Origin of the sequence: Sphingopyxis indica (assembly GCF_900188185.1) — a bacterium.
GTDB classification, from domain to species: domain Bacteria; phylum Pseudomonadota; class Alphaproteobacteria; order Sphingomonadales; family Sphingomonadaceae; genus Sphingopyxis; species Sphingopyxis indica.
The window spans coordinates 1-206,344 of sequence record NZ_FZPA01000008.1; the positions used below are offsets into that span (position 1 = coordinate 1).

The 206,344-nt window shown below is 63.4% G+C and carries 213 protein-coding genes, 1 tRNA gene and 3 pseudogenes; 118 read left to right on the forward strand and 99 right to left on the reverse strand.

The window, feature by feature from the left end:
• The first annotated feature begins 456 nt into the window (after positions 1–456).
• From CHB69_RS11385 to CHB69_RS11395, 3 genes and pseudogenes are all read left to right on the forward strand, one after another.
• On the forward strand, positions 457–1,044 hold the full coding sequence (locus tag CHB69_RS11385) for a class I SAM-dependent methyltransferase (RefSeq protein ID WP_089216137.1): 588 nt from the start codon (positions 457–459) through the stop codon (positions 1,042–1,044).
• Positions 1,045–1,279: 235 nt separating this feature from the next.
• Positions 1,280–1,819, forward strand: a pseudogene (locus CHB69_RS11390) (integrase core domain-containing protein); the annotation flags it as partial.
• A gap of 204 nt (positions 1,820–2,023) precedes the next feature.
• Positions 2,024–2,641, forward strand: a complete 618-nt coding sequence (locus CHB69_RS11395; protein WP_089216138.1) for a TetR/AcrR family transcriptional regulator — start codon at positions 2,024–2,026, stop codon at positions 2,639–2,641.
• A 153-nt stretch (positions 2,642–2,794) separates the two neighbouring features.
• On the opposite strand, the gene CHB69_RS11400 is transcribed toward CHB69_RS11395, so the two are convergent.
• The 3 genes from CHB69_RS11400 to CHB69_RS11410 all read right to left on the reverse strand — a co-directional run bounded on the left by CHB69_RS11400 (position 2,795) and on the right by CHB69_RS11410 (position 4,969).
• Complete coding sequence (locus tag CHB69_RS11400; protein WP_141133968.1) at positions 2,795–3,679, reverse strand: TetR/AcrR family transcriptional regulator C-terminal domain-containing protein; 885 nt, start codon at positions 3,677–3,679, stop codon at positions 2,795–2,797.
• Between the two features lie 83 nt (positions 3,680–3,762).
• Entirely contained in the window at positions 3,763–4,374 is a 612-nt protein-coding gene (locus tag CHB69_RS11405; protein ID WP_141133969.1) for a TetR/AcrR family transcriptional regulator C-terminal domain-containing protein, read from the reverse strand.
• Between the two features lie 292 nt (positions 4,375–4,666).
• The gene (locus CHB69_RS11410) at positions 4,667–4,969 is read right to left on the reverse strand and encodes a hypothetical protein (protein ID WP_089216141.1); all 303 of its coding nucleotides are present in this window, start codon (positions 4,967–4,969) and stop codon (positions 4,667–4,669) included.
• Between the two features lie 713 nt (positions 4,970–5,682).
• Between CHB69_RS11410 and CHB69_RS19730 the strand changes: the two genes are divergently transcribed.
• The gene (locus CHB69_RS19730; protein WP_141133970.1) at positions 5,683–6,036 is read left to right on the forward strand and encodes a hypothetical protein; all 354 of its coding nucleotides are present in this window, start codon (positions 5,683–5,685) and stop codon (positions 6,034–6,036) included.
• Between the two features lie 157 nt (positions 6,037–6,193).
• Positions 6,194–7,210, forward strand: coding sequence for a LysR family transcriptional regulator (locus CHB69_RS11420; protein WP_089216143.1), 1,017 nt, complete (start codon positions 6,194–6,196; stop codon positions 7,208–7,210).
• Here CHB69_RS11420 and CHB69_RS11425 read toward each other — a convergent pair.
• From CHB69_RS11425 to CHB69_RS20120, 29 genes are all read right to left on the reverse strand, one after another.
• Positions 7,131–7,382, reverse strand: a complete 252-nt coding sequence (locus CHB69_RS11425) for a DUF2274 domain-containing protein (protein WP_089216144.1) — start codon at positions 7,380–7,382, stop codon at positions 7,131–7,133. The genes CHB69_RS11420 and CHB69_RS11425 overlap by 80 nt on opposite strands.
• A gap of 2 nt (positions 7,383–7,384) precedes the next feature.
• Positions 7,385–8,500, reverse strand: coding sequence for a TraB/TrbI/VirB10 family type IV secretion system protein (locus tag CHB69_RS11430; protein ID WP_212541925.1), 1,116 nt, complete (start codon positions 8,498–8,500; stop codon positions 7,385–7,387).
• An 83-nt stretch (positions 8,501–8,583) separates the two neighbouring features.
• Positions 8,584–9,564 carry a P-type conjugative transfer protein TrbG gene (gene trbG / locus CHB69_RS11435; RefSeq protein ID WP_089216146.1) on the reverse strand — a complete coding sequence of 327 codons (981 nt, stop codon included), beginning with the start codon at positions 9,562–9,564 and terminating at the stop codon, positions 8,584–8,586.
• Positions 9,561–10,250, reverse strand: coding sequence for a conjugal transfer protein TrbF (gene trbF / locus CHB69_RS11440; protein ID WP_089216147.1), 690 nt, complete (start codon positions 10,248–10,250; stop codon positions 9,561–9,563). The genes trbG (CHB69_RS11435) and trbF (CHB69_RS11440) overlap by 4 nt, the downstream gene beginning before the upstream one ends.
• A complete protein-coding gene (gene trbL, locus CHB69_RS11445) occupies positions 10,247–11,551 on the reverse strand; it encodes a P-type conjugative transfer protein TrbL (RefSeq protein ID WP_089216148.1) in 1,305 nt (434 codons plus the stop codon). The genes trbF (CHB69_RS11440) and trbL (CHB69_RS11445) overlap by 4 nt, the downstream gene beginning before the upstream one ends.
• A 2-nt stretch (positions 11,552–11,553) precedes the next feature.
• Positions 11,554–11,913 carry a putative entry exclusion protein TrbK-alt gene (gene trbK-alt / locus CHB69_RS11450; RefSeq protein WP_089216149.1) on the reverse strand — a complete coding sequence of 120 codons (360 nt, stop codon included), beginning with the start codon at positions 11,911–11,913 and terminating at the stop codon, positions 11,554–11,556.
• Positions 11,914–11,929: 16 nt separating this feature from the next.
• Positions 11,930–12,697: a P-type conjugative transfer protein TrbJ gene (gene trbJ / locus CHB69_RS11455; RefSeq protein ID WP_089216150.1), complete on the reverse strand. Its 768-nt coding sequence runs from the start codon at positions 12,695–12,697 to the stop codon at positions 11,930–11,932.
• The gene (gene trbE, locus CHB69_RS11460) at positions 12,694–15,132 is read right to left on the reverse strand and encodes a conjugal transfer protein TrbE (protein ID WP_089216151.1); all 2,439 of its coding nucleotides are present in this window, start codon (positions 15,130–15,132) and stop codon (positions 12,694–12,696) included. Before trbE (CHB69_RS11460) ends, trbJ (CHB69_RS11455) begins: the two co-directional genes overlap by 4 nt.
• Positions 15,133–15,136: 4 nt before the next feature.
• Complete coding sequence (locus CHB69_RS11465; protein WP_089216152.1) at positions 15,137–15,415, reverse strand: VirB3 family type IV secretion system protein; 279 nt, start codon at positions 15,413–15,415, stop codon at positions 15,137–15,139.
• Positions 15,415–15,747: a TrbC/VirB2 family type IV secretion system protein gene (locus CHB69_RS11470; protein ID WP_089216153.1), complete on the reverse strand. Its 333-nt coding sequence runs from the start codon at positions 15,745–15,747 to the stop codon at positions 15,415–15,417. Before CHB69_RS11470 ends, CHB69_RS11465 begins: the two co-directional genes overlap by 1 nt.
• On the reverse strand, positions 15,744–16,679 hold the full coding sequence (gene trbB / locus CHB69_RS11475; protein ID WP_089216310.1) for a P-type conjugative transfer ATPase TrbB: 936 nt from the start codon (positions 16,677–16,679) through the stop codon (positions 15,744–15,746). The genes CHB69_RS11470 and trbB (CHB69_RS11475) overlap by 4 nt, the downstream gene beginning before the upstream one ends.
• 263 nt (positions 16,680–16,942) lie before the next feature.
• Positions 16,943–17,371: a CopG family transcriptional regulator gene (locus CHB69_RS11480; protein WP_089216154.1), complete on the reverse strand. Its 429-nt coding sequence runs from the start codon at positions 17,369–17,371 to the stop codon at positions 16,943–16,945.
• A 3-nt stretch (positions 17,372–17,374) separates the two neighbouring features.
• Entirely contained in the window at positions 17,375–19,354 is a 1,980-nt protein-coding gene (locus tag CHB69_RS11485; protein WP_089216155.1) for a conjugal transfer protein TraG, read from the reverse strand.
• A gap of 161 nt (positions 19,355–19,515) precedes the next feature.
• On the reverse strand, positions 19,516–21,255 hold the full coding sequence (locus CHB69_RS11490; RefSeq protein ID WP_089216156.1) for a relaxase/mobilization nuclease domain-containing protein: 1,740 nt from the start codon (positions 21,253–21,255) through the stop codon (positions 19,516–19,518).
• Between the two features lie 243 nt (positions 21,256–21,498).
• On the reverse strand, positions 21,499–22,158 hold the full coding sequence (locus CHB69_RS11495) for a lytic transglycosylase domain-containing protein (RefSeq protein WP_342746774.1): 660 nt from the start codon (positions 22,156–22,158) through the stop codon (positions 21,499–21,501).
• A gap of 108 nt (positions 22,159–22,266) precedes the next feature.
• Positions 22,267–22,695 (reverse strand): DUF736 domain-containing protein, encoded by a 429-nt coding sequence (locus tag CHB69_RS11500; protein WP_425442416.1) that lies wholly within the window; start codon positions 22,693–22,695, stop codon positions 22,267–22,269.
• A complete protein-coding gene (locus CHB69_RS11505) occupies positions 22,661–23,206 on the reverse strand; it encodes a S26 family signal peptidase (RefSeq protein WP_089216158.1) in 546 nt (181 codons plus the stop codon). Before CHB69_RS11505 ends, CHB69_RS11500 begins: the two co-directional genes overlap by 35 nt.
• Complete coding sequence (locus CHB69_RS11510) at positions 23,203–23,724, reverse strand: DUF2840 domain-containing protein (RefSeq protein ID WP_089216159.1); 522 nt, start codon at positions 23,722–23,724, stop codon at positions 23,203–23,205. The genes CHB69_RS11505 and CHB69_RS11510 overlap by 4 nt, the downstream gene beginning before the upstream one ends.
• Positions 23,721–23,975, reverse strand: a complete 255-nt coding sequence (locus tag CHB69_RS11515; RefSeq protein WP_089216160.1) for a hypothetical protein — start codon at positions 23,973–23,975, stop codon at positions 23,721–23,723. Before CHB69_RS11515 ends, CHB69_RS11510 begins: the two co-directional genes overlap by 4 nt.
• Positions 23,972–24,610, reverse strand: coding sequence for a ParA family partition ATPase (parA, locus tag CHB69_RS11520; RefSeq protein ID WP_089216161.1), 639 nt, complete (start codon positions 24,608–24,610; stop codon positions 23,972–23,974). The genes CHB69_RS11515 and parA overlap by 4 nt, the downstream gene beginning before the upstream one ends.
• A 208-nt stretch (positions 24,611–24,818) precedes the next feature.
• The gene (locus CHB69_RS11525; RefSeq protein WP_021316522.1) at positions 24,819–25,706 is read right to left on the reverse strand and encodes a replication initiator protein A; all 888 of its coding nucleotides are present in this window, start codon (positions 25,704–25,706) and stop codon (positions 24,819–24,821) included.
• An 11-nt stretch (positions 25,707–25,717) separates the two neighbouring features.
• On the reverse strand, positions 25,718–25,999 hold the full coding sequence (locus CHB69_RS11530) for a helix-turn-helix transcriptional regulator (RefSeq protein WP_089216162.1): 282 nt from the start codon (positions 25,997–25,999) through the stop codon (positions 25,718–25,720).
• Between the two features lie 140 nt (positions 26,000–26,139).
• Positions 26,140–26,511: a DUF2285 domain-containing protein gene (locus CHB69_RS11535; RefSeq protein WP_089216163.1), complete on the reverse strand. Its 372-nt coding sequence runs from the start codon at positions 26,509–26,511 to the stop codon at positions 26,140–26,142.
• A gap of 94 nt (positions 26,512–26,605) precedes the next feature.
• A complete protein-coding gene (locus tag CHB69_RS20800) occupies positions 26,606–26,905 on the reverse strand; it encodes a transcriptional regulator domain-containing protein (protein WP_425442417.1) in 300 nt (99 codons plus the stop codon).
• Positions 26,906–27,037: 132 nt separating this feature from the next.
• Positions 27,038–27,301 (reverse strand): DNA -binding domain-containing protein, encoded by a 264-nt coding sequence (locus tag CHB69_RS11540; protein WP_021316519.1) that lies wholly within the window; start codon positions 27,299–27,301, stop codon positions 27,038–27,040.
• Positions 27,302–27,341: 40 nt separating this feature from the next.
• Positions 27,342–27,638 carry a helix-turn-helix domain-containing protein gene (locus CHB69_RS11545; RefSeq protein WP_089216164.1) on the reverse strand — a complete coding sequence of 99 codons (297 nt, stop codon included), beginning with the start codon at positions 27,636–27,638 and terminating at the stop codon, positions 27,342–27,344.
• A gap of 185 nt (positions 27,639–27,823) precedes the next feature.
• Positions 27,824–28,150, reverse strand: coding sequence for a DUF736 domain-containing protein (locus CHB69_RS11550; RefSeq protein ID WP_089216312.1), 327 nt, complete (start codon positions 28,148–28,150; stop codon positions 27,824–27,826).
• Positions 28,151–28,711: 561 nt separating this feature from the next.
• Positions 28,712–29,095, reverse strand: a complete 384-nt coding sequence (locus CHB69_RS11560) for a hypothetical protein (protein ID WP_425442418.1) — start codon at positions 29,093–29,095, stop codon at positions 28,712–28,714.
• A 198-nt stretch (positions 29,096–29,293) separates the two neighbouring features.
• Positions 29,294–29,461, reverse strand: a complete 168-nt coding sequence (locus CHB69_RS20120) for a hypothetical protein (protein ID WP_170935529.1) — start codon at positions 29,459–29,461, stop codon at positions 29,294–29,296.
• Between the two features lie 324 nt (positions 29,462–29,785).
• On the opposite strand from CHB69_RS20120, the gene CHB69_RS11565 reads away from it, so the two are divergent.
• Positions 29,786–29,995, forward strand: a complete 210-nt coding sequence (locus tag CHB69_RS11565; protein WP_021316514.1) for a hypothetical protein — start codon at positions 29,786–29,788, stop codon at positions 29,993–29,995.
• An 84-nt stretch (positions 29,996–30,079) separates the two neighbouring features.
• Here CHB69_RS11565 and CHB69_RS11570 read toward each other — a convergent pair whose 3' ends face one another.
• From CHB69_RS11570 to CHB69_RS11595, 6 genes are all read right to left on the reverse strand, one after another.
• On the reverse strand, positions 30,080–30,271 hold the full coding sequence (locus CHB69_RS11570; protein WP_089216165.1) for a hypothetical protein: 192 nt from the start codon (positions 30,269–30,271) through the stop codon (positions 30,080–30,082).
• 307 nt (positions 30,272–30,578) lie between these two features.
• Positions 30,579–31,166 carry a TetR/AcrR family transcriptional regulator gene (locus CHB69_RS11575; protein WP_089216166.1) on the reverse strand — a complete coding sequence of 196 codons (588 nt, stop codon included), beginning with the start codon at positions 31,164–31,166 and terminating at the stop codon, positions 30,579–30,581.
• Positions 31,167–31,168: 2 nt separating this feature from the next.
• The gene (locus CHB69_RS11580) at positions 31,169–31,633 is read right to left on the reverse strand and encodes a nuclear transport factor 2 family protein (RefSeq protein ID WP_089216167.1); all 465 of its coding nucleotides are present in this window, start codon (positions 31,631–31,633) and stop codon (positions 31,169–31,171) included.
• A 132-nt stretch (positions 31,634–31,765) separates the two neighbouring features.
• Entirely contained in the window at positions 31,766–32,689 is a 924-nt protein-coding gene (locus tag CHB69_RS11585) for a DUF2493 domain-containing protein (RefSeq protein WP_031294190.1), read from the reverse strand.
• Positions 32,690–32,983: 294 nt separating this feature from the next.
• Entirely contained in the window at positions 32,984–34,018 is a 1,035-nt protein-coding gene (locus CHB69_RS11590; protein WP_089216168.1) for a DUF7146 domain-containing protein, read from the reverse strand.
• Entirely contained in the window at positions 34,018–38,346 is a 4,329-nt protein-coding gene (locus CHB69_RS11595) for a strawberry notch family protein (protein ID WP_089216169.1), read from the reverse strand. The genes CHB69_RS11590 and CHB69_RS11595 overlap by 1 nt, the downstream gene beginning before the upstream one ends.
• Positions 38,347–38,672: 326 nt before the next feature.
• Here CHB69_RS11595 and CHB69_RS20400 point away from each other — a divergent pair, with 326 nt between their 5' ends.
• Both CHB69_RS20400 and CHB69_RS11605 read left to right on the forward strand, forming a co-directional pair.
• A complete protein-coding gene (locus CHB69_RS20400; protein WP_245836737.1) occupies positions 38,673–38,948 on the forward strand; it encodes an AbrB/MazE/SpoVT family DNA-binding domain-containing protein in 276 nt (91 codons plus the stop codon).
• Positions 38,935–39,324, forward strand: coding sequence for a type II toxin-antitoxin system VapC family toxin (locus CHB69_RS11605; protein WP_089216170.1), 390 nt, complete (start codon positions 38,935–38,937; stop codon positions 39,322–39,324). Before CHB69_RS20400 ends, CHB69_RS11605 begins: the two co-directional genes overlap by 14 nt.
• Here the strand turns inward: CHB69_RS11605 and CHB69_RS11610 are convergent, their stop codons facing one another.
• The gene (locus tag CHB69_RS11610; protein ID WP_089216171.1) at positions 39,325–39,648 is read right to left on the reverse strand and encodes a DUF4326 domain-containing protein; all 324 of its coding nucleotides are present in this window, start codon (positions 39,646–39,648) and stop codon (positions 39,325–39,327) included. It abuts the gene before it with no gap.
• Positions 39,649–39,891: 243 nt separating this feature from the next.
• Here CHB69_RS11610 and CHB69_RS11615 point away from each other — a divergent pair, with 243 nt between their 5' ends.
• Positions 39,892–40,323, forward strand: coding sequence for a hypothetical protein (locus CHB69_RS11615; protein ID WP_245836738.1), 432 nt, complete (start codon positions 39,892–39,894; stop codon positions 40,321–40,323).
• Positions 40,324–40,329: 6 nt separating this feature from the next.
• Here the strand turns inward: CHB69_RS11615 and CHB69_RS11620 are convergent, their stop codons facing one another.
• The 8 genes from CHB69_RS11620 to CHB69_RS11655 all read right to left on the reverse strand — a co-directional run bounded on the left by CHB69_RS11620 (position 40,330) and on the right by CHB69_RS11655 (position 47,322).
• Positions 40,330–40,974: an antitoxin of toxin-antitoxin stability system gene (locus tag CHB69_RS11620; protein ID WP_089216315.1), complete on the reverse strand. Its 645-nt coding sequence runs from the start codon at positions 40,972–40,974 to the stop codon at positions 40,330–40,332.
• Positions 40,967–41,383, reverse strand: coding sequence for a hypothetical protein (locus CHB69_RS11625; RefSeq protein WP_089216172.1), 417 nt, complete (start codon positions 41,381–41,383; stop codon positions 40,967–40,969). The genes CHB69_RS11620 and CHB69_RS11625 overlap by 8 nt, the downstream gene beginning before the upstream one ends.
• A 79-nt stretch (positions 41,384–41,462) precedes the next feature.
• A complete protein-coding gene (locus tag CHB69_RS11630) occupies positions 41,463–41,741 on the reverse strand; it encodes a DUF5983 family protein (protein WP_089216173.1) in 279 nt (92 codons plus the stop codon).
• Positions 41,738–42,145, reverse strand: coding sequence for a DUF6915 family protein (locus CHB69_RS11635; RefSeq protein WP_089216174.1), 408 nt, complete (start codon positions 42,143–42,145; stop codon positions 41,738–41,740). Before CHB69_RS11635 ends, CHB69_RS11630 begins: the two co-directional genes overlap by 4 nt.
• Positions 42,146–42,156: 11 nt before the next feature.
• A complete protein-coding gene (locus CHB69_RS11640; RefSeq protein WP_212541920.1) occupies positions 42,157–42,633 on the reverse strand; it encodes a DUF6878 family protein in 477 nt (158 codons plus the stop codon).
• A gap of 106 nt (positions 42,634–42,739) precedes the next feature.
• Positions 42,740–44,854: a ParB/RepB/Spo0J family partition protein gene (locus CHB69_RS11645; RefSeq protein WP_089216175.1), complete on the reverse strand. Its 2,115-nt coding sequence runs from the start codon at positions 44,852–44,854 to the stop codon at positions 42,740–42,742.
• Positions 44,855–45,036: 182 nt separating this feature from the next.
• Positions 45,037–45,954: a hypothetical protein gene (locus CHB69_RS11650; RefSeq protein ID WP_089216176.1), complete on the reverse strand. Its 918-nt coding sequence runs from the start codon at positions 45,952–45,954 to the stop codon at positions 45,037–45,039.
• 174 nt (positions 45,955–46,128) lie between these two features.
• Entirely contained in the window at positions 46,129–47,322 is a 1,194-nt protein-coding gene (locus CHB69_RS11655; RefSeq protein ID WP_089216177.1) for a DUF932 domain-containing protein, read from the reverse strand.
• A gap of 303 nt (positions 47,323–47,625) precedes the next feature.
• Between CHB69_RS11655 and CHB69_RS11660 the strand changes: the two genes are divergently transcribed.
• Together CHB69_RS11660 and CHB69_RS11665 are read left to right on the forward strand one after the other, a co-directional pair.
• On the forward strand, positions 47,626–49,479 hold the full coding sequence (locus CHB69_RS11660; RefSeq protein WP_089216178.1) for a putative bifunctional diguanylate cyclase/phosphodiesterase: 1,854 nt from the start codon (positions 47,626–47,628) through the stop codon (positions 49,477–49,479).
• A 41-nt stretch (positions 49,480–49,520) separates the two neighbouring features.
• Positions 49,521–50,159, forward strand: coding sequence for a CerR family C-terminal domain-containing protein (locus CHB69_RS11665; protein WP_089216179.1), 639 nt, complete (start codon positions 49,521–49,523; stop codon positions 50,157–50,159).
• A gap of 102 nt (positions 50,160–50,261) precedes the next feature.
• Here CHB69_RS11665 and CHB69_RS11670 read toward each other — a convergent pair whose 3' ends face one another.
• A complete protein-coding gene (locus tag CHB69_RS11670; protein ID WP_089216317.1) occupies positions 50,262–50,903 on the reverse strand; it encodes a TetR/AcrR family transcriptional regulator in 642 nt (213 codons plus the stop codon).
• A gap of 80 nt (positions 50,904–50,983) precedes the next feature.
• Between CHB69_RS11670 and CHB69_RS11675 the strand changes: the two genes are divergently transcribed.
• On the forward strand, positions 50,984–51,649 hold the full coding sequence (locus CHB69_RS11675) for an SOS response-associated peptidase (RefSeq protein WP_089216180.1): 666 nt from the start codon (positions 50,984–50,986) through the stop codon (positions 51,647–51,649).
• 79 nt (positions 51,650–51,728) lie between these two features.
• Complete coding sequence (locus CHB69_RS11680; protein ID WP_089216181.1) at positions 51,729–52,673, forward strand: hypothetical protein; 945 nt, start codon at positions 51,729–51,731, stop codon at positions 52,671–52,673.
• A 32-nt stretch (positions 52,674–52,705) separates the two neighbouring features.
• Here the strand turns inward: CHB69_RS11680 and CHB69_RS11685 are convergent, their stop codons facing one another.
• From CHB69_RS11685 to CHB69_RS11700, 4 genes are all read right to left on the reverse strand, one after another.
• Positions 52,706–55,978: an error-prone DNA polymerase gene (locus tag CHB69_RS11685; protein WP_089216182.1), complete on the reverse strand. Its 3,273-nt coding sequence runs from the start codon at positions 55,976–55,978 to the stop codon at positions 52,706–52,708.
• Positions 55,975–57,498: a DUF6504 family protein gene (locus CHB69_RS11690; protein WP_089216183.1), complete on the reverse strand. Its 1,524-nt coding sequence runs from the start codon at positions 57,496–57,498 to the stop codon at positions 55,975–55,977. The genes CHB69_RS11685 and CHB69_RS11690 overlap by 4 nt, the downstream gene beginning before the upstream one ends.
• Positions 57,413–58,165 (reverse strand): ImuA family protein, encoded by a 753-nt coding sequence (locus CHB69_RS11695; RefSeq protein ID WP_089216184.1) that lies wholly within the window; start codon positions 58,163–58,165, stop codon positions 57,413–57,415. The genes CHB69_RS11690 and CHB69_RS11695 overlap by 86 nt, the downstream gene beginning before the upstream one ends.
• Positions 58,166–58,360: 195 nt before the next feature.
• Positions 58,361–59,632 carry a site-specific integrase gene (locus CHB69_RS11700; RefSeq protein ID WP_089216185.1) on the reverse strand — a complete coding sequence of 424 codons (1,272 nt, stop codon included), beginning with the start codon at positions 59,630–59,632 and terminating at the stop codon, positions 58,361–58,363.
• Positions 59,633–60,169: 537 nt separating this feature from the next.
• On the opposite strand from CHB69_RS11700, the gene CHB69_RS11705 reads away from it, so the two are divergent.
• The 3 genes from CHB69_RS11705 (at position 60,170) to CHB69_RS11715 (ending at position 62,577) form a co-directional block, all read left to right on the forward strand.
• On the forward strand, positions 60,170–61,150 hold the full coding sequence (locus CHB69_RS11705; protein WP_089216186.1) for an ArdC family protein: 981 nt from the start codon (positions 60,170–60,172) through the stop codon (positions 61,148–61,150).
• Positions 61,147–61,551: a DUF2958 domain-containing protein gene (locus CHB69_RS11710; protein ID WP_089216187.1), complete on the forward strand. Its 405-nt coding sequence runs from the start codon at positions 61,147–61,149 to the stop codon at positions 61,549–61,551. Before CHB69_RS11705 ends, CHB69_RS11710 begins: the two co-directional genes overlap by 4 nt.
• Positions 61,552–61,728: 177 nt before the next feature.
• Positions 61,729–62,577, forward strand: coding sequence for a hypothetical protein (locus tag CHB69_RS11715; protein WP_141133971.1), 849 nt, complete (start codon positions 61,729–61,731; stop codon positions 62,575–62,577).
• Between the two features lie 5 nt (positions 62,578–62,582).
• Here CHB69_RS11715 and CHB69_RS11720 read toward each other — a convergent pair whose 3' ends face one another.
• A complete protein-coding gene (locus CHB69_RS11720) occupies positions 62,583–62,777 on the reverse strand; it encodes a hypothetical protein (RefSeq protein ID WP_089216189.1) in 195 nt (64 codons plus the stop codon).
• Positions 62,778–62,927: 150 nt separating this feature from the next.
• On the opposite strand from CHB69_RS11720, the gene CHB69_RS11725 reads away from it, so the two are divergent.
• The 6 genes from CHB69_RS11725 to CHB69_RS11750 all read left to right on the forward strand — a co-directional run bounded on the left by CHB69_RS11725 (position 62,928) and on the right by CHB69_RS11750 (position 67,104).
• Positions 62,928–65,078 (forward strand): ParB/RepB/Spo0J family partition protein, encoded by a 2,151-nt coding sequence (locus CHB69_RS11725; RefSeq protein WP_089216190.1) that lies wholly within the window; start codon positions 62,928–62,930, stop codon positions 65,076–65,078.
• Between the two features lie 101 nt (positions 65,079–65,179).
• The gene (locus CHB69_RS11730) at positions 65,180–65,374 is read left to right on the forward strand and encodes a hypothetical protein (protein ID WP_089216191.1); all 195 of its coding nucleotides are present in this window, start codon (positions 65,180–65,182) and stop codon (positions 65,372–65,374) included.
• Between the two features lie 84 nt (positions 65,375–65,458).
• Positions 65,459–65,926 carry a DUF6878 family protein gene (locus tag CHB69_RS11735; RefSeq protein ID WP_089216192.1) on the forward strand — a complete coding sequence of 156 codons (468 nt, stop codon included), beginning with the start codon at positions 65,459–65,461 and terminating at the stop codon, positions 65,924–65,926.
• A 10-nt stretch (positions 65,927–65,936) separates the two neighbouring features.
• On the forward strand, positions 65,937–66,302 hold the full coding sequence (locus CHB69_RS11740) for a DUF6915 family protein (protein WP_089216318.1): 366 nt from the start codon (positions 65,937–65,939) through the stop codon (positions 66,300–66,302).
• 81 nt (positions 66,303–66,383) lie between these two features.
• Complete coding sequence (locus tag CHB69_RS11745; RefSeq protein ID WP_089216193.1) at positions 66,384–66,902, forward strand: hypothetical protein; 519 nt, start codon at positions 66,384–66,386, stop codon at positions 66,900–66,902.
• A complete protein-coding gene (locus CHB69_RS11750) occupies positions 66,889–67,104 on the forward strand; it encodes a DUF6117 family protein (RefSeq protein WP_089216194.1) in 216 nt (71 codons plus the stop codon). The genes CHB69_RS11745 and CHB69_RS11750 overlap by 14 nt, the downstream gene beginning before the upstream one ends.
• A gap of 72 nt (positions 67,105–67,176) precedes the next feature.
• Here the strand turns inward: CHB69_RS11750 and CHB69_RS19735 are convergent, their stop codons facing one another.
• The 3 genes from CHB69_RS19735 to CHB69_RS11760 form a co-directional block, all read right to left on the reverse strand.
• A complete protein-coding gene (locus CHB69_RS19735) occupies positions 67,177–67,365 on the reverse strand; it encodes a hypothetical protein (RefSeq protein WP_141133972.1) in 189 nt (62 codons plus the stop codon).
• 466 nt (positions 67,366–67,831) lie between these two features.
• Positions 67,832–68,443 carry a DUF3800 domain-containing protein gene (locus CHB69_RS11755; RefSeq protein WP_089216195.1) on the reverse strand — a complete coding sequence of 204 codons (612 nt, stop codon included), beginning with the start codon at positions 68,441–68,443 and terminating at the stop codon, positions 67,832–67,834.
• Positions 68,444–68,950 carry a helix-turn-helix domain-containing protein gene (locus CHB69_RS11760; RefSeq protein WP_212541921.1) on the reverse strand — a complete coding sequence of 169 codons (507 nt, stop codon included), beginning with the start codon at positions 68,948–68,950 and terminating at the stop codon, positions 68,444–68,446.
• A gap of 481 nt (positions 68,951–69,431) precedes the next feature.
• Between CHB69_RS11760 and CHB69_RS11765 the strand changes: the two genes are divergently transcribed.
• The 3 genes from CHB69_RS11765 (at position 69,432) to CHB69_RS11775 (ending at position 76,086) form a co-directional block, all read left to right on the forward strand.
• Positions 69,432–73,781 (forward strand): strawberry notch-like NTP hydrolase domain-containing protein, encoded by a 4,350-nt coding sequence (locus CHB69_RS11765; protein WP_089216197.1) that lies wholly within the window; start codon positions 69,432–69,434, stop codon positions 73,779–73,781.
• Positions 73,782–73,792: 11 nt separating this feature from the next.
• On the forward strand, positions 73,793–74,839 hold the full coding sequence (locus tag CHB69_RS11770) for a DUF7146 domain-containing protein (protein ID WP_089216198.1): 1,047 nt from the start codon (positions 73,793–73,795) through the stop codon (positions 74,837–74,839).
• Between the two features lie 314 nt (positions 74,840–75,153).
• Complete coding sequence (locus CHB69_RS11775; protein ID WP_089216199.1) at positions 75,154–76,086, forward strand: DUF2493 domain-containing protein; 933 nt, start codon at positions 75,154–75,156, stop codon at positions 76,084–76,086.
• A gap of 140 nt (positions 76,087–76,226) precedes the next feature.
• Here the strand turns inward: CHB69_RS11775 and CHB69_RS11780 are convergent, their stop codons facing one another.
• Positions 76,227–80,273, reverse strand: coding sequence for a helix-turn-helix transcriptional regulator (locus CHB69_RS11780; protein WP_170935530.1), 4,047 nt, complete (start codon positions 80,271–80,273; stop codon positions 76,227–76,229).
• 80 nt (positions 80,274–80,353) lie between these two features.
• Here CHB69_RS11780 and CHB69_RS20125 point away from each other — a divergent pair, with 80 nt between their 5' ends.
• Both CHB69_RS20125 and CHB69_RS11785 read left to right on the forward strand, forming a co-directional pair.
• Positions 80,354–80,506 (forward strand): hypothetical protein, encoded by a 153-nt coding sequence (locus CHB69_RS20125; RefSeq protein WP_170935531.1) that lies wholly within the window; start codon positions 80,354–80,356, stop codon positions 80,504–80,506.
• A 96-nt stretch (positions 80,507–80,602) separates the two neighbouring features.
• Entirely contained in the window at positions 80,603–84,394 is a 3,792-nt protein-coding gene (locus CHB69_RS11785; protein ID WP_089216201.1) for an SIR2 family protein, read from the forward strand.
• Between the two features lie 66 nt (positions 84,395–84,460).
• Here the strand turns inward: CHB69_RS11785 and CHB69_RS11790 are convergent, their stop codons facing one another.
• Entirely contained in the window at positions 84,461–85,159 is a 699-nt protein-coding gene (locus CHB69_RS11790) for a hypothetical protein (protein WP_141133974.1), read from the reverse strand.
• 311 nt (positions 85,160–85,470) lie between these two features.
• Here CHB69_RS11790 and CHB69_RS11795 point away from each other — a divergent pair, with 311 nt between their 5' ends.
• The 3 genes from CHB69_RS11795 to CHB69_RS11805 all read left to right on the forward strand — a co-directional run bounded on the left by CHB69_RS11795 (position 85,471) and on the right by CHB69_RS11805 (position 87,009).
• A complete protein-coding gene (locus CHB69_RS11795; RefSeq protein ID WP_141133975.1) occupies positions 85,471–85,656 on the forward strand; it encodes a hypothetical protein in 186 nt (61 codons plus the stop codon).
• Positions 85,653–86,255: a DNA-3-methyladenine glycosylase I gene (locus tag CHB69_RS11800; protein WP_089216204.1), complete on the forward strand. Its 603-nt coding sequence runs from the start codon at positions 85,653–85,655 to the stop codon at positions 86,253–86,255. Before CHB69_RS11795 ends, CHB69_RS11800 begins: the two co-directional genes overlap by 4 nt.
• Positions 86,256–86,688: 433 nt before the next feature.
• On the forward strand, positions 86,689–87,009 hold the full coding sequence (locus CHB69_RS11805; RefSeq protein ID WP_011542904.1) for a DUF736 domain-containing protein: 321 nt from the start codon (positions 86,689–86,691) through the stop codon (positions 87,007–87,009).
• A gap of 95 nt (positions 87,010–87,104) precedes the next feature.
• On the opposite strand, the gene CHB69_RS11810 is transcribed toward CHB69_RS11805, so the two are convergent.
• Complete coding sequence (locus CHB69_RS11810; protein WP_011542903.1) at positions 87,105–87,380, reverse strand: HU family DNA-binding protein; 276 nt, start codon at positions 87,378–87,380, stop codon at positions 87,105–87,107.
• A gap of 428 nt (positions 87,381–87,808) precedes the next feature.
• Here CHB69_RS11810 and CHB69_RS20130 point away from each other — a divergent pair, with 428 nt between their 5' ends.
• The 14 genes from CHB69_RS20130 (at position 87,809) to CHB69_RS11880 (ending at position 98,725) form a co-directional block, all read left to right on the forward strand.
• On the forward strand, positions 87,809–87,973 hold the full coding sequence (locus tag CHB69_RS20130; RefSeq protein WP_170935532.1) for a hypothetical protein: 165 nt from the start codon (positions 87,809–87,811) through the stop codon (positions 87,971–87,973).
• Between the two features lie 144 nt (positions 87,974–88,117).
• Positions 88,118–88,570, forward strand: a complete 453-nt coding sequence (locus CHB69_RS11815) for a hypothetical protein (RefSeq protein ID WP_089216319.1) — start codon at positions 88,118–88,120, stop codon at positions 88,568–88,570.
• 589 nt (positions 88,571–89,159) lie between these two features.
• Entirely contained in the window at positions 89,160–89,477 is a 318-nt protein-coding gene (locus CHB69_RS11820) for a DUF736 domain-containing protein (protein ID WP_089216205.1), read from the forward strand.
• 134 nt (positions 89,478–89,611) lie between these two features.
• Positions 89,612–89,818 (forward strand): transcriptional regulator domain-containing protein, encoded by a 207-nt coding sequence (locus CHB69_RS20135; RefSeq protein ID WP_089216206.1) that lies wholly within the window; start codon positions 89,612–89,614, stop codon positions 89,816–89,818.
• 43 nt (positions 89,819–89,861) lie between these two features.
• Positions 89,862–90,383, forward strand: coding sequence for a DUF2285 domain-containing protein (locus CHB69_RS11830; RefSeq protein WP_425442421.1), 522 nt, complete (start codon positions 89,862–89,864; stop codon positions 90,381–90,383).
• A 127-nt stretch (positions 90,384–90,510) separates the two neighbouring features.
• Positions 90,511–90,771, forward strand: coding sequence for a helix-turn-helix transcriptional regulator (locus tag CHB69_RS11835; RefSeq protein ID WP_089216207.1), 261 nt, complete (start codon positions 90,511–90,513; stop codon positions 90,769–90,771).
• A gap of 31 nt (positions 90,772–90,802) precedes the next feature.
• Positions 90,803–91,660, forward strand: coding sequence for a replication initiator protein A (locus CHB69_RS11840; protein ID WP_245836740.1), 858 nt, complete (start codon positions 90,803–90,805; stop codon positions 91,658–91,660).
• A gap of 286 nt (positions 91,661–91,946) precedes the next feature.
• Positions 91,947–92,465 (forward strand): DUF2840 domain-containing protein, encoded by a 519-nt coding sequence (locus tag CHB69_RS11850; protein ID WP_089216209.1) that lies wholly within the window; start codon positions 91,947–91,949, stop codon positions 92,463–92,465.
• The gene (locus tag CHB69_RS11855; protein WP_089216210.1) at positions 92,462–93,061 is read left to right on the forward strand and encodes a S26 family signal peptidase; all 600 of its coding nucleotides are present in this window, start codon (positions 92,462–92,464) and stop codon (positions 93,059–93,061) included. Before CHB69_RS11850 ends, CHB69_RS11855 begins: the two co-directional genes overlap by 4 nt.
• On the forward strand, positions 93,052–93,396 hold the full coding sequence (locus CHB69_RS11860; RefSeq protein ID WP_089216211.1) for a DUF736 domain-containing protein: 345 nt from the start codon (positions 93,052–93,054) through the stop codon (positions 93,394–93,396). The genes CHB69_RS11855 and CHB69_RS11860 overlap by 10 nt, the downstream gene beginning before the upstream one ends.
• A 66-nt stretch (positions 93,397–93,462) precedes the next feature.
• Complete coding sequence (locus CHB69_RS11865; RefSeq protein ID WP_425442419.1) at positions 93,463–94,188, forward strand: lytic transglycosylase domain-containing protein; 726 nt, start codon at positions 93,463–93,465, stop codon at positions 94,186–94,188.
• Positions 94,189–94,432: 244 nt separating this feature from the next.
• Complete coding sequence (locus CHB69_RS11870) at positions 94,433–96,178, forward strand: relaxase/mobilization nuclease domain-containing protein (RefSeq protein ID WP_089216321.1); 1,746 nt, start codon at positions 94,433–94,435, stop codon at positions 96,176–96,178.
• Between the two features lie 34 nt (positions 96,179–96,212).
• Entirely contained in the window at positions 96,213–98,276 is a 2,064-nt protein-coding gene (locus tag CHB69_RS11875) for a conjugal transfer protein TraG (RefSeq protein WP_089216213.1), read from the forward strand.
• Positions 98,273–98,725, forward strand: a complete 453-nt coding sequence (locus tag CHB69_RS11880; RefSeq protein WP_089216214.1) for a CopG family transcriptional regulator — start codon at positions 98,273–98,275, stop codon at positions 98,723–98,725. Before CHB69_RS11875 ends, CHB69_RS11880 begins: the two co-directional genes overlap by 4 nt.
• Here the strand turns inward: CHB69_RS11880 and CHB69_RS11885 are convergent.
• The 10 genes from CHB69_RS11885 to CHB69_RS11925 form a co-directional block, all read right to left on the reverse strand.
• The gene (locus CHB69_RS11885) at positions 98,698–99,804 is read right to left on the reverse strand and encodes a Fic family protein (RefSeq protein ID WP_089216215.1); all 1,107 of its coding nucleotides are present in this window, start codon (positions 99,802–99,804) and stop codon (positions 98,698–98,700) included. The genes CHB69_RS11880 and CHB69_RS11885 overlap by 28 nt on opposite strands.
• Positions 99,805–99,966: 162 nt before the next feature.
• A complete protein-coding gene (locus tag CHB69_RS11890; RefSeq protein ID WP_089216216.1) occupies positions 99,967–100,182 on the reverse strand; it encodes a hypothetical protein in 216 nt (71 codons plus the stop codon).
• A 71-nt stretch (positions 100,183–100,253) separates the two neighbouring features.
• Entirely contained in the window at positions 100,254–101,072 is an 819-nt protein-coding gene (locus CHB69_RS20140) for an ABC transporter ATP-binding protein (protein WP_170935534.1), read from the reverse strand.
• On the reverse strand, positions 101,069–102,616 hold the full coding sequence (locus tag CHB69_RS20145) for an ABC transporter permease (protein ID WP_170935535.1): 1,548 nt from the start codon (positions 102,614–102,616) through the stop codon (positions 101,069–101,071). The genes CHB69_RS20140 and CHB69_RS20145 overlap by 4 nt, the downstream gene beginning before the upstream one ends.
• 8 nt (positions 102,617–102,624) lie before the next feature.
• Positions 102,625–103,662 (reverse strand): extracellular solute-binding protein, encoded by a 1,038-nt coding sequence (locus CHB69_RS11900; RefSeq protein WP_089216217.1) that lies wholly within the window; start codon positions 103,660–103,662, stop codon positions 102,625–102,627.
• A 10-nt stretch (positions 103,663–103,672) separates the two neighbouring features.
• Positions 103,673–104,404 (reverse strand): hypothetical protein, encoded by a 732-nt coding sequence (locus CHB69_RS11905; protein ID WP_089216218.1) that lies wholly within the window; start codon positions 104,402–104,404, stop codon positions 103,673–103,675.
• Positions 104,405–104,495: 91 nt separating this feature from the next.
• Positions 104,496–104,951, reverse strand: coding sequence for a chromate resistance protein ChrB domain-containing protein (locus CHB69_RS11910; protein ID WP_089216219.1), 456 nt, complete (start codon positions 104,949–104,951; stop codon positions 104,496–104,498).
• Between the two features lie 34 nt (positions 104,952–104,985).
• Complete coding sequence (locus CHB69_RS11915; RefSeq protein ID WP_170935536.1) at positions 104,986–105,660, reverse strand: superoxide dismutase; 675 nt, start codon at positions 105,658–105,660, stop codon at positions 104,986–104,988.
• Positions 105,661–105,731: 71 nt separating this feature from the next.
• The gene (chrA, locus tag CHB69_RS11920) at positions 105,732–107,138 is read right to left on the reverse strand and encodes a chromate efflux transporter (RefSeq protein ID WP_089216221.1); all 1,407 of its coding nucleotides are present in this window, start codon (positions 107,136–107,138) and stop codon (positions 105,732–105,734) included.
• On the reverse strand, positions 107,135–108,088 hold the full coding sequence (locus CHB69_RS11925) for a chromate resistance protein ChrB domain-containing protein (RefSeq protein ID WP_170935537.1): 954 nt from the start codon (positions 108,086–108,088) through the stop codon (positions 107,135–107,137). Before CHB69_RS11925 ends, chrA begins: the two co-directional genes overlap by 4 nt.
• Positions 108,089–108,430: 342 nt before the next feature.
• Between CHB69_RS11925 and trbB (CHB69_RS11930) the strand changes: the two genes are divergently transcribed.
• The 14 genes from trbB (CHB69_RS11930) to CHB69_RS11990 all read left to right on the forward strand — a co-directional run bounded on the left by trbB (CHB69_RS11930) (position 108,431) and on the right by CHB69_RS11990 (position 120,890).
• A complete protein-coding gene (gene trbB, locus CHB69_RS11930) occupies positions 108,431–109,366 on the forward strand; it encodes a P-type conjugative transfer ATPase TrbB (protein ID WP_212541922.1) in 936 nt (311 codons plus the stop codon).
• Positions 109,363–109,695: a TrbC/VirB2 family type IV secretion system protein gene (locus tag CHB69_RS11935; protein ID WP_089216222.1), complete on the forward strand. Its 333-nt coding sequence runs from the start codon at positions 109,363–109,365 to the stop codon at positions 109,693–109,695. The genes trbB (CHB69_RS11930) and CHB69_RS11935 overlap by 4 nt, the downstream gene beginning before the upstream one ends.
• On the forward strand, positions 109,695–109,964 hold the full coding sequence (locus tag CHB69_RS11940) for a VirB3 family type IV secretion system protein (protein WP_086485866.1): 270 nt from the start codon (positions 109,695–109,697) through the stop codon (positions 109,962–109,964). Before CHB69_RS11935 ends, CHB69_RS11940 begins: the two co-directional genes overlap by 1 nt.
• Positions 109,961–112,450, forward strand: a complete 2,490-nt coding sequence (gene trbE, locus CHB69_RS11945; RefSeq protein ID WP_089216223.1) for a conjugal transfer protein TrbE — start codon at positions 109,961–109,963, stop codon at positions 112,448–112,450. Before CHB69_RS11940 ends, trbE (CHB69_RS11945) begins: the two co-directional genes overlap by 4 nt.
• Positions 112,447–113,166 carry a P-type conjugative transfer protein TrbJ gene (gene trbJ / locus CHB69_RS11950; protein ID WP_089216224.1) on the forward strand — a complete coding sequence of 240 codons (720 nt, stop codon included), beginning with the start codon at positions 112,447–112,449 and terminating at the stop codon, positions 113,164–113,166. Before trbE (CHB69_RS11945) ends, trbJ (CHB69_RS11950) begins: the two co-directional genes overlap by 4 nt.
• A 1-nt stretch (position 113,167) precedes the next feature.
• Positions 113,168–113,416, forward strand: coding sequence for a putative entry exclusion protein TrbK-alt (gene trbK-alt, locus CHB69_RS11955; protein ID WP_089216225.1), 249 nt, complete (start codon positions 113,168–113,170; stop codon positions 113,414–113,416).
• Entirely contained in the window at positions 113,413–114,789 is a 1,377-nt protein-coding gene (gene trbL, locus CHB69_RS11960; protein ID WP_089216226.1) for a P-type conjugative transfer protein TrbL, read from the forward strand. Before trbK-alt (CHB69_RS11955) ends, trbL (CHB69_RS11960) begins: the two co-directional genes overlap by 4 nt.
• 20 nt (positions 114,790–114,809) lie before the next feature.
• A complete protein-coding gene (gene trbF / locus CHB69_RS11965; protein WP_089216227.1) occupies positions 114,810–115,493 on the forward strand; it encodes a conjugal transfer protein TrbF in 684 nt (227 codons plus the stop codon).
• Positions 115,490–116,506 carry a P-type conjugative transfer protein TrbG gene (gene trbG, locus CHB69_RS11970; RefSeq protein ID WP_089216228.1) on the forward strand — a complete coding sequence of 339 codons (1,017 nt, stop codon included), beginning with the start codon at positions 115,490–115,492 and terminating at the stop codon, positions 116,504–116,506. Before trbF (CHB69_RS11965) ends, trbG (CHB69_RS11970) begins: the two co-directional genes overlap by 4 nt.
• A complete protein-coding gene (locus CHB69_RS11975; RefSeq protein WP_089216229.1) occupies positions 116,503–117,795 on the forward strand; it encodes a TraB/TrbI/VirB10 family type IV secretion system protein in 1,293 nt (430 codons plus the stop codon). Before trbG (CHB69_RS11970) ends, CHB69_RS11975 begins: the two co-directional genes overlap by 4 nt.
• Complete coding sequence (locus tag CHB69_RS11980; RefSeq protein ID WP_089216230.1) at positions 117,795–118,031, forward strand: DUF2274 domain-containing protein; 237 nt, start codon at positions 117,795–117,797, stop codon at positions 118,029–118,031. Before CHB69_RS11975 ends, CHB69_RS11980 begins: the two co-directional genes overlap by 1 nt.
• 297 nt (positions 118,032–118,328) lie before the next feature.
• On the forward strand, positions 118,329–118,460 hold the full coding sequence (locus tag CHB69_RS19745; RefSeq protein WP_141133976.1) for a benenodin family lasso peptide: 132 nt from the start codon (positions 118,329–118,331) through the stop codon (positions 118,458–118,460).
• 106 nt (positions 118,461–118,566) lie between these two features.
• Complete coding sequence (locus tag CHB69_RS11985) at positions 118,567–119,154, forward strand: lasso peptide biosynthesis B2 protein (protein ID WP_170935538.1); 588 nt, start codon at positions 118,567–118,569, stop codon at positions 119,152–119,154.
• On the forward strand, positions 119,154–120,890 hold the full coding sequence (locus CHB69_RS11990) for an asparagine synthase-related protein (protein ID WP_089216232.1): 1,737 nt from the start codon (positions 119,154–119,156) through the stop codon (positions 120,888–120,890). The genes CHB69_RS11985 and CHB69_RS11990 overlap by 1 nt, the downstream gene beginning before the upstream one ends.
• Positions 120,891–120,980: 90 nt before the next feature.
• On the opposite strand, the pseudogene CHB69_RS20545 reads toward CHB69_RS11990, so the two are convergent.
• The 7 genes and pseudogenes from CHB69_RS20545 to CHB69_RS12025 all read right to left on the reverse strand — a co-directional run.
• Positions 120,981–122,981: pseudogene (locus CHB69_RS20545) on the reverse strand (Atxe2 family lasso peptide isopeptidase); the annotation flags it as partial.
• Positions 122,982–122,983: 2 nt separating this feature from the next.
• Entirely contained in the window at positions 122,984–125,530 is a 2,547-nt protein-coding gene (locus CHB69_RS12000) for a TonB-dependent receptor (RefSeq protein WP_170935539.1), read from the reverse strand.
• A 165-nt stretch (positions 125,531–125,695) separates the two neighbouring features.
• Positions 125,696–126,784, reverse strand: coding sequence for a FecR family protein (locus CHB69_RS12005; RefSeq protein ID WP_089216235.1), 1,089 nt, complete (start codon positions 126,782–126,784; stop codon positions 125,696–125,698).
• Positions 126,781–127,383 (reverse strand): RNA polymerase sigma factor, encoded by a 603-nt coding sequence (locus tag CHB69_RS12010; protein WP_170935540.1) that lies wholly within the window; start codon positions 127,381–127,383, stop codon positions 126,781–126,783. The genes CHB69_RS12005 and CHB69_RS12010 overlap by 4 nt, the downstream gene beginning before the upstream one ends.
• A gap of 294 nt (positions 127,384–127,677) precedes the next feature.
• Positions 127,678–128,592, reverse strand: coding sequence for a nucleotidyl transferase AbiEii/AbiGii toxin family protein (locus CHB69_RS12015; protein WP_212541923.1), 915 nt, complete (start codon positions 128,590–128,592; stop codon positions 127,678–127,680).
• Positions 128,537–129,148, reverse strand: coding sequence for a type IV toxin-antitoxin system AbiEi family antitoxin domain-containing protein (locus CHB69_RS12020; RefSeq protein WP_212541924.1), 612 nt, complete (start codon positions 129,146–129,148; stop codon positions 128,537–128,539). Before CHB69_RS12020 ends, CHB69_RS12015 begins: the two co-directional genes overlap by 56 nt.
• Positions 129,149–129,338: 190 nt before the next feature.
• Positions 129,339–130,271: a nucleotidyltransferase and HEPN domain-containing protein gene (locus tag CHB69_RS12025; RefSeq protein WP_089216239.1), complete on the reverse strand. Its 933-nt coding sequence runs from the start codon at positions 130,269–130,271 to the stop codon at positions 129,339–129,341.
• Positions 130,272–130,431: 160 nt separating this feature from the next.
• Between CHB69_RS12025 and CHB69_RS12030 the strand changes: the two genes are divergently transcribed.
• Positions 130,432–130,677, forward strand: coding sequence for an AbrB/MazE/SpoVT family DNA-binding domain-containing protein (locus CHB69_RS12030; protein ID WP_089216240.1), 246 nt, complete (start codon positions 130,432–130,434; stop codon positions 130,675–130,677).
• Positions 130,674–131,063 (forward strand): type II toxin-antitoxin system VapC family toxin, encoded by a 390-nt coding sequence (locus tag CHB69_RS12035; protein WP_089216241.1) that lies wholly within the window; start codon positions 130,674–130,676, stop codon positions 131,061–131,063. The genes CHB69_RS12030 and CHB69_RS12035 overlap by 4 nt, the downstream gene beginning before the upstream one ends.
• 11 nt (positions 131,064–131,074) lie before the next feature.
• Here CHB69_RS12035 and CHB69_RS12040 read toward each other — a convergent pair whose 3' ends face one another.
• The 6 genes from CHB69_RS12040 to CHB69_RS12065 form a co-directional block, all read right to left on the reverse strand.
• Positions 131,075–131,371 (reverse strand): EexN family lipoprotein, encoded by a 297-nt coding sequence (locus CHB69_RS12040; protein WP_245836741.1) that lies wholly within the window; start codon positions 131,369–131,371, stop codon positions 131,075–131,077.
• Positions 131,364–131,978 (reverse strand): GntR family transcriptional regulator, encoded by a 615-nt coding sequence (locus CHB69_RS12045; protein WP_089216242.1) that lies wholly within the window; start codon positions 131,976–131,978, stop codon positions 131,364–131,366. The genes CHB69_RS12040 and CHB69_RS12045 overlap by 8 nt, the downstream gene beginning before the upstream one ends.
• A gap of 4 nt (positions 131,979–131,982) precedes the next feature.
• Positions 131,983–132,858, reverse strand: a complete 876-nt coding sequence (locus CHB69_RS12050) for a phytanoyl-CoA dioxygenase family protein (RefSeq protein WP_089216243.1) — start codon at positions 132,856–132,858, stop codon at positions 131,983–131,985.
• Positions 132,855–133,481, reverse strand: a complete 627-nt coding sequence (locus tag CHB69_RS12055) for an acyl-homoserine-lactone synthase (RefSeq protein ID WP_089216244.1) — start codon at positions 133,479–133,481, stop codon at positions 132,855–132,857. The genes CHB69_RS12050 and CHB69_RS12055 overlap by 4 nt, the downstream gene beginning before the upstream one ends.
• Before the next feature lie 108 nt (positions 133,482–133,589).
• Complete coding sequence (locus tag CHB69_RS12060) at positions 133,590–134,342, reverse strand: LuxR family transcriptional regulator (RefSeq protein ID WP_089216245.1); 753 nt, start codon at positions 134,340–134,342, stop codon at positions 133,590–133,592.
• Between the two features lie 184 nt (positions 134,343–134,526).
• A complete protein-coding gene (locus CHB69_RS12065) occupies positions 134,527–134,940 on the reverse strand; it encodes a MerR family transcriptional regulator (RefSeq protein ID WP_089216246.1) in 414 nt (137 codons plus the stop codon).
• Between the two features lie 76 nt (positions 134,941–135,016).
• On the opposite strand from CHB69_RS12065, the gene CHB69_RS12070 reads away from it, so the two are divergent.
• The 11 genes and pseudogenes from CHB69_RS12070 (at position 135,017) to CHB69_RS12120 (ending at position 147,069) form a co-directional block, all read left to right on the forward strand.
• Positions 135,017–135,409, forward strand: a complete 393-nt coding sequence (locus tag CHB69_RS12070) for a mercuric transporter MerT family protein (RefSeq protein ID WP_089216247.1) — start codon at positions 135,017–135,019, stop codon at positions 135,407–135,409.
• Between the two features lie 11 nt (positions 135,410–135,420).
• Positions 135,421–135,753 carry a heavy-metal-associated domain-containing protein gene (locus CHB69_RS12075; protein WP_089216248.1) on the forward strand — a complete coding sequence of 111 codons (333 nt, stop codon included), beginning with the start codon at positions 135,421–135,423 and terminating at the stop codon, positions 135,751–135,753.
• A gap of 10 nt (positions 135,754–135,763) precedes the next feature.
• Positions 135,764–137,194 carry a mercury(II) reductase gene (gene merA / locus CHB69_RS12080; RefSeq protein ID WP_089216249.1) on the forward strand — a complete coding sequence of 477 codons (1,431 nt, stop codon included), beginning with the start codon at positions 135,764–135,766 and terminating at the stop codon, positions 137,192–137,194.
• Between the two features lie 93 nt (positions 137,195–137,287).
• The gene (locus tag CHB69_RS12085; protein WP_425442420.1) at positions 137,288–139,471 is read left to right on the forward strand and encodes a copper-transporting P-type ATPase; all 2,184 of its coding nucleotides are present in this window, start codon (positions 137,288–137,290) and stop codon (positions 139,469–139,471) included.
• A pseudogene (gene cueR / locus CHB69_RS12090) lies at positions 139,468–139,836 on the forward strand (Cu(I)-responsive transcriptional regulator); the annotation flags it as partial. The gene CHB69_RS12085 and the pseudogene cueR, both read left to right, overlap by 4 nt.
• Before the next feature lie 92 nt (positions 139,837–139,928).
• Positions 139,929–140,285, forward strand: coding sequence for a hypothetical protein (locus CHB69_RS12095; RefSeq protein ID WP_089216252.1), 357 nt, complete (start codon positions 139,929–139,931; stop codon positions 140,283–140,285).
• 109 nt (positions 140,286–140,394) lie between these two features.
• Entirely contained in the window at positions 140,395–140,673 is a 279-nt protein-coding gene (locus tag CHB69_RS12100; protein WP_089216253.1) for a hypothetical protein, read from the forward strand.
• Positions 140,674–140,811: 138 nt separating this feature from the next.
• Complete coding sequence (locus tag CHB69_RS12105; protein ID WP_089216254.1) at positions 140,812–142,038, forward strand: TolC family protein; 1,227 nt, start codon at positions 140,812–140,814, stop codon at positions 142,036–142,038.
• Entirely contained in the window at positions 142,035–143,510 is a 1,476-nt protein-coding gene (locus CHB69_RS12110) for an efflux RND transporter periplasmic adaptor subunit (RefSeq protein WP_089216255.1), read from the forward strand. The genes CHB69_RS12105 and CHB69_RS12110 overlap by 4 nt, the downstream gene beginning before the upstream one ends.
• A complete protein-coding gene (locus tag CHB69_RS12115) occupies positions 143,507–146,650 on the forward strand; it encodes an efflux RND transporter permease subunit (protein WP_089216256.1) in 3,144 nt (1,047 codons plus the stop codon). Before CHB69_RS12110 ends, CHB69_RS12115 begins: the two co-directional genes overlap by 4 nt.
• An 11-nt stretch (positions 146,651–146,661) precedes the next feature.
• Positions 146,662–147,069 (forward strand): copper-binding protein, encoded by a 408-nt coding sequence (locus CHB69_RS12120; protein WP_170935541.1) that lies wholly within the window; start codon positions 146,662–146,664, stop codon positions 147,067–147,069.
• A gap of 99 nt (positions 147,070–147,168) precedes the next feature.
• Here CHB69_RS12120 and CHB69_RS12125 read toward each other — a convergent pair whose 3' ends face one another.
• Positions 147,169–147,501, reverse strand: coding sequence for a hypothetical protein (locus CHB69_RS12125; RefSeq protein ID WP_141133978.1), 333 nt, complete (start codon positions 147,499–147,501; stop codon positions 147,169–147,171).
• Positions 147,502–147,600: 99 nt separating this feature from the next.
• Positions 147,601–147,960, reverse strand: a complete 360-nt coding sequence (locus CHB69_RS12130; protein ID WP_089216259.1) for a hypothetical protein — start codon at positions 147,958–147,960, stop codon at positions 147,601–147,603.
• Between the two features lie 324 nt (positions 147,961–148,284).
• Between CHB69_RS12130 and CHB69_RS20150 the strand changes: the two genes are divergently transcribed.
• Positions 148,285–148,428: a hypothetical protein gene (locus tag CHB69_RS20150; RefSeq protein ID WP_170935528.1), complete on the forward strand. Its 144-nt coding sequence runs from the start codon at positions 148,285–148,287 to the stop codon at positions 148,426–148,428.
• A 2-nt stretch (positions 148,429–148,430) separates the two neighbouring features.
• Here CHB69_RS20150 and CHB69_RS12135 read toward each other — a convergent pair whose 3' ends face one another.
• Positions 148,431–148,982, reverse strand: coding sequence for an MAPEG family protein (locus CHB69_RS12135; protein WP_089216326.1), 552 nt, complete (start codon positions 148,980–148,982; stop codon positions 148,431–148,433).
• Between the two features lie 15 nt (positions 148,983–148,997).
• A complete protein-coding gene (locus CHB69_RS12140) occupies positions 148,998–149,417 on the reverse strand; it encodes a MerR family transcriptional regulator (RefSeq protein ID WP_089216260.1) in 420 nt (139 codons plus the stop codon).
• A gap of 42 nt (positions 149,418–149,459) precedes the next feature.
• Between CHB69_RS12140 and CHB69_RS12145 the strand changes: the two genes are divergently transcribed.
• The 10 genes from CHB69_RS12145 (at position 149,460) to CHB69_RS12185 (ending at position 162,882) form a co-directional block, all read left to right on the forward strand.
• Entirely contained in the window at positions 149,460–150,146 is a 687-nt protein-coding gene (locus CHB69_RS12145; RefSeq protein ID WP_089216261.1) for a class I SAM-dependent methyltransferase, read from the forward strand.
• Positions 150,147–150,205: 59 nt separating this feature from the next.
• Positions 150,206–150,850 carry a cation efflux transmembrane domain-containing protein gene (locus tag CHB69_RS12150; RefSeq protein WP_089216262.1) on the forward strand — a complete coding sequence of 215 codons (645 nt, stop codon included), beginning with the start codon at positions 150,206–150,208 and terminating at the stop codon, positions 150,848–150,850.
• Positions 150,851–150,927: 77 nt separating this feature from the next.
• A complete protein-coding gene (locus CHB69_RS12155; RefSeq protein ID WP_245836750.1) occupies positions 150,928–152,811 on the forward strand; it encodes a cytochrome c/FTR1 family iron permease in 1,884 nt (627 codons plus the stop codon).
• Positions 152,812–152,982: 171 nt separating this feature from the next.
• The gene (locus tag CHB69_RS12160; RefSeq protein ID WP_089216263.1) at positions 152,983–153,309 is read left to right on the forward strand and encodes a YnfA family protein; all 327 of its coding nucleotides are present in this window, start codon (positions 152,983–152,985) and stop codon (positions 153,307–153,309) included.
• Between the two features lie 314 nt (positions 153,310–153,623).
• Complete coding sequence (locus CHB69_RS19750; protein ID WP_141133979.1) at positions 153,624–153,959, forward strand: hypothetical protein; 336 nt, start codon at positions 153,624–153,626, stop codon at positions 153,957–153,959.
• Between the two features lie 64 nt (positions 153,960–154,023).
• The gene (locus CHB69_RS12165) at positions 154,024–155,331 is read left to right on the forward strand and encodes a TolC family protein (protein ID WP_089216264.1); all 1,308 of its coding nucleotides are present in this window, start codon (positions 154,024–154,026) and stop codon (positions 155,329–155,331) included.
• Positions 155,332–155,470: 139 nt separating this feature from the next.
• On the forward strand, positions 155,471–156,631 hold the full coding sequence (locus CHB69_RS12170) for an efflux RND transporter periplasmic adaptor subunit (protein WP_089216265.1): 1,161 nt from the start codon (positions 155,471–155,473) through the stop codon (positions 156,629–156,631).
• Positions 156,632–156,634: 3 nt separating this feature from the next.
• Positions 156,635–159,880, forward strand: a complete 3,246-nt coding sequence (locus CHB69_RS12175) for an efflux RND transporter permease subunit (RefSeq protein ID WP_141133980.1) — start codon at positions 156,635–156,637, stop codon at positions 159,878–159,880.
• Between the two features lie 11 nt (positions 159,881–159,891).
• On the forward strand, positions 159,892–160,236 hold the full coding sequence (locus tag CHB69_RS12180) for a DUF190 domain-containing protein (protein WP_089216329.1): 345 nt from the start codon (positions 159,892–159,894) through the stop codon (positions 160,234–160,236).
• A gap of 198 nt (positions 160,237–160,434) precedes the next feature.
• Positions 160,435–162,882: a heavy metal translocating P-type ATPase gene (locus CHB69_RS12185; RefSeq protein ID WP_089216266.1), complete on the forward strand. Its 2,448-nt coding sequence runs from the start codon at positions 160,435–160,437 to the stop codon at positions 162,880–162,882.
• Positions 162,883–163,156: 274 nt separating this feature from the next.
• Here CHB69_RS12185 and CHB69_RS12190 read toward each other — a convergent pair whose 3' ends face one another.
• Positions 163,157–164,563, reverse strand: coding sequence for a tyrosine-type recombinase/integrase (locus CHB69_RS12190; protein WP_089216267.1), 1,407 nt, complete (start codon positions 164,561–164,563; stop codon positions 163,157–163,159).
• Positions 164,564–164,622: 59 nt separating this feature from the next.
• Between CHB69_RS12190 and CHB69_RS20155 the strand changes: the two genes are divergently transcribed.
• Positions 164,623–164,750, forward strand: a tRNA-Gly gene (locus CHB69_RS20155).
• A 327-nt stretch (positions 164,751–165,077) separates the two neighbouring features.
• Entirely contained in the window at positions 165,078–166,271 is a 1,194-nt protein-coding gene (locus tag CHB69_RS12195) for a DUF932 domain-containing protein (RefSeq protein ID WP_089216268.1), read from the forward strand.
• Between the two features lie 62 nt (positions 166,272–166,333).
• Here the strand turns inward: CHB69_RS12195 and CHB69_RS12200 are convergent, their stop codons facing one another.
• Positions 166,334–166,795, reverse strand: coding sequence for a GNAT family N-acetyltransferase (locus CHB69_RS12200; RefSeq protein WP_089216269.1), 462 nt, complete (start codon positions 166,793–166,795; stop codon positions 166,334–166,336).
• Positions 166,796–167,009: 214 nt separating this feature from the next.
• Between CHB69_RS12200 and CHB69_RS12205 the strand changes: the two genes are divergently transcribed.
• From CHB69_RS12205 to CHB69_RS12215, 3 genes are all read left to right on the forward strand, one after another.
• Complete coding sequence (locus CHB69_RS12205) at positions 167,010–169,112, forward strand: ParB/RepB/Spo0J family partition protein (RefSeq protein WP_089216270.1); 2,103 nt, start codon at positions 167,010–167,012, stop codon at positions 169,110–169,112.
• An 80-nt stretch (positions 169,113–169,192) separates the two neighbouring features.
• Complete coding sequence (locus tag CHB69_RS12210) at positions 169,193–170,224, forward strand: DUF7146 domain-containing protein (RefSeq protein ID WP_089216271.1); 1,032 nt, start codon at positions 169,193–169,195, stop codon at positions 170,222–170,224.
• Between the two features lie 297 nt (positions 170,225–170,521).
• Positions 170,522–171,442 (forward strand): DUF2493 domain-containing protein, encoded by a 921-nt coding sequence (locus CHB69_RS12215; RefSeq protein WP_089216272.1) that lies wholly within the window; start codon positions 170,522–170,524, stop codon positions 171,440–171,442.
• 27 nt (positions 171,443–171,469) lie between these two features.
• On the opposite strand, the gene hmuQ is transcribed toward CHB69_RS12215, so the two are convergent.
• Positions 171,470–171,769: a heme-degrading protein HmuQ gene (gene hmuQ / locus CHB69_RS12220; protein WP_245836742.1), complete on the reverse strand. Its 300-nt coding sequence runs from the start codon at positions 171,767–171,769 to the stop codon at positions 171,470–171,472.
• A gap of 269 nt (positions 171,770–172,038) precedes the next feature.
• Here hmuQ and CHB69_RS20160 point away from each other — a divergent pair, with 269 nt between their 5' ends.
• The 4 genes from CHB69_RS20160 to CHB69_RS12235 all read left to right on the forward strand — a co-directional run bounded on the left by CHB69_RS20160 (position 172,039) and on the right by CHB69_RS12235 (position 174,407).
• Entirely contained in the window at positions 172,039–172,197 is a 159-nt protein-coding gene (locus CHB69_RS20160; protein ID WP_170935543.1) for a hypothetical protein, read from the forward strand.
• A 133-nt stretch (positions 172,198–172,330) separates the two neighbouring features.
• Positions 172,331–172,528 carry a hypothetical protein gene (locus CHB69_RS12225; protein WP_089216274.1) on the forward strand — a complete coding sequence of 66 codons (198 nt, stop codon included), beginning with the start codon at positions 172,331–172,333 and terminating at the stop codon, positions 172,526–172,528.
• Positions 172,525–173,706, forward strand: coding sequence for a nucleoside triphosphate pyrophosphohydrolase family protein (locus CHB69_RS12230; RefSeq protein WP_089216275.1), 1,182 nt, complete (start codon positions 172,525–172,527; stop codon positions 173,704–173,706). Before CHB69_RS12225 ends, CHB69_RS12230 begins: the two co-directional genes overlap by 4 nt.
• On the forward strand, positions 173,703–174,407 hold the full coding sequence (locus CHB69_RS12235) for a uracil-DNA glycosylase (protein WP_089216276.1): 705 nt from the start codon (positions 173,703–173,705) through the stop codon (positions 174,405–174,407). The genes CHB69_RS12230 and CHB69_RS12235 overlap by 4 nt, the downstream gene beginning before the upstream one ends.
• Here CHB69_RS12235 and CHB69_RS12240 read toward each other — a convergent pair.
• The 5 genes from CHB69_RS12240 to CHB69_RS12260 are packed head-to-tail and all read right to left on the reverse strand — an operon-like array spanning position 174,374 to position 177,538.
• Positions 174,374–175,153, reverse strand: a complete 780-nt coding sequence (locus CHB69_RS12240) for a hypothetical protein (RefSeq protein WP_089216277.1) — start codon at positions 175,151–175,153, stop codon at positions 174,374–174,376. The genes CHB69_RS12235 and CHB69_RS12240 overlap by 34 nt on opposite strands.
• Positions 175,125–175,805: a C1 family peptidase gene (locus CHB69_RS12245; protein ID WP_089216278.1), complete on the reverse strand. Its 681-nt coding sequence runs from the start codon at positions 175,803–175,805 to the stop codon at positions 175,125–175,127. Before CHB69_RS12245 ends, CHB69_RS12240 begins: the two co-directional genes overlap by 29 nt.
• A 6-nt stretch (positions 175,806–175,811) precedes the next feature.
• Positions 175,812–176,822 (reverse strand): ImmA/IrrE family metallo-endopeptidase, encoded by a 1,011-nt coding sequence (locus tag CHB69_RS12250; protein WP_089216279.1) that lies wholly within the window; start codon positions 176,820–176,822, stop codon positions 175,812–175,814.
• Positions 176,823–176,825: 3 nt separating this feature from the next.
• Positions 176,826–177,203 (reverse strand): helix-turn-helix domain-containing protein, encoded by a 378-nt coding sequence (locus CHB69_RS12255; protein ID WP_089216280.1) that lies wholly within the window; start codon positions 177,201–177,203, stop codon positions 176,826–176,828.
• Entirely contained in the window at positions 177,200–177,538 is a 339-nt protein-coding gene (locus CHB69_RS12260; protein WP_170935544.1) for a hypothetical protein, read from the reverse strand. Before CHB69_RS12260 ends, CHB69_RS12255 begins: the two co-directional genes overlap by 4 nt.
• A gap of 522 nt (positions 177,539–178,060) precedes the next feature.
• Between CHB69_RS12260 and CHB69_RS12265 the strand changes: the two genes are divergently transcribed.
• On the forward strand, positions 178,061–178,387 hold the full coding sequence (locus tag CHB69_RS12265) for a DUF736 domain-containing protein (RefSeq protein WP_089216281.1): 327 nt from the start codon (positions 178,061–178,063) through the stop codon (positions 178,385–178,387).
• A 64-nt stretch (positions 178,388–178,451) separates the two neighbouring features.
• Here the strand turns inward: CHB69_RS12265 and CHB69_RS12270 are convergent, their stop codons facing one another.
• Positions 178,452–178,679: a helix-turn-helix domain-containing protein gene (locus tag CHB69_RS12270; RefSeq protein WP_089216282.1), complete on the reverse strand. Its 228-nt coding sequence runs from the start codon at positions 178,677–178,679 to the stop codon at positions 178,452–178,454.
• A 186-nt stretch (positions 178,680–178,865) separates the two neighbouring features.
• Here CHB69_RS12270 and CHB69_RS12275 point away from each other — a divergent pair, with 186 nt between their 5' ends.
• The 11 genes from CHB69_RS12275 (at position 178,866) to CHB69_RS12325 (ending at position 187,124) form a co-directional block, all read left to right on the forward strand.
• Positions 178,866–179,213, forward strand: coding sequence for a DNA -binding domain-containing protein (locus tag CHB69_RS12275; RefSeq protein ID WP_342746778.1), 348 nt, complete (start codon positions 178,866–178,868; stop codon positions 179,211–179,213).
• 133 nt (positions 179,214–179,346) lie between these two features.
• Entirely contained in the window at positions 179,347–179,559 is a 213-nt protein-coding gene (locus CHB69_RS20550) for a transcriptional regulator domain-containing protein (protein ID WP_089216331.1), read from the forward strand.
• A gap of 52 nt (positions 179,560–179,611) precedes the next feature.
• Positions 179,612–180,121 (forward strand): DUF2285 domain-containing protein, encoded by a 510-nt coding sequence (locus CHB69_RS12285; RefSeq protein WP_425442422.1) that lies wholly within the window; start codon positions 179,612–179,614, stop codon positions 180,119–180,121.
• Positions 180,122–180,231: 110 nt separating this feature from the next.
• Positions 180,232–180,498, forward strand: a complete 267-nt coding sequence (locus tag CHB69_RS12290; protein ID WP_089216284.1) for a helix-turn-helix transcriptional regulator — start codon at positions 180,232–180,234, stop codon at positions 180,496–180,498.
• Positions 180,495–180,995, forward strand: a complete 501-nt coding sequence (locus CHB69_RS12295) for a DUF2840 domain-containing protein (RefSeq protein ID WP_089216285.1) — start codon at positions 180,495–180,497, stop codon at positions 180,993–180,995. Before CHB69_RS12290 ends, CHB69_RS12295 begins: the two co-directional genes overlap by 4 nt.
• Positions 180,992–181,549 (forward strand): S26 family signal peptidase, encoded by a 558-nt coding sequence (locus tag CHB69_RS12300; RefSeq protein ID WP_089216286.1) that lies wholly within the window; start codon positions 180,992–180,994, stop codon positions 181,547–181,549. The genes CHB69_RS12295 and CHB69_RS12300 overlap by 4 nt, the downstream gene beginning before the upstream one ends.
• A 36-nt stretch (positions 181,550–181,585) precedes the next feature.
• Positions 181,586–181,921 (forward strand): DUF736 domain-containing protein, encoded by a 336-nt coding sequence (locus CHB69_RS20405; RefSeq protein ID WP_089216287.1) that lies wholly within the window; start codon positions 181,586–181,588, stop codon positions 181,919–181,921.
• A gap of 4 nt (positions 181,922–181,925) precedes the next feature.
• On the forward strand, positions 181,926–182,681 hold the full coding sequence (locus CHB69_RS12310; RefSeq protein WP_245836746.1) for a lytic transglycosylase domain-containing protein: 756 nt from the start codon (positions 181,926–181,928) through the stop codon (positions 182,679–182,681).
• A gap of 238 nt (positions 182,682–182,919) precedes the next feature.
• The gene (locus CHB69_RS12315) at positions 182,920–184,677 is read left to right on the forward strand and encodes a relaxase/mobilization nuclease domain-containing protein (RefSeq protein WP_089216333.1); all 1,758 of its coding nucleotides are present in this window, start codon (positions 182,920–182,922) and stop codon (positions 184,675–184,677) included.
• Between the two features lie 18 nt (positions 184,678–184,695).
• On the forward strand, positions 184,696–186,666 hold the full coding sequence (locus tag CHB69_RS12320) for a conjugal transfer protein TraG (RefSeq protein ID WP_089216289.1): 1,971 nt from the start codon (positions 184,696–184,698) through the stop codon (positions 186,664–186,666).
• Between the two features lie 8 nt (positions 186,667–186,674).
• Positions 186,675–187,124, forward strand: a complete 450-nt coding sequence (locus CHB69_RS12325; RefSeq protein ID WP_089216290.1) for a ribbon-helix-helix domain-containing protein — start codon at positions 186,675–186,677, stop codon at positions 187,122–187,124.
• Between the two features lie 410 nt (positions 187,125–187,534).
• On the opposite strand, the gene CHB69_RS12330 is transcribed toward CHB69_RS12325, so the two are convergent.
• Entirely contained in the window at positions 187,535–187,978 is a 444-nt protein-coding gene (locus CHB69_RS12330; RefSeq protein WP_089216291.1) for a DUF6265 family protein, read from the reverse strand.
• Between the two features lie 87 nt (positions 187,979–188,065).
• Between CHB69_RS12330 and CHB69_RS12335 the strand changes: the two genes are divergently transcribed.
• Positions 188,066–188,752 carry a helix-turn-helix domain-containing protein gene (locus CHB69_RS12335; RefSeq protein WP_089216292.1) on the forward strand — a complete coding sequence of 229 codons (687 nt, stop codon included), beginning with the start codon at positions 188,066–188,068 and terminating at the stop codon, positions 188,750–188,752.
• Positions 188,753–188,869: 117 nt separating this feature from the next.
• On the opposite strand, the gene CHB69_RS12340 is transcribed toward CHB69_RS12335, so the two are convergent.
• Positions 188,870–189,097 (reverse strand): hypothetical protein, encoded by a 228-nt coding sequence (locus CHB69_RS12340; protein ID WP_089216293.1) that lies wholly within the window; start codon positions 189,095–189,097, stop codon positions 188,870–188,872.
• A 390-nt stretch (positions 189,098–189,487) separates the two neighbouring features.
• On the opposite strand from CHB69_RS12340, the gene trbB (CHB69_RS12345) reads away from it, so the two are divergent.
• Genes trbB (CHB69_RS12345) through CHB69_RS12395 form a run of 11 tightly spaced genes read left to right on the forward strand, consistent with a single transcriptional unit; the run spans position 189,488 to position 199,159 of the window.
• Positions 189,488–190,474 (forward strand): P-type conjugative transfer ATPase TrbB, encoded by a 987-nt coding sequence (gene trbB, locus CHB69_RS12345; RefSeq protein ID WP_089216294.1) that lies wholly within the window; start codon positions 189,488–189,490, stop codon positions 190,472–190,474.
• On the forward strand, positions 190,471–190,803 hold the full coding sequence (locus CHB69_RS12350; protein ID WP_089216295.1) for a TrbC/VirB2 family type IV secretion system protein: 333 nt from the start codon (positions 190,471–190,473) through the stop codon (positions 190,801–190,803). The genes trbB (CHB69_RS12345) and CHB69_RS12350 overlap by 4 nt, the downstream gene beginning before the upstream one ends.
• The gene (locus CHB69_RS12355) at positions 190,803–191,072 is read left to right on the forward strand and encodes a VirB3 family type IV secretion system protein (RefSeq protein WP_089216296.1); all 270 of its coding nucleotides are present in this window, start codon (positions 190,803–190,805) and stop codon (positions 191,070–191,072) included. The genes CHB69_RS12350 and CHB69_RS12355 overlap by 1 nt, the downstream gene beginning before the upstream one ends.
• Complete coding sequence (gene trbE, locus CHB69_RS12360; protein WP_089216297.1) at positions 191,069–193,552, forward strand: conjugal transfer protein TrbE; 2,484 nt, start codon at positions 191,069–191,071, stop codon at positions 193,550–193,552. The genes CHB69_RS12355 and trbE (CHB69_RS12360) overlap by 4 nt, the downstream gene beginning before the upstream one ends.
• Entirely contained in the window at positions 193,549–194,310 is a 762-nt protein-coding gene (trbJ, locus tag CHB69_RS12365; RefSeq protein WP_089216298.1) for a P-type conjugative transfer protein TrbJ, read from the forward strand. Before trbE (CHB69_RS12360) ends, trbJ (CHB69_RS12365) begins: the two co-directional genes overlap by 4 nt.
• 8 nt (positions 194,311–194,318) lie before the next feature.
• Positions 194,319–194,618, forward strand: a complete 300-nt coding sequence (trbK-alt, locus tag CHB69_RS12370; protein ID WP_089216299.1) for a putative entry exclusion protein TrbK-alt — start codon at positions 194,319–194,321, stop codon at positions 194,616–194,618.
• 1 nt (position 194,619) lies between these two features.
• Positions 194,620–195,927, forward strand: coding sequence for a P-type conjugative transfer protein TrbL (gene trbL / locus CHB69_RS12375; RefSeq protein ID WP_089216300.1), 1,308 nt, complete (start codon positions 194,620–194,622; stop codon positions 195,925–195,927).
• A 4-nt stretch (positions 195,928–195,931) separates the two neighbouring features.
• Positions 195,932–196,615, forward strand: coding sequence for a conjugal transfer protein TrbF (gene trbF, locus CHB69_RS12380; RefSeq protein ID WP_089216301.1), 684 nt, complete (start codon positions 195,932–195,934; stop codon positions 196,613–196,615).
• On the forward strand, positions 196,612–197,625 hold the full coding sequence (gene trbG / locus CHB69_RS12385; protein WP_089216302.1) for a P-type conjugative transfer protein TrbG: 1,014 nt from the start codon (positions 196,612–196,614) through the stop codon (positions 197,623–197,625). Before trbF (CHB69_RS12380) ends, trbG (CHB69_RS12385) begins: the two co-directional genes overlap by 4 nt.
• Positions 197,622–198,890 (forward strand): TraB/TrbI/VirB10 family type IV secretion system protein, encoded by a 1,269-nt coding sequence (locus CHB69_RS12390; RefSeq protein ID WP_089216303.1) that lies wholly within the window; start codon positions 197,622–197,624, stop codon positions 198,888–198,890. The genes trbG (CHB69_RS12385) and CHB69_RS12390 overlap by 4 nt, the downstream gene beginning before the upstream one ends.
• A complete protein-coding gene (locus tag CHB69_RS12395) occupies positions 198,887–199,159 on the forward strand; it encodes a DUF2274 domain-containing protein (protein WP_089216304.1) in 273 nt (90 codons plus the stop codon). Before CHB69_RS12390 ends, CHB69_RS12395 begins: the two co-directional genes overlap by 4 nt.
• Here the strand turns inward: CHB69_RS12395 and CHB69_RS12400 are convergent.
• Both CHB69_RS12400 and CHB69_RS12405 read right to left on the reverse strand, forming a co-directional pair.
• Entirely contained in the window at positions 199,113–199,406 is a 294-nt protein-coding gene (locus CHB69_RS12400) for an EexN family lipoprotein (protein WP_089216305.1), read from the reverse strand. The genes CHB69_RS12395 and CHB69_RS12400 overlap by 47 nt on opposite strands.
• Positions 199,403–200,356, reverse strand: coding sequence for a LysR family transcriptional regulator (locus CHB69_RS12405; protein ID WP_141133982.1), 954 nt, complete (start codon positions 200,354–200,356; stop codon positions 199,403–199,405). The genes CHB69_RS12400 and CHB69_RS12405 overlap by 4 nt, the downstream gene beginning before the upstream one ends.
• 632 nt (positions 200,357–200,988) lie before the next feature.
• Here CHB69_RS12405 and CHB69_RS12410 point away from each other — a divergent pair.
• The 3 genes from CHB69_RS12410 to CHB69_RS12420 all read left to right on the forward strand — a co-directional run bounded on the left by CHB69_RS12410 (position 200,989) and on the right by CHB69_RS12420 (position 206,269).
• Entirely contained in the window at positions 200,989–201,594 is a 606-nt protein-coding gene (locus CHB69_RS12410) for a TetR/AcrR family transcriptional regulator (protein ID WP_089216307.1), read from the forward strand.
• 409 nt (positions 201,595–202,003) lie between these two features.
• Positions 202,004–203,176, forward strand: coding sequence for an efflux RND transporter periplasmic adaptor subunit (locus CHB69_RS12415; RefSeq protein ID WP_089216308.1), 1,173 nt, complete (start codon positions 202,004–202,006; stop codon positions 203,174–203,176).
• A gap of 6 nt (positions 203,177–203,182) precedes the next feature.
• Positions 203,183–206,269, forward strand: coding sequence for an efflux RND transporter permease subunit (locus CHB69_RS12420; protein ID WP_089216309.1), 3,087 nt, complete (start codon positions 203,183–203,185; stop codon positions 206,267–206,269).
• Positions 206,270–206,344 lie beyond the last annotated feature (75 nt).

Sequence of the window (206,344 nt, forward strand, 5' to 3'; positions counted from 1 at the left end):
ACTTCGAACAGACCATCGCATCGGCAACCGCATGGCTCTTCGTCGCCTCGATACAACTCTTCACTCGCCGCATCGCAAGGCTATGAAATTATGAAGGATAATTTTGAATCAGACTCTATGTTGGGCACTTCAAATGTAATATTCGACGCATTGCTGATTATCCAAACCTGTCGGGATATCTTCGGGATCTCTATCAACAGCCCGGCATCGCCAAGACAGTCAATTTCCACCATATCAAGAGCCACTATTACGCGAGCCACGAGTCCATAAACCCTTCTCGCATCGTTCCGTACGGACCGCAGGTCGATTACAGCGTCCCTCATAACCGGGCACACTTCGTTTAATCACAAGCCGCGTTCCATCTTGGCCAAGGTAATGGCGATTGCCTGATCCGAATAAATCCCGATCGAAAAGCGATGAATTGCCGCTCGCGATATGTAGGAGGAGCGCAGATTAATGTGGGACAAACGATATAGCACCGACGATTTTGCCTACGGTACTGAACCGAATGACTTCCTGCGAGAAAGCATGGAATTGCTTCCGGTAGGAGATGCTTTGTGCCTGGGAGAAGGCGAAGGAAGGAATGCTGTTTTCCTGGCGGAGCACGGTCACACGGTTACGGCTCTCGACGCGTCTGCAGTAGGCTTGGAGAAAGCAAAGAGGCTCGCAGTAGAGAAAAATGTGACGGTTGGTATCGCACACGCCGATTTGGCCGACTACAAAATGGAGCCTAACCGTTGGGACGGGATTGTTTCAATATTCTGCCATCTTCCGCCAAGCCTGCGTAAAAAGGTGCATCGAGACATCTTTCAGTCTCTGCGCCCGAACGGCGTTTTCATATTGGAAGCGTATACGCCGGCGCAATTGAAACATGGTACCGGGGGGCCGATCAATGCCGCTATGATGATGAGCTTGGCCGATCTGCGTGACGAATTGGCAGGATTGGAGCTTATCGTTGGGCGAGAAGTCACACGAGACGTGAACGAGGGCGCATTTCACAATGGCAGCGGAGCTACAGTGCAGATAATTGCCCGCAAGTCCTAGATCCCTTCCAATCGGGGAAACTGGAGTTTGTGAAGCGGCGGAGCCATGCAAACGACGTAAGTTTGGTCTGAACCCCTGATAGTGTCCCACGGGGTGGTGTAGGTTTTCCTTGCCACCGCCCATTTCGGCATCGGGATGAGCCGGTCATGCGCCAGGTACAGCCGAGTGCATGACGATGGGATCGTCGCTGACGGGAACCATGGTTTCAAGCGTCATGTAGCGGGCGCGCTGGACAGCCCATGTGTGGGTCTACGATTTCGTTGAGCGGCGCACGCATGACGGCCGCAAATTCAGGATCCTGACCACTATCGACGAGGCCAGCAGAGAATGCCTGGCGCTCATCGTGGCACGGTAACTCAAGCACGAGGATGTTCTGGCGGCTTTGGCTGACCTGTTCATCTCGCGCGGCCCGCCAGCACATATACGGTTCGATGATGGCAGGGAATTTATCGCAACCGTCGTCCAGAAATGGCTGGAGCAGATCGGCGTGAAGACATTCTACATCACGCCGGGATCACCATGGGAGAATGGCTATGACGAAAGCTTCAACGGGTCGCTTCGCGACGAACTGTTTGACGGCGAGATTTTTTACAGCCTCGCAGAGGCCAAGGTGCTGATCAAGGCATGGCGGCGGCATTACAACACCGTTGGCCCTAACAGCAACCTGGGCTACCAATCACCGGCACTGGAAACGGCGACATCGCCATATCCGGCGCCCGGTTCCACTTCGCTCCACCTCCATCCGAATATGGCGGCGATGAGCTTAATCCAATAACACTCCAATCGGGCCACTCGGTGGGGGCAGATCAGAAATACGCTTCATACCGTTCCTCTTTGTGATCCGGACTCGCGCCGATCTGCCACGGCGGATCGGTAGTGTGAACCTCGCGCCTTGCCTACCGAACGGTTCGGTCATATGGTAATTGCCTTGTCGCGCAGGCGACATGGGGTATGAATGACTTTTTGACTTGGGGTCGAGATGGTAACGACGCAGCGAACCGATAAGCGGACGCACATTTTGAACGTGGCTGGTAAGCTGTTCCTGGAAAAGGGATTTGCCGGGACGTCGATGGGCGACATCGCCAAGGCTGGCGCCGGCTCCAAGGGAACGCTTTACACCTATTTCGACAGCAAGGAGCAACTCTTCGAAGAATATATGCGCCTGGAGATTCGTTCCCGCTCAACGCCGGTGTTCGATCTTCCTGAGGAAATCGATGACACTGTATCGGTCCTTCATGATTTCGGTGTTCGCTATTTGAAGTTGACTACTGACCCAATCGTGGTGGAGATTTTGCGAACCGTGGTTGCCGAGGCGGTTCGCTTCCCGGAAATCAGCGAATTGTTTCATGAAGAGGGGCCGCATGCGGGACATGTGAAGCTCAAGGCGTTTCTCAAGCGATGCACTGAACAACGTCATCTGGTGATTGACGATATCGAGTTGGCGGCGAGCCAATTCAATCGGCTATGTCAGGCGCAAATCATGCTCGACTTCCTCTTCGGCGTGCGCAAGGCGCCCACGGATGAAGAAATCGACCATATTGTGACCGAAGCCGTAAGAGTCTTCATGGCAGCCTATGGCAGTGTAGCAGAAAAATAGGAAGCATGGCCGCTACCGAACGAGGGCGAGAGAGCGGCTATTACCGTTTTCTTCTCTTCGAAAGTCGCCGTTTGATTGAATGGGATGCACCGAATCAATAACCAATCCTGGGCATTGACGTCCTTACGGCGCTAGGCCGATCTGGGGATTTTCTCACAGGCTTTTCAGTATGACGTCGACGGCTGCGCGCGCTCTATAATCAATATCTTCGGGAGTGGGTTGGGCTGCAATACCGATCATGAGATCCAGGTGTAATGTACCGCGCATCAATCCCATGAGACTGTGTGCGAATGCATCAGGGTCTTCCATCGCAAACTCGCCCGCTTCGGCGGCGGATCTGAGCACATCAGCGATTGCCGAAACTGCGGGCCGTTCGGCGTGGTCCTGATAGCATTGTGCCACGCCGGGAAATCGTTCGGCTTCAATGATAGCCGTGTGATGGAGGTCGATGATCTCTCGCGACATGATCAGGGAGAGAATATTACGTGCCAACTCGGTGAGTATTTCGGCAGTCGAGCGACGGGCAATTCGGGCATCGAGTGAAAGCGCCCGGCGCATATTGCGATCCAGGACTTTCCTGAAATGTTCGACGAGCAGGCTCTCGACATCTTCATGCTCGGCGCCAGTCTCGCTGACAAGCTGCTTGTAGAGCGCATGAGGTGTCCAAACCCAACTGGAACGCCCGAGCAGAAAGCCGACCATAACTGCGCAGTTGAACCAGCCCTTTAACTGATTGCCACGGCCAGGGACCGCTTCGCGCAGACGCACCATGTCTCCGGCGGCGCCCCAGCGAAGAAACCTGACGGCGTCTGATGAGGGCAAAACCGTCACCATCAATCGTGTCCACCAGGGTTCGACAAGCACCCAGCTTCCCGTTTCCATCGGTCGCAATGCGAAGACGTGCTTGTGATCGCGGTTGCAGAAGCGATGCCACCATTGCTTTTTCAAACCCGGAACGAAACAGACGATCCAATCAGCCGGGGGGACGGTGACGAGGGAACCATTCTCATCAATGCTGTGGGCAAGATCGGGGGCCACGCCTTGAATGACATCCTGCCGACCATGACGCGGTACAGATGCCCTGGCCGCGGCCGCTTTGCTCTCAGTTCGTCCAGTTTCTTTCACACGCTCTTCCCCCCTTTGCGTCTAGCTGCGCCGCGCAAGAACAGCGCGATGGGATCAACGCCGCACGACATTGGATGTTCGAGCGCTGGCGTAAGTCGTTCGTACAAGGTCGCTCGCAGCAGCCCGATCAACTGTTCGGCGGCGACTTCCACGTCGTCGATTTCGAGAAAAGAGCGCTCAACGGCGGCCTGCAGGAATTGACGTAGGGCCGCGAGAACCGAAGCCGGCCCCTCGTGATGGATACGCTTCCGGAGGTCGGGATTTTTGGCGCTTTCCGTGATCGCGACGCGCACCAGGCCGCCTACGACGCCTGCATAATTGCCTTCAATCCGGACGACAAATTCGCGCAGGACCGCTTCGATATCCCATGGCTCATGGCGCGGGGCGTTGATCGCTGACAAGAGTGGCTGGCAAGCCTGTGCGGCCTCGGCGCGCGCAATTTCGACCAGAATATCCTGGGGATCTGGAAAGAGTGTGACGACCTTGCTCCACTCGAGACCCGCACTCGCCACGACATCCGCAAGCTCGAGCGTGCGCTTTTCCGCGCCGGCGAGAAGCTGTGTGATGGCCGAAACGGCTTGATCCGGGCTGTTCAAGGAGGATGTCATGAGCCTGCTTCCTGGGACGCATTGAGTGGAAAAGCGGAAGCGTAGCCATTAGAGAGGCCTGCTGATTGGGAGCGCCTGCCAGGATTGGACGGCATATCCCGTGTGATCATGGTGGGGCGCAAAGATTGTAAGGATGCCGAGCATGACGAGCGTGGCAAGGATGGCGGCGACCAATGGGTCAGAGACCCAATTTCTGAGCCACAGAACCACCCCAGCGAGGACGCCAAGGCAGCCTGTAAGGATCGATAGATTTCGTAGCCGCGACCTACAGCGTAGATGATTGTCGTCCTTGTCATGCATTACGGCTCGTCGCACGCGCGAGCGATATTGGAAGAGGTACTGCGAAGCCAGATTGCGCGTCGGGATCGATGGCCCGCTGCTTCGGTGTAGCGATCGGGAAATTGCCGACAATAGCAGCATCCTGCAGTCTTCGCGTGATTGCAGGTAAGTCGGCCGCGTCGCCAAGAATGCGATCCACGAGAATCGTCAGTTCGCGCTCATCGCTGGTAATGGAATTGCGGTAACCAATTTCCGTTGAGCGGCCAAGCTGCGCTTCGAAGCTGGACAGGAACATATTCAGCGCCGGCGCCAGCATTTCGCATCCGAGGGGTTCGAGGACGCGAGACAGATGCGCCAGCGGAGATCGTTGGGAGCGCCGTGCGTATTGCCAGCACCGCGCCAGGTCGATCACGAGGGATCGTGGGTTCAGGCTTGCGTAAGCCGAGTGTGTCTCGCGCATGGGACGATCCTCCGGGGGCGCCAGCGTTCAAAGGGCACCGCGCCCTAACGATGAAGAGATTCGCCTGACATTCAACCGAACCGTTCGGTTAGTGCGATGAACCGTGGCCCATCAGCGGTATGCAGAGCGCTAGCCGTATTCCAGAATTGACCGAACGGTTCGGTTGGCTTAGGCATGAGTCTCAGGTCGGCGACTTTCTTCCTAGGCGAACCGACGTGTTGAGGAGAGTGGCGAATGCTCGCCTTCAATTGGAAAGTGGCTTTGTCGTCGCTTCAAGAAGAGATCCTCCTGTCATCGGCTTGGCTGCTGCGCGCGGTCAGCTCCAAAGAATGTGAGCGTCGAGGATCGGGGCTGGCTGCCAGTGATTTCGTGCGTGATCGGAGGTCTTGGGGGTGAGCTTGTACCATCACCACGCGGCCTTTGATGTCCCTAGCGCGCGTGGGGAGGTGGCGAGCCATGCCATCTTCGCTACCCCGCTCAATCTCAATGACGATCTTCCATCCCGATCGCCCCCCGGGATGGAACCGGCCGCTCGCCGTGCCCCCGAACCCTCCCACGGCGAGCGGCCCATGGCTTTCGATGAATTCGAGGCACACCGTCTTTGGGATCGCGCAAGGAACAGAGTCCTTGTGCTTGACGCTCAGGCCCTCGCGGTAGGTCTGCGAGACAGCAAGCGTTCGCTTGTCCGTCCGGGCAAAATAAGCCGCGCGTTTGGCCTGATCTTCGGTGCATACTATCCCAATGCCCTGGCTGACCCGCAGCTTGAGGCTCTGCGCCGATTTGGCGTTTTGTTTCAGCACGGCGATATCACAACCGAAGAAATCGCCTGCGGTTTAAGTGAGGCGGGATTTGCGGACTTTCGGATCGCTGCCGCCCTCGGAATGCTCGGAAATCGCGTTCACGGTTCGGATAATGATAGGTGATCAACACACGATGACGCTTTCTGCGTCGACCCATGACGAACAGGACGCTATGCGGCTTGCTTGGGACGCTGTCATGTCCCAGCGTTCACCGGCTCGATCGAGAACATCGGCAAGCCCCTGGGGGTGGACCGAAAATACGCCTCGGCATGCGTGACCAGTGCCGGATCTCGCACTTGATCTGAGGAATCTGCGGTACGCTGTTGCGGCTGCCCAGCATGGAAGTTTGCGAAGGGCTGCTTCAGCCCTCAACATCTCGCAATCGACGCTGACGCGGCGCGTGCAATTGCTGGAACATCGCATCGGGTTTCGCATCTTCGATCGTAGCGCTGGCGGTGTTCGTCTCACCGCCGCCGGGCAACTGTTTCTCGAAGAGGCCTCGGTCGGCGCGCAGCAACTTGGCCAAGCCATTGAGCTTGCTACGTCGATACAGCAAGGGGAACGAGGAGATCTTCAAGTGGGTGTATTGCTGCCGCTTGCCGGCGGTCGCTTGCACCTGGCGCTCAAAGAGTTTCACCGACTGTATCCGCATATACGGGTCTGTCTCCATGAGGGATCCCAGCAGCAGGATTTGGCGCGCGTGATGACAGGCGAGCTCGATATATCCTTCATGGCCGGAACGCCAAAGTTGAGCGGCCAGGAGGCTTTGCAGCTCTGGACGGAGAGCATTTACGTCGCGCTGCCCGAAAACCACAAATTGACCGAGCGCGAGGCACTAGACTGGGACGACATCGCCAGTGAAACCTTCGTCGTAAGCCAGCACGGCGCAGGTCCGGAAATCCGCGACTATCTGGTGCGGAAGCTCTCGGCGCCCAGCTTCAGACCCAAGATCGATGTTCACGACGTCAGCCGGCATAGCCTGCTGAACATCGTTGCGATGGGTTACGGCATATCGCTCGCGAGCGCGTCGATCGCTTCGGGCATGTCGGAGGGCGTGACCTTCCTGCCGATCCGGGGTGACCTTGAGCAACTCGCGTGGAGCGCGGTGTGGTCGCCGACCAACTCGAATCCCGCACTGCGCTATTTATTACGACTCGTGAAAAACATCGCGTCCGGGTGGCTCTCGCATGCTGGTGCGAATGGCGCTGGCGCGGCTCTTATGATTGCGGCCGGTTTTCATGCGTTGATGGATCCTTCATTTTGCGGGCTCGCGCAAATCCTCGATCCGTTTGTATGAAGCGCTGTAGCATCGCGACTATCAGCTTCGCAGGGTCCGGGGCTGTCACGCCCTCCTGGCGAGCGAGAATCTCACCATAGTCCTGCAGGTCCCGAAACAGCTTTCCAGGCAATTCCAGCGAGACCTTGACGGGCTTGTCTTCCGCGATGGCACCAAGTTTCAGCTTGGTCATTTTCAACTCCCATAGGGCTCGAGTAGCAAATCGCGGGTCACGATAATCCGGACAGGAAACCCTGGCCGGATTGTGAGGGTTGGCGCGATATTGAGCTGCCGGCGCACAATTTCCTGGCCGGCCTGGTTGAAGGTATCCTCGCCGCCATTGCGGATCGCGCGTAGCAAACGATCATCGTCATCGATTGCGAGTTCGGTGCCCACGCTGAGTAGTGTCGACAAGCCGGCGGCTTTCGCCAGATCCCACCAGTGATAGTCCACGCCGTCCTGCAATCCGGCATAGCCGGCGCCGTCGGCGCCGGGTTGGCGTTCCAACACAAGCGAGTGTCCGTTGGGGAAGATCAGGCGGTTCCAGACCAGCAGGACCCTGCTTTGGCCGAATTGCACGTTGTTGTCGTACTGCCCGATGATGCGGGTGCCCTGCGGCACAACGACGAAGCGGCCGGTTGCGCTGTCATAGATATTCTCTGTCACCTGAGCGGTTATCTGACCGGGAAGGTCCGAGCGGATGCCGGTGATGAGGGCAGCGGGAATCACCGATCCTGATTGCAATACGAAGGGCGAGGCCGGCGGCGTGATGCGATCAGGCGCAACGGTGCGGCGATCGGCTGCGGCGTTGAGAAAGGCGAGCTGACGATCTTGCGTCGTGGGCGTGGCGGACGTTGCCGGGGGACCGGCCAACTGCGAGAGATCGAGGCCGGCTCCTGCGACCGGCGGCGACGCCGAGGGCTGACTTTGAAAGAAGACCCGGCTCGTGCGCGCAGCTTCGTTCTCGGCAATGCGCCGCTGTCTCGCCTGATCCACGGCCGGCGCTGGAGCCGCTGCGCCCGGCACGGGTTGTCCGCGGCCTTGCGCGCTGACGATCGGGCGTCCGAGATCGCCGGGCAAAGGCGGCCCTAGCCGCGGGACGTCACTGTAAGTCGATGGCAGTCCGACCAGGCCGTCGGCGGTCGATCGATTGTCGGTTGAATAGAGTTCCTTTGGCGGTGCGCCATCATGGGCGGTCTGCAGGGCGTAGATCAGCGCGCCCCCTATCCCGACGCCTGCAACAAGTCCGAAGGCGCCCAAGACCTTGCGCGAGATGCGGGTAACACGCGGCGTTGCCCCCCGAAGCCGCATCGGCGCGTTGGTATCGGTCGAAGGCTGCTGCACAATTGCGTTCTCATCGTCGTCGTCGCGCTCGGCGTGGACTTCGGGTTCGCTCATGATGTCGGTCTCCCGTCTACGCGCACGATCCGGACGGTCTGCTGTCGCTTGCCACTGCCAAGACGCAGTTCGGCCGCGGCAAAAATCCGGTCGACGATCAGAATGTGATGGTAGATGCGGCTATTGACGATCTGCGGTTCGCCATCGGCGCCGATCACGAACAGCGGCGGCATTTCGCCCTGCGCGATCCCGCCGGGGAATTCGATATAGACGTGGCGTCCATCGTCGAAGACCGAAACCGGCGTCCAGGGCGGCGTGTCGCCTGTCAGAGCGTATCGGTAATGCCGTGCAGACGTGGGCGGGATTAGGGGCGTCGCCGGCACGGCTGCGTCCGGTGCCGCTAGCGGCGCAGGATAGGACCAGGAGACGGCAGGCATAAAGAGCGTCTTGCCGGCGCGAAGTTCGATCATATAGGTGCGCCGCGTGGTGGTGATGACAAGGTTTGTGCTGATATCATCGCGCGTTGGCTTCACGAGGACATGGATCTGTTGCGTCGCGCCGCTGCCGCTGGTCGTGTCGCCGATGATCCAGCGCGCGGTGTCTCCAGCGGCAATCGGACCCTCGCCAGTCAGGGTTTCGCCCGGTTCCAGCGCGATGTTGGTAACATGCCCGGGTGCGGCATAGACCTGATAGAGCGCCCCTTCGCTCCACGGATAGATCTGGATTGCATTGTAATAGCCGTCCCGGCGCGGTTCGATCCGTGCAGCCGCATTGGCATTTTCGATGCGCCCCGCGGGGGTCGCAGCATCGGCGCCGCCATGCGCGGGCGTCCATGCCGGCGGAACCTGGAGCGGCTTGGGCCTGACCACCTTCATTTCAGGCGCGGCCGGGAGCGGCGGTACGCTGGAATCGTAACCGATCTGCGGAGGTTTGCCGGTCGACGCGCAACCGCCGAGCGCACTTGCGGCAATGATGAGAAGCGGGAGTGCGGATTTACGGAATAGCGGCACTCCGGTTTCGCGAGAGCGCGCATTCATTGTTCGAGCTCCCGCGACCAGTTTATGGCGTTGATATAGATGCCGAGCGGGTTCTTGCGGAGGCGGTCGGCGTCGCGCGGGGGCTGGAGGACGATCGTCAGGATTGCCGTCCACCGGGTCGTGCCGGCAAGCTGTCCGTTTTCGTAGCGCCGCTCCGTCCAGGCCACGCGGAAACTGCTCGGCGAAGCACGGATGACGCTCGAGACGTCGACGGCGATCTCGCGCCGTCCGATGTCCTTGAAAGGATCGTTCTCGCGCGCATAATCGTTGAGGGCCGCTGCCCCGCGGTCGGTCGTGAAGTCATAGGCCCGCAGCCAGTTCTGACGCAGCACGATGGGATCCGAGGGAATCGCGCGAACCTCTTCAATAAAACGTGCAAGATGGTATGCGATCTCGGCGTCCGATGGCGTATAGCCCGCGGTGGCCGGTGCGACGGCCTGGACCTGGCCGAGCTTGTCGACCTCGACCACCCAGGGCACAACCGTCCCTTGCGTGGATTGCCAGACCAGCGCTGCTGCGAAGCCGCCGGAGAGAAACAGGGAGCCAAAGGCCATCAAGCGCCAATTGCGCGCTTGCACGCGCGCGGTTCCGATGCGGTCGTCCCAGACCTGGGCTGCACGCTGATATGGTGTCACCGGCTCGGGGCTCTTGCCATAATGGGTCGTGGGACGCTTGAAGAGGCTCATGGTCGATCGCTTTCGGAAACGGAGATGGAGGAACCGCCGCCGTGGCTATCGCCCGCGCGTAGCGAGTGCGCGGCAAGCGTGACGCCATGGCTCATCGACTGGGACCGCTTCATGCGTTTTGCCCAGGCAGGCGGCCCGTCGGGTGTTGAGGACGTAGCCGAGGCCGCACTAGCGCCCGCTGCGGCGGGATCGGCTGCGCCGGTAACAGACCGGCCACCTGCCTCGAAACTGCTCTTCATCGAGGCGGCAGCGCGGCGGAAGGGGCTGGTCGCAGCCGAACCCACGCTGGAGGCCGCTGCGCGCGCGACGCCGGTCGCGCCTCCCGCGCGGTAGGCCGCGTTCGCCCCGCCGGCGAGTGTCGAGCCACCGCGTGCCGCCGCTGCGGCGCCGCCTGCAAGGGCACCGACGCCGCCCGTGGCCATACCGACGGCCGCACTGCCTGCCATCGCCGCGCCGCCGACCACCAGACCGGTTCCGACGGCCGAGCCGGCACCGAGCTGCGGGCCGCCGGAGACGATGCCATTGGCAATTCCAGGACCGAAGATCCCCAGTCCCAGCAGCGACAACGCGGCGAGTACGATCGCCATGGCATCGTCGATGGAAGGCGTAGCCCCGCCGAAACCGGCCGTGAATTCGGAGAAGAGTGTCGAGCCGATGCCGATGATGACCGCAAGGACAAGAATCTTGATGCCCGACGAAATGACATTGCCGAGCACACGCTCAGCCATGAAGGCCGACTTGCCGAACAGCCCGAAGGGGATGAGGACGAAGCCGGCAAGCGTCGTCAGTTTGAACTCGATCAGCGTGACGAAGAGCTGAATTGCCAGAATGAAGAAGGCAAGCAGGATGAGCACCCAGGCAAAGAGCAGGCAGGCGATCTGGACGAAATTTTCGAAGAAGGAGACCCAGCCCATCAGACCCGAGATGGAATCGAGCAACGGCCGGCCGGCGTCGAGCCCCGTCTGGGCCACCTGCCCTGGGCGCAGGAGGTCGGCGGTCGTGAACCCCGTACCCGATGCCTTCAGCCCAAGTCCGGCGAAGCTCTCGAAGACGATGCGGGCCAGGTTGTTCCAATTGCCGATGATGTAGGCGAAGACGCCGACAAACAGGGTCTTTTTGACGAGCCGGGCGATGATGTCGTCATCCGCGCCCCACGACCAGAACAGCGCGGCAAGCGTGACGTCTATGACGATCAAGGTCGTGGCGATGAACGCCACCTCGCCGCCGAGCAGGCCGAAGCCGCCGTCGATGTACCGTGTGAAGACCTCGAGGAAATGGTCGATAACGCCCGTGCCGCCCATGCTCATTGCTCCGGTAGGGGAGCCGGCGCCGACTCCTTGCTAAGGGACGCCTCGTCTTCGCTGGGGAACATCGAGGCAGGCGGGTGCACGGCCGGCGCTTGACGCGGTTCCGGGGTATGGCCGAGAAAACGCTCGCGGTTGGTGGCCCAGGCATCCAGGCAGACAGGATCGCGTTCCGCCGCGATGCCCATGTCGCGGCAGTGCCGCAGTGTTTGTGCGAGCGGATCGGATGGGACGACTACGGGCGCCGGCCTCGCCGCAATCGGCGACTCCTCCTTCCGGGAGAGCTGGATCAGCGACGCCGCAATCGCGAACCCGACAAAGATCGCGGCGGCAATGCGTGCGGTCGTTTTCCCTTCCATCGCTTGGGTCCACGGCTCAATCGTTGCCGTAGAACATTTGCGCATTGCCGGGCTTGTACCCCTCGCCCGGTGTGAGAAAGCGGCGGCGCTGCTCTCGTCCCTGCTCGGCGGCGGCGGCGCGCTCGGCATCAGCGAGTGCCTGTGCCCGGCCATTTGCCGCGATAACGGCGGTGAGATCGGCGAGCTGCTGCGCTTGGAGCGCGAGAAGCTGATTGCCGGCCTGGGTTGCCTGCAGGGCACCGGTTGCCCCCTGGCTCTGTCCGACGAGCGCGGCCATTTCGCTGCGATTGGTGTCGATATTGCCGACGACGCCGGCCTGCACGCGCATGGCGTCCTGCAAGCCCCCCACCGTGTTTTGCCAGCGCGTCTTGGCATCGGTGATGAGTTGCTGATCCGATGCGCTGAGGATCACATTCTTATATTGACGATCGAAGACCTGATCGACCTGCTGGACATTGTAGGCGATGTTTTGGGCTTGCTGCAAAAGCGCCTGCGTCCGGCTCACCGATTGCTGAAGCTGCTGGAGCGAGGAATATGGCAAGCTTGCGAGGTTGCGCGCCTCGTTGATCAGCATCTGCGCTTCATGCTGGAGCGACGTGATCTGATTGTTGATCTGCTGTAGCGCGCGTGTCGCCGTGAGCAGGTTCTGGGCGTAGTTGGTGGGATCATAGACGATTCCACCAAAAAACTGGGCATGGGCCGGCGTTGCGGAGAACGAGATCGTCGCGATCGACGTCGTAAGCAACGCGGCAGCAAGTGCCGTGCGAGGGACATGCAGTTTCATGGCTGGCTCTCCAGGTTGTTGAGGTTGGGAATGAGGTCGGCGGCCCAGGCGACGCCGCGCCGGCGCAGCCAGGCCGCCAAAAATCCCTCGTCGCGCGTATCGGCGAGAATTTCGGCGATCATGATCTGGTCGGATTTGGAGGAGGCGGCGCAGAGCGCGAGCGCCACATCGCCAAGTCCAAGCTCGAACAGGCGATTGCCGCGGCGCGACTGGCAATAATAGTCGCGTTTGGGCATGGCGCGCGCGAGAATCTCGATTTGGCGGTCATTGAGGCCGAACCGGCGGTAGATGGCGGTGATCTGCGGCTCGATCGCGCGTTCGTTCGGCAGGAGAATGCGGGTCTGGCAACTTTCAATGATGGCGGGCGCTATCGTACTGCCGTCGATGTCCGATAGACTTTGGGTGGCGAAGACGACGCTGGCGTTTTTCTTCCGAAGGGTTTTCAGCCATTCGCGGAGCTGTCCGGCAAATCCCTCATCGTCGAGCGCCAGCCAGCCTTCATCGACGATGAGCAGCGTCGGGCTGCCATTCAGGCGGTCCTCAATGCGGTGGAAGAGATAAGCGAGCACCGCCGGCGCGGCACTGGTCCCGATGAGCCCCTCGGTCTCGAAAACCTGCACCGACGCCGCGCCGAGACGCTCGGTTTCTGCATCCAGCAGTCTGCCATAAGGCCCGCCGACGCAGTAAGGCCGTAGGGCCTGCTTGAGATCGTTCGACTGTAGAAGCACGACTAGGCCGGTGAGCGTGCGTTCCTCGACGGGAGCGGAGGCGAGCGATGTGAGCGCCGTCCAGAGATGCTCCTTGACCTGCGGTGATGCAGCGACGCCCTCGCGCATCAGAATTGCGGCGATCCAGTCGGCCGCCCATGCGCGTTCCTGCGTGTCGCCGATCCGCGCGAGCGGCTGAAGGGTAACGGCATCACCGTCGCCCTCCGCCAGGCCGCCGCCGAGATCCTCCCAGTCGCCGCCCATGGCAAGCGCTGCAGCCCGGATGGAGCCGCCGAAGTCGAAGGCGAAGACCTGGGAACCGGCGTAGCGCCGAAATTGAAGCGCCATCAAGGCAAGCAGCACGGATTTGCCGGCGCCGGTCGGTCCGACCACCAGCGTGTGCCCGACATCGCCCACATGAAGGGAAAGCCGGAACGGTGTTGAGCCTTCGGTTCTGCCGTAGAGCAGTGGGGGCGCGTCGAAGTGCTCGTCCCGTTCCGGCCCCGCCCACACGGCTGACAGGGGGATCATGTGGGCGAGATTGAGCGTTGAGATCGGTGGCTGCCGGACATTGGCATAGAGATGGCCGGGCAACGAGCCGAGCCAGGCATCCACCGCGTTGACGGTTTCGGACATCGCTGTGAAGTCGCGGCCCTGTACGACCTTCTCGACAAGTCGGAGCTTTTCGTCTGCGGCTTTTGGATCGGCATCCCAGACGGTCACGGTCACGGTCACATACGCCTGGCCTGCATAGTCGGCACCCAGCTCCTGCAGCGCGAGATCAGCATCGGCCGCCTTGTTGGCGGCGTCGGTGTCGACCAGGGTCGACGCCTCGTTGGTCATGACTTCCTTGAGGATCGCGGCGATCGACTTGCGCTTGGCGAACCACTGCCGACGAATGCGGGTCAGGAGTTTGTTGGCGTCGGTCTTGTCGAGGAGGATCGCGCGCGTCGACCATCGATAGGGAAAAGCGAGCCGGTTGAGATCGTCGAGTATTCCCGGCGTGGTTGCAGTGGGAAATCCGACAAGCGTGAGGATGCGCAGGTGCGCGGTGCCGAGCCTCGGCTCGAGCCCGCCGGTGAGCGGTTGGTCCGCCAGCAGCGCGTCAAGATACATCGGGGTTTCGGGTACGCGGACCCTGTGCCGGTTGGTCGAGACGGTCGCATGAAGATAAGTGAGCGTCTCCGCGTCATCGAGCCAGGCGCATTCCGGCATGAAGGCGTCGATGAGCTGGAGCGCGCGATCGGTGCGATCGAGAAAGCCCTTGAGCGCTTCATGCGGGTCAACGCCGCGTTCGGCTTTGCCTTCGTAAAGCCAGCTTTCGGCGCGCGCCGCGTCCTCGGCGGGCGGCAGCCAGGCGAATGTGAGAAAATAGCCCGATTCGAAATGGGCGCCTTCTTCTTCGAACTCGGCCTTTCGTTCGGCATCGACAAGTGCCGAGGCGGGTTCGGGAAAGCGGCTGTCGGGGTAATAGGGTGCCGGCTGCCGCATGGCTTCGACGAAGATGGCCCAGCCGGATCCGAGGCGGCGCAATGCATTGTTGAGCCGGCCCGCAACCGCGACCAGTTCAGCGGGGACCGCGCTTTCGAGGTCGGGGCCGCGAAAGCGCGCGCTGCGCTGGAAGCTGCCATCCTTGTTCAGGACGACACCGTCTCCCACCAGCACGGCCCAAGGCAGGAAATCGGCGAGGCGCGTGGCGGTCTGACGATATTCGGCGAGGTTCATCATCGCGTCAGACCCTCAGATGACCGGGAATGCGCAGGTGCCGACGCACGACGTCGACAAATTGGGGGTCGCGCTTTGCTGCCCAGACCGCAGCGAAGTGACCGATCGCCCACAGACCCAGACCAACGAGCCAGAGACGCAGGCCAAGTCCAAGCGCCGCTGCCAGCGTTCCGTTGAGGATCGCCACCGAGCGGGGGGCGCCTCCGAGCAGGATGTGCTCGGTCAGCGCCCTGTGGACCGGCACGGCGAAGCCCGGAATCTCGCCCTGATCGATCGGCCCGGGCATTATACGAGCGCTCCGCCGCCGAACGAGAAGAACGAAAGGAAGAAACTCGATGCTGCAAAGGCGATCGAAAGGCCGAAGACGATCTGGATGAGCCGGCGAAAGCCACCCGAGGTATCGCCGAATGCCAGCGTCAGGCCGGTGATGATGATGATGATCACGGCGATGATCTTGGCCACTGGCCCCTCAATCGATTCCAGGATCGACTGGAGCGGCGCCTCCCAGGGCATGGATGACCCCGACGCATGCGCCGCCGGCGCCAGGATCATGCTGAAAAGAAGAACTGAGGCGGTCGAGGCGATGCGCTTGCGAAAGCGAGAAATGCGGCTGATCATGCGGGTGCTCCTTCGATGGGCGAGGTGACAGGGCTGATGCGGTAGTCGCCGTCGGCGCCGGTCCCTTCGACGCGAGCGAGTTCGGCGAGCCGGCGCGAACGGCCGCGGCCGGCGAGGACGGCAACGATGTCGATGGTTTCGGCGATAAGCGCGCGCGGCACAGTGACGACCGCTTCCTGGATGAGCTGCTCGAGGCGCCGTAACGCACCGATCGCACTTCCGGCGTGAATCGTACCAATGCCGCCCGGATGTCCTGTCCCCCAGGCCTTGAGTAGGTCAAGCGCTTCAGCGCCGCGAACCTCACCGATCGGAATCCTGTCGGGACGCAGACGAAGCGAGGACCGCACCAGGTCGGAAAGTGTGGCGACGCCGTCCTTGGTGCGCATCGCTACGAGATTCGGGGCGGCGCATTGCAGCTCGCGCGTGTCTTCGATCAGCACGACACGGTCGGCGGTCTTGGAGACCTCGGCGAGCAAGGCATTGGTCAGCGTGGTTTTGCCGGTCGACGTGCCGCCGGCCACAAGGATGTTGCGCCGCTCGGCAACGGCAAGGCGCAGAACCTCCGCGTGGGCCGCCACCATAATGCCCCCGGCCACATAGTCGTCGAGCGTGAAGACAGCGACGGCGGGCTTACGGATCGCGAACGCCGGCGCGGCGACCACAGGCGGCAGGAGGCCTTCGAACCGCTCCCCCGTTCCCGGTAGCTCTGCGGAAACGCGCGGCGCGCCGGGATGGACCTCAGCTCCGACATGATGGGCGACGAGACGAATGATCCGCTCTCCGTCCGCGGGAGACAGCCGTTCTTCAGTTTCGGTGAGTCCCTCGGAAAGGCGGTCGATCCAAAGGCGTCCGTCGGGGTTGAGCATCACCTCGACGACGGCGGCGTCTTCCAGAAATTCGGCGATCGCGGGACCGAGCGCCGTGCGCAGCATGCGCGCCCCGCGTGAGCTTGCCTCCGTAATGTTCTGTACATTCGCCACGTCGCCCCATCCTTGTTCGGGCGCGCCCTGCGCGCGGCCATGGATTGGGGAAAAGTAGAAGAGGCAGAAATTCGACGAGTTCAACAACCGATGCGTGGCCATCGTGCTGTAGCGTAGAAAGACAGGGAATCGGCGGATTCCGTTCAGCGAACGGTCGAGTAACTTAGGCGCAAGGAAAGCGAATCGGACAGCGGCACCAGGATATGGCGAGCCTCTCAATCACCGGAGGGACTAATATCCTCGGAGATCTCCTGCCGCAGCTTTGGCCCCTTGGCGAGGCGCCGGCCCAGCGCGGCTACGAATGCCTCATAACGCTCTCCCGCCTTGGCCCGGGCCGCTTGGGCGGCCGGCTCGGGTAGTGCCGGCGTCGTCGTGAGCCAGAAGCGAACGAACACAGCCAATGTTTCGACGGAAATCCCGAGATCGCGTTCGAGGCGGGCCATGCGGCGATCGAGCTGGTCGAGCCGTTTGGCGATTACGGCCTCGCGTCGTTCCGCGTCGTCGGGAGAGAGGAACGAGGCGATCGCGGCTTCGGCAACCATGGACTGCGAGCGGTCACGGCGAGCCGCATAATCGGCAAGCATCGTCATGACTTCCGGGTCGAGATAGACCGAGATTTGCGTTTTCTTCCTTCGACCTGACATGCTTCAGAGCTCCAGGCCGTCTTTCGGGTCCATTGAAACCTGTCGTGCCACGCGTTGCATCATCCGGCTCATTCGATTGTTGCGCGCCGGGGTTTCCTGATCGTCATCGGCCGCGTCAAAATCGAACTCATTTTCGAGCGGCGGCTTCTTTTCGACCGGCTTCGTGCGGTCGAGCTCAGGCTGGCGCCGAGGCTCCGAACCGGTCGTGTCTTCGTCGTCGGACGGGCTCCTATCGGCTCTGACTTGCGGGACGGCAGGCAATGGCAGGTTCGTCCAGTCATCGGCCTTCGCTCTGGGCGATGCCGTCGTTGCCGGCGGTGCCAGGATGCGCTCCCCGAAGCGCCTGTCTTCGAAATAGCGCACTTTCTTCGCCCGGATCGGCGGAGTGCCAGCCACCATGATGATTTCATCGGCGGCAGGGAGCTGCATGACCTCGCCGGGCGTAAGCAGCGGCCGCGCGGTTTCCTGCCGCGACACCATGAGGTGTCCGAGCCAAGGCGAGAGGCGATGCCCTGCGTAGTTTTTCATCGCCCGCATCTCGGTTGCGGTGCCAAGTGCATCTGACACGCGCTTGGCGGTTCGCTCGTCGTTGGTGGCGAAGCTCACCCGGACATGGCAATTATCGAGGATCGAGTTGTTCGGCCCATAGGCTTTTTCGATCTGGTTCAACGATTGCGCGATCAGGAAGCTCTTGAGCCCGTAACCCGCCATGAAGGCGAGCGCGCTCTCGAAGAAGTCGAGACGGCCGAGCGCCGGGAACTCGTCGAGCATCAGCAGAAGTTTGTGACGAGCGGTCTTCGCGTGCAGGTCTTCGGTCAGCCGCCGCCCGATCTGATTGAGGATCAAGCGGATCAAGGGCTTCGTGCGGTTGATGTCGGAGGGAGGCACGACGAGATAAAGCGTCGTGGGGTGCCTGCCGCCGACCATATCGGTGATGCGCCAGTCGCAGCGGCGCGTTACGCGCGCGACCACGGGATCGCGGTAAAGGCCAAGGAACGACATGGCTGTTGAAAGTACGCCGGAGCGCTCGTTCTCGGACTTGTTCAACAACTCGCGGGCGGCGCTGGCGATGACCGGGTGTGGGCCGGCCTCACCCAGGTGAGCGGTCTTCATCATCGCGGCCAGGGTTGACTCTATCGGCCGTCGGGGATCGGACAGAAAGGCAGCAACGCCGGCCAAGGTCTTATCCTGTTCGGCGTAGAGGACATGCAGGATTGCGCCGACCAAGAGCGCGTGACTGGTTTTTTCCCAGTGGTTGCGCTTTTCGAGCGACCCTTCCGGATCGACCAGGATATCGGCGATATTCTGAACGTCGCGCACCTCCCATTCCCCTTTCCGGACCTCCAGAAGCGGATTGTAGGCAGCCGATTTCGCATTGGTCGGGTCGAAGAGCAGCACACGGCCGTGCCGCGCGCGAAAACCCGCCGTGAGTTGCCAATTCTCTCCCTTGATGTCGTGGACGATGGCGGATCCGGGCCAAGTGAGTAGCGAGGGTATGACGAGCCCGACGCCCTTGCCGGATCGCGTCGGGGCGAAGCACAAGATATGCTCCGGCCCCTCGTGGCGCAGGTAATCGTTTCTGAGCTTTCCAAGAACGACGCCATCGGGACCGAGGAGCCCGGCCGCCTCGACTTCATCCTGGTTTGCCCATCGCGCCGATCCATAGGTAAAGACATTGCGCGCTTCGCGTGCGCGCCAGATCGACATGAGGATCGCGACCGCGATGGCGATGAATCCTCCGGACGCGGCAATATAGGCGCCTTCGACAAAGATCGGCGGCGCGTAGGCGTCGTAGAAATACCACCACCAGAAGAAGGAAGGCGGATAATAGACCGGCCAACCGGCGATTTCGAACCATGGCGTCCCGAGCTGAGGCTGAAAGCCGAGCCGATATGCCGTCCACTCCGTCGCCGCCCAGGTCGTGGCGACGACGATTGTGAATACGATGAGGATCTGGCCCCAGAGAATTTTCGTGCCTGACATGAGCAATAACCCGCGCAAATAGCACTACGCTGGGAGGCAGGAGCAGCGCGGACAAGACCTGCCGCCCGGCGATCGTGGGAACGGCGGCTAACGGATACACAACGGCGGGTGTGCGGAGCCGACCGCGCTTTGGCGCTTTGCGCTTGGCTCGACACCCGCGCTCAACGGCCGAGTCCTCGCTGGCGAGCGAAGCTCCAGTCGACTCCGCCATCGCCGCGCCCAACGCCGGACATGTGGTGGCCAAGATGCTTTTCCATCGAGGGTGTCCAGGGTACGAGTTGAAAGCCGAGACCATCGTCGATCATCGCAAAGCGGCCAGAGGAAAGCGTGAAGCGGCGACGATAAGTGCCGGCGACATACTCACCGCTTTCGGTGCGCTGGAAAGACTGGCCGGTCTGCTCGGCGAGTTTCTCGCCCAGCGCCTCCACGTCGCGGCGCCGCAGCGTCTCGAGGAGACTGCGAGCGAAGACTGTGCGCCGACCTTGCCGCTCGGCGAAGCCCTGCTCGACTAAATGTTCCGCACGGCGGTCGAGGGCATTGCGGACCTCGGCGCCGAACCCGCTCTCGGACAGCGCTACGGGGTCTCGCGAGATGTTCTGCCGATCGAGCCAGGTTGCGCCGGTCGCGGTTACCTGATGTTCGATATCGAGATCCGAGCGCACCGCGAGCGCGACACGGCGCTGGCCGCGCGAATCGTCATAGGCGCGCAGCTCGACGATCGAACCTGGAGCACTGTCGCCGGCGGCGTTGAGATCAGCGAGCCTGATGTGATGGCTCCGTCCATCGATGCCGTCGACCACGGCATAGGCGCTGCCCTTGAGTTCGTCATCAACGCCGCGCTCGACCAGGCGGCCGACAATCGGCGCATCGAGACTTTCAGCCGCCAGTACATAATCCGCTGATCCGCGCTCGATACCGCGTGCCGTCAACGCATGGTGCATGCGCTTGATGATGTCGCCGCGTTCACCGAGTTCGCGCAGCGTTGCCTCGGCCTTGTCGTCGATCGTCCATTGGCCGGCACCGATCTGCTCGGCGAGGCCGAGTGCTTCGAGCTTGCGCAGGCGCCCGACCTTGAGCGCGTGGAATGCGTCGGGCTGTTCGCCAGCCGGGGGTGCGACATCGATGATGCCGGTGCGACGACCGTCGCGAAGGAGCTGGCGGTCGAGCTGCGTCAAGCGTTCGGATGCGATCTGATTTTCAAGACTGCGCCGGATGTCGAGATCGGTGCGCGGGCCAAGCTCCTGGGTGATGAGATCGCGCGCCCTGTCGCGCATGCCTTGCTTGATATAGTCGCGCGAGATGACGAGATCCTGGCCGTCGTCCCGCACGCCGCGCACGATGAGATGGACATGCGGATGCTCGGTGTTCCAGTGATCGACCGCCACCCAGTCAAGGCTGGTGCCGAGATCTCTTTCCATCTGACCCGCGAGTTCCATTGTGAAGGATCGCAGATCGGACATTTCCAGCGCGTCGTCGGGTGAGACGATGAAGCGGAAATGATGCCGGTCGCCCTCGCACCGCTCGGCAAAGGCGCGGCCATCCGTGTCCTCCTCTCCCGGTCCGAACAGCCGCGCCTTTTCCCCATCCCGGGTGACGCCATCGCGGCGCAGGTAATCGAGATGGGTAGCGAGCGGCGCCGTGCGTGCCGATTGGCGTACCACGCGCGCCTTGATGACGGCGCCCCGCGATCGCGCGGTGATGAGGCGGTTGGCCTGGATGCTGGCGCGCTGGCCGTGGCCGAAGCGCGAGCGATTGCCGGACGTGATGCGCCCGGATCGCGACACCCCGCCACCCGCTTTCTTTGCGGCTGCCAATGCTTGCGCGATGAAGGGCCGTGCCGCCTGCGCACGCGTCGAGCGGATACGGCCAGGCCGGATACGGAACTCGCGTTCATCGGCCATGAAATCGCTCGACACTGTGCGAAAAATGACGGAAATCCGCTGCTCTGAGCTCGGAGCGCACATTGTGCCACGCGTGGACAATGTGCGGAGCGCAGGCAAAACGCCCAGAAAACCAACCGACCGACCGGCGCACAATGTGCGCCCTTTTATCCTGCCATCGTCCGGTTGTGGTGCTCGTCCTTCCCCGCCATGCCGCCTCTTCCACGCTGCGCTTCGCCACGACGCGATCTGGCCGCATCCCTATCATTGCCCGCGTGCTCCATCCGCCTGGCGCACGAACAGGTCGCTGGAGGCGGTCTCAACAGGAGCAATTTCGCGCGCAGCCGACGGTGTTGTGGATGCCATCGAAGCGCTGAAATTCTGCTCGTCATCCGCAACCGGACTGCTGCCGGTGCGGGCGACGAATAGCGGCGCACGCATCCATGCGAGGGGGTCGGGCGCGGCGACAGCAACGGGAGCGATGCGGCCTTGAGCACCGATCCGCGGTGCGATCATCGCAACATAGGTGACCGTTTCAGCCGGCAATGGACGGCCGGTCGCGCGATATGCCTCATATCGGCCGGGACCGGCATTATAGGCCGCGAGAAAGCCGGGTGCGCCGTAACGGTCGTGCATTTCGCGCAAGTAAGCGGCGCCGGCAAGGATGTTGTCGCGCGGATCATAGGGATCGCTGCCCAGCCCATATCGCGCGCGCAACACTGTCCAGGTGGCAGGCATGATCTGCATGAGGCCCATCGCGCCTTTGGGTGAGATCGCGCGCGCATCGCCTCGACTCTCGATACGCATGACAGCATAAATCCACGCCTCGGGAATGCCGAACCGCTGCGCCGCCTCGGTAACGAAGGGCGCATAAGGATCGCGGATCGAACCGGCGGTCGGCGGCGGCGTCTGCGCCTCGACCAAGGCGGCAGGAGCGCCGGTCAGAACAAGACCGGAAAGGAAAAGGAGGACTGTCAGCCGGACGGCGGTGAACCGCCCGGCGACACGTTGATTGCGGCAGGCTGGCATTTTTCAATCCCGCTCGCCGCGTTTGGGCGGGCGATTCCAGTGCAGCACCCAGGAGGATTTATCGTCGGACGACTGGAACAGGTTGGCGCGGATAGGCTGCCCGAAGCTCGGATCGTCGAACTGAAGCGAGACATAGTCGCCGGCTTTGTCGCCAGTGCGATTCCAGCCCGCTCCGATCTCCGGGCCGGCTTCGTTGTTCATGCCGTCGAAGATGTGAACGCGAAAATGGGGCGCGTTCTCGGCCTCGGAAGGTTCGGCGGGAAGGATGATGATATCCTGGTGCAGCAAGAGTGTGTCGAGATGGCCGATGAAGCCGGAATCATCGCGGGTGAATTGACCGATGAGAGACATGGTTTCTTCCTTGGGATGGGCGGTGAGGATGACCAGGCGTGCGTCGTCACCGCGTCGGCGCGCGCCAGACGAAGCGGCCATCGCCGTCCTCGTCGGTGTAGAGTGGAGTGGCTCGGCCGATGACCGCAGCGACGGGCAGAGGACCGAAATAGCGGCCGTCGAGACTGTCGCGGACCTGCCAGTTCATCAGGAACAGCTCGTCCTTGGCGAGGACGCGGCATCCCTTCCAGACGGGCAGCGCGCGGCCGAGACGATCGCGCGCAAGCGCTTCGCCCAACGGTTCGGCATCGACCGTGATCGTGTGGCCGTTGCGGCAGACGCGCTGTCCGGCAATCGCGGCAACATGCTTCATGAGCGGCACGCTTCGACCGATATAGCCGCGCCTGACCATGAAGCTCTCAAGCGGTTCTGGCGCGCGCACGGCGACCAGATCGCCGAGCTGCGGCGACCGATCCGGTGCGATTGTGTAAAGGCCGATGGGTGTGCTGGCTGACGCGTTCCAGACGAGCTTCGTCGGGAGCGCGACGAACGAGGCGATCGCGACGCCCATCGTCGCGAAATAGGTCGCCATCACATAACCGAAGCGGGTCATACGCCGATCTCCCGGCGCATGCCGAATGCGCGATGGCGAGCCAGCGTGTAGGCGCGCGGCGTTTCGCCGGCGGCCAGCCGGTTGTGGACGTGGCGCCAATGATCCGGCGCGGCGTCCACCGGATCGATGCCGGCCGCCTCGATCGCATCGATGATCTGGAGCACGCGCTCGACGTCGGGCCAGCCGTTCGCGCGCAAGAGAACGGCGCCGCCGGGCATTACGGTGGGGTGTGTTTGAAATGCCTCGCCGGTGCGGACGGCGCGCACGATGTCGAGCCGGGAGAATATGGTTCCATAGTCGTTCGATGCCCAGCGCACGAGCGCGAACACCGCGCCGGGAGCGAAGAAGACAATGCGTCTGCGGCGGTCGAGGATTTGTTCGCCTACGTCGCGGCCGAAGCGGATCCAGTGCTCGGTCCGCTTCTCGATCCAGACGAGTTCGACCTGGGTGAGGTCGTCGGTCGGCGCGTTTGCGTCGGCACCGCCGGCCGACATAGGTGCGGCAACAAGCGCGGTCATGATGCTTCTCCTGACTGGGATGGAAATTCACGCTCGAATAGTTCGCGCAGCATGTCGGCAACGGTCTGGCCGCGCTGGAACGCGGCGATCTTGATGCGCCCACGCATGTCGGCGGTGACATCGATCGTCAGCCTGGCCGTGAAAGCCTCACCAGCTTGACCCTGCCGCGCGTGCCGCTCGGGCGCCTTGATCCAGCTTTCGGCATCGCCGGGGCGAGACGCGAAGCGGCGTTTGGGGGAATGCTCACTCATGCACAGATCCTCGCGACGTCGGCCGCGAGCCGCGTGATTTCGCGCGCGCCGGGGCACGCCTCGTCCTGCTCGGCGGCAAGTCGGCCGGTCTGCAGGGCATCGGCGAAGACGATGCGCTGGCCAATCGTGGCGGAGAGCAAGGGCGGCTCATGATCGGCCAGCGTCTCGGCGGTTTCACGGGCGAGCACCGTGCGCGCCGCGCAGCGGTTGAGCACGAAGCGGGCGGCGAGCTGCGGGCGATAGATGCGCGCCTCGCTGAGCAGGGAAAGCATCTCTGCCGAGGCCCACCCATCGAGCGGCGACGGCTGCACCGGGATCAGCACGAGATCGGCCGCGAGAAGCGCCGAGCGCATCAGGTTGGCGACACGGGGCGGGCCATCGATGACGACATGGTCGCAGTCGCGGGCCAGTTCCGGCGCTTCACGGTGGAGCGTATCGCGGGCCAGGCCGACGACGCCGAACAGCCGTGCCAGTCCCTCCCGGCTGCGCTGCTGCGACCAGTCGAGCGCCGATCCCTGGGGGTCTGCGTCGATCAGCGTAACGCGCTGGCCATGACGCGCCCATTCGCCGGCAAGATGCAGAGCGAGCGTCGTCTTGCCGACACCGCCCTTCTGGTTGAGCAGCGCGACGATCATGACCGGCTCCCGCGAAACGCGGAGGTGTCCACAGCACGCGAATGATGCTGCTGCGTTAGACAGATTCCGAAGGAATCTAGGTTAGATAAGTTACAGGGCTGACAACGTACTGATTCACAGCGAGGATTCGTCGATTTCGGTCCCCGATAGCACGAGGATCGGGTCCCTGATGGCACGATAGCGCCGGTCCCTGATAGCACGAGACAATTCACAGCTTATCCCCAGGACGTGATTTGCGGCGGCGTCGGCGACGCGGGATGCCCAGGGCATCCGGGTCGGTCGGTGCGAAGGAAAGAATTTCGGGTCCACCGCCGCATTGCTCGATGGTGAGCCGGTAGCCGGGGAGCGGCTGGCGGCGGACGATGGCGCGCAGGTCGTAAGCGAAGTGCTTGAGCGGCGAGAGGCTCCCGGACTTGGCGTGGAGATGCGGGAAGTCGAAGCTCCAGCCGAATTCCTGGCGGCCGCCGTGCTTGCGCACGAGGCGGTAAAGCCAGCGTTCGAGCCCGCCGGTGAGGCCGAAATAATTGCGGTCGATGGTGAGGACGAGCGCGTCGTCAAGCACCGCGCCGTAAAACCAGTCGGGAACGATCAGTTCGAGGCCGAGCGGTCGGCCGCGATGGTCGGCGCGCTCCTTCCATTCGTTGATCCAGGAGAAGCGGTGCATCCGCCGCTCGGAGATCTGGCGAATGGAGGTGGCTACGGTGGTGGACTGAAGCCGGTCCAGCGCCGCTTTCAGGCGGTCGTAGTCGCGTAGCGACACGCCGCGGCCGATGAAGTTGAGGATTTCGTAGGGCGTCGTCGCCATGAGGCGCGACGGCCGCAGGCCGAGGTCGCGCGCTTCGACGATTTGCGAGGCCGCCCAGATCAGGATGTCAGCATCCCATATCGTCGCCATGCCATGCTCTGCGACGGCCTCGACGCGGATGACGATGGAACCGGCCTTGAAGTCGATCGGCGCCAGGCGCTTCGACTTGGCGAGCGAGAAGAAAGGATAAGCCATGAGATCCTGCGCGTCGCGCGGCGCGAGATCGCCAGGGAGCGCGCGGAACAGATCGAGCTGCGCGCGTTCCTCGCGGTGGTGATGCCGGGACGACATGGCAGTGATGGTCAGCGCGAGCTGCGGCCGGCAGCGCGATGCGCGGCGTTGGCTTTTGGCTTTGCCGGGAGCACGGCGCCACGCGGATCGGAAGTCGAGGTGACGGTCCCGCTTTCGGCCCAGGCCTGCAGATCGTCGAGCGCGTAGACGACGCGGCCGCCGAGCTTGCGATAGGCGGGGCCGGTGCCATAGGTGCGATGTTTTTCGAGGGTGCGGTTGGAGAGGCCGAGAAAGCGCGCGGCTTCGGGTGAGCGTAGGTAGCGTGGCGGAAAGCCGGCGGCGGTCTCGGCCATAAGAAGGCTCCATGGTCTCGTTTCGTGCCGCTGGGGGTCAGCGGCGGATCGAGAGCACGGTGGCGAGGCGGAGGCGCCCGCGCGATGTCGAAGATCGCTCGCTAAAATCGACACGGGCCGCGCATGCGCGGCTCAGTGGATCAGGAGCGGCGGGAGCGACGCAACAAGGCGCGATAGCCGCCGTTGACGAGCGACTTTCCATCCCGAACGAGACGGATTGTTGTTTCTCTTACAGGATTGCCGACCCAGGAGCGGGCCTCGATGTCATCGTCGGGGAACAGGACGGCCGCGATCCGGCGATAAGGGACCGCCTCCATCCAGGCGTCGATCGCGCGCAACATCTGCCGGAGACGATGGCGGCGTTGGGGCGTCGCGCGCGGGTCTTCGCGTGGCTTGTTCTTCTGCAACGCGGACCAGAAGCGGCCCACCGTCTCGATGCGATCATCGGTGTCGGAACCGATCGCGATCACCAGTCCGATGGGTGCGCTGGGGTCGGCGCCATGTTCGGCCATGACGTAGAAGCGTGTGTGTCTGATCTGGAGATAGTGGTACGTCCCTTCCGGAGCCGACCGCTCATGCGCGATCTCGGCAGGAACTGGGAACGGGCTATAGGCGAGGGATTCGGATAGCGGTGCGAAGTGGAGTGTCCCCGGATCGGCGGCTGCCGCCCAGAAGATCGCGGCATCGATCGCGCGTAGCTTCGGGTCCGTCGCGAAATCGTAACCCCCATTTGGCGCAGATACCCGTGTCAGCGCTCGCGTCCAGTCGGGCCGCGCCGGTCAATTGCTGATACTCGGCCTGGTACTGCCGATTGCGCCGCAGAAACTCCCAGGCCAGTTCTTCCGGATCGAGCTCCTCGACATAGTCATAGGCGGAAGCGGACCGCCAGGTGCCATGTTGGGGCATAATCGTGTCCTCCCCGATAGTTGCACATGAAGCGCAAAATTTTGGAGGCGCAGGATTCCAGTTCGGGACGGTGACGGGAAGTACGAAGCCCGCATCGCGTGATGCAGGACCTGCATCACGCGATGCGGGCGGTCAGTGGAACCGGGTCTGGATCAGGTGGCGGTAGCCGTTTTCGGTCATCCACCTGGCCCGGGCGATGTGCGTGGCATAGACTTGGGCGGATCGGTCGGGCTCGGTTCTGGGATCGAGGCCGAATACGGTTTCGACCACGTCCTGCCAGAGCGCACCGTCGGCTTCGGCGTCGAGCAGGCGCAGATAGGTCGAAAGATGCTCGCGGTCATAGGGCGTGAGCGTCTCGCTTTGCGGCGGTGCATCGAGAAAGCTATTTTGGATCATGTTGCTCACGTACAGACTATATGCATTTTGGAGCTATTTGTTAACCATTAGTTGAGCGGCGCGGCGAAGGGGCCGGTGGCCGAGCGCTGGCTCTGGCGGACATGTCCTCGGACCTGACCAGCATGACGCCCTCCCCCTTGTCGGAATTGAGTAGGACGATGCCACTTCCTTCGAGGGCACGGCGCACCTGATCGCGCGTCGTCTCGTACACCTGGAGCCCGTTTTCGGATTCGAGGCGCTTGAGCGCGGTCAGGGATATTCGGGCCTTGTCAGCGAGCGTCTCCTGTGTCCAACCCAGCAACGCGCGTGCGGCCCGCGATTGTCGGGCGGTGATCATGCATGATCACCTCCCATTCGGAGACACGCGCACGCCAGAACTACGACTAAAATAGTCGCTTTCGTCGCCGAATTCCAGCGCTATTCGCTTTGCGACCATGAGGTTCGCCTATCCGGGTGAAATCCGATTCGGTCAGGAACAAGAATAATGCCCCGCCCGATCTCGGGCGGGGCATCGGTGGGGCCTTAGTCGCCGTTGCGGCGGTTCGGGCGCGACCAGATGAGGCTGAAGCTCTCGCCGTCCTCGTCGTCGAAGAGGTTGGCGTAGATCGGAGCGGTGAAGCTCGGATCGTCGAGCTTGAGGCCGAGATAGTCGCGGCCCTCGTTCGACTGCTTGGACCAGGCGGCGCCGATTTCGGCGCGGCCGACGAAGACGCGGTGGCTGGGAGCGTTCTCGCCGGTGGTGCGAGCTTCGGGGACGATGCGGACGTTCTTGGCCTGGACCGAGAGGGTGACGATTTCGCCGGTGAATTCGTTGGAGGCGGTCTTCTTGAAGGTGCCGATGGTAGCCATGTGAGTTCTCCTTGCTTCGACGTTTCGAGCCCGCACCATTGCGGTCTCGATGGCGATCGACAGGCCGGAGGCGATCGACGACGCACCCCGTCAGGGGCATGACAGCAAAGGAGGAACTTTCTTGTTCCGCGCGGAATGGCGGCACAGCCGCCAGGGGAAGAAAGTTGTGACGCCGCTGTTGCGGCATAGGCGATCGAGGCGAAGCCGGCGTTCGGCCAGATCAGGCCATTGAAGAGACCGTGTTGGTGCGCTTGAGACAGGAGCTCCGGCAAGGAGGAACTGGCTGCCCGCCTTGGACCTGAGGCGCCGCCGCTTACGGCATCGGCTCGCCTGCCTTGGCGTCCGGCAAGGAAACTGTGCTACGCCAGTGCGCCGCTGGCCTACGCGCACGGCCCGTCCCTCCCGGCAATGCCGCTGCGCCACCCGCCAGCAGCCGTGTGAGGGTCAATGCCGCGCTGCGCTCTGCGAGTGATTGCGCACGACGCTTCCCCAACCGCACAGTTCGACGACGAGTCACGGCATGACGCGCTCTACTCGACCGCCTGACCGTTGCCCGGCGACTCAGGCTCTGGCGATCTGCTGCGCTGACGGGTCTGGGGCTGTCATTCCGGTGACGCGGAGAAGTGCCGTCACGCCGACCGCGATGGCGCCGATGATCGAAAAGGCGAGCTGCCAGGTTTCGGAAGGCATGAGATGCTTGACGATGCCGTGGGTCGCGTGGAAGCCCGCGACGGCCGCGGGCGCCACAAAGGCAAGGGCGACCAGGACCTTCAGCCACAAGGGCCGGAGAAAACCGATCAATAGATGACCAATGGTGAGCGTCGCCCCTGCGGCGAGAACACCGACAAGAAAGGCGCCGATCAGGCCGGCGCCGCTGGCGTGCGCCCAGACGCCGACGGTGACCCCGACGAAAGCCGGGAGCGCGAACACGGCCAGCGTGAACAAGAGCCAGCAGATCGCGCCTATGGCGGCGAAGGAGGCAAGGATGGACAGGATAATCATAGTGGTGGTCTCCGTAAGAGTATTCTGACGGTCGCGCCTGCCACCACCACCTCGGCGCACGAATTGAAGTAGCAGAAAATCGGCCGTGCCGGGAGCGAAAACCGAGAAATGAATTCGCTCAGCCGCACGGCCTTGTCGTATTCACGAGGCGAAAGGGTCGATTTCATCGAGGATGGCGGTGCTTTCGCCGTCATATTCATTGGCTGGCATGACCGAGACTGTGCCGTCGCCGGCCCGGAAGATTACGATCGCCGTCATGAGAGTGCTGGCGAGGCTGAAGGCGAAGGCGTGAGCATCGTGGAAGGACATTGGTGCGGCTCCTGTCTTGAGCGGAGGTCCATCCCCCGCTGACAGGCGCCCGAAGCGTCGGGCTGGGCGCTGCAATCACCGCGCAGGCAAGGCCGGAGCGGCGGCACGCTTTGCGTAGCCGACCCTTTACGGGTTGATGGCGTCAAGCGATCAGTCTGACCAAGGATCAGCGCCAACGCGGCGGGGGTGGTTGTCCGCGAACCGAGCCACGGACGTCGATGTCCATCGATGACCTGTTGACCGGGCGATTTGTGAGTCACGCCCCGATCCGCATTTGGGCTATCGTGAGGTGGGTGTTGGGAAGGCAGTACGAAGGATAGGCATATGGCCGAGTTTGCGGGACGCGACCTGCATCTGGTGAAAAAGGCGCTCGCCATCGCGGTGCTTGCGATCGAGAGGCAGCCTGGACCATTTCAGTCGAGCTCCGATCAGACCGATATGAAAGCACTGCTCGAGGATCTGATCGAGAATGATAGCGAGCTCGCGCATTATGCGCGCGCGGCTCGGATCGCCGTTACCGGCGATCCGACCTGAGAGGCGGCGTCGCGAAATGGCGCCTTCCCACCTTTACGGTCGGTTAAATCGTGTGAGGCTGCGGTGCTTGCATGCCGCCGCGTTTCAGGAGCGGATATCGAGCTGCTCGGCGAGGCCCAGCGCGCGGAGCCGGTCGCCGTCTTCGAGCCGAACGATTTCATAGTCGTCCGACCTGTGCGCGAATTCTCCGAGACGGACCTCTTCGAGCGTGGCCCAGCCCCCGTCCGGCCAGACGACAATGTCCTGTGAATGATAGGGGTTCGCGTTCGTTGCCATCGGTCGTTCTCCGTTTCGTTTCTGCGGAAGGTGTCGCAGCGCCGTCGTGGGATAGGGGCCGGACGCTGCAATCACCGAGCTGGCTCGGGGAACCCCCTCGTGGGTTGATTGTTCGAGGCGACCGGCGCCTTATGTCGCGTCGCGTCTGAGAGACACCGCCAGGTCGGAGACGGCGCCGTGGCTTGGGGACGGAACCACTTTGCAACAGGTCGCATAGGGTTTTGTGATGGGACTGGATGAGAACCCGGTCATGGTCGTATCGCGGGCATCGCGGCGTTGGAGCCATTCCGATCTTAAGAGGTGCGATCTAGGAATGCCGCGAGCGATGCGCTGCAATCGCATCGAGCATCGTCTTTTCGTGATGGCGAAGGATGCGCCTGAAGGTGTTTTCATCGTCGAGCGCCCGAGCGAGGACGATGGCGCCCTGAATTCCGGCCACGGTCCGTTCAGCCAGCGTGCTTGCCTCATTGCCTGGCACACTACCCTTTGCGATGCATGTGGCGAGCGCGGCGATCCACCGTGCGAAATAGAGCCTTATCGATTTGGTGAAGGGGTCACGGGACGCGCTGAGACCCAACGTGCCCACGAGGCAGACCCGGCCACCCGAGTTGAAATAAGTGTCTACGTCCCGGATCATTGCTGCGATCGCCCGTACCGGGTCGTCGGACAGCTCCAGCGCGGAAAAGATCGCCGCCTCAAACCAGTCCGCAATATCGGCGAGAACGGCGGCCATCATTTCGTCCTTGCCGCCGGGGAAGAAGTTATAGAGGCTCCCCTTGCCCAGACCGGTCGCTGCGGAAATGCGCGACAGGCTCGCGCCCGCATGGCCATGTTCGCGAAAGACTTCCGCCAAGGCCGGCAGCGCGTCGGCCCGATCCGTGGCCGTGCGTGACATGCTCAGAGATCGAGCGCGCTGAGCGAGGGATGGTCGTCCGGCCGTCGGCCCAGAGGCCAGGTGAACAGACGCTCGCTTGCCGCAATCGGGCGATCGTTGATGGAGGCGATCCGGCGGGCCATCAGCCCAGCATCGTCGAACTCCCAATTTTCATTGCCATAAGAGCGGAACCAGGTGCCGCTGTCATCGTGCCACTCATAAGCGAAGCGAACCGCAATGCGACGGTCTTGCCAGGCCCAGACCTCCTTGATGAGTCGATAGTCGAGCTCCTTGGCCCATTTGCGTGCCAGGAAGGGGATGATTTGCTCATGCCCCGTCACGAACTCGCTGCGGTTCCGCCAGACGCTGTCGATCGTGTAAGCCTGCGCGACCTTTTCCGGATCGCGACTGTTCCATGCGTCTTCAGCGAGCCGGGCCTTTTGCGTGGCGGTTTCGGCTGTGAAAGGCGGAAGCGGAGGTCGGCTCATGTCGGAATTCCTTAGGAGAACTGTCTTGTACCGTTCGGTACAAGAGCCGATCACCAACGTCAATCGCCAGGACTGAAGTGCGATTGTCGAGTGCGGGCCAAAGTAAATTCCAGTCGAGCATGGCGGCGGCGCTCACGCGCCGCCGAACTTCCAGACAGGAATGCCGAGCTTTTTGGCCTTGTCGGCAAGGTTGTCGTCGATGCCAGTGCCGGGGAAGTGCAGGACGCCCTTCGGCACGATCTCCAGCATTTCGTCATTGCGTTTGAAGGGGGCAGCGCGTCCGTGCTTGGTCCAGTCGGGTGCGAAGCCGATCTGGGGCACGTTGCGGTTCTTCGCCCAGAGCGATGCGATCTTGGGGGCGCCCTTGGGCGCCTTGCCGTGGATCAGCACCATGTCGGGGTGCTTTTGGTGGACCTGGTCGAGCTTCGCCCAGATGAGCCGATGATCGTTGAAATCGAGCCCGCCGGTGACGACGATCTTGGGACCGGGAGGTAGCAGCACTTGCTGTTCGGCGCGTTTCTTCGCCATGACGAAGTCGCGGCTGTCGATCATCGTCGCGGTGAGATTACGGTGATTGACCTTCGATCCGCTGCGCGGGAGCCACGCCTTGCCGACCTGGCGCTCATAGTGTTCGGCGGCCTCGTCGCGCATGAGTTCGAATGCCGCCTGGCGCTCCACCAGTGTCTTCCCCTCGGCGATGAGACGTTCCAGTTCGACCGATTTTACCTCGCTGCCGTCTTGCTGCTTCTGGGACCGCTTCTGCGCCTGCTCGTTGGTGTCGAGGTCGCGATCGACCCGCGCCGCGGCGCGTTGGAAGGTGTTGACGGTCGACCAGAGGAGATCGTCGAGGTCGGGTTCGAGGCGGGTGTCTTCCAAAGTCGAGATCAGCGCATCGAAGATGTCGGCGATCGCGCGGGCCACTTCGTTGCCCTCTGGAAGGAGGCGCTGGTCGGGCTCGTCCTCGAACGGTCGGTAGCCATAGAGCTGAAGTTCGTTGAGGACATGGTCGGTGGGAGAAGAGTCGTGGTGCGGTTCATGGTCGTCGCGCTCCGTCATGGGATGCTCCGTGGGTTGGACCGCGACCGTCGCGGCCTTCATGGCGACGAAGCCCACGGACGGGCCGGGCTGGCAGGCTGAGCGAAGCGAAGCCCTTGATGGCAAAGGCCGGCTATTTTGGTTCGCGATGGAAAGGCCCGAAGGGCCGCCGGAAAATAGTCGGCCGCCGCCATTGCCGGCTCGGCCCGTTTGTGGGCCGATCGCCCTTTGGAAGGCCGAGGCGCGGTCCTCTCCGCTGTCAGGATGCATCCGGGCGCGCGGCGGCTCGCAGCCGCCACCGGCCCTTCCGCCGACCTATGCCGCGAGCGTCATGAAGCGGGCGACGTCCTGTGGAACGAATTGGGGGCGAACCAGTGCGCCAAGGGCATCGCGGCCAAGCTTGCGGAGGTCCTCGTTGAAGTCGCCGAGCCGCGGCGACAGCACCACCGCCTCGATTCCGGCTGCGTCCGCTCGTTCGACCAGGCTATCGCGCGCGCCGTCGCCTGCAGGGTCATTGTCGCGGGCGATGTAGAGCCGGCGCAGCGTGTCGGGGAACTGGCAAGCGGCGAGATGGGCTGCGGAGAGTGCGGCCATCATTGGCATATCGGCGATCTGGCGGAGCGACAGGACGGTCTCGATGCCTTCGCCGGCGGCCATGACCTCGGTGCCGAGGCCGAAGCGGACGGCGTTGCCGAGCAGGTCGCCCATCGCTCGTCGCGGCGTTTCGATCGGTGCCTTATCCGGGCGTTGGGGGTCGAGCCAGGTGCGATGCGCCCCCGTGATTCGTCCGTTCAGATCGGTGACTGCCGCGATCATCGCCGGCCATGTCTCGGTCGGCGAATAGTCATCCGGTCGGTAGTAGCAGCGCGGGTGGTAGTGCAGGCTTCCGGTTCCGCGCAAATCCGTAATCCCGCGTTCGTGCAAATAGGTCGTGACGATCGTGCCCGAAATCGGCTGCGCCATTTTGATGAGACGGCGAGCCGCTTCGGGCGAGCCGACAGGTGCTGGAGTGCGGCGCTCATGGGGGCGCGGCTCCGGCTCAGGCGGTGGCATGGCGAGGAACGTCCGGGCTTCGTCGGCGACATCCTTGAAGTCGATGAGGCCGCAGCTCTCGCGGATGACGTCGAGTAGATCGCCATGTTCCCCTGTCGCGGCATCGGTCCATTTTCCCGCCGGTCCCTTGGGAGAATCCTTGAGCCGGACATACATGGAACGGCCGGGCGTGTTGCGCGCGTCCCCTACCAGCCAGTAGCGGCCTTCGCGGCGACCGCTGGCGAGATAGTGACGGCACACCGCCTCGGCCTGGCGGCCAAGGCGGTGTGCGAGATCGGACGGGTTCTCCCGGGCCATCAGGCTGCCTCCCGCTCGATGATGCGCGCGACCGGATAGGTATCGAGCAGCTTGGCGAGAACGACGGGACCGGTGGTGTCGACCGGGACGAAGAAGCGCAGTTTCCACGAGATGATCTCGCTGAACAGGCCATAGGCGCGCAGACGCTCCCGCATCGCTTCGGTAAAGCCGCTCAGTTCCATGCGATAGCTGCCCATCACGCGCGCGCGACGCAATTGGAGCCCCTCGGCAAGATCGAGAGTGGTCGTCCCGTCCATCAACGCGGAAAAAGCGTGGTCAGGTGCGAGGGTCGTGGCCCCCGTGGTGGCGGCGTTTGCCGCCCATGCCGGGGAGACCCGTCGCCCGATGATGCGCTCGCCAGCGTCGGTCTGGAGCCGATAGACGCGGGTGGATTCGTCGGGGAGGCGCTTCCAGATAGGCAACAGCAGGCCGGCGACGATGTGGATCGTGCTTTCGGAGAATTCGGGGACGTCGGCAATCTCGGCATGCCAGGCCTTGGCGAAAGCGTCGCGGCCGACTTCCTGCCAATGGCTTTCGGCCATCATGTGCAAGGGTGCATAGTGCCGTTCCATCGGCCGGATGAGGCAGACGCGCCGCTCGATTTCGCCATCGTCGAGCATGATCGCGGATGCCGGCACCTGAACGGCGGCGCGATGTGAGCGACCATTGACCAGCAGCCGCGCGCGCGGATCGCCAAGATGGTCGAGGGCGTCGGCCAGGGTCGTGGGGTGATTGCGCTCGCGGCATGAGATCGTGAGCAGGCGCGTCTCCGCCCCGGTCCCCGGATGCGTATGGATGACGTCGCTGTCGGTGACGACGAAGCTTTCCGCACGCAGGGTTTCGAGCCCGACATCGTATATGCCGGCGCGGATGGCGCCTTCGATCTTGGCGTTGAGCAATTGTTCGAAGGCAGTGAACAACACGCCCTGCAGCTCGATGGTCAGCGCCAGCAGGCGATTGAGGAACGTCGTGATCGGCGGCAGTTCGTCCTTGATGCCATTGTCGTCGGTCAAGCGGAGGCCGGTCGCCGATTCAAAGCGGTCGAGCGAGCAGCCATCGACCTTGCCGCGAACGAGCAGCAGATAGAGCTGGCGGAGCGCATCGCGCGCGTAATGCGATTCGAGATTGTCTTCGGGCCGGAAAAGGCCCTGACCCCCGGTCTGGCGCTGCCCGCGCGTGATGGCGCCGAGCGTGTCGAGCCGGCGGGCGATTGTGGAGAGAAAGCGCTTCTCGGCCTTGACGCCGGTGGCGACTGGCCGAAACAGCGGCGGCTGCGCCTGGTTTGTGCGGTTGGTGCGGCCGAGACCCTGGATGGCGGCATCGGCTTTCCAGCCCGGCTCAAGCAGATAATGAACGCGCAGGCGCTGGTTCCGGGCCGCAAGATCGGCATGATAACTGCGTCCGGTGCCGCCAGCGTCCGAAAAGATCAGCACGCGCTTCTGGTCATCCATGAAGGCGGCCGCCTCGGCGAGATTGGCGGATGCCGCGCGGTTCTCGACGACGAGGCGCTCGCCCTTGCGGACGACGCGGCGTGATCGGCCGGTGACTTCGGCGACCATCTCCGTGCCGAACCGCTGGACGATCTGATCGAGCGCGCCGGGAACGGGCGCTAGCGCTGCGAGCCGCTCGATCAGCTCGTCGCGGCGGGCGACGGCTTCGCGGCTCTCGACGGGTTGTCCATCGTGATAGACGGGGCGAGACGAGAGATTGCCTTCGCTGTCGGTGAACGGCTCGTAGAGCTGCACCGGGAAGGAATGGGCAAGGTAATCCAGGACATATTCGCGGGGCGTGATATCCACGCGAATATCATTCCATTCTTCGGTCGGGACTTCGGCCAGACGACGCTCCATCAGGGCCTCGCCGGTCGAAACGATCTGGATGACGGCGGCATGGCCAGTGGCGAGATCCTGCTCGATTGAGCGGATCAGCGTCGGTGTCTTCATGCTCGTCAGCAGATGGCCGAAGAAACGCTGTTTGGCGCTTTCGAAGGCCGAGCGGGCGGCGGCTTTCGCCTGCCGGTTGAGGGTGCCTGTCGCGCCGGTGATATTGGCGGCCTGCATGGCTGCGTCGAGATGATTGTGGATGATGGCGAAGGCGCCGGCATAGGCGTCGTAGATGCGGGTCTGCTCAGCAGTAAGCTGGTGCTCGACCAGCTCATATTCGACACCGTCATAGGAGAGCGACCGGGCCGTGTAGAGGCCGAGTGCGCGCAGGTCGCGGGCGAGCACTTCCATTGCCGCGACGCCGCCATTCTCGACTGCCTCGATGAACTCGGCGCGGTTGGCGAAGGGGAAATCCTCCCCTCCCCACAGGCCAAGCCGCTGGGCGTAAGCGAGATTGTGGACGGTGGTTGCCCCGGTTGCCGAGACGTAGACGACACGCGCATTAGGGAGCGCGTGCTGGAGCCTGAGTCCGGCACGGCCCTGCTGCGAGGGGGCGACGTCGCCGCGTTCACTTTTTCCGCCGCCGGCGTTTTGCATGGCGTGGCTCTCGTCGAAAATGATCACTCCATCGAAGTCGGAGCCCAACCATTCGACGATCTGCTTGACGCGGGAAAGCTTTTCTCCCCGGTCGTCGGACCGTAGCGTGGCATAGGTGGTAAAAAGGATGCCTTCGGCAAGCCGGATGGACGTGCCCTGCGGAAAGCGCGACAGCGGCGTGACCAGCAAGCGCTCCATGCCAAGCGCCGACCAGTCGCGCTGGGCGTCCTCGAGCAGCTTGTCGGACTTCGAGATCCAGACGGCCTTGCGGCGGCCCTGGAGCCAGTTGTCGAGGATGATCCCGGCCGACTGGCGGCCCTTGCCGGCACCGGTGCCGTCGCCGAGCATGAAGCCGCGGCGGAAGCGGACGCTGTGGGCCGCATCATCGGAAGCTGCGGAAACCACATCGCAGGTCTCATCCACGGTCCAGGCGCCGGCGAGATATTCACCATGCGCTTCGCCGGCATAGATGACCGTTTCGAGTTGCGCATCGGAGAGAATGCCCTCGGAGACGAGCGCGGCCGGAAGCGTCGGTCGGTAGCTCGGCTTGGGCGGCGCGACCGATGCCATGGCTGCGGATTGCACGAGCTTGGTCGGATGGGGCTGCGCGCCGGGAAGGCGGATCGACTGGAGCGCATAGGGTTCGTAGATCGAGTCAGACAGGCGTGCGCCCTCGGGCGGCGTCCAGTCGACCGGCTCGTAGCTGAGCGGCAGGCCGTCGGGCGCGGCAATGCCGCGAGGCGGCTGCACCCTGGCCGTGCGGGCGAGATAGCCGCGCACCGTGCGGGGCATAGCGCCAGCCACGACGGGCACGCTTGGCAGCGAGCAGCTCATGCGCGGGGGAAGCAGGTTATCCAGCCATTGCAGGAGCGTCGTGACATCGGGCGCGACCCCGGCGGATTCGGGAAAGCGCGCTTTGTCTTCGGCGGGACGCTTGTCGATGACGGTCAGACGCGTCTCGATGGTCGTGCCATGCTTGGCATAGACAGAGCCCGCGATCGCGGCGGTGAACACGATGCGGCCGCGCTCCTGCAACCGGATGAAACTGTCTCGCCAGGCCGGAGCCTCCGGCGAGAAATTGGCGCCGGTGATCGCGACGAGGCGGCCGCCCGGAGCAAGTCGTGCGAGAGCGGAGGCGATGTGCCGATAGGCGGCGTCGCCCATCCGCCCGGAAACATTGGCCATCACCGAGAAGGGCGGATTCATGATGACGACGCTTGGGACGGTGGCCGGATCCAGATGGTCGTCGATCTGGGCCGCGTCGAAGCGCGTGAGCGGTATGGCCGGAAAGAGAGCGGAAAGCAGGTCGGCGCGTGTCTCGGCCAGTTCGTTGAGATCGAGCGTCGCGCCCGCAATCTCGGCGAGGATCGCCAGAAGGCCGGTGCCGGCCGAGGGCTCCAGCACGCGGTCGGCCGGCGTCAGCGCGGCCGCGGTCAGCGCCGCGAGGCCCAGCGGCAGGGGCGTAGAAAACTGCTGAAAGGCCTGCGCCTGCTCGGACCGGCGCGTATGAGTCGGCAAAAGGCCGGTGATTTTGGCCAGAGCGGAAAGCCGCAGAGCCGGCGAAGCGGATTTACGGAAGAGCGCCTTTCCGTATTTGCGCAGGAACAGGACGGTGGCGGCTTCGCAGGCGTCGTAAGCAGTCTTCCAGTCCCAGGCACCGCTCGCGTCAGACGCGCCGAAGGCGGTCTCCATGGCGGCGCGCAGCGTCGCGGCGTCGACCGGCCGACCCTGTTCGAGATGGGGCAGAACCTGCTCGGCGGCGGCAAGAACGGCGCGAGCCGGCGGGGTCTCCGGCGCGAGCGGGAGCGAGGCGGCCTGAGCGGCCGCCTGTGCGGAAGCGTTGTTCATGATGGGAACCTCGGGAGAGCGGAGAAGGACGAGCTGACCGGCGCTCTCTCTCGACCGGACCGGCTCAAATCCGTCCCGGCTGTCCTCTTCCTCTCGGGCGGCGGCCGTCAGGCCCCGCCATCCCGCGATCCCCGCGGTGCGACGGGCATTGAAGTCGTGGCAGGAGAGTGGCGCGCAGAGGAAGTCGCTCGTCCAAGATAAGCAAAGCCGCCCAACGACTTATGTTGATGGACGGCTTATACGGTTTGTCCGGATGCGCCGAAGCTGTTGCCGATTTCGCCTTTTCAAGCTATCTTACTTACGTCTTACATTTAAGGAGGTTCGCCGTGGCCACCGCACAGGATCGGCTGACGACTGTCATATCAACCAAGGGCCAGGTCATTCTGCCCAAGGCGATCCGCGACTTGCGGCATTGGCCCGCTGGCACGCGCCTGACGGTGGAGAGCACGTCGGAGGGTGTGCTGCTGAAACCGGAGCCTGCCTTTGCGCCCGCGACCGTCGAAGCGGTGTTCGGTTCGCTCGCCTTTGAAGGTCGGGCGAAGTCGATTGATGAGATGGACGCTGCGGTCGCGGCGGAGGCGGCGCGGCGTGCGCGCGATTGACACCAATGTCGTCGTTCGTTTTCTGACCGCCGACGACAAGCGCCAGGCCAAGGCCGCACGCGCCGCGATTGAAGCCGGTGATATCTTCATCGCAACGACGGTGCTGCTCGAAAGCGAGTGGGTGCTGCGCAGCGGCTATGGTATTGCGCCGTCTCGGATTGCTGATGGCTTGCGTGGGCTGGCCGGCTTGCCGGGCATTACCATTGAGGAGCCGGCGATCCTGGCGCAGGCGCTCGACTGGATGAGCGAGGGCATGGATTTCGCCGACGCGCTCCATCTCGCCAAAGCCGGTCATTGCAACGTCTTTCTAAGTTTCGATCGCAAGCTGGCCAAACGTGCCAAGGGACGAGCGCCGATCCCCGTCGAGACGCCATGATCATTCAGCGGCGTGCGATGAGGGTCGTGCCGCCTCGCGCCACCATGCGATCCGCTCCTCCCGGCTGGCATTGGCGAGCCTGCGAAGCAGATCGCCATGGCAGGGCAGCGGCGCGCAGAAACAGACGAGGTCGCGACCGCGCAGCTCGTCGAGCGCGCGCAGCAGATGAGTCTGGCTCGCGAGCCAGCGCTCGTATTTCGCGATGACGGTCGCGCGATCACCATCCCGACCAATGCGGAACGGATTGCCCCATTTGCTGCCCCGGCCGATATAGACGGCCCCGGTCGGAACGCCCGACCGATGCTTGTTCAACACTCTGCACATTGCCTCGCCTCCAGTTCGCGTTGCGGCGAACGACGGGCGGAGGGCGGTCAGGCGGCGGGGGTCACGCCAGCGCCCTGGCGCGCGGGAACGGCTTGTCCGTTGACCTGCGTCGCGCCGCCTCCAGCCAGGAAAGCCGCAAGCGCACGGAGGTGTCAGGTGCAGAAGATCGGTCGAACCGTTCGGTCGATAGACGGTCGTTGTTTCGGGGCCAGGCCGAAGGGGCTATGATCGCTTATTCATAAGATGGCGCACCGCGGTTCCGCTGACATCGGGAATGATGAGAGTGCGCCGCCATTGGGTTTCGAGGAGAGCGTGGTGAGAGGAAACACGATCGGGATTGTGGCGGCCGCCTGCCTCGTTATCGGCTTTGTGGCCGGATTCATTCTGCGGCCCGCTATCGCGCCCGCCTCGGCGTCGCCTGCCGCGGCGGCCGGGATCGCACAGCCGACCGAGGAGGAAGCGACGGAGGCCGTGCGCCGACATCGTCTGTTCACGGGGACGGTGCTCTCTCATGCGACGTTGAAGCTCGGCGACTGCTCGCCCGGTGGAATCGGCCCGGGCGTGATGTGCATGACCCAGGTCGTGCTCGACCCGACCAAGCCGAACGCGACGCCGCAGAACCGGGCGATCGGTTTTGCCCGCGTGAACGGCCAATGGGAAGTGGCCGTCTGGTAACGACTGCTATCCGAACCGGCGTCCGTTCTCCGTGAAGGTGTAGCCGTTGGCGAGGATCGCCTCGTCGACGGAGGTGTCGGAGGACTGATACTCATATTCGGCTTCGAGCTGGCGATAGAGCCAGCGCGCCAGATCGCGCAGCGTCTCGATCACTGCATCTTCTGCATCGGCCGTCATGTCCTGCCAGGTCGGGCTGTCGCGCTCGACTCCGATCGCCATGCAATATTCATGGTAGTAGCGATCCCGGTGAACGATGCTGGCATGAAGCTGGTAGAAGTTGCGCCGCTGGACCGCCTGCAGAGCATCGGCAATCCGGTGCAGCTCGCCATCTTTCGGCGCATAGCCCCGAATCTCGCGGGGAGCGGCCTTGGCATAGCGATAGCGCCCTTCAAAGCAGGCCCCGTCGCCCTGACTCCAGAACCCGGAGAAGAAAATGCACGGCTTCTGCCTTGCGCCACCGCCGTAGAGGCGGACCGGGTAAGTTCGCAGCTCTATTCCAAATATGGCGCAGATGCGTTCGAAATCGTCGAAGACGAACTCGAACCAGTCATGCTCGAAGCCGGTCTGCCGATACCATGCGCGGGCTTCGTCTTTGGCGGCGTCCGCGAGCTCATCGAGCTGATAGACGGTGGTTTCGATGATCTCAGGCATCGGGATCGCCTCCATCGAGCACCTCGTCGAGCCAGCCTCCGGTGTAGGTCCACGCCACGGTCTTGCCGGTGGCGAGATCGAGAACATGGGCGCCACCGCCGAACGCGCCGACGCGGGGGCGCGAGCAAGTATTGGCGTATTGGAACCCCCACCGTCCGGTGAGGCCGAACGCGCTGGCACAGCGCTTGACGAACTGGATGACATGCTCCGGGTCGCCGGTGACATCGTCGCGGATCCAGAGGCTGGTGCCGCCATGTTCGGGAACGATGGAAAGATCGAACCCTTCGGATGGCGGATCTTCCGATGCGTTTTCGTCGGACAGGCGGTTGTAGAGATCGAGTGCGCGGGCCGCGTTGTCGAGCGTTCCGACATCGAGCACGCAGGAGAAATGGGTGAAATAGTCGGCCATGAGGGACTCCTGAAACGAAAACGCCCGGCGCGCTGGCCGGGCGGGATTGATGGTGAGATCGGTGGAAAGGGCTGCGGCGCTAATCGTCGAAGACCGGCAAAGCGTCGTTTTCCGGCGCGTCGCGATCGAAGAGGATGTATTCGGCGCCAAGCTGCCGCGCGTGGCCCATGATCGATGCGAGATCAGCGGGCTGATCGGTTGGGGGCGTCTCCTCGACCCAGAGAAACCAGCCATAGGGCGTGGCGGCGATCATCGCCTCGCCGCTTGACGCGAGCGTTTCCAGCCAGGTCCGAGTGCCGGGCGAGACATGCGCCGTCGAGCAATCGAAAAACAGCCGCAGCGGATATTCAGGTTTCATCGCACGTCCTCCAACACGTTTTGGTCCAGCTCGCTTGTCTTGCCTTCGGCCGCAAACGGATCGACGATTTTGTGGATCGGCTGGGCGCGCCCCATCCAGGGCTGCGGACGAATCTGGCGCACCCAGTCGGCGAAGCTCGGAATGAAGCCGAGATCCTCGAGCACATGCTGCTCGCCGATCAGGCGGACAGGGACGATGCGTCCGGTGGAGATCGCGAGCGCCTTTCCAAAGGTGCGTTCCAGCTCGAATATGCCTTGGGCGTGATGGCGCAGCGCGCGGTGCCGGAAGTCCGCTGTGATCAGCTTGGATGGTTCGTCGAACCATTGGTGGAGCGGCAGATAGTCGTCCGCCGTTCCACCCCATTTGCGCACCGAAGAAAGCGCGTGATGATAGCAATGGCCCATTGTCGCCTCCCTCAGAAATCGTGGCTGTAGGATTCGGTGGCGGTGTAGCGCTCGTTGTAGTCGAGCGAGATCGACCGCTCGGCGACGTCGAAAACGAACTCGCCATAGGCGCCGTCATTGTTCTCCCAGCCGCCATGGGTCTGGCTGAGGAAATCATAGGCCATGGTCTCGATCGCCTCGTCGGTGCTGCACAGTTCGCGCTTGACGTCGGGGCTGCCCCAGAGTGCGGACTGAATCTCGATTTTGGCGTCGGGCAGGTCGGCTGGCTGGTCGCCTTTGAAAGCGTCGATCTCTTCGACCTGGCCGCTATCGCCATAGCCATCGAATTTGACGACAACCTGGCTGATACCGGCCTCGGCAAGCAGGTCGAACAGCACTGTCTTGTTGCCCACGAGCAGGCGGCGGGCGGCTTCGTCAAACGCCTTCTGTTTTGCCTCAAAGGCGGCATAATCGATCGTTGGCGTCGGCTTGGGGGTGTCGGTGTCCATCGGAATTGCTCCTGAAATGAAAGCGCCCGGCGCGAGGACCGGGCGTGAGTGGATGGAAAGCGGGGAGACGCGCGGGACGGGGCGAGCCGTCCCGCGCGTCCTTGCGTTATTCAGCAGCGATCGCCGCCGGTTCGTCCGGCTCGCTGAGCTCGCCTGCCTCGTCGTCATCGGCAAGGAATGCAGGCAGCGCTTCGGTCTCGTCGTCAGGCCGGTCCGCCGCGTCCCCATCCAGGGGCGCTAGTCGGAGCGGCTCGGGAAGCCAGCCGCTATCGGCGAGAAGCCTTTCGGCCTCTTTCGCCATGTCACCCTTTTTGAGGTGGTCGATGAGCTGCGCGGCCTGTTCGCCGGCGCCCTCGCGCACCGCTTCGAGGATTCGCGGTTTGGTCACCCGGCCGAGATAATTGCCGACCGTCGGCCGCCACCCGATCGCTACCATGTCGAGACCGAGCGCACGTGCGAGCCGATTCGCCTCATGGATGCGTTGCTGCACGCCATGCTGCGTCGGGCCGGCGCCATAGGGATTGGCCTTTTCGTAGAGCGCGTTGACGCCGAACGACACGCAATGGGCCAGAAGCGCCATGCGGCTCGTCTCGTCGAGGCCATCGATACGATCCCACAAAGCGTCGTCGTCGGTCGGCAGGTCGTTCTTCCACGCGTCCTGGCGTTCTTCGACGGCCTTGGCGGACGCGCTGTCCTTCAGATCGTCCGCCTGCACGGGGAAGAAGACGTGGCGCACCGAAGCCTCCAGGCATCCCGGCGCAGCGATATGCTGGAAGGTATCGCGCACGAGCTTGTGCAGGAGCGCGGTCATCGCGATATGCGGGTTGCCCGCAAGCGCATCGCGCAGCGCGAGGGTGCGATGTGCCGTCAACTCGGTCACCAACCGCTCGGGCAGCGGCTTGATGAAATCCTCCTCTTCGTCATCGTCCTGGGACTCGTCGCCCAGCGTGATCACGGTGCGTTGAACGGTAGCGTCGTCCTCGGAGCCGGGATGGCCGGCGCCCGGTGCGTCAGTCTCCTCGCTGCCGACCGGAGCCTCGTCCTCGGGGCGAACATAGCCGCGATCGACGCTGAGCCGGCCATCATGCGCGATGCTGACGAAAGCGCCGGCCCGCACGACCTCGGCGGGATGGTAGGCGACCGGGCGCGCCTCGAAGCTTTCGAGTGCGGCCTCGATTTCACCAAGCCGCTCATCCACCTCATCGGGCAGTTCGTCCGCTTCGGCATATTCGGATTCGAGGCGGTCATATTCTTCGCCCAGCGCGGTTCGCGTGGCGCGCTCCTCATCGGTCAGGTCGATCGGCGTGCCGGTGAGTTCGCGCAATCCATGGGTGTGGCCATAGGGAAAGTCGGCGGCGACCTGAATCCATTTCCAGCCTTCGCCGGCGATGCTTTCCGCTTCGGCCTTCAGCTTGTCGGCAACGAGCCGTTCGAGCAGCGGGACGTCTTCGACCCATCCGCCGTCGTCATCCTGGAACAGGTCGCGCATGACCGCGCCGCCAGCCTCTTCGTAGGCCTCGAGCGTGACGAAACGCACGCGCCGGTCCGAGGCGCGGACCGTGTTTTCGGTCAGCATGCGGCGGATCTGATAGGGCTCCTTCGACCAGCTATGCTCGATCGCTTCCCAGACTTGCTCCTGGCGCGCGGGATCGGCCGAGACGGTGAAGGCCATGAGCTGTTCGAGCGTCATGGCGTCGTCGGCGTAAAGCTCGAGGAGCTTCTCCGACACGGAGACCAGCTTGAGCCGCTGCTTGACGATGTTGAGCGACACGAAGAAGCGCGCGGCGATCTCCTCCTCGCTCAAGCCTTGTTCGCGCAGAGTCTGGAAGGCGCGGAACTGGTCCAGCGGATGCAGCGGCGCGCGCTGTACATTCTCGACGAGCGAATCCTCCTCGGCCGAGATGTCGGTGCCGGTCTCGCGCACAATGCAGGGGACGGGCGCGGTTCGCGCGAGCCGCTTTTTCTTGGCGAGGAGTTCGAGCGCCCGGAAGCGGCGACCGCCGGCCGGAATCTCGAACATGCCGGTCTCGCCGCCGTCGGCGTCGAGAACCGGCCGCACGTTGAGGCTCTGGAGGAGGCCGCGGCGGGCGATGTCCTCGGCGAGTTCCTCGATCGAGACGCCGGCCTTGACGCGCCGGACGTTCGACTGGCTGAGCACGAGCTTGTTGAAGGGAATGTCGCGCGAGGCGCTGAGGGTGATTTTCTGAACGGCAGTAGCCATCGGGATATACTCCGCGACGGGCGCCGAGAGCCTCTCTCTCGGCTTGAAACCCGTCACGGAAAAAGGGCGGAGCCCTCTTACTCTCTGCGGCGGCGATCCGCCTGGGCGGTACGGAAAGACGCAAGGCCGCAAGCGCGCCGATGCGTAGAACCGGATCGGCGGGATGGCAGGGACGCGCGGCATCAGACGCCGCACAGCCCCTCGCATTCGTTCGGCCAGAGATCGAGCTGGCCGCGATCGGCGTCGGTCGTAAGATCGGCCTTGTCGAGGGGAACGGCGGAGCGATGCAGATAGACCTCACCGCGGATTTTGCGGAAACCCGTGCGAATGTTGCGATCGACCCACACGGCATCGGCCCAGGAGTCGGGATCATGGTCGCGCATGTGCCGCCAATGATCGTCGGAATGAAATGGACAGCCGATGCAGCTACTCCGGGGTGGCCGAGGATAGCCGTTGCGCTTGAGCCAGCGCAGGCAGTCGTGCCGGGTCATGCGGCGTTCGATCAGCGGCCAGCGGTTGACCTGCCACGCTTCGAACGAGGGCTTCATGCGGAGCACCTCGTCGAGCGAGATGCCGATCCATTGTTCAGCGACCGGCGTTGCAGGCGACCGCCGACCGGCGATGCCGAGCAGCTCGCGGACCTTTCGGCGGATCGGCACGATCTTGTAGTCGCCGGTGCATTGGCGGCGGATCATGCCGACGCCTACCCGCTCGGTCTTGAGGATGCGGGCGCCGACGACAACGAGATCGCCATTTGCGTCTTCGTCGTAAACGGGGAGCTCGGTGCCGGCGGGCGTGACATTGCGGGTGAAGGCCGGGATCGAAGCCCAGCGCTCCCCTTTGGCGCCGGCAAGTAGATCGGCGCGCAGGTTGCCGGCCGACACGATGTGGACGGGGAACGGCAGGACGTTGGGCGACTTCAGCCAGGCGAGATGTTCGTAGACCGCCTTGGGCTCCCATCCGGTATCGGCGAAGATGGCGCAGTCGGGCATCGGACCGATCTCGCCATGTGCGGCCATCAAGGCGAGCGTAGTCGATTGAACCCCAGCGCCGAGGCTGAGGACGCGTAGGCGGATGTCCGCCGGCTCTTTGGTCGTCATCGGGATAATCTCCGCGATGGGCGGCCGGGAGCCGGTCTCTCGGCCTTCAACCCATCACGGAGCGAGGCGCGGCCCTCGCACTTGGGAGGACCGCGCCGCGGAACGTCGAAGCGTGAAGACGGAAGCGTGCAAAACCGGAGAGCCGGAAAGCCGTCTCCCCGGTTTTTCGGAAAGTCAGGCTGCCCGGTCCATCAGCCTCTTGGCCTTGGCTTCCATATCGAGGCGGGCGTCCTGATAGGGCTTGTGCCGCGCGACGGCGGTGATGCCTTGCACGAAGTCGAAGACGCTTTCCGGCGGCCGGCCTTCCTCGGCCAGCACGGTCTCGATGATCTTGCCGGTTTCGGCCTTGGAAAAGCCCCGCCGACGCAGGAAATCGCTGCGATCCTCGTCGTTCTTCGCCACGATCCGCTCGCGCGCGGCCCTGATGCCGTTGACGAAAGGCATGGGTGAGGAATCCGCGAAGTTCAGCAGTGCGGGCGCGGCCTCATGGGCGAAGCGGGAGGCTGCATATTTGGAGTGACGGATGGTGATTTCCTCGAAATCCTCCACCCCCCACAGCATCCTGTTCTGGCAGACGGCGCGAAGATAGAAGGACGCGATGCCGAGCGTTTTTGCTCCGACCTCGCTGTTCCAGGCATAAAAGCCGCGGAAGAACAGGTCGGGCGAACCGTCTGGCAGACGCCCGGCCTCGATGGGGTTGAGATCGTCGACGAGGAAGACAAACACGTCGCGATCGGAGGCATAAAGCGTGGTCGTGTCCTTCGCGACATCGACATGGGGGTTGTAGATCCCGGTCGACCAGTCGAGCACACCAGGGACCTTCCAGCGCGTATCGCCGGTGCCATTGCCGGCGATACGCTGGATGGCTTCGATCAGCTCATAGTCGTGGATGCGGCCATAGTCGGGGCCGGTTACGGCGCGCAGCTCGACGCGGCCGTCTTCGATCTCGAAAGTCTTGACCTGCTCGGCTCGATGCGAAGTCAGGCCATATTGCAGATTGATGCCGGCGAGCGCGGCTGGAAGCTGGCGGAGATAGGCAGCCGGGGCGCCGACCAGGCTGGCAAGCTGGCCGAAGCTCCAGTGCGTCGGTGCGATGGGCGCATCAGCGCCCGGCACGATGAGCGCGAGGCGTTCCGGGTCGGAGCGGTTCGCCTCGACCTGGACCAGGGCGCTGTCCACCACACGCGTCTTGCTGCGCTCGGACCGCTCGCGCACGGTTCGCGCGAGGTCGGAAAGGGAAAGAAAGCGTTCGTCGTCGGGGCGCGAGAACCACTCGGACGAGACACGGCCGATCCGCTGGCCGCGGCTGACATCGACCTTGTAGCCGCCATCGGCGCCGCGGTTGGCATCGAGAACCTGCATAGTCATGGGACAAAACTCCATGACGGGCACCGGAGGGCCTCTCCCTCGGCTTTCAACCCGTCACGGAAAATTGGTCCGCACTCTCGCTCTAGGGGGCGTTGCGGGGATCTCCCCGCTTGAAGGGGTCGGCCGAGACTACGGGCTCGGCCGCGGGGGAAATCCTTCCCCTCCAGGTACATGGTTAAAGTGATTTTAAGCTTGGAGGGAAGGTCTTTGTTTACCGCTTGCGACTATTTTGGTCGCATCCCTTGCTATACTCAGGTTCCAGGCGGTTGAACGTTGCTCCGCATTCAAAATCAAATTCTTCGGATGATCGCGAATGGCGAAGGGCTTGATGAGACTGCGCAACAGATTTGCAAAAGTTTCGAGGCGGCCGCGCCGCACCTGATTTGTTCGATCGTAAGCGTCGACCGGGCCGGTCTTATCCATCCACTTGCCGCACCTGGCTTGCCGGCGGACTATTGCGCGGCGCTTGATGGGCTGTTGATCGGGCCGGAAGTCGGCTCGTGCGGTACGGCGGCGTACCGGCGCGAAGGTGTCGTGATCGAGGACATCCGCCGAGATGCGCGCTTCGCGGACGCCGTTGCGCTCCTTGGAGGCCTCGATCTTAAAGCTTGCTGGTCGTTTCCGGTGATCGATACGGATCAAGACGTGGTCGCTGTCCTGGCCGCGTATTGCCGCGATCCGAGAGGACCGCAGGCGGATGAGCGCGAGCTGGCGGAGACCTGTGTCGAGCTGTGTGCGACGGCGCTGCGCCGCCATGCTCAAGCGATCGATCGTGAGCGCCGGGCGACGATTGACGCGCTGACGGGACTTCCGAACCGGGCGGCCTGGAGTGCCGCGCTCGCCAACATCCCCTGCGATGAGCCGGGGTCGTGGGGCATGTTCGTCATTGACCTCGACAATCTCAAAATCGTCAACGACACCTTCGGCCATCTTGCCGGCGATGCCCTGATCCGGGCAGCGGCGAAGCGGGTGGCGCGGGTGATGGCGCCCGACCCCACCTTCCGGCTCGGCGGCGACGAATTTGCGGTCATCATCCGCGCGCCGAGCATGTTGGCCGATCTCGATGCTGCAGCGGAGCGGATTTTCGGTGCGCTGGCTGAACCGGTAAGCTGCGCGGGTCACGCAGTTATGCCGAGCGCGACAATCGGCGGGGCCGTGCTAGGACCGGATGAGGCGACCGCGCTGGCCGTGAACGAGGCAGCGGATTTCGCGCTCTATCATGCCAAGGAGACGGGTCGAGGCGGTTTCGTTCGCTACTGGCCGGGGATCGGATCGCGCATCACACACCGCCGCGACGCGATCCGCGACGTGACACAGGCCCTGGCGGAGGGTCGGATCGAGGCGCATTATCAACCGGTGGTCCGGCTCGACACCGGCGAGATTGCCGGGCTTGAAGCGTTGTGCCGCATGCGCGACAAGGACGGGGCGATCATCGCAGCCGAGGCGTTTCACGAGGCCACCTCGGATGCCCATGTCGCCATCGAATTGACCGGCTACATGGCGCAGACCATTGCGAATGACGTTGCCTGGTGGCGTGATAACGGCCTGCCGATCGGGCATATCGGCCTCAATGTCTCGATGGCGGACTTTTACACCGGCAGCATCCTGCAAAAGCTCGAAGCTGCGTTCGACAGCTCGGACATAGGGCTGGACCGTCTCATTCTTGAAGTCAGCGAGGACGCCTACGCGGGTCGGCGTGACCGTGTGGTGGCCAGGGAGCTCGCGCGACTGCGCGCAGCCGGCGTGCGGGTGGCGCTTGACGATTTCGGCAAAGGCTATGCGTCGCTGACACATGTGCTCGATGTTCCGGTCGACATCATCAAGATCGACCGGACGCTGATTGGGCGGCTTTGGCCGGACGATCCGGGCATGATCATGATCGAGGGACTGATCGAGACAGCCAGGAGGCTGGGGATTGCCATTGTGGCGGAAGGAATCGAGACCGAGGTCGAGGCCAGCCAGCTCTGGGCGATGGGCTGCGAACTTGGCCAGGGGTTTGCGTTCGCGCGGGCAGCCGATCGCGAAACCATGGCGGCGCTGCTGCGCCGGCACGGCGCTGGAGTCCCCGACGCAACTCCGCTTTATGCGGGGAGCATGGCGCCGCACACGGCGCCGGGCCGGCCGGAATGGGCGAAACGCCGCACCAGCGCCGGATAAGCGCAATTGAGATCGAGGCAGGCGGCGGTTAGTCTGCGGCTATGGCAAAGCCTGAGTCTCTGTCGCTTTGCGGCAATCGCCTGCTGGATGCAGCGATCGACCAGTTCGGCCGCATGGGCCGCAACGGTGCAAGCACGCGTGCGATCGCGGCGGCGGCCGGAACGACGATGTCGGCGATCACTTATCATTTCGGCGGCAAGGACGGCATCTATCTCGCCGCGGCCGGGCATATTGCCGACCATCTGGAGCGGGTGCTGGCCCCAAGCCTGGATGGCGCGGCGATGCCGGTCGCGAGCGATGACGAGGCACTCCTCGCGGAGATCGACCGGCTCGTGGCGGCGCTCCTCGATCTGATGCTGGATGAGCGCAGCGCGGACTGGGCGCGCTTTGTGTCGCGTGAGCAACTGGAGCCCACGGAGGCGTTCGAGATTCTCTACGATCGCTTGCTGAAGCGCGTCGGCGAAAGGCTCGCTGCCCTGATCGCTGGGCTCGGGCATGGCCGGTGGGACGATAGCTCGATACGGGTAAAGGCGTTGGCCATTCTCGGCCAGGTTCGAATCTTCGGCACGGCGCCAGGCATGGTGCGGCGGATGACGGGGCTCGATCCGGCCAAACCGGAGGACAAGGCGGCGATCGAGGCGCACTTGCTCGCCGTTTGTCGCGCCGCCGCGCTTGCGTGACGGGCAGCGCCGGTTTGCGGTTGCCGATCTCGAGTTCGGGGCGAGACGGCTCCGACAGTCCCGAGTTCGCCTTGCGACGAACCATCGCCACGTCACATTAACTCAGTCGCTTATGGACAGGTCGTTCGCATATGCCCGGCAGAACAGGTCGGTTGCAGCCCTTATCCGCTCACGGTCGCGCGCAGGATTCGGCTCCTGTCCGAAGCGCCGTTCGAGATCCCCCAAACCGACGCACAGGCTGATAAATAGCTCAGCGGCGATCCCTGGATCCCCGATTCGCAGCGCCTTTGCGTCTTTCATTGCGGAAAGGAGTTTGGAAAGTGCCGTCGTTACTCGGTGCGGTCCTGCGGCGAGAAAGGCGGCCCCCACATCTGGCTCATTTTCCGCCTCGGCAGCGATTTGTCGCTTGAACCGCACCATCTCAGGTTGAGAAATGAAGGTTACAACGGCTTGGCCAAAGGCCGTTAACTGCTCGTCCAGCCTGCCCGCTGCGAATTGGTCGAAGGAAAATTGATGGCGTATCCGTTTACACTCGTCTTCCACCGCCGCGATGAACAGCTCCCGTTTGCCACCGAAATGTTTGTAGACGGTGACCTTCGAGACGTGTGCGTCAGCGGCGATCTGCTCAATTGAAGCCTGGGCCAACCCAATTTCGAAGAAAATACGCTTGGCAGAGGCTATGATTGCCTGGCGCTTTGCGGTGTCGACGGGACGCCCGGCGCGTCGCGAATGATGTTCAGGCATGTTATGCATTCCGGCGACTTGGGCGCTGGGTAGGCTAATAGAGACCCAGCAAGGGGAACGAAAGTGTTAGGGCAAAACGGGTGTGCAATCTTTACTCGGTGACCAAGGGCCAGGTGGCGATTCGCGATCTGTTCGGCGCGATGAACGACTATTCTGGTAACTTACCGTCAATGCCGGGTGTATTTCCTGATTATTCGGCGCCGATCGTGCGTCGCTCGATCGATGGCGCGCTCGAACTGGCGCTGGCCCGCTGGGGGATGCCGTCGCCGGCGTTCGCGCTCAAGGGAAAGCGGGTGGACAAGGGCGTCACCAATATCCGTAATACGGCGAGTCCCCATTGGCGGCGATGGCTCGCGCCTGCAAATCGGTGCCTCGTGCCGTTCACATCTTTTTCCGAACCCGCGCGCGGTCCCGATGGAAAGTCCGAGCCGGTGTGGTTTGCGCTGGACGAAGAGCGCCCACTCGCTTTCTTTGCGGGGGTGTGGACCAGTTGGAGGTCGACCCGCAAGCTCGCGGAAGGCGAGGTGAGCTGCGATCTCTATGGATTTCTGACCACCGACGCGAACGAAGAGGTCGGCGCCGTCCATCCCAAGGCCATGCCGGTGATTTTGACGGCAGCGCGAGACTGGACGCGTTGGCTCTCTGAGCCGTGGAACGAAGCGCGAGCGCTACAGCGACCCTTGCCGGACGGGTCGCTGCAGACTGTCGCGCGGGGCGAAAAGGAAGATCCAGCGCGATTGGGCTGAGCATGCGGCAGCGGGCGGCGGTCAGCTCGCGGATTGACGAGGGTTTTGGGTGCCCATCGCGGCAAGAAGGGTATCGAATATGTATGATCCGATCGTTCAGGAGTTGGTGGAACCGAGCAGCGAAAGGCGCTTCCTCGGGGAGCGAACCCAATGTCGTTATTGCGGCGTCACCGGCGCGGGTGTTTTCGGAAGCCGGACCAATGCGCATGCGCTGCCGGCTGCGCTCGGCAACCGAACATTGTTTGCACTCGATGAATGCAAGGCGTGCAATGCGAGATTCTCGATTTATGAAGATGCCCTATGCAAGGCGGTCGGTCCGTTCCTGACCCTTGGCGGTGTACGCGGGCGCAATGGCGTGCGCCAGACCGGTCAGAGCCGGTCGCGATCAACAGTACGCCATGCTATTGTGAACGGAAAGCGCCAGCTCAGCGTCGCTGCCCAGGGCGATGCCAACGCGCTGGTGGACATCGACAAGGCGACGGGACAGCTCAAGCTGACGATGCCGGTAGAGGGCGATGTCTTTGTGCCCCGCTATGCCTATAAAGCCTTGATGAAGATCGGTCTGTCGATGCTGCCTGGCGCGGAACTGCCGAGGTTCTGCAAAGCCATTGCCAGCCTGGCAGATCACGATGCCGAGCCGCATAAGGGGCCTTTGTTGGTCGGGTTTTCGCATGCCTATGTCGGAAACTCGCCACCAGCGCTTGCCGGAACGCTGCTGCGCCGACGGGACGCGACGGCCCCTTTGCCCTATATGATTTTTGTGCTGATGGCAGGATCGGTGTGCTTTCAGATTTGGCTGCGCTCGGACGATCTTGATGAGCATGTGCCCGAGGTGGGGCGGCTTGGTGTCCGGTTCACCGCACAGCTCCCCAAGCCGGAAGGAGGATATTTGCCGATCGCGTTCAGTGATCCGCTGCAGTTTGACTGGTCGGCGCTGACATCCGCCCTGCAGCCCTTCGAAGCGTTCGAACTGACGTTCGACCCGCGAACGACCGCGGCGAGTTTCAGGCCAATCGCCCGATAGTGAGAGTGGGCACTGCCGCCATAGCAACCGGCTTACTGGAAATCCCGCGACTTCACCCTGATTTCGCTGATGTGGCGATGGGGATCAAACATGTCCCGCGGCCGGAGTCCCTTGGGAGGAAGGCTCCGGCCATCCGGCGTGGGCGGTCCATGGTGGACTTCGTCGCCGCCGTCATGTGGAAGCGGAAAGGCTGCGTCGCGCGCACCGATGCTTGCGAGGCTGGCGGACCAATCGGTCAATCGGTGGGCTACGAGGTGAACGACTTCACCCTCGCGCTGAATACGGCCATGCACCGCCATCATCGTCGCCCCGAGCACGATACGGCGATAGCGCTCGAATATCTTCGGCCAGATCACCAGGTTGGCGATGCCGGTCTCATCTTCGAGGGTGATGAACATGACCCCTTTGGCACTGCCTGGCCGCTGCCGCACGAGGACGATGCCGGCGGCCTCAAGCCAGCGTCCGTCACGTTCCTCCATGGCCTGGCGACAGGTGACGATCCGGCGCTGAGAGAGATTGTGCCGCAGGAAGGCGACCGGATGATTGCGCAGCGACAGGCCGAGATGGCCGTAATCCTCTACCACCTCGCGGCCCGCTGTCATCATCCGAAGCGCAACCGGGGGCTCGTTGCATTCGGTGCCGCTTCTATCCTCGCGTGCGGCGGCCGCCGCAAAGAGGGGAAGAGGTTCGTCGCGCAATGCCCTGATCGCCCATAGCGCCTCACGGCGGGCAAGGCCGAAGGCCGAGCGGAACGCATCGGCTTCGGCGATCCGCGTGAGCGCTGAAACCGGAACACCTGCGCGTTTCCAGAGGTTGTCGATGCTGACGAAGGGCTCGTCGCCACGCGCCGCAATGACGGCCGCGGCATGGGCATTGGCGAGGCCCTTTACCATGCGCAGGCCAAGCCGAACGGCGAAGAGGGTTTCGTCTTCGGTTGGCTCGAGGCGGCAGTCCCAGCGCGAAGCGTTGATGCAGACGGGACGAATTTCCACGTCATGATCGCGCGCGTCGCGGACGATTTGGGCCGGCGCGTAAAAGCCCATGGGCTGAGAACTGAGCAAAGCCGCGCAGAAGACGTCCGGGTGCCAGCATTTGAGCCAGGCGGAGGCATAGGCGATCAGCGCAAAAGAGGCTGCGTGGCTTTCCGGAAATCCGTAAGAGCCGAAGCCTTCGAGCTGCTTGAAGGTCCGTTCGGCAAAATCGGCCTCATAGCCATTGGCGACCATGCCGGCGACAAGCTTGTCCTTGAACGCCGAGACGCCGCCGGTAAATTTGAACGTGGCCATCGACTTGCGGAGCATGTCCGCTTCGCCCGGCGTGAAGCCTGCGCATTCGATGGCAACCCGCATCGCCTGTTCCTGGAAGAGCGGCACGCCGAGCGTTTTGCCGAGCACCTTTTCCAGCTCGGGCTTGGGATAATGAACCTCCTCCAATCCTTCACGGCGGCGCAGATAGGGATGCACCATGTCGCCTTGAATCGGGCCGGGACGGACGATCGCGACCTGCACGACAAGATCATAATAGGTCCGGGGCTTCAGACGCGGCAGCATCGACATCTGCGCGCGCGACTCGATCTGGAAGCTGCCGAGTGTGTCGGCCTTGCGGATCATTGCATAGGTGCGCGGATCCTCGGCCGGGATGGTGGCGAGATCAAGCCGGATGCCCTTATGCTCAGCAAGCAGGTCGAGGCCGCGCTTCATGCAGGTGAGCATACCAAGCGCCAGGAGATCGACTTTCATGAAGCGCAGCGCGTCGATGTCGTCCTTGTCCCACTCGATGACCTGCCGGTCGACCATCGCCGCGGGCTCGATCGGCACGAGGTCGTCAAGCCGGTCATGGGTGAGAACGAAGCCGCCTGGATGCTGCGACAAATGCCGCGGGGCGCCCATGAGCTGGCGGGCGAGATCGAGCGTGAGTTTCAGGCGCCGGTCGGCGAGATTGAGATTGAGCTCCTGGAGATGGCGTTCGGCAACGCCATCCTCCGACCAGCCCCAGACCTGGCCGGAGAGCGTCTTGATGAGGTCTTCGGGAAGACCAAGCGCCTTTCCGACGTCGCGCAGCGCGCCCTTGGTGCGATAGCGGATGACGGTCGAGCACAGCGCGGCGTGACCGCGACCATAGGTTTCGAACACCCACTGCATGACGATCTCGCGGCGTTCATGCTCGAAATCGACGTCAATATCGGGTGGCTCGCGGCGTTCCTCCGAAACGAAGCGCTCGAAGAGGAGGTCGTTACGACCCGGATCGATCGACGTGATGCCGAGCACATAGCAGACCGCCGAATTGGCGGCTGAGCCGCGCCCCTGGCAAAGGATGTCGCGCGAACGGGCGAAGCGGACGATGCTGTTCACCGTGAGGAAATAAGGGGCATAGTCGAGCTTCTCGATCAGGTGCAGCTCATGCTCGATGGTGGCGCGCACGCTGTCGGGCAGACCTTCAGGATAGCGCTCGGCAGCGCCTGCCCAGGTAAGCGTTGCAAGGGTCTGTTGCGGAGTCAGGGCCGGATCGTCCCGCTCCTCGGGATATTGATAGGCGAGTTCGTCGAGAGAAAACTGGCAGCGCTCGGTGATCTCGATGGTCCTTGCGAGCGCTTCGGGATAGCGACTGAACAGGCGGTGCATTTCCTCTGGCGGCTTGAGATAGCGGTCGGCATGGCGCTCGCGGTGATCGCCGAGATCATCGATCGTGACATTGTGGCGGATGCAGGTGACGACATCCTGCAGGATGCGCCGGCCCGGCTCATGGAAGAGGACGTCATTGGTGATGACCGTCGGCACGCGCATCTGAATGGCGAGATTGGCGAGGTCGTGGAGCCGGAGCTGGTCGTTGGGGCGTCGCCTGAGGGTCAGCGCCAGATAGGCGCGATCGCCGAAGGCGTCGCGCAGCCGCCGGAGCCGCAATCCGCATTCGTCATCGGCGCGATCGGGCACCAACACCGCGAGCAGACCGTCTCCGTAAGTGGCGAGATCCGCCCATTCGAGATGGCACTTCGCCTTGCCGGCCCGGCCCTTGCCGAGTGACAGAAGACGGCAAAGCCGCGAATAGGCGGTACGGTCTGTCGGATAGACGAGCACCGACATCCCGTCGGCCAGATCGAGGCGGCAACCGACAATGAGGCGGACGCCCGTGGCTTTCGCCGCCTCATGGGCGCGCACGATTCCGGCCAGCGAATTGCGATCGACGACGGCGAGCGCCTTGATGCCGATTGCGGCGGCCTGGCCGAAAAGCTCGTCGCACGACGAAGCACCGCGCAGGAAGGAGAAATGCGAGGTGACCTGCAGCTCGGCGTAGCGGGGGCCGGTCACCCGAACACTCCATGCAGAAACCAGCGGTGCGAGCCCGTGGCCGCGTCCTCGCCGTCGCCGGCGCGATAGATCCAGTACCGTTCGCCGGCATCATCCTCGACCCGGAAATAGTCGCGCACCGCGGTGAGCTCCGCGTCGCGTTTCCACCATTCGCCGAAGACGCGCTCGGGGCCGTCGGCCCGTTTTACCCGCCGCCGCACGCCGCGCCAGGTGAAGGAAACCGGCGGATGATCGGGCAGAAGCGCCACGGTTTCTATAAGCTCGGGCCGGGGGAGCAGGCGCGATGGCCTCGGCCAGTGATCGGGCCAAGTCGCTCCGGTCTCCGGAGCCGCCGCCGGTATCCGGCAGACCGCACGCTCCGGTACGTCGCTTGCGATGGGGGCAAGGCGGTAGATGGCGCGCTCGCCGACGCGGTTCATCAGCGTATCGACGAGACCGGTGACGTCCGGTGTTTCCTCCTCGATCAGTGTGCTGACCGATTGCCGGCATTCCAGCGGCTCGGCACTGGTAGCGGCAAGGATCATCACCTCGATGCCGAAGCCGGGGTCGATGGTCTCGATCTTATCGCAGAGAAGCCGGGTCAGGCGCGTCGCATCCCGGACAGGTACCGCCATGCCGACCCGAACCACTTGTGCGCGGTTGTCGACCCGCTGGCAGAGGAGATCGAGCCGGCGAGCGCCGAGACCGCGTGCCTCCAATGCTGCACAGAGCACTCCGACCAGCTTGCCGATATAGCGGGCGATGGTCTCGGCCGCACCGATCGGCTCGGCGAAGGCGCGGCGGACCTCGATGAGATCGGGCGACTGCACCCGCTCGATCGGCTCCGACAGCACACCGGACGCCTGGTCGAGCCGACGTCCGAGTTCGGGGCCGAAGCGCAGGGTGAGCGGCGCGCGCGGTTGCGCCAGCAAGTCGCCGATGCGCTCGAAGCCGAGCACGCGCAAATCGGCCACAATGACGGCCGGCAGTCGGAGCGCTTCGAGCGGCAAGGCCATCAGCGGCGCCGTGCCATGTCCCCGCGCTGCCACGGTGACAGGTTCGCTGGCAAAACGCGCTAGCGCGTGAGCAGCGCCCCAATTATCGGCGATGGCCGCGCGTGCGGCCACACCCGACATGGCGAGCCGGCCGATCAGTGTTTCCAGCATGATCTGTTCGCCGCCATGCAGATGATCGGCGCCGGTGGTGTCGATGACGATGCCGTCCGGCGGATCGGCGGCGGCAATCGGCGCGAAACGCTGGAGAATCCAGACGGCAAGCCGTTCGAGCGCCTCGGCATCTGCGGCGGGCTCGGCATCCTGCATGACGAGGTCCGGCACCAGCGCCTGGGCCTTGGCCGCGGGCGTGCCCGCGCGAAGGCCGGCGGCCAGTGCGGCGGCATCCGCCGCCATCACGACCCGCCTGTTTCCTTCCCGGCCAACCAGGACGAGCGGCGCCTCAACCGGAGGCGCCGCGTTGCCAGCCTTCCGCCGCACCCGGTCGGTGGACCAGGTCGGCAGGAAGAGCGAGACGACCCGCTGCATCGCATGCCTCCAGTTCGAAATCCGCGCTCTCGCCCGCACGGGCGCGAATGAGTTCAACCAGCCAGCGGTGCCGGCCGACGCCGGGCACCGGCAATGCGGTCGATGGCAGTGCAGACACGCGCCAGCGTGTCATTGCGGCGGTGGGCTGGCCGAAATCGGCGGTTTCGGTTTGCCGGCGCCAGCGGCGCAGGGCGATGCCAATCGATTGACTTCCCTCGGCCGCGAGCTGGAGACGGCGCGACGCGGTCAGGGACAGGTGCGCGATCTCGGCAACGACGGCGCCAAGTCCACCATGCCGCAGCCCTTCCTCCATACAGGCGAGAACGGTCTTGTCGTCGCCGGCCTCCACATAGATCACCCGATCAGGGGCAAGACCCGCTTGGGCGAGCGCTGGCGCGAACAGATCCGGCCTGGTCACGCACCAAAGAACCTTGCCTTTGCTGCGTGCGGCTATTCCTGCCGCAAAGAGCGCTGCCGCCGCGCCATCAACCGCGCCATTGCCGCCACCGGCGACCTCGTGAAGCGCACCGATGGCTAGGCCACCGCCCGGAAGGCGCGAGTCCACCTCGGCTATCCCGAACGGGAGCGCCGTTCTCGCGCGTCGTTGCCGGCCTTCGATTTGGGCGATTTGAGCGCGTAGCGACTGTATGGCGGACGTGGACCGCACGTTCGTTGTGGGAACCTCCTGCGAGATACTCTGGTATGTTCACTATTTGTTCTACATTCCCGATCGAGGAGTCAAGCATTGCGTCAGCGTTCCCCCTTCCCGGGTCGGCCTTAGCGATGCAGACCTTCGCATGATGGAGGCTAAAGGGAGACCTCTTATTTCGACTGGCGCATAGGCAGGGGTGGTGCATGTTCATCACGCCGCTTTCCTTTCTGTCGCGACCTGGAAGCCAGCCTTTTCTTGGGTATCCAGCAATTGGGCGATTTCCTGACATGTACGGGTGACAGCGAGTTTCAACGCCTCGTCGATATGGACGTAACCCTGCGTAACGCTCTGAGCGGCATGGCCGAGAAGCGCTCGAATGGTGAGTTCGGAAAAGCCGAGATCGCCGGCCACGCTGCCGAAGGTGTGACGTAGCGTATGCGGAGTGACGTTTTCGATGCCGACAGTTGCACATAGCCGAGCAAGGCAGGCCTTCGCTGCCGTATAATGACCTTCGCCGACGTCAGACGGGAATACATATGGGCAGCCCTCACGTATGGGCTGATCGGCGGCAAGCTTGGCGGCAGATGGTCCGATCGCCCGAATTTGTGCATCGCCTTTTGTGTCCGGAAAGCTCACATATCCGGGCTCTTCGTGCAGCCAATCGCGTTGAAGTCCCTGCGCCTCCGAAATGCGAAAGCCTGTGAGAAGCAGGAATCGAACGATTGCAAGGGCGACGGGATGTTCGCCATTGCGCGCAGCATGACTCATGGCCCTTCCGAGCTTCTTGATCTCCGTGGTGGAGAGGCGCCGCTGTTTCCGGTTGCCGGCCAGCTTCCGTGCGCCCCTGCTCGGATGATCCGCTATCCGATCGAGGCGGGCGCCATGGTTGAGGATGCTCTGCAAGGTGGCAACGCTTCGGGCAGCAACACCGGGTCCGCCTGTCGTAATCCCACCTCGGCCTTTTCCCCTCGGCTTGGCTGTCTTTCCTGCTGCAATATCGGATTGCATCGTTTCGATATCTATGACTTTGAGAGTGCGGACGATGCGCTCTCCGAGAAGAGGCTTGATGTGCGTCTCGATGCGGCTCTTGTCCATTGACAGAGTCGATTTCTTGATCGCGCGATTGCGCCGACCCAATATGCGTCCAGCCTCGGCCTCCTCGAGATACCAATCGCAAAGGGCCGCGACCGTGACTTCGTCTTGAGGGTTGAGTGCGATTTCAGCGGGATCGTCCCCGGCAGCAACTGCCCCCAATTTGATCTTGGCTTGATCGCGCGCATTTTCGACCGTCATCACGCCGTAGCGGCCGACATTGATCCGCCGGCTTTTTCCGCTGGCATTTCGATACTGAACGATAAAGGTCTTTATGCCGGCTTTGGTCACTCGCACGCCAAAGCCCTTCAGCTCACCATCCCATAAGAAGGCCTGGCCCGAGGCAGGGGCTTTCAACGCATCTACAGCTTTCTTTGTTAGTTTGACCATCTTGGCACCGCCCTAGTCATCTGCTTACATAGACAGCAGCATAACAGCCGTGTAAGCAATATGTAAGCAAAAAGAAGGAAAATGCGGGCGGCTGCCGGTGGTAAGCGGCGGAGTCATCGTAACAGATTCTTTGTTTTTAAGTATGTTAGGTGGGTATCGGCGGTTCTAGCGAAGAGCAAGCTGGACCTTGCCAAGGTTGGGGTCGAGGGTTCGAATCCCTTCGCCCGCTCCAGTTTTTCCAGGAAAACCAATAGTTTGCGAGTCGCGGCGCAGGGGCGGGATGCCGCTTATTTGCGTCAGTTCACCACCAGTTCACCACCAAACGCGCGTGCCAACGGAAACTCATGGCTATTGTGGCGGAGTATGGAGGGGAACGTCTTCCCCTGCCGGTGAGCCGCGTTCCGCGTCTCCCCGGACCCCTTCGTACGGGACTGCCGCCCCGTAACGCCCCGCCAGAGGAAGAGTAAGGCCGGTTGGCCGTGACGGGTTGAGGGCAGCGAGAGAGGCTTGCTGCCGGCCCGTCGCGGAGAAGCTGCGATGGCACATGCACGCCACCGTTCCGCCAGAGAGCGGACGAACCTTTACGAACAGATCACCAACCGGATTATCGCCGAACTGGAAGCGGGGCGCATCCCCTGGGTCCAGCCCTGGGGATCGGCAAAGGCCAGCGTCGGTATGCCCTACAATGCCGTCAGCGAGCGGCGTTACAGCGGCATCAATATTCTCACGCTCTGGGATGCGATCGTCTCGCGCGGCTTTGCGTCCCACGCCTTCCTGACCTTCCGACAGGCCATCACGCTTGGCGGTAATGTCCGGCGCGGCGAGCAGGGCATCGGCGTCATTTACACACGCCGCTTCATCCCGCGCGATGAGCACCGCCGCGCCGACATCGAAGGCCGCGAGCCTTCGGGCGGCATTCCCTTCCTCAAGTGGTTCACCGTCTTTTCGGTTGAGCAATGCGACGGGCTGCCCGCACATATCTGCGAACCGCCACCGCCTATCCCGGAAGGGCTTATCCTTCCGCAGGCAGAAGCGCTGATTGCGGCGACCGGCGCCGACTTCCGCATCGGCGGTCCCTCGGCATTCTATTCGCCGACGCGCGATTATGTGCAGGTGCCACGGCCTGATGACTTCTTCGACCCCGTGAACTGGCACCGGACGGCGTTTCACGAGCTTGGTCATTGGGTCGGCGGCGCCACGCGACTCAATCGGGATCAGAGCGGTGTCTTCGGTTCCGTGGCATATGGAAAGGAAGAGTTGTGCGCGGAGCTGACGGCATCGTTCGTCTGCGCCGCCCTCGGCATTACGCCCACGGTCCGGCATGCCGACTACATTGGCTCCTGGTTGGAGATCATTCGCGGGGACGATCGCGCGATCCTGCGCGCCGCCAGCGCTGCCTCGAAGGCCGCCGACTACCTGCTCGCCTTTCGCGCCGAAACTGAGATCGCCGCCAATGACGATGACCCCGATCCCGACCCGGATGGATCGATGGCCATGGACGGGAGGATCGCGGCATGATCCTCGTCACACCTGAATTGCGCGACCAACTGCGCGCCAATCACCGCGCCCGCTGCGAGGCGCTTCGCCGCGGCGAACGCGCGCCGGACCTGATGCCGGTGGTCCGCTTCTTCAATCCCCTTGGCCCCGCCACCTGGCTCGCCACGGAGCTGGATGAGGACGGGATTCTCTTTGGCCTCGCCGATCTCGGCTTCGGCTGTCCGGAACTGAGGAGCTTTGCGCTGGAGGAACTGGAATCGATCCAGCTTCCCTTCGGTCTCGGCATTGAGCGCGATATCCTTTTCGAGAGCGAGTTTCCGCTCTCGGTTTATGCCGAGGCCGCTTCCCGCGCCGGATCGCTGGTCGAGGGCGAACGGAACCTCCACGGTGACGCGCCGGATGCGGACGGTAGCCTCCGTTAGCCGAATGTGCGCGTGCGCGATCATGACCGTTCATGAAGCCGACCGGATCATCTGACGCGGCGTGAGAACAGTCTACAAAACGAATATCGCTCGACCAGGCCCAAAGGCGCGAGAACTCGACAAATTGTTCACTGGCACTGGTTACCATAGCGGTGTTTGTCAGAGGAGGAATGAAGCGTGGAGCTGATGCAAATCAGTGCCGATCCATCCCGTCATGTTGCGCGGTTGCCCGACCTTGACGTGGCGGTTCGGCGGATATTCCCGCTCGGCCGTTTCCTCGACGTCCTTCGGTCGAAGGCAATGGGATTGGTCGCGCCCCATTCCTGGGAAGATCCGCGCGAGGATCCGGTAGCCTTGTGCATGCTGGAGGGAAGCAAGCTCTCTCCGCCGAAGGGACAACAACCGCTCTCCGCCTATCTGGCGCCGGTCTGGGCGCAATGCTGGTCGCTCAATCCCGGTTCGGACACCTTGCTTCGCGCTTATTCGCGCGTGCGGATTGATCCACAAAGCCGGCGGAACAGCGATCCTGATGCGGAGGGCGTCATCGTCACAACGACCGTCCGGCATCTGTTGTCGGCAGCGGAAGGCTGGCATGCCGACGGTGCCGATAGTCATTTCGTGATCGGCGGTGTCGACTATGTTGAAGACAGCGAAATCGGCCAGCGCATTGTCAATGCGTGCAACACCGACGGGTACGGACCTGCCTTCTTCCGGACCGTGCCGGGACGCGCCGAATCGCTCCTTTGGAAGCGGATATATTTCTCACATGAGCAGGAAGTGCGGCTGATGCTGATCGCACGTACCTGGCCGAAGGATCAGTCGGTGCCTCAAGTTCGCAACGTCCGGGTTGATCCGAACAGACTCTTCCACAGCATCAGTTTCGATCCCCGGCTCATCTCCTTCGAGGCAAAGGAGCGGGAGGCCGAGGTGCGCGATGCAGGCTATAGCGGTGAAATTCGACCGGACCAAAGCTATCAGAAGATCGTCAATCTGCTGGAAATGCGCCGGGACTGGCCCGATCCCTGACAGAATTATTTCCCATCAATCTGGTCGATCAGGCGCTGGACTATCCCGATCGGCGTGTCGTCGATCGGCCGGATGGTCTCGCCGCAACCTGGGCACTCGACCGTGCGCTCCAGTCGCAAAGTCCGATAGCTGACGCTGAATTCCCGCCCGCAGACCGGGCAATCGGCCTGTGCCCTGATGCCGTCCAGATCATTGGCCATGGCGCGTCAATAGCACAGCCGGACCAGCGACACCAAAGGCCGAGACCGCCCGCCTGCGGCGGGCGCGAGAGGAAGAGGAAGGCCGGGGGCCTACGTGACGGGCTGGTAGCCGGGAGAGAGTCTCGCGGCGGCCCGTCATGGAGAAGCCCCATGGCCAAAGCGCCTCAGAAACTCGTCCTCAGCGGCTCGCGCGACATTCCGTTCGACCGCCTGCATCTGTCCCAGTCCAATGTCCGCCGGGTGAAAGCCGGCGTATCGATCGGCGAGCTGGCGGAGGATATCGTCCGCCGCACGCTGCTCCAGAGCCTCAACGTGCGGCCCATCCTCGACGCGGATGGCGAGGAGACCGGCCAGTTCGAAGTGCCGGCCGGTGGCCGGCGGTTCCGCGCGCTCGAACTGCTGGTGAAGCAGAAGCGGCTCGCGAAGGACGCGCCTATTCCCTGCGTGGTCAAGGCAGCCAATGATGTCGTCTCCGCCGAAGAAGACAGCTATGCGGAAAACACCTTCCGCGAGCAGCTTCACCCTCTCGACCAGTTCCGCGCCATGCGGGCGATGGTGGACAAGGGCCAGGATATCGAATCGATCGCCGCACACTTCCTGGTGACGCCGGCCGTCGTGAGCCAGCGGCTGAAGCTCGCCAAGGTCTCGCCCAGGCTGCACGAGGTCTATGCCGAGGACGGCATGACGCTGGAGCAGCTCATGGCCTTTTCCGTCTCCGATGACCATGAGCGCCAGGAGCAGGTCTGGGAACTGCTTGCTCACAGCTACAACCGGTCGGGCGCCTATATCCGGCAGAAGCTGACCGAGAACAGCGTGCGCGTCGCGGACAAGCGGGTGCGGTTCGTCGGGGTCGAGGCCTATGTCGAGGCCGGCGGCGGCGTGATGCGCGACCTGTTCGAGGAGGACGATGGCGGCTGGCTGACCGATCCCTCGCTCCTCGACCGGCTGGTCACCGAAAAACTTCAGGTCGAAGGCGAGAAGATCGGCACCGAGGGCTGGAAGTGGGTCGCGACCGCCGTCGACCTGCCCTGGGGTGTTACCAACGGCCTGCGCGAGATTGACGGCGTGCCAGTCCCGCGCACTCCCGAGGAGGAGGCGCGGCTCGCGGAACTGGAGGCCGAGGCCGAGAAGATCGAAGCGGAATGGTCCGACGACCCGAATGTGCCGGACGAGGTGCATGAGCGCATTGCTGCCATCGATGTCGAGATCGGCGCGCTGGTCGAGCGACCGCTGACCTTCGACGCGCAAGAGATGGCGCGAGCCGGCGTGTTCGTCTCGATCGAGGTCGATGGATCGCTCTGCATCGAGCGCGGCTATGTCCGTCCCGAGGATGAGCCGGTCATCGAGAGCGAAGACGGTGAAGCCGATGCCGTTTGCGGCGTCGACGGCGCATCTGCCGGAGTGGAAGGCGATACGCTGGCCGGCACGACCGAGACCAATGTCGTGCCGATCGGCACGACATCTGGCGGGGATGACGAGGAGGATGGCGAAATCCTCAAACCCCTTCCCGATCGCCTCGTCGCTGAACTGACCGCCTGGCGCACGCTTGCCCTGCAGGATGCCTTCGCGCAGAACCCGTCCACGGCCTTCGCGGCGGTGCTGCACGCTTTCGTGCTCAGCACCTTCTACACCTACAGCCGCGAATCCTGCCTGGAACTGGCGCTCAGCAAGGTGTCGTTCGGTTTCGCGCCCTCGGGCTTGCGCGACGGCGCGCCGGCCAAGGCGATTGCGGAGCGCCACAAGCGCTGGGCCGACCGGCTGCCGGACAGCGACAAGGATCTGTGGGACGCGTTGCTCCAGTTCGACGGGGCCGAACAGGCCGCCCTGTTCGCGCATTGCGCCTCACAGGCATTGAACGCGCAAGCGGAGGTGGTGCCCAAGTATGACAATGGCCGCATCTCGAAGCACAGCATCGAGCGGCGCATCGCGCACAGCCATGTCCTCGCGCGGGCCGTCGGCCTCGATCTGGTCGGCGCGGGCTGGCGTCCGACGGTCGAGGGCTATTTCCGCAGCGTGACCAAGCCGCGCATCCTCGCCGATGTCGCGGAGGCCAAGGGATCGAAGTTCGCCGAAATGATCGACCATCTCAAGAAGGGCGACATGGCGAACGAGGCCGAGCGGCTACTGGAGGACGCCAGTTGGCTTCCCGAGCCGATGCGGACGCCCGAACTGCTCGATGCGCCTGCCGACGATCCGGCAGCGGAGATCGACGCCGCCGAACTGCCGGCCTTTCTCGATGACGAGGTGCAGCCGGTCGATGTTGATGATGACGACGGTGAAGCCGTCGCAGCAGCTGCCTGATGCCTGGGCGGGGCGGTTTCGGCCGTCCCGTCCATCCCCTCTTCCATCATTCGAGCCCGGCGTATTTCGCGTCGGGCTTTCGCATTTTCAGGAGACATAGGATGCAAACTTCCCAGATCGATACCGCGACGCCGGATGAACTAGCGCCCGTCCTGCTGCTCGCCCTCGGGCGGCTTGGGCAGCTTGGCCGCCCCGGCGCCATCACCCTCGCGCGGCGACTCGAGGACGACGACGCAGATTTCGACGAGGCGGCCGAATGGATCGCCGACATCGCCTCCGGTGGCCTTCGGGAATGACCCGGCACCGCCATTCATCCTGTTTTCGTCAATCCCCAGAAGCCCGGCCCCTGCGCCGGGCTTTTGCCTTTCAGGAGATCCGCAATGACCGACGCAACCCAGCCCGCCATCGACATGGCGGCAATCATGCAACGTTTCTCGCAGTGGGAAGCCGACGCCGCAAAGCTCGTTCCCGAAAACAAGGCAAGGCTGTTCGCCTGCCTCGCTTCGGCGGGCATCACGCTCGTCACCGTCACCTTCGATGGCTATGGCGATAGTGGTCAGATCGAGGATGTCGCCGCCTTCATCGGCGATCAGCCGGCCGAACTGCCCGGCGGCACCGTTGACGTGATGAGGCTGGATCATGGCGCCGACCAGCCTGTGGCCAACCATCTCTCGCCAAGCGAAGCCATCGAGGATCTTGCCTACGACTTGCTGCGTCAGACGCATTGCGGGTGGGAGAACAATGACGGCGCTTATGGCGAGTTCACGTTCGACGTGACCGCCGGGACGATCACGCTCGATTATAATGAGCGGTACACCGCGTCCGAAACCTACGCGCACGAATGGTGAGGAGGCGATGATGGGACATTGTTATCACCATGCGCTTTCTTCGGTCCGCAAATGGGGCGGCGAGCCGGAAGACTATCTGCCGCTCCACCAGTGGTTCGACGAATCCAAGGCGATCACTGCGGATTTCCGGCACCGCGCACTGCGTCATCACGCCGAGGGCATCTTCATGCTCGAGCGCTTCTTCGGAACGACGATCACCGTCTCGACGGGGCGCGTAATTCCCGTTCGCCTTGTCGGGGAACAGCATGTTCGCGAGGATCTGGGGTTCATCCCGAGCTTCGCCGACTGGGTCCGTTGCATCCGGCCCGAGCCCTGGATGGGCCGTGCGCAGCCGATCCACCGCGACCTCGATCCGTTCGAGGCCGTCGCCGCCTGAAAAGTGGCGCCCACGCATTGTCAAACAACCACTGCCCTCGGCGCCCATCGCCGGGGGCAAAACATATCAAGGAGCCAGACGATGGCCGACTATTACACTCCGACCGTGGTCGAACCGTTTATTCCGCTCAGCGCCATGCTGCCGATCGAACGCCTGTTCCTCGCACAGGTGTTCGATGAGGAAATCGCTGACGAGACCGCCTATTACTACAGCGAGGACGGTGCCAACGACCTTATCTTCCTGCCCGCTGCCGACGTCCGTGCGGCCCTTGACGGGGCCAAGCCCGACACCAGCCGTCTTGCACAAGAGCTGCTCGACGAGCAGCCCGATGCGATTCTTGGCGAGGATGACATCGAACTCGACATGTGCGGCGACCTCTGGGCCGACGTGTTGCAGGACATTGTGCGCCGCTCGCCAGACCTCGATCAGCTGACTGTGACGATGGCCTTCACCTGTTCAAAGATGCGGGTCGATGGCTTTGGCGGGCTTGCCATGCTGATCACCGCCGAGACCATCCGTTCAGAATCGACCAACACACTGTTCGACCGCTTCTACACGGAAGCTCAGGCCAACGGGGAGATCGGTCATGGCAATCCCTGAGTACGCCCGCGCCAATTTCGAGACGCTGGTGAAGGCCGCCAAGGCGGGCGATCTGGCGCTGATGGAATGCTCGGAAGTGGAAAGCGGCGAGACACGCTATGTAATCTGCGCCGTTGGACGCGATAACGGCGACTATGTGATGACGCCATTCGGTCATCTCGCCCCCGGCAATCCCTACGAAGCCTATATCCCGCCCGCCTGAGCAAGGCGCGGTCACTCGGAGCACCGAGGCGAGTTTGATGACAGTCTCGTTCGAGCCAGGAGCTCTTTGCGCTCAGTCGCCAATCAGACGCCGTCTGCGAATGGATGACGCCGCAATGTCGAACGAGGAAAAGACGCCATTGGCAACACGCTGCTCTTCTCGCGGAACATGTCCATTGCGCAGGTCGCATTCATCCCTTGCGCGCGAAGCCTCTTTCGCGCGCCGATGATCCGAAAAGCTGAAACGGCCAATATACTGCATATCTTGCTCCGTAATCATTCTGACCGGTAGGCCTTGACAGTCAATAGCAGCCTGCAATCGTCCGTATTTCCGGGCTCAACGATGTACAAGTCTCGAACTGCCTCCAGCCGGCCGTACGAATCCCATTGGTTTCTTACTCGTAGCCGTGGCGGTCGAGAACGCTGGGTACTGGGAAAGATATCGTGCTCGATCCCGGGAAACGGGATATCCTCCCTTCACCGGTCATTAATGCCTGGTGCGTATGAGAGGTGCATGTCCTCGTGTACTGGACATACCCGCCCGGACGTACCTTGATATCGGCGGGCACATCGAGTACATAGGAGTGGCAGGGAGACCTGTAAGGTGACTTGTCCCGACCGTGTGTTTGGCGAGCACCGTGGCTACCCAGGGCCTCAAATCCCTGGTTGCCGGCCACCATTCTCCCTCAACATTTTCATGAGCCGCCCTTCGGGGCGGCTCTTTCTTTTTACAGCACTTCGATGCCGAAACGATCCCGCAACCCTTGGGCGTTGAGCTCCTCGGCGACGATCCATTTCCGGGCATAGGCAACGACATCGGCCAGCTGAAGAAGCCGGGATGCGGTAGAATCCAGACGAACGATTCGATTGACGCCCTTGAAGCGGCCATCATCCAGACGCGCGCGATCCAATTCGGTCATGAAGTCCGGGTGATCGTTATGGTGATTGACGTCCGTTATGATATCGACATTGGCAATCGTGTTTCGGCCAAGGACCGTACGAAACCGTTTCAACCCGATCTTCACGGTTTCCACGACTGCCCGCGCGTAAAGAACTGGCGGATCGCCATCCTGCGCCGTGAATTTCTGGTTGAGCATGATGACCCGGTCCTGCGGGGCATTGTTCCAAAGGCGATGGAGCAGTCCCTGGAGATAGCCGTCGCTCATGTTGGCAGCATGCACTTCATTGGCATTGGGCTCCAGCAGATCGCTGAAGCACTTGTCGAGCCGGCCCGCTTCATTGGCCAGCACGAACACCGCGCCGAGATGGAACGAGGCGGTCCCCGCCGTTCCATATTCGTCGACAAAGCAAAGCACCTTCTTGTTGAGACGAACCGCCACTCAGCCCCCTTCCGCCGGGGTCGCGACGGCTTTGCCGCGACGGCGGATACCGGGGCGTGCAACGGCCTTGCGGACCGCGCGGGCTTCTTCTGCGGCTTCGCGGAAATCGGGCTCGATCTGGGCCAGCCTGTCCACGAGCCCCTGCAGATCGTACTCGTTTGAAATCTTTCCGCGGTGCGATGCGCGCCGTTCAATTCGCTGGACGAACCCAGCCTCCTCCAATTCCGCAATGTAACGCTGCACCTGCCGTTCACTCAGGCCGAGACGCTGGGCGAGATCGGCCTTCTTCGGAAACGGCTTGCGGCCAGCATCCCACCAGAAATCGGCGAGCTGGATCAGAACGGCAAGTTGCGTGGGGCTAAGGCCCAAACGGCGTTGAGCGCGCAGCAGCAGCGACGGGAGAATGCAAAAGCCGAGGGCGATGACCTTGGCTCCCCATTTTTTCTCGGATGCCCCGTTGCGTGCGGGCCGTTTGCTCCCAGGGTTGGATTTGGTCTTGTCAGTCAAAGGCGTTCTCCATATCCTGCACATGTAGCTGAAACGGCGCCAAGACAAGATTGAGCGACCAGTCATATACGACTGGTAGGGACTGGTCAATTATGACTGGTAGATGTGGACCTGCCTGTCTTGTCTTAATAAGGATGCAGGTAATCCGGACAAGTTGGGAAACGGATTAACCGAGTATCAGGACTACCCGTCCTGGATGTCCGGTCGGTTTCGTCAAAATTCACGAATCAAGCACGGGGCGGTGGCGTCGCTAAAGGTCGCGTCAAGCGATGGGTTACCCCCCGGTCTGCTCGAATCCCGCTGATTTGTCTTCCTTCAGGCAACTGGCCAGGTTGAAAATGCTGGGCATCGGGAAAGACAGCGCGCTTGGTCCGGCGCGAGAGGGAGAGTCCTGACCGGGAGGAAGGAACCCGGCCGGGCCTTAAGAGGGAGAGCATCCGGCGGGTTTCACCTGTTCCCGCTCTTCCGGAGGCCTTCACTCATGACCCATATCCTGTCCGACGCGGCGCCTTGCGCCGCGCCTCTTGCTGCTGCGTCCCGTTTTGCGGCGCGGGTTGACACCCTCTTGGCTGCCGCGCACAGCATGCTGCCGGCACTTGAGGCGGGCCGTCCCATCGATGCGGCACAGCTCCGTTCGGCCATGACCGACGCCTTTGGCGCAAGCGATTCCGAAGGCGCCTGGGACTGGAAAAGCGCCTACGACGCTTGTGAGGTCGCCGAAATCCTGTTCCTGCGCCGTTATGGCCAGGCCATTGTCGGCCGCGCGACGCCAAGCGCGCTGGCGCTGATCGAGCGCATCGCGGCATTGATGCCTACGCACACCCGCCGCTCGGAAACCTCCCTGGCTCTGCAACAATTCTCGACGCCGCCCGGCCTTGCCTTCGTCGCGAGCACAGCGGCCGCGATTCATCCCGGCGATCATGTGCTGGAGCCTTCCGCCGGCACCGGCATGCTCGCCGTCCATGCCCTGCTGGCGCGGGCTGGGATCACGCTTAACGAGCTCGGCGAGACCCGCGCGGAATTGCTGCGGCTGCTGTTTCCGGACGTGCCGGTCTCGGGCCATGATGCAGCCTCGATCGACGATCGGCTACCATCCGCCGTCCGCCCGAGCGTCGTGCTGATGAATCCGCCCTTCTCGGCGGTCGCGCATGTCGATCGCACCATGAAGGACGCGGCGCTACGCCATATCGCCTCAGCGCTGGCGCGTCTGGAGTCGGGCGGCCGCCTGGTCGCGATCACCAGTGCGAGTTGCGCCCCTGATGCACCGGCCTGGCGCGACGCCTTCGCGCGGCTCCAGGAGACGGGCCGCGTCCTCTTCACCGCCGCGATCGACGGCAAAGTCTATGCGAAACATGGCACGACGATCGACACCCGGCTGACTGTCATCGACAAGCTCCCGGCCGAGGATCCGGGCCAGTTTCCCGAAAGCGCGGGCGTCGCGCCCGACACCGCTACCCTGCTCGCCTGGGTTCAGGCACAGGTTCCGCCGCGCTCGCCCACCACACCGTCACCGGTCGCTGTCCTGCCGGTCACGGCATCGACTTCGCTAGCACGAACGAAAGTGCGCGCTGCACCGACCGTCTCAGCGCCTTCGTCGCCCGAGCCGGAAGCGGTCGAGGTGGCCTATGACATCGTGGACTGGATGCCGCCGGCCGAACGCCTGGGGGACAACATCTATGAGCCCTATGCGCTCCAGTCGATCACGATCCCCGGCGCAGCCACGCATCCGACGCCGCTGGTCCAGTCAGCGGCGATGGCTTCGGTCGCACCGCCCAAGCCCTCCTACCGGCCGCATCTGCCGCCGCAACTCGTAACGCTCGGTATATTGTCCGACGCCCAGCTCGAATCCGTCGTCTACGCGGGCGAGGCACATGGTGGACATCTGTCGGGCGCATGGAAGGTCGATGCGACTTTCGATGTCGTCACCGCCGCGCCGGAGGATGCCGAAGACGCCGTGAAGTTCCGGCGCGGATGGTTTCTGGGCGACGGCACCGGCGCGGGCAAAGGGCGCCAGGTCGCGGGCATCATTCTCGACAACTGGCTCAAGGGCCGCCGCCGCGCGGTCTGGATTTCGGTATCGGACCGCCTGCTTGAAGATGCGCAGCGCGACTGGTCGGCACTCGGTCAGGAACGCCTGCTGGTAACGCCGCTCTCGCGCTTCCGCCAAGGGACGGACATCCGGCTCGGCGAGGGCGTGCTGTTCACCACTTACGCCACGCTCCGCTCGCGGGAACGTGGCGGCAAGAAGTCGCGTGTGGAGCAGATCGTCGAATGGCTGGGGCCGAATTTCGATGGCGTGATCGTGTTCGATGAGGCGCACGCCATGGCCAATGCCGCCGGTGGCAAGGGGGAGCGCGGCGATGTCGCGCCGTCACAGCAAGGCCGTGCCGGCCTACGGCTTCAGCACGCACTGCCCAATGCCCGCGTCGTCTATGTCTCGGCGACCGGCGCGACCACGGTGCAGAACCTCGCTTATGCCCAGCGGTTGGGCCTGTGGGGCGGCGAGGATTTTCCGTTCGCGACGCGGGGCGAATTCGTCAGCGCGATCGAGAATGGCGGGGTCGCTGCGATGGAGGTTCTGGCCCGCGATTTGAAGGCCCTCGGCCTCTATGCCGCCCGCTCGCTGTCCTTCGACGGCGTCGAATATGAGATGCTCGAGCACAAGCTCACCTCGGAGCAGGTCCGCATCTACGACAGTTTCGCATCGGCGTTCGAGGTGATCCACAACAACCTCGACGCCGCGCTCGAAGCCGCCGGGGTCACCAGCGCTGCCCATGGCACCTTGAACCGCCAGGCCAAGGCTGCCGCGAAATCCGCCTATCAGGGAATGCTCCAGCGCTTCTTCAATCACCTCATCACCAGCATGCAGACCCCCAACGTGATCGCCAACATCGAACGCGATCTAGAGGCAGGCCATGCCGCCGTGGTGCAGATCGTCTCGACCGGCGAGGCCTTGCAGGAACGCCGCCTCGCCGAAATCCCGGCCGATGAATGGAATGACGTCTCGGTGGACATCACGCCGCGCGACGGCGTTCTGTCCTACCTCCAGCACAGCTTCCCGGTGCAGCTCTACGAGCCGTTCACCGACGGGGACGGCAATCTCTCTTCCCGGCCGGTCCACGACGAGGACGGCAACCCGGTCGTCAATCGCGAGGCCGTGCGTCGCCGCGACGCTATGATCGAACGGCTCGCGGCGCTTCCGCCCGTTCCCGGCGCGCTCGACCAGATCGTCCAGCATTTCGGGACGGACATTGTGGCCGAAGTCACCGGGCGTTCGCGCCGCGTTGTTCCTCGGTGCAATGACGATGGCACAGTCCGCTTTGCGGTCGAGAACCGTCCCGCGTCGGCAGCGCTGCACGAGACCGACGCCTTTCAGAATGACACCAAGCCCATCCTCGTCTTCTCCGAAGCCGGTGGAACGGGGCGCAGCTATCATGCCGATCTTGGCGCCGCGAACCAGCGCCGCCGCGTCCATTATCTGCTCGAAGCAGGCTGGAAAGCCGATGCTGCGATCCAGGGGTTCGGCCGCACCAACCGTACCAATCAGAAGCAGCCACCGCTGTTCCGGCCGGTCTCGACCGATGTGAAGGCGCAGAAGCGCTTCATCTCGACCATCGCTCGGCGGCTCGACAGTCTTGGCGCGATCACCCGTGGCCAGCGCCAGACCGGCGGTCAGAATATGTTCCGGCCCGAGGATAATCTCGAAAGCTGGTATGCCCGTGATGCGCTGCGCCAGCTCTACGTCCTTCTCGCGCGCGGCAAGGTCGAAGGCTGCTCACTCGCCCGCTTCGAAGCGGCGACCGGCCTGTCGCTGCAGGGCAGCGATGGTGGCCTCAAGGACGAACTGCCGGGGATCAACACCTTCCTCAACCGCATGCTCGCGCTCACGGTTGCGATGCAGAACCTGCTGTTCGAGGCGTTCGAGGGTCTGCTTGTCGCCCGGATTGAGCAGGCGCGGGCATCGGACAGCTACGAGATCGGGCTGGAGACCCTGCAGGCCGAAAGTTTCCGCATCGTCGGCCGCACGCCAATCTACACCCATCCGGGCACGGGCGCGCAGACGCAGCTTCTGACCATCGAGCGCAAGGACCGGATGACGCCGCTATCATTGGAAGATGCGCTGGCAATGGTCGAAGGCAAGGGGGCGAAGCTGCTGGTCAATAGCAGGACCGGCCGCGGCGCCGTCCAGCGCCGGGCGCGCAGCGTGACCGATGACGATGGCGCCGTCCATCCGCGCCTGCGCCTGGTCTGGCCGCTGAGCGATAGCGTTGTTCCGGCGGAAACGCTGCTGGCGAGCCAGTGGGAAGAGGCCGACCGCGACACGTTCAGCGCAGCATGGGAGGCGGAACTGGCAGGACTGCCAACGCACGAGACCTCGACCCTGCACATGGTCTCCGGCCTGCTGCTACCGATCTGGAGGCGACTGCCCGACGAATCGACGCGCGTTTATCGCCTCCAGAGCGATGACGGCGAACGTGTCATCGGCCGCCGTGTGTCTCCGGCCTGGGCGGCAAGCGTCGCCAATGACGATGGCCCGGTACGGCTCTCCGGCGAGGAAGCGCTGTCGATGCTCATGTCCGGCGAAGCCGTGTTGCATCTGGCGCAGGACCAGAAGCTCCAGCGTGTCCGTGCCATGCACGACTGGCGGATCGAGCTCACCGGGTTCAATGATCTGGGTGTCGAGCGTCTCAAGGCCATGGGCTTGATCTCGGAGATCGTCTCGTGGAAACTCAGGCTCTACGTGCCGGCAGGGGCTGTCGGCGCCGATGTGCTGGACCGGCTGCTCGAACGATATCCGATCGAACGGCTCTCCGCGCGCAAGGCCGCCTGAGGAGCCCCACGATGCAGAGCCCCGCAACCATCATTGCCGAACGTCTCGCCGAGAATGCGGAGGGCGTCTGTCGCCGCTACCTGTCCAACGGGCACCGGGAAGGCCGCTACTGGCTGGTCGGCGACGTTCACAACACACCGGGGCGAAGCCTCTATGTGCGCTTGGTCGCGTCCCCCGATGGGCGCGGCCAAGCCGGCAAATGGACCGATGCGCAGAGCGGCGATCATGGCGATCTGCTCGACATCATCGCCATCGCTCGGAACTGCCGGACCATGCGCGAGACGCTGGACGAAGCCCGGCATCATCTGAGCCTGCCCATTCCGCTGCTGTCCGAGAACAAGCCGGCTAAACGCAGCAAGGCACCGACCGGCACACGGCAAGCAGCGCGGCGGCTCTGGGCGGCATCGAAGCCGGTCGCGGACAGTCCGGTCGCCGCATATCTCGCGTCCCGGCAGATCATTGATCTCACCAGCTGCGAGGCGCTGCGCTTTCACGGCAACTGCTGGTATCGTCCGTCGAAGGATGATGCACCCGATACGCGTCCCGCATGGCCGGCAATGATTGCGGCTGTCACCGATCTCGACGGCAGCATCACCGGGGTCCACCGGACCTGGCTGGAACCGGGCGGCGCGGACAAGGCTCCAGTCGCCTATCCGCGCCGCGCCATGGGTCATTTGCTCGGACACGGCGTCCGGTTCGGGCAGGCTGGCCCCGTCGTGATGGTGGGCGAAGGCATCGAGACCATGCTGTCGCTGCGCCAGGTCATGCCGATGATGCCCGCGGTCGCCGGGCTCTCGGCGGCGCATCTCGCTGCCATCCTGTTCCCGGCCATGCTGCGTCGGCTCTATGTCGCACGCGATGACGACCCCGCCGGCGCGGGGGCGTTGAAGACACTTACCGAGCGGGCGGTCCCGGCGGGGATCGAGGTCATGCCGCTCGAACCCAGGCTCGGGGATTTCAACGACGATCTTGCCACCTTTGGGCGGGAGCGGCTCATTGCGAGGCTGCGGGATCAACTCCGGACGGAGGATGCGGAGCGCTTCCTGATGCGGAGGTAAGGGCTGGGATGCGGGGAACGTCCGCGGTCTTTGGTGATCGTCATCATCACCGGCATCTTCGAGACGCCGCGCGCTCGTGCCTTCGGTAGAGGGCGACTGCGGCAAACGGATCGGGACGGCAATGGCGGAAGGGCAGCTATTTTCCGCCGAACCTCCGGTTCTTTGCATCGCGAAGCAAAATAGCCGCCCGCCCGCCATCCTCCGCTTCGCTCCGGCCGTGCCCCAAGCGGCGCGGTTCTGTCCCGCTCTGCCTGCCGCTGGGCGTCGCCACGAAGGCCGCGAGAGGCGTGGCTGTCAGATGACGGAGATTTTCGATGGCGACCGACCAGGACGACGGACATGAAGCCCAGCCCGGCTCCACCGCTTACCTGCTTCAGGAAATGCAGCTCTATGGCTACCGTCCCTTCGAGGACGAACCCGACCATCGCCCCTTGCCGGACGATCGCATCGCCGGCGGCGCCGTCGCCGAGATGTTCGACGCGCTGGTCTCCTGCCTGATCGACACACGGATCGAACCCGACCTTGAGGATCTCGCCTGGGGCGTCGTCAACGTCTTCCACCGCGCCAGCGAGCGGATCGAGCGCGAGCTCGACGACAATGAGCAAGCGCAGAAGCGACTTCAGCGCGAGCAGGACGGCAGCGAGGTGAAGTCGGTCGAACTGGAGCGCAAGATCGCCGAAGGCATCACCATGATCGAACGCCGCGACACGATGGAATTCTTCCGCGACGCCGCCGCCGACCAGTTCCGCATCCATATCCGCAAGCCCTGGCTGCCGCGTTCTGGGCCGATGGTCAATCATAAGGCACTGACCTCGGCAGTGCTCGACAGCCGCAAGGCGCTCGACAAGCGCGCCTGGGAGAAGCAGCGTGTCTTCGATCCCGATGGCGTGCGCATCGCCTTTACCGGCGGCGCCGACTGCAACGATCACCAGCGCATCTACGCCGTGCTGGACAAGGTCCTTGCCCAGCTTCCGAACCTCATCTTGATGCACGGCGCGACGCCGACCGGCGCTGAACGCATCGCCGCCTGCTGGGCGCGCGACCGCGGTGTGCCGCAGGATCCCTACCGGCCCGACTGGAACCGCCACAAGAAGGCCGCGCCGTTCAAGCGCAACGATGTCATGCTGGAGAAGATGCCCCGGGGCGTCATCGTGTTTCCGGGCACCGGCATTCAGGACAACCTCGCCGACAAAGCCCGCAAGATGGGCATTCGCGTCTGGGACTTTCGCAATCGAGCACGCGATTAAATCCTTCTTGAGTGTGGCCTACGGGATAGAAAAGCCGAATAGCATCGATCCGCAGGCATGGAACCGAGCTAAGCGACCCCGCTATCGCAGTGCATTTCGCTTCCTTTGATCGAGAGGGCTTCAGTACTGAGCGGCCAACCTTATCGCCGGCGGAGCCGTTTGCGTACAGCTTCGTCAGTGTCGTGCCATTCGGCTTGACCATCATACGATTGCGCAACCTGCTCCAACATTCGAGAAGTGATCGGATAGTCGACCTGCATCTGGCGGCTGAAAGCTCGATATTTCGACGCTAGATTGCGCTCCTGACCGCCTCCCGGACCGCGCCACGTCGCGCCGCGACTGTTGTGTAGCCCAATCTCCATACCCCTGATCATTCGATCATTTCCGCACGCTTCGAGCGCATCGCGAACCGCTTCATTCGGCCAAATACCATCGGCGCCAGGGCCCGTCCGGCCAAGCAACTGTCCAATCTGACTGTCGCCGACGTTGCTGCGGCCGACCAGCCGCAGCCGCTCACGCACGTCTACGAGCCATGCCAACAAGGCAGTGCTGTCGACAGTTCCATCATCCTGAGTGCCCGGAGTGCGCTTGAGCTTGTCGAGCACGCGGTAAACATTGCTTCCGATCGCCTGCATGTCACGACCTTCCGGAATTCGGAGCTCCGGAGGGTCTTCGCCGCTGTCGTCGCGGCGATAGAGCAGCGATACGAGTTGCACGAAGTCGGCAGGAGCTTCCTCGATCCGCAATTCGAGATTGGGAATTCCGTGCCGGGAATGCGTCAGGGCATTGATGAACAGATACTCATACTGCGCAAGCTCGGCAACAGAGGCGGCCCCACTAGCCTGGAGTGCATCGAGGGCATCCGAGATGGCACCTGCATTGATCTGGACCTCGCGCTCCAATTCTTCAGTGGGCTGGATCAAAGCCTTCATCAGTCTCGCAAGAATTGCACCGTCGAGACGCTTGAACTCGTGCGACATGGAATTGAATGCTGAAATCGGGCGGTCGACATCGAGCAGCCGCTCGACACACAGGTTGAGTTCGCTTTCGCTCTGCCGCCAGCCATAGGGTACGACTTCACGCCAATAGGGCACCTGGAGATCGGGGCGCAGTTCGGTCAGCAGGCTCCATGTGCTCCCTTCGAATGGGGCATATTTGACGAGAGTGAGCGCCGCCGCGTCGTCCAGCCCGGGGACTAGCGTGCGCAGGATCACTTCTCGCTCATCGTCGGCCAGCGCCTGCAATACGCCTTGCAGACAGCCAATCCAGTAGCGCTCATTGGAGCTTTCGAGGCGTGCCAGGATTGTCGCGACCAGATCCGCCCTCTCGCCATCCGGCGTGAGCTTGCACAGATAGTGGCCAACCGTGTGCCAGGCGTTCACTGAGGAGAGGAGTCGTCCGACTCCGTCGAAGCACAGTCCATCGCGAATTTCAGCGATAGCGCTACGGCGCAGGGCATCGATATGTGCCTCGTGCTTGTTATAGTCGAAATCATCGTCCCAGATATCGTCGCCGGACTCGGAAACCCATTGCTCGGCGAACAGCCATCGATGGCGTTCAACCAGGTCATCGGGCGCGAGCGCTTCGAATATCGCTCGGCGGATTTTGTCGACGTTGCCGGTTCGGACCTTCTTGCGGTTTCGGCGCGAAAGGACCGAGCGCCGCATATGCTCGCGAAGCGTTGCGCGTTCTTCGTCGCTCGGGCCATTATCGATCCAGCGCTGGACGCGAGCCCAAACGGCGAGTTGATCCTTGTTGGTCATTTCGGCTGATTCGGAGATCAAATCCGACAGCTGGGACAGGTCGAGCCACCGCCAGTCGAGCATGAGATCAAGCGCATGGCGACGCATGCGATAGTCTTCGTCATAGGTTGCGCCGCCCGCACCTGCCGCATCGGTGCGCCAGCGCGGCGTGGCATTAGGGGAGGCCGAGCGATGGCCCGTTTCGATCTGGGCCTTGCAGAGGTTCCAGCCGACCAAGGGAAACTCCCGAACGATCATGTCGAGCAGTGCGAGACGCTGGTCGATGTTGGCTGCGGTCTGCGGCAGCCATGAACGGACCAGAGATTCCATGCTGTTCTCGGGTTTGTTCACCCAATTATCGTTGATCGGCACTTCGCAGAGGCGAGCGAGGACACGGGCAACGCGGAACAGATGGGCTTCGTTCCATGCGATCACCTCGAGTGCCCATAGCAGTCCGGTTCGGTCCGGACTGTCAAAGCCGCCGCTCTTGACCGGGCGCAGCATCGCCAGGAGCTGCGGGTCATCGGATCGCAGGTCGAGTTCAACGGCTTCTAGGAAAGCGCGCGGCGATGCCTCAGCGAGAAGTGGCAAATCCGACTGCTGCGAGAGCCACTTGCGCGCTTCGACTGCGTGGAGCAGCCTGGAGACAAGGGCGTCAACGCGGATGCCTACTGGGTTGACCTGCGACCCGAGCACACGATCGCCATAAACCGCAAACAGGACAAGCAGCTCGCTGACCGCCGCGCGCATCGATCCGGAAATATCACGCTTCTTGCCATAGATGTTGGCCGACCACCGTTCTTCGGGGGGTAGATCAAGCGCAGGATCATCCTCAGACAGAATGAACTCGGCGACCTCGAAAAAGCGGTCGATATCGTCCTGATTGAGCGCGGCGCCGGCAGTGAAAAGTGCATCCTTGCGTGACACCAGGCCGCGATAGTTGCCGATCGCCCAGACAGGAGCCTCAGGCAGAGAAAGCAGGTCGATCAGCTCCTCCTCGACCTCTTCGAAGGATTTTCCGGCAAGCTCGGCGACCAGCATGCGGTCGGCCTCAACTGTACGATTCCAAGCGCCCGCAAGTAGCATGGGCATAAGCTTGCGGAGTAGCGCCTTCTCGCTCGCCCAGTAGGGCAGTCGGAGTTCGGGCGTTAGCGCCAAGCGGCGTCGCAGGATCGTAGGGGAGAGACCAGATTCGTCACTAAGCTGCTCGCGCAGATGTTCCTCGACCCCCATATCTTCGAGCGCCATGCCGAAGCATTCGCTGCTTGGAGTCTGGAGGGTCAGGTCGGCATCGTTCTCTACACTCGTGCGCGGGCGTACCACGATCACACGATTGCGCCTTGTGAAGCTGCTCGCAGCGAGCTCGGTTTCGCGATCGGCGGCGATCAGGATGGCATCGGGCGATGCCGCCGCGAGGCGGACGAGGGCGTCTGCATCGGTTGCGAGCACGGCACGATCATGCAAGACACCGGCGGTGCCATCGGGTTCGAGCAGGGCGCGAGCGAGAAAAGCCAATGCCTCGTCCGCCGAATCCGCCACGATCACAAACGGATGCTCGTTGTTGCCTTCGATCCAGTTCACCAGCGTCTGGCGCCGTTCCTTGATTGCTTCATCGAAGAGCAGGGGCGACAGCTTTGGCGAAGTCGATTCCGTCCAGCGCCTCCAGCATTCGGCAACGGGAACAATACCGTCCAGGCTTCGGCCCAGTTCGCGGGCGAACCAGAGTTGGGTTGTTGCCGAGCGTTCAAGCCATTGCTCAAGATCTACCGCGTCATAGGCGCGTACGTCGCGCCACTGTCCAAGGCTGCGCTGCTTGGCAACCCACGCCTCCTTGCCCTGCCAGTTCTGGGCCGTCACGAAGACGAATGTCATTGCTGCCCGCTCGGATGCCGGGAGCTTGGAACGCGCTTGAATATCGCGATTCGGCTTGCCGGGCAGATCGCCTGATACCGACAGCTCCCAGCCGGCCTTTCTATCAGGTACCCAATGGCCGGGACTATCGACTTGCGTCGATCCATCCCAGCCCTTGCGTTCGCCCGCATCATAGCCGGGAAAATCGACTTTCGCCGCAGGGTCGACATCGGCATGAACCAGGCGCCGCACGAGGACAGGGAGGTGAGTGCGCGCTTCAATCGTGCCCGCCCAATTGGCGATTTCTGTCGATGTGATCTTGAGATAGCCGGCAGCCTCCTGTCGCGCCGCGCGGACCTCTGTTGCCGCTTTCTCCGCCTGCTCTTCGAGCTCCGCTTGCCGCCGGATAAGCATGTTTGCATCGGCACCGAAGGTGCGTTCAAGCTTCAACGCCATATCGCGCGAGAGCTTAGCCTTGCCGTTCAGGAGATTGGACAAAGCGGGCCTGCCCACCCCGAGTTGGCGCGCGGCATTGCTGACCGATAGGTCAGCGGGCAGAATCTTTTCTCTGATATAGGGACCTATCGAATCCACGCTACACCGCGTATCCTGTATTGCAGACGCTACAGTTATCGTCTATCAGGTGCCTGCCGTCAATGGAAATAGCTGATCCCATGAGCAATATGACGCTGCGCCTGGGCCTGAGCCAGGGCCAACATCCGCAGGCCTCTTTGGTTATCCGCGCGGCGATCGAAGCTGGGCGCATCAAGCCGTTGGCACAGGACCAAGGTCGCCGCAATGCGCGCTATATTCCCTTCTGGGCGTAAGCCATCAAACTCGCGCGTCCGCGCCGCTCACACGCCGAACGGCGGAGCCCGGCGCAATGCAAGCTCGCCCGCCCGGGCAGGCAAGGATACATAGGAATGCGGTTCATCGCCGACGGTCCATCGCTCCCGGACGAGCTGCTCACCGCACGCGATGCTGGTCAAGTGCTCTTTTTCTGCGGCGCCGGAGTATCGCAGGCCAAGGCCGGCCTCCCCAATTTCGCGACGCTCGCCGGGAAGGTATTGACCTTGCTCGGATCCGCCCTCGATAGCCCCGCACGCCGCCTGTTTCAGAGCGCGCAAGCCTTCGAGGAAGCGAGCGGGCTCACCGGCCTCGTCGCCACGGACCGCATCTTCGGGATGCTCGAACGCGAGTTCGAGCCGAGCGAAGTCCGCGAGGCGGTCGCCTTGGCGCTAAAGCCCGAGCCTGGCTATGGGCTCGATGCCCATCGGACAGTGCTCGATCTAGCCCGCACGCGATCAGGCGTTGCACGTCTGGTCACCACCAATTTCGACCTGTTGTTCGAGGAATGCGATCCGACGCTGGAAAGCAGCAATCCGCCCCGGCTTCCAGACCCAGGGCGCGAGCTCGATTTTCGCGGAATCGTGCATATCCATGGCCGGGTCGATCCCGACTATCGACGTGCCTGCGACGATGAATTCGTGTTGTCGAGCGCCGACTTCGGCCGGGCCTATCTCGCCGATGGCTGGGCAACCCGCTACATTCAGGCGCTGCTCGGCCGCTTCAAGATCGTATTTGTCGGCTATTCCGCCGATGACCCGCCGGTGCAGTATCTCCTCGAAGCGCTCAATCGATCCGAGGATCGGCCAAATGGACTCTATGCCTTTCAGGCTGGTGAGATCGCCCAGGCGACCGAGCAATGGGCGCATAAGGGCGTCTGCCCGCTCCCCTATTCCAGCGCGAACCAGCATGCAGCTCTATGGGATACATTGGGGGCATGGGCTGAGCGCGCCCGCGATGTCGATGGCTGGCACCGCCAAGTGATCGCAGCCGGCGTTACCGGCCCGGAAGCTGCCTTGCCATACCAGCGTGGTATAATGGCGCACATCGCGGCCACCACAGCGGGCGCACGCCATCTTGCTGGTGCTGCCGAGCCGCCCGCGGCGGAGTGGCTCGCGATGCTTGATCCGGCAATGCGTTATGGCCAGCCCGGCCAGCTTTATCTCTATGACGACACAAGCGAGCGCTTCGACCCGTTCGACGCGTTCGGTCTCGATTCGGATGAGGCCCCCGAAGCCGCAGATCCTGACGACCGATTTGCCAGTCGGAAGGTTCCATCGGGAGCATGGGACGGCTTCGCATCGACAGACGAAGATCGCCGTGACCTGCCTGAAACCGGCGCGGGAAGGTTTCGTGGCAGCGGAGCGGATCAGCCCGCGAAGCTGCCAATCCGGCTATGGCACCTTGGCGTCTTTCTGCAGAAAGTTGCGCACCAGCCTGCTGCCTTGTGGTGGGCCGCACATCAAGGCCAGCTGCATTCGCACATCCAGCAGCAACTGGAATGGTCGTTGCGCCGCGAAGCAGCGCGCTATCCGCCCGTCATGCGCGATGGTTGGCGCGCTTTGCTCGCGGCCTGGCAACAGGGTGCGGTGGACCCGGACCGCGTGCGATATGATGTGGAAGAGCGCGCCAAACTCGAAGGCTGGTCATCAAGTCTCGTTCGCACATTGCTCGATTGCTACCGCCCGATCCTCGAGGTTAAGCCCGCCTTCGGCGTGCGCGCACCGGCCATGCGCGAGGATCTGACTCTAGGTGAAATGGTGCACGTCGGTGTCGAATATCCGCGCCCGCATGAGCCCCTCGCCATTCCAGACGAGCATGTCTCCTATGGAGTGAGCTTGTTTCGTCAGCATATCGAGCATGCGATCGTTCTCGAAGGCGAGGTGCGCGGGCGCGATCGGATCTTCTTCGATTCCACAAGAGCGGATGACGGCAAGGAACTGAGCGAGGACGAGTACGGATTTACCGGGCATCTTGTTGCCTTCACCAATCTTGTCCTGCGTCTGGCCGCTGTCGATCGCGACGCCGCGCGCCGCGAGGTTTTGCAATGGCCTGTAGGCGCCAACGAGGTATTCACTCGCCTGCGGATCTGGGCTGCCGGACATGCCGAGCTGGTCGATCCGACAGAGGCCGGCGAGATCTTTCGCTCACTGGACGAGGAATCATTCTGGTCAGACCAGCACGAACGCGACCTTCTCTATGCCCTGCGTGACCGGTGGTCTGAGCTGGAAGCCAGCGACCGGTCAGCTATCGAGGGCAGGCTCCTCACCGGAAACTTTCCCTGGTCCGAGCCGCGCGCTGACGAGGCCGTGGTTAATGCGCATTATCGCTTGAACCGCCTGCAATGGCTGCGCGACAATGGGATCACATTCGGTTTTGATTTCGAGACGGAGATAGCGAAGCTGCGAACCATTGCGGCGGATTGGGAGCCGCGCTTTGCCGGTCAAGCAGCGCGGCGACAGGTTGGCGAGGCCTATACGATCGAAACCGATACCGATCCCGCAGCCCTCGCCGACCTGCCTCTGGGCGAGATACTCCCGGCCGCCGCCGAGGTTGAAGGACGGGATTTCTACGAGCGCGTTCGGCGCGCTCCCTTTCGGGGCTTGACCGAAACGCAGCCCATACGCGCGCTCGGCGCCCTGACGAACGCAATGCGGAACGGGCAGTTTGAGCCGCATGCCTGGACTTCGCTGCTCAATGCCAGGGGTGAGAAACTGTCGCGACCACGCATGCTGACGGCCATAGGCCATCGCCTTGCGCGGCTCGATCTTGACCAGATCGATGCGCTCAAGCACCCCATTTCCGAATGGCTTCGTGACCATGGCGAAATCTTGCACGCCCGGCTCCCGGAGGTCTTCGACCTGGTGTGGAACGCCTTGATTGCGGCGCTGGCGGCCCATCCGTCGCCACCGAAATTTCGCCGGCCTGATGCGAGTTGGGTCGATGACGGGCTCAATCGCCCCGCAGGCCGGATGGTCGATGCGATGCTGAAAGATCCTGCCAAGGCAAATTTCGCGGCCGGAGCGGGTCTACCCGCTTCCTGGCGGAGCCGATTCGACCAGTTGCTCGCGCTCCCGCCGGATCATCGGCATCACGCGATTGCCATGATCACGCCGCGCCTGAACTGGCTCTTCAATATCGATCCCGAATGGGTCGAGGCCCGGCTTCTCGACCTCGCCGACCAGACGAATGCGGACGCCGAAGCTTTTTGGGGCGGCTATTTCTGGGGCGCGCGCACGCCGCAGCTCCCACTCTATCAGCGTCTCAAACCCTTTTTCTTCGCGCTGGCACGAAACGGTGTGAAGCGACGCGACCATGCCAACAAGCTCGCTGGCATGCTGCTGGCGGGCTGGGGCGGAGAGGAGGAAGCCCAGGAACCCGAGCGTCTGATACCCGACGTCGAATTGCGCGAAATTCTGATTCACGCCGATGAGGAGTTGCGCGCGCAGATGCTTGGCTATCTGGAGCGCTGGGCGCGCGAACCCAATTCGCGATGGCTCGATCGCGTTATCCCCTTCCTGCTCAAGGTCTGGCCGCGTCAGAGCGCCATCCGCACCCAGCGGATTTCGAGAAGACTTACAGAGTTGGCGCTTACCATGCCTGAACTTTTCGCCGACATTGTCGAGATCATCCTGCCTTGGCTGAAGCCGATCCGGGGTTCGGGGCTGCGGCTTGGTCCATTCCTCATGGGTGAAGATGGTATTGCCCAGCGTTTCCCTGTTCAGTTGCTGGAACTTTTGTGGACGGTTCTCGGCGAGGATCCGCTGGAATGGCCCTACAAGATCGGCGATCTTTTCGATGCATTGGAGGAGCAAGCAGAGGTTGCGGGCGATCCGAGGCTCGCCGAGCTTCGGAGACGACAGGCATAGCCTGATGAACGAACGACCAGTTTCGGGAAGCCGATTTCGCCTGCACTACGTCCGCTCTTCAGCGGGTCAGGACGTCGCTCCGAAGCGGTGATAGTCCTCTTCATTTCCTCGGCCCGCCGGTTGTCCGGTGATCTTGCCCCAGGCGCGTCCGATCGCTTCGGCGAGATGCTGCGGTAGGCTTCGATCGCCATCGGGCCGCGAATGCAAAGACATGAAGCTGTTTGCCCACCGCCGATAAGGCTCCGGCGCCGCGAGAGGGGTTTCGACCAGGAAGAGTTGGTCGATGGAGCGGCACCGATTGTCACGCATCGCATCGCCCACCAAGGCCACGATCGAATGCCGATCCAGCCGAAATGGCGGGGTGATCAGTGCCAGCAGTCCCATCGCCTCTGGCCGACCCAGCGCAGCCTTCGTCGCTTTGAGCTGCGCGTTCGCGGCTTTCGCCTCAGCCAAGACCCTTTTACCAGCGATCCGCAGCGTGTTCATGGCGATCGCGGGCGGCAGATCGTGCAACTTCACCGTCACTGTGCCGAATATCACCGGTGCACCCATATGCGTATGGCGCAAAAACATCTCGCCAACCGCCTCCGACGTCTCGTCCGATGCCGCCCGATCTGTGGTGAGCGACTTGACCTCGACGATCACATCGTCCGCCGGGAACAGGATATCAGCGATCTTGCCCGTATAGCCGGGCCTCGTGTGACTCTCGATCGACTCACCGCCCGCGGCGGTGAGCACTGAAACCATCAGGTCATGCTGGTTCATCCGGCGTTCGCCCTCTTTCCGCGCGGCTTTCCTCCGAAAGGTGCGATCGAACAACCCCGCAAGACAACGATGAATGGATGACCGGCTTCGGTAAGGCAAGTCCACGCCGCGAAGGACTGCTTTTCGAGCGGGAACCGAAGTCTACGAACGGTGTAACAGTCATCGATCTTGCTATGTAATGTTGGCTCGCGGCCCTGACGCCCGATAGCCGCCAAGCAATTGGCATAGAACAAATAGAAAACAAATCCTTGCGTCCACGCCTCGCCGCAGGCTATCGAATGGCTTCGAAATTCGATCCAAGGATGATGTCCATGGCGTGGAAAAGCGCGCGTAACGCCGAGATCGAAAAGCTTCATAGCGAAGGCGCGAGCTATGCCGCGCTGGCCCGTCAGTTCGAATTGTCGCCATCGCGCGTGCAACAGATCATCGCCAACACGAGGCGCATGCGCAAAAGGCTGCAAGTCCGTCTGGATGCGCCGCTGCGACACACGACATGAGTGCATTGTTCACGCCCGCTGACGGCAAGCCCCGCTGTCTTTGGTGCGCGGCGTCACCCGACTACATCGCCTATCACGACCATGAATGGGGCTTTCCGGTCGATGACGATCACCGCCTGTTCGAGAAGCTGAGCCTCGAAGGCTTCCAGTCCGGCCTGTCGTGGCGCACGATCCTCACCAAGCGTGACAATTTCCGCACCGCCTTTGCCGGTTTCGATTTCTGCAAGGTCGCGACTTTCACCGAAGCCGATGTCGAGCGGCTGCTCAAGGATGCCGGCATCGTGCGCCATCGCGGCAAGATCGAAGCCACCATCAACAATGCCAGCCGCGCCCAGGAACTGGTGCGCGAAACAGGCTCGCTTGCCGCTTATGTCTGGAGCTTCGAACCACGAGGCGAGGACGCTCCCTATCTCGCTTCGACCTCACCGGCGTCCGTTGCCATGTCGAAGGATCTGAAGAAGCGTGGATGGGCCTTTGTCGGCCCGACCACGGTCCATGCCTTCATGCAGGCCATGGGCCTCATTAACGATCATGCCGAGGGCTGCGTCACCCGCGCGAAAGTCGAGCAGGTGCGGGCCGGATTCGTTCGGCCGGGCTGATAGCATCAGCATTGCGTCACTACCCGGCGCAGCGGCAAGGAGCCACACGGCCGCTGCGTTGGGCGCAGAGCGATCCGGGGACTCGGCCTCGGGTTGCAGAATCAAAACATCGTAGCATCCCGCTCGATCCGTAGCGTATGGTGTAGCTGGCACGGACGGGCCTCGAGCAGGGTGCAATGGGGCGTCGGCGCGAATGATCGGAGGTAGCGAACCGTCAGTACCCGCCTTCACCGGCAAGCTATGGCCAAGCGATGGCTCTTCCGGATGCTGGAGACCGCCCCCTCCTTGTCGCCTGCATGCGATCTTCGGCCGCCTAATGCCGTCAACCCCGCGAGGGGGTTCCCCTACGCTTGCGCTACGGTGACGTCGGCAACCGGGCTCTCCTTTGGGCGCCATCGGGGATGGTCCCCGAGCAACCGAAGGAGTTTTTGTCATGGCCACTATCGCTAACCTCACCGTGAAGAACGACGGCAGCCTCGAAGGCACGCTCGCCACCCTCACCGTTTCGGCGCCGATCGCCATCATCCCCAACGCCCGCAAGGCCAAGGAATCCGAACCCGATTATCGCATCATCAGCCGCAAGAACGGCTTCGAGCTGGGCGCAGGCTGGAACCGCTTCTCGCAGAATACTGGCGCCGAATATGTCTCGGTCTCGCTCTCCGCGCCCGAGTTCGGTACCATCTACGGCAATATCGCCAACGCGCCCGGCGACGACCCGACGAAGAAGGTCATCATCTGGAATCCGCCGGCCTGATCCGGCTCCGGCCCCGCTCTCGGGCGGGGCCAATCCCCTTTTTCCACGTTCAGCAGATGCGGGACAGGCCCGAGCCTGTCCCGGCATTACTGTGTTTACCCGTTGAGCTTGTCCTTCACCGCCTTGGCGGGCGCGAAGGTCAGCTTCTTCGACGCAGCGATCTGGATGGTCTCGCCGGTCGAAGGATTGCGGCCTTCACGCGCCGGGCTGTCCTTTACCTTGAATTTGCCGAAGCCGTTCAGCGAGATTTCCTCGCCCTTCGCTGCGGCGTCCGCGATGGCGGCGAAGACGCCATCGACATATTTGCGCGCATCGGACTTGGAAATGCCGTTCGAGGCGGCAAGGGCGTCGGCTAGGTCACTATTGTTCACGAAGATCACTCCATTCTTCAAAACTGTCCGCCGGACACGAATCACATCGTTGCAGGCGGTCCGGCACCCTAAGCAGCAGTCGCTTCGCGGTCATCTTCCGTCGCGCATCATGCCGGTCAGCAGCATCAGGCTCCCACTCGTTGCGGCCGCAGGAAGTTCATCTCAGTCGATGTGAGTTTCCAGCCGAACGACGAGGCGGCAGCGGAGAGCCCTGGTCCCGTCCGGCAAACGAATACCTCCACCGCTCGGGTGAGGCGCTGATCCCTGTGGCCGAAATCCGGCCTCCCTCAATCAACCCGTAAAGGGTCCGCTACGCATGCGCGTGCGGCCGCTTGGGCAAGCCGGCGCGGTGATTGCGGCCAGACCCCGGCCGCCGGGGCACCTGTCGAGCGGGGATGGTCTCCGCTTGCCGGACGGGAGTTCGCGTGATGCCGCTTTCCACCGCCCAGTCGCTCGCCTGGAACCTCGCGAAGACACTGATGACGGTCATCGTCCTTATCAGGACCGACGACGGCTACGCGGTGATGCCCTGGGACGAGTTCGACGGCAATCCGGCGCAAGTGGTGCATGAATATGACCCATTCCCATCCTGATCGGTGGATCAACTCGGCTCCTGGTCGAAGACAGATTTCTGTTTTGGCCGACGCATCCATGCGATATTTCGATGAGCGCAACATAGCGCTGAGGAGGTGGTGGCGAGCGCGTCCGACGATTCACGTTTCGAAAGGACGCTCTTCATGACCATTTTTCTCGTGCTCGGCTTATTCGCCGGCCTTTACCTCCTCTGGCTGCTCTTCCGTCTCGCCGTTTATGCGCTGCCGGTTGCCAGTGGTATCAGCCTCGCGTTCTGGATGCGCGATCACGACTATGGCTATCTCGCCGCCATTCTTGGCGGCTTTGCGGCAGGTGTCGCGGTGCTGGTCATCGGTCAGTTTCTCTTCACGGTCATCCGCTCGCCAATCGTCAGGCTGGCCATTGCGCTTCTGTTTGCCATCCCCGCCGGCATCGCCGGCTATCACGCCGTCCAGGGCGTGATCGGGCTCGCGATTGATCCGGGAATGATGCTCTCGACGCTGAGCTGGATCGGCGGCGGCATCATCGCGGTCACCGCATGGATCCGGCTCGCCAGCTTGGAGATTTCACAGCCGGCGCAGGGCGCCGCAGGCGCTCCCGCAACAACTGCGCGGTAACGATTCGGATATCCGCCGCCCGACCAAAGCCGGGTTTGCTCCCTGCCTGGCTGTTTCCGTGCGGAGCCGGTTTCGGACCAGATCATGCCTCCCGGCTGCTATGGCGCTGATGGGAAGGAAGCCGATCGCCGGTTTGCGCTGACGAGCGATCGACAAACTGACGTCTTCCCGGCACTTGGAACCGACATGCCGACCCGAGACCGGTGGCGGGCACCCATGCGATGCCTTGCGCGATATTGAAAGTGCCAGGCCAGAGCCGAGGTGATCCTCCAGTACCCGTTCACCCGAATCCTTGATGTCCGGGTCTTGGCCAATGCCGTTCCTCTGGATCCCGCGCCGCGCCATGCACGGCCTCGTGTCGATGCGTTCGTTGCCGTCAGGCCGCTGACGCTCGCCCGTCTGGCCGCAACGGCTCTGCCCAGACTTTCTTCCCCCGGCGTGCCGCCGTTCCCCGCGGACCAAGAAAGTCTGGTCCGAGCCGTCCTCCGCTTCGCTGCGGGCCTTCGGCTGCGGCGCCGTTTGCCTGCCGGCTCGTCCAGCGCATCGAGGCCGTGATTGGCGCGGACCCGAAGTGAAAGGAACACACATCATGGCAAAGATCGGCAGCTTCAAGAAGGTTTCGGGTGAACTCCGGGGCCAGATCGTCACTCTCTCGGTTCAGGCCAAATCGGTTCGCATCGTCACGGACGAACAGGCCAGCGGCAATGCGCCCAGCCACCGGGTCTATGTCGGCGATACGGAGGTCGGTGCGGCCTGGAGCAAGCGGACCAGCGATGACCGCCCCTATCTCTCGGTCAAGCTCGACGATCCCAGCTTCGTCGCTCCCATCTTCGCGCAGCTCTTCGCAGGCGAGGATGGCGAATATGACCTGGTCTGGAACCGGCCCGCCCGCCGCGAGCGCGACTGATGCCCGGAATGATCCGCTGGCTTTCTGTGAGCCGGCGGACATCCCCATTTATGGGGATCCGCTTCCCCAGTTGTTGGAATGGCCCGCAAAAACGTCAAGCGACAGCCTGCGCTCCTGCTTTCGGGGGAGCGCGCATGTCCGGCAAACAAGCAAGCAATGGCGATCGACGCCTTCTCGACAAGCCCGGATTTGCACAGGAGTTTCTCCGGCGCAATCCCCGCTATCGGTGCGACTATCAAAACGTCATGTGTTCGAGGAGAGACTCCAGCGAGGAGCAGGAGGTGATGGCCCAGCGCTGGGGATTGTGCTTTCCCCTGTGCACCTGGCTCGTTCGCTACTGACGAACCAGCGCTCTGGCAGGCGTCGCTCGCGCCGACAACAGTCATCCTCGATACGGCGCCCGCAGGCTTTGCCGAAGCCGCTCGGTTCGACCTCGACGCCTGGCCGATCATCCTTGCCGACCGCATGCTCTCCACCGGCCGTCATCTGGTCCTGGGCGACATCGACGGGCCGCATCGGCTTTGGATCCGCGATCCGCTCAAAGGCAGCGCGCTTGCCTATGTGATCGTGCGCGACGAGGCGATCGATCTGCGTCAGGCCGCAGTGCAACGGCTCGATCGGCGTCTGGCGGGCGCCCCGCCCATGCGCCTGCCGCCCGGCTTCGCGCCGACGCCGTTCCAGCAGCGCCGCCTTAACATGCTTCTCGACATTCTCGATGCCGTTCTCGGCCGCGAGCGAACAGGCATCACGACCCACGAGATCGCCCGCTGCCATGTCTATCCGGCGATGAGCATCGGCCGCGGCAATGAATGGAAATCTTCCGCCGAGCGCCGCCGCACCCAGCGCCTGATCGACGAGGCGCTCGCCCTCATGAACGGGGGATACCGCGCCTTGCTGCGTGGCTGATCCGCCCGGTGCGACAAAAATGCACGGGCCAAAATAGCCGCTCCATCCCGACGCCAGTGCTCCGCCAATTTCCTCCAGTCCGGTCGATCACCGCCGTGTGTGATCCCGGCTTCGATGGAGGAACATCATGGAGCAAGCAGCACCGCGCTCGCCGCAATTTCTGAAGACACCCGATGCCGCAGCGCGGCTCGGTCTTTCCCCGCGCACCCTCGAAAAGCATCGCTGCTACGGGACCGGCCCCAATTTCCACAAGCTGGGCGGCCGCGTCGTCTATTCGATCGACGCGCTCGACGCCTGGGCGGAACTTGGCCGACGGCGCTCGACCTCCGATCCGGGCACCGGGGTCTGCCTTCCCGCCAAGCGGTTCGACGTGCAGCCGGAGCGCTGAGGCCGTGCCGCGCCGCCCATCATCCTCTGCCGTGACGCGGATCGAGCGCACGCAGCTCGACCTGTTCCGCTCGGTGCCGGCCAATCCGGCGCCGCGCGACGCGCAGGATCTCATGTCCTGGCCCTTCTTCAGCCTTGCCAAATCGCGGCGGATCGCACCGATCGATTTCCGCATGGGCGAGACGCGGATCTCGGTCGAAGCCGTGCCCGAACATGGCATGGCGACCATCTGGGACGCCGACATCCTGATCTGGGCGGCGAGCCAACTCGTCGAGGCACGCGATGCCGGACGGCCGACCTCGCGGCTCATGGCGACGACCCCGCATGAGATACTGACCTATATCCGGCGCGGGACGGGCCGTGACAATTATGACCGCCTCAAAGCCGCGCTCGACCGGCTGCAATCGACGACCGTCGCCACATCCATCCGCCAGCAGCACCAGCGCCGCCGCCATCGTTTCTCCTGGATCAACGAGTGGCAGGAACGGCTCGACGCGCAGGGCAGGCCGCTCGGGATCGAGCTGATCCTGCCCGACTGGTTCTATGCGGGCGTGCTCGATCGCGCGTTGGTGCTGACGATCGACCGGGCTTATTTCGACCTGACCGGCGGTCTTGAACGCTGGCTCTACCGCATCGTGCGCAAGCATGGCGGCCGCCAGGCGGCGGGCTGGAGCTTCGACTTCAAGCATCTGCACATGAAGTCGGGCGCGCTCTCGCCATTGAAGCGCTTCGCTTTCGAGCTGCGCGCGATCGTGCGGCGTCAGCCGCTGCCCGGCTACACGCTCAGGATCGAGCATGCCTTGGGCAAGGAGCGTCTCAATTTCGCGCCCGTTCCGGTCGATCCGCTCGACGCCGCCATGCGCCGGCTCAAGCTCCCGGTCTGTGGATAAGGCCCGTGCGAGTCGTCCTATCAGGAACCGCCGGAGTCGTCCTATCGGGAACCCGAGAGTCGTCCTATCGGGAACCGCGGAGCTTCGGAAACCCGCAGAAATCTGCGAAAAATCGGCGCCCCTCTAACCATCCTAATAGAGAAGAATATTTCATATTCTTCCTAACCCGGCGCGGGGCTGTGGATTTCGCGCCGCGCGCGCTGCGTGCGCCGACGCCCGCGTTGCCGCCACGTTGCCCCTCGGCGGCGGGCGGGCTGCACTTCATGCCCATTCCCGGAGAAGCCCCATGACCCACCCGCCTGCCCATGGGCACGTCCCCTCGCGCGCTGCAGATCGGCTACGCAAGGACTGCACCGAGATCGAATTGATCTGGATCGAGAAGCGGCTCGAGCACTGGATCCGTTTCGGTCGGATCGCGTCGGAGCGCATCGTCAGCCGCAAGACGCGCATCGTCTCCTTTCGGCCCGATGCCATCGTTGCGTTTGTGCGCTGGTCGGCCAATGACTTCGGCACTGTCCATTCGCGCATCGACATCTTGCGCGCGGTTCGTCCCGGCGAGTCCTATACGACCGCACCTTTCGTGCGGCCGGGCGGCGAGTTGCTGCTCTCGATCCAGGGTTGGCCGAAGGTCCGCAAGGTGCTCGAGACCATCGACAGCATCGAGGCCGAAGGCCTCGATGCCTGCGACGTCGCGCCCGAGCATTGGCGGCATGCCCATAACCGGCTGAGCGCCGGTGAACCCGCGCGCGCCTATACGGCGGAGCGCCATCAGGCATGGCTCAAACGCAAGGCGCTCGGTCAATGAGCCGCCGTCCGCTCTCTCGCTTCGTACCGCACATCGCCGGCGCCGTAATTGGTGTCACGTTGGTCGCGGCGGTTCTGCCGCTGCCCAAGCTGCTGCTCTGGAACGCCAGCGCCAGTGCGCCCATCGGCCTTTACCGCATCAATCCGTTTGCCCGGCCGGCGGTCGGCGACATGGTCGCCGTCGCGCCGCCACCCGCGCTCGCCCGGTTCATGGCCGAGCGCCATTATCTGCCCGTCGGCGTGCCGCTGCTCAAGCATGTCGCCGCGCATCCGGGCGCGCTGATCTGCCGCCGCGGTGCGACGGTAACGATCGACGGGCGCACCGTCGCGGTCGCGCGCGCGTCCGACAGCCATGGCCGACCGTTGCCGGTCTGGCGCGGCTGCCGCGTCCTCAGGACCGACGAACTGTTCCTGCTCAACGCTGCGCCCGACAGCCTCGACGGCCGCTATTTCGGACCCGTTCCGGCCTCCGGCCTGATCGGCCGTGCGATGCCCATCCTCACGCGCGACACGTCGCATGCGCCGCTGCGCTGGCGCTCCGGCTGCGCGCAGGGTGCCCCTCTCACCAGCAAAGAAGGAAACGTCTCATGCAAATAGGTTGTTTCAAAGAGGACGGTGACGGGTTCGCCGGCCGCCTGCGCACGCTCACGCTCGATGTGGCGCTGCGGCTCGTGCCGACCGGCTTTACCGGGCACGACCGCGCGCCGGACTGGCGCGTCCATCTCGCCGACAATGGCGCGCCCGAAACCATCGGTCCCGAGGTCGGATCGGGCTGGAACCACGACGGCAAGACCGGCGCGTTCGTCACGCTCCAGCTCGATTGTCCGGGCTTCGCCCGCCCGATCCGCGCCAATCTGCTGCGCTCCAATCGCGGCGATGACGGCCATGTCCTGCTCTGGTCGCCGCGCCTGCGGCGTCCGAAAGCGGAGTGAGCCGTGCGCATCCGCTTTGCGTCGCGCTGCCGGTCCTGCGCCGTTCGCCTCGCTGGCGCATCGGCCTTGACCGGCATACTCGTCTCCCTCTTTCCGGCCACGCCTGCGCTGGCCACCGCGCCTGCTGCTGTCGCGAGAGCGCATCCCTATGCCGCCCATGTTGTCGAAGCCGCACAGCGTTTCGGCATTCCCGAGGCGTGGATCTGGGCGGTGATGCGCGCCGAGAGCAACGGCGATCCGGCAGCGATCTCCCGCGCCGGCGCCATGGGCCTCATGCAGATCATGCCCGGCACCTGGGCGGGGCTCACCGCGCGCTATGGCCTCGGCGACAATCCGTGGGATGTGTGCGCCAACATTCACGCTGGCGCGGCTTACCTGCGCGAGATGGTCGATCGGTATCGCGACCTCTCTACCGCGCTTGCCGCCTATAATGCGGGGCCGGGCCGCGTTGACGACTGGCGCCAGCGCGGCCGCCCGCTGCCTGCCGAAACGATCGCTTATGTCGCGAAGCTCGCGCCAGCCCTCGGCACCTCCGGCATTGCTTCGCCCGCCGTCGTGCCTGCAGTTCCACGCGCGCCGGCTGCGCCATCCTGGCGCGACGCGGGGCTGTTCGTGCTGCGCGGCGACGGGGCGTTGGGCGGCAGCGAAACCGCGACCGATCCCGGACCCGTCGCGCAGCCGGACGACATCGCGTCTGCGCCTGTCCCGTCGCCTTCCGGCCTCCCGCCGCGGCATTCATCGCCCGGTTTGCACGGCCTCTTCGTCCCGCTTTCCGGCCGGAGCGAACAATGAGCGATCATGGCGTTCGCTGGTGGTGTCAGGGGTGGGATTTACTGCGTCGGAGAAGAAGGCAACGCACGGGAATCGAAAGGGAAAGTCGATGGCGAGATAAAAGGCGCGCCACCTGTGGGGCGTCATGTCGTTGTAAGTCGGGGAGATTTTCAGGTGGCACCCTGATCGGCCGGGTGGCGCGATTTTCTGAATATGGCGCGATTTCAATATGTCGGCGGGTGGCAGCGCCAATTTCGGGGCTGACATGACGGTTGGCGACGATGATTTTCGGGTTCGGCCGGGAAGGAGCCGCGATGCTGGCAAGGGATCGGGACGCAAGGTCCAGAGCCTCGCGGCACAGGTTCGCCGGGCAGCGGCCAAGGCGGGATACAGTCGCCGCGGGCCGTCGCGTGGCAAGGGCACGGGGCGCCATGGTCGAGGCCGCATTGCGCGGCTGCGCACCCGCACTCCGGCCAATGCCCGGCGCGTCGTCATCAAGGCCCGTGTGGTCAGGCATAAGGGCTCGAAGTTTCGCGCGGCGCCGCTCGCGCGGCATATCGCCTACCTCAAGCGCGACGGCGTGACGCGCGACGGGCGCGATGCCAGCCTGTTCGATGCCCGCTCCGATCAGGCGGACGGCGACGCATTTGCCGAACGCTGCGAGGACGACCGGCATCATTTCCGCTTCATCGTCTCGCCCGAAGATGCCGGGCAGATGGCAGACCTCAAAGCCTTCACCCGCGAACTGATGGGCGACATGACACGTGATCTGGGCACCCGCCTCGACTGGGTGGCGGTGGATCACTGGAACACCGACAATCCCCATATCCATGTCCTCGTGCGCGGCGTCGACGAGACCGGTGCCGATCTCGTCATCGACCGCGACTATATCCGCGAAGGCATGCGCGCCCGCGCGGAGGAGCGCGTCACGATGGAACTCGGACCGCGCACCGAACAGGAAATCCGCGCCGCCCTGGAGCGGGAAGTTGATGCCGATCGCTGGACGAGCCTCGATCGCCGTCTGCAGCGCATGGCTGATGAGATGACCGGCATGGTCGATCTGCGTCCGGGTGGTGGCGACGATCCCGAAATGCGCCGCCTGCTGATCGGCCGTGCCGGCAAGCTCGAACGGCTGGGCCTTGCCTACGGGCAAGGACCGGCGGTCTGGTCGCTGAGGCCCGGCGCGGAAAAGACGCTGCGCGACCTCTCCATCCGCACCGACATCATCAAGACCATGCACCGGGCGATGAGCGACGGCGGCCGCGTACCCGATACCGGCCGCTTCGCTCTCCATGGTGAAGCTCCGGCCGATCCCATCATCGGGCGCCTGGTCGAGCGCGGCCTGCACGACGAACTGGCGGGCACGGCCTACGCGGTGATCGACGGCGCCGACGGGCGAACGCATCATCTGCGCTTCGACGATATGGAGATGACCGGCGACGCCAGACCCGGGGCGATCGTTGAGACGCGGAGCTGGCAGGACGCCAGGGGCAATACGCGCCTGTCGCTGGCGACCCGCTCCGACCTGACGCTGGCCGAACAGGTGAACGCGCCCGGCGCCACCTGGCTCGATCGCCAGCTCATCGCTCGCGAGCCGGTCGCAGCCGGCACCGGGTTCGGACTCGAAATCCGCGAGGCGATGGAAGCACGCGCCCTCCATCTCGAAGGCGCCGGGCTCGCACAGCGGCGCGGGGCTGGCTTCCTGTTCGCGCGCGACCTGATCACGACCCTCAAGGGCAATGAGCTCAGCCAGGAGATCGACGCCATCGCCCGGCGCACAGGTCTTGCTCACCAACCGTCAGCGGCCGGGGACTATGTGAGCGGCGTCTATCGCGAGCGGGTGACGCTCGCCTCGGGCCGGTTCGCGATGATCGACAATGGCCTTGGCTTTCAGCTCGTGCCCTGGCGGCCGGCACTCGACCAGCATCTGGGCAAGCACATCAGCGGCACGATGACGCCCGGTGGCGGCGTCGACTGGTCGCTCGGCCGCGGACGGGGGCTTGGCCTTTGATCCTCGATATCTTCATCAGCAGGAGCTTCATCCCATGAACGCGACCCGTATCCTCTGGGGCCAGGTCATCGCCGTCTTCGGCGTGACGCTGACCGGCATCTGGGCGGCAACCCAATGGACCGCGCACGCACTCGCCTATCAACCCGAACTGGGTGAGCCCTGGTTCTCGCTGGGGTCATGGCCGATCTATCCGCCGCCGGCCTTCTTCTGGTGGTGGTTCGCGTTCGATGCCTATGCGCCCAAGATTTTCGAGACAGGCGCGTTGATCGCCGTGTCGGGCGCGATGGCCGGCATCGTCATTGCGATCGCCATGTCGGTGTGGCGCGCCCGCGAAGCGAAGAAGGCCGAAACCTATGGTTCGGCGCGCTGGGCCAGCGAGCGCGAAGTCAAAAAAGTGAAGATGCTCGGCGACGATGGCGTCGTTCTTGGCCACTTCGCGCAGCGCTATCTACGCCACGATGGTCCCGAGCATGTGCTGTGCTTCGCGCCGACCCGTTCGGGCAAGGGCGTCGGCCTCGTCATACCATCGCTCCTCACCTGGCCGGGAAGCTGCATCGTCCATGACATCAAGGGCGAGAACTGGCAGCTCACTTCCGGTTTCCGGTCACGGCACGGCCGCGTGTTGCTGTTCGATCCCACCAATCCGGCCAGCGCCGCCTATAATCCGCTGCTCGAGGTCCGGAAGGGCGAGTGGGAAGTGCGCGACGTTCAGAATGTCGCCGACGTGCTGGTCGATCCTGAAGGCAGCCTCGAGAAGCGCAACCATTGGGAAAAGACCAGCCATGCGCTGCTGGTCGGCGCCATCCTCCATGTTCTCTATGCGGAGGAAGACAAGACGCTGGCCGGGGTCGCCGCCTTCCTTTCCGATCCGCGGCGTCCGATCGAAACCACGCTGCGCGCGATGATGACGACGCCGCATCTGGGCAAGGCCGGGGTGCATCCGGTCGTCGCCTCGGCCGCGCGCGAGCTGCTCAACAAGTCGGAGAATGAACGCTCGGGCGTGCTGTCCACCGCCATGTCGTTCCTTGGCCTCTATCGCGATCCGATCGTGGCGCGGGTGACGCGGGCCTGCGACTGGCGCATCGCCGATCTCGTCGATGGGGCCGTGCCCACCTCGCTCTATCTGGTGGTGCCGCCGTCCGACATCAGCCGCACCAAGCCCCTCATTCGCCTGATCCTCAACCAGGTCGGCCGGCGCCTGACCGAGGAACTCAACCCCAAAGGCCGTCCGCACCGGCTGCTGTTGATGCTCGATGAGTTCCCCGCGCTCGGGCGGCTCGACTTCTTTGAAAGCGCGCTCGCCTTCATGGCGGGCTATGGGATCAAGGCGTTCCTCATCGCCCAGAGCCTCAACCAGATCGAGAAGGCCTATGGGCAGAACAATGCCATCCTCGACAATTGCCATGTCCGTGTCGCCTTCGCGACCAATGATGAGCGCACCGCCAAGCGGATCTCGGATGCGCTCGGCACCGCCACCGAAATGCGGGCGATGAAAAACTATGCCGGGCACAGGCTCTCGCCCTGGCTCGGACATTTGATGGTCTCGCGAACCGAGACGGCGCGACCCTTGCTCACGCCTGGCGAGATCATACAGCTGTCCCCGGAGGAGGAGATTGTCATGGTGGGGGGCGTGCCGCCAATCCGGGCTATGAAGGCACGTTACTTCACCGATCCGCGCTTTACCGTGCGATTGCTGCCGCCACCGACACCCAAACCGCTCGATCCGAAGCGACGGCCCAAGGATGACTGGTCCACTCTCATACCAGTGAATGCGCCGCCAGCTCCATCCTCCAATCTGCCCGCGGCTGATGACGGGGCCGGGAAGGCGGCAGCCGATGATGCGGAGCCGCAGGGCACCCGGGAAGGCGATCAGACTGACGCTGCCACCGACGCAGGCAATGCTGGCATCCGCCGCGAGCCCGATCTTGGCGAGCATGAGGAAATCGTTCCTCCCGCGAAGGAAATGTCTGGGCAAGAAACGCCCGATGAGGACAATCAGGATGAGGATGCCGCCCGAGCGAAACGCGAGGCGGAGCGGACCATGCGCCGCAATGCCCGTAATGCGTCGCTCGACCCGGATGACGGGATCGTGCTGTGAGTGGAGGCCACGTCAAGCGCAGCATCCGGCTACGGACGGATCTGGTGCGGAGGCTTGCCGATCACGCCGCCGCGCGGAACACCAGCCAGGCCGCGATCATCGAGGCTGCGCTGGAATCCTTCCTGTCGCCCGACGCCGCCGAGCGACTTGAAGCAGCACTTGCCCGCCGGCTCGACCGGTTGACCCGTGATCTTGGCCGTCTCGAATGGCATGTCGAACTGTCGAACGAGACTCTCGCGCTGTTTGTGCGAAACTGGCTCAATGCAACGCCATCGCTTCCGGATGGCGCTACGCAGGCCGCGAGGGCGCAGGGCCGCGAGCGATGGGAGCGGTTTGTAGACATGCTGAACCGGCGCATGGAGTTGGGGCCGCGGTTCAGGAACGAGATCGCGGAAGATGCAACGAGGTCGACTCGGTCGGATCAGGACTCGGGCAGCACCAGTGAATAGCTGGTGCTGCGCCCACCGGCCGGCTCCTTCTCAAGGATGCCGCGCCGGCGCAAATCGTTGATGTCGCGCAAGGCGGTATCGGACGATGCCTTGGTGATCGCCGCCCATTTGGCATTGGTTAACTTGCCCTCGAAGCCGTCCAGCAGGCGGTTGACGACCTTGCGCTGGCGTTCGTTCAAGGGCTGGCCCGCGACGGACTCCCAAAACCGCGCCTTGCGCATGACGCTGGCGAGGATGACCTCGGCGCCGTCGAAGGCGCGATCTAGGCAGCCGATGAACCACAACAGCCAGGGCGTAATGTCGAGGTCACCCTTCTGAGTCGATTCCAGCATGTCGTAATAGGCTTTGCGCTCGGTACGGATTTGCGCGGACATGCTGTAGAAGCGCTGCGCGGTTCCCTCCGCGCGCGCCAGCGCGAGGTCGGCGATGGCGCGGGCAATTCGTCCGTTGCCGTCGTCGAAGGGGTGGATGGTGACAAACCATAGGTGCGCGACCCCGGCTTTCAGGACGGGATCCGGCGCGGCTGTCTCGAACCAGTCGAGAAAGCGGGACATATCCGCGTCGAGCCGCTCCGATGCGGGAGCTTCGTAGTGGACGCGCTCGCGGCCAATCGGCCCCGAGACAACCTGCATCGGGCCAGCTTCGGCGGTGCGCCATGCGCCCACGGTGATGCGGCTCATGCCGCTGCGTCCGGTGGGGAACAGCGCCGCGTGCCAGCCGAACAGCCGTTCGGCGGTCAGGGGCTGCGCATAGTTCTGCGTGGCGTCGAGCATCATTTCGACAACGCCCTCGACGTTGCGATCCGCTTGAACCAAACCGCCGATGTCCATGCCGAGACGGCGGGCGATGGAGGAACGCACCTGTTCCCGATCCAGTATTTCGCCTTCGATTTCGCTGGATTTCAGGACATCTTCGGTCAGGGCGCGCAAGACGGCTTCCGCGCGCAGCGGGAAGCCAAGCGCCTCCATATGCCCGATCAGCCGCCCCTGCCGGTGGCGCACGGCGGCGAGCGGCTGGGCAAGCTGCTCGTCGCACCAGCGCAGGTTCGGCCAGTCCGGCAGTTCGTGGATATAGGTCATATTCACCGTACTTTCTGCGGTGAATATAGCGATTATTCACCGCAAAGGGCAAGAATATTCACCGCATGATATGCGGCGAATAAGGCGGCTTTCACCGCATCGATACAGGTGGTTTATGAAACGGCCCAATGTAAAGCCACACTTGGCCTTTCGGCGAATCCCTCACCCGCCGGGCAATGGAACGCCATCGACCCGCACGGGCACGTCGGTCCTCTGCCAGCCGATGCGGACAACGCCATCGTCGCTGGTCGTCGCAGCCGTCTTCGCACCACGCTCGACGGCCGCCTGCAAGGCCGGTTCGGCCGCAATGGCGGTGCTGGAGATCAGGATGGCGGCAGCCGAAACAAGCACAGACATAGACAATTTCATGATGTTCATCCTTCCTGATGTCGACAATCGATAACTTCGGCTCTTGCCATTCCCAAAAGTACGAGATGCAAAACTAGGACTTATTGATCAGAATCCGGTGATCCATTTGCGCGCTCCGACGAATGCAATGCGTCATGGTTGGCGGGCGGGCTCGTTCCGCGCGTCCCCCAAGTGGGAGCATCCAGTATTTCCCGGACAATTGGAGATTTCAGGCCGCTCAGCTCAGCGAGGGTTCCTGTCGCGACAAGCCGACCGGCTTCCATCACGGCGACGCGATCGCCCAGCAGGGCCGCTTCGCGGATATCATGCGTGATGTATAGGACAGATGCCTCCATCTCGGCGAACAGCTTGCGGAACAGATCGAGCAATTCGCGTCTGAGAACGAGGTCAAGGTTCGATAATGGTTCGTCGAGCAGTACGACTCTTGGCCGAACGACGAGCGCTCGCGCTATCGCCAGGCGCTGGCGCTCGCCGCCGGACAGCTCGGCCGGATAGCAACGGCGGCGGTCAAGCAGTTCGACGCTCGCCAATATTTTGTCGATCGCCGGCTCGCGCGCCGTCTTCGCGATCCGGCGTGAGGCCAGCACGAAGCGGAGGTGCGCTTCCACCGAGAAGTGGGGCCACAAGCCGAGGTCCTGAAAGACGACCGACAGGCCGCGTTGCTCCGGGGGCACGATGATCCGGCCGGCGACGCTTGCTTCCCGCCCATCGACGAACACCCGGCCCGCGCTCGGCGCCGTCAGCCCGAGCGCCAGCCGGACCAGGCTGCTCTTGCCGCAGCCCGAGGGACCGAGCAGGCATAGGATTTCGCCCGTTTCGATCGCGAGCGACACGTCGGAGACGGCGAAGCGGGCGCCATAGTGGAGCGAAACCTGGTCGAAGCGCAGCGCGCTGGTCATCGGGCGGCCCTCGCGCCGAGCAGTGGCAGGACGAGCGCCACCGCGATCGCCGACAGAGCCGCCTGCACGCAGGCGAGCGCGGCCACGACCGTCTCGGGTCCATTCGCTTCGAGCGTGAATATGCGGATCGGCAGCGGCTCCTGTCCCGGCGGATAGAAGAGCGTGGCCGTCTCGAGGTCGCGCAGGCAGAAGAGCAGCGTCAATAACCAGACGCCGATGAACGCGCGCGCATGGAGCGGCACGACGATCCGCGCCAGCCGCGATCCGTAGCCAACGCCAAAGACGCGCGCGGCGTCCTCGATGGTGGCCGGAAGCTGCGCGCAGGCAGCCGCGAACGCGCGAACGCCGATGGCCGCGTAGCGGCCGACATAGCCAAGAGCGATGATGAGCCAGCTTCCGTAGAGCCACCCCGTTTCGGGGCGGTTCCACAGCGCGACGAGCCCGACGCCCAGAAGCGCCGGTGGTGCCACGAATGCAGCGAATGCCACGATGTCCAACCCGGCGGTGACACGGTCGCGGCGCGCGAGGCCGTGTCCGACCGGTATGGCGACAATGGCGATGACGGTTGCGGCGAGCGCGGCCGGCAAAAGACTGTTGCTCACGCCGTTGCCGATCCAGAGCGGCAGCTCGGCAAACCCGTCCCATCCGGCACGCCAGGCAAGCGCGGCGACCGGCGCCGCCGAGAGCGCCGCAACCAGCCAGCAGAACAGGCTGGCCGGCGCCCGCCATGGACCGAGGGCCATCGGCGCCTTGCGAAAGCTGCGCAGGCCCAGGGTTGCGAAGGAGCGGCCACCTGCCGTCCACCGTTCGGCGACCAGCAACATCGCCGTCAATGCGAGCACCGGAAGCGCCAGGAGCAGCGCCTCGGCCGGCGCGAAGTCGACGCCACCGAGCCGTGCGAACACGGCGGCGGCATAGGTGCGGGCGCGAAGGAAGGTCGGAACACCCACCTCAGACAGCGCCAGCGCGGCAACCACAATTCCGGCGAGGGCGATCGCCGGGCGCGCCGCGGGCAGCAATATGCGTGTCGCGACCCTGCCCGGCGCCGCCGTGACCCGCGCGGCCTCCTCCTGCGAAGGGTCGATGTTCCAGAGGGCGAGCGCCGTCAACGCGGTGACGATCGGCGCCAGGGCGAGGCCGAGCGTCAGCACCACGCCCGCCTCGCTGAACAGGATGGCCGTCGAGGCCTCATTCCCGATCAGGCCTTGACGGCCCAGCAGATGGAACCAGCCAAGCGCCGGAAGCAGCGGCGGCAACAAGGCGGGAAAGGCATGCAGGACCAGAACTGCGCCGCGCCCGATCACGTCCGTGCGCGCGACCAGGACGGCCATCGGCAGGCCGATGCCAAGCGCCAGAGCGAGGACAGCGGCAGTGACGACAAGCGTGCGGGCCAGCAGGCTCCACAGCGCCGGATCGGCGATCAGGCCGAGATCGACGCCGCGTCCGCCCGTCGCCAGCCCGATGAGCGGCCACAGCAGCGGAAGAACACAGGCTGCGAGCAGGATCGCGCTGGCGCTTCCGACGATTAAGGTCCGCTCAGTCACCGATCGCGTCACTGGCGACCGGCCGGAAGGCCGACCCACTGCCGAAGCCATGGCTGAATCCGGTTCATGGTGTCCGCGACCTCGCCATAATCGACCTGCATGGCCTTGATATTCTCGACGCGTTCGACATTGGCTGGGACCGTGACGCCGGGATGGAGCGGCATGTGCGCCGCCGATTCCGCCATCATCCGCTCGGCATCCGGCGAGACGAGAAAGTCCGCCAATTGCCGCGCGGCCTCGGGATTGGGACCGCCTCGGATCAGGACCACGCTCGTGGGCATGACCAGCGTTCCCATGCCTTGCCGGTCGGGATAGACGATCGCGACCGGCGCGCCATCCTTCACGGCTTCGTAGGCATCGTCTGTGTCGGTGAGCCCGAACGTCACCTCGCCCGCGACGACCAGCCTGCGAACCTCGCCGTTCGAGCCGGCAATCCGGACATCGTTTGCCTTCAGCGCCTCGAAGAAACGGCTGGCCTCATCCTCGCCGAGCGTCGCAAACAGCGCCGCGGCGTGCATGGTCGTCGTTCCATAGAGCGGGTTGGCGATGGCGGCTTCGCCCTTCCACTGCGGATCGGCAAGATCGCGCACCGACGTGGGCATGGGATGCCCTCGCAGCCGCTCGCGATTGATGAGCAGCGCGCGCGCGCGGGCGGCGGTGCCGGTCCAACGGCCCTGCGCATCCCTAAACGTCGCGGGGATGGCTGCTGCATTCGCGGGCGCGTATGGCGCGACGAGACCGCGACCGATGAGCACGAACGGACGGACTGGATCGCCTGACCAGAAGAGGTCCGCGCGCGGATTGTTCCCTTCCGCGATCAGCCGGTTGAGCATGCCCGTGCTCTTCGTCTCCTCGGTGTCGAACGCAGCGCGGACCCTGATTCCGGTCTTCTCCTCGAACCGGCGGAACACCGGTTCGGCATAGACCTGATCGACAGACGTATAGGCGACCACTTCGCCCGCGGACGGCCCGGGTCCGTCCGAGCAGGCCCCGACCAATATCGTGAGCAGGATGGCAAGAGCGGTGGCGAGTCTCGGGCGAGCCATTTTGCGTATCCTAGCGGGACGGTTGCGTGGCAGCGTCGAGGTTCGCCATCCGCAGATCGTCAAAGCGGGTGACGCTGTCCGCCTTGGTCCACACGCCAACCCTGCCCGCGCCGGTGAAGGTCCGATCTTCAACCTCGAACAGCTTGCGCTCGCCGAGATAGACCTCGAACAGCGGCCCGCGGGCCGTGACGCGCAATTCGCCCCACCCCTGATCGGGCACATCGGCCTTGACGCCGTAGCCGCTGCCCGCGCCTTTGACGGGCAGATCGCTGCGCTTGCCGTTCTCCACCTTGTAGAGCACGACATTGTCCTCGAGCGCATTGGCCCGCACGACATAGTAGTTGTTGGCATCGCGGTAGCGCCAGACGAGCCCCGCTGCCTGGTCGACCCGTCCCGACACCGGCTGAAAGCGCACGCTCAGGTCGACATCGGCCGCCTGAAAGTCATTGTAGACCAGCACCGGAAAGCGCGAATTGGTGCGGTCGGCGTCCGTCTGCACTACGGCATTCGTGCCCGAAGGAGCGCCTACGACACGCTCGACCCGCCAAGCGCCGGGCCGCCCCTTGTTGACGGCCGACGAGAAACCGGAGGGGGCCGCCCCGGTCGCCTCGGCCTCGAAGTCGATCGTGAGGGCATCGGCCGGCATGGGCTGACCGGGCTCCATCGCGTTCAGGGGCGGCGGTGCTGCGGCTTCCTTGCAACCGAGGAGCGCGAGCGCGAGCAGTGCAGAGTGAATTTTCACATGACCTCTCCTTAACGGGCAAAACACTCGGACTCTTGATCCGGCAAACGACAAACCGCACAATGCGCCGACGCGAGCGGCCAGTGCCGTCCTATTTCGTCGGCGGCCAATTGTGCGTCTCGCCCTGGCCCGAACGGCACCAGGCGTAGAGCGCATCATACATCGTCATGCCGTGGCGAAGCATCTCGTGGTCGTCGGGAAAGATCGCCGACAAGCCCAGCGAGATTGCGAACAGGCCGCTCGACTGGGGCGTCAGATCGAGATGTGACGTGTCGGCGCCCCGCACGATTGTCGCGAGCTGCTGGAGCGCGGGGTCCTCGCCCAGGCCATATCTGTCGAGAAACGCATCGAAGCTGCACTTCTCGCCGACGTGGCTGAACTCTGCACCGGGTATGTCATAGGCAATCGCGCCTTCGCGCTCGGCGACTTCGAAGACCTGATCGGCCGGCACATAGAGGAATTCCGGCGCGTCGTCGATGAACCGTGTGATCAGCCACGGACAGGCGATGCGGTCGATCTTGGGACGCTCGCGGGTGACCCATTTCATGGCGGACCTCCTCTCTTTCGGGAACCCGATCGGCTCAGGTGGCGGCGAGCCGGAGCGCTTGTGTGTAGCGCTGCTCGACCGTCTCCCAGTCGATATTGCGGAAGAAGGCATCCACATATTTCGCGGCGGCGGTGCCGTAATCCATGTGAAAGCTGTGCTCGTACATATCGAGCGCGAGCAGCGGCACGCCGGCGATCGCGCCGTGCATGTGATCCCACGCCCAGTGATTGTGCAGCGAGCGGGTGTGGAGATTGTAGACGAGCACGCACCAGCCCGAGCCGCCGGCAAGGCTCATGCCGGTGCGGCGGAAATCGGTCTCCCAACGGTCGAACGAGCCGAACGCCGCGCTCAGCGCGTCGCGAATCGAGCCGGCCGCCTGGCCATTGCCGCCGAGCCCGTCGAAATAGATCTCGTGGAGCACGACCGAGCCGGTGCGGTGCAGCTCTTCGCGCTTGAGGCCGCCATAGACGACCGGCGGCAGGTCCGGGTCGGCGAGCGCCGCGGCAAGCCGGGTCTCGATCATGTTCAGCGCGCGAACCGAGCCGGTATAGTTGTTCTCGTGATGCGACCGGATCAACCGCTCGGACAGGCCGACCAGCTTGGCGGGATCGAACTTGAGCGGGCGGACCTGATGGTTGCCGGCAAAGGCGGGGACGGGCGCCGGCGCGGCGGCCGGCGTTTGCGCGGATGCTTCATTATTGATGGTCATGGCGGCGGCTCCGATGCCGAGGGTTGCGATTGCGCTGCGTCGGGAAAGATCAGTCGTCATGCTTCACTCCTTCAGATGATCAGCACATAGGCGGCGCCCAGGACCGAGCAGACGCCGAGCACCGGCAGCACGCCCGCCCTGAACCGGAACACGGCGATGATTGCGCCCCCGGCGAGCAGTAGCGCCGGCCAGTTGACGGTCCTCAGCACCGGCACGTCGATCGTGCCGGCGGCGAACGGGATCTCCCGCACTTGCCCGAACAGAGTGTGGATGGCGAACCAGACCGCGAGATTGAGGATCACGCCGACCACCGCGGCGGTGATCGCGGCGAGCGCGGCCGACAGCGCGCGGTTGCCGCGCAGCCGCTCGACGAACGGCGCGCCGGCGAAGATCCACAGGAAGCAGGGGACGAAGGTGACCCAAGTCGTCAGGATCGCGCCCAGCGTCGCGGCGACGAGCGGTGACAGCCCGGTCGCCTCACGAAACGCGGCGAGGAAGCCGACGAACTGAGTCACCATGATCAGCGGCCCGGGCGTGGTCTCGGCCATGCCGAGCCCGTCGAGCATCTCGCCGGGCTGGAGCCAACCATAGGTTTCGACCGCCTCCTGCGCGACATAGGCGAGCACGGCATAGGCGCCGCCGAAGGTCACCACCGCCATCTGGCTGAAGAAGGTGGCGATACGACTGAACACGTCGTCCGGGCCGAGCGCGAACAGCAGGGCCGCCACGGGGCCGAGCCAGAGCAGCAGCAGCAAGCCTGAAATGCGCAGCGACCAGGAGAGGTTCGGCCGCGCATGATCGGGCAGGCCCTCGCCGAGCGCCGTGTCGCGATCGTGCACCACCTCGCCCTTGGCGGCGCCGTGCCCGCCGCCGCCCTTGAACGCGGGATGGCCGGCGCGGCCGCCGAAGAAACCGATCAGCGCCGCCGTGAGGACGATCAGCGGGAACGGTGCGTCGAGCAGGAAGATCGCGAGGAATGCCAGCGCCGCCAATCCGCGCATGACGTTGTTCTTGAGCGCACGCGAGCCGACCCGAACCACCGCCTGCAACACCACCGCGAGCACTGCCGCCTTCAGGCCGAAGAACAGTCCCTCGACCAGCGGCACCTGGCCGAGCAGGACGTAGACATAGCTAAGGCCCAGGATCGCGAGGAAGCCGGGCAGCACGAACAGCGCGCCGGCGACCAGCCCGCCCTTGGTCTTGTGGAGCAGCCAGCCGATATAGACCGCGAGCTGCTGCGCCTCGGGGCCGGGAAGCAACATGCAGTAGTTGAGCGCGTGCAGGAACCGCTCCTCGCCGATCCACTTCTTCTCGTCGACGAGGATGCGGTGCATCACCGCGATCTGGCCGGCCGGGCCGCCGAAGGAGAGGGCGGCGATCCGCGCCCACACCTTCACCGCCTCGCCGAACGGGATGCCGTGGTTCTTCGGCTGCGCTGCCGGTTCGATGCTCGTCTGGAGCGGTAGGGCGTCGGTCATCTTGGCGCCTTTCGGTTGCTGAAATAGGCGTGGAACTGGTCGAGCGCGTCGCTGCCGCGCGCGATCCGTTCGAGATCGTCCTCGCTCGACGCGCAGATGCCATTGAGCATTGCGCCCAATCCGGGTGCCTCGGGCCGGTCGAACTTGCCGTCGGCAATGTCGAGCTCGTGGATCAGCTCGCCGATCGCGGTCAGTGCCGGATCATCGAGGCCGGCGCGCAGCACCAGCGTCTCGAAGCTGCAGCGATCCTCCTCATGGGTGAACTCGGCATCGGCCATGTCGAACCTGAGCTCGCCAGACTCGGGCATATAGCCCTTGCCGCCGACGAACTTGAAGCTCACCTCGGGATCGATGAAACGGCGGATCAGCCATCCGCAAGCGATACGGTCGACATGGACGCCGCGCCGCGTGACCCAGACACGGTTCGTAAGGTCGGCGGGCGAAAGCGGTATCGGCTCGCCTGCACGCCCGATATCGGGATGGGCATAGCGCTTCTCGTCCAGCTCGCGCAGCGCCGCCTCGGCGCCCTGCCGACCATGCGCGCCGAAGAAGTCGAGCCGGACGATCTCGGCGAGCCGCCGCTGGAGCTTGGCGATTTCGGTGCCGGAAGGTGGCCCAGTGTCGAGCAGGTGGCGGGCGGCCTGTGCCAGCTCGGCATAGTCCGCGTCGCGCGCCGCATCGAACAGGCTGCGTAGCTCGGCATCGCTCTGACCCTCGATCATCTGCGCGTCGATCAGCACCGCCTCGCCGCCGCTCGATGTGATTTCGGCCAACAGCTCATGGAAGGCGGCTTCGGCACCCTCGCGACGCGGCAGCACATGAACCGCGTTCTTGAGCGGCACCGCGCCGATCGCCTGCAGGCGGCGCCAGATCTTCACGCGCAGATAAGGCGGCTTTGCCGGAAGCTGGTGCAGCAAGGCCAGCCAATGTTCGGAGTCGGCTGAATTCATTATAGCGCATGTGTATCATCACATGTAGAATTTTGGAACATATATATCTTCATCTACAGCCATCCCCAATCATCCCGTCAAATTTCCTCGAGTCTGCTCAGCTGTTCCATGCCCGGCGCCTCGCACAGAGTTCTATCGGATTGCACAAAGATCACCGCAGCCTACGCCATTTCCTGTATTACTTCGCCAGCCTGCTACGATCGCAAATCCTTGTTGAATCCGCACTTTTTCTGCGTCTCTTAATCATCCCCGTCGCGCGGACATTCCTGATCCGCGCCGGAAGCGGGGATCATGATGGCATCGAACTGGACCGATACAGAAGCGAGATCGCGTGGTGCGCGGATGCTGCGCACCGCGATCGGACCGATGGTCGGACACTGGCTGACCGATCCCCTGGTCGTCGAAGTCATGCTCAACCCGGACGGCTGCCTGTGGGTGGACCGGCTGGGCACCGGCCTTGCCGATACCGGAAGGCGGTTGGCCCCTGCGGACGCGGAACGGATCATCCGTCTCGTTGCCCATCATGTCGGCGTCGAGGTTCATGCCCGCAGTCCCCGTGTCTCGGCCGAACTGCCGGAAACCGGCGAGCGCTTCGAAGGATTGTTGCCGCCGGTCGTGACCGCGCCGACCTTTGCCATTCGCAAGCCAGCCGTCGCGGTGTTTACGCTGGCAGACTATGTGGCCGCAGGCATTATGTCTCAGCCCCAGGCCGACGCGCTGCGCACTGGCGTCACGGATCGGCTGAACATCCTCGTCGCCGGCGGAACCGGCACGGGCAAAACGACGCTCACCAACGCGCTTCTGGCCGAAGTGGCAAAGACCAACGATCGCGTCGTGCTGATCGAGGACACACGCGAGCTGCAATGCGCCGCGCCGAACCTTGTCGCCATGCGGACGAAAGACGGCGTCGCGTCGCTCTCCGATCTCGTTCGCTCCTCGCTCCGCCTGCGCCCTGATCGCATCCCCATCGGCGAGGTGCGCGGGGCCGAGGCGCTCGATCTCCTCAAAGCCTGGGGCACCGGCCATCCCGGCGGCATCGGCACGATCCACGCCGGGACCGCGCTGGGTGCGCTGCGCCGGATGGAGCAGCTCATCCAGGAAGCAGTAGTGACCGTGCCGCGCGCGCTCATCGCCGAGACCATCAACCTCGTCGCCGTGCTGGTCCGCGACGGCCATGGCCGCCGCCTCGCCGAACTGGCCCGTGTCGACGGACTCGACCCCGCCTCGGGCGACTACCGCCTCATTGCCCACTCAGCCCCCCAAGGAGAAATCCGATGACCCATGCCGTCCGGCGCGGCGCCCGTCGCGCCGCGTTCGCCGCATCTGCAATCTTCGTCACGCTGATGACAGCCGGTCCGGCCCATGCCGGCGGCTCGTCGATGCCCTGGGAAGCGCCGCTGCAATCGATCCTCGAATCGATCGAAGGCCCTGTGGCCAAGATCGTCGCGGTGATCATCATCATCGTCACGGGCCTTAGCCTCGCCTTCGGCGACACCTCGGGCGGGTTCCGGCGGCTGATCCAGATCGTGTTCGGCCTGTCGATCGCCTTTGCCGCCAGCTCCTTCTTCCTCAGCTTCTTCAGCTTCGGCGGCGGGGCGCTGGTGTGATGAACGGCGCGGACGACATTCCGGGCTATTACGCGCCGGTCCACCGCGCACTCTGCGAGCCCATCCTGCTCGGCGGCGCGCCGCGCAGCCTGGCCATCGTCAACGGTACGCTCGCCGGGGCCATCGGCCTGGGGCTCCGGCTCTGGATTGCCGGTCTCGCGCTCTGGGCGATCGGCCATGCACTGTCGGTCTGGGCCGCGCGGCGCGATCCGCAGTTCGTCGATGTCGCCCGCCGCCACCTCAAATATCCCGTCTGGATGCGGCCATGATGAACCTTGCCGAATACCGCTCCAAGGCCGCTTGCCTTGCCGATTTCCTGCCTTGGGTCGCACTGGTCGCACCGGGCGTGGTGCTGAACAAGGACGGATCGTTCCAGCGCACGGCGCGCTTTCGCGGCCCCGATCTCGACAGCGCCACGCCCGCCGAACTGGTCTCGGTGACCGCGCGTCTCAATAACGCGCTGCGGCGTCTCGGCTCCGGCTGGGCCGTGTTCGTGGAAGCACAGCGCGTTCCCGCGCTGGACTATCCGGAAAGTGCCTTTCCCGATCCGGTCTCGGCACTCGTCGATATGGAGCGCGGCGAGCAGTTCCGGGAAGCGGGCAGCCATTTCGAGAGCTTCTATTATCTGACCCTTCTCTGGATGCCGCCCGCCGAGGAGGCCGCGCGCGCGGAAAACTGGCTCTACGAAGGCCGTTCGGGCAGCGGCGTCGATCCGCATGAGCAGCTGGCGGGCTTCATCGACCGGACGAACCGCGTGCTCCACCTGGTCGAAGGCTTCATGCCCGAGGTGCGCTGGCTCGATGACGTCGACACGCTGACCTACCTCCATTCATGCGTATCGACCAAGCGCCAGCGCGTGCGGGTGCCCGAAACGCCTTGCTATCTCGATGCGCTGCTCACCGATGAGGCGCTGACCGGCGGGCTCGAGCCGAAGCTGGGCGAGCATCATCTGCGCGTGGCTACAGTCACCGGCTTTCCAACAGCGACCTTTCCCGGTCTGCTCGACGAACTGAACCGGCTGGCCTTCCCTTATCGCTGGTCGACGCGCGCGATCATGCTCGACAAGACCGATTCCACCAAATTGCTGACCAGGATCCGGCGCCAGTGGTTCGCCAAGCGCAAGAGCGTCGCTGCGATTCTGAAAGAGGTGATGACCAATGAGGCGTCGGTGCTGACCGACACCGATGCGTCGAACAAGGCGGCAGATGCAGACCTGGCGCTGCAGGAACTGGGCGCGGACCATTCGGGCATCGCCTATGTGACCGCAACCGTGACGGTGTGGGATCGCGATCCCGCATTGGCGGCCGAGAAGCTGCGGCTGGTCGAGAAGATCATCCAGGGCCGCGACTTCACCGCGACGATCGAGGGCATGAACGCAATCGAGGCCTGGCTGGGTTCGTTGCCCGGCCAGACTTACGCCAACGTTCGCCAGCCTCCGATCTCCACCCTCAATCTCGCCCACCTGATCCCCCTGTCAGCGGTGTGGGCGGGGGCGGAACGGGACGAGCATTTCGGTGACGCCCCCTTGCTTTATGGCAAGACCGAAGGCTCCACCCCGTTCCGTCTTTCGCTTCATGTCGGGGATGTCGGCCACATGCTGATTGTCGGGCCGACCGGGGCCGGGAAATCCGTCCTGCTGGCGCTGATGGCGATGCAGTTCCGCCGCTATGCCGACAATCAGATATTCGCCTTCGACTTCGGCGGCTCGATCCGGGCGGCAGCGATAGCTTGCGGCGGCGACTGGCAGGATCTCGGCGGCGCATTACATGACCGGGAAGGCGGGGATGGCGTGTGCCTGCAACCGCTCGCTCGGATCGACGATCCCGGAGAGCGTGCCTGGGCTGCGGAATGGCTCGCTGCCATCCTTGCCAGTGAAGGCGTCACGGTCGATCCCACCGCCAAGGAGCATCTGTGGACCGCGCTCGGCTCGCTCGCCTCGGCGCCGCCGTCCGAACGCACGCTCACTGGGCTGGCCGTGCTGCTGCAAAGCCAGGAGCTGAAGCAGGCGCTCGCGCCTTATTGCGTCGGCGGTCCCTGGGGGCGACTGCTTGATGCCGAGACCGAGCATCTCGGTGCGGCGAGTTTCCAGGCATTCGAGACCGAAGGGCTGGTCGGCGCGGCGTCGGCCGCCGCGGTGCTCGCCTATCTCTTCCACCGGATCGAAGGCCGGCTCGACGGGCGACCCACGCTCATCATCATCGACGAGGGTTGGCTGGTGCTCGATAGCCCCGCCTTTGCCGCGCAGCTTCGTGAATGGCTGAAGACCCTGCGCAAGAAGAATGCATCGGTCATCTTCGCGACCCAGAGCCTCGCCGACATCGAGACGTCGAGCATTGCGCCCGCCATCATCGAAAGCTGCCCGACGCGCATCTTCCTGCCGAATGAGCGCGCCGCCGAGCCGCAGATCTCACGCATATATCAGCGGTTCGGGCTTAACGCCCGGCAGATCGAGATATTGAGCCGGGCAACGCCCAAGCGCGATTATTATTGCCAGTCGCGGCGCGGCAACCGGCTGTTCGAACTGGGCCTCGGCGAAGTCGCGCTGGCCTTCACCGCCGCATCGGCAAAGTCCGACCAGCTCCGCATCGGCGAGCTTGTCGCCAAGCATGGGACGCACGCTTTCGCCGCCCAATGGCTCAGGCATCGCGGCCTCGAATGGGCCGCCAGCCTGCTCCCCGAACCCGATCCGCTGACAGCACCCATCCCGAGCGACGAGCTCTTGCTGCCGCTCGATCCCGAGGAGTTACGCTCATGAAGAAATATCCGCTTCGCCGCGCCTTGCTGGCAGGCATCGCGCTGTCCGTCACCGGCGCGATGACCGCCGTTCCGGCGCAGGCGCAGTTCGGTTTCGGCGGCATCGTCTATGACCCGACAAACTATGCGTCGAACGTCTTGCAGGCGGCCCGCGCGCTGCAACAGATCAACAATCAAATCCAGCAGATCCAGAACCAGGCGACCAGCCTCATCAACGAGGCGAAGAATCTCGCCAGTCTGCCAGTCTCGACGCTTTCGACCTTGCAGAACCAGGTCAACCAGACCCGGCAGTTGCTGAGCCAGGCCCAGCGCATCGCCTATGATGTGCAGAGCATCCAGCAGGCGTTCGAAGGCCGCTACAAGGGCAGTGCGCTCACCGGCGACCATGCCCAGATGGTCGCCAATGCCAATGCGCGCTGGGAAGACAGCGTCGGGGCGCTCGAGGATGCGCTGCGCGTGCAGGCCGGCGTGGTCGATAATATCGACGGCGCCCGCGCGTCGATCGACACGCTGGTCGGCGCCAGCCAGTCGGCGAGCGGCGCTTTGCAGGCGGCGCAGGCCGGCAACCAGCTTCTCGCGCTCCAGTCGCAGCAGCTCGCCGACCTCACCGCCGCGGTCGCCGCGCAGGGCCGCGCTCAGGCGCTCGAATCCGCGCGCAACGCTGCGATCGAGGCCGAGGCACGCGAACGGTTCCGCCGCTTCCGGGGCAAGAACTGACATGAGCCGCACGGCGAAGATCGCAGCCGCGGGTGCGCTTGGCGGCCTGCTCATGGCGCTGACGATCGGCATCACGCTCCGCGAGGGCCGCCACGTCGAGACAGTGATCGTCCCGGCGGACGAGAGCGCAGCCGATCCACAGACACGCGATCTTCGCCGCTGCCGCACTCTCACCATGCCCGACAGCGGCTGCGAGGCCGCCTGGGAAGAAAAGCGCCGCCGCTTCTATGGCAAGGAGGATCGGCCGTGAATGACACTGGCGTTATCGACACCTTTCTCGGCGTCTTCACGGGCTACATCGACAGCGGGTTTGGGCTGCTTGGCGGCGAGGTCGCCTTTCTGTCCTCGACGCTGATCGCGATCGACGTGACCATCGCCGCGCTGTTCTGGGCCTGGGGCGCCGACGAGGATGTGCTTCAGAGGCTGGTGAAGAAGACACTCTATATCGGCGTCTTCGCATATATCATCGGCAACTTTTCCTCGCTCGCCACCATCCTGTTCGACAGCTTCGCCGGGCTCGGTCTCAAGGCATCGGGCGGCGGGATGGCGCTCGGCGATTTCATGAAGCCCGGCACGGTCGCTGCGACCGGACTCGATGCCGGCGCGCCGCTGCTCGATGCGACCGAGGATCTGGTGGGGCCGGTCGGCCTCTTCACCAATTTCCCCGAGATCATGATCCTGCTCGTCGCCTGGCTGATCGTGGTGCTGGCGTTCTTCGTGCTCGCTATCCAGGTGTTCGTCACCATCATCGAGTTCAAGCTGGTCACGCTCGCCGGCTTCGTGCTCCTTCCCTTCGCCTTCTTCAATCGCACCGCCTTCATGGCCGAGAAGGTGCTGGGCCATGTCATCTCGTCGGGCGTCAAGGTTCTGGTGCTCGCGGTCATCACCGGCATCGGCACGACGCTGTTCACCCAGTTCACCAATGCCGGCGTCGGCGCCGAACCCGATATCGAACAGGTCATGGCGATCGCGCTCGGTGCGCTGACCCTGCTCGGGCTCGGAATTTTCGGCCCCGGGATCGCCAATGGTATCGTCGCCGGCGGCCCGCAGCTCGGAGCAGGCGCCGCCGCCGGAACGGCGCTTGTTGCGGGCGCTTCGTTGGCCGGCGGCGCCGCAGGCGTGAAGCTTGCAGCCGGTGCGGCCGGTTCCGCCGTCGCTGCGGGCGGCAGGGCGACCGCCGCGACCGCCAGCGGTGCCGCCCGCGCCTCCGGCGCCGCGGCTGCCGCCTACAGCATGGGCTCGTTCGGCAAGGCCGGCGCCAGCGCTGTTGCTGGAGGGATGGCCGCTACGGGAGAGGCCGCGCTTGCCGGTGCCGGCAGGGCTGCCGTCTCGCCCTTGCGCAAGATGGCCGACAAGGCTGGGCAGGCATTGCGGTCGAACTTTCGCAGCGGCGCGCGCTCCAGCTTCGGAGCGGCACCGGAAGGCCCGGCTGCTTCGACTGCCGCCGCTCCCGCGGAGTCCGGAGCGGGACCGGCATCTTCATCGAGCGGGCCGCCCTCCTGGGCGAAAGCCATGAAGCATCGCCAGGCCATGACTCAGGGCGCGACCATGGCGGCGCACACCCTCAAGGGCGGCGACAGCCATGGCGGCGGCAACGGCCCCGACGTCTCCGACAAGAGCTGAATTCTCGAAAGGACACCTGCATGTTTCGAAGACCCTCCATCCGCTATGGCCAATCGCCTGAGCCGGTCACGCCCTACCAGCGTGCCGCGCAGGTCTGGGACGATCGTATCGGCTCGGCGCGATCCGCAGCGAAGAACTGGCGGCTCGCCTTTTTCGGTTGCCTCGCGCTTTCGGGCGGATTGTCTGCGGGCCTCGTTTGGCAATCGGCGCGGGGACATATCACCCCCTGGGTGGTCGAGGTCGACAAGCTGGGTGCGGCGCAGGCCGTTGCGCCCGCTGACGTCGATTATCGCCCGACCGATCCGCAGATCGCATTCCATCTCGCGCGCTTCATCGAAGGGGTGCGCTCGGTTCCCGCCGATCCGATCGTGCTGCGTCAGAACTGGCTGCGCGCCTATGATTTTACCACCGACAAAGGCGGGCTCGCGCTCAACGACTATGCGCGCAGCAACGACCCGTTCGCTCTGGTCGGAAAGGTGCAGGTGGCGGTCGATGTGTCGAGTGTGATCCGCGCCTCCAATGACAGTTTCCGGGTCGCCTGGACCGAGCGGCGCTATTCTGACGGCGCGCTTGCCGAGACCTCGCGCTGGTCCGCGATCCTCACCGTCACCGTCCAGACCCCACGCACCCCCGAAGGGCTGCGCAAGAACCCGCTGGGCGTGTTCGTCAATGCCCTCAACTGGTCGAAGGAACTCAGCCAATGAGACAGATTTCATTTCGCAAGGCTGTTCCGGCCTTGCTGATCTCCGCGTCCGCGCTTGGCGCCTGCGCCACGACGTCCGCGAAGCCGCGCGCGACCGTCCAGGAAGCGCCGCGCGAGGTGCTCGCGACGCCAGCGCCGGAACCGAAGCGGGCCGTGCAGGTCGTAGCCATCCCCGAGCCTTTGCCGCTGCCCGGCCAGTTGAAGCCGATCGGGGATACGGCGCAGCTACCGCCGGAGCCGGTCGATCCGCGCCGCCGTGTCGGAGCGGCCAATGACGCCGCCCGCGTGGAGCCCACTCGCAACGGCTATGTGAACGCGATCCAGCAATATCCCTGGGCCGATGGCGCGCTCTATCAGGTCTATGCCGCGCCCGGTCAGGTGACCGACATCGCGCTTCAGGAAGGCGAACAACTTGTAGGCCCCGGGCCGGTCGCGGCCGGTGACACCGTGCGCTGGATCATCGGCGACACGGTGAGCGGGGCTGGTCCGACGGCGCGCGTACATATCCTCGCGAAGCCCACCCGGCCGGACATTGCCACGAATCTGATCATCAATACCGACCGGCGCACCTATCATCTGGAACTGCGTGCAACGCCCTCCACCTGGATGGCCTCGGTGTCGTGGATCTATCCGCAAGATCAGCTCATCGCACTGCGGACCACCGAAACCGGGCGGGCGCGCAATACGCCGCTGGCTTCGGGTGTGGACCTCACCGCCCTCAATTTTGGCTATCGGATCGACGGGGATAGGCCCGACTGGCGGCCGGTGCGTGTGTTCGATGATGGCCGGCAGATCTTCATCGAATTTGCTGAAGGCGTGGAGCGCACCGACATGCCGCCGCTGTTCGTCGTGGGCGACACCGGAACCACCGAGCTGGTCAATTACCGCGTCGTCGGCCGCTATATGATCGTCGACCGGCTTTTTTCCCGTGCCGAATTGCGGCTTGCTTCGGGCAAACGCGAGGCAAAGGTCAGCATCGAGCGCGAAAGCCCGTGCCGTAAGGGCCGGTCATGAGCGGGCCGGGAGGAGAAAGGGCTGAAGCTGGGGAGCCGGTAGCCGGCCTGCCGCAGGATCCCGCAGCCAGGCCGAATACCGGGGAGGAACCGGAAGCGGCGCCAGTTACCGCTCCGCGCCCCGTCCATGATGGGCAGGCATTCCGGTTGCGCGGCGATCCGCCGTCCGTCATGCGCCTTTCGCGCAAGGCGCTTGCCTCTGTCGGTGCGGTCGCCTGCCTCAGCATCGGCGGCGCGCTCGTCTATGCACTTCTGCCCGCGCGTCATGCCGACGCACCGAATCTCGTCGAAACCGAGAGCCGGAATAAGGCGGATAATGTGACCGCGGCGCCGGCCAGCTACGACAAGGTTCCCAAGCTCGGTCAGCCGCTCCCGGGCGACCTCGGCCGCCCGATTCTCTCGGCGCAGCAAAATGGTCAGCCCGTTCCCGCGCCGCCCATGGGGACGCCGGCTCCTCAATCGGTGGACCCGCGCATCGCTGCAGCGGAACAGGCCCGCCAGCGCATCGTGCAGGAGCGCGACACCGCGCGCACCAGTCGATTGTTCCTCGGCGAAGCAATGAGCGGCGCGCGCGCTTCGGCGGCGTCTGCAGAGCAGGCTATGCCGCCCGCTTCAGTTGGCATTGCAACCAATCCGGCTCCCGCGCCGACTGGCAAGCGGGGCTTTATGGCCGTCGCCGCCGACCGCTCCACCGCCAGCGATGAGCGGATCGCTCCTCCGGTCTCACCTTATATCGTGCAGGCGGGCAGCGTCATCCCGGCCGCGTTGATCACCGGCATCCAGTCGGACCTGCCCGGCCAGATCGCCGCCCAGGTCACGCAGAATGTCTATGACAGCCCGACGGGACGCATTCTTCTCATCCCGCAGGGCTCGCGGCTGATCGGCGAATATGACAGCGAAGTCTCGGCGGGCCAAAGCCGCGTGCTGCTCGCCTGGGATCGGCTTATTCTTCCAGGCGGCCGCTCGATCCTGCTGGACCGCCAGCCAGGTGCCGATGCGTCCGGTATGGCGGGGATTCGGGATCGCGTGAACTATCATTGGGGCAGCATGCTCAAGGCCGCGCTGATCTCGACGTTGCTGGGCGTCGGCACCGAGCTTACAACCGACAGCGACGACGCGTTGGTCGAGGCGTTGCGCTACGGCACGCAGGACACGATCAATCAAACGGGACGCCAGGTCGTGCAGCGTCAACTCGGTATCCCGCCGACGCTCACCATACGCCCAGGCCATGTCCTTCACGTCATCGTGACGCGCGATTTGGTGCTCGAGCCGCCGCGGGAGGAACAGTGATGAGCAAGCTGAAACTGGGGCCGATCGACGATGACAAGCCGGTCAAGCTGACACTGGAATTGCCAGCGTCCGTCCACCGCGATCTCATTGCCTATGCCAGGGTTCACGCCGCCCAGACGGGCCTTTCTCAGCCGCTCCCTGTCGAGCGCCTGATTGCGCCGATGCTCGAACGGTTCATGGCCACCGATCGCGGTTTTGTCAGGAACAGAAGTCAGTCCGGGTCCAAATCGGATTAAATTTCGGATAGCGGATACACATGCGCTTCCTATCCGCTAGAATAGCGCCACCGCTTGCTTGCGAGCGGGTGACCGGGTGACTGACGCGTATGTCCAGGCTCAAGCTAAAGGCGTCGGTGCGTGCTCCCAACGCACGATCTCACTACTCGGTCACTATAGCGTCAACTAAAGTCATTCACCGAACGCGGCATTGATTATAATCGGATTATAATTCGATTATAAAATAGATTGCCGCAACTCGATCTGAAACCCTTCCGCTTGCGGCTATTCGAGTCGCGTGAAGGAAGGAGTGAGACAATGGAACGCACTGATGTGACCGAAGACATCGTCGAACTGGGCAAGGCGTCCGTCGAAACCAAAGGCGGGGGTGAACTCATCCTCGACAGCGTTTCGACCGAACAGAACTTCGCCGGCCTGTCCGACGACTGAGTGGTTTGGCGTGCCCGGCAAGCCCGGGCGCGCCGGCCCACGGACGGATATGATGGGGGGACTTCCGACAACCGGAATCAGCTATTGCGTGTGCGATGATCGTGCCGTGTTTCTCGATGTCGAACGAGACCGTTATTTCTGCCTGCCATCGCAGCTGAATCAAGCCTTTGTCCGGACGGTGATCGATGGAGACGCGATGGCCAGCGCCGATGCTGAGCGTCTGCGCGCTCTGGGAATTGAAAAACCTACGCCGCGAGAATTTGCTGCTCGGCCGGATGCGCATGCGATACCGACCAGGGAAATGGCGCCGTCCGATCGGGCATCTTCAGTGCTTTGGGCCAGCGCGGCACATTGGCTGGTTCGATCGCGGCTGAAGCGCTGGCGGTTCGCACGGCTTTTGGCGCACGAACGACATCGAGCGCCGCGACGTTCTCACAACGCCTCGGCTCAGACGCTTGCGAACCTTCATGCCGCGTTTCAGCACGCGTCGCTGTGGATGGGCGAAGCAGATCAATGTCTCGCGCGCTCCATTGCCTTTCGGATGCTCGCCTTTCGCCTCGGTTTCGCACCCACATTGGTCCTCGGGGTCAAGCTCGACCCCTTTGCAGCCCATTGCTGGGTCCAGTCGGAAGACTGTGTTGCCAATGACAGCCTGGAACGCGTTCGCTGCTTCACGCCCATATTTGCATTGTGATGGCCCACCGGTTCCTCTTCGAGGTCCGCGATCCCGGGCGAGCGGAATCAGAGTCTGTCGCGCAACACCTGGCTCAGCTGGATTTGCGGCTCATCTATTCCAGTTCCCGTGTGCGCCTGTTCGCCAATCAGCCGGATGCGATGCGGCGGTGGGGAAAAACGGTGGCGTTCGGCCATCTGTTCGAGCGAGACGCGACACCGCTGCCTGGAGCAGACCGCAGCGGAATTCTTGATATTCGCTGCCCCGCCGAGGTTCTGCAACATTATTGGGGCAGCTATTCCCTGTGCTTCGAGAGCGATGACCGCGTTGAAATCATGCGCGACCCTTCAGGGATGCTACCCTGCTATTATGGGAGCTGGGACGACATATTTTACGTCGCGTCGGACGTCCCCCTCCTTTGCGAGGCAAGCGGCCAGCAGCCGGCGATCGACTGGCACGAACTGGGCAGGACATTATACGTCAACGGTCTGCCGCAAAGGACGACCGCCCTTGCAGGCATCTTTCAGCTCTTACCGGGGATGACGCTGAAGATTGTAAAGGGGCGGGCCGAAGAGACGATCATTTGGTCCCCTTGGACCTGCGTCGATCGTCAGGCTCCCAACCTCAATACCTTTCGGCAGATTGTCCTCGATTGCATCACGGCGTGGGCCACGCAATTCCCCTCGATCCTCATAGGGGTTTCCGGTGGCCTCGATTCGTCGATCGTCGCGCTTGGCGCGCGGCATCACGCTGAACTTCATGCCTTCACAATCGCCACCGGCGATCCGCGCGGCGATGAGCGCTCCTTTGCTCGCGGCCTCGCCCGCGCTCTCAACATTCCGCTGTTTGAAGCCACCTATGATCTTTCTGAAGTCGATATTTCTCGCTCCAGCTTCATTCATGCGCCCCGCCCCGGCGGACGGGCGCAGCTACAGGCCTACGACAAGCTGCTCGTCGATCTCGCGAAGCGCCATTCGGCAAATGCCTTTTTCTCCGGCGTGGGCGGCGACAATGTTTTCTACTTATCCAACTCGGCCCGTCCGCTCGTCGACCGATATCTCATGGGCGGGACGCTCACCGATCTGCGTTCGACACTATTGGACATTTGCCGGCTTACTGGATCGACCCCATGGCAGGTCTTCAGACAAGTCCTTCAAATTCCGCGTGTGCCCGGTCCGAAATATCATTGGCGACCCAATGCCGAGTTGCTGGCGCCCGCCGTTATCGACCACTTCAAGGAGGAGCAGCTGACCCATCCCTGGCTCGAGGGGCCGGTCGATAGCCTGCCTGGGAAAGCGGCGCATATCGCGATGATCATTCGGGCTCAAGGCTATATGGAGGCACAGGATCGGCGCTTTCCCTTCGACCCAGTACATCCGCTGATGTCCCAACCGATCATCGAGGCGTGCCTTTCGGTGCCGAGCTGGGAAGCCTGCCGCGGCGGCAGCGATCGATCCTTCACGAGGCGGGCTTTTACCGGCGATCTACCGCCGACCGTCATTGAGCGGCGGATCAAGGGTGGCCCCGATCACTTCGCCCTGCAGATCCTCCGGTCGCACCTCCCGGCCATCCGCACACGCCTGATGGACGGGGCGCTCCTCCGCAACCATATCGTTGACGGGCGCGCCCTGGAGATGGCGCTCACCGAAGCCAGCCTCGCCAGCGGAGGCCATTACACGCGTATCCTCTCGCTGCTCGACACCGAAGCATGGATCGATGGCTGGAGCACGGCCGATTTGCGCCCGAGCTGGCTGTGATAAGTCAGCCAGTCTTCGGTCCATCGCCTGCCAGCGCAGCGCTTCCTCTCGCCGTCTGCCTGCAACAGGTAATTCACCGCGAAGCCAGTAACGAAACCAGTCGATCCCGCGCCGATAGGCGACGAGCCGGTGCGCCGGCTGCCATTTGATGTGATGCTCGTCGGGGAAGACGTAGAGGTCGGCGGGTCTTCCGACCTCGCGGAGCGCCGTGAACGCCTCGAGCGCCATTCGAAATTCTTCGTCCGCCATCGAAAAGAGTATCGGGAATGCGACCCGGCGGGCGTTCCGGGATAGCGACATGCGCGACCAGAATGACGAAGCATCCTCGCTGATACTCGGCCACCCGATACGGGCATATCGATCGGCAACCGCCGGACCGAGCAGCGCGGTCTGGCTCGTGTCCCAACAGCATCCGCTAACGATCGCCGCCGAGAAGAGAGAGCTGTTGAGTGCGGCGAACTGCACCGTCGATGATCCGTCGCTGAGCCCGGTTATCCCGATAGCCTTGGGATCAGCGATCCCGCGATCAACGAGCAATCGGACGCCCTGTTCGACCACCGACAGCACATTTTGCCGATCGGCGAATCCCTGCAAGTTGATACGATCGACCTCGACATAGTCCTTTGGCCTCGACAGGGCTCCGACCGGCGCGGGGCGCTGGATGCTGAGCACCGCAAATCCATTGCTCGCAAAAGCCTGAATCGGAAATTCATCGCCCGTCCCTCCACGCAGGAAACCACGGGATTCATATTGAACCACGATCAGAGGATAGCGTTGGCCCGCGCGGTAATCCGCTGGATAGACGAGGTCGCCAAAGGCTTGGATTCCAACGGAGCTCTTCAGCATTATGCGCTGCGCTCGTCCCATCTTGAGGCGGGAGAATTCTGGGTTGAAATCCGCAATGATGTGAGCTCGTCCGCGATCAAGATCGATTGCAGCGAGATGCCGCGGTTTCAGCGATGTCTCGCGCAGGCAGATGAGTTGGCGCCTGTCGCGCGGCTGACAATCGATCAGCAGCGCGGTCGTCGCATAGCGCCTTCTTATGGTGTCGCGGCCACTATCCCAATCGTAAATGGCCGTTTCGCTTCGAGCCCAACCTTCCCGTCGGACGAAACGCACAGTGGCGCTTCCAGGGACGAGCCAGGCCGCGCCCACGCCAGCCGAACAGGCAGGATGGTCACAAGTTTGAACTGCCCGCCAGGAACAACGGAGCGTCAGCCGCGTGATCGGGGGAACCCCTTTTCCCTGATCGCCGCGCCCGGTGTCGCAGCCCCCCTCTGCTTGCTCACCGGTCCATTGGTTTGGTGCATCTCGGGCCGATGAGAATAATTGGGCCTCGTGGGAATTTACAGGACGGAGGCTTCCCGAGCGGATGTCGAGCGTGACCAATCGATCGGGCGCTGAAACCGGGGCGTATGGGCCGCTGGAACTGAAGGGGGCAAATCGGCTGTCAAAGTGAAAACCAACCTTGGCTTCGCGTTCGATATTTGCTCGAGCTTCCTGCACGTCTCCATCCAGCTTCAGCACGATCGTTGCCCCGTTTGCGAAGCGGAAATCGCGAGCATCGGAATCGACAGCGGCAATGGGTGCCGAACCGCTGCCGTCGATCGCTGCGCGCCAAAGCCTGGTTCGACCTCCGTCCTGGCGCAAGAAGGCGATCCAGCTCCCGTCCGGCGACCAGATAGGCGCGTCAGCTACCGGTAGCCCGGTCATGCGCTGGGGCAGGGTATTGCCGCCGGCAGGTTTTCGCCGCAGCTCCCCACCCGCATTTACGATGACGGGTTTCCGGTCTCCAAAGAGGGGGAGGACGACCCTCGCAATGCAGTAATCATTCGCCTCGGCATCAGCTTGCCGAATTTCAAAAGCGAGGAAGCGGCGATCGGGCGAAAGGGAAAAGGCATGCTCACCCGACGCAGCATCGCCCGCAGGCCCTACATCGCGAAGTCGCACGAGATCCTCGGGCACAAGCGCACGAATGATCGGTGGGGGTTTCGCCTCCGACCAGTCGATGTCCGCGCACAAGGTCGACGGCGTATCGCCAGTTGGTGCCGCGGCAGCGATGCCAACCAGCGCAGCCATGAGCGCGCCCATAGCTACCAGCGCTTTGCGAGCGTTACGCTGATCGTTCGACCGAGGATCGAATAGTTGGTGGAATCATAACCCGGATCGATCGCTGATCGGGACCGAATCCGATATGGCATTTCGTTGAAGATGTTCGAGATTGTCAGCGTCAAATCAGTGCCGCGCCAGATGCCAGTTGACCCTGACAGTTTGGCCGAGAGATCGGCCGCGAGAAACGACCCAACCCTGACATCGGGTTCAATCCGGTCATCGGTGACTCCTCCAACATATTGGAGGAAGGCCGAGAGCGCGACATTATTTTGCTCGAAGGTTGCGCCTCCGCGGGCGCGCCAGTGAGGCGAACGGAAAATGACGCCAGCAAAAGGGCTAGGATCCTCACTTTCAATCAGGCGCCGCTCGCTCTCGATGTAACTGGCGGCGGCTGTGAAATCGATGTGCCCTCCCGGATCCAGATCGAACCTGTAGCGGGCAGACAGGTCGATGCCCTCGGCGCTCTGATAGGCGGTATTGTTCGAGCGCGCATCGACGGCGGCATAGACGGTCGAAGGATCATAAGGCCGGCCGGTGATGTTCTGGAGGCCGAGCGCACTCGCGGCGGGAGCGATCAGCCTGTCCAGAAGGGTTTCGCTGGGGTTGAAGGTGACAAGGCTTGCGTATGCAGGATTGCTCAGCACCCCGAGGACCGATGCGATTGGATCGGCGACGCGGTTCCGGTAACGCACGTTGAAGTAGTTGGCCTCGAGACGGAGCGCGGGCATCGCCTGAGGTTCATAGCTCGCACTTATGTTCCAGACCGTCGCACGCTCAGGTTGGAGGTCCGCATTGCCGCCAGCGACGTATAGAACCGGACGGCTGGCGGTGTCCCCGGTGGCGCCAAGAAGCGCGGCCGGGAGGAGTAGGGCCTGATAGGTCTTGTAGCGCTGATAGAAGGTGGGAGCCTTGAACGACTTTCCCCAGCCGCCTCGGATCGTGAACGCCGGCGACGGCCGATAGATAAAGCCGAGTTTGGGCGATGCTACGCTGGCCAGCCCGTCATATCTTTCATAGCGCATCGCCCCGGTGAGCTGGAAGAAGTCGAGAAATGGCCGACTATTGCCCGGGCCGAACACGGGGATGGCGAGCTCGCCAAAGGCAAAGACGACATTTTCCTTATGGTCGATGTTCAGAAGATTGACCGTCGATGCGCCGATATGTCGCCGGGATTCTGCATCCAGCGAGAAGCCGCGGTAGCCGGCGCCCAGGGCAAGTCCCACATCGCCGCCGGGAAGGTTGACGAGGTTGCCGTCTCCGCGAAGTTCGATCGACTGGATCTGATTATCATATGCGACCCGCGTGACCGATGCGAGCGCGCCGCCGCTGAAGCTTCGGGATTCGACCTCGGTCAGGCTGCGTCCCAATGTGCCGCTGAGGCTCATTTCCCAACCGCTGGGCAGCGAAAGCCTGACAGATGGGGTGACCGAGTAACTTTCGACGCTCGGCGAATAGAGATAACCGCTCGTCGTTGCCGGGGCGGTCGTCATCAGCGGACTCGCGGATTTACTCCGACGCCGACTATATTGCCCGTCGAACTCGAATTCGATCTGATCCGACAGACGCTGGTGCCCGGCGAAGACCGCACTGTACTGGCGCTGCGCGGGAAGCAATGTCGCCGAGCGATGGAGATGATCCGTGACGGATCGCTGACCTGCGACGATCTCGGTCGAGCGATTGAAATCGCCCGCGGCCATGAAACCGCCGCCCTGCCACCGCGCACCGGTGACCAAGCCATATTGCTGCTGGAAATTGCCCCCTTCGGTTGTGCCGGAGATTCGCGCGGATGACCAAATGCCATCAAAGTCCCGGCGCAGGATGATGTTGGCGACACCACCGACGGCATCTGATCCATATAGGGCTGATGCCCCGTCCGCGACGATTTCCAGACGGTCGAGAGCGGCAAGCGGAATAGCCGAAATATCGACGCCCTGAAATGCGCCGTCATAGGCGATGCGGTGCCCGTTGATCAGCGTCAGCGTCGCATCGGGGCCAAGGCCGCGCAAATTGAGGGTCGAGGTTGATGCGAGGTTCTCGCTTCCACCCTGAGTGCCGCCGCCGACCACGCCGGGATTCTGCCCGCCATTGAAGTTCTGAGGTAGGTCGCGAATATATTCTCCAAGGTTCGTGCGACCGCTCTTCTCTATGGCGTCTCGGGACGCAGAGATCACCGGGGATGTGGTTTCCCCGCTGCGGATATGGGTGCCAGTCACAATGATCTCGCTGTCGGGCGCCTCATCGTCTGCCGTCGCTATCGCTGCCGATCGCCCCCGGATGATCACCGCTCCGTCGCGGAAGCGAGCACGCAGGTTCGTGTCGGCCAGCAAGCGCTCGATCGCCTGCCGTGCGGTGAGCGCGCCTTCGAGCCTGGGTGCGGGAACGCCGTTCACATCCTCGGCCGACGCATAAAGCTCCCAGCCTGCCTTGGCCGCGACGCTGCGCAGCGCATCACCCAGATCCTGCGCCTGGAGATCGAACTGATAGGTCTGATCGCTCTGCGCCAGCGCCGGCATCGGAAACGTCGCCATCGCGGCACCCGCTAGCAGTACCGCCAACCTCTGAAACCGTTTCACCGCCATAATGCCCCCTGATGATCATGAGCGTATGCCGGTCGGCTCGCTCTTGATCGGGGTATCGACGCAGGTTGCGGGGGTGCCGTCAGTCACCCTTCGCAAATTATTCCACGGGCGATGCTATTGGGGCCGCAGATGGATGCCGTCGGCACGGTGGGAGGTGCGAAGCTGGAACAGTTCGGCGATCCTACTGGCGAACCTGTCCGTCTCGGTGAGCTGGAACCGCCCTGACGCGGCGAGGCTCGCAAGCCTCGGATCGTCGAGGATGATCGGCCTCTTGGCATAGCGATTGGCATCGCGGATCAGCTCGCCGAGCGCGATCGTGCGATATTCCACCCATCCGCTCGGCCAGTTGCGCGTATCGGCCGTCGGCGCCGTAACCACGCGCGGCGCGAAATCGCCTCCCGCGTAGAGGACGGGACGGTTGATCGTGAGCGGCATGCTCTCGCTCTGCTTATCCTTCGTATCGCGTGCCTTCACGCTGGCCGAGCCCGACCGCAGGCGCAGTTCGACGTGGGCATTCCCGTCCACCCCGACATCAATCGCCCCTTCGGCCGTGACGACATCGCCATTACCGGCCTGGATCGTGAAGGAGCGCGGATCGGCCGCCACGACGAAGCGCGCGCGGCCCCGGCGCAGCAGGGCGTGGCGTTTACTCCGGTCGATCACCACCTCGACCCGGCTGTCGGTGTCGAGAGTCACCAACGATCCATCGGCCAGCGTGAAACGCCGGATATCTCCATGACCCGTCGCATAGGTCTCGGCTCGGGCCGGCGACAAGAGCCACGGGAGCGGCAAGTTCGGGAGGAGCCCGACGGTCAGCGCAACCATGGCCGCCGCCGCGATCGCGCCGGTCGCCCATCTGCGTCCCGTGCGGCTGGGTTTGAGCGGAGTTGCATGATTCTTGGCCGGAAAGGTGTGAATCGTTGCACTGGGCGAACCGGCTCGCGTCTTACGACCGGGCTTGTAGAGGGCCGGGAGGGATTGCCCCAGAAACTGTTCGATGCGTTCACGCTCGGCGGGCTTCATCGGTGCCACCAGCATCGCATTGGCGAACGCCTCGGCGTTGGTCTTGGATGCGTCGACCCAGGACTGAAATTCGGCGAGCAGCGTTTCTGTTGGCGTTTCCTTCAACCGGAAACACCAGGCTGCCGCTTCGAGATCGGTTGATGACGAGGCTCTGCCGCCCGGCCATTCTTCACCGCTCATCGATGATCCTTCACCGCCGCTGCGACGAAGGCGATCGCACGCACCATATGATATTGCACTGTCGCCATGCTGATCCCGAGCTGCTCACTGATCTGACTATAGGTCAGTTCTTCGTCGCGGCTCATCATAAAGACCCGGCGCGTCTTCTCGGGCAGATCATTGACCGCCTGCTTATAGATGCGCAACAGGTCGGCCGCCTCGAGATCCAGTGTCTGTTCCGGCGGAACGCTCGCGTCGCGCTGCTCGTCGAGGGGAAAGATCACAATATTGTCGCTCCCGCGGCGGCGCGCGCGGTCGATCAGCAGGTTCCTGGCAATGCGCCTGACGAACGCCGCCGGGTTGGCGAGACGCGAAGCCTGCGCACTGCCGGCCGCCCGCGCGAACACTTCCTGCACCAGATCGGGCGCGACGTCATGTCCCGCCCGGCGTCCCAGATAGCGCAAGAGCGCGCTGCGTTCGGTGCGAAATGTCTCCTCCAGACTGGTCGGCGGAGCCTCTTCACAGGCGGTCTCGAAGACATCGACAGGGCAGCTATGCGCTCCCGATGAGACTGAAAAAGGAGGCCGGTGGCCGCGAAACGGCGGAGCGGACGATGACACGTGAGACTTCCCGGACAGCAGCGCATGATGGCCGGGAAGCCGGCCATGATACTTCCAACGCTGTGCCGCCGTCAGGCAATCCAGACGGATGCCTTTGTCCGGTACGGCCGCCTGTCCTTCATGGACCGGCGCTCTTGATGCCTGGCGCGATTAAGGCGCGAACGATCGCCAGACTGTTCGTCCTCGCAACCCGAACATGGCGGGAACGAACCGGGAAGGCAAGCCATTCAAGTTACTCAGCATTCACCACGATAGCTGAAGAGTGACGGATTTATATGGCGCGACGTGTTGGTCTCATGCACCATTGTTCAGCCTTTCGCATGACGGTCCAAGCAGAGCCCACGCATCGTCCAGCACTTCGCCAAAATCCACACCGGTCAGCTCAAGTGATTCGCCATAGGCGAACCATCGTCGCCGCGCGGCGGGATCCGCCGCCATGTCCTCAGACAGGCCAGGCGGACGGTTTGCCGGAACCTCGGTTGACCTGCGCGCGAATGTGGCGGCGATCGCCGCGTCGAGCACGTCCGAATTGATCGGCACCATCTTCGGAATGGCCCAAAGGTCGTGGAAGTCTTTCATGCGTCCATTAGCAAGGCCGAGCGCGACGATGGCCTGGAATTTTTCGGCAATGACCGATGCCGGCGGATAAGCGCGGATGCTGGACCGATCCATGTCGAGCAGCGAGGGATAGTCGATGCGATGCGCGGCATCTGCCAGGGCATCGCCGAAGCCGATGTCGAGAACGACCGGAATTCGGGTGCGCTCAAGATAGGCCGATGTCCGCAGGCGAATGCCGCCATATTCCATGTCTTCGCGTATCGCTGTGGCGGTCAGCGCATCTGTATCGAATACCAGTCCGTCCTCCGCCGGGACCGCCATGATCTCGGCGAAAATCTGTTTCAGGGTTTCCTCATCGGCTTCGCCGAAGCCGAGGAAATCGGCATCGCGCGTTTCCCTTGCGCCCCCTTCGAGCCACAGGGTGACAAGCATTCCGCCCTTGAGGATGTAGCGATCGCGATATTGCGAGAGCGAAAGCCGGTAGAGCAGGCGTTCGAGCGCGAAGCGGATGAGCAGGACATCGAACGCACGCTCTTCCTCCCGCGCCTTGTTGAGCAGGCGCTGTTTCACCGAGGCAGCGATGTTGGAGAGACCGTCAGCCATTGAAAGTGAGTGCCTCCAGATAAGGACGCATGATCCGCCACGCGCCACCTGAGCGAGCGGCTTCGGCGATCTGCGCTGGTGTTGCCTTGCGCTGCTCGATTGCGGCGCGCAGCCCCTCGACGGCGACCGAGCGGTCGACCAGCCGGCCGTTGCGAAACAGGTCGGCAAGCGTCTTGGCCGCCGAGTAGATTGGCACATCGACCCCTGCGATCTTGTGATGTTCGGTGCCCTGCCGCAGATATTTCTCGGTGAAACGGACGATCCTCGTCGGTGGATAGGCTGGGACCGGCGACCAGTCGCTCGGTCCGATCGCGACCCAGACCCTGCGCGGCATTTGATCGGTCAGGCCGTGGAAAGCGAGCGCCGAGATCATGGCTATCACGCCCTTGGGGACGCGCTTGGCGACCTCGGCGAGCGTCTGGTCTGTGTCGATGTCGCTTCGCGAATCCTGGTAGAGGCCGCGGCCGATCCTGACGAGTTCGCCATCTTCGAGCGCCCGCTGGATGGTCGTGCCCGCAATCCCCGCCTTGCGCAGTTCCTGCGCGCGAACGATCCCATGCTGCGCCACCATCGCGCGGAGATGATCACGCTGAGTGTGCGGCATGGCCGGCATGTTACAAAACCTCTGATAAATTCAATTTTAGTTTGAGGTTTTGTAACAGCGCGGATTGTGAATTGCAAATCCGGTGCGGTCAGTCACGTCAGTTTTTGATTGGGCGGGCCGGCCTTGCGGCCGTCGGGCTCTATCGCCGCGTTGCGGGCGACCGGGCCGCATGCGTCCCGGCCCCTGAGGGTTACGATCCCTCCCGCGCGACGTCCTGTTCGAGGGCGGCGAGGCGTTCGGTGCAGATCGCATGGACGACCATGCCCAGCGCCTCGACGCGCGCGGCGAGCCATTCGAGCTGCTCGGCGCTTACCCGATAGTGTTTCGAGTAGCGGGCCTTCACATAGGCTTCCTTGAGTTTTTCGAAGAGTGTTCGGTCGGCTTTCCGCTCGCGCGGCCAGGTATCCACTAGCCGGCGATCGAGACGTTCGGCTTGGGTGCGTAGGAAGCCGAGATTATGGACGTGTGGCGTGTAGAAGGTCACGACCAGAAGGACACAGTGATATAGGCTTTCGGCCGTTTGGTGTAGCTCGAACGCCGTTTCCTTCAAATGGCCCTTCTCGATCCCAAATTTTACGAAGTCATATTTACGCATCGCGCCAGGAAACCACTCGTCGAAATACTCCTTCGCCATGGCCAGCGCCTGTTCGGGCGTCTTGGGCTTGGGCTTATGCAGTTCGCTGTCCTCGAACTGATAGAGCGCGACGCCGTCGCGGGCGACATCCATGAAGAAATAACGGCCATGGGCCAGACCATCATTCACTTCCTGTAGCGTATGGACGATGAAATTGACCGGCGTCTTGAGCGTCTTGGTGATCGACAGTTCGCGATTGAGCCGATCTTCCAGCTTCAGCCAATAATCGACCCGGTCGGTCAGCCTTTTGTCATTGACGATGATCAGCAGGTCGAAATCCGACTGATAACCTTTGGCCGTATGCGGTTCATCGACCCATCCGCCGCGCGCATAGCTGCCATAGAGAATGATCTTCTCGATCCGGCCCTTCTTCTTCCACTGGTGCGTGGCGAGCGCCAGCGCATCTTCGAACTCCTCGAAGATGATCTGCACGACGCGCTCGATTTCGCGTCTTTTCTGTGCCGGAAGATGATCGAGGCCGGTGCGCATGGGGACAACCTAACAGCACAGGGCGCGCTTTGCACCCATGAAACGTCAATCATGCCTCAAAAATTGAATCGCGACATGATAAGATATTCATGGCATAATGGTGCCACTGGGTAACGACTGGCTTCGGCACTCATGGAACGAAGGGTTTAAGAGGTACGCAATGACGGTTCAGGTCACGATCACGCCGAACGGCCGGATGAGCTTACCCGCCGATATCCGCAAGCGCCTTGGCCTTGCCGGCGGCGGTTCGCTGCTCGTCGAAGAGACGCCCGATGGCGTCATCCTGCGAACCGTTGCCCAGTCGATCGCGCATGCGCAGGCACTCGCCCGAAAATATACAGCCGGAAAATCCGAAGCATCGGTGGATGCGTTCCTTGCGGGTCGCCGCGAGGACTCGGGCGAATGAGCGAAGCGGTCCTCGACGCTTCGGCGCTGCTGGCATTGCTGAAGGAAGAAGCCGGTGCGGGAAAAGTTGCCGATGCGATCGCCGCATCGCGGATGACCTCGGTCAACTATGCCGAAGTGGTGAGCCATTTCATTCATGCTGGCATGCCTGCAGGCGAAGTGGACGCGATGCTGCATCCCTTGCCGATGATCATTGTCGAGGCGGACCAAGCCCTTGCGACCATTGCGGGAAGGCTACGGGCGGTCACGGCCGAAGCGGGCTTGTCGCTTGGCGACAGATTCTGCCTGGCGCTGGCGTTGCGCGACGGATTGCCCGCTCTCACGGCGGATAAGACGTGGCGAACGATCGCGGATGCCGCCAGCGTGAAAGTTTCGGTCATTCGGTAACCACGGATCAATTAGCGGCCCCTGAAACGCCTGAACCGCTCCTTCGCATCGGCCTCCTCGACGGCCATGTTCGCATTGGCGCACTCATCGCCGCGCACCGTGCCGTCGCGGCAGCCGGCGACGACCTGACGAGCCTCCTCCAGATGCTCGGCGAAATATTCGCTGCTGCGCGGGGTGGCCTGGGTACAGGCCGCGAGGCTGAACGGGCCTGTCAACACCGCGAGGATCAGCTTCTTCTTCGTCATCATTTTCCTTCCCGTGGTCCCGTTCGTGAGGTCGAACGGCGTCCGTGACGTGGCTTCACGCATCAGAGGATCCTGCATACCGTGCAGCATGCACCAGATCACCGGCAACGGCGTGGCGGCGATCATGATACCGGTCGATTGCCCGCGCGAGCCCGGCCCGCTTTCCCTCACGCACAAGCGCTTCAAGAGCGGCCAGTTCTGCATGGGCACCATCGAGGACGTTTTCCTCATGGCGCCGATAACAGCCGAGGCGCGCGGCGGCATTTCCGAGAGCCCAGTGAAGCTCGAGGCTTCCAGCCGCGCCTGCGATTACCGTGAACAGGATTGCCGTGCGCTCGCCGATGCCGTCATGGCCTTGCGGCAAATCCCTGGATATCGTGATCGTGCGCCGGCGTCCAAGTGCAATGCCTACGAGTGCACGGTGCCAGTCTATCAGTGCCCGAAGCTCGGTCTCGCTAAGCAGGGGAACCTGGAATCCCTCGCCGGGCGACGAATGGACGAGCCGCTCGCCGGCAAGTCGATTGAGGCTGTCGCGCACGGGCGTCATGCTGACGCCCAGTTCCGTAGCGAGCCGGGCGGCTTCAAGGCGCTGCCCCGATGGCCAGACGCCAGCGAAAAGGCGCCGCCTGAGCGTATCGTAGGTTGGCTCGAGAACATAGGCGGGACTCATATGTTCAGCCCCCGACCGATTGACCGAAGCCTTCTATCATCGCTTCCTGATCGGGCCTGAGCGCGTCGATTGCCCCGATATGTTCAGGTACGTCCTTGCCGAGCAGGATCGACGGGCATTGACCCTCGAAATTGCCGAGATTGGGCCGGTGCTGCCTATAGCCGGCGAGGGCGGACAGTTCGGGCGGGAAAGTGCGAGCGACCTCGGGCGGATAGGCGAGCCACTGGTTCTCATAGGGCTTGAGCCATCCAAGGCAGTAACCGATCACGATACCGCGCCGCACATGGTCGGTTCGATTGGCGCCAGCGCCATGCGCCGTCGATCCGAGAAAGCAGATGGCGGAGCCGGGACCGCATTCGGCGATGATCGGTTCACCTGTTTCCTCGCGTGCCATGCCTTTCGGCCCGTGGCTGCCGGGGTAGATCTGTGTCGCGCCGTTTTCGCGCGTGAAGGACGTCAGCGGCCAGATCACATTGACGAGATATTCGTGATTTCCCTTTTCGCCCTGCCACATATCGTGATCGCGGTGGGGAAACTGGCGCATTTCGCCGGGATGGATCTCGATGGCTTGCGCCACGTTGAGCTGAATCCGGTCGCAGGCCGGCACCAGAATCTCCTCGACCATCGAAAGGATCATCGGATTGAGGACGAGCTGCGCCGCATGGGGCGAGCGCTTGAGCAGGGAACCGAAGCGCTTGGTCCGCTCGCCATAGAAGCGGCCCCGGCAGAAGGGCGTTGCCGCAAAGACCGGATCAAGATCGGTTTCGAGCGCGGCAATGGCTCCGACCGGCAAAGCATCGGGAATGATGCAATAGCCCTCGGTGCGGAGCTGATCGGTCCAGGCCGGCTCGGCGCGGCGGAGAGGGACGAGGTTATTCATCGGCCGCTCCCGCCCGTGCGCGGGGCCGTCAACATCAGTTTTGGCGCTTCATATACACCACTGGCCTGCAAGCCCTCGATCGTATCGCTGTCGATCCGGATGTGAAGCCCGATGAGGCGGCGTCCCTCGTGAACGACGGGCTGGCCCAGTGCTTTGCAGTCCCAGCCGAAATGGCGAATCTGCTCGAACCACTCCTGCTCGGCGATACCGGTGTAGGCCGTGATGCCCGTCGCCAGCGCGTGCTCGGCGAGTGCGGTGACGAGCTGGTTGCGGGCGCTGCGGCGCTCGGACGCCCGCTGGTGGCGATCGAGGCAAAAACGGGTGATCTCGCGAATGGTGGTGCCAGTCGGCACCGGACCCGCGCACAGATGCGGATAAAGATTACCGAGCAGATGGGGCTGGTCGGTTCGCAGCAATCGCGTCGACGCACGATGCTTGACGCCCTGTTCGAGCAGGATGAGATATTCTGCTTGGCGGTCGAACTGATCGACCTCGAACTCGTCTGCAAGGACGGGCAGATCCCATTTCAGAAGATCGATGAAGACCTCCTTACGCGCCCGGAACATCGCCCGCAGCGCGCTGTCCTCGTCAACTTCGATCCGTTCCCCGATCTCCTCTGGCATGACAGTCCCTCCGTGGTTGAAGCCACGCAGGAAAGAACATCGTTGCCTACCAGCGGCCCATACCAAGAAATGGGGAGAGACGTGGTGCGAAACCGCAGGAATCGAATTTCAGTGTCGAATCCGCCAGCGGAAAATGTCGGCGAAGCTGATGAGACCGTCGTACAAGGCGTAAAGGATCAGCGACGCGCGCTTGTGCGTATCGTAGCGTTCCCGGGCGTCCTTGAGGTGCTGGATCACCGTTTCATGGCTGATGCCGAGAATCCGTGAGATTTCCCAGTCCGTCTTGCCGCGCGCGGCCCAAAGGACGCAGTCGCGTTGCCGGTCGGTCAGCTTCGCGTGTCCCGGCCGGCCTGCCCATCCCGAGAGCCGCCTTGCGCTGGCGATTGCCATTGCACCAAGCATTTCGGCAACGATCAGCATCGCATGTGGGAGCGATTTACCGAGGCCGGTAACGAACGAGCATGACCCGATGACGTCGCCGGGCAGGTGCCGTGGGACAGTGAACCCGTCGACAAGGCCATGCCGTCGTCCGGTCTCGAAGGTGGTTCTTTCCATGTCGGTCATGGGAACCAGGTCGAGGATATTTTGCCAGCCGAAGCCCAACACGCTGCGCTCCGCCGCGCGGCGGACCGGATCGGTCGCCGCCAGATTGAAGCCGATATACACATCGGCCCAGCTTGCCGGATAATCATGGACCAGCAAGGATGCGCCGCTGTCGGCGCCGCAGCCGATTTCAAGCGAAAGCGCAAAACGATCGAAACCCATGTCGCCGGCCGCGCGCGCCAAAGCCTCGTGTAGATCGTCGATCGAAGATGCCGTTAGAATGCTGTCACCAAGTAACTCCACCAATGCAAGTCGCATAGACCCCTGTTACGGCCGCGAGCGCAGTCCCAACCCGCAAACCCACGCACCGCCCTTCAACTAATGGACACCAGGAATCCCGTCTCACGCTACGCCTGATGTCCTATTTCACACTCCTTTCCCTTCGAAAATTTGGGTACATTAGAAATCGGTCGCCAGCATCTCCGCGTTGGAATGACAGCATTCATGCAGCCAGTGCTTCGAGAACCGCGCACTGCGGAACGGCATCGCCCGAACATTGCGCCGCGGTTTTGGCAAGGATGGTCTCGATCCGGCGAAGGTCCGCGATCTTCGCACGTACGTCGGCCAGATGCAGTTCGGTGCGCGCCTTCACTTCGACGCAAGTCTGCGTGCCGCCGTCAACCAGCGTGAGCAGGCCGCGAATTTCCTCGATCGTGAAGCCGAGCGCACGCGCGCGCATGATGAAGCGAAGGCGACGAACGTCTTTCTCGCCATAGAGGCGATAGCCTTTGGCGCTGCGCAGCGGCTCGGCGAGCAATCCGGTCTTCTCATAGTAGCGGATGGTTTCGAGGTTGCAGCCCGTGGCTTTCGCCAAATCGGCGCGCTGCAGGCACATTCCCAGGGCAGGATGGTTCATTCAGAAAAAAACCTCTTGAGTCTGTATCTACTACAGACCTTAGCCTCATATCGAATCAAAAGCGAGGCCGAGTCGCATGAGCTATAACGATGTCGAAACGACGGGGCTGAATACGCCAACCGAAAAGCGAAAGCAGACCCTGTTCGCGACCGGCGGCGTCATTGGCGCGATCCTCGCATCGACCTGCTGCATCGCGCCCCTCCTGCTTTTGACGTTGGGCATTTCCGGCGCCTGGATCGGAACCCTCACGGCGTTCGAGCCCTACAAGCCCTATTTCGCGGCCGTGGCCGTCATCTTCATCGGCCTCGGTTTCCGGCAGGTCTATTTCAAGGCCAAGCCAGCCTGTGTGGATGGCTCGTACTGCGCGCGGCCGGAATCCTCGCTCATCATCAAGACCGTCCTCTGGCTGGCGACGCTGCTGGTCGCCCTGGCCCTGACGATCAATTGGTGGGCGCCGCTATTCTATTAGGAGAAGCTGACATGAAACATCCCGTCATTATTGCCGCTGGCGCACTCGCTCTGGGCGCTGCTTCAATCCCTTCCTTGAGCGTTCTATCACCGCTTGAGGCGCAACCGGCGGCAGCACGGACTGAGGCCACACGGACCGCGACTTTCGTGATCCAGAACATGACTTGTGCGCTTTGCCCGGTAACGGTCAAATCAGCGATGGAGAGCGTGCGCGGCGTGCGATCGGTCGGTGTCGATTTCGATGCAAAGACCGCGACCGTCGTGTTCGATCCATCTATCACGACGCTCAAGGCGATCGCCGCCGCATCGACCAATGCCGGTTACCCGGCAACCGCGAAGAACTGATTGGACTGATATGGCTGGTATCGGCGTTCGCCATGTGAACCGGAAGGGAAGCTATGACCTGGCTGTCATAGGCGCAGGGTCGGCAGGTTTCTCCACAGCGATAACCGCAGCCGAGCAGGGCGCAAAAGTGGTCCTCGTCGGCCACGGCACTATCGGCGGCACTTGCGTCAACGTCGGCTGCGTGCCGTCAAAGACCATGATTCGCGCGGCCGAAGCGCTTCACGATGCGCGAGCAGCGGGACGGTTTCCCGGCCTTGCCGGTGATGCACAGCTTACCGACTGGCGCCGCCTGATCGCGGCCAAGGACGATCTCGTTGGGATGTTGCGGCAGAAGAAATATATCGACCTTCTGTCTGAATATGACGGCATCACCTATCTCGAAGGGCGCGCGCGGTTGAACGGCGCAGGTGTCATCGTCAACGATACGCCCGTTGCAGCCGGCAAGATCGTCATCGCCACTGGCGGCCGGCCCGCCGTGCCGTCGATACCGGGCATCGAGAAGGTCAACTATCTGACCAGCACATCGCTGCTGGACCTCAAGGATCTGCCAAGAAGCATGATCGTCGTCGGCGGCGGATATATCGGCGCAGAGCTCGCTCAGATGATGCGTCGCATGGGGGGCGATGTCACTGTGGTTTGCCGGTCGCGGTTGCTGCCACAGGTGGAGCCAGACGTGTCCGCCGCGCTCTCGGAAGCGTTCCGGTCCGAGGGCATCGGGCTCCATTGCGGAATTACGTACGACGCCTGCCGGGAAGACGAGAGGGGCGTTACCGTCTGTGTCGAGGATGGGCGCCGGCGACACGAACTCAAGGCCGAACGGCTGCTGGTCGCCACAGGCCGCACGCCCAATACCGAAGCTTTGGAGTTGCCATACGCCGGCGTCGCTCAAGATGCACGCGGCGCCATCATCATCGATGACCGCATGCGCACGTCAAAGGCGGGAGTCTACGCCGCTGGCGACGTCACCGACCGCGACCAGTTCGTCTATATGGCGGCCTATGGGGCAAGGCTTGCCGCGCTCAATGCGCTGAACGGCGACAGCCTCGCCTACGACAACAGCGCAATGCCGTGGGTCGTGTTCACGGATCCACAGGTCGCAGGAGTGGGACTGACCGAAGCCATGGCCAGGCAGCGGGGCTTTGCCGTTGAAACGTCGGTGATTTCGCTCGACCAGGTGCCTCGTGCGCTCGCCGCCCGCGATACGCGCGGGCTCGTCAAGCTGGTCGCCGACGCCGATACCGGGCTGCTGCTCGGCGGACAGATCCTTGCGCCCGAAGGTGCGGACAGCATCCAGACTTTGGTGTTGGCGCTCAAGCACGGAATGACGGCACAGGCCCTTGGCGAGACAATCTTTCCCTACCTGACAACCGTCGAAGCATTGAAGCTTGCGGCGCAGGGCTTCCGCAAGGATGTCGCCAAGCTTTCCTGTTGCGCAGGATAACAAGTCGAGCGTCCTCAACCGGATTTTTTTTGCGCTTGACCCTGACATCATGTCAGGGTGCAAAAGCGGAGATCTCACATGAGGAGCGATTCTATGGCGCAACGCTGCGGCCATCATCAGCATCCGAATGCGTCAACGCCCCCACCGGTTGATACGCGCGAGGCGACAATCTGGACCTGCCCAATGCATCCGCAGATCCGCCAGGACCATCCCGGCGCCTGTCCGATCTGCGGCATGGCGCTGGAACCGGAGACCGCGACTGCCGAGGCGGGGCCGAGCGCCGAACTCGTCGACATGACCCGCCGCTTCTGGATCGGGCTCGTGCTCACGCTGCCGGTGCTGGTTCTGGAAATGGGAGGTCATCTGCGCCCCGCGTTCCACGAGCTGGTTTCGCCGAGGCTCTCGACATGGCTCCAACTGGCGTTGGCGACGCCGGTCGTGCTGTGGGCGGGCTGGCCGTTCTTCCAGCGCGGCTGGCAATCGGTCAGGACGCGCAACCTCAACATGTTCACGCTGATCGCGATGGGAACTGGCGTTGCCTGGCTCTACAGCGTGGTGGCGACGGCCGCGCCGTCGATCTTTCCGGCCGCCTTCCGGGGCGTGGACGGGTCGGTCGCCGTCTATTTCGAGGCGGCGGCTGTCATCACCGTGCTGGTGCTGCTCGGCCAGGTGCTCGAACTCCGGGCACGCGAGCGGACTTCGGGCGCGATCAGGGCGCTGCTCAATCTGGCGCCAAAGATGGCGCGGCGCATCCGGCAGGACGGCAGCGACGAGGAAGTCGCGCTCGAAGCAGTTGCGGTTGGCGACCGGCTGCGCGTGCGTCCGGGCGAAAAGGTGCCAGTCGACGCCAGGGTGGAAGAGGGCCGCTCGGCGATCGACGAATCGATGGTGACCGGAGAGTCGATGCCCGTCACCAAGGCGGCCGGCGATCCCGTGATCGGCGGCACGCTCAATCGAAGCGGTGCGCTCGTGGTGCGCGCGGAAAAGGTCGGCCGCGACACGATGCTGTCGCGCATCGTCCAGATGGTCGCCGAGGCGCAGCGTTCGCGCGCGCCGATCCAGCGGCTCGCCGATCAGGTCGCGGGGTGGTTCGTCCCTGCCGTGCTGGCGGTGGCAGTCGCCGCTTTCGTCGCCTGGGGCATTTGGGGGCCGGAGCCGCGCCTTGCACATGGCCTTATTGCGGCTGTGGCGGTGCTTATCATCGCCTGCCCCTGCGCGCTGGGGCTTGCGACGCCCATGTCGATCATGGTGGGCGTCGGACGCGGTGCGGGCCTGGGCGTGCTCATCAAGAACGCGGAGGCGCTGGAGCGGCTGGAGAAGATCGATACGCTCGTTATCGACAAGACTGGTACGCTTACCGAAGGCAAGCCCAGCGTTACGTGCATCGTTGTGGGCGAGGGGTGGGACGAGAGCGAATTGCTGCGCCTTGCGGCCGGCGTCGAACGGGCCTCCGAGCATCCGCTCGGCCAGGCCATCGTTGCGGCGGCCGAGGCGCGCAAGCTGGCGCTTCCCGAGGTCAGCAGCTTCGATTCCCCTACTGGCAAGGGCGCGGTGGGGACGGTGGAAGGCAAGAGGATCGTTCTCGGCAACGCTGCTTTCCTCAAGGAAGGCGGCATCGCCACCGATATGCTGAGCGAACAGGCGGATGCGCTGCGCCGCGATGGCGCGACGGCGATCTTCATCGGCATCGAGGAGGCCGCGGCCGGCATCTTCGCCATTGCCGATCCGGTCAGGGAAACGACGCCCGACGCCCTTGCCGCTCTGCGCCGGGAAGGCATCGCCGTGGTCATGCTCACCGGCGACAACCGGACCACGGCCGAGGCCGTGGCACGCCGGCTCGGCATCTCGGAGGTGGAGGCCGAAGTTCTGCCCGACCAGAAGAGTGCTGTGGTCGAACGGCTCAGGCAGGCGGGCAAGGTGGTCGCGATGGCGGGTGACGGCGTGAACGATGCGCCCGCCCTCGCTGCGGCGGATGTCGGCATCGCCATGGGCTCGGGAACGGATGTCGCGATCGAAAGCGCCGGTGTCACGCTGCTGAAGGGCGATCTGACGGGGATCGTGCGGGCGCGCCGCCTGAGCCAGGCGACTATGGCGAATATCCGCCAGAACCTGTTCTTCGCCTTCATCTATAACGCGGCGGGCGTGCCGGTCGCAGCAGGCGCGCTCTACCCCTTCTTCGGCATCCTCCTGTCGCCCATCATCGCGGCCGCAGCCATGTCGCTTTCCTCGGTCAGCGTGGTGGGGAACGCGCTGCGGCTCAACCGGCAAACGCTATGAACATCGGACAGGCAGCAAAAACGAGTGGAGTGTCCGAAAGGATGATCCGCCACTATGAAAAGATCGGCCTCGTCCCGCCGGCATCCAGGCGGGACAGTGGCTACCGGGCCTATTCGCCAACCGAAATCGAGCGATTTCGTTTCATCGCCAATGCCCGCGATCTGGGCTTTCCGATTGAGGAGATCGCCAAGCTGCTTGTGCTCTGGTCAGATCGAAATCGCGCGAGCGCAGAGGTCAAGAAGCTGGCCTTGATGCATGCGGAAGAACTCGATCGCAAGGCTCGCACACTCGAAGCCATGCGCCGTTCGCTGCTTGACCTCGCAGAACGCTGCCACGGCGATGAGCGTCCCGAATGCCCGATTCTCGATGGCCTCGGGCGCATCGGGAATGACGTGGCAAAGAAAACCCGGGCGTCGCGATTGAATTTGTTCGCGGATGCCAGTAAATCACAGTCGTCGTGAAACGATTTTTGTCACTCCTTCTGCTCATCGGCGCATTGACCGGCCTGCTCGGTCAGGAGACGGCGTTCGCCAGTGGCCCCCGCGCGTCGATGATCGAAATGGCGGCTGGAGCGATGTCGGGCGACTGCATGGAAATGATGCAGCAAGGCCGGCAAGAGCCTGGCAAAATGCCGTGCAAGGGGCTTACGCTCGACTGTATCGCCGCGATGGGCTGCACGATCCCACTGTTCGCCGTGCCTGAACCGGGCACGCTCGGCGGGTCGTTGCACGCACGGCAGGTGCATTTCCTGCCCGCCATCCATCAGCTTGTCGGCCTATCGACCGGACCGGAGCCTCCTCCGCCTACTGCCTGATTTGAATGTCACGACCTGCTTGCCCGATTTTCATATGGGCAGAGCGTGACTGCGCTTGGCAGTCGCCCATGCAAGGCCCTTTCCAACATTCAATTCAGGAAGATGAATCATGAAGACTATATTGTTTGGCGCGGCCGTTGCCGCCCTCTCGCTTGGCCTCGGCTCGACTCCAGCTTTCGCGCAAGCGGACGCTTCTCCGTCCGGTGGCCATTATGAATGGCGCGAGGTTCCGCAATTCGGGCCGCGCGCGACCGGTCCGGCGCGGAAGCGTGTCTGGGTGGCCGACCATGCGCAGATGGCCAATTGCGACTGCGACATGATGAAGATGAGCGCCGATGACTGCATGAAGGGCATGCATCATATGGGCGCGAAGCCGTCGGCCGGGTAAGGCAAGCTTTCCTGGCCGATAACGATAAATATGAAAGCCAGGCGCGTGGCGTCGGCGGAGCCATGGTGCTTCGCCGACGCCACCATGCCTGACTGACGTTCGCGTATCGGCCTGGTCACTCCCGATCAGGAGCATTCCATGCGATTCATCTTTGCGACTCTGCTCGCGATACTCCCGGCCGCTGCGCTTGCCGAGCCCCTCAGCTTCGACGAGGCTCTTGCCCGCGCAGCGAACAGCGCGCCCCTGCTCGAAGCGCGGGAGCAGCAAATTCGTGCCCGGCAGTCAGCCGCAATCGCGGCCGGGCAGTTGCCCGATCCCAAGCTCGGGATCGGCCTCGACAACTTCCCGATATCCGGTCCGCCCGCTTTCAGTCTCACGCGCGAGAACATGACGATGGAGCGCGTGGGGATCGAGCAGGACGTGCCAAACCTTGCCAAGCGGCACGCCCAGCAAAACCGGGCGGAAGCGGATATTACGGCAGCCCGGGCAAGAAGCCAGGCTGACCTTCGCAGGATCAGGGTCGCCACCGCCCTTGCCTGGATCGATGCCTACTACGCGCAAAAGCGCCTGGAGGCGATGGATGTAGTGCTGGAGCGCCTGCGCCGCCTGCCCGGCGCCGCTGTCTCGGCGGTGGCTGCGGGAACGGGTCGGCCAGCACAGAGCCTCAATATCCGCCAGTCGATTGCCGAGCTGTTCGAAGACCGCCGCAGCATGCTCGTCGCCGAAGCCGGCAAGGCGCGCGCCGAACTGGCGCGGTGGACGGGCGATCCCGACCCGCAACCCTCCGGCCCGTTGCCGCATTTCGCGGTGTCGCGCGAAGCGTTGAGGGCGGCTCTTGCGCGTCATCCGGAGCTCGAGCTGGCTTCCGCCAGTGTCGGTCAAGCTTTGGCGGACGTGGATGCCGCCCGTGCGGAGAAGCGTCCTGACTGGGGGTTCAACGTTGCTTTTCAACGCCGTGATCCGCAATTCGGCAGCATGGTCTCGGTCGGCGCCACCATGACGCTGCCGCTCTTTCCCGGCCGCCGGCAGAACCCGCGAATCGAAGCGGCCCGCGCCGATGCGGTGGCGGCCGGCGCCGAGAAGGAGGATATTCGCCGGACGCTGGAGGCGCAGCTCGAAACCGCGCTGGCCGAACATGCGATGCACCACGATCAATGGATGCGCGCCCGCGACACACTGCTGCCTCTCGCACAGCGGGAAGCCCAACTTGAAACGGCAAGCTATGCCGCCGGACGAGCCGCATTGCTCGACGTGATCGAGGCTGAAGCCGGACTGGCCCGGACCGAACTCGATATGCTGGACCGCGAAGCCGCCGTTGCCCGGCACGAGGCGCTGCTCGCGCTGACCTATGGAGACAACCAATGAAGCTCGACCTTTCGCCCAGGGCGCGGCTCGGCGCTGCGGCAACAGCCATCGCGCTTGTTGCGGCCGCTGCAGGCTACGGCGTGGCCTCCCTTGACCGCAGCAGCGCAAGCATATCCGGAGCGACCGAGGACGATCGTGAAGTGCTCTACTGGTACGACCCGATGTACCCCAACCAGCATTTCGACAAGCCGGGCAAATCGCCCTTCATGGACATGGAGCTGGTCCCCAAATATGCCGGTGAGGCAGGCGATGCGGCAGGCGTGCGCATCGACCCCGCGCTCGTCCAGAGCCTGGGGTTGCGCACCGCCGAGGCGCATCGCGGAACGCTGGGCAGCGGCCTGACCGTCACCGGCACGATCGGTTACAACCAACGTGACATCGCCATCGTCCAGCCGCGTGCGAGCGGCTTTGTCCAGCGTACCTATAACCGCGCGCCCGACGACGTGATCGGCGCGGGCGCACCGCTCGTCGATCTCCTCATTCCCGATTGGGGCGGCGCGCAGGAAGAATATCTCGCCGTGCGCCGCACGGGCGACCAGGCGCTCGCCAGCGCCGCGCGGCAGCGGCTGGTCTTGCTGGGCATGCCGCCGTCCACCATCGCAGCGGTCGAACGGAGTGGAAGGCCCCGCACCGTCATCACCATTGCCTCACCCATTGCCGGCACGATCAAGTCCCTGGGTGTGCGTCCCGGCATGAGCGTGATGGCCGGCCAGACGCTTGCCGAGATCAATGGGCTTGGCACGGTCTGGCTTGACGCCGCCGTGCCCGAAGCGATGGCGGCGCAGGCACGGCCCGGCAGACCCGTTACGGCGATCCTGACGGCCTTCCCCGGCGAGACATTCCCGGGGCAGGTGCGCGCGATCCTCCCGCAGGCGGAGACCGAAAGCCGGACTATCACCGCGCGCATCGAGCTTGCCAATCGTGGAGGACGGTTGCGGCCGGGCATGTTCGCGACCGTGAACTTCGCAGGCGCGCCGCGTTCGGCGCTGCTTGTTCCGTCCGAGGCGGTCATCCGCACCGGGAAGCGTGCGCTGGTGATGCTGGCGCTGGACAAGGGCCGCTATCAGCCAGCCGAAGTAAAGACCGGCCTGGAGGCGGACGGCCAGACGGAAATCCTCGCCGGGCTTTCCGAGGGCGAGAAGGTCATTACTTCAGGGCAGTTCCTCATCGATTCCGAGGCCAGCCTGTCGGGAATGGACGTGCGGCCGATCGGTGGTGCGGCGCCGCTCCAGGCAGCCAGGCCGAAGACCTATACGGCAAGTGGACTGATCGAGAAGATCGGGTCCGACAGCATTACACTGAACCACGGACCCGTCGCCGCCCTGAACTGGCCGTCCATGACCATGCGCTTCCGGCTTGCCGATCCCGCGAAGGCACGCGGGTTCAAGGCGGGCGACCGGGTGGGCTTCACTTTCGACCAGCCGCCCGAAGGCCCAACGGTGCGCTCCATGACGCGGGAGACGGGTCAATGATCGCCCGGCTCATCCATTGGTCGGTCCAGAACCGCTTCTTCGTAGTTCTGGGCGCACTGGTGCTCGTCTTCGCCGGGCTCTGGGCGGTGCGAACCACACCCATCGACGCGCTGCCGGACCTGTCGGACACGCAGGTCATCATCCGGACGAACTATCCGGGACAGGCGCCGCGGATCGTCGAGGACCAGGTCACCTATCCGCTCGCCACCACCATGCTCTCGGTGCCAGGCGCGAGGACGGTTCGAGGCTACAGCTTCTTTGGTGACAGCTTCGTCTATGTCATCTTCGAGGATGGCACCGATCTCTACTGGGCGCGCTCGCGCGTGCTCGAATATCTCAATCAGGTGCAGGGCGGGCTGCCGGAGACGGCCAAAAGCGCCATCGGACCCGATGCGACCGGCGTTGGCTGGATCTATGAATATGCGCTGGTCGATCGGACGGGACGCAATGATCTGTCCCAGCTCCGCTCCCTGCAGGACTGGTTCCTTCGCTATGAACTGAAAACCATTCCCGGCATCGCCGAGGTCGCCAGCGTCGGCGGCATGGTGAAGCAGTATCAGGTGGTGCTCGATCCGGTGAAGCTGGCCGGCTACGGTATCACGCATAGCCAGGCGGTGGAGGCGATCCGGCGGGCGAACCAGGAGACGGGCGGCTCGGTCATCGAACTGGCCGAGGCCGAATATATGGTCCGCGCCTCGGGCTATCTGCAATCGCTCAACGACTTCCGCACCATCCCGCTGCGTACGGCTGCCGGCGGCGTGCCCGTGACGCTGGGCGATGTCGCCACCATCCAGCTCGGCCCTGAAATTCGGCGCGGTATCGCCGAGCTCGATGGCGAGGGAGAAGTGGCCGGCGGCATCGTCGTGCTGCGCCAGGGCGCGGACGCGCGCAGCGCGATTTCCGCCGTGGAGGCGAAACTTAACGACCTGAAAAAGAGTCTGCCACCAGGCGTCGAGATCGTCACCACCTATGACCGCTCGCAGCTCATCGACCATGCCATCGAGAATCTGACACACAAGCTCGCCGAGGAGTTCGTCGTAGTTGCGCTGGTCTGCGCATTGTTCCTCTGGCACGTCCGTTCGGCGCTGGTCGCGATCGTGACCTTGCCCTTGGGCGTGCTCGCCGCCTTCATCGTGATGCGCTTCCAGGGCGTTAACGCCAATATCATGTCGCTGGGCGGCATCGCCATCGCAATCGGCGCGATGGTCGATGCCGCGATCGTGATGATCGAGAACGCGCACAAGAAGATCGAGCGCTGGGAGGCCGATCATCCGGACGAACATCTTGATGGAACGAAGCGCTGGATCGTCATTACCGAAGCCGCGATGGAGGTTGGCCCGGCGCTGTTCTTCTCACTCCTGATCATCACCCTGTCCTTCGTGCCGATATTCACGCTCCAAGCGCAGGAGGGGCGGCTGTTTTCGCCGCTCGCCTTCACCAAGACCTATGCGATGGCCGCCGCCGCGATACTGTCGGCGACGCTCGTGCCGGTGCTGATGGGCTGGTTGATCCGAGGGAAAATCCCGTCCGAACAGGCCAACCCGGTCAACCGCGTTCTGACACGCGCCTATCGCCCGGCGATCGACTGGGTTCTGAAACGGCCCAAGGCAACGCTCATCATCGCCGCGCTGGTGCTCGCGACCACGGCCTGGCCGCTGTCACGTCTCGGCGGAGAATTTCTGCCGGCGATGAACGAAGGCGATTTGCTCTACATGCCGTCGGCACTGCCGGGCCTGTCCGCCGCCAAGGCGTCCGCGCTGCTCCAGCAGACCGACCGGATGATCAAGAGCGTGCCCGAAGTGGAAAGCGTGTTCGGCAAGGCGGGGCGCGCCGAGAGCGCGACCGATCCCGCACCGCTCGAAATGTTCGAGACCACTATCCGCTTCAAACCGCGCGAGGAGTGGCGGCCGGGGATGACACCCGAAAAGCTGATCGACGAGTTGGACCGTGTGGTGAAGGTGCCCGGCCTTGCCAATATCTGGATTCCTCCGATCCGCAACCGCATCGATATGCTCGCGACCGGCATCAAGAGCCCGATCGGGGTCAAGGTCTCAGGCCCCGATCTTGCCGAGCTAGATCGGATCGCCCACGACGTAGAAACGGTAGCCAAAAAGACGCCCGGCGTCAGTTCCGCCCTTGCCGAGCGACTGACCGGGGGGCGCTATGTCGATGTAACCATCGACCGCGCCTCTGCGGCTCGTTTCTCCCTCAATATCGCCGATGTGCAGGAGATCGTCTCGGGCGCGATCGGCGGCGAAAATATCGGCCAGACGGTCGAAGGGCTGGCGCGCTATCCGATCAACGTCCGCTATCCCCGCGAAATCCGGGACAGCCTCGGGGAACTGCGGGCATTGCCCATCCTCACGCCTTCGGGTCAGCAGATCACGCTCGGCACCGTGGCTGAGCTCAAGATAAGCGATGGGCCACCCATGCTGAAGACCGAGAACGGCCGGCTCTCGACCTGGGTCTATGTCGATGTGCGCGGACGTGACCTCGCCTCGGTTGTCGATGATCTCAGGGCTGCGGTGGCGAAGGATGTCAAACTCACGCCCGGCGTCTCGATCGCCTGGTCGGGCCAGTTCGAATATCTGGAACGCGCAACCGAGCGGCTGAAAATCGTCATACCCGCCACGCTGGCGATCATCTTCGTGCTGCTGTTCATGACCTTCGGTCGGCTCGATGAGGCTGCGCTCATCATGGGCACGCTGCCGTTCGCGCTCACCGGCGGCTTCTGGCTCCTCTACCTGCTTGGATACCATCAGTCGGTTGCGACGGGAGTGGGGTTCATCGCATTGGCAGGCGTCGCCGCCGAATTCGGCGTCGTCATGCTGATCTATCTCAAGAGCGCTCTGGAGGATCACGGTGAAAATCCGACGGCGGAGCAGGTTGCAACAGCGGTGCGCGAGGGCGCGCTCCTGCGTGTACGTCCCAAGGCGATGACGGTCGCCGTGATCATCGCCGGCCTGCTGCCGATCTTCATCGGTTCGGGCGCGGGCTCGGAAGTGATGAGCCGGATCGCCGCGCCAATGGTGGGCGGCATGCTGACCGCCCCGCTGCTTTCCATGTTCGTCATCCCCGCCGCCTATCTGCTGATGCGGCAGCGAAATGCCAAACCCAACCCTCAACCCGATCAACACTGAAGGAGAAAACGATGAAACCTCTCACACTCGCGGCAATGCTTGGCCTTGCGGCGCTGCTCGCCGCCTGCGGTCAGAAAGCCGAAACCGACGACGCGGCAGCCAATACAACTGCCGAAGCGACCGGCAAAATGGACGCCATGGCCAGTAATATGTCAGGCGACATGGGGAATATGGAGATGCCCATGGCAGGCTCCGCGAAGATGGCCAAAGGGGCCGGGACGGTGACGGCGGTCGACAAGTCCGCGGGGACGATCACGCTTGACCATGGCCCCATTGCGGAAGCCGACTGGCCCGCGATGACAATGGCATTCAAGGCGAAACCCGAACTGCTCGACAGCGTGAAGGTCGGCGACAAGGTTGCCTTCGACCTCGCGCTTAACGGCAACGCCGGTGAGGTGACGGCCATTCAGAAACAATAGACAGCCGACGGAGGCTTCGGCAAGTCTGGAACAGGTGACGTCCGCCAATCCATGAGCGACGGCGAGGGCACCTCGGCACCTCGCCGTCGCATCACGCCATCAGCAGACGTCGGTCCCGTCGACCCAAACGCGGACCGGTGCTTGCAACGGCGCGCGCGGACCATATTGCGGCCGCGAGCGCCACACATAGCGCCCGGTCTCGCCTTTATAGGTCGGATCGCAATTGGGGCCGCCGGTGCCCTTCAGTTCATCTCCAGGCTTTATACAGACCGGCGCGCGCAGCGGCGCACGCGGGCCATACTGGGGTTGCGATTGCCATTGGCAGCGGCTGGCTTCGGGCTTTGGTGCATCCGATTGCGCCGACGCCGGGGCCGAACCGGCCATGAACAACGCGACCACTGCGGCTGAAGCGCAGGTTATCAAGATTTTCATTGATCCTCTCCTTGGACTGGATTTGCCATGGGCGAGCCAACCTGAGGGGCGCCAGCAGCGTTTTACGCTGCTGGCCAAAGGAGCTCGCCCGGCGAACAATCAGACCGCGGAGGTTGGAGGATGGAGTTCAGGCGTGGCCGACTGACCCTCCATTGACGGCATTAAAGGCCATCCCAAGGAACCCATGTCAGCCAACGCTGCTGTAACAACGGCCTGTCCAGCATCAAGCGTCAGCAGCATGGCGCATCCCATGCCGGCGATACAGGCAAGCGTCATCCGATCGCAAGGAACCGAATTATCGCCTCTGCCCTGCATCATGCCGACGCAGTCCATCGGCATATTTGCCGGAGCCGCTGTCTCGATAGCCGTCGTGGCGGGGCTTGCAGCAATCGCCATCGTCTGGCCGAAGAGCCCAAGCAAGGCGGCTATGACCAGCACGAATTGAAGTGCTCGTCTCATGTGAACATTGTCTGCCTCTCGCCGACTTGCGTCAAGCTCGGATCATCCACCTTCTTCGGCGGATGAAAGGATTCGCACCGCATTACGAGGTGTTTGGGGGTCAGCTCACTCTCCTCGTGGGCAAGGCTCGATCCTGTTCGTGCAACGATCAGGCAGATCAAGAATTATGCACATATAAGCGAGGCTCCGCGTTTCCTGTTGTCGTCACGCTTCAAGCGCAGGCAGCGCATAGGAATCGAATCTCCCGCGAATGGCACCCGCCTGGTTATCGCCGCTGGGTGTCTCACGGCGCATAACAGGACTCAGGCACAAAGGAGAGAAACGATGCCTGCCAACTGCATGGAGATGATGAGCGGTGGTGGCGGACTGATGATGATCGGGATGGGGCTCATATGGCTTCTGGTCATTGTCGTGCTTGTGCTCGCGGCTGCGGCTCTTGTGAAATATCTGCGATCGGGACCGCGCTAGGCTCAAGTCGTCGGCCCGGAAAGCGATCGGAGAAGAATGACGCCAATCGCCCAGCCATAGGCGCCGATGGTCGGGATGACCGTCGTCACGATGCCGAACGCCCTTGCACCCGCTCCCTGCCGATATCCTCGCAAAAAGGTGATCCGTCCAATCGCGAACAGGAAGACGGCACCGGGGATCAACGCTAACGGTGGGCCGCTGATCAAGGTTGCAAGCGCCAGATGAGCGCCGACGGCGGCCACCGCCTGCTCGAGCGTGTTCTGAAGGAAGGCCACCTGGACGGCGATCGCTGGGCTGGGCGGCGCAAAGGCCGATCCCGGATTATCGATGGCAGAATGAAAGCGTCCCCTGGACACCATTCTGACTCCGATGACGATCCAGACGAGAACGAAGAGGTCTGCCTGAAGCGCGAACGCGATGCGTTCGGCAAGACCGGTCGGAAAAGCGAACAGGCGCGGTAACAGGAGGTAGCTTCCGGCAAGCACAAGCGCGCAAAAGACAATTGCCGCCGCGGCCCGCTGGATGATCTTGCGCTGCTCGGCAGCCAGTTCCATCCTGTCCATCCTATTTCAGACCTCAACAGGCAGTTCTGCGCCGGCAATCGCCTCTATCACTCGGCAGTCTGCGGCGCGGCCTCCTTCGCAGGAAATAGCGACATCGGCGAGTGCATCTCGAAGCGTCTCAAGCCGAGCGATCCGCATTTCGATGTCCCGGAGGTGGCGGCGTGCAATTGCTGCCGCTTCGGCACAGTCGCGTTCCGGCTCGTCGGCGAGCGCAAGGAGCGAGCGGATCTCCTCGACCGAGAAGCCAAGCCCCCGGCTATGTCGGATGAAAGCAAGGCGGCGCACATCCGCAGCGCCGTAGGTGCGCCGTCCCGAGGCGGTGCGCAGGGCGCGGGGGAGGAGACCAATATCCTCGTAGAAGCGGATCGTGTTGACTTTGGTTCCGGTCTGCCGCGCCAGATCACCGATCGCCAGCCGCTTGGTCATGCCTCTTGATCCTCCAGTTACTGGAGGTTGTATAGCCTATCCATGTCCAGACCCGAAAGAACAGTCTCAGCCGATGAGCGCTTCACGCCCGCCCTTGGGCGAGCCGGACTGACCGGCGCCTATGATTTGGCGATCAGGCTGCTGACGCGCGAGCGGCTGTGGCGAACCGCGCTCCTTGAGCAGTTGGCGCCGCGCAACGGCGAAACCATCCTCGATGTCGGTTGCGGCACGGGCAGCTTTGCGCTCCTGATGAAAGATCGGGCGCCAGGTGCTCGGATCATAGGGCTCGATCCTGATCCGGACGTTCTTCATCGCGCCGAAGCCAAAGCGAGAAAGGCAGACGTGGAGATCGAGTGGCGACAAGGTTTTGCAAGTGATGCCGCCACCTTGGGCGTGCGCTTCGACAAGACGGTCTCCAGCCTTGTCTTTCACCAGGTGCCGATCGCAGGAAAGCGAAGCGGTGTTGCAGCGATGGCCGCAGCCCTGAAACCCGGCGGAGAGCTACATATCGCCGATTACGCGGCGCAAACATCGCCATTGATGCGATCGCTGTTCCGGCTGACCGTGCAGCGCCTCGATGGCATGACCGACACCCAGCCCAATGCGGATGGCGCGATCGAGGCCATTCTGGCCGATCTGGTGGGCGCGCCGGTGGCCCCCCGGCGGGTGATCCCGACACTCACCGGCGCGATCAGCCTGTTCCACTTCAAGGTTCCCGAAAGCATATAACGCGAACCATTTGCAGAAATGCTTGCTTCTACAGTTACTGGAGGTTGTAGAAGCAGCACATGGCAGATTCGGATGAAGCAGGCGGCTGCGGCTGCACTGGAGATAGCGCGCGGGCGGAAAAGGACCCAGCCTACAGGCGTGCGCTTTGGATTGTCGTGCTGCTCAATCTCGGCTTCGGCGCATGCGAGATCGTCGGCGGGTTTATCGCCGACAGCCAGGCGCTCAAGGCCGACTCGCTCGATTTCATCGGTGACGGAACGATCACGCTGGCAGGGCTCATCGCCCTTGGCTGGACCACTGTGGCGCGTGCGCGGATCGCCCTTGTCCAGGGCGTATTCCTGCTGACGCTGGGGCTGGGCGTGATCGGTGTTGCGTTCTGGCGCGCACTGACCGCCGTCGCGCCCGAGGCCGATCTGATGGGAGGTCTGGGCCTCGCAGCGCTCATCGTGAATGTGACCTCGGCATTGGTCCTCTCTCGGTTTCGCGAAGGCGATGCCAACGTACGCGCGGTCTGGCTGTTCAGCCGCAACGATGCGCTGGCCAATGTTGCGGTGATCGTGGCTGCGGGACTCGTCGCGTGGACGGACAGCGCCTGGCCCGACCTCGCGGTCGCCTCGGTGATCGCGGTCCTCTTCCTCCACTCCGCCTATGAAATCCTCCGCGGCGCGCGTGGCGAGCTGCGCGAACTGGCGCAGACGGCTTGATCTTTGGAGTTTATTGCGTGGTCTTGCTTTTCCGCCTTCGCCTGCTCACCCTTCTCCTCGCTGCCCTGGGCGGCATCATGCTCCATCCGGCGGCTGCGCGAGCACAAGGCGGCGAGGTTCAGACCGTTTGGCGGCTTCTCGACTATGTGGCCGTCGACTATGCCGGAGCCGTGTCGGGCGGCCGCGTCACGAGTACGACCGAATATGCCGAGATGACCGAATTCTCGGCGACGATCCGGACCGGCATCGCGGCCCTCCCTTCGAATCCCGGACGCGCCAGGCTGATCGCCGAGGCGCAAGGGCTTGAGGCCGCCATCGCTTCAAAGGCCGCGCCGGAAGCGGTGGCGCAGAAGGCGCGAGCCTTGGCTAGCGATTTGCTGGCCGCCTATCCGGTGCCGCTTGCGCCCGCCAAGGCGCCCGATCCGGCGCGCGGCGCGGCGCTCTACGCCGAGAATTGCGCGAGCTGCCACGGCGCCAAGGGCGATGGTCACGGCCCGCAGACGATTGGAATGGATCCGCCGCCGATCGCCTTCACTGACGCAGAGCGTGCGCGCAAGCGCAGCCTGTTCGCGCTTTATCAGGTGATCGACCAAGGCCTCGACGGCACGGCGATGCAGAGCTTTGCGCATCTGCCATCGGAAGACCGTTGGGCGCTTTCGGCCTATGTCGGCGGTTTTGCGTTCAAGGATACCGTTGCGGGCGAACGCATCTGGAAGACCGATCCGGCCCTGCGCCAGCGCTTTCCCGATCTCCAGGCCTTCACCAGCATGACGCCGGAGGCGCTCGGCCGCGCGATCGGGCAGGACAAGGCGGATGCCGTCATCGCCTATCTGCGTGCGAACCCGCAGGCGCTGCGCCCGCCGACGCCCGCATCGCTCGCGGTCGCGCGCGAAAAGCTTGCCCAGAGCCTTGCCGCCTATCGCGCGGGCGACAGACGCGGCGCTGAACAGCTTGCGCTCTCCGCATATCTCGACGGATTCGAACCGCTTGAGCCGGTCCTCACTGCCCGAGACGCGACGCTGATGGCGCGCATCGAGGGCGCGATGGGGGAATTCCGAACCGCGATCGGGCGCGGTGAGCCGGCCGACGTCCTCGCCAGCAAATCCGCCGTGATCGAGGGTCTGTTCACAGACGCAGAGACCGTGTTGTCTCCGGATGCGGCGAGCGACGCCTCAACCTTCATTGGTGCGCTCACCATTCTGCTGCGCGAGGGGCTCGAAGCGCTGCTGATCGTCGTTGCGATGATCGCCTTCCTGCGCAAGGCCGACCGCCCCGAGGTGCTATCCTATGTCCATGGCGGCTGGATCGCTGCGCTTATCGCGGGTGGCGCGACCTGGGCGGTTGCGACCTATGCGATCTCGATCAGCGGCGCGAGCCGCGAACTCACCGAAGGGTTCGGCTCGCTCTTCGCGGCGGTGGTGCTGGTCTCTGTGGGCATCTGGATGCACGGCAAGTCGCACGCCGAAAGCTGGCAGCGCTATATCCGCGAGGCGCTCGGCAAGGCATTGTCGCGCCGCTCGGCCTGGTTCCTGTTCGGCCTCGCCTTTCTCGTCGTTTATCGCGAGGCGTTCGAGACGATCTTGTTCTTCGCAGCATTGGCAGCACAAGGGCGCGGGAGCGTCATCGCGGCAGGCGCGGCAACCGCGGTCGCGGTGCTCGCGGTGGTTGCTTGGGCGATGCTGCGTTACAGCCGCTCACTGCCGATCGGGAAATTCTTCGCCTACAGCTCGGTGCTCATCGCCATCCTTGCGGTGGTGCTCGCCGGCAAGGGCACGGCCGCGCTTCAGGAGGCCGGGCTCATCGACATCACGCCGGTCGCGCATGTGCCGAGGCTCTCGATGCTGGGTATCTTCCCGTCATTGCAGCCGCTGCTTCTCCAGTTCCTCGCGCTTGCGATTTTGTGGCTCGGGTTCTGGTACAACGGACGCAAGCACGCTGCCGCTAGTGCCGCTGCCGAATAGGCGCTCTCATTTCCAGCTCGCGCACGCGGCGCTCAGTTGCTGTTTTGCGGGAGCCGCATCTGGTGGTCGGCATCCCGGGGGTAAGCGTTCAGAAGTTCCAGTCCCTTCCGGTCAATCTGTTTGCTCGATTCCGCCATTCCTTGGAGATAATCGACGAGGGGAGAAAGACTGATGTTGACGCCATTTGCCTATGCGGCGGCTGCATTGGCCGAAATCGCCGGATGCTTCGCTTTCTGGGCGTGGCTGAGACTTGACCGATCGCCTCTCTGGATAGCCCCGGGGATGGTGTCGCTCGCGCTGTTCGCATGGCTGTTGACGCTGATCGATAGCGATGCGGCGGGGCGCGCCTATGCCGCATATGGAGGCGTTTACATCAGCGCTTCCCTGCTATGGCTCTGGGCGGTCGAGGGCGTGCGTCCCGACCGTTGGGATGTATGGGGAGCGTTGATCTGTCTGGTTGGCGCGGGCGTGATCCTGTTGGGGCCGCGTACAGCTTGAACGCTGGTTTATTCATCGGATCGGCCGGAAACCGATGAGGCAAGGCGAGCAACTCAAGCACGCTATCGACATCAAGTACAATATATGATTGGCAATCCGCCACTCTGGAAGAGAGAGATCGTTCTGAGATTTCTTAATCAACTTTACGGGTATAGATTCAGTCAAACGAAAATAACGAAACAAGATGGTCAGCCTCGACACATGATGTCACACCATATCATGAAGATAGGCGAACACTGTTTGCCAAGTGATTTTGGGCAGATGTGGAATTACCCTCTTTCTTTCCAGCTCATAAGAGGCTAGACGCGCAGGCGATGAAGGGCTGGCTTTCCATCATTCTCGGTCTTTTCCTCGCCCTCGGTGTGACGGCGGGGACAATGGCGCACGCAACTGAGCTGGGCGTGGGCACCAGCGCTGTTGCATCTATCGGCGGTTGCGAGAACTTCTCGAAAAAGAATGACGACGGCCAGTCCGACCCTTCCAAGGCGTCGGCCAATTTTCACGGCTGCCATTGTCACCATGTCGGAATTCCGGTCGGGGCGAAGCCCGAACCCGCGCCCGTGATTTCGGTCAAGGCTGTGCCGACACGAAACGGCACAAGCCTCTCTCCACCGACCCGTTCTGACACCTTTCGACCTCCGATAGCCTGACAGCTGAAGCTTCGCCCGGCCGAGCCTGGGCCCGCGCCTTCGGTTTGTCAGGAGTTCTTCGTACATGCATGTTCTGTTTGCGTCCGCCATGGTTGCGGCGCTTGTGGCCACATCAGCCTCGCCCGCTGCAGCGCAGGTGGCGGATCCGGCGGTTGCCGGTCCCCCAGCACCAGCCATCCCGCCCGAGGTCCGCACTGGGCCGTTACCCGCAGTCCTGACACTTGCCCGCGCGATCGAGGAAGCTGAAGTAAGATCTCCGGCCCTTGTCGCAGCCCGGGCCGACGTCGAAGCCGCGCGCGGCCGTCTGCGACAGGCGCGTTTCCGCTTCAATCCAGTCCTGGACGTCGAAGTCGAGAATTTCGCGGGCACCGGACCCTATTCGGGCTTCAATGGCACCGAGACCACCGTTTCGGTCAACCAGAGGCTCGACCTCGGCGGTAGGCGAAAGGCGAGGATGACGCTTGCCGAGGCCGAATTCGCCGCCCAGGAATATCGCTTCGCGATCGCTCGCGCCGATCTCGGCCGGCAGGTCCGCAATCTCTTCGCGCTTGGCGTAGCCGCGCGCGACAATCTGGCGCTTGCTAGGGAAAATGAAGACCGGGCGCGTGAACTATCGCGCGTCGCACGCGAGCTGGTCGATGCAGGAAAGGAACCCCCGCTGCGGGGCCTGCGCGCCGAGGCAGCACTTGCACAGGCAACGGCAGCGCTGCGTGCCGCCGAAGCCGATGAGGCGGCCGCCCGCCGTTCGCTTGCTGCGCTCCTTGGGGTCGATGTTCCTCCTACAGAGCTCGCCGGCAGCGACATGCTGGCCCCGCCAGCCACTGTCGATGCAATGGCGACGCTCGATGTACGCCTTGCCGAAGCGGAACGGGTCATTGCCGATGCCGAGCTGCGCCAGGCCCGCGCGGAGGGTCGGCTCGATCCGTCTGTCGGTGTTGGCGTGCGCCAATTGCGCGAAACCGGCGACCGCGCTTTGATCGCCAGCCTTTCGGTGCCGCTTCCCGTCTTTGATCGCAATCAGGGCAATGTCGCCGCCGCGCGATCGGGTGTGCAGGGAGCGGAGGCGCGCCGCAACAGCGTGCTCGCCAACACCCAGGCTGAAATCGCCAACGCACGCGCGGCCCTGGACGCGGCCGAGGCGCGGGTCGCCGCTCTCGAAGGAAGCGGCATCGGTCAAGCGCGCGAAGCCCTGCGTCTTGCGCAGCTGTCCTACCGGGCCGGCAAATCCTCGCTGATCGAATTGCTCGACGCGCAGCAGGCTTATGCCTCGACCCAGGGCGAACTCATAGCGGCGCGTCGCGCCCGGGCGGAAGCCCAGGCTACCCTGGCGCGTCAGGCTGCGGCGGCTGATGCTGTGGACATAGGCCAATGACGGCGTTTGTCTCGGAGATTCGCACCCCCCTGTCATCACCGACAGCCTGCGCCATCCCGCACTCCTCAACCACTGCGTCACGGCTCGCAGCGAAGCGCAACCTGTCGCGGCCAGCTCACATGATATTCGGAGATGTTGAATGATCACACAGGACAAACGCCTCCTCGGCGGTGTGGCTGGCGCCGTGCTGCTCGCAGCAGTCGGCGGCTTTTCGGTCGCCCGCTGCACCGCAGATCCGGCTGCCGACACCCAAAGTGGCGAAAAGGCGGAAGAAGACGCCGAAGCTCACGCCGACAGCCTGCCTATGACTGCCGATGCGATCCGCGCTGCCGAAATCGCCGTAGAAGCGGTGCGCGCTGGCGGACTTGGATCGGAAATTATTGCCCAGGCCACCGTTGCCGCAGCACCGAATGGTGAGGCCATCGTCACCGCGCGCGCCGGCGGCGCTGTTACTCGTGTGTACAAACGGCTGGGTGATCCAGTTCGTGCCGGAGAGGCGCTGGCCATTGTCCAAAGCCGAGATGCCGCTCAGATCGCGGCGGACAAGGCAGCGGCCGAAGCACGCGCGGTGCTCGCCCAGCGCAATCTCGCTCGGGAGCGGCAACTCTATGAACAGAAGGTGTCGGCCCGCGTCGATTATGAACAGGCGCAGGCGGAGGCTGGGGTTGCAGCAGCAGAAGCTCGGCGTGCCCAGGTCGCGGCCAGGGCCGCGAATGTCACGGGCGATGGCAGCGGTGCGATTGTCGCCAGCCCGGTTTCCGGACGGGTAACTGCCGAAAATGTAAGTCTTGGCGCATTCGTCCAACCGGAAACCGAGCTGTTCCGCGTCGCCGATCCGTCGAAAGTGCAAATCGAGGCTGCGGTTGGGCCGACCGATGCGGAGCGTCTCGCTCCCGGTGATCGGGCTATCGTCGAGTTGCCCGACGGCCGCACGATCGAGGCCAGGGTTCGCGCGATCACGCCGGGGCTCGCAGGCGAAACGCGTTCGGCCACAGCCGTGCTCGACGTTCCCGGAAGCCTCCAACCAGGGCTTCCGGTACGTGTCCGTTTGCTGCCGAGCCGTGGCGAAGTGTCGGACGCGATCGTCATATCCGAAGATGCGCTTCAAACCCTGGAAGGACGAGACGTGGTCTTCGTGCGCACCAAACAGGGTTTTCGCTTACGCAACGTCACGGTGGGTCGGCGCAGCGCCGGTCGCGTCGAGATCGTCTCGGGTCTGAAACCGGGCGAGATGATCGCAACCAGAAACGCATTCCTGCTCAAGGCCGAGCTCGGCAAGGGCGCGGGCGAGGAGCACTAATTCATGATCGCACGACTTATTGCGCTCTCCGTCCGCGCCCGCTGGATGGTCCTGTTCCTCTTCCTGGCGGTAGCAGCGCTCGGTACATGGCAGCTGTTCAAGCTACCGATCGACGCAGTGCCGGACATCACCAGCAACCAGGTGCAGATAAATACGGTCGATCCGCGTCTGTCCCCGGAAGAAATCGAAAAGCTCGTCACCTACCCGGTCGAAATCTCTCTGGCCGGCATCCCCGGACTTGAAACGACCAGATCCATCTCGCGCAACGGGTTCAGTCAGGTAACGGCAATCTTCTCCGAATCTACCGATTTGTATTTCGCACGGCAACAGGTGGGGGAGCGGCTGACCCAGGTTACCGAGAACCTGCCCGATGGCGTGCAGCCGCAGATCGGGCCGGTGACAACCGGTCTTGGCGAGATAGTCATGTATACCGTCGGCTACACCAATCCCGACGGCAAGGGCGCAAAGAAAATGGCTGGAAAGGCGGGCTGGCAGCCCGACGGCAGCTATCTTACGCCTGAGGGCGAGTTGCTCACCGATGAGGTTGCCAAAGCCGGATATTTGCGGACCGTCCAAGACTGGATCATCGGCCCGCAGCTGAAGGCCGTGCGCGGTGTGGCAGGGGTCGACTCGATCGGCGGCTATGCCAAGACGTTCGTGGTGGAGCCCGATCCGACCAAACTGACTAGTTACGGAATTTCCTACAGCGAACTCGGCGAAGCACTGGAAGATGCCAACCTTGCGGTAGGCGCCAATTTTTTCAACCGCGGCGGTGAAGCCTATCTCGTGCGTGTCGATGCGCGGGTGCGCTCCGGCGATGAAATCAGGAACGCGGTCGTGGCAACGCGCGGCGGTGTTCCGATCACGGTTGGCCAGATCGCCGACGTCAAGGTCGGCGGTGATTTGCGGACCGGCGCTGGCAGTCTGAACGGCAAGGAAGCGGTGATTGGCACCGTGCTCATGCTGATTGATCAGAACAGCCGGATTGTGGCGGAATCTGTAACAGAGAAAATTGATCAGGTTTCGAAGACGCTGCCCCCCGGTGTCGATGTAAACATCGTCCTAAACCGCGCCGAACTGGTCGGTGCGACCGTAGGAACAGTCGAAACCAATCTGACCGAGGGCGCGTTGCTGGTCGCTGCTGCGCTCTTCTTGCTCCTAGGCAACTGGCGCGCCGCGATCATCGCAGCCCTGGTAATTCCGTTCTCCTTCCTGATGATGGCAACCGGGATGAACACGTTTGGGGTGCCGGGCAACCTCATGAGCTTGGGGGCGCTCGATTTCGGCCTGATCGTGGATGGTGCCGTCATCATCATCGAGAACTGTCTCGCGCGATTGGCCCATCGCCAGGAACATGAAGGGAGACTGTTGACCCTTAATGAACGGCTCGAAGAAACGATGCATGCGTCGCAGGAGATGATCAAACCGACAGTCTTCGGTCAGGCGATTATTCTCCTCTCCTTCGCACCGCTGCTGATGTTCACCGGCGTGGAGGGCAAGACCTTCTCGCCCATGGCAATCACGATCATGCTGGCGCTATTCTCCGCGTTCATCCTTTCACTCACGCTGGTGCCCGCACTGGTGGCATTGCTCATTCGCGGGCGAGTTGCCGAGAAGGAAGTATGGCTGATCCGCAAGAGCAAGGACCGTTACTTGCCGCTGCTCGACAAGGCGCTGGCCCGGCCGATGCCGTTCATCGCCGGGGGCTTGGCATTCTTTCTGGTGGCGTTCCCGGTCTTTGGACTGCTCGGTTCGGAATTCATTCCTCAACTTGACGAGAAGAACCTGGCCGTTGCCTCGACACGCGTACCGTCGGTGAGCATCGATCAATCTCTGGCGATGCAGCGCAAGGTCGAGGCGGCTGTAGCAGAGCTGCCTGAGGTGGAATTGATGTTCTCCAAGACCGGTACGGCAGAGGTCGCTACCGATCCGATGCCGGTGAATGTCTCTGATGGGTTCGTCATTCTCAAGCCGGAAGACGAGTGGCCTGCGGGAGTGGATAGCAAGGCCGACGTGGTTGAACGCATCGAGAAGGCCGTGAGTGGCCAACTCGGGCAGGTCTACGAAGTCAGCCAGCCGATCGAACTGCGCTTCAATGAGCTGATCTCAGGCGTCCGCGGTGACGTGGCGATCAAGCTCTATGGCGACGATCTCGACAAGATGTCGCAGACCGCCAACGAAATGGTCGAGGTGCTTCAGGCCATTCCGGGTGCGGCCAGCGTGAAGGCGGATCAGGTCGGGGGTGCGCCTTTGCTTGATGTGGAGCTGGATCGTGCGATGATTGCCCGCTATGGACTCACCGTCAAAGAGGTGGCGGACACCGTCGCAACGGCTCTTGGCGGGCGGGAGTCGGGGTTGCTGTATGAAGGCGACCGCCGCTACGACATCGCGGTCCGCGTGCCCGACGCAACGCGGGTAAACCTTGACGATATTCGTGCGCTTCCTGTGCTCTTGCCCGAAGAGCCCGGGGAAATCCGGCAACAGATCCCGCTCTCGCTAGTAGCGAATATCCAGTTGACTGAAGGGCTTAACGAGATACGGCGCGAAAACGGAAAACGACGCGTCGTTGTCCAGTTGAATCTCGAGGATCGCGACGCAGGCTCGTTCGTCGAGGAGGCGCAGGCCAAAATTGCACAAGTAGAACTGCCTGCCGGCTACTATCTGGAATGGGGCGGACAGTTCGAGAATTTGCAAGCGGCGACGGCACGACTGTCGATCGTGGTGCCGCTAGCCTTTGTTGCCATCTTCGTCCTGCTTTTCATGGCCCTTGGATCGGCAGGCCGGGCGATTGCGGTCTTCCTGACCTTGCCGCTGGGGTTGGCCGGCGGGATTTTCACCCTCGCCCTGACCGGTATCAACTTTTCCGTCTCGGCAGCGGTCGGGCTTATCGTGCTGGCCGGTGTTTCGGTTCTGAACGGTCTGGTCGTGATGACGGCCATTCGTGAACGTCAGGAGCATGGGCTGCCTCTGGTTGAGGCAATCCGGGAAGGCATGGCCGAGAAGATGCGTGCAGTCATCATGACCGGCTTTGTTCCGGCGATTGGCTTCATTCCGATGGCAATCGCCACCGGGACGGGGGCCGAAGTCCAGAAGCCGCTCGCGGTCACGGTTATCGGCGGGTTGATTGCTGCAACCGTTCTCACCCTGTTGGTGCTGCCGTCGATTGCGAAGGTTGTGCTCGGAGCAATCGAAAACCGTCGGCGCAAGCGGGACGAGAATGCCTCGCCGATTGCGCCAGAACCGGCGTGAAGGAGAAGATCATGACTGAAACGATCAAGCTGTTGCGGATCTACACCGACGAAGCCGCCTATCTGGGTGATCGCAAGGTGCTGGAGGTGATTGCATCGCGCGCGCGCGACGCGGGATTGGCCGGCATCACCGTTCTGGATGCCCGACTCGGCTTCGGCAGATCGGCGCATGTCCACCGTCGGCACGTCTTCGAAAGTGACCGTGCCGTGGTCATCGAGATCGTCGATGAGGATGAGCGGCTGCGGACTTTTGTCGATAGTCTCGACGATATTCCGGATGTCGGTCTGATGACCCTGGAACCGGTGGAAGTGCTTGGCGGGAAGGCACGACAGACCATCGCGGAGAAGGGTGCATGATCGCGGATCTCGCGTTAGCGGCATGCCATGCCGGACGCGAGGTTGCATGGCCACGCGCTCGCCGCCTGCCGCAATGATACCTCCCCTTCGCCTCGCTGGCGGAGGGGCGCGCGCACCGCAGCCGCACGTCACGCTGCCCGGTGTTGGGGCATTCAAGGATGCACCGCATGCGGTCGATCCGTTGAACGGAGACACGATATGACCGAAAAAGTTCGGCTCGATATTCCGCTCCTGCTGCCAGACGTGAAGGCCGAAGCTGACGCTTGCGTCGAAAGGCTGACCTCGGAACTCCAGGGGCGGGAGGGCGTAAGCGAAGCCCATATCGTCCCGGCGCCGGGGAATGGGAATGCCCAGCTCTGCATCCACTACGACCCCGATTTCCTCCCGCTTGCTCGCGTCCGTCAGCTCGCCACGAGTGCGGGTGCCGCCATCACCGGCCAATATGGCCATATACGCTGGGACGTCGATGGCCTCCTCCATGAGCGCCGGGCGCGCACAGTCGGCGATCAACTTCGCCGGTTAGCGGGGGTGATCGAAGCCGAGGCCAGCGCGGTGGGCGCTGTCCGCGTTGAGTTTGACCGTTCGGTGACCTCCGAGCAGGACATCCGGCGCGCGCTTGCGGAATTGGGTGTCTGGCAGCGAGCCCCTCTTGTCGTTCCCGCATCCGCGGCTTCGGAAGAGGAGGAGCATGAGCACGGCGGCATTTTCGGGCGCAATACCGAGCTCATCTTTGCTGTGATTTCCGGAGCGCTGCTTGCAACCGGTTTCGGTTTCGAGAAGCTGCGCCCGGATTTCGGTGGGGCTGGGCTGACACTCTACCTGCTGAGTTATTTCTTCGGCGGCTACTACACGCTGCGCGAAGCGATCGACAGCCTTCGGATCAAACGGTTCGAGATCGATACCCTGATGCTGGTCGCAGCGGCAGGCGCGGCGGCGCTCGGGGCATGGGCCGAGGGGGCGCTCCTTCTGTTCCTCTTCAGCCTCGGCCATGCGCTCGAACATTACGCCATGGGACGGGCCAAACGCGCAATCGAAGCCCTGGCCGAGCTGGCACCCAGGACAGCGATGGTGCGCCGCGGCGATGGCGGCCTCAGTGAAGTTCCCGTTGAAAGTCTGGTGATCGGCGACACTGTGGTGGTGAAACCGAACGAGCGCCTGTCTGCGGATGGTTTCGTTGTGGCAGGCCGATCGAGCATCGACCAGGCGCCGGTCACAGGCGAAAGCGTGCCTGTAGACAAGGAGCCGGTCCCGGATCGAATGCAAGCGGCGGCCCAGCCGGACAAGGTGTCCGCTCAGCATCGCGTCTTCGCGGGCACGATCAACGGCCCGGGCGCGATTGAGATCGCCGTAACGCGCCTTGCCGCCGACACCACGCTCGCGAAGGTGGTGAAAATGGTGAGCGAGGCGGAGACGCAGAAATCGCCGACCCAGCGCTTCACCGACCGCTTCGAACGGGTATTCGTGCCCTCCGTCCTCGCGTTGGTCGCGTTCCTGCTGTTCGCCTGGGTGGTCATCGATGAGCCGTTCCGCGACAGCTTCTATCGCGCGATGGCCGTGCTCGTGGCAGCGAGTCCTTGTGCGCTCGCGATCGCCACGCCGAGCGCAGTCTTGTCAGGAGTTGCGCGCGCCGCGCGCGGTGGCGTACTGATCAAAGGCGGCGGTCCGCTTGAAACCCTTGGGTCGCTGAATGCTCTCGCGTTCGACAAGACCGGCACGCTTACCGAGGGCCGTCCACGCATCACGGACATCGTGCCGGCAACCGGCGTAAACGATGACGAGCTCATGGCGATTGCAGTGGCCGTCGAACGACTCAGCGATCACCCGCTTGCCATTGCTATAGCTCGCGACGGCGAACAATTTCTCGACGGCCAGCCGGTTCTCGCGGCGACCGACCTTTCAAGCCTCACCGGCCGCGGCGTACAGGCTCGCGTCAATGGCGAGATGGTCCTGATCGGCAAGGCCGAGATGTTCGGTCGGGATGGTTTCGCTGCGCTGTCAGCGGAAACCGCGCGAACGATCGAGCGCCTGCGCGATCAGGGCCGGACTACAATGGCAGTGCGAATCGGCGACCGCGACCTGGGCGCAATCGGGCTCATGGACACGCCGCGCGCGGCCGCAAAGGAAGCGATCGCGCGGCTCAAGACACTCGGCATTCAGCGCATGATCATGCTTTCAGGCGATAATCAGCGGGTCGCAACCGCAGTTGCCGCCGATGTCGGCATTGAGGAGGCCTGGGGCGACCTGATGCCGGAGGACAAGGTCGAGGCGATCGGTCGGCTGCGCGCCCAAACGCCGGTCGCGATGGTCGGCGACGGTGTCAACGATGCGCCCGCTATCGCGAATGCGACGGTCGGCATCGCCATGGGCGCCGCCGGGTCGGACGTTGCGCTCGAGACCGCCGATGTTGCGCTCATGGCCGACGACCTTGCGCATCTTCCTTTTGCCGTAGGGTTGAGCCGCAGCACCCGCTGGATCATCCGGCAGAACCTGGTTGTCAGCCTCGGCGTGGTCGCCCTGCTCGTACCAGCGACGATCTTGGGACTCGGGATCGGTCCGGCGGTCATGGCCCATGAAGGATCGACATTGCTTGTCGTGTTCAATGCGCTGCGATTGCTTGCCTACCGGGACAATGGAGGCGGCGAATGACCAAGCGGCTCCCGAAATGGACCTTTGCCGTTTTCCCGCTCGTCCTGGCAAGTGCCGCGTATGGCTCGACCGGGGCGAACTCGACAAGATCATCGAATGATCCGAAAATGCCCCGTCATCCCAGCCCCTCGCCGATAGGTGACCGCCGCACGAATGCGCCGATCATCATGACGATCGTCACCGTGGGTCGGCACCACCTCCAAACCGCAGGCGATTTCAGACATCAAAGTCCGTTGCACCAGCTTGGCACCAGAATGACATCGGCCCGCTTCAATCAGGCGGCAAGCGCATTGATGACGACCCGCAGGCGATCAGCTTCCGCACCGCCCTTCAAGAGCGTTTCGGCCACTCTGCGGAGCAGTTCCTCATCCTCGTCGGGAGCCGGGGTATCGACTTCAAGGTCACTCATGCCGGCGAGCGCCGCGGCGATCCGCTCGGCCACACGATCGGCGGCGCGACGAGCCGGGCTGTGCTGGACGTGCGCATAGATAGCCGTCGATCGCGGATTGGCATGCCCCAGGATCGCGCCCGTGAACGCCATCGCTTCGCCGGAAGAAATCGCCGTCGAACCCATTGTATGCCGCAGCGTGTGCGGCGTCACACCGGGCAGGCAGGCTTTTTCGACGACCTTCTTCCACGGCGTCTTGTAGCCTCGGAAATAGCTGTCGCCTTCTCCGGCGGGAAAAACGAACTCCGAACCCTCGGTTTGCTCAATCGTCTTGAGCACAGCGATCGCAGCGGCACCGATCGGCCGCACTGCTTTGCCGGTCTTGGTGTCTCCAAAACGCAGGCAGCCATGCTCGAAATCGACCTCTTGCCACCTGAGGCTCGCGATCTCCTCGCGGCGGCATCCGGTCAGCATCCACAAGCGCATGATGTCGAGCGCCTTGCGGTTGATCCCGCCCTTCTCCATCTCGCGCAGGGCTTCGCCGAAGCGCCTTATTTCTTCGAGTGTGAGAAATCGCTCCTTGTGATTGTCGGTTTTCTTGACCGCTGCGGTCTCGCAAGGGTTGCGGGTGACGATCTCTCTGCGCCGCGCGAAACTGAATACGGCGGACAGGTCGCGAAACACCTTGCGTGCTGCCCCTGCGCCGCCTCGCACGACAATGCGCCTGCGCGGGCCGATCTTGTCGTCCCGCGCGGTCTTTCCCGCCTCGACGTCACGGAAGAAGCGCTCGATATCGCCTGCGTTGACTTCGCTGACCCGGCGGCTGCCGAGCAGCGGGACGACATGATGGCGGAGGCGCGCCAGCGTATATTGTTTGGTCAACGGCTTCATCGCCTCACCCTGCCGCTTGCCGCGCTGGATGTAACAGCCTTCCTTTTCATAGAGATCGACCAGCTCGGCGATCCGCATTTCCTTGCGTTTGGCCTTGAGCTCAGCGGCTGGATCGGCGCCGGTGGCAGCACCGCCAAGAATTTTCCTGGCCTGTCGGCGCGCCTCCTCAGGCGTCAAGGCTCCATATCGGCCAATCGTGATACGACGTTCCGGCGCTCGGCGGCCGCCACCCTCGGCGCGGTACTTTGCCAGGAACGTCTTGATCCCGCTCGGTTCGACCCGAAGACCGAAGCCCCGCAACTCACTATCCCAGAGATGATAGCGCTTTTCTCCCGGCGGAGAGGCATCTACAACCCTCTTTGTGAGAGGAATATTCCCGGATTTGCGTAGGTTTTGAGGCATTTTCAGTTCACCACCCGTTCACCACCGTAACGGAAATTCGGGGCTATTTCCGGAGTATAGCGGAGTAGTGAAGTTGCCACAACTATTTGTTTCATAGTGATTTTTCGTAGAACAGAAAACTGTAGCGTAGCCTTTCACAACTTTGCCAAGGTTGGGGTCGAGAGTTCGAATCTCTTCGCCCGCTCCAGTTTTCCTATTATTTTCAATTAGATGCGAGGCCCGGCGGCAATGCATTTTGGATATGAGCCTGTTTGAAGGCTTTTTGGTATCCAATTCGTACCCACGCGAAATCGAACTCGCAGCGGCCATTTACGGCATTTTTCATCGTCGGGGGGCGGCTGCGTTCTGATCACGCTGATCCGCGAGAGTCGATTCACGCCCGCGACAGAGGTTTTCGCCACGACCGAGTCGTCGTGCTTCAACGTCTTTGGAGAGTAAGAGGGCGGCGGCTGTCGCCGTGACGGTTCGAGTGTCGGGAGAGAGGCTCCCGGCCGGGCCGTCGCGGAGACATGTCATGACACAAGTTCAAGTTCTCGACGCGAGCCACGACCGGAGCGGCGGCTACAAGGTCGATGTCGGTCGCGGCCAGCGGATCGGGCGGGTCTCGTCGGAGTGGTTCAGCCGCCCGGCGGATCAGCGCTACACGTCGCTCGATGACCTTATGGCGTCAGTGAAGGGCCGTGCCGAGCGCAGCCGGACGCGCACGGTGGAGAGCGCGGCGATCCGGGTCGAAGCCCACCGCGACGATCCCGAGCGCCTCGCGCTCGTACTGCCCGATGCGGGCAAGCCGCTGGCGCCGACCCATTGGAGCTTCGGCCAGCTCGCGGGTCTGGTCGGCGCACCTGCGGCCTATATGCGCCAGCTTCCCGCGCCACTTGCCGCGATCAACTTGCAATACGGGCTCACCAGCCACCGCGCCGAGCAAGTCAAGACGCTGGAAACCGAAGATGGCCGCACCGAACTGCGCGCCGTTACCGGCCCCGACTACGGCCGCATCTACGACCATGAGCTGGTCGCAGCCGTGCAGCGCATCGCGGGCAATGGAACAGGTGATACGCGCTGGAAGGTGCCGGGCGTGCTCGACTGGTCGACCGGGGTCTATAATCCAATGGTCGACATCACCTCCGATACGACCACGCTTTACGCGTCGGATCGCGACGTCTTCCTGTTCCTGGTCGACGATCTGAATCCGATCGAGGCAGGCAAGCTTCCCGACGGGTCTCCCGACCTGTTCTTCCGCGGCTTCTATTGCTGGAACAGCGAGGTGGGTGCGAAGACGCTCGGCATCGCGAGCTTCTACCTGCGCGCAGTGTGCCAGAACCGCAATCTCTGGGGCGTAGAGGACTTCCAGGAGATCAGCATCCGGCATTCTAAATACGCTGCCAATCGCTTTGCGCACGAAGCGGCACCAGCGCTAACCCGGTTTGCCGACAGTTCGCCGCAGCCGTTTGTGAACGGCATCCGCGCGGCCCGCGAACGGATCGTCGCCCGCAGTGACGACGAGCGCACCGACTTCCTGCGCAAGCGTGGGTTCGGCAAGGCTGAGACCGGCAGGATCGTCGAGACCGTACTCGCCGAGGAAGGCCGACCGCCCGAGTCCGTATTCGACTTCGTGCAGGGCATCACCGCCTATGCTCGCGCCAAGACGCAGCAGGACGCACGGCTCGACCTCGAGACCCGCGCGAAAAAGCTACTGGAGAAGGTCTGACAACCGATAGTTTCAAGACCGTCCGCTTCTGGCGCTGACAGCCTGATAACTGTCGAAACGGCCTAGAGGTGCAATCCGAGAAAGGATGCTCCGGGAACCGGATTGAACGAGACCGGCTCAGCTTCCGTAAAGTTGAGAGCTTTGTAGAGCTTCCTTGCCGAAACCGACTTGGCTTGCACGTCTAGCCTCATCTCTTGATAGCCCATTTCGCGAGCCTGGACGATCAGTCGCTCGATCAACTGGCGACCCAGCTCATTGCCTCGAGCCTTGGGCCGTACATACAGACGCTTCATCTGACATATATCCAACGTCACCCTTCTCAGCGCCACACAGCCAACGACCTCACCGTCTTGCAGCGCTAACAACACGCAACCATCAGGTGGCGCATACTTCGTTGCCAGCCGTCCAAACTCGGCATCGTTGCTTTGATAATCCAGATTGACCGGGGAGTTCGCGATAAATTCGCGCCAGATTTCTAGCACCGCATCCATGTCATCTGGAAAGACTGCCATCATGATCTGCATTCCGCCTTTTTATCAGGAACCTCCGTTCGGTGAAGATGGAACGTCCGCTCTCGGGGCATCCTGTCGGATCGACGCTTATGAAGTGGTTGCCCAGTCCAATCGCTCGCGCTTGATCGCAGCGCAGCCCTCGTAGAGGAAGAGGGCGGCGCTGCGCTTCGTGACGGGTTCGAGGTCGGGAGAGTGGCTCCCGGCCGGCCCGTCATGGAGAAGACCCATGACCAAGTCAGTCAAGACCATCGCCCTCAGCCCCTCGCGGGACATTCCGTTCGACAGACTGGTGCTGAGCCAGGCCAATGTCCGCCACGTCAAGGCGGGCGTCTCGATCGAGGAGCTTGCCGAGGACATCGCCCGGCGCACGCTGCTCGCGAGCATCACCGTGCGCGCCGTCACCGATGCGGAGGGCAAGGAGACCGGCATGTTCGAAGTGCCGGCGGGCGGGCGCCGCTACCGCGCGCTCGAACTGCTGGTGAAGCAGAAGCGGCTGCCCAAGACCGCGCCCGTGCCCTGCGTAGTGCGCGAGGGCGGCTATGCGGAAGAGGACAGCCTCGCCGAGAACATCCAGCGCGCCCCGCTGCATCCGCTCGACCAGTTTCGCGCCTTCCAGGCGCTGCGCGAGAAGGGCATGAGCGAGGAGGAGATCGCGGCGGCGTTCTTCGTCTCAGCCAATGTCGTCAAGCAGCGGCTGAAGCTTGCTTCGGTGGGCGAAGCTTTGCTCGACGCCTTCGCCGAAGACGAGATGACGCTCGACCAGCTGATGGCGTTCACCGTCAATCCCGACCATGAGCGTCAGGCCCAGGTCTGGGAAGCCGTACGCGGTAGCTACAATGACCAGCCCTACCAGATCCGCCGCATGCTCACTGAGCATTCGGTGCGGGCGTCGGACAAGCGCGCGCTATTCGTCGGCATCGACGCTTATGTCGAAGCAGGCGGCGCGGTGATGCGCGACCTGTTCGAGAGCGACGATGGCGGCTGGCTCGAGGATGTCGGCCTCGTCGAGATGCTCGTTACCGAAAAGCTCAAAGAGGAAGCCGAGGCCATCCGCGTGGAAGGCTGGAAGTGGATCGAGGTCGGCGTCGATTTCCCTTACGGCCATACCTATGGGTTGCGCAGCATTTCAGGCGAGCAATCCGAGCTCACCGACGAGGAGCAGGCGACGCGCGACGCGCTCCAGGCCGAGCTCGACCAGCTCGAAGCCGAATATGCCGATGCGCCGGAACTGCCCGACGAGATCGACGAACGGCTCGGCGAAATCGAGACCGCGATCGATGCGATCAACGACCGGCCGGTGCGTTACGACGAGGATGACATTGCCCGCGCGGGTGTGTTCGTCAGTGTCGATCATGGCGGGCGGCTGCGCGTGGATCGCGGTTATGTGCGGCCGGAGGATGAGGAGAAGGTCGAACCGGAATACGACGGCGGGATCAATCCCGCATCGCGTCCGACTACGGCGACATCCGGCACATCAGATGCCGGGCACACCGTGGACGGCGACGAGGAGGACGACGGCTTGCGTCCGATCCCCGACCGGCTCGTCACCGAGCTGACCGCGCATCGCACGGTCGCGCTCCGGCTCGCGGTCGGCGGCAGCTACGGCACGGCGTTCTGCGCCTGCCTGCATGCGCTCGCGCTCAAGCTCTTCTACAGCTACGCGCCCGACAGCTGCCTCGAACTCGACGCCAAATGCGTTTTCTTCGGCTCGCAGGCGCCGGGGCTTGGCGAGACGCCTTATGCCGAGGCGCTGACCGAACGGCACGAGGCGTTCGCGGGCGCGCTGCCCGACGACAGCGAGCAGCTGTGGGACGCGATCCTCGCCATGCCGGTCAAGCTCAGGAACGCGCTGTTCGCGCATTGCGTAGCGATGACGGTCAACGCGGCGGTCGAGGCCTACAACCGCAGGCCGCGCGCGCTCGCCCATGCCGAACGGCTCGCGACCGACATCGGGCTCGATATGGTCGATGCGGGCTGGACCACCACGGCCGAGAACTATCTCGGCAAGGTCACCAAGGCGCGGATCGTCGCGGCGGTACGCGAAGCCAAGGGGGACGAGGCCGCCGAGGCCATCGAAGGGCTGAAGAAGGACGCGCAGGCCGAACGCGCCGAGGAGTTGATCGCGGGCACGGGCTGGCTCCCCGAACCCCTCCGAACCGCGTCGGTTGCGGCCGGGTCGAACGATGCGGACGAGGAAACCGCCGACGAGGCCGACAGCGAAGCGCAATCGGCGGAAGATGACGGCGCACGGTCCGTGGCGGATGTCGAGCCGTTGGGCGATGATGAGGCGGTCGAGGGCGATCCCCCCTACGCCGTCGCCGCCGAGTAGGTTCCCGCTCCCCGGGCCTGCTCATCCCGAGGGTCCGCCGGCAATCCGGCGGACCCTCTTTCTGTCTGAAGGAGGATGCGATGCACCAGGCATCCGACCTCGCGCGCCGGCTCGCGCGCAACGCCGAGAGCGTCTGCCGCTATTATCTGCCGGCGGGTCATCGGCAGGGCCGCTATTGGCTGATCGGTGATGTCGAGGGCACTCCGGGGCGCAGCATGTTCGTTCGGCTGACCGGCTCGGAGTACGGCAAGGGCGCCGCTGGCAAATGGACCGATGCGGCCACCGGCGAGCACGGTGACCTGCTCGACCTGATCGCCGCGAACCAGCGGCTCGGCTCGCTCGGCGAAACGCTCGAAGAGGCGCGAAATTTCCTGTCGCTGCCAGATCCCGAACCATCCGACACCGCGCGACGCACGCCCGCGCAGACCGGCTCGCCCGAAGCTGCGCGGCGACTGTGGGCGATCTCGCGACCTATCCACGGCACGCTGGCCGAGGCCTATTTGCAGGGTCGCGGTATCAACGACTTGCGAAACTGCGGAGGTCTGCGTTTCCATCCGAACTGTTGGTATCGCCCCGACCGGGACGATACCCCCGACACGCACGAAGCGTTCCCCGCGCTAATCGCCTCGGTGCGCGACAATCACGGCACGCTCACCGGCCTCCATCGTACTTGGCTCGATCCACGCGGCAACGGCAAGGCGCAGGTCGTTACGCCGCGCCGTGCGATGGGCGACCTGCTCGGGCACGGCGTGCGGTTCGGACCGTCGGGCTCAACCATGATCGCGGGCGAAGGAATCGAGACGATGCTGTCGCTGCGCCAGATCATGCCTGTAATCCCAATGATCGTCGCTTTATCCGCCGCGCACCTTGCAGCGCTTCAATTCCCGCCCATGCTGCGCCGGCTCTATATCGCTCGCGACAACGATGCCGCCGGTCGCAAAGCGCAAGATGACCTGGCATCCCGGGCGCACAAAGCCGGGATCGATGCAGTTCCGCTCGATGCCAGGCTCGGCGATTTCAACGACGACCTGCGCCAGTTCGGGAGGAACGCCATGCGGGCGGATGTCCGGGTGCAGCTCATGCCCGAAGATGCCGAACAGTTCATCGGCTGATGACCGGAAAGCGGAATGGGTGTGCCGCGTGTTGGACATGGTGAACTCCATCTCCCGTTAGAGCCGCGCCCCGGCCTTCCAGAGCGGGCGAGAGAACCGGAGCCGGCCCGGTCCGGCAACGGCTACGAGCGACTTTCTTCCCCGCAGGCTGCGCCTGCTCCACGCGGACCAAGAAAGCCGCGCTCCGCCGTCCTCCGCTTCGCTTCGTCCTTTCAGGTGTCGGCCCGCTCCGCCCCCGCTCCCGGCTCGCCCGTGAAGGCCGCGAGAAGCGCGGTCTTCGAAAACGGAGCAACTGCCATGACCGATCGCCAAGACCCGCACGACCAATCGCAAACCGCCCACATTCTCGACGAATTGCAGCTTTACGGGTTTCGGCGCTACGAAGACGAACCCGATCCGCGACCGCTACCTGAAGGCGACCGCGTCGCCGGGGCCATCGCCGACATCTTCGATGCGCTGGTCGGCACGCTGGCCGACACACGCCTCGAAACCGATCTCGACGATCTGCTCTGGTCCACGGTCAACCTGTTCCACCGCTCGGCCGAGCGGGTTGAACGCGAACTCGACGACAACGAACAGGCACAGCGCCGCTCGCAGCGCGAACAGGACGGCTCCGAGGTCACCTCGGTCGAACTGGAAAGCCTTCTCGCCCAGGGGCTGACGCTGATAGAACGGCGCGACGCGCACGAGCTGATGCGCGATGTCGCCTCGGACCTTTACCGCACCCACACCGGCTCGGCCTGGCGGCCGCGCCACGGCAGTGTGGTCAACCGCCGAGCGATGACCGCAGCGGTCGTCGACAGCCGAGACTTCATCGCCGCTCGCCGACGCGCCGAAACCGTGGTGATGATTCCCACCGGAACCAAGGTTGCGTTCACCGGCGGCAAGGACTGCAACGATACCGATGCAATCTTCGCCGCGCTCGATCGCGTGCGCGCCAAACATCCCGACATGGTTCTGCTGCACGGCGGTGCGCCGTCCGGCGCGGAGCGCATCGCCGCCTGCTGGGCCGACAACCGCAAAGTCTGCCAGGTCGCGTTCAAGCCCGACTGGAACCGGCACGGCAAGGCCGCGCCGTTCAGGCGCAACGATACTATGCTGGAAGTACTGCCGATTGGGGTAGTGGTGTTCCCCGGCACCGGTATTCAGGACAACCTCGCCGACAAGGCAAGGAAGCTTGGCATTCCACTGTTCGATTTTCGCAAACGCGGCGCATAAGTGCCGCGTGCATTGCATCCTGTTTGGTCAGTCGCCACCGAGCACGACAGTAAATCCTTCGAACTCCGGGTGGCCGAGATAAAGTGCCCGGTTGTCGCCGGCGTCGCGGTGGGCGAGCCGAAATGCGTCCGAACGCGTCCAGGCGCTGAACGCTTCTTCCGACTCCCACACGCTGTGCGAGGCATAAAGCGTGTGATCCTCATGCTCGGGACCGCGCACCAGCTTGAAATCCTTGAACCCCGGCACGCCGTCGAGATGGCTGTCGCGGTCCGACCAGACCTTTTCGAAGGCGGCTTCCTGACCCTCCACGATTTTGAACCGGTTCATTGCGATATACATGGTGTCATTCCTTTCTGGGGCGAACTTCTGGGCGATGGAAAGCTGGCCTGCTCTCCGAATTACGCCGCGGGCACAGCCCCCCCTCTCCTTAGCTTACTCTTAGCCTCTGCAAGGCCTTGTGACGATCAACCCGCGAGGGGTCCGCTAAGCGAAGCTTGCGGCCTCCAGCTGCGCTTCCGGTGATCGCGGCCCCGCGACGGCCGCCCGTGCGCCTGTCGAGCGGGGACGGTCCCCGCTCCGAGGACAGGAGCAGCCCCATGTCACTTCCCACCGCCCAGAAGTTCGTCTGGAGTCTCGCGCAGACGCTGATGACATGCGTGGTTCTGATTTACACCGGCGATGGCTATTCGGTGCTGACCGAAGCCGATTACGACGGGGATCCGAGCCTGATCGTGCGTGTCTATGATCCGTTCTGAAGGTCGTCCCAAGGGCGCTTCTCCGATCAGGCTCAGAACAAATTCTCGCATCCGTGTTCCTCCCGAAGCGCCACTGATCCGTAGCCTTCCAAATGGACTTTCAATTTTCATGAAAACATGTTTTTATGGTTTCATGAAAAAGTCAGACAGTTCGGATGATGGCGGGGATGAACATCTTCAGGTTCAGGTGCCGACTGCTACCAAGCGCGATCTGGGACAGCGCGCGCTCGATAGTCGCGAACCGATCCGAATGGTCGTGCTGAGAGCCTTGGCTGCTTATGGCGTGGTCGTGCCCGAGGGCGCGATTGCAGACCGGCGGAAGCGCACATGACGGCTGACGACTTCGAGACGCTGACGGTCGATCAATATGCCAGCGAAGCGGCCCGAACCGATCAACGCAAAGGGTCTGGTACGATCGGTTTCACGATGCTCGGCCTGTTCGGCGAAACCGGCAGCTTGCTCGCCGAAGCCAAGAAGAAGCAGCGAGATGCCGCTTCCTATCTCGGCTATGCCGAAGCGGTCGCCGAGGAGATCGGTGACGTTCTGTGGTATCTCGCCGCGATCGCACGGCGTCACCGCCTCGCATTGAGTGACATTGCAGCCGCCGCGCTCAAGACTGATCGTCCTTACGCGGAGGGCACGAACGAATCACTCAGTCTCCACGCCTTACAGCCCGCGCATATACCGCTCGCCAAGGCGCCGATGCCCGAATTCGAACACAGCCTGCTTGCCCTCGCCAGCGAAGTCGGGCTTCTTGCGCGCGAAATCGAAGGCGGTAATTCGACGCGGCACCGCGCGGATGTCGCCGAGAGACTTGTTGCGGTTACGCGTTGCCTCATTCGCGCTTCGACTGACTCGGGGATCACCATCGAGGCCGCGGCGATCAAAAACCTGCAGAAGATTTTCGATCGATGGCCACGTGAGCGCATCTTCCCGCCCGCTTTCGATGCGGACAAAAACGCCGAAGAGCAACTGCCCCGCTCGATGCAGATCGACATTTACGAGCGCAAGGTGCGTGGCCAGGACTATGTCTTCCAGCGGTCGCGCGGGGTTTATGTCGGCGACCGGCTGACCGACAACGCCATCGAACCTGACGACTATAGGTTCCACGACGTCTTTCACTACGCCTATGTCGCGGTGCTGGGCTGGTCACCCGTCATCCGGGCCTTGCTGCGCCTCAAGCGTAAGAGCGACCCAAAGCTGGACGACGCCGAGGATGGCGCGCGCGCTATCCTGATCGAGGAAGGTGTCACCTCCTGGCTTTTCGGCCAGGCGCAGCAGCTCAATTTTTTCGAAGACGTCAAACGAGGTGGACTTCCACTGGACATGCTCAAGCATGTGCGCCAATTCGTCGCCGGTTACGAGGCTGACCGCTGTCCGCTGTGGCTCTGGGAGGAAGCAATTCTCCAAGGATACGCGGCCTTTCGCTTCCTCCAGAAAAACCGACGGGCACGAATCACGATCGATTTCGCCCGCCATCGCTTGCGTATTAAGGAGTTGCCGCAATGACCCCCAAGATTTTCGTATCGGCATTGGCGGCTGCGAAATTGCCCTCGGTATTCAACCCCTGGCGCGACCGCTGTTCCATCCATGACCGGCGCGATGCCGCGGCGCGGCGCCGCTCCAACCTCCAGGCCATGCTGGAAGCTGCCCTCGATGCGCATGTCGAAACGATCTGGATTGCCCGCGATCTTGGTTATCGCGGTGGACGCCGCACTGGGGTGCCGCTGACCGACGAAGTGCATCTTACGCATGCATCGGCGTTAATGGGCGGTATCGCGTTGGAGCGTGCCACGCAGGGGCCGGAAATTGCCGAACGCACTGCCGCAATCGTCTGGCAGGTGCTTGGCCGCATCGGACAACCTGTCATGTTGTGGAATGTCTTTCCCTTTCATCCCCACGATGCGGATGATCCCATGTCCAACCGCTGCCATAGCCGCGCCGAGCGCGAAGAAACCTGGCCACTTCTTCAGGCGCTGGTATCGATGGTGCAGCCCAAGCGCATCGTCGCGATCGGGCGCGATGCACATCTGGCACTGGCCGGGCTGGAAACGGAAGTTACCGCGATCCGCCATCCAAGTTATGGCGGGCAGCGCGAATTCATCGAAGGCATGTTCGACCTGTACGGGATTTCCGACGACGACAGCCAAACACCCGAACTACCGCTCAGCCCGCGCTACGCCGCTGCGGCAAGCTCAGCGCTGGCCTGATCGCAGTTTTCCAGCAACGTCTTAATGTCGGAACGATTCCACTTGTCGGTGTCGATCCTGGCATGCGTCGAGAGGATCGTTAGCGGTCCTCTCGCGACGCCGGACTCCTCGCACACAAACTGCAGCAGCCGACCAAGCCCGATCAGATTGCCGAGCAGTTTTTCGACATAATAGTGGTTTCGGTACATGGCGGTTAGGCCGAGCTTGCGGTCGCTTCCGCTGCCAACTAGCTTGAAACTCGCAAAACTGAGGCATTGCCCCCCATAGGGTGACCCATCGACATCGCGCGCCGGATCGAAAACGCTCAGTTCGAATTTGTTGAGCGCGCGCACGGAGGGGTTCTTCAGGCGTCCGATAATCTCGGCAAGCTGATTGATGGGTTCTCCATCGGGTCGAGGAAGGATCATCATCCGTTCGAAATAGTAGCCCGACCAGTTCTCCTTGGAGCGCACTTTGGGAAGCACATTGTCGCGGAAGCGATCATAGAACTGTGGTGAACCGTAGCGCCGATAGAGACCAGCTGGAAATATCGTGTTCGCCACTGTCTCGATGGGTTTGGCCTTGTGCGCTTCGTGAAAGGCATCGACTGCTGCCACTACCGGATCGGCAAGGCTGGCCCGCGCCAGCGGATCGGCGACATCGATCAGGACATTGTATTCGTGATGACCTGGCCTGGCGTCCACGAGACGGACAGCTTCGCGCCAGGCCGAAACGCAGTCAGGCTGCGGTGGCACGGCTAGATACATCGATATCCTCCGTCAGTATTGCCGTCGCAAATAGGCGCGGCTTCAGGAATTTCTCTGTCAGCCATGCATGGCCATTTACACCCCAGCCGGCGCCCCAGCTGTTGCGGATGAGGATCGCTTTCTGACCGGCGGCCAGGCCGTGGCCCACCGCCACGATCGCATGGCGCAGGCTCGGATCGGGTTTCTCGTCATTGGCCGGATCGACCACGCCTTCATTGGCCGGTGCGAAGAACGACCGCGACAGGGTCGAAAGCAGCATCACCGGCTTCCTGCTGTCGAGGGCCTCGACAATCGGGCCGAGGTCGATTGCGGCGGGTCCCCCCTTCCTACCGAAACGGGGGCCGACGTCAGATGGCGGCGTCCAGTGGGCGGGATCGTCCGGCACGGCATCGAGATAGGGCCATCCGCTTTCCGCAGGTTGGCCGTCGAGCCGCAAGGCCTCCAGCATAGCTGAAAGCGTGGCACCCTGGTCATGCCGCCGCCCGCTGCGCTGCTGCGCTCGGAAGAAGGCATATTCGCAAGACAACGGAGTCCATCCCTCGCGTAACCCGGCATGGGTGTCGCTCGCCGCGAAGGCAAGACAGGTCGGTCGCGCACCTTGATCGCGCACAGGCCCTAGGAGCGGCCGCAGGTCGGTCTTTATGTCGATCATGGGAAGTCAGGCGGCCTCGAGCAAATGGCGCCGTTCAGCTCGGGAAAGGCCTTCCTGTTCCGGCCCGGTGAAATCAAAATCGATCGTCAGGCTCGCATTCGCCGTGGCTGATTGCCACGGGCGCCTCTCGTTGAGCGACATACGCCCTCGTTGAGCAGCTTCTGGCGCCGCGGTCACCCGCCGGACCACTGGCCCGCCTACCGCTTCGGCGTCGAATGCCTCGCGCTCATCGCGAACCACCGCAAACCCGCTCGCCATCAACTGGTCGAGATCCCACAGAAATCCGCCACCAGAATGTTCCTTGAGGCGCAGGACGAAGAGGTCATTGCGGCTGCCATCGATCCGCGCGCCCTCGTCGCGCTCGGTCAGCAGCCAAACATCGCCCCGATAGTCGGCAGGTCGGTAGTCATGCAGCAGGTCGACCTTCAGGCTGCGCGGCTTGGTCTCGAGCAACTCGCGCATGACGGCATCCGAAATGAGTTTGTATCGAAAGAGCGTTCTGCAGGTCGCTTCGTAGCTGGCCCCAATCCGCAGAGAGAGCTGATAGGCGATGTTGGGGCGACGCAGTTCATCAACCGTCCAGCCCTGCCGCGCGCAATGAAGCGCGATCAGCCATTTGGGGATCATGAATGCGATGGCGAATGCGTCGGCTTCGGTTTCCTGGAACTGATTGCCCGGTTCGGGGCTCATCGGCATGCGCCGCAAAATGCTTTCATCATCCAGGCTGGGTTCGTGCCGCATGAAGAAATGACCGAGCTCATGCGCGGCGGTGAAGCGCTGGATGCTCATCGGCCGTTCGGTGGTAACGAGCACTCCCGGGGCCGGCGAACTGAGATAGGCTCCCAACAGGCCCTTGAGCGGCCGTAACAGCAGCGGAAGATCAAGCGCATGGATCGCGCCGAAGACATCGACGTTGCCACCATGCCGTCCGATCAGCGCCTGCGTGTCGAGACGGCGATGAAGTCTGCCGGCTGCCATCGCGCCCGCGCGAACCGCACTGTCATAGTCTCTCGCCATGGATCAGGCCTGCCCTCCGGCCGACCGCGATCGTAGATACTCGGCGAAGCGGCCAAGCTCCGCGCGGTCCTCGCTCGAAAGATCCGCCACACGCCGCGCCAGATGCGCAACGTCGGGCGGCAGACTTGCCGAAGCTTCGTCCTCGCCAGTGAAATAGGCGACCGACTGTCGGTAGAGCTTGGCGAGGCGCGTCAACTCGATTGCCTCGACCCGCCGCTGGCCATTTTCGATATCGGTTAATGCCGTGCGCGGAATCTTGAGATAGCTCGCCACTTCGTCCTGCTTGAGGCCGAGATATTTGCGCGCGTCGCGCAGACGATTGCCCAGGCGTTGACGTTCCATCGCGTCATCGCTTTCCTGGCTGATAGCCACATTGCTCATGGCTTGGCTCCTTTCTTCTTGACCCAGACCTTCTCGATCCGAGGCACGACATGGGCGAGCGCCTCTTCGATCGAATCATATCCCCCTGTCCGCACGATGTTGTCGCGCAACTCGAAGCCCACAACGGTCTCCACGGCGCACAGCGTATCAACGATCGATAGTGAATCGAGCGGAACCGCGGCCTTCATGGTTCCCGCCTTATCCTTGGGCAGGGAGATGCCGCGCAGCTGCGCTTCGATCTGCGCTACGGAGAGCAGCTCGTCGGTCAGCGCCTTGATCACAGCAGCCTTTGGAAAGGCCGTCACTGCAGGAGCGGGAGGGGCAATCGTCGCCATATAAGCCTCGCATGATTACGCTACATTCTTGCTTTATAATGTCTGAATATCCCACATGCAACCCTCGTGTGTCTTAATTGCCCGTCGTTCATTGCCCAGACGCTATCGACACTTAGATCGGGCGTAAAAACCACACCGGAGCCGAAAATCATCTTCGGCTTCTACAAATAGCGCCCCGAACTCAAAAGTGCCGTGCACTGACCGATTTACTCGCATGTTCTCTTCGCCTGACACCTGCGATTTCGGTCGCCATTTTTCTTGTCCGTCAGCACGCCACCGACTGCCGTCTCTTCACGGGCTTGATCTGCCCGGGCACGGCTGCGCCTCGGCCGCCTGGCCGCAACGGCGGACCGGCAACTTTCTTCCCCTGACCTTCGGTCATTCCTCGCGCTTCAAGAAAGCCACCTTCCGCCATCCTCCGCTGCGCTTCGGCCCTTCGGGTGCGGCGACGTCCGCCCCGGCCTGTCGATCACCCGTCGAGACCGCAAGTCCGCGGCTCGCAAAGACGGAAAGGAATTGAACATGGCTACCATCGGAACCTTCAAGAAGTCGGGCGAGGAATTCTCCGGCGAGATCGTCACCCTCTCGGTCCAGGCGAAGAACGTCCGGATCGTTCCCGAAGAAACGCGCGCAAGCGGGAACGCCCCCTCGCACCGGGTGTTCGCCGGCAAGGCGGAAATCGGTGCCGCCTGGGAGAAGCGCTCGAACGAGGGCCGCGACTACCTCGGTCTCAAACTCGACGATCCGAGCTTCACCGCTCCCATCTACGCCAACCTCTTCGACGACGAAGGCGGCGAGAGCTACTCGCTCATCTGGTCCCGCCCGAACGGTCGTCGCAACGGCGACTGAGCCGGGCAGACGCCCCGCCCGGGTTCGCCCGGGTGGGGCTCTTCGTTATTTTCATAATCTCGTCTTATGCACTTTCATCGCGTTTCGGACGCGTCAGCAGGTCGGCGGCTTCCACGCCAAGTTCCCGCGCCAGGCGATCGACTACGTCGATGCCAGCCGCATAGATGCAGCGTTCGAGCGAACTGATATAGGTACGGTCGATGTCGGCACGATGCGCAAGCTCTTCCTGCGACAGACCCGCTGCCTTGCGATAACGCTTCAGATTGCCAGCCAGAACCTCGCGGATATCCATGCGGCCGAAAGGCCATGCTTGTGGAGTATTCCGCCACGGAGTATTCTCTACAACGACTCGTCTGGACTCGTGGCTAATTGCGCAAGCAGCTACACCGGCGTGCTGCTATTGGTTCATGAAGCGACCTCAAAGAACGAAATTAGACGCTGTTTTAGGCTTTTAGACCCGCGCACCCTGCATGCAACGATGCAGCAGTTGCGCATAGTCCGGCACAAGAATTGTTCTATTATGGTTAACACATTTTGTGCGACCGGGGGCGCGATGACCAAATGCAGATTTGACGATCACGCGCCCGATGGACCGGTTTTGACACCGTATGACGATGACCACCTGTCCGACTATCTCCGTCTGCTCGATGCCGAGGAAGAAGGGTCCGACTGGCGTGAGACAGTCGTAGCTCTCTTCAAGATCGACCCGACCGCCGAACCGGCGCGAGCTGAACGAATGCATGCCAGCCATCTCGCCCGTGCGCGGTGGATGACCGAGGTCGGATATGCACATCTTTTGGGCCACCGCGACGCGCTAAAGCGTTGACTTTTCATCCGAATTCGAGCAAATCATCGGTCTGTTCGCGCATCGCTTGGTGCGGACTCGGCGCTGTCAGCGCGCATCAACGAAGGCCACGCTGCGGTTCCAGGGCCGCACCAATGGCGGTCAGGAGGATGCCATGCCGAGATCATCGAAGCGACGCCAGAGAAGCAAGCCCCCGGAACGCGGTCGCGCAGAACTCGCCGCCGAGTTTCTGAAGCGCAATCGACAATATCGATCCGAGCACGCGCGGATGCGACAACGGATCGCGCGCGGCGCCATCGCCGAGGAAGCCGCCGAGGCGGCCTTCGCCCGGCGATGGGGGTTGTCCTTTCGCCTATGGGCCGGATGACCTCGACAGGACGATCGTCTGGCGCCCGGAGCTGACCGCCGTCACCGTCATTCTGGAGACAGTGCCGGAAGGGTTCGACGCCGCGACGAGCGTCGAACCGCATGCGCTCGGCGCGCTGCATGTCGACGAGGCAGGCATAGACGGCCGTCACATCATCGTCGCAGATGCTGCAGGCGATCACTGGCTTTGGCTGCGCGATCCGGTGCCCGGCAAGCCGCTCGCAGCGATCGTCCCGCTCGACAAGGATTTCGTCACACGGATGACGAGCCTGCTGCGCTTCCATCGTCGCCTCTTCGACAAGGAACCGGGGCCGCCACCGCGCGGATGGCCGCTCAGCGCCTACCGGCTTGCGCGCCTCGATCTGATGCTGCGGGCGCTCGATTTGCGTGAGGCGGGCGCGACCTATCGCGAGATCGCGGTGGCGCTGGGACGTGATGGCGATGCGAAACTGCCCGCCACTGAGTGGAAGATGTCAGCCGGGCGCTCTTTCGTCATTCGGCTTGTGCGCGATGCCACCGCCATGATGAACGGCGATTATCGCAAGCTGCTGCGCATCCGCTGATTCCGGGAGGGGTGGTCACATCGACGCCATCGCAGATCTTCATACTCCATCGCTACGCTCGCGATCCGCCACAAACGCCTCCTGCCGCCCACGACCGCAGGAGCACGACCTTGGCCGATACGACGAACAATCTCCCGCCCCGCTATCTGAGGACGCCCGAAGCCGCGCGCTTCCTCGGCCTCTCGGGCCGCACGCTCGAAAAGCACCGCTATTTCGGGACCGGTCCTGCCTATCGCCGCATCGGCGGGCGGGTGATCTACTCGGTCGACGATCTTCAGGCGTGGGCCGATCTCGGCACCAAGCATTCGACCAGCGATCCCGGCCAGAACGACCTTCTGCCGCGCGAAGGCTCGGCATTCGCTCAGAGCCGCAAATGACGCGCCTGCCGGTGAGCCTCCAAAAGCTCGATCCTAACGGTCTGACGCATGTCGAACTGACCTGGATCGAGAAGCGGATCGAGCACTGGATCCGCTTCGGCCGCGTGGCCAAGGATCAGATAATTGACCGCCGCCGTCGTATCGTCAGCTTCCGTCCCGGCGCGATCTTCGCGTTCGTCCGTTGGGCGGCCAACGATTACGGGACGATCATGTCGCGCGTCGATGTGGTGCGTGCGGTTGCCGCGAACGAACCGTTCACGACGCTGCCGTTCGTTCGTCCCGGTGGCGAGATTCTGCTCTCCATCCAAGGCTGGCCGAAGGTTTCAAAGGTGCTCGCCGCCATCGATACCACCGATGCGGCGGGCGTCGATCCGTGCGACGCCGCGCCCGATCACTGGCGCCATGTTCACAATCGGATCACCGCCGGACAGGAGCCGCGTGCCTATACACTGGAACGCCACCGCGCTTGGCTCAAGCGAAGGAAGGCCGAGGGATGACCCGCCGGTTCTACATCCGTGCGACGGCGATCGCCGCAACGCTGTTCGCTGCCGGCTACACCGCCATTGCGATCAATGATCCCCTGCCACGCGTCATTTGGAATGCCAGCGCCAGCGTTCCGATCGGGTTCTATCGCATCACGCCGGATAACGATCCGCCCGTCGGTTCGCTGGTCGCGGTCGCTCCGCCCGAGCAACTCGCGCGCTGGATGACCGAGCGCGGCTATCTCGGCGAGGACGTACCGCTTCTGAAGCACGTCCTCGGCAAGTCCGGCGCTGGTGTATGCCGAATCGGCGACATCGTCAGCGTGGATGCGCGCCCGGTTGCAACCGCGCTTTCAAGTGACAGGCTTGGGCGCCCGCTGCCGGTCTGGCAGGGCTGCCGCACGCTTCGCGACGGCGAACTCTTTCTTCTCAATCCTGCGCATCCCGACAGTCTCGACGGCCGCTATTTCGGTCCGTTGGAGGCGTCCAGCGTGCTCGGTCATGCGCGTCCGATCCTCACACGCAATGCGCCCGGCGCGTCGCTCCAATGGCGTTTCGGGCGCCCCTGATCCCGCAACCGATTCAACCCATGAAAGGACATTCCCATGCAGATCGGCAACTTCATCCGCACCGACAATGGCTATGAAGGTATGATCGAAACGGCGACGCTCGACCTCCGTATCTCGCTCGTTCCGGCCGAAAGCAACGACACCGACAAGGCGCCCGACTGGCGCATCCATCGCGGTTCCGATGCCGAGGGACCGGAGATCGGAGCGGGCTGGAACGAAACCGGCGAGCGTGCCGGCGATTACGTCTCGCTGCGCATCGACGATCCCGCCTTCGCGCAGCCGCTACGTGCCGCTCTGTTCCGAAACGAAGTGGACAATTCGTCCTGGGTGCTGCGCTGGACCCGTCCGCAACCGCGCCGCGAGCGGGACTGAGGCCGTGCGGTCGCGTCGTCTGCTCCCTGTCATCCTGCTGCTGGCAAGCATCACCGCGCCGGGCACTACTATTGCGCAGGACGTGCCTGCGAGCCGTGCGGCCATGAGCCATCCCTATGCGGGCCATGTCGTCGAAGCCGCGCAGCGTTTCGGCATTCCAGAGGCGTGGATATGGACTGTCATGCGGGTAGAATCCGGCGGCAGGCGCAATGCCGTCTCGCGCGCCGGTGCGATGGGCCTGATGCAGATCATGCCCGGCACCTGGGCGCAGCTGCGTGCGCGCCATCGGCTCGGCTCCGATCCATTCGATCCGCGCGCGAACATCATGGCGGGCGCGGCCTATCTGCGCGCGATGTACGACCGCTATGGCAATGTGACCGCCATGCTCGCGGCCTATAATGCGGGGCCCGGACGCTATGATCAGTATCTTGCGCGCGGTCGTCCGCTGCCCGCTGAAACGCGCGCCTATCTCGCCAAGCTCGCGCCGATTTCGGGCACCTCGGGCGCGGTGCAGGTCGCGGCGGCGTCGCTTCCTGATCCGCATGCCTGGCGCCGCGCCGGACTGTTCGTCCGCACCGCGAGCGCAGTTGACGTGCGTTCCGAGAGGCATTCGTCCGACCATCTCGCGACAACTCATTATGCAGGTGATCTGCAGCCCGAAAGTTCGCAGACCGCCCGCGGTGAGGCGAAGGAACCGCAATTACCCGCGCCGACGGACACGCTGTTCGTCCCCCGCGCCGGCGCGGGCCGACCGCAATGATTGCCGCTGTCCGCGACATCATGTCTCCATCTGAGAAGAAGGGAGGAGGAGCTGGAATACCGGGTAGGAGACGATTGCAAGATACAAGGCGCACCCCGTTTCGCCGGAAAAGGCAGGCTTTTCCTTGGCTTACTATGGGGGCGTCGGTCGGCGAGCGTGCCGCTCGGAAGGAAAAAGGTAAAGATTTCAAGGCTTCGAATGGCACCATAGGCCGTTTTTGGCGGAAAGCGGCCCGGTCATGAGCGAGGACAGTGACTTTCGCATCCGGCTGGGCAAGGCGAACCGCAGCAAGGCGCAAAACCGCAATGCGCGCGGTCTGGTCGCTGAGGTGCTGCGCGTCGCCGCGCTGCATGGCGGGACGAAGCGCAAAGGCTGGGGCGGACCGCGTCGGCGCGGCCGATCGAGCTTTGGCAGTGGCCGCACGGCGTTTGCCCGAGGCCGTCTGTTCGGCTCGGGCCGACGCGTCCTTGTGAAGGCGCTCCCGGTCCGCCACCGCATCGGCGGCCGACGCATGGCGCCTCTGACCGCCCACATCGCCTATTTGAAGCGCGAGGGCGTCACCCGCGATGGCTCGCCTGCGGGTTTGTTCGCTGTCGATCGCGACAATGCCGACGACCGTGGGTTCGCCGAACGCTGCCAGGACGACCGGCATCATTTCCGCATCATCGTCTCGCCCGAGGACGCGGCGGACCTCACCGACCTGCGCGAATATACGCGCGACCTCGCACGCCAGATGGAAGCCGACCTCGACACGCAGCTCGACTGGGTCGCGGTCGATCACTGGAACACCGATAATCCGCATGTCCATCTGCTGGTGCGCGGGGTCAACGAGCGCGGCGAGGATCTCGTCATCGCGCGCGACTATATCGGTCACGGCTTGCGTTCGCGCGCCGAGGAACTGGCGCTCGCCGAACTCGGGCCGAAACCTGAGCATGAGGTGCAGCGCGCGCTTGATCGCGAGGTATCCGCCGAGCGATGGACGCCCCTAGATTACGCAATCGACCGCGCCGCCGATGAGATGGGGGTGATCGACCTGCGCCCCGAGCGCGCCGGACCCAACGATCCACGGCTGCGCCGATTGATGATCGGTCGCTTGCAATACTTGGAGAATATGGGCCTTGCCGCCGAAGGTGAGCCCGGGCAATGGGCGGTGGCCGGAGGCGCACGCGACCAACTACGCGAACTAGCCGCGCGCGGCGACATCATCCGCACGATTGGTCGGGCCCTCAAAGAGCAAGGTCAGGATCGGGCGCTCGACAGCTACGCCGTCGTAAGTGGCGCGCCGGAAAAGCCAATCGCCGGGCGGTTGATCGACAAGGGACTGCACGATGAATTGACCGGCAGCGCCTATGCCGTGATCGACGGCACCGACGGGCGCACCCACCATGTCCGGTTGCCCGGCATCGAGGCGATGGAGCACAGCCCGAACTCAGGCGGCATCGTCGAATTGCGCGCGGTCGCAACGCGGGATGGCAATAAGTCCATACCTTTCCTCGCCACGCGCTCCGATCTCGATCTTGCGGAACAGGTCAAGGCGCACGGTGCGACCTGGCTCGACCATCGACTGATCGAGCGCGGCACCGACATTGCCGACGCCGGGTTCGGCACGGAAGTGCGCCGGGCGATGGATGCGCGTACCGATCATCTAGTGAGCGAGGGGTTGGCGCGGCGCTTCGGCGAGCGCACCGTCTTCGAGCGCGGTTTGCTCGACAGGCTCCGCAAGCGCGAGCTGGACAGCGTCGGCGGGAAGATCGCGGGCGAGACCGGACTCCCCTACCGGCCGACGCAAGCCGGCGAAAAGGTCGCGGGCGTGGTCCGCCAGCGCCTCGCGCTCTCCTCGGGCCGTTTCGCGATGATCGATGACGGTCTCGGCTTCCGCCTCGTCCCCTGGTCGAGCGGCATCGAGCGTCAGCTCGGGCGCGAGATATCGGGCGTAGTGCGTAGCAGCGGCAGCGTCGATCTCATGCTCGGTCGCAAGCGCGGCCTTGGCCGGTAAGCGGGAAAGGAGCCAGCCATGTCTGCCACAAAAATCCTCTGGGGCCAGATCATCGCGGTCTTCCTGATCGTGCTCGCCGGGGTCTGGGGCGCAACGCAGTGGACAGCCGCGGCGCTGGCCTATCAGCCCGAACTCGGGCCGCCGTGGTTTGTCGCGTTCGATCAGCCGGTCTACCTGCCGCCCGCCTTCTTCTGGTGGTGGTTCTCGTTCGATGCTTATGCGCCCGAGATTTTCAGGACAGGCGCATTTATCGCCGGCTCGGGCGGCTTCGCCTCAATCGCGGTCGCTATTGCCATGTCGGTGTGGCGGGCGCGCGAGATGAAGAACGCTGAAACCTATGGCTCGGCGCGCTGGGCGAGCGAGCGCGAGGTGCGCGCCGCCGGTCTGCTTGATTCTGACGGAGTGGTGCTGGGCAAGCTCGGTCGCGATTTTTTGCGCCACGACGGACCCGAGCATGTGCTGTGCTTCGCGCCGACGCGTTCCGGCAAGGGCGTCGGGCTGGTAATCCCGTCGCTGCTAACCTGGCCCGGTTCGGCGATCGTCCACGACATCAAGGGCGAGAACTGGCAACTGACCGCTGGCTTTCGCGCGCGGCATGGTCGCGTGCTGCTGTTCGATCCGACCAATGCCGCATCGACTGCCTACAATCCACTTTTGGAGGTACGGCGCGGCCAGTGGGAGGTGCGCGACGTGCAGAATGTTGCCGACGTGCTGGTCGATCCGGAGGGCAGCCTCGAGCGCCGCAACCATTGGGAAAAGACGTCGCACGCGCTTCTGGTGGGAGCGATCCTCCATGTCCTTTATGCTGAGCCCGACAAGACGCTCGCTGGCGTGGCGTCGTTTCTTTCCGATCCCTCGCGTACCATCGAACAGACGCTGGCCGCGATGATGGCGACGCCGCATCTGGGCGAGGCAGGTGTTCATCCCGTCGTCGCCAGCGCGGCGCGTGAATTGCTGAACAAGTCCGACAACGAACGGTCGGGCGTGCTCAGCACCGCCATGTCCTTTCTCGGGCTATACCGCGATCCCGTCGTCGCCAAGGTTACGCGCGCCTGCGAATGGCGCATATCCGATTTGGTGGAAGGCGAACGCCCCGCGACGCTCTATCTGGTCGTGCCGCCAAGCGACATATCGCGGACCAAGCCGCTCATTCGCCTCATTCTCAACCAGATCGGGCGCCGCCTCACCGAGGAGCTGACGCCGAAGCGTAACCGTCATCGCGTGCTGCTGATGCTCGACGAATTTCCTGCGCTTGGGCGGCTCGACTTCTTCGAGTCCGCGCTCGCGTTCATGGCCGGCTATGGCCTCAAGAGCTTTCTGATCGCGCAGTCGCTCAACCAGATCGAGAAGGCATATGGGCCGAACAACGCGATCCTCGATAACTGCCATGTCAGGGTAAGCTTTGCGACCAATGACGAGCGGACCGCCAAGCGCGTGTCCGACGCGCTCGGAACCGCGACCGAGATGCGGGCTATGAAAAACTATGCCGGGCATCGCTTGTCGCCCTGGCTTGGGCATTTGATGGTCTCGCGCCAGGAAACGGGACGGCAGTTGCTGACACCCGGCGAGGTGATGCAATTGCCACCAGACGACGAGATCGTGATGGTGGCGGGCGTTCCTCCGATCCGCGCGAAGAAAGCGCGCTATTTTACGGATCGCCGTTTCACGGAAAGGCTTGTCGATGCGCCAGCGCTGAAAGCTGGAAAAGTGCGTTCCGACGACTGGACCGGCAAACAGGCCGCGGCCGATGCCAGCCAGGTCGCGCGCATTGTGCTCAATGCCGAAGACGCCGCCAACGGTGGATTGCGCCGCGAGCCCGAATTGCACGAGCATATCGCGGCCGAGCCGAAGGATGTCTCGCCTGCCGAGGAATTTGCGATCGTCGAGGACGATCCTGACGAGGTGGCGCGGGCATCGGCATTGCGCCGCAAAGCGAAAGGTCTGGCGCGGCAGGCCTCGCTCGATCCGAACGACGGCATCCATCTGTAGGAGAAGTCATGCGAACCCGGCTCAATGTCTATTTTCCGCCCACGCTTGCCAAGCAGGTCAGCGAATTGGCGATCCGCAAGCGCATTTCGCGTTCGGCGATCATTGAGGCGGCGGTCACCTCCTATATGTCGCCCGATGGGTCGGACCGCCTGGAAGCGGCGTTCGCGCGCCGGCTCGACCGGCTTTCGCGTCAGGTGCAGCGTTTGGAGCGAAATACCGGTCTGACCATCGAAACGCTGGCGCTGTTCGTGCGGTTCTGGCTCGCAGTGACGCCTCCCCTCCCGGAAGAGGATCAGGCAAGCGCACAGATCAAGGGGCGAAAGCGCTACGATGGGTTCATCGAAACACTCGGGCGCCGGTATGCCAGCGGCAAAACGTTGCTCGACGAAATTCCCGAGGACGTGTGGCCGCGAACTGATAATGACTATCCGAATTACGATGACAATAGGTCAAGCTGATCGGTTTCGATCTTGAGCTTAGCCATTCGGCGCTTCAGCACTGCTACCCAAAGCGCCCATTAGCGAGCAACGGAACATCGTTGGCTAAGCGCCTCAATGTCTGTGATAGCGGATTGCCTGACTACCGCATGAAAGCGGACATACTTGCCTATGGGACTCAAAGGCCGGGCCTGGGACGAAGCCGCTGTTCCCAATTCACAGGTTGAACGGCCACTCTTGTCAGAAGCGGAATGTCAGCGCTCGCCTAGGCGGCTTGGCAGAATGACGAAAACTGGGCCGCCTGCATACCGCCCGGTTTAGGTAACCACGGGGGGGAAGCCGCCATTCGGCGAGCGCCCCGCATCGTCGAGCTTGGTGTGAGCTGTTTGGAGACCTGCCTATACGATCCCTGCAAAATGGGCGACAAAGACTTAGCGTTGATTGAACGTCCAACTGATCGCGTTCGATCCATCCATCAAAGAGATAGTCGCGGTCAACGCCTGCCCGTCCCGAATATATGTGATGCGTTGGGGAAAGTCGTGTTTGGGGTTTTCGAAGGTCGCACTTCCGCTTTCCATTCGAATGAGAGGAAAGTAGACCGGTGATCCTCCTCGTGGCTGCGCCACATAAGTCGGCTTACCATACCGGTCCGTTTCTATTCGCAGAAACTCAAATTCGAGGACCTTGTCAGCTTTTACGGACAGGCTGGTTCCGAGCATCATCCCGCCGCGAGGTATGCTCCAGCGTTCTTCGGTCCATACCCCGCCAGCGTCGCTCATCCACTCGCCCGACAACCAGGCGAGGTCGGCAACCTGGGCACATGCGGGGGCTGAAGCGGTAAGAGCTATTGCAGCCAACATCGCCTGTATTTTCATATCTGGTCCTCCTTGTCCGCTTGGTATTGTAGGAGCCAACCAACTTTAGTCTTGAACCCACACGACAGTCTTAGGGTATATGGGGCAATGGATTACCAAGAGCAGTTGTCGCCTACTCATCTCGCTGGGCTGATCAAAACGCGATGGACGCTGCGCGGCACCGGGAAAGCCGTGAATTGGGTCGAGCAAAATGCCACGCCTGACGGCTGCATTGAGGTAATTTTCAGGTCACAAGGGCGCTCGTCATGGAAGAGCGAGCAGCCGAGCCGCTTTGTGGTAGGTCTCATCACTCGTTCCCAACCATTCCAGATCAGCGGTGACGCGTCCTTCGACGCAATACGATTATGGCCATGGGCGGTGAGCCTCTTCTCCGATCTTCCCCTCGGCAGCCTTGCCGATCGATGGGCCCCTTGGGATGGTCCCAGCATTCCCGAGATAGTCCGTGTCTTGGAAAATTCACCGAGACGCAACCGTGAGGGGATAGCGATACTCGGCGCTACCACCGTGGCTGAGATGAGCAGTCGATGCGGACGTAGCCCGAGGCGGTTGCAGCGCTGGTTTCAACGAAATGTAGGCCTGCCGCCGCGGAAATTTCTCCAGCTTCGGCGCTTTCAAAGCGCGTTCGAAACTCTTCCCTGCTGTGACAATCTTGCAGATCATGCGGCCGAATACGGCTTTGCGGACCAGGCACATATGACACGAGAGATCAAACGCCTCTCTGGCGCCTCACCTAAGGCTGCACTCGACCGGGCAAAGGGGCCTTTTCTTCGTTGATCCGGCGGGTTCTCTAGGGGTTGTGGGAATCAGGATTCCCATTTTGCCGAAGATATGATTTACCATTCGGATGGAGCGCTTTGTACTGACCGACGCCCAATGGGCAAAGATGGAACCTCACTGTCTGGGCAAGCCGACGGACCCCGGACGCAGCAGATGATCATCCGGCACGTAATCCTCGATGCGGAAGCCGTAGAACAGCGCCTCCTGCATCATCATCCGCTTGCCGATCATCAGCCTGATCTCCGCCTGCGAAGACTGAATCAGGACTTCACGTCGTTCGCAAGCGAGATTTTTCAACGGAATAAGGGCGATTTGCTGACGATCTGCCTCTGAGGATCCCATCGGCAGCTTCTCTCAGGAGCAAACATTCGGACTTCGCTCAGGAACGACCAAAGTTGGTTGAGATCTGCCGGCCATAACTGCCTTATTGGACGACTGCTTTCCGCCCTGCAGCGTCGCGAACCCGCTTTTCAGCGAACGGCCCAGACCTCAGTATCAAGCAAATGTCCGTTTCCTACCAAGTATTTTGCGGCCGATCGATTCGGGCATTGCCGATCGGGATGGGCTGTCGCTTATGGTGTGCCGTGACCTACGTTTCCGCCCTGAGTAAGTAGCTGCCGCCGCCTCTACTACGCCGCGAACTATCTGTTGCACCAAGCACTTTGGTGCGTCTCTTGATGTGCCCCGACAGCCGGGCGGCAGTTCGCCCGGCACGATTAAAGGGGCCGAACCTTGACCGTCCAATCGATCCGATCCGAAGCGAACATGCGCGGTGCGCGGATGCTGCGCACCGCGCTCGGGCCATCGATCGCGTCCTGGCTCGAAGATCCGGCTGTGATCGAGGTGATGCTGAACCCGGACGGTCGGTTGTGGCTCGATAAGCTCGGCGCGGGACTCGGCGATACCGGCATGACGCTTAGTGCGGCAGATGGCGAACGGATCGTCCGCCTCGTGGCACACCATGTCGGCGTCGAAGTCCATGCAAGGTGTCCTCGCGTCTCAGCAGAACTGCCCGAAGGCGGCGAACGTTTCGAGGGTCTGCTACCGCCAGTCGTCGCCGCACCAGCTTTTGCGATCCGCAAGCCCGCCGTCGCCGTCTTCACGCTCGACGATTATGGGGAGGCCGGAATCATGTCGGCGGGCGAAGCCAGGATGCTGCGCGAAGGCGTCGTCGCCCGCGCCAATATCCTCGTCGCTGGCGGCACCGGCAGCGGGAAGACCACACTGGTCAATGCGCTGCTGGCGGAGGTTGCCAAGACCGACGACCGCATCGTGCTGATCGAAGACACGCGCGAGCTGCAATGCGCCGCGCCTAACCTTGTCGCCATGCGGACCAAGGAGGGGGTCGTCTCACTGTCCGATCTTGTCCGCTCGTCTCTACGTCTCCGCCCTGATCGCATCCCCATTGGCGAGGTGCGCGGCGCGGAAGCCCTGGATTTGCTCAAAGCCTGGGGAACCGGCCATCCCGGCGGTATCGGCACCATCCACGCCGGGACCGCACTCGGTGCGCTCCGCCGCATGGAGCAACTTATCCAGGAGGCCGTGGTCACGGTCCCGCGCGCGCTGCTCGCCGAGACCATCGACCTCGTCGCCGTCCTCGTCCGCGACGGGCACGGCCGCCGCCTCGCCGAACTGGCCCGCGTCGACGGGCTTGATGCGGCCACCGGAGATTACCGGCTGACCTCCCTCACAACCCTCAACCGTGGAGACCACAAATGACTTATGCCCTCCGGCGTGGTGCGAACCGCGCCATGCTTGCCGCCACTGCCAGCCTGATCGCGCTGACCCTTGCCGTTCCGGCCCAAGCCGGCGGATCGTCGATGCCGTGGGAAGCCCCGCTCCAGTCGATCCTTGAAAGCATCGAAGGACCGGTGGCGAAGATCATCGCAGTGATGATCATCATCATCACCGGCTTGACGCTGGCGTTCGGCGATACCTCGGGCGGCGCGCGCCGGCTGATCCAAATCGTGTTCGGCCTTTCGATCGCGTTTGCCGCTTCGAGCTTCTTCCTTTCCTTCTTCAGCTTCGGCGGCGGGGCGCTGGTGTGATGGAAAGCGGTGAGCCGATGCCAGGCTACTATGCGCCGGTCCACCGCGCGCTGACCGAGCCGATACTGCTTGGCGGCGCGCCGCGAGCGCTCGCCATCGTCAACGGAACGCTGGCGGGCGCGATTGGCCTTGGCTTACGCCTGTGGATCGCAGGCATCGTCATTTGGATCATCGGCCACGCTCTAGCCGTCTGGGCTGCACGCCACGATCCGCAATTCGTGGACGTCGCACGCCGGCACCTGCGCTTCCCGACATGGATGCAGCCATGATGAAATTGCGCGAATACAGCAACAAGGCGGCGCACCTCGCCGACTTCCTGCCGTGGGCCGCGCTAGTCGGCGAAGGCGTCGTGCTCAACAAGGACGGCTCATTCCAGCGCACCGCAAGTTTCCGCGGTCCCGATCTCGATAGCGCAACGCCCGCCGACCTGGTGGCGACGACGGCGCGATTGAACAACGCGCTGCGGCGCCTAGGTTCGGGCTGGGCGATCTTCGTCGAGGCGCAGCGCAGACCGGCGCTCGATCATCCGGAAAGCGACTTTCCCGATCCGGTGTCGGCGCTGGTCGACACGGAGCGTCGAGAGCAGTTCCGGGAAGAGGGCAGCCATTTCGAGAGCCGCTACTTCCTGACGCTGCTCTGGATGCCGCCCGCCGAGGACGCCGCGCGCGCCGAAGGCTGGCTCTTCGAGGGCCGTTCGACCTCCGGCGCCGATCCGTGGGAAATGCTCAAGAGCTTCACCGATCGCAGCGACCGCGTGCTCAACCTGGTCGAGGGCTTCGTGACCGAGGTCCGCTGGCTCGATGACGCCGAGACGCTGACCTACCTGCACAGCACCATCTCGACCCGTCGCCAGCGCGTGCGCGTGCCGGAAACACCGATGCACCTCGACGCGCTGCTCGCCGACGAGCCACTGACGGGCGGGCTCGAACCGTGCTTGAGTGAGCATCATCTGCGGACGCTGACTGTCGTGGGTTTCCCTAGCGTCACATTCCCCGGCCTGCTCGACGAACTCAACCGGCTCGCCTTCGAATATCGCTGGTCCACCCGCGCGATCATGCTCGACAAGAGTGACGCGACGAAGCTGCTCACGAAGATACGCCGGCAATGGTTCGCCAAGCGCAAGTCGGTCGCGGCGATCCTGAAGGAGATCATGACCAACGAGGCGTCGACGCTGCTCGATAGCGACGCCTCGAACAAGGCGGCCGACGCCGACACTGCCCTACAGGAGCTGGGCGCCGACTATGCGGGCATGGCCTATGTCACCGCGACGGTGACGGTATGGGACCGCGATCCCGCCATTGCGGCTGAAAAGCTGCGGCTGATCGAAAAGGTCATCCAGGGTCGCGACTTTACCGTGATCCCCGAGGGCATGAACGCGATCGAGGCGTGGTTGGGGAGCCTGCCCGGTCACACCTACGCCAACGTCCGCCAACCTCCCATCTCGACCATCAATCTCGCCCACCTGATCCCCCTGTCAGCGGTATGGGCGGGACCGGAACGGGACGGGCATTTCGGCGCTCCCCCCTTGCTTTACGGCAAGACCGAAGGCTCGACCCCGTTCCGGTTTTCCCTTCACGTCGGCGATGTCGGCCATACGTTCATCATAGGTCCGACCGGCGCCGGTAAATCGGTGCTGCTCGCGCTGATGGCGATGCAGTTCCGCCGCTACGAAAGTGCCCAGGTCTTCGCCTTCGATTTCGGCGGCAGCATCCGTGCCGCCGCGCTCGGTATGGGCGGCGACTGGCAGGATCTCGGCGGGATGCTCGCCGACGAGATTGGCGATGGCGTGCAGCTGCAGCCGCTTGCGCACGTCGACCACCCGGCGGAGCGGGCTTGGGCCGCCGAATGGCTGTCGGCGATCCTCGCCTCTGAAGGGGTGGCGGTCGATCCACAGGCCAAGGAGCATATCTGGTCGGCGCTCGGCTCATTGGCGTCCGCGCCTATGCAGGAGCGGACGCTGACTGGTCTGGCCGTCCTATTGCAGAGTCAGCAGCTCAAGCAGGCGCTTCAGCCTTACTGCGTCGGTGGGCCGTGGGGCCGGCTGCTTGACGCCGAGGCCGAGAGGTTGGGCGAAGCATCGGTCCAGGCATTCGAGACCGAAGGCCTGGTCGGTGCCGGGTCGGCTGCCGCGGTGCTGTCCTACCTGTTCCACCGGATCGAAGGGCGGCTCGACGGCTCGCCGACGCTCATCATCATCGACGAAGGCTGGCTCGTGCTCGACAGCCCGGACTTCGCCGCGCAACTCCGCGAGTGGCTGAAAACGCTGCGTAAGAAGAATGCCAGCGTCGTCTTCGCCACGCAGAGTCTCGCCGATATCGAGACCTCGAGCATCGCTTCGGCCATCATAGAAAGCTGCCCGACGCGCATCTTCCTGCCGAACGAGCGCGCGGCCGAGCCGCAGATCGCCGCCATCTACGAGCGGTTCGGATTGAACGCGCGGCAGATCGAGATACTCAGCCGGGCTACTCCGAAGCGCGATTACTATTGTCAATCACGGCGGGGCAATCGGCTGTTCGAGCTGGGGCTCGGCGAAGTCGCACTCGCCTTCGCCGCGGCCTCCTCGAAGACCGACCAGCTCAAGATTGCTGAATTGATCGAGGCGCATGGGCAGTCCGCCTTCGCCGCCGAATGGCTGCGCCACCGCGGCTGCGCCTGGGCGATCGACCTCCTTCCCGCATCCGAATCTTCATCGCCGGCGCGCGACCGGGAAGACGCGCACCCGCTCCTCGAAAAGGAACCCCAGATATGACTCAATCCATGTTGCGCCGCGCTTTGATGGCGGGCGCCCTTGCCACGACCAGCGTGTTCGGCGTCGTCGCCATGACCACACCCGCGCACGCCCAGTTCGGCGGCATCGTCTACGATCCCAGTAACTATGCGCAGAACGTCTTGACCGCCGCCCGCACGCTCGAACAGATCAACAACCAGATCCGGAGCCTCCAGAACGAGGCGCAATCGCTGTTGAACGAGGCACGTAATCTCACCTCGCTGCCGCTGAGCCAGCTGCAGGAAGTGCAGACCCAGTTCCAGCGCACCCAGCAATTGCTTGGGCAGGCACAGCGGCTGGCCTACGATGTCCAGCAAATCGATCAGACCTTTGCCCAGAGCTATCGCGGCACCAACCTGTCTGGCTCGGACCGGCAACTCGTCGCCGACACGCAGGCGCGCTGGCAAACCAGCGTTGCGGCGTTCGAGGATGCGCTCAAGGTGCAGGCGGGCGTCGTCGGCAATATCGACGGATCGCGCGCGAGCTTGGAACGGCTCGTCACCGCGAGCCAGTCCGCAACCGGCGCGCTCCAGGCAGCGCAGGCCGGTAACCAGCTCGTCGCGCTCCAGTCGCAGCAACTCGCTGACCTCACGGCGCTGATGGCGGCGCAGGGCCGCGCGCAGGCGCTCGACATGGCCGAGCGCGCCGCCGCCAAGGCACAGGCGCGCGAGCAGCTTCGCCGCTTCCTCACCCCGCGTGTCGGCTACGAGCCCGGCAACGCCCGCATGTTCCGCGACTGAGACGCGTCATGGAACCCAAGCTCCTCGTGCGCATCGGCGCCATCATCTTCGTCGCCATCGCGATCACCATGACGGCGATCGAGATGAGCCGCGCGCCCGAGCCGTCGCGCGAGGAGCCTGTTGCCCCTGTTGCAGCGAACGAAACCGATCCGTTGCTGATCGAATTGCGCCGCTGCCAGGCGCTCGGCGCCGCGGGCGCCGATGATCGCGACTGTCTACGCGCCTGGGCGGAGAACCGGCGGCGCTTCCTCGCACCCGGCGCTCGGCCGATGGCACGCATCGACGACACCCCGGCGGAGGGCAACTGACATGGGCGGGACCGGCGTCGTCGATCGCTTTCTCGATGTCTTCACCCGCTATATCGATAGCGGGTTCGGATTGCTCGGCGGCGAAGTCGCGTTCATCGCCACCACCCTGATCGTCATCGACGTAACGCTGGCCGCGCTGTTCTGGACCTGGGGCGCTGACGACGACATCCTCGCCCGCCTCATCAAGAAGACGCTCTTCGTCGGCGTCTTCGCTTACATCATCGGCAACTGGAACAGCCTCGCGCGCATTGTGTTCGAGAGCTTTGCGGGCCTGGGGCTCAAGGCTTCCGGTACGGGTTTCACCGCAGCCGAATTGCTCCAGCCCGGCCGCGTTGCGCAGGTCGGGCTCGACGCCGGACAGCCGATCCTCGAATCCATTTCCGACCTTATGGGCTGGGTCGCCTTCTTCGAGAACTTCATCCAGATCGCCGTACTGCTGATCGCCTGGCTGTTCGTCATTCTCGCCTTCTTCATCCTTTCGATCCAGCTCTTCATCACGCTCATCGAGTTCAAGCTCGCAACGCTCGCCGGCTTCGTGCTTATCCCCTTCGGCCTCTTCGGCAAGACCGCCTTCATGGCCGAACGCGTGCTGGGGCTGGTGATCTCTTCGGGTATCAAGGTGCTCGTGCTCGCGGTCATCGTCGGCATCGGCTCCACGCTGTTCGAGGAGTTCCGCGCAGGGTTCGGCGGCGTGCAGCCGACGATCGAGGACGCGATGACCATCGTGCTCGCCTCGCTCTGCCTATTGGGTCTCGGCATCTTCGGCCCATCGATCGCCAACGGCATCGTCTCGGGCGGCCCGGCGCTGGGCGCGGGTGCGGCGGCGGGAACCGCACTCGCCGCAGGCGGTGTGGTGGTTGGCGGAGCCGCCGCTGCCACGCTCGGCACCGGTGCTGCGCTAGGTGCTGCCGCCGGAGCCGCAAAGGGCACCGCCTTCGCCGCGGGCGGGGCGCGCAGCGCCTACGCGCTGGGTTCGGCCGGAAAGAGCGGTGGTGCGGCGTTGGCGGGCGGAGCCGCAGGCGTCGGCAAGGCCGCGTTCGGCGCGGCCACCTCGCCCCTTCGCAGGGCGGCTTCCTCCCTGAAGGACAGCTACCGTTCGGGCGGTCGCGCAGGCGCTACCGCCGCTGGCGCGACATTTTCGGGCAGTGCGCCGTCCGCCGCTTCCGCTCCCGATGGCCAACCCGCTTGGGCCGCCGCCATGAAGCGCCGTCAGACCATGTCCCACGGCGCGACCGTCGCCGCCCATACGCTGCGCTCGGGCGACGGCGGGGGCGGCGGCGCCTCGGTCGATGTCAGAGAGAAGGATTGACGCAATGTTCCAACGACCCTCCATCCGCTACGGCCAGACGCCCGAACCGGTGACCCCCTACCAGCGCGCGGCACAGGCCTGGGACGACCGCATTGGTTCGGCTCGCGTCCAAGCGAAGAACTGGCGGCTCGCCTTCTTTGGAACGCTCGCCCTCTCAGGCGTGCTTACGGGCGGACTCGTCTGGCAATCGGCGCGCGGACATATCGTGCCCTGGGTGGTCGAGGTCGATGCGCTCGGGCAGGCGCAGGCGGTCGCGCCCGCCGAGGCCGGCTACAGCCCGACCGATCCGCAGATCGCGTTCCATCTGGCGCGCTTCATCGAGCAGGTGCGCTCGGTTCCCGCCGATCCTGTGATCGTGCGGCAGAACTGGCTGCGCGCCTACGACTTTACCACCGATCGCGGCGCGCTGGCCTTGAACGATTACGCCCGCGCCAACGACCCCCTCGCCGAGGTCGGCAGAGTGCAGGTCGCGGTCGAAGTCTCCAGCGTCATCCGCGCCTCGCCCGACAGCTTCCGCGTCGCCTGGACCGAGCGCCGCTATCAGGACGGGAGCCTCACCGCCACCGAACGCTGGTCGGCGATCCTCACGACCGTCGTGCAGCCGCCGCGCACGCCTGACGCGCTGCGCAAGAACCCCCTTGGCATATTCGTCAACGCCCTCAACTGGTCGAAGGAGCTGTCGCAATGACGCACCCATCAATTCAACGCGCTGCTCCAGCGACGTTGCTCGTCTCCGCGATTGGCCTTGCCGGCTGCGCCACCACCTCCGATGCGCCGGATATTGCCTATGACGATCCACCTCAGGAAATCCTGGTATTGTCTGCGCCCGAGCCGGCGCGACCGGTCCAAGTGGTCGCAATCCCTGAACCGCTGCCGCTGCCCGGCCAGTTGAAACCGGTGCCGGACGGCGAGCCGGAACCCGAACCCGCCGATCCGCGCCGCCGCATCGGCGCCGCCAACGATGCGGCGCGGGTGCAGCCGGTACGCGATGGGTTCCTCAACGCGATCCAGCTCTACCCCTGGACTGACGGCGCGCTCTATCAGGTCTATACAGCGCCCGGGCAGGTGACCGACATCGCCTTGCAAGAAGGCGAACAACTGGTCGGGCCGGGACCGGTCGCGGCGGGCGATACGGTGCGCTGGATCATCGGCGATACGGTGAGCGGCAGCGGACCCGCAGCGCGTGTCCATATCCTCGTCAAGCCGACTCGTCCGGATCTCGCCACCAATCTCGTCGTCAACACCGACCGGCGCACCTATCATCTCGAACTGCGGGCGACGCCGTCGACCTATATGGCCTCGGTCTCCTGGACCTATCCGCAGGACGAGCTGATCGCGCTTCGCGGTGCCAATGCCGCAGCGGCGGCGACCGCGCCGGTGGCGAGCGGCGTCGATATCGCTTCGCTCAATTTCCGCTACCGGATCGAGGGCGACCGTGTTCCCTGGACACCCTTGCGCGCCTTCGATGACGGGCGGCAGGTGTTCATCGAGTTTCCGCAAGGGATTGCGCAGGGCGAGATGCCGCCGCTCTTCGTGACCGGTGCGGCGGGCGATGCTGAACTCGTCAATTACCGCGTGCATGGCCGCTACATGGTGGTCGACCGCCTGTTTGCCGCCGCCGAGCTGCGCTTGGGCGACCGCCGCAGTGAGCGGCGCGTACGGATAATCCGCGCCGATGGCCTGGAGCGGCGGCGATGAGCGACGATCAGGACAAGATCGCGTTCGACCCGGATGGGGCGGATGAGCTGGACCAATCGCACGAAATTCCGCTACGCGCGCCTGCCGATCCGCGACCGTTTCAGCTGCGGGGCGATGCGCCGCGTGTCGTGCGCCTGTCGCGTAGGGCTTTGGCCGTCATCGGCGGGATCGCGGGGCTCGGCGTTGGCGGCGCGCTGATCTACGCATTGCTACCCAGCGAAGACCGCCCATCGGAGGAGCTCTTCAATGTCGAGAGCCGCTCCGAAGCCGAGACCATCACCTCGGGTCCACGAGACTATGCAGAAGTTCCCCAGCTCGGCCCGCCGCTTCCCGGCGATCTTGGCGGACCGATCGTCGCGGCTCAGGAGCGGGCTGAGGATGTGCCGCTGCCGCCGGTCGGCACGCAGGTGCCGCCGCCTGATCCACGCGCGCAGGCTGCCGAGGCCGCTCGTCAGCGTGCCGCACAGGAACGCGACGCCGCGCGCACAAGCAATGTATTTCTCGGTGGAACCGGTGGCGGAGGGGTGCTGTCAGAAGCCAATCCGTCGTTCCCGAGCCTGACTGTCGCTCCCGCAGGCTCGGATGCCGGGCCACAGCCTGTGGCTGCAGCGCAAAGCAATGCGTCGAACAGGCGCGCCTTCTTAGAGCGCGCGTCCGACCGACGCACGGCCAGCGCTGAACGGCTGACAAGGCCCCTATCGCCGAACGTCGTCCAGGCTGGCAGCATCATTCCGGCCGCGCTCATTACGGGGATCCGCTCCGATCTTCCCGGACAGATCACCGCCCAGGTAACCGCCAATGTTTATGACAGTCCGACGGGTCGCATCCTGCTGATTCCACAGGGATCGCGGCTCATCGGCAACTATGACAGCGATATCGCCGCCGGGCAGACCCGCGTGCTGCTCGCTTGGGACCGGCTAATCCTCCCCGGCGGGCGCTCGATCGCGCTTGATCGCCAGCCGGCCGCAGACGGCGCCGGGTTTGCCGGTCTGCAGGACGGCGTGAACCAGCATTTGGGCAATCTGTTACGCGCTGCCGCCATCTCAACGCTGCTCGGCATCGGCGCCGAACTCGGGGCGGACGGTGACGATGATCTCGTCCGTGCGCTGCGGCGCGGCAGCCAGGACACGATCAATCAGACCGGACAACGGATGGTGGATCGACAGCTCAATATCCAGTCCACGCTCACCATACGACCCGGCCATCCGCTCCGCGTGATCCTGACGCGCGACCTTGTCCTTGAGCCCATCGGAGAGATGCGATGACGAAACTCAAACTGGGGCCGCTGGTCGATGACAAGCCGGTCAAGTTGACCGTTGAGCTCCCTGCCGCCGTACATCGTGATCTTATCACCTACGCCGCTGCGCTCGCCGCCGAGACTGGCGGCGATGCCGTGTCGCCGGACAAACTGGTCAGGCCGATGATCGAGCGGTTCATGGCCACGGATCGCGGGTTCGCCAAACATCGGCGCTCGGCCAAATCCGCAGTTAGCCGCCGAGAAACCGGCGGCGGCGCTCCTCAGCCTCGACCTTGATGATTGCCTCTTCGGCGTTGGCGCATTCTGCATTGCGAACCGAGCTCTCGCGGCACCTTTCAACGATTTGCCGCGCGTCGTCGATATTGGCCTCGAAATACTGGACGCCGCGCGCTTCAGTGGATTTTGGCGCCAAGGGCGCGGTCGTTGATGTCGGAGGAGCATCGACAGGTCGTAACACGAACCCCGCGCCGAACCCGATCACGAGCACGCCGAACATGATGATGACGGTTTTGCCTTGCGTCATGGTGCTTCTCCCGAAGGCTGAATGTTCTCGGTGGTCGGTGTGCCAATCTCGAACGAGAGCGCATAGCGCTTGCGGACGAAGGCCAGGAATCGCTTCAAGGCAGGATTGGCGTTGTCATCCCGCCAGTATCCAGAATAGGCGACGAGTGCCGGTCCTTGTTCGCCATGCACAGGCCGATAGACGACGTTAGGATAAAGCGCTCCGGTCGCGCCCTCGCAGGCGACCGACAACATCCCAGTCTCGCCAAGAAAGCTCAGGATCGTCTCGCGGTTTACGGGGTGTAACTCGATGTCCGGACGCGCGCCCGACTGCCAGAGCCGCCCGATCAGCATGTCGCGGATTTCCGGGCCGGGATCGGCCGTTGGGAGCGCGAAGCGTTGGTCGCGCAAATCCACCCAGTTGACGACATCGCGCTCCGACAGCGCATGGCAGTTCGACATCGCGACAAAGACATGCTCGCTCCAGAACGAAGCGTGGCGGAAGTCGTCGCGGTGAACTTCGCCCATGAGGATGGCGATATCGATCTCGCCACTATCGAGTCCTGCGAAAAGCGCGCTACGACCCGTTTCGATCCCGTCAATCTCGACATCAGGGTTCTCTTGCCTTGCCGCGACTAACGTAGCGCGAAGATTGCCAGCGGATACCGAACTGTTGAACCCGAGCGTAAGGCCACCGGCGCGCCCCTTACCGGCCGCTCTGGTCGCGGCGAGCATGCGATCCGCGTTGGCGACCATGGTGCGGGCATTTCGCAGGAATCGTCTCCCGATTGTGGTGACGGTAACGCCTGCGCGGGTTCTGACGAAGAGTTCAGTGCCGATTGATCGTTCCAGTTTGAGGACCGCCCTGCTCAAGGTTGATTGCTCGATATCAAGGGCGCGGGCGGCCCGATAGAAGCTGCCGTGATCCGCCGCCGCAATCGCGTAACGAAGTTGGCGGATATTAAACGGCACAAAACCTCCCACCGCCAACCATTCCGCACTAGGATTCGGTTGCGGTTCTTTTATTATAAATTGCGCTCCACGACGACTGCATCGAAAATTCGGGAGGTTCGGGTTCTTTGAGTCGCCTTGACTCCACTAGGAAACCGTTCTTTCGACGCCCCGAACATCCCGGGATTGAATTGCGGCACTCTAATCGACTTTCGTCGAAACGTTGCATCGCACGTCGCTTTACAGCCTTAGGTCATTTTCTCTCCCATCGCCTGCCAGCCGATGTCGACCAAGGGGGGCTAGGTACACCGACTGGCAGGGGGCAGTGCCTGGCACTTCGGGAGGCACACCAGTTCCTGCCCAATCAAGCAATGCGAGCGACAAGTTGCGCTTAGAATTGCGTGTGGCCGACATCGCAACTGCCAAAATCACTCATAAAAGAATGAGCGCTCACTCCGAGTGAATAGGTGTTATTTTCAGGTTGGTCAAGCCTTCGGATAGCACTACGCATTTTGTCGCCATTGTTATGACTGATTGGTGCGACATATGCGGCATTCACGCATTTGCCTCGGGACGTATTCTAATGCGGGGACGAAAAAGAAGGCTGACAGGCGGCTGCGGAGTTGTAAGGGTAGCGGTCGGAAGGAGAGAGAATGAACCAGCCTTCAAAAAGGGATGCCAAGGGGAACGCGCCGCGAGACAGAATTATTGACGCTGCACGCAGGCTGTTTGGAGCACACGGCTTTCACGGGACTACCACTGACAAGCTTGCAACTGCGGCATCAGTAAGTGTTGGCCAGATATACCGTCTCTTCGAAGACAAAGATGACATCGTCCTCGCAATCGTCGAGAAAAATGTCGGTGATCGCGTCGGCGAAATGCGTGAAATCTTCGCTGCCGTCGAACGGAGCGAAATCTCGATGGTCGAGGCGATCAGGGCTGTCGCCAGGACCGCTCTGAAAGGCGAGGATGCAGGACTGTTCTACGAAATTTTAGCAGGAGCATGCCGCAACAGTTCCGTCGCAGACCGGCTTGAACCGATGATCGACGTTTACCGGGACGGTATCCAGCACCTCGCTGCTAGCGCACGGCCTGATGTGGGTCAGGCTGAACTAGGCGCCTATGTCGATATCATGATGGCATGCTTTATCGGCCTTGGTCATCGTACGGCGATTTCGCGATGCGTCGATATAGACGTGACCAGCGAGAACGCGGCCTGTGTGTTGATACGGGCACTGGGTCTTTCGCCCTCAATCTAAAAAAGACTTTGACAGGGATTTTTTGCTGAGCCTGGTTTGTAACGAGCTGAAATGCGGAAATTTCCGACTCTATCGGCTGATCCTACCGCAATTGCCTAGGATACCCTGAGGTAGCATAATTAGCAGGGCGCATCGCACCAGCGTCTGCATTGGCGAAGAATGCATCTTAATCCGCCCGGCGGACAGTCATAAGTCGCCTCCTACTGGGGCGTTGTGAACTGCAGGGCACTTCGATTGCCAACGGCATTCAGTATTCACGATATGCCCGGGTTTATTCCGCGTGACGCGGCCCGCCAGATGGTTGTTCTCAATTAAGCTGTTGCCAAGCGTACGCAACAACACTAATGCACTGCAGCATTATGGAGTGAGCGCTCATTCCTTTTTTATGCGGATTAGGAACGTTCCCCAAATGCCCTTGCCCAGCCCATTCAAAATCGCTCTGCTTTCCTGCGGTTTGTTGCTGTCTGCATGCAGCGCGTCGGAGCCGCAGGAGGCACTTCCTCCCGAAGTCGGCATCGTGGTACTCAAAGCAGAATCCGCAGTCATGACGAGCGAACTGCCTGGCCGGATCGTGGCGGTCGAAACATCCGAAGTGCGCCCGCAAGTGGATGGTGTGATTCGGCGAATGATGTTCGAAGAGGGCGCGTTCGTGCGAGCAGGGCAAGTTCTCTATCAGATAGAGGACGCGCCCTATCGGGCCGCATTGGCGAACGCGCAAGGGAGGCTCGCGCGTGCAGAGGCGGCGATAAACGCAACGCGGCTGCAGGCGGAGCGTTATCGTGATCTGGTCGAGATCAACGCCGTCAGCCGGCAGGAGGCCGATGATGCAGAGGCGGCTGCAGCGCAGGCGCGCGCGGACGTTACTGCGCAGCGCGCTGCCGTCGAGGCCGCCAAGGTCAATCTCGGCTTCACCCGGGTGCGAGCCCCCATTTCCGGACAGATCGGCCGCTCGTTGTTCACCCGCGGCGCGCTTGCGCAAGCGGGGCAGACGGAACCGCTCGCCACGATCCGGCGCACCGACACTGTTTACGTCGATATGGCGCAATCGGCGTCCGAAATTCTCGACATTCGCGATGCCATGGGAACTGGCGGGCTGTCCCGGTCCGCCGAAGGCGCCCGTGTCACTCTGCTGTTGCCTAACGGCAAGGCTTATCCGCTGGAAGGCAGATTGAAGTTTTCAGAGATTACCGCTGATCCTGAGACGGGGGCGGTCACCCTACGAGCCACTTTCCCGAATCCCGATGGGGAACTGCTGCCTGGACTGTATGTGCGTACTAAGTTGATCGACGGAGTGCGTCAGCAAGCCATTCTCGCGCCGCAACAGGGGATATTCCGTGACGAGCGCGGCCGCGCCCACGCATTGGTGATCGGAAAGGATAACAAGGTAGAGCAGCGCATCGTCACTGCTGGTTCCGCGATTGGAAATCGATGGGTGATCACGGGGGGGCTGCACGAGGGAGACAAGCTCATCGTCGAAGGACGCCAACGCGCCAGTCTGGGGGAAACGGTGCGGCCCAAGATTCTTCAACTCTCCTCGAAGAAAACAACGGCCGCTGAAGCCTCTCAGGCTTCGGGAAAGTAAAAGTCGATGTCCCGCTTCTTTATTGATCGCCCGATCTTTGCGTGGGTATTGGCTATTGTTGCGATGCTTGCGGGCGCGCTGGCTATTCGTGCGTTGCCTGTCGCCCAGTTTCCGACGATCGCGCCCCCCGTAATCAAGATCAGCACGCTTTATCCGGGGGCCGATGCCAAGACGCTGAACGATTCGACCACGGCGGTGATCGAGCAGCAGCTCAAGGGCATCGATCACATGCGCTACTTCCGTTCCACGAGCGATTCGGCAGGCAATCTGGCGACCAATATCACATTCGAACAGGGCACCGATCCCGACACCGCCCAGGTACAGGTCCAGAACAAGGTCCAACAGGCGATGGCGCTGCTGCCGCCGGAAGTGCAGCAGCAGGGGGTGAAGGTCGAGAAGTCGTCGTCGGCCTTTGCCTTGATTGTCACGCTGCGCTCGGCCGATGGCAGTCATGACCAGACCGACCTCGGCGATCTCATGGGCTCGAAGCTACAGGATCCGATCAGCCGCATCACGGGTGTGGGCACGACGCAGATCATCGGCACGCAATACGCAATGCGGGTTTGGGTGGATCCGATCAAGTTGGCCAATCTTCAGCTGACCTTTGGCGACATCAAGGATGCAATTCGCAAGCAGAACGCTCAGGTCTCGGCAGGCGAGATCGGCAATCTTCCTGCCCAGCCGGGGCAAGCGCTCAATGTTACGGTTTCCGCGCAATCGCGCCTGGAACGGCCCGAACAGTTCCGCAACATCCTCTTGCGCACAAACCCGGACGGATCGACAGTACGCCTCGGCGATGTCGCGAGGGTGGAAATCGGAGGCGAACTTTACAACTTCGACGCCCGCGTCAATGGCAAGCCTGCCGTGGGGCTGACCATCACTCTCGCGGCAGGCGCAAACGCTCTCGATACGATTGCAGCAGTGAAGGCCGAAATCGCCAGGCTGTCAAAGGATCTGCCACCCGATATCCGGATCGACTATCCATACGACATAACCCCCTTCGTTCAGCTGTCGGTGGAAGAGGTTGTGCACACGCTTATCGAAGCAGTCGTGCTCGTGTTCTTCGTCATGCTGTTGTTCCTCCAAAATCTCAGAGCCACGCTCATCCCGACCATTGCAGTGCCAGTCGTCCTGCTGGGCACTTTCGCCATTCTGCTTGCCCTGGGGTACTCGATCAACAGCCTGACACTGTTCGGCATGGTGCTGGCGATTGGCCTGCTGGTGGATGACGCCATCGTCGTAGTCGAGAATGTCGAGCGGTTGATACAGGAGGAGGGACTCTCGCCGGTCGAGGCCGCGCGCAGGTCCATGGATGAACTGAGCGGCGCACTTGTCGGCATCGGCGTGGTAATTGCGGCCGTGTTCTTGCCGATGGCGTTCTTCGGCGGTTCGGCCGGCATCATCTATCGGCAGTTTTCGATCACGATCGCTACATCGATGGCGCTCTCGGTGGTCGTCGCACTCATTTTCACGCCCGCACTTTGCGCGACCATCATGAAACCGTCCAATGGCATCCACAACGAACGCAGGGGCTTCTCCGGATGGTTCAACCGGACGTTTGATCGCGGTATTGAACGCTACGGTGAAGGCGTGCATGCGGTTAACCGGAACTGGAAACGATCAATGATGGTCTATGGGCTCGTCATCGCCGTTCTGGGCATACTATTCGCGCGCTTACCGGGCGGCTTCCTTCCCGATGAAGACCAAGGCATGATGATGGCCCAAGTGGTGCTGCCGACCGGTTCGACCATGGAACAGACGGCCGATGTCATGCGCCAGGTTGAAAGCACCTTCCTTTCTGGTGAAAAGGACAATGTAGAAACCGTGTTCAGCGTTGCCGGATTCGACGGCATCGGACAGGGTCAGAATGTTGCCGCCGCGTTTCTGAAACTTCGCGACTGGAGCGAGCGGCCTGGAAAGGAAAATACCTCGTCGGCCATTGCCGAGCGGGCCAATAAGGCGCTCGCGCAAATCCGTGGCGGTACCGCGATATCCTTTATTCCACCGGCCGTATTCGAACTGGGAAATGCAACCGGCTTCAATCTTCAGCTGACCGATAGGGGCGGCCTTGGACATGACCGGCTGATCGCCGCGCGCGACGAGCTGCTTGAACTGGCTCGAAAGGACCCTGTGTTAACCCAGGTCCGGCCAAGCGGTCTTGAAGACGTGTCGCAGTTAAAGTTGCATGTAGATCAGGCGCGAGCAGGTGCGCTCGGTCTTGACCAGGGCGACGTGAACGATGCCATCTCGACCGCGCTCGGCGGAAGTTATGTAAACGACTTTCTCGACCGTGGTCGGGTGAAAAAGGTCATGGTCCAGGCAGATGCTGCCTATCGCAGCAATCCTGCCGACATCGGCGACATCTATGTCCGGGGCTCATCAAGCCAGATGGTACCGATCTCGGCCATCGCCGACACGAGTTGGGGTTATGGTCCTGCGCGCCTCGAGCGTTACAATGGCCGTCCGGCTGTCGAAATCCTCGGCGCACCGGCGCCCGGTTACAGCAGCGGCGCGGCAATGAATCGGATGGAGGAACTGGCGAGGCAGCTACCGCCCGGCATAGGCCTCGAATGGAGCGGCATATCCTATGAAGAGCGTCTCGCAGGAGGGCAGGCCCCGGCGCTCTACGCCCTGTCGATCCTGATCATCTTTCTCGCGCTCGCAGCGCTCTACGAAAGCTGGTCGGTGCCGTTCGCCGTCATCCTCGTCGTGCCGATCGGTGCCATCGGCGCTCTCATGGCAGCCTGGCTGACCGGTCTGGCCAACGACATTTATCTGCAGGTGGGTCTCATCACGACTATTGGTGTGGCGTCAAAGAATGCGATCCTGATCGTCGAGTTCGCGGAGGAAAGAATGCGCGCCGGGCTCGATGCGGCAACGGCGGTCTACGAGGCGGCGAAGCTGCGCTTGCGCCCGATCCTGATGACCTCTTTGGCATTCGGCTTCGGTGTTCTGCCTCTGGCCTTGTCCACCGGTGCGGGATCGGGCGGCCAGAATGCCATCGGCCGAAGTGTTGTCGGAGGCATGTTCACCGCCACAGCGCTCGCCGTCTTCTTCGTGCCGTTGTTCTTCTTTTGGGAATTATATACTTGACTCCCCATTCTCCTAATCCTGTTTCTTTCGGCGGCGCTTCACGCGGCGCTCGATCTTCTTTGCCTGCTGGCCTTT

Bases quoted from the DNA above. Each gene is read 5' to 3' on its own strand.
- CHB69_RS11385 (WP_089216137.1), top strand. From the start codon at position 457: ATGTGGGACAAACGATATAGCACCGACGATTTTGCCTACGGTACTGAA.
- CHB69_RS11395 (WP_089216138.1), top strand. From the start codon at position 2,024: ATGGTAACGACGCAGCGAACCGATAAGCGGACGCACATTTTGAACGTG.
- CHB69_RS11405 (WP_141133969.1), bottom strand. From the start codon at position 4,374: ATGACATCCTCCTTGAACAGCCCGGATCAAGCCGTTTCGGCCATCACA.
- CHB69_RS11410 (WP_089216141.1), bottom strand. From the start codon at position 4,969: ATGCTGGCGCCGGCGCTGAATATGTTCCTGTCCAGCTTCGAAGCGCAG.
- CHB69_RS19730 (WP_141133970.1), top strand. From the start codon at position 5,683: ATGGCTTTCGATGAATTCGAGGCACACCGTCTTTGGGATCGCGCAAGG.
- CHB69_RS11425 (WP_089216144.1), bottom strand. From the start codon at position 7,382: ATGACCAAGCTGAAACTTGGTGCCATCGCGGAAGACAAGCCCGTCAAG.
- CHB69_RS11430 (WP_212541925.1), bottom strand. From the start codon at position 8,500: ATGCGGCTTCGGGGGGCAACGCCGCGTGTTACCCGCATCTCGCGCAAG.
- trbG (WP_089216146.1), bottom strand. From the start codon at position 9,564: ATGAATGCGCGCTCTCGCGAAACCGGAGTGCCGCTATTCCGTAAATCC.
- trbF (WP_089216147.1), bottom strand. From the start codon at position 10,250: ATGAGCCTCTTCAAGCGTCCCACGACCCATTATGGCAAGAGCCCCGAG.
- trbL (WP_089216148.1), bottom strand. From the start codon at position 11,551: ATGGGCGGCACGGGCGTTATCGACCATTTCCTCGAGGTCTTCACACGG.
- trbK-alt (WP_089216149.1), bottom strand. From the start codon at position 11,913: ATGGAAGGGAAAACGACCGCACGCATTGCCGCCGCGATCTTTGTCGGG.
- trbJ (WP_089216150.1), bottom strand. From the start codon at position 12,697: ATGAAACTGCATGTCCCTCGCACGGCACTTGCTGCCGCGTTGCTTACG.
- trbE (WP_089216151.1), bottom strand. From the start codon at position 15,132: ATGATGAACCTCGCCGAATATCGTCAGACCGCCACGCGCCTCGCCGAT.
- CHB69_RS11465 (WP_089216152.1), bottom strand. From the start codon at position 15,415: ATGCCCGGGCCGATCGATCAGGGCGAGATTCCGGGCTTCGCCGTGCCG.
- CHB69_RS11470 (WP_089216153.1), bottom strand. From the start codon at position 15,747: ATGATCAGCCGCATTTCTCGCTTTCGCAAGCGCATCGCCTCGACCGCC.
- trbB (WP_089216310.1), bottom strand. From the start codon at position 16,679: ATGCTGCGCACGGCGCTCGGTCCCGCGATCGCCGAATTTCTGGAAGAC.
- CHB69_RS11480 (WP_089216154.1), bottom strand. From the start codon at position 17,371: ATGTCAGGTCGAAGGAAGAAAACGCAAATCTCGGTCTATCTCGACCCG.
- CHB69_RS11485 (WP_089216155.1), bottom strand. From the start codon at position 19,354: ATGTCAGGCACGAAAATTCTCTGGGGCCAGATCCTCATCGTATTCACA.
- CHB69_RS11490 (WP_089216156.1), bottom strand. From the start codon at position 21,255: ATGGCCGATGAACGCGAGTTCCGTATCCGGCCTGGCCGTATCCGCTCG.
- CHB69_RS11500 (WP_425442416.1), bottom strand. From the start codon at position 22,695: ATGGCCGCTTCGTCTGGCGCGCGCCGACGCGGTGACGACGCACGCCTG.
- CHB69_RS11505 (WP_089216158.1), bottom strand. From the start codon at position 23,206: ATGACCCGCTTCGGTTATGTGATGGCGACCTATTTCGCGACGATGGGC.
- CHB69_RS11510 (WP_089216159.1), bottom strand. From the start codon at position 23,724: ATGACCGCGCTTGTTGCCGCACCTATGTCGGCCGGCGGTGCCGACGCA.
- CHB69_RS11515 (WP_089216160.1), bottom strand. From the start codon at position 23,975: ATGAGTGAGCATTCCCCCAAACGCCGCTTCGCGTCTCGCCCCGGCGAT.
- parA (WP_089216161.1), bottom strand. From the start codon at position 24,610: ATGATCGTCGCGCTGCTCAACCAGAAGGGCGGTGTCGGCAAGACGACG.
- CHB69_RS11525 (WP_021316522.1), bottom strand. From the start codon at position 25,706: ATGTCGTCCCGGCATCACCACCGCGAGGAACGCGCGCAGCTCGATCTG.
- CHB69_RS11530 (WP_089216162.1), bottom strand. From the start codon at position 25,999: ATGGCCGAGACCGCCGCCGGCTTTCCGCCACGCTACCTACGCTCACCC.
- CHB69_RS11535 (WP_089216163.1), bottom strand. From the start codon at position 26,511: ATGGCCGAACATGGCGCCGACCCCAGCGCACCCATCGGACTGGTGATC.
- CHB69_RS20800 (WP_425442417.1), bottom strand. From the start codon at position 26,905: ATGCCCCAACATGGCACCTGGCGGTCCGCTTCCGCCTATGACTATGTC.
- CHB69_RS11540 (WP_021316519.1), bottom strand. From the start codon at position 27,301: ATGATCCAAAATAGCTTTCTCGATGCACCGCCGCAAAGCGAGACGCTC.
- CHB69_RS11545 (WP_089216164.1), bottom strand. From the start codon at position 27,638: ATGATCACCGCCCGACAATCGCGGGCCGCACGCGCGTTGCTGGGTTGG.
- CHB69_RS11550 (WP_089216312.1), bottom strand. From the start codon at position 28,150: ATGGCTACCATCGGCACCTTCAAGAAGACCGCCTCCAACGAATTCACC.
- CHB69_RS20120 (WP_170935529.1), bottom strand. From the start codon at position 29,461: ATGTCCTTCCACGATGCTCACGCCTTCGCCTTCAGCCTCGCCAGCACT.
- CHB69_RS11565 (WP_021316514.1), top strand. From the start codon at position 29,786: ATGGCCGAGTTTGCGGGACGCGACCTGCATCTGGTGAAAAAGGCGCTC.
- CHB69_RS11570 (WP_089216165.1), bottom strand. From the start codon at position 30,271: ATGGCAACGAACGCGAACCCCTATCATTCACAGGACATTGTCGTCTGG.
- CHB69_RS11575 (WP_089216166.1), bottom strand. From the start codon at position 31,166: ATGTCACGCACGGCCACGGATCGGGCCGACGCGCTGCCGGCCTTGGCG.
- CHB69_RS11580 (WP_089216167.1), bottom strand. From the start codon at position 31,633: ATGAGCCGACCTCCGCTTCCGCCTTTCACAGCCGAAACCGCCACGCAA.
- CHB69_RS11585 (WP_031294190.1), bottom strand. From the start codon at position 32,689: ATGACGGAGCGCGACGACCATGAACCGCACCACGACTCTTCTCCCACC.
- CHB69_RS11590 (WP_089216168.1), bottom strand. From the start codon at position 34,018: ATGGCCCGGGAGAACCCGTCCGATCTCGCACACCGCCTTGGCCGCCAG.
- CHB69_RS11595 (WP_089216169.1), bottom strand. From the start codon at position 38,346: ATGAACAACGCTTCCGCACAGGCGGCCGCTCAGGCCGCCTCGCTCCCG.
- CHB69_RS11610 (WP_089216171.1), bottom strand. From the start codon at position 39,648: ATGTGCAGAGTGTTGAACAAGCATCGGTCGGGCGTTCCGACCGGGGCC.
- CHB69_RS11615 (WP_245836738.1), top strand. From the start codon at position 39,892: ATGGCGCACCGCGGTTCCGCTGACATCGGGAATGATGAGAGTGCGCCG.
- CHB69_RS11620 (WP_089216315.1), bottom strand. From the start codon at position 40,974: ATGCCTGAGATCATCGAAACCACCGTCTATCAGCTCGATGAGCTCGCG.
- CHB69_RS11625 (WP_089216172.1), bottom strand. From the start codon at position 41,383: ATGGCCGACTATTTCACCCATTTCTCCTGCGTGCTCGATGTCGGAACG.
- CHB69_RS11630 (WP_089216173.1), bottom strand. From the start codon at position 41,741: ATGAAACCTGAATATCCGCTGCGGCTGTTTTTCGATTGCTCGACGGCG.
- CHB69_RS11635 (WP_089216174.1), bottom strand. From the start codon at position 42,145: ATGGGCCATTGCTATCATCACGCGCTTTCTTCGGTGCGCAAATGGGGT.
- CHB69_RS11640 (WP_212541920.1), bottom strand. From the start codon at position 42,633: ATGGACACCGACACCCCCAAGCCGACGCCAACGATCGATTATGCCGCC.
- CHB69_RS11645 (WP_089216175.1), bottom strand. From the start codon at position 44,854: ATGGCTACTGCCGTTCAGAAAATCACCCTCAGCGCCTCGCGCGACATT.
- CHB69_RS11650 (WP_089216176.1), bottom strand. From the start codon at position 45,954: ATGACGACCAAAGAGCCGGCGGACATCCGCCTACGCGTCCTCAGCCTC.
- CHB69_RS11655 (WP_089216177.1), bottom strand. From the start codon at position 47,322: ATGACTATGCAGGTTCTCGATGCCAACCGCGGCGCCGATGGCGGCTAC.
- CHB69_RS11660 (WP_089216178.1), top strand. From the start codon at position 47,626: ATGATCGCGAATGGCGAAGGGCTTGATGAGACTGCGCAACAGATTTGC.
- CHB69_RS11665 (WP_089216179.1), top strand. From the start codon at position 49,521: ATGGCAAAGCCTGAGTCTCTGTCGCTTTGCGGCAATCGCCTGCTGGAT.
- CHB69_RS11670 (WP_089216317.1), bottom strand. From the start codon at position 50,903: ATGCCTGAACATCATTCGCGACGCGCCGGGCGTCCCGTCGACACCGCA.
- CHB69_RS11680 (WP_089216181.1), top strand. From the start codon at position 51,729: ATGTATGATCCGATCGTTCAGGAGTTGGTGGAACCGAGCAGCGAAAGG.
- CHB69_RS11690 (WP_089216183.1), bottom strand. From the start codon at position 57,498: ATGCAGCGGGTCGTCTCGCTCTTCCTGCCGACCTGGTCCACCGACCGG.
- CHB69_RS11700 (WP_089216185.1), bottom strand. From the start codon at position 59,632: ATGGTCAAACTAACAAAGAAAGCTGTAGATGCGTTGAAAGCCCCTGCC.
- CHB69_RS11705 (WP_089216186.1), top strand. From the start codon at position 60,170: ATGGCACATGCACGCCACCGTTCCGCCAGAGAGCGGACGAACCTTTAC.
- CHB69_RS11710 (WP_089216187.1), top strand. From the start codon at position 61,147: ATGATCCTCGTCACACCTGAATTGCGCGACCAACTGCGCGCCAATCAC.
- CHB69_RS11720 (WP_089216189.1), bottom strand. From the start codon at position 62,777: ATGGCCAATGATCTGGACGGCATCAGGGCACAGGCCGATTGCCCGGTC.
- CHB69_RS11725 (WP_089216190.1), top strand. From the start codon at position 62,928: ATGGCCAAAGCGCCTCAGAAACTCGTCCTCAGCGGCTCGCGCGACATT.
- CHB69_RS11730 (WP_089216191.1), top strand. From the start codon at position 65,180: ATGCAAACTTCCCAGATCGATACCGCGACGCCGGATGAACTAGCGCCC.
- CHB69_RS11735 (WP_089216192.1), top strand. From the start codon at position 65,459: ATGACCGACGCAACCCAGCCCGCCATCGACATGGCGGCAATCATGCAA.
- CHB69_RS11740 (WP_089216318.1), top strand. From the start codon at position 65,937: ATGGGACATTGTTATCACCATGCGCTTTCTTCGGTCCGCAAATGGGGC.
- CHB69_RS11745 (WP_089216193.1), top strand. From the start codon at position 66,384: ATGGCCGACTATTACACTCCGACCGTGGTCGAACCGTTTATTCCGCTC.
- CHB69_RS11750 (WP_089216194.1), top strand. From the start codon at position 66,889: ATGGCAATCCCTGAGTACGCCCGCGCCAATTTCGAGACGCTGGTGAAG.
- CHB69_RS19735 (WP_141133972.1), bottom strand. From the start codon at position 67,365: ATGCAGTATATTGGCCGTTTCAGCTTTTCGGATCATCGGCGCGCGAAA.
- CHB69_RS11765 (WP_089216197.1), top strand. From the start codon at position 69,432: ATGACCCATATCCTGTCCGACGCGGCGCCTTGCGCCGCGCCTCTTGCT.
- CHB69_RS11770 (WP_089216198.1), top strand. From the start codon at position 73,793: ATGCAGAGCCCCGCAACCATCATTGCCGAACGTCTCGCCGAGAATGCG.
- CHB69_RS11775 (WP_089216199.1), top strand. From the start codon at position 75,154: ATGGCGACCGACCAGGACGACGGACATGAAGCCCAGCCCGGCTCCACC.
- CHB69_RS20125 (WP_170935531.1), top strand. From the start codon at position 80,354: ATGAGCAATATGACGCTGCGCCTGGGCCTGAGCCAGGGCCAACATCCG.
- CHB69_RS11785 (WP_089216201.1), top strand. From the start codon at position 80,603: ATGCGGTTCATCGCCGACGGTCCATCGCTCCCGGACGAGCTGCTCACC.
- CHB69_RS11790 (WP_141133974.1), bottom strand. From the start codon at position 85,159: ATGAACCAGCATGACCTGATGGTTTCAGTGCTCACCGCCGCGGGCGGT.
- CHB69_RS11795 (WP_141133975.1), top strand. From the start codon at position 85,471: ATGGCGTGGAAAAGCGCGCGTAACGCCGAGATCGAAAAGCTTCATAGC.
- CHB69_RS11800 (WP_089216204.1), top strand. From the start codon at position 85,653: ATGAGTGCATTGTTCACGCCCGCTGACGGCAAGCCCCGCTGTCTTTGG.
- CHB69_RS11805 (WP_011542904.1), top strand. From the start codon at position 86,689: ATGGCCACTATCGCTAACCTCACCGTGAAGAACGACGGCAGCCTCGAA.
- CHB69_RS20130 (WP_170935532.1), top strand. From the start codon at position 87,809: ATGCCGCTTTCCACCGCCCAGTCGCTCGCCTGGAACCTCGCGAAGACA.
- CHB69_RS11815 (WP_089216319.1), top strand. From the start codon at position 88,118: ATGACCATTTTTCTCGTGCTCGGCTTATTCGCCGGCCTTTACCTCCTC.
- CHB69_RS11820 (WP_089216205.1), top strand. From the start codon at position 89,160: ATGGCAAAGATCGGCAGCTTCAAGAAGGTTTCGGGTGAACTCCGGGGC.
- CHB69_RS20135 (WP_089216206.1), top strand. From the start codon at position 89,612: ATGTCCGGCAAACAAGCAAGCAATGGCGATCGACGCCTTCTCGACAAG.
- CHB69_RS11835 (WP_089216207.1), top strand. From the start codon at position 90,511: ATGGAGCAAGCAGCACCGCGCTCGCCGCAATTTCTGAAGACACCCGAT.
- CHB69_RS11850 (WP_089216209.1), top strand. From the start codon at position 91,947: ATGACCCACCCGCCTGCCCATGGGCACGTCCCCTCGCGCGCTGCAGAT.
- CHB69_RS11855 (WP_089216210.1), top strand. From the start codon at position 92,462: ATGAGCCGCCGTCCGCTCTCTCGCTTCGTACCGCACATCGCCGGCGCC.
- CHB69_RS11860 (WP_089216211.1), top strand. From the start codon at position 93,052: ATGCAAATAGGTTGTTTCAAAGAGGACGGTGACGGGTTCGCCGGCCGC.
- CHB69_RS11870 (WP_089216321.1), top strand. From the start codon at position 94,433: ATGACGGTTGGCGACGATGATTTTCGGGTTCGGCCGGGAAGGAGCCGC.
- CHB69_RS11875 (WP_089216213.1), top strand. From the start codon at position 96,213: ATGAACGCGACCCGTATCCTCTGGGGCCAGGTCATCGCCGTCTTCGGC.
- CHB69_RS11885 (WP_089216215.1), bottom strand. From the start codon at position 99,804: ATGACCTATATCCACGAACTGCCGGACTGGCCGAACCTGCGCTGGTGC.
- CHB69_RS11890 (WP_089216216.1), bottom strand. From the start codon at position 100,182: ATGAACATCATGAAATTGTCTATGTCTGTGCTTGTTTCGGCTGCCGCC.
- CHB69_RS20140 (WP_170935534.1), bottom strand. From the start codon at position 101,072: ATGACCAGCGCGCTGCGCTTCGACCAGGTTTCGCTCCACTATGGCGCC.
- CHB69_RS11900 (WP_089216217.1), bottom strand. From the start codon at position 103,662: ATGGCTCGCCCGAGACTCGCCACCGCTCTTGCCATCCTGCTCACGATA.
- CHB69_RS11910 (WP_089216219.1), bottom strand. From the start codon at position 104,951: ATGAAATGGGTCACCCGCGAGCGTCCCAAGATCGACCGCATCGCCTGT.
- CHB69_RS11915 (WP_170935536.1), bottom strand. From the start codon at position 105,660: ATGACCATCAATAATGAAGCATCCGCGCAAACGCCGGCCGCCGCGCCG.
- chrA (WP_089216221.1), bottom strand. From the start codon at position 107,138: ATGACCGACGCCCTACCGCTCCAGACGAGCATCGAACCGGCAGCGCAG.
- CHB69_RS11925 (WP_170935537.1), bottom strand. From the start codon at position 108,088: ATGAATTCAGCCGACTCCGAACATTGGCTGGCCTTGCTGCACCAGCTT.
- trbB (WP_212541922.1), top strand. From the start codon at position 108,431: ATGCTGCGCACCGCGATCGGACCGATGGTCGGACACTGGCTGACCGAT.
- CHB69_RS11935 (WP_089216222.1), top strand. From the start codon at position 109,363: ATGACCCATGCCGTCCGGCGCGGCGCCCGTCGCGCCGCGTTCGCCGCA.
- CHB69_RS11940 (WP_086485866.1), top strand. From the start codon at position 109,695: ATGAACGGCGCGGACGACATTCCGGGCTATTACGCGCCGGTCCACCGC.
- trbE (WP_089216223.1), top strand. From the start codon at position 109,961: ATGATGAACCTTGCCGAATACCGCTCCAAGGCCGCTTGCCTTGCCGAT.
- trbJ (WP_089216224.1), top strand. From the start codon at position 112,447: ATGAAGAAATATCCGCTTCGCCGCGCCTTGCTGGCAGGCATCGCGCTG.
- trbK-alt (WP_089216225.1), top strand. From the start codon at position 113,168: ATGAGCCGCACGGCGAAGATCGCAGCCGCGGGTGCGCTTGGCGGCCTG.
- trbF (WP_089216227.1), top strand. From the start codon at position 114,810: ATGTTTCGAAGACCCTCCATCCGCTATGGCCAATCGCCTGAGCCGGTC.
- trbG (WP_089216228.1), top strand. From the start codon at position 115,490: ATGAGACAGATTTCATTTCGCAAGGCTGTTCCGGCCTTGCTGATCTCC.
- CHB69_RS11975 (WP_089216229.1), top strand. From the start codon at position 116,503: ATGAGCGGGCCGGGAGGAGAAAGGGCTGAAGCTGGGGAGCCGGTAGCC.
- CHB69_RS11980 (WP_089216230.1), top strand. From the start codon at position 117,795: ATGAGCAAGCTGAAACTGGGGCCGATCGACGATGACAAGCCGGTCAAG.
- CHB69_RS19745 (WP_141133976.1), top strand. From the start codon at position 118,329: ATGGAACGCACTGATGTGACCGAAGACATCGTCGAACTGGGCAAGGCG.
- CHB69_RS11990 (WP_089216232.1), top strand. From the start codon at position 119,154: ATGGCCCACCGGTTCCTCTTCGAGGTCCGCGATCCCGGGCGAGCGGAA.
- CHB69_RS12000 (WP_170935539.1), bottom strand. From the start codon at position 125,530: ATGGCGACGTTTCCGATGCCGGCGCTGGCGCAGAGCGATCAGACCTAT.
- CHB69_RS12005 (WP_089216235.1), bottom strand. From the start codon at position 126,784: ATGAGCGGTGAAGAATGGCCGGGCGGCAGAGCCTCGTCATCAACCGAT.
- CHB69_RS12020 (WP_212541924.1), bottom strand. From the start codon at position 129,148: ATGCCGCACACTCAGCGTGATCATCTCCGCGCGATGGTGGCGCAGCAT.
- CHB69_RS12025 (WP_089216239.1), bottom strand. From the start codon at position 130,271: ATGCGCACCGGCCTCGATCATCTTCCGGCACAGAAAAGACGCGAAATC.
- CHB69_RS12030 (WP_089216240.1), top strand. From the start codon at position 130,432: ATGACGGTTCAGGTCACGATCACGCCGAACGGCCGGATGAGCTTACCC.
- CHB69_RS12035 (WP_089216241.1), top strand. From the start codon at position 130,674: ATGAGCGAAGCGGTCCTCGACGCTTCGGCGCTGCTGGCATTGCTGAAG.
- CHB69_RS12040 (WP_245836741.1), bottom strand. From the start codon at position 131,371: ATGCGTGAAGCCACGTCACGGACGCCGTTCGACCTCACGAACGGGACC.
- CHB69_RS12045 (WP_089216242.1), bottom strand. From the start codon at position 131,978: ATGAGTCCCGCCTATGTTCTCGAGCCAACCTACGATACGCTCAGGCGG.
- CHB69_RS12050 (WP_089216243.1), bottom strand. From the start codon at position 132,858: ATGAATAACCTCGTCCCTCTCCGCCGCGCCGAGCCGGCCTGGACCGAT.
- CHB69_RS12055 (WP_089216244.1), bottom strand. From the start codon at position 133,481: ATGCCAGAGGAGATCGGGGAACGGATCGAAGTTGACGAGGACAGCGCG.
- CHB69_RS12060 (WP_089216245.1), bottom strand. From the start codon at position 134,342: ATGCGACTTGCATTGGTGGAGTTACTTGGTGACAGCATTCTAACGGCA.
- CHB69_RS12065 (WP_089216246.1), bottom strand. From the start codon at position 134,940: ATGAACCATCCTGCCCTGGGAATGTGCCTGCAGCGCGCCGATTTGGCG.
- CHB69_RS12070 (WP_089216247.1), top strand. From the start codon at position 135,017: ATGAGCTATAACGATGTCGAAACGACGGGGCTGAATACGCCAACCGAA.
- CHB69_RS12075 (WP_089216248.1), top strand. From the start codon at position 135,421: ATGAAACATCCCGTCATTATTGCCGCTGGCGCACTCGCTCTGGGCGCT.
- merA (WP_089216249.1), top strand. From the start codon at position 135,764: ATGGCTGGTATCGGCGTTCGCCATGTGAACCGGAAGGGAAGCTATGAC.
- CHB69_RS12085 (WP_425442420.1), top strand. From the start codon at position 137,288: ATGGCGCAACGCTGCGGCCATCATCAGCATCCGAATGCGTCAACGCCC.
- CHB69_RS12100 (WP_089216253.1), top strand. From the start codon at position 140,395: ATGAAGACTATATTGTTTGGCGCGGCCGTTGCCGCCCTCTCGCTTGGC.
- CHB69_RS12105 (WP_089216254.1), top strand. From the start codon at position 140,812: ATGCGATTCATCTTTGCGACTCTGCTCGCGATACTCCCGGCCGCTGCG.
- CHB69_RS12110 (WP_089216255.1), top strand. From the start codon at position 142,035: ATGAAGCTCGACCTTTCGCCCAGGGCGCGGCTCGGCGCTGCGGCAACA.
- CHB69_RS12115 (WP_089216256.1), top strand. From the start codon at position 143,507: ATGATCGCCCGGCTCATCCATTGGTCGGTCCAGAACCGCTTCTTCGTA.
- CHB69_RS12120 (WP_170935541.1), top strand. From the start codon at position 146,662: ATGAAACCTCTCACACTCGCGGCAATGCTTGGCCTTGCGGCGCTGCTC.
- CHB69_RS12125 (WP_141133978.1), bottom strand. From the start codon at position 147,501: ATGAAAATCTTGATAACCTGCGCTTCAGCCGCAGTGGTCGCGTTGTTC.
- CHB69_RS12130 (WP_089216259.1), bottom strand. From the start codon at position 147,960: ATGAGACGAGCACTTCAATTCGTGCTGGTCATAGCCGCCTTGCTTGGG.
- CHB69_RS20150 (WP_170935528.1), top strand. From the start codon at position 148,285: ATGCCTGCCAACTGCATGGAGATGATGAGCGGTGGTGGCGGACTGATG.
- CHB69_RS12135 (WP_089216326.1), bottom strand. From the start codon at position 148,982: ATGGAACTGGCTGCCGAGCAGCGCAAGATCATCCAGCGGGCCGCGGCG.
- CHB69_RS12140 (WP_089216260.1), bottom strand. From the start codon at position 149,417: ATGACCAAGCGGCTGGCGATCGGTGATCTGGCGCGGCAGACCGGAACC.
- CHB69_RS12145 (WP_089216261.1), top strand. From the start codon at position 149,460: ATGTCCAGACCCGAAAGAACAGTCTCAGCCGATGAGCGCTTCACGCCC.
- CHB69_RS12150 (WP_089216262.1), top strand. From the start codon at position 150,206: ATGGCAGATTCGGATGAAGCAGGCGGCTGCGGCTGCACTGGAGATAGC.
- CHB69_RS12155 (WP_245836750.1), top strand. From the start codon at position 150,928: ATGCTCCATCCGGCGGCTGCGCGAGCACAAGGCGGCGAGGTTCAGACC.
- CHB69_RS12160 (WP_089216263.1), top strand. From the start codon at position 152,983: ATGTTGACGCCATTTGCCTATGCGGCGGCTGCATTGGCCGAAATCGCC.
- CHB69_RS19750 (WP_141133979.1), top strand. From the start codon at position 153,624: ATGAAGGGCTGGCTTTCCATCATTCTCGGTCTTTTCCTCGCCCTCGGT.
- CHB69_RS12165 (WP_089216264.1), top strand. From the start codon at position 154,024: ATGCATGTTCTGTTTGCGTCCGCCATGGTTGCGGCGCTTGTGGCCACA.
- CHB69_RS12170 (WP_089216265.1), top strand. From the start codon at position 155,471: ATGATCACACAGGACAAACGCCTCCTCGGCGGTGTGGCTGGCGCCGTG.
- CHB69_RS12175 (WP_141133980.1), top strand. From the start codon at position 156,635: ATGATCGCACGACTTATTGCGCTCTCCGTCCGCGCCCGCTGGATGGTC.
- CHB69_RS12180 (WP_089216329.1), top strand. From the start codon at position 159,892: ATGACTGAAACGATCAAGCTGTTGCGGATCTACACCGACGAAGCCGCC.
- CHB69_RS12185 (WP_089216266.1), top strand. From the start codon at position 160,435: ATGACCGAAAAAGTTCGGCTCGATATTCCGCTCCTGCTGCCAGACGTG.
- CHB69_RS12190 (WP_089216267.1), bottom strand. From the start codon at position 164,563: ATGCCTCAAAACCTACGCAAATCCGGGAATATTCCTCTCACAAAGAGG.
- CHB69_RS12195 (WP_089216268.1), top strand. From the start codon at position 165,078: ATGACACAAGTTCAAGTTCTCGACGCGAGCCACGACCGGAGCGGCGGC.
- CHB69_RS12200 (WP_089216269.1), bottom strand. From the start codon at position 166,795: ATGCAGATCATGATGGCAGTCTTTCCAGATGACATGGATGCGGTGCTA.
- CHB69_RS12205 (WP_089216270.1), top strand. From the start codon at position 167,010: ATGACCAAGTCAGTCAAGACCATCGCCCTCAGCCCCTCGCGGGACATT.
- CHB69_RS12210 (WP_089216271.1), top strand. From the start codon at position 169,193: ATGCACCAGGCATCCGACCTCGCGCGCCGGCTCGCGCGCAACGCCGAG.
- CHB69_RS12215 (WP_089216272.1), top strand. From the start codon at position 170,522: ATGACCGATCGCCAAGACCCGCACGACCAATCGCAAACCGCCCACATT.
- hmuQ (WP_245836742.1), bottom strand. From the start codon at position 171,769: ATGAACCGGTTCAAAATCGTGGAGGGTCAGGAAGCCGCCTTCGAAAAG.
- CHB69_RS20160 (WP_170935543.1), top strand. From the start codon at position 172,039: ATGTCACTTCCCACCGCCCAGAAGTTCGTCTGGAGTCTCGCGCAGACG.
- CHB69_RS12225 (WP_089216274.1), top strand. From the start codon at position 172,331: ATGAAAAAGTCAGACAGTTCGGATGATGGCGGGGATGAACATCTTCAG.
- CHB69_RS12230 (WP_089216275.1), top strand. From the start codon at position 172,525: ATGACGGCTGACGACTTCGAGACGCTGACGGTCGATCAATATGCCAGC.
- CHB69_RS12235 (WP_089216276.1), top strand. From the start codon at position 173,703: ATGACCCCCAAGATTTTCGTATCGGCATTGGCGGCTGCGAAATTGCCC.
- CHB69_RS12240 (WP_089216277.1), bottom strand. From the start codon at position 175,153: ATGTATCTAGCCGTGCCACCGCAGCCTGACTGCGTTTCGGCCTGGCGC.
- CHB69_RS12245 (WP_089216278.1), bottom strand. From the start codon at position 175,805: ATGATCGACATAAAGACCGACCTGCGGCCGCTCCTAGGGCCTGTGCGC.
- CHB69_RS12250 (WP_089216279.1), bottom strand. From the start codon at position 176,822: ATGGCGAGAGACTATGACAGTGCGGTTCGCGCGGGCGCGATGGCAGCC.
- CHB69_RS12255 (WP_089216280.1), bottom strand. From the start codon at position 177,203: ATGAGCAATGTGGCTATCAGCCAGGAAAGCGATGACGCGATGGAACGT.
- CHB69_RS12260 (WP_170935544.1), bottom strand. From the start codon at position 177,538: ATGGCGACGATTGCCCCTCCCGCTCCTGCAGTGACGGCCTTTCCAAAG.
- CHB69_RS12265 (WP_089216281.1), top strand. From the start codon at position 178,061: ATGGCTACCATCGGAACCTTCAAGAAGTCGGGCGAGGAATTCTCCGGC.
- CHB69_RS12270 (WP_089216282.1), bottom strand. From the start codon at position 178,679: ATGGATATCCGCGAGGTTCTGGCTGGCAATCTGAAGCGTTATCGCAAG.
- CHB69_RS12275 (WP_342746778.1), top strand. From the start codon at position 178,866: ATGCAGCAGTTGCGCATAGTCCGGCACAAGAATTGTTCTATTATGGTT.
- CHB69_RS20550 (WP_089216331.1), top strand. From the start codon at position 179,347: ATGCCGAGATCATCGAAGCGACGCCAGAGAAGCAAGCCCCCGGAACGC.
- CHB69_RS12295 (WP_089216285.1), top strand. From the start codon at position 180,495: ATGACGCGCCTGCCGGTGAGCCTCCAAAAGCTCGATCCTAACGGTCTG.
- CHB69_RS12300 (WP_089216286.1), top strand. From the start codon at position 180,992: ATGACCCGCCGGTTCTACATCCGTGCGACGGCGATCGCCGCAACGCTG.
- CHB69_RS20405 (WP_089216287.1), top strand. From the start codon at position 181,586: ATGCAGATCGGCAACTTCATCCGCACCGACAATGGCTATGAAGGTATG.
- CHB69_RS12315 (WP_089216333.1), top strand. From the start codon at position 182,920: ATGAGCGAGGACAGTGACTTTCGCATCCGGCTGGGCAAGGCGAACCGC.
- CHB69_RS12320 (WP_089216289.1), top strand. From the start codon at position 184,696: ATGTCTGCCACAAAAATCCTCTGGGGCCAGATCATCGCGGTCTTCCTG.
- CHB69_RS12325 (WP_089216290.1), top strand. From the start codon at position 186,675: ATGCGAACCCGGCTCAATGTCTATTTTCCGCCCACGCTTGCCAAGCAG.
- CHB69_RS12330 (WP_089216291.1), bottom strand. From the start codon at position 187,978: ATGAAAATACAGGCGATGTTGGCTGCAATAGCTCTTACCGCTTCAGCC.
- CHB69_RS12335 (WP_089216292.1), top strand. From the start codon at position 188,066: ATGGATTACCAAGAGCAGTTGTCGCCTACTCATCTCGCTGGGCTGATC.
- CHB69_RS12340 (WP_089216293.1), bottom strand. From the start codon at position 189,097: ATGGGATCCTCAGAGGCAGATCGTCAGCAAATCGCCCTTATTCCGTTG.
- CHB69_RS12350 (WP_089216295.1), top strand. From the start codon at position 190,471: ATGACTTATGCCCTCCGGCGTGGTGCGAACCGCGCCATGCTTGCCGCC.
- CHB69_RS12355 (WP_089216296.1), top strand. From the start codon at position 190,803: ATGGAAAGCGGTGAGCCGATGCCAGGCTACTATGCGCCGGTCCACCGC.
- trbE (WP_089216297.1), top strand. From the start codon at position 191,069: ATGATGAAATTGCGCGAATACAGCAACAAGGCGGCGCACCTCGCCGAC.
- trbJ (WP_089216298.1), top strand. From the start codon at position 193,549: ATGACTCAATCCATGTTGCGCCGCGCTTTGATGGCGGGCGCCCTTGCC.
- trbK-alt (WP_089216299.1), top strand. From the start codon at position 194,319: ATGGAACCCAAGCTCCTCGTGCGCATCGGCGCCATCATCTTCGTCGCC.
- trbL (WP_089216300.1), top strand. From the start codon at position 194,620: ATGGGCGGGACCGGCGTCGTCGATCGCTTTCTCGATGTCTTCACCCGC.
- trbF (WP_089216301.1), top strand. From the start codon at position 195,932: ATGTTCCAACGACCCTCCATCCGCTACGGCCAGACGCCCGAACCGGTG.
- trbG (WP_089216302.1), top strand. From the start codon at position 196,612: ATGACGCACCCATCAATTCAACGCGCTGCTCCAGCGACGTTGCTCGTC.
- CHB69_RS12390 (WP_089216303.1), top strand. From the start codon at position 197,622: ATGAGCGACGATCAGGACAAGATCGCGTTCGACCCGGATGGGGCGGAT.
- CHB69_RS12395 (WP_089216304.1), top strand. From the start codon at position 198,887: ATGACGAAACTCAAACTGGGGCCGCTGGTCGATGACAAGCCGGTCAAG.
- CHB69_RS12400 (WP_089216305.1), bottom strand. From the start codon at position 199,406: ATGACGCAAGGCAAAACCGTCATCATCATGTTCGGCGTGCTCGTGATC.
- CHB69_RS12410 (WP_089216307.1), top strand. From the start codon at position 200,989: ATGAACCAGCCTTCAAAAAGGGATGCCAAGGGGAACGCGCCGCGAGAC.
- CHB69_RS12415 (WP_089216308.1), top strand. From the start codon at position 202,004: ATGCCCTTGCCCAGCCCATTCAAAATCGCTCTGCTTTCCTGCGGTTTG.
- CHB69_RS12420 (WP_089216309.1), top strand. From the start codon at position 203,183: ATGTCCCGCTTCTTTATTGATCGCCCGATCTTTGCGTGGGTATTGGCT.